Source organism: Myxococcales bacterium, assembly GCA_016720545.1.
Lineage (GTDB): Bacteria > Myxococcota_A > Polyangia > Polyangiales > Polyangiaceae > JAAFHV01.
Genome location: JADKKK010000001.1, coordinates 806,433 through 984,996 on the forward strand (window position 1 = coordinate 806,433; position 178,564 = coordinate 984,996).

General features: G+C 70.6%; 132 protein-coding genes, 1 tRNA gene and 2 pseudogenes. 71 read left to right on the top strand and 64 right to left on the bottom strand.

Features of this window, described 5'->3' with window-relative positions:
• Window positions 1-567: 567 nt before the first annotated feature.
• Together IPQ09_03370 and IPQ09_03375 are read left to right on the top strand one after the other, a co-directional pair.
• A complete protein-coding gene (locus tag IPQ09_03370; protein MBL0193260.1) occupies window positions 568-1,503 on the top strand; it encodes a hypothetical protein in 936 nt (311 codons plus the stop codon).
• Window positions 1,504-1,816: 313 nt separating this feature from the next.
• On the top strand, window positions 1,817-4,288 hold the full coding sequence (locus IPQ09_03375) for a S8 family serine peptidase (GenBank protein MBL0193261.1): 2,472 nt from the start codon (window positions 1,817-1,819) through the stop codon (window positions 4,286-4,288).
• Window positions 4,289-4,306: 18 nt separating this feature from the next.
• On the opposite strand, the gene IPQ09_03380 is transcribed toward IPQ09_03375, so the two are convergent.
• Both IPQ09_03380 and IPQ09_03385 read right to left on the bottom strand, forming a co-directional pair.
• Window positions 4,307-5,209: a prolipoprotein diacylglyceryl transferase gene (locus tag IPQ09_03380; GenBank protein MBL0193262.1), complete on the bottom strand. Its 903-nt coding sequence runs from the start codon at window positions 5,207-5,209 to the stop codon at window positions 4,307-4,309.
• A gap of 106 nt (window positions 5,210-5,315) precedes the next feature.
• Window positions 5,316-6,932 carry an MBOAT family protein gene (locus tag IPQ09_03385; GenBank protein ID MBL0193263.1) on the bottom strand — a complete coding sequence of 539 codons (1,617 nt, stop codon included), beginning with the start codon at window positions 6,930-6,932 and terminating at the stop codon, window positions 5,316-5,318.
• A gap of 303 nt (window positions 6,933-7,235) precedes the next feature.
• Here IPQ09_03385 and IPQ09_03390 point away from each other — a divergent pair, with 303 nt between their 5' ends.
• The gene (locus IPQ09_03390; protein MBL0193264.1) at window positions 7,236-8,849 is read left to right on the top strand and encodes a hypothetical protein; all 1,614 of its coding nucleotides are present in this window, start codon (window positions 7,236-7,238) and stop codon (window positions 8,847-8,849) included.
• Between the two features lie 47 nt (window positions 8,850-8,896).
• Here the strand turns inward: IPQ09_03390 and IPQ09_03395 are convergent, their stop codons facing one another.
• Window positions 8,897-10,300 (bottom strand): hypothetical protein, encoded by a 1,404-nt coding sequence (locus IPQ09_03395; GenBank protein ID MBL0193265.1) that lies wholly within the window; start codon window positions 10,298-10,300, stop codon window positions 8,897-8,899.
• 15 nt (window positions 10,301-10,315) lie between these two features.
• Window positions 10,316-11,851: a PLP-dependent aminotransferase family protein gene (locus IPQ09_03400; protein MBL0193266.1), complete on the bottom strand. Its 1,536-nt coding sequence runs from the start codon at window positions 11,849-11,851 to the stop codon at window positions 10,316-10,318.
• Window positions 11,852-11,871: 20 nt separating this feature from the next.
• Here IPQ09_03400 and IPQ09_03405 point away from each other — a divergent pair, with 20 nt between their 5' ends.
• Genes IPQ09_03405 through IPQ09_03415 form a run of 3 tightly spaced genes read left to right on the top strand, consistent with a single transcriptional unit; the run spans window position 11,872 to window position 14,583 of the window.
• Window positions 11,872-12,975: a GNAT family N-acetyltransferase gene (locus IPQ09_03405; protein MBL0193267.1), complete on the top strand. Its 1,104-nt coding sequence runs from the start codon at window positions 11,872-11,874 to the stop codon at window positions 12,973-12,975.
• Window positions 12,976-13,007: 32 nt separating this feature from the next.
• Window positions 13,008-13,481, top strand: a complete 474-nt coding sequence (locus IPQ09_03410; GenBank protein ID MBL0193268.1) for a hypothetical protein — start codon at window positions 13,008-13,010, stop codon at window positions 13,479-13,481.
• On the top strand, window positions 13,471-14,583 hold the full coding sequence (locus tag IPQ09_03415; GenBank protein MBL0193269.1) for an HTTM domain-containing protein: 1,113 nt from the start codon (window positions 13,471-13,473) through the stop codon (window positions 14,581-14,583). Before IPQ09_03410 ends, IPQ09_03415 begins: the two co-directional genes overlap by 11 nt.
• A gap of 46 nt (window positions 14,584-14,629) precedes the next feature.
• On the opposite strand, the gene dnaK is transcribed toward IPQ09_03415, so the two are convergent.
• Window positions 14,630-16,456: a molecular chaperone DnaK gene (dnaK, locus tag IPQ09_03420; protein MBL0193270.1), complete on the bottom strand. Its 1,827-nt coding sequence runs from the start codon at window positions 16,454-16,456 to the stop codon at window positions 14,630-14,632.
• Between the two features lie 36 nt (window positions 16,457-16,492).
• Window positions 16,493-17,074 (bottom strand): nucleotide exchange factor GrpE, encoded by a 582-nt coding sequence (locus IPQ09_03425; protein ID MBL0193271.1) that lies wholly within the window; start codon window positions 17,072-17,074, stop codon window positions 16,493-16,495.
• Window positions 17,075-17,220: 146 nt separating this feature from the next.
• On the opposite strand from IPQ09_03425, the gene IPQ09_03430 reads away from it, so the two are divergent.
• Complete coding sequence (locus IPQ09_03430) at window positions 17,221-19,581, top strand: UvrD-helicase domain-containing protein (protein MBL0193272.1); 2,361 nt, start codon at window positions 17,221-17,223, stop codon at window positions 19,579-19,581.
• A 61-nt stretch (window positions 19,582-19,642) separates the two neighbouring features.
• On the opposite strand, the gene IPQ09_03435 is transcribed toward IPQ09_03430, so the two are convergent.
• A complete protein-coding gene (locus IPQ09_03435; GenBank protein MBL0193273.1) occupies window positions 19,643-20,551 on the bottom strand; it encodes a GNAT family N-acetyltransferase in 909 nt (302 codons plus the stop codon).
• Window positions 20,552-20,646: 95 nt separating this feature from the next.
• A complete protein-coding gene (had, locus tag IPQ09_03440) occupies window positions 20,647-21,705 on the bottom strand; it encodes a 6-hydroxycyclohex-1-ene-1-carbonyl-CoA dehydrogenase (GenBank protein ID MBL0193274.1) in 1,059 nt (352 codons plus the stop codon).
• A gap of 82 nt (window positions 21,706-21,787) precedes the next feature.
• Between had and IPQ09_03445 the strand changes: the two genes are divergently transcribed.
• Window positions 21,788-22,384, top strand: coding sequence for a hemerythrin domain-containing protein (locus IPQ09_03445; protein MBL0193275.1), 597 nt, complete (start codon window positions 21,788-21,790; stop codon window positions 22,382-22,384).
• 487 nt (window positions 22,385-22,871) lie between these two features.
• Here IPQ09_03445 and IPQ09_03450 read toward each other — a convergent pair whose 3' ends face one another.
• The 8 genes from IPQ09_03450 to IPQ09_03485 form a co-directional block, all read right to left on the bottom strand.
• On the bottom strand, window positions 22,872-23,789 hold the full coding sequence (locus IPQ09_03450; protein ID MBL0193276.1) for a benzoyl-CoA reductase subunit D: 918 nt from the start codon (window positions 23,787-23,789) through the stop codon (window positions 22,872-22,874).
• Window positions 23,786-25,141, bottom strand: coding sequence for a benzoyl-CoA reductase subunit A (locus IPQ09_03455; GenBank protein ID MBL0193277.1), 1,356 nt, complete (start codon window positions 25,139-25,141; stop codon window positions 23,786-23,788). Before IPQ09_03455 ends, IPQ09_03450 begins: the two co-directional genes overlap by 4 nt.
• Window positions 25,138-26,505, bottom strand: coding sequence for a benzoyl-CoA reductase subunit B (bcrB, locus tag IPQ09_03460; GenBank protein MBL0193278.1), 1,368 nt, complete (start codon window positions 26,503-26,505; stop codon window positions 25,138-25,140). The genes IPQ09_03455 and bcrB overlap by 4 nt, the downstream gene beginning before the upstream one ends.
• Entirely contained in the window at window positions 26,502-27,698 is a 1,197-nt protein-coding gene (bcrC, locus tag IPQ09_03465) for a benzoyl-CoA reductase subunit C (GenBank protein MBL0193279.1), read from the bottom strand. Before bcrC ends, bcrB begins: the two co-directional genes overlap by 4 nt.
• Before the next feature lie 96 nt (window positions 27,699-27,794).
• The gene (locus IPQ09_03470) at window positions 27,795-28,574 is read right to left on the bottom strand and encodes an enoyl-CoA hydratase/isomerase family protein (protein ID MBL0193280.1); all 780 of its coding nucleotides are present in this window, start codon (window positions 28,572-28,574) and stop codon (window positions 27,795-27,797) included.
• Window positions 28,571-29,698, bottom strand: coding sequence for a 6-oxocyclohex-1-ene-1-carbonyl-CoA hydratase (oah, locus tag IPQ09_03475; GenBank protein MBL0193281.1), 1,128 nt, complete (start codon window positions 29,696-29,698; stop codon window positions 28,571-28,573). Before oah ends, IPQ09_03470 begins: the two co-directional genes overlap by 4 nt.
• A 287-nt stretch (window positions 29,699-29,985) precedes the next feature.
• Window positions 29,986-31,305 (bottom strand): PQQ-like beta-propeller repeat protein, encoded by a 1,320-nt coding sequence (locus IPQ09_03480; protein MBL0193282.1) that lies wholly within the window; start codon window positions 31,303-31,305, stop codon window positions 29,986-29,988.
• Window positions 31,302-31,808 carry a hypothetical protein gene (locus tag IPQ09_03485; GenBank protein ID MBL0193283.1) on the bottom strand — a complete coding sequence of 169 codons (507 nt, stop codon included), beginning with the start codon at window positions 31,806-31,808 and terminating at the stop codon, window positions 31,302-31,304. Before IPQ09_03485 ends, IPQ09_03480 begins: the two co-directional genes overlap by 4 nt.
• Window positions 31,809-32,053: 245 nt before the next feature.
• Here IPQ09_03485 and IPQ09_03490 point away from each other — a divergent pair, with 245 nt between their 5' ends.
• Both IPQ09_03490 and IPQ09_03495 read left to right on the top strand, forming a co-directional pair.
• Window positions 32,054-33,898, top strand: coding sequence for a hypothetical protein (locus tag IPQ09_03490; protein MBL0193284.1), 1,845 nt, complete (start codon window positions 32,054-32,056; stop codon window positions 33,896-33,898).
• Between the two features lie 4 nt (window positions 33,899-33,902).
• Window positions 33,903-34,373 carry a hypothetical protein gene (locus IPQ09_03495; protein ID MBL0193285.1) on the top strand — a complete coding sequence of 157 codons (471 nt, stop codon included), beginning with the start codon at window positions 33,903-33,905 and terminating at the stop codon, window positions 34,371-34,373.
• Between the two features lie 45 nt (window positions 34,374-34,418).
• Here the strand turns inward: IPQ09_03495 and IPQ09_03500 are convergent, their stop codons facing one another.
• The 3 genes from IPQ09_03500 to IPQ09_03510 form a co-directional block, all read right to left on the bottom strand.
• On the bottom strand, window positions 34,419-35,228 hold the full coding sequence (locus IPQ09_03500) for a hypothetical protein (protein MBL0193286.1): 810 nt from the start codon (window positions 35,226-35,228) through the stop codon (window positions 34,419-34,421).
• Window positions 35,225-36,445 carry a hypothetical protein gene (locus IPQ09_03505; protein ID MBL0193287.1) on the bottom strand — a complete coding sequence of 407 codons (1,221 nt, stop codon included), beginning with the start codon at window positions 36,443-36,445 and terminating at the stop codon, window positions 35,225-35,227. Before IPQ09_03505 ends, IPQ09_03500 begins: the two co-directional genes overlap by 4 nt.
• A 167-nt stretch (window positions 36,446-36,612) precedes the next feature.
• Window positions 36,613-38,172, bottom strand: a complete 1,560-nt coding sequence (locus tag IPQ09_03510; protein MBL0193288.1) for a hypothetical protein — start codon at window positions 38,170-38,172, stop codon at window positions 36,613-36,615.
• Window positions 38,173-38,307: 135 nt separating this feature from the next.
• Between IPQ09_03510 and IPQ09_03515 the strand changes: the two genes are divergently transcribed.
• Entirely contained in the window at window positions 38,308-39,519 is a 1,212-nt protein-coding gene (locus tag IPQ09_03515) for an aminotransferase class I/II-fold pyridoxal phosphate-dependent enzyme (GenBank protein ID MBL0193289.1), read from the top strand.
• Between the two features lie 208 nt (window positions 39,520-39,727).
• Here IPQ09_03515 and IPQ09_03520 read toward each other — a convergent pair whose 3' ends face one another.
• Both IPQ09_03520 and IPQ09_03525 read right to left on the bottom strand, forming a co-directional pair.
• Window positions 39,728-43,192 carry a BamA/TamA family outer membrane protein gene (locus IPQ09_03520; protein ID MBL0193290.1) on the bottom strand — a complete coding sequence of 1,155 codons (3,465 nt, stop codon included), beginning with the start codon at window positions 43,190-43,192 and terminating at the stop codon, window positions 39,728-39,730.
• A gap of 108 nt (window positions 43,193-43,300) precedes the next feature.
• A complete protein-coding gene (locus IPQ09_03525) occupies window positions 43,301-47,839 on the bottom strand; it encodes a translocation/assembly module TamB domain-containing protein (protein ID MBL0193291.1) in 4,539 nt (1,512 codons plus the stop codon).
• Window positions 47,840-47,928: 89 nt separating this feature from the next.
• Between IPQ09_03525 and IPQ09_03530 the strand changes: the two genes are divergently transcribed.
• From IPQ09_03530 to IPQ09_03540, 3 genes are all read left to right on the top strand, one after another.
• On the top strand, window positions 47,929-48,639 hold the full coding sequence (locus IPQ09_03530) for an RNA methyltransferase (protein MBL0193292.1): 711 nt from the start codon (window positions 47,929-47,931) through the stop codon (window positions 48,637-48,639).
• 2 nt (window positions 48,640-48,641) lie between these two features.
• The gene (locus IPQ09_03535; protein ID MBL0193293.1) at window positions 48,642-48,881 is read left to right on the top strand and encodes a CDGSH iron-sulfur domain-containing protein; all 240 of its coding nucleotides are present in this window, start codon (window positions 48,642-48,644) and stop codon (window positions 48,879-48,881) included.
• A gap of 72 nt (window positions 48,882-48,953) precedes the next feature.
• On the top strand, window positions 48,954-49,778 hold the full coding sequence (locus IPQ09_03540; GenBank protein MBL0193294.1) for a zf-TFIIB domain-containing protein: 825 nt from the start codon (window positions 48,954-48,956) through the stop codon (window positions 49,776-49,778).
• 524 nt (window positions 49,779-50,302) lie between these two features.
• On the opposite strand, the gene IPQ09_03545 is transcribed toward IPQ09_03540, so the two are convergent.
• Genes IPQ09_03545 through IPQ09_03555 form a run of 3 tightly spaced genes read right to left on the bottom strand, consistent with a single transcriptional unit; the run spans window position 50,303 to window position 53,588 of the window.
• Window positions 50,303-50,542: a DUF2132 domain-containing protein gene (locus IPQ09_03545; GenBank protein ID MBL0193295.1), complete on the bottom strand. Its 240-nt coding sequence runs from the start codon at window positions 50,540-50,542 to the stop codon at window positions 50,303-50,305.
• Between the two features lie 59 nt (window positions 50,543-50,601).
• A complete protein-coding gene (locus tag IPQ09_03550) occupies window positions 50,602-52,443 on the bottom strand; it encodes a glycosyltransferase family 39 protein (GenBank protein ID MBL0193296.1) in 1,842 nt (613 codons plus the stop codon).
• The gene (locus IPQ09_03555) at window positions 52,440-53,588 is read right to left on the bottom strand and encodes a hypothetical protein (protein ID MBL0193297.1); all 1,149 of its coding nucleotides are present in this window, start codon (window positions 53,586-53,588) and stop codon (window positions 52,440-52,442) included. Before IPQ09_03555 ends, IPQ09_03550 begins: the two co-directional genes overlap by 4 nt.
• A gap of 188 nt (window positions 53,589-53,776) precedes the next feature.
• Here IPQ09_03555 and IPQ09_03560 point away from each other — a divergent pair, with 188 nt between their 5' ends.
• From IPQ09_03560 to IPQ09_03570, 3 genes are all read left to right on the top strand, one after another.
• Window positions 53,777-55,294 carry a hypothetical protein gene (locus IPQ09_03560; protein MBL0193298.1) on the top strand — a complete coding sequence of 506 codons (1,518 nt, stop codon included), beginning with the start codon at window positions 53,777-53,779 and terminating at the stop codon, window positions 55,292-55,294.
• A 142-nt stretch (window positions 55,295-55,436) separates the two neighbouring features.
• The gene (locus IPQ09_03565) at window positions 55,437-55,922 is read left to right on the top strand and encodes a universal stress protein (GenBank protein MBL0193299.1); all 486 of its coding nucleotides are present in this window, start codon (window positions 55,437-55,439) and stop codon (window positions 55,920-55,922) included.
• Between the two features lie 58 nt (window positions 55,923-55,980).
• The gene (locus IPQ09_03570) at window positions 55,981-56,916 is read left to right on the top strand and encodes a flap endonuclease (protein MBL0193300.1); all 936 of its coding nucleotides are present in this window, start codon (window positions 55,981-55,983) and stop codon (window positions 56,914-56,916) included.
• 2 nt (window positions 56,917-56,918) lie between these two features.
• Here IPQ09_03570 and IPQ09_03575 read toward each other — a convergent pair whose 3' ends face one another.
• On the bottom strand, window positions 56,919-57,716 hold the full coding sequence (locus IPQ09_03575) for a dienelactone hydrolase family protein (GenBank protein MBL0193301.1): 798 nt from the start codon (window positions 57,714-57,716) through the stop codon (window positions 56,919-56,921).
• 137 nt (window positions 57,717-57,853) lie between these two features.
• Here IPQ09_03575 and IPQ09_03580 point away from each other — a divergent pair, with 137 nt between their 5' ends.
• Together IPQ09_03580 and IPQ09_03585 are read left to right on the top strand one after the other, a co-directional pair.
• A complete protein-coding gene (locus IPQ09_03580) occupies window positions 57,854-58,231 on the top strand; it encodes a hypothetical protein (protein MBL0193302.1) in 378 nt (125 codons plus the stop codon).
• Between the two features lie 113 nt (window positions 58,232-58,344).
• Window positions 58,345-59,832, top strand: coding sequence for a hypothetical protein (locus IPQ09_03585; protein MBL0193303.1), 1,488 nt, complete (start codon window positions 58,345-58,347; stop codon window positions 59,830-59,832).
• A gap of 127 nt (window positions 59,833-59,959) precedes the next feature.
• Here IPQ09_03585 and IPQ09_03590 read toward each other — a convergent pair whose 3' ends face one another.
• Both IPQ09_03590 and IPQ09_03595 read right to left on the bottom strand, forming a co-directional pair.
• Window positions 59,960-60,298, bottom strand: coding sequence for a hypothetical protein (locus IPQ09_03590; GenBank protein MBL0193304.1), 339 nt, complete (start codon window positions 60,296-60,298; stop codon window positions 59,960-59,962).
• A gap of 959 nt (window positions 60,299-61,257) precedes the next feature.
• Window positions 61,258-61,971: an enoyl-CoA hydratase/isomerase family protein gene (locus IPQ09_03595; GenBank protein ID MBL0193305.1), complete on the bottom strand. Its 714-nt coding sequence runs from the start codon at window positions 61,969-61,971 to the stop codon at window positions 61,258-61,260.
• A 118-nt stretch (window positions 61,972-62,089) separates the two neighbouring features.
• Between IPQ09_03595 and IPQ09_03600 the strand changes: the two genes are divergently transcribed.
• The 4 genes from IPQ09_03600 to IPQ09_03615 are packed head-to-tail and all read left to right on the top strand — an operon-like array spanning window position 62,090 to window position 64,045.
• On the top strand, window positions 62,090-62,458 hold the full coding sequence (locus tag IPQ09_03600; GenBank protein MBL0193306.1) for a polymer-forming cytoskeletal protein: 369 nt from the start codon (window positions 62,090-62,092) through the stop codon (window positions 62,456-62,458).
• A 20-nt stretch (window positions 62,459-62,478) separates the two neighbouring features.
• Window positions 62,479-62,793, top strand: coding sequence for a polymer-forming cytoskeletal protein (locus IPQ09_03605; protein ID MBL0193307.1), 315 nt, complete (start codon window positions 62,479-62,481; stop codon window positions 62,791-62,793).
• Between the two features lie 35 nt (window positions 62,794-62,828).
• Window positions 62,829-63,431: a polymer-forming cytoskeletal protein gene (locus tag IPQ09_03610; protein ID MBL0193308.1), complete on the top strand. Its 603-nt coding sequence runs from the start codon at window positions 62,829-62,831 to the stop codon at window positions 63,429-63,431.
• Between the two features lie 41 nt (window positions 63,432-63,472).
• Entirely contained in the window at window positions 63,473-64,045 is a 573-nt protein-coding gene (locus IPQ09_03615) for a peptidylprolyl isomerase (protein ID MBL0193309.1), read from the top strand.
• Window positions 64,046-64,172: 127 nt separating this feature from the next.
• Here IPQ09_03615 and IPQ09_03620 read toward each other — a convergent pair whose 3' ends face one another.
• The 13 genes from IPQ09_03620 to IPQ09_03680 all read right to left on the bottom strand — a co-directional run bounded on the left by IPQ09_03620 (window position 64,173) and on the right by IPQ09_03680 (window position 76,726).
• The gene (locus tag IPQ09_03620) at window positions 64,173-64,976 is read right to left on the bottom strand and encodes an SDR family oxidoreductase (protein MBL0193310.1); all 804 of its coding nucleotides are present in this window, start codon (window positions 64,974-64,976) and stop codon (window positions 64,173-64,175) included.
• Window positions 64,973-65,245, bottom strand: coding sequence for an acyl carrier protein (locus IPQ09_03625; protein ID MBL0193311.1), 273 nt, complete (start codon window positions 65,243-65,245; stop codon window positions 64,973-64,975). The genes IPQ09_03620 and IPQ09_03625 overlap by 4 nt, the downstream gene beginning before the upstream one ends.
• Window positions 65,242-66,078, bottom strand: a complete 837-nt coding sequence (locus tag IPQ09_03630; protein ID MBL0193312.1) for an SDR family oxidoreductase — start codon at window positions 66,076-66,078, stop codon at window positions 65,242-65,244. The genes IPQ09_03625 and IPQ09_03630 overlap by 4 nt, the downstream gene beginning before the upstream one ends.
• Complete coding sequence (locus IPQ09_03635) at window positions 66,068-66,832, bottom strand: enoyl-CoA hydratase/isomerase family protein (protein ID MBL0193313.1); 765 nt, start codon at window positions 66,830-66,832, stop codon at window positions 66,068-66,070. Before IPQ09_03635 ends, IPQ09_03630 begins: the two co-directional genes overlap by 11 nt.
• Window positions 66,820-67,548 (bottom strand): enoyl-CoA hydratase/isomerase family protein, encoded by a 729-nt coding sequence (locus tag IPQ09_03640; GenBank protein MBL0193314.1) that lies wholly within the window; start codon window positions 67,546-67,548, stop codon window positions 66,820-66,822. Before IPQ09_03640 ends, IPQ09_03635 begins: the two co-directional genes overlap by 13 nt.
• A gap of 3 nt (window positions 67,549-67,551) precedes the next feature.
• A complete protein-coding gene (locus IPQ09_03645) occupies window positions 67,552-68,796 on the bottom strand; it encodes a hydroxymethylglutaryl-CoA synthase family protein (GenBank protein ID MBL0193315.1) in 1,245 nt (414 codons plus the stop codon).
• On the bottom strand, window positions 68,793-69,533 hold the full coding sequence (locus tag IPQ09_03650; GenBank protein ID MBL0193316.1) for an SDR family oxidoreductase: 741 nt from the start codon (window positions 69,531-69,533) through the stop codon (window positions 68,793-68,795). The genes IPQ09_03645 and IPQ09_03650 overlap by 4 nt, the downstream gene beginning before the upstream one ends.
• On the bottom strand, window positions 69,530-70,840 hold the full coding sequence (locus tag IPQ09_03655; GenBank protein MBL0193317.1) for a beta-ketoacyl-[acyl-carrier-protein] synthase family protein: 1,311 nt from the start codon (window positions 70,838-70,840) through the stop codon (window positions 69,530-69,532). The genes IPQ09_03650 and IPQ09_03655 overlap by 4 nt, the downstream gene beginning before the upstream one ends.
• Window positions 70,827-71,366, bottom strand: a complete 540-nt coding sequence (locus tag IPQ09_03660) for a beta-hydroxyacyl-ACP dehydratase (GenBank protein ID MBL0193318.1) — start codon at window positions 71,364-71,366, stop codon at window positions 70,827-70,829. The genes IPQ09_03655 and IPQ09_03660 overlap by 14 nt, the downstream gene beginning before the upstream one ends.
• Complete coding sequence (locus IPQ09_03665) at window positions 71,353-72,303, bottom strand: ACP S-malonyltransferase (protein MBL0193319.1); 951 nt, start codon at window positions 72,301-72,303, stop codon at window positions 71,353-71,355. The genes IPQ09_03660 and IPQ09_03665 overlap by 14 nt, the downstream gene beginning before the upstream one ends.
• Window positions 72,300-73,556, bottom strand: a complete 1,257-nt coding sequence (locus IPQ09_03670) for an aminotransferase class I/II-fold pyridoxal phosphate-dependent enzyme (protein MBL0193320.1) — start codon at window positions 73,554-73,556, stop codon at window positions 72,300-72,302. Before IPQ09_03670 ends, IPQ09_03665 begins: the two co-directional genes overlap by 4 nt.
• A 172-nt stretch (window positions 73,557-73,728) precedes the next feature.
• Window positions 73,729-75,738: a protein kinase gene (locus tag IPQ09_03675; protein MBL0193321.1), complete on the bottom strand. Its 2,010-nt coding sequence runs from the start codon at window positions 75,736-75,738 to the stop codon at window positions 73,729-73,731.
• Between the two features lie 190 nt (window positions 75,739-75,928).
• The gene (locus IPQ09_03680) at window positions 75,929-76,726 is read right to left on the bottom strand and encodes a hypothetical protein (GenBank protein ID MBL0193322.1); all 798 of its coding nucleotides are present in this window, start codon (window positions 76,724-76,726) and stop codon (window positions 75,929-75,931) included.
• Between the two features lie 184 nt (window positions 76,727-76,910).
• On the opposite strand from IPQ09_03680, the gene IPQ09_03685 reads away from it, so the two are divergent.
• On the top strand, window positions 76,911-77,459 hold the full coding sequence (locus IPQ09_03685; GenBank protein ID MBL0193323.1) for a hypothetical protein: 549 nt from the start codon (window positions 76,911-76,913) through the stop codon (window positions 77,457-77,459).
• A gap of 18 nt (window positions 77,460-77,477) precedes the next feature.
• Here IPQ09_03685 and IPQ09_03690 read toward each other — a convergent pair whose 3' ends face one another.
• Window positions 77,478-77,858 carry a hypothetical protein gene (locus tag IPQ09_03690; protein MBL0193324.1) on the bottom strand — a complete coding sequence of 127 codons (381 nt, stop codon included), beginning with the start codon at window positions 77,856-77,858 and terminating at the stop codon, window positions 77,478-77,480.
• Between the two features lie 83 nt (window positions 77,859-77,941).
• On the opposite strand from IPQ09_03690, the gene IPQ09_03695 reads away from it, so the two are divergent.
• Entirely contained in the window at window positions 77,942-78,487 is a 546-nt protein-coding gene (locus IPQ09_03695) for a hypothetical protein (protein MBL0193325.1), read from the top strand.
• A gap of 21 nt (window positions 78,488-78,508) precedes the next feature.
• Here IPQ09_03695 and IPQ09_03700 read toward each other — a convergent pair whose 3' ends face one another.
• The 3 genes from IPQ09_03700 to IPQ09_03710 form a co-directional block, all read right to left on the bottom strand.
• Window positions 78,509-81,010 carry a TonB family protein gene (locus IPQ09_03700; protein ID MBL0193326.1) on the bottom strand — a complete coding sequence of 834 codons (2,502 nt, stop codon included), beginning with the start codon at window positions 81,008-81,010 and terminating at the stop codon, window positions 78,509-78,511.
• Window positions 81,007-82,527 (bottom strand): glycoside hydrolase family 1 protein, encoded by a 1,521-nt coding sequence (locus tag IPQ09_03705; GenBank protein ID MBL0193327.1) that lies wholly within the window; start codon window positions 82,525-82,527, stop codon window positions 81,007-81,009. The genes IPQ09_03700 and IPQ09_03705 overlap by 4 nt, the downstream gene beginning before the upstream one ends.
• Before the next feature lie 129 nt (window positions 82,528-82,656).
• Window positions 82,657-83,682: a GGDEF domain-containing protein gene (locus tag IPQ09_03710; GenBank protein ID MBL0193328.1), complete on the bottom strand. Its 1,026-nt coding sequence runs from the start codon at window positions 83,680-83,682 to the stop codon at window positions 82,657-82,659.
• Window positions 83,683-83,830: 148 nt separating this feature from the next.
• On the opposite strand from IPQ09_03710, the gene IPQ09_03715 reads away from it, so the two are divergent.
• The 3 genes from IPQ09_03715 (at window position 83,831) to IPQ09_03725 (ending at window position 85,583) form a co-directional block, all read left to right on the top strand.
• Window positions 83,831-84,691, top strand: a complete 861-nt coding sequence (locus tag IPQ09_03715; GenBank protein ID MBL0193329.1) for an SDR family NAD(P)-dependent oxidoreductase — start codon at window positions 83,831-83,833, stop codon at window positions 84,689-84,691.
• A gap of 90 nt (window positions 84,692-84,781) precedes the next feature.
• Window positions 84,782-85,423, top strand: a complete 642-nt coding sequence (locus tag IPQ09_03720; GenBank protein MBL0193330.1) for a hypothetical protein — start codon at window positions 84,782-84,784, stop codon at window positions 85,421-85,423.
• Between the two features lie 86 nt (window positions 85,424-85,509).
• A tRNA-Pro gene (locus IPQ09_03725) sits at window positions 85,510-85,583 on the top strand.
• Between the two features lie 34 nt (window positions 85,584-85,617).
• On the opposite strand, the gene IPQ09_03730 is transcribed toward IPQ09_03725, so the two are convergent.
• The gene (locus IPQ09_03730; protein ID MBL0193331.1) at window positions 85,618-85,860 is read right to left on the bottom strand and encodes an alpha/beta hydrolase fold domain-containing protein; all 243 of its coding nucleotides are present in this window, start codon (window positions 85,858-85,860) and stop codon (window positions 85,618-85,620) included.
• Window positions 85,861-86,465: 605 nt separating this feature from the next.
• Between IPQ09_03730 and IPQ09_03735 the strand changes: the two genes are divergently transcribed.
• The 6 genes from IPQ09_03735 (at window position 86,466) to IPQ09_03760 (ending at window position 92,177) form a co-directional block, all read left to right on the top strand.
• Window positions 86,466-86,771 carry a winged helix-turn-helix transcriptional regulator gene (locus tag IPQ09_03735; GenBank protein ID MBL0193332.1) on the top strand — a complete coding sequence of 102 codons (306 nt, stop codon included), beginning with the start codon at window positions 86,466-86,468 and terminating at the stop codon, window positions 86,769-86,771.
• Window positions 86,768-87,490 carry an SdpI family protein gene (locus IPQ09_03740; GenBank protein ID MBL0193333.1) on the top strand — a complete coding sequence of 241 codons (723 nt, stop codon included), beginning with the start codon at window positions 86,768-86,770 and terminating at the stop codon, window positions 87,488-87,490. Before IPQ09_03735 ends, IPQ09_03740 begins: the two co-directional genes overlap by 4 nt.
• 404 nt (window positions 87,491-87,894) lie before the next feature.
• Window positions 87,895-89,496, top strand: a complete 1,602-nt coding sequence (locus IPQ09_03745; GenBank protein MBL0193334.1) for a serine/threonine protein kinase — start codon at window positions 87,895-87,897, stop codon at window positions 89,494-89,496.
• Complete coding sequence (locus IPQ09_03750) at window positions 89,493-90,488, top strand: hypothetical protein (protein ID MBL0193335.1); 996 nt, start codon at window positions 89,493-89,495, stop codon at window positions 90,486-90,488. Before IPQ09_03745 ends, IPQ09_03750 begins: the two co-directional genes overlap by 4 nt.
• Window positions 90,488-91,735, top strand: coding sequence for a hypothetical protein (locus IPQ09_03755; GenBank protein ID MBL0193336.1), 1,248 nt, complete (start codon window positions 90,488-90,490; stop codon window positions 91,733-91,735). The genes IPQ09_03750 and IPQ09_03755 overlap by 1 nt, the downstream gene beginning before the upstream one ends.
• A gap of 43 nt (window positions 91,736-91,778) precedes the next feature.
• A complete protein-coding gene (locus tag IPQ09_03760) occupies window positions 91,779-92,177 on the top strand; it encodes an MmcQ/YjbR family DNA-binding protein (GenBank protein MBL0193337.1) in 399 nt (132 codons plus the stop codon).
• Between the two features lie 404 nt (window positions 92,178-92,581).
• On the opposite strand, the gene IPQ09_03765 is transcribed toward IPQ09_03760, so the two are convergent.
• The 3 genes from IPQ09_03765 to IPQ09_03775 all read right to left on the bottom strand — a co-directional run bounded on the left by IPQ09_03765 (window position 92,582) and on the right by IPQ09_03775 (window position 97,166).
• A complete protein-coding gene (locus IPQ09_03765; protein ID MBL0193338.1) occupies window positions 92,582-93,514 on the bottom strand; it encodes a VWA domain-containing protein in 933 nt (310 codons plus the stop codon).
• A gap of 186 nt (window positions 93,515-93,700) precedes the next feature.
• Complete coding sequence (locus IPQ09_03770) at window positions 93,701-95,290, bottom strand: CotH kinase family protein (protein ID MBL0193339.1); 1,590 nt, start codon at window positions 95,288-95,290, stop codon at window positions 93,701-93,703.
• A gap of 337 nt (window positions 95,291-95,627) precedes the next feature.
• Window positions 95,628-97,166 (bottom strand): metallophosphoesterase, encoded by a 1,539-nt coding sequence (locus IPQ09_03775; GenBank protein MBL0193340.1) that lies wholly within the window; start codon window positions 97,164-97,166, stop codon window positions 95,628-95,630.
• Between the two features lie 196 nt (window positions 97,167-97,362).
• On the opposite strand from IPQ09_03775, the gene IPQ09_03780 reads away from it, so the two are divergent.
• The 6 genes from IPQ09_03780 (at window position 97,363) to IPQ09_03805 (ending at window position 105,208) form a co-directional block, all read left to right on the top strand.
• Entirely contained in the window at window positions 97,363-98,763 is a 1,401-nt protein-coding gene (locus tag IPQ09_03780) for a HAMP domain-containing histidine kinase (GenBank protein ID MBL0193341.1), read from the top strand.
• Complete coding sequence (locus IPQ09_03785) at window positions 98,760-100,127, top strand: sigma-54-dependent Fis family transcriptional regulator (GenBank protein ID MBL0193342.1); 1,368 nt, start codon at window positions 98,760-98,762, stop codon at window positions 100,125-100,127. The genes IPQ09_03780 and IPQ09_03785 overlap by 4 nt, the downstream gene beginning before the upstream one ends.
• Before the next feature lie 186 nt (window positions 100,128-100,313).
• Window positions 100,314-100,787 (top strand): response regulator, encoded by a 474-nt coding sequence (locus tag IPQ09_03790; GenBank protein ID MBL0193343.1) that lies wholly within the window; start codon window positions 100,314-100,316, stop codon window positions 100,785-100,787.
• Window position 100,788: 1 nt separating this feature from the next.
• Entirely contained in the window at window positions 100,789-102,426 is a 1,638-nt protein-coding gene (locus tag IPQ09_03795) for an ABC transporter ATP-binding protein (GenBank protein ID MBL0193344.1), read from the top strand.
• Window positions 102,423-103,760: an HlyD family efflux transporter periplasmic adaptor subunit gene (locus IPQ09_03800; GenBank protein ID MBL0193345.1), complete on the top strand. Its 1,338-nt coding sequence runs from the start codon at window positions 102,423-102,425 to the stop codon at window positions 103,758-103,760. The genes IPQ09_03795 and IPQ09_03800 overlap by 4 nt, the downstream gene beginning before the upstream one ends.
• Window positions 103,757-105,208, top strand: a complete 1,452-nt coding sequence (locus IPQ09_03805) for a TolC family protein (GenBank protein ID MBL0193346.1) — start codon at window positions 103,757-103,759, stop codon at window positions 105,206-105,208. Before IPQ09_03800 ends, IPQ09_03805 begins: the two co-directional genes overlap by 4 nt.
• Window positions 105,209-105,258: 50 nt before the next feature.
• Here IPQ09_03805 and IPQ09_03810 read toward each other — a convergent pair whose 3' ends face one another.
• The 3 genes from IPQ09_03810 to IPQ09_03820 form a co-directional block, all read right to left on the bottom strand.
• The gene (locus IPQ09_03810) at window positions 105,259-106,266 is read right to left on the bottom strand and encodes a hypothetical protein (GenBank protein MBL0193347.1); all 1,008 of its coding nucleotides are present in this window, start codon (window positions 106,264-106,266) and stop codon (window positions 105,259-105,261) included.
• A gap of 130 nt (window positions 106,267-106,396) precedes the next feature.
• Window positions 106,397-108,091: a sulfatase-like hydrolase/transferase gene (locus IPQ09_03815; GenBank protein ID MBL0193348.1), complete on the bottom strand. Its 1,695-nt coding sequence runs from the start codon at window positions 108,089-108,091 to the stop codon at window positions 106,397-106,399.
• A gap of 255 nt (window positions 108,092-108,346) precedes the next feature.
• Window positions 108,347-109,807: a hypothetical protein gene (locus IPQ09_03820; protein ID MBL0193349.1), complete on the bottom strand. Its 1,461-nt coding sequence runs from the start codon at window positions 109,805-109,807 to the stop codon at window positions 108,347-108,349.
• A gap of 298 nt (window positions 109,808-110,105) precedes the next feature.
• Between IPQ09_03820 and rplK the strand changes: the two genes are divergently transcribed.
• From rplK to IPQ09_03870, 10 genes are all read left to right on the top strand, one after another.
• A complete protein-coding gene (gene rplK, locus IPQ09_03825) occupies window positions 110,106-110,543 on the top strand; it encodes a 50S ribosomal protein L11 (protein MBL0193350.1) in 438 nt (145 codons plus the stop codon).
• Window positions 110,544-110,711: 168 nt separating this feature from the next.
• Entirely contained in the window at window positions 110,712-111,422 is a 711-nt protein-coding gene (locus IPQ09_03830; GenBank protein ID MBL0193351.1) for a 50S ribosomal protein L1, read from the top strand.
• 3 nt (window positions 111,423-111,425) lie between these two features.
• A complete protein-coding gene (locus tag IPQ09_03835; protein MBL0193352.1) occupies window positions 111,426-111,983 on the top strand; it encodes a 50S ribosomal protein L10 in 558 nt (185 codons plus the stop codon).
• Between the two features lie 118 nt (window positions 111,984-112,101).
• Window positions 112,102-112,482, top strand: a complete 381-nt coding sequence (gene rplL, locus IPQ09_03840; GenBank protein ID MBL0193353.1) for a 50S ribosomal protein L7/L12 — start codon at window positions 112,102-112,104, stop codon at window positions 112,480-112,482.
• Between the two features lie 848 nt (window positions 112,483-113,330).
• Entirely contained in the window at window positions 113,331-114,752 is a 1,422-nt protein-coding gene (locus IPQ09_03845) for a hypothetical protein (protein ID MBL0193354.1), read from the top strand.
• Window positions 114,753-114,836: 84 nt separating this feature from the next.
• Complete coding sequence (locus IPQ09_03850; protein ID MBL0193355.1) at window positions 114,837-115,160, top strand: hypothetical protein; 324 nt, start codon at window positions 114,837-114,839, stop codon at window positions 115,158-115,160.
• Between the two features lie 302 nt (window positions 115,161-115,462).
• Complete coding sequence (gene rpoB / locus IPQ09_03855) at window positions 115,463-119,599, top strand: DNA-directed RNA polymerase subunit beta (GenBank protein MBL0193356.1); 4,137 nt, start codon at window positions 115,463-115,465, stop codon at window positions 119,597-119,599.
• A gap of 171 nt (window positions 119,600-119,770) precedes the next feature.
• On the top strand, window positions 119,771-124,021 hold the full coding sequence (gene rpoC / locus IPQ09_03860) for a DNA-directed RNA polymerase subunit beta' (protein ID MBL0193357.1): 4,251 nt from the start codon (window positions 119,771-119,773) through the stop codon (window positions 124,019-124,021).
• An 859-nt stretch (window positions 124,022-124,880) separates the two neighbouring features.
• Entirely contained in the window at window positions 124,881-125,246 is a 366-nt protein-coding gene (locus IPQ09_03865) for an endonuclease domain-containing protein (protein ID MBL0193358.1), read from the top strand.
• Window positions 125,247-125,385: 139 nt separating this feature from the next.
• Complete coding sequence (locus IPQ09_03870) at window positions 125,386-126,759, top strand: hypothetical protein (GenBank protein ID MBL0193359.1); 1,374 nt, start codon at window positions 125,386-125,388, stop codon at window positions 126,757-126,759.
• A gap of 28 nt (window positions 126,760-126,787) precedes the next feature.
• On the opposite strand, the gene IPQ09_03875 is transcribed toward IPQ09_03870, so the two are convergent.
• Window positions 126,788-127,378 (bottom strand): Uma2 family endonuclease, encoded by a 591-nt coding sequence (locus tag IPQ09_03875; GenBank protein MBL0193360.1) that lies wholly within the window; start codon window positions 127,376-127,378, stop codon window positions 126,788-126,790.
• Window positions 127,379-127,586: 208 nt separating this feature from the next.
• Between IPQ09_03875 and IPQ09_03880 the strand changes: the two genes are divergently transcribed.
• The 6 genes and pseudogenes from IPQ09_03880 to IPQ09_03905 all read left to right on the top strand — a co-directional run bounded on the left by IPQ09_03880 (window position 127,587) and on the right by IPQ09_03905 (window position 132,326).
• On the top strand, window positions 127,587-127,805 hold the full coding sequence (locus IPQ09_03880; GenBank protein ID MBL0193361.1) for a hypothetical protein: 219 nt from the start codon (window positions 127,587-127,589) through the stop codon (window positions 127,803-127,805).
• Between the two features lie 336 nt (window positions 127,806-128,141).
• Entirely contained in the window at window positions 128,142-129,233 is a 1,092-nt protein-coding gene (locus tag IPQ09_03885; GenBank protein MBL0193362.1) for a PAS domain-containing protein, read from the top strand.
• A 231-nt stretch (window positions 129,234-129,464) separates the two neighbouring features.
• Window positions 129,465-129,830 (top strand): roadblock/LC7 domain-containing protein, encoded by a 366-nt coding sequence (locus IPQ09_03890; GenBank protein MBL0193363.1) that lies wholly within the window; start codon window positions 129,465-129,467, stop codon window positions 129,828-129,830.
• A 15-nt stretch (window positions 129,831-129,845) separates the two neighbouring features.
• Window positions 129,846-130,603 (top strand): annotated as a pseudogene (locus tag IPQ09_03895) (FprA family A-type flavoprotein).
• The gene (locus tag IPQ09_03900; protein MBL0193364.1) at window positions 130,603-131,667 is read left to right on the top strand and encodes a response regulator; all 1,065 of its coding nucleotides are present in this window, start codon (window positions 130,603-130,605) and stop codon (window positions 131,665-131,667) included. Before IPQ09_03895 ends, IPQ09_03900 begins: the two are co-directional and overlap by 1 nt.
• The gene (locus IPQ09_03905; protein ID MBL0193365.1) at window positions 131,664-132,326 is read left to right on the top strand and encodes an OmpA family protein; all 663 of its coding nucleotides are present in this window, start codon (window positions 131,664-131,666) and stop codon (window positions 132,324-132,326) included. Before IPQ09_03900 ends, IPQ09_03905 begins: the two co-directional genes overlap by 4 nt.
• A 781-nt stretch (window positions 132,327-133,107) precedes the next feature.
• On the opposite strand, the gene IPQ09_03910 is transcribed toward IPQ09_03905, so the two are convergent.
• The 5 genes from IPQ09_03910 to IPQ09_03930 all read right to left on the bottom strand — a co-directional run bounded on the left by IPQ09_03910 (window position 133,108) and on the right by IPQ09_03930 (window position 145,416).
• Entirely contained in the window at window positions 133,108-134,949 is a 1,842-nt protein-coding gene (locus IPQ09_03910; GenBank protein ID MBL0193366.1) for a hypothetical protein, read from the bottom strand.
• The gene (locus IPQ09_03915; protein ID MBL0193367.1) at window positions 134,946-138,356 is read right to left on the bottom strand and encodes a VWA domain-containing protein; all 3,411 of its coding nucleotides are present in this window, start codon (window positions 138,354-138,356) and stop codon (window positions 134,946-134,948) included. The genes IPQ09_03910 and IPQ09_03915 overlap by 4 nt, the downstream gene beginning before the upstream one ends.
• 114 nt (window positions 138,357-138,470) lie before the next feature.
• Entirely contained in the window at window positions 138,471-139,622 is a 1,152-nt protein-coding gene (locus IPQ09_03920; GenBank protein ID MBL0193368.1) for an AAA family ATPase, read from the bottom strand.
• Between the two features lie 3 nt (window positions 139,623-139,625).
• Complete coding sequence (locus tag IPQ09_03925) at window positions 139,626-144,407, bottom strand: hypothetical protein (GenBank protein MBL0193369.1); 4,782 nt, start codon at window positions 144,405-144,407, stop codon at window positions 139,626-139,628.
• Complete coding sequence (locus IPQ09_03930; protein ID MBL0193370.1) at window positions 144,400-145,416, bottom strand: DUF4132 domain-containing protein; 1,017 nt, start codon at window positions 145,414-145,416, stop codon at window positions 144,400-144,402. The genes IPQ09_03925 and IPQ09_03930 overlap by 8 nt, the downstream gene beginning before the upstream one ends.
• A 133-nt stretch (window positions 145,417-145,549) precedes the next feature.
• On the opposite strand from IPQ09_03930, the gene IPQ09_03935 reads away from it, so the two are divergent.
• A complete protein-coding gene (locus IPQ09_03935) occupies window positions 145,550-146,758 on the top strand; it encodes a hypothetical protein (GenBank protein ID MBL0193371.1) in 1,209 nt (402 codons plus the stop codon).
• Between the two features lies 1 nt (window position 146,759).
• Here the strand turns inward: IPQ09_03935 and IPQ09_03940 are convergent, their stop codons facing one another.
• The gene (locus IPQ09_03940) at window positions 146,760-148,205 is read right to left on the bottom strand and encodes an MFS transporter (protein MBL0193372.1); all 1,446 of its coding nucleotides are present in this window, start codon (window positions 148,203-148,205) and stop codon (window positions 146,760-146,762) included.
• Between the two features lie 20 nt (window positions 148,206-148,225).
• Entirely contained in the window at window positions 148,226-149,215 is a 990-nt protein-coding gene (locus tag IPQ09_03945) for a glycoside hydrolase family 130 protein (protein ID MBL0193373.1), read from the bottom strand.
• 315 nt (window positions 149,216-149,530) lie between these two features.
• On the opposite strand from IPQ09_03945, the gene IPQ09_03950 reads away from it, so the two are divergent.
• A complete protein-coding gene (locus tag IPQ09_03950; protein ID MBL0193374.1) occupies window positions 149,531-150,619 on the top strand; it encodes a glycosyltransferase in 1,089 nt (362 codons plus the stop codon).
• Window positions 150,620-150,647: 28 nt separating this feature from the next.
• Here IPQ09_03950 and IPQ09_03955 read toward each other — a convergent pair whose 3' ends face one another.
• From IPQ09_03955 to IPQ09_03970, 4 genes are all read right to left on the bottom strand, one after another.
• A complete protein-coding gene (locus IPQ09_03955) occupies window positions 150,648-151,838 on the bottom strand; it encodes a glycosyltransferase (GenBank protein MBL0193375.1) in 1,191 nt (396 codons plus the stop codon).
• Entirely contained in the window at window positions 151,835-152,695 is an 861-nt protein-coding gene (locus IPQ09_03960; GenBank protein MBL0193376.1) for a polysaccharide deacetylase family protein, read from the bottom strand. The genes IPQ09_03955 and IPQ09_03960 overlap by 4 nt, the downstream gene beginning before the upstream one ends.
• Window positions 152,692-153,441 carry a WecB/TagA/CpsF family glycosyltransferase gene (locus IPQ09_03965; protein ID MBL0193377.1) on the bottom strand — a complete coding sequence of 250 codons (750 nt, stop codon included), beginning with the start codon at window positions 153,439-153,441 and terminating at the stop codon, window positions 152,692-152,694. The genes IPQ09_03960 and IPQ09_03965 overlap by 4 nt, the downstream gene beginning before the upstream one ends.
• 893 nt (window positions 153,442-154,334) lie before the next feature.
• A complete protein-coding gene (locus IPQ09_03970) occupies window positions 154,335-155,057 on the bottom strand; it encodes a hypothetical protein (protein MBL0193378.1) in 723 nt (240 codons plus the stop codon).
• A gap of 217 nt (window positions 155,058-155,274) precedes the next feature.
• Here IPQ09_03970 and IPQ09_03975 point away from each other — a divergent pair, with 217 nt between their 5' ends.
• The 13 genes and pseudogenes from IPQ09_03975 (at window position 155,275) to IPQ09_04035 (ending at window position 177,166) form a co-directional block, all read left to right on the top strand.
• Window positions 155,275-156,618 carry a right-handed parallel beta-helix repeat-containing protein gene (locus IPQ09_03975; protein ID MBL0193379.1) on the top strand — a complete coding sequence of 448 codons (1,344 nt, stop codon included), beginning with the start codon at window positions 155,275-155,277 and terminating at the stop codon, window positions 156,616-156,618.
• Window positions 156,615-157,730 (top strand): hypothetical protein, encoded by a 1,116-nt coding sequence (locus IPQ09_03980; GenBank protein ID MBL0193380.1) that lies wholly within the window; start codon window positions 156,615-156,617, stop codon window positions 157,728-157,730. Before IPQ09_03975 ends, IPQ09_03980 begins: the two co-directional genes overlap by 4 nt.
• A 443-nt stretch (window positions 157,731-158,173) precedes the next feature.
• Window positions 158,174-159,982 carry an alkaline phosphatase family protein gene (locus IPQ09_03985; GenBank protein ID MBL0193381.1) on the top strand — a complete coding sequence of 603 codons (1,809 nt, stop codon included), beginning with the start codon at window positions 158,174-158,176 and terminating at the stop codon, window positions 159,980-159,982.
• A 37-nt stretch (window positions 159,983-160,019) separates the two neighbouring features.
• Complete coding sequence (locus IPQ09_03990) at window positions 160,020-161,231, top strand: glycosyltransferase family 1 protein (GenBank protein ID MBL0193382.1); 1,212 nt, start codon at window positions 160,020-160,022, stop codon at window positions 161,229-161,231.
• Between the two features lie 11 nt (window positions 161,232-161,242).
• The gene (locus IPQ09_03995) at window positions 161,243-162,946 is read left to right on the top strand and encodes a radical SAM protein (GenBank protein ID MBL0193383.1); all 1,704 of its coding nucleotides are present in this window, start codon (window positions 161,243-161,245) and stop codon (window positions 162,944-162,946) included.
• Window positions 162,943-165,516 carry an MMPL family transporter gene (locus IPQ09_04000; protein ID MBL0193384.1) on the top strand — a complete coding sequence of 858 codons (2,574 nt, stop codon included), beginning with the start codon at window positions 162,943-162,945 and terminating at the stop codon, window positions 165,514-165,516. Before IPQ09_03995 ends, IPQ09_04000 begins: the two co-directional genes overlap by 4 nt.
• Window positions 165,513-166,690 (top strand): annotated as a pseudogene (locus IPQ09_04005) (acyltransferase). Before IPQ09_04000 ends, IPQ09_04005 begins: the two are co-directional and overlap by 4 nt.
• 927 nt (window positions 166,691-167,617) lie before the next feature.
• Window positions 167,618-168,079 (top strand): hypothetical protein, encoded by a 462-nt coding sequence (locus tag IPQ09_04010; protein MBL0193385.1) that lies wholly within the window; start codon window positions 167,618-167,620, stop codon window positions 168,077-168,079.
• Between the two features lie 48 nt (window positions 168,080-168,127).
• On the top strand, window positions 168,128-170,962 hold the full coding sequence (locus IPQ09_04015) for an SBBP repeat-containing protein (GenBank protein ID MBL0193386.1): 2,835 nt from the start codon (window positions 168,128-168,130) through the stop codon (window positions 170,960-170,962).
• A gap of 851 nt (window positions 170,963-171,813) precedes the next feature.
• Window positions 171,814-172,200, top strand: a complete 387-nt coding sequence (locus tag IPQ09_04020) for a hypothetical protein (GenBank protein ID MBL0193387.1) — start codon at window positions 171,814-171,816, stop codon at window positions 172,198-172,200.
• Window positions 172,197-174,641: a VCBS repeat-containing protein gene (locus tag IPQ09_04025; protein MBL0193388.1), complete on the top strand. Its 2,445-nt coding sequence runs from the start codon at window positions 172,197-172,199 to the stop codon at window positions 174,639-174,641. Before IPQ09_04020 ends, IPQ09_04025 begins: the two co-directional genes overlap by 4 nt.
• Before the next feature lie 148 nt (window positions 174,642-174,789).
• A complete protein-coding gene (locus tag IPQ09_04030) occupies window positions 174,790-176,019 on the top strand; it encodes a hypothetical protein (protein MBL0193389.1) in 1,230 nt (409 codons plus the stop codon).
• A gap of 502 nt (window positions 176,020-176,521) precedes the next feature.
• Window positions 176,522-177,166, top strand: coding sequence for a hypothetical protein (locus IPQ09_04035; GenBank protein ID MBL0193390.1), 645 nt, complete (start codon window positions 176,522-176,524; stop codon window positions 177,164-177,166).
• A gap of 656 nt (window positions 177,167-177,822) precedes the next feature.
• Here the strand turns inward: IPQ09_04035 and IPQ09_04040 are convergent.
• On the bottom strand, window positions 177,823-178,020 hold the full coding sequence (locus tag IPQ09_04040; protein ID MBL0193391.1) for a hypothetical protein: 198 nt from the start codon (window positions 178,018-178,020) through the stop codon (window positions 177,823-177,825).
• Between the last annotated feature and the right edge of the window lie 544 nt (window positions 178,021-178,564).

Sequence of the window (178,564 nt, forward strand, 5' to 3'; positions counted from 1 at the left end):
GTGTGACCGCCGCGGCGAGCCGCGCGGAGGCTGCAGGGGCCCTCATCGCCGCGCTTCGGCAGACGGCTCCCGCACACCCGGACCTGCCCGCGCTCGAGGACGAGCTGAAGCGTGCGCTCGCGTTCATCCTCCGGCGCCGGCTCGGGCGCGAGGTCGAGCACTTGTTCGTGTCGCCGCAGGACACGGTCGGGCGTCTCCCAGGCGACGACGTCGACTGGCAGCTCCGCATCGACTACGAGCAACACGCCGGGAGCGCGCTCGTGCGGTGGATCGCGCTGCACGAAGTGAGCCTCGCGTTCGCCATCGCGCCGCCGCATACTGGGGCGTGCCCAACGACCTGCCGCCCGCCGCCCAACTCGACCGCCGCGACCGCTCTCCACGGGCTCGCTCGCCGCGCTCGCCGCGCTCGTCTCGCTCGCCTCGCTCGTCTCGCTCGCCACGCTGGTCGGCGGTGCGTCCTCCGCGTGCTCGACGTCCGCGCCCGCGGGCGGCGACGCAGGGCTCACCGCGACCGACGCCGGCGACGCGGGCGGGGCCTGCGGAGAGAAGCCGAAGCCCCTGGCGTTCGTGAAGTCGACCGCGAGCTACCCTCTCGACGCGACCCTCCGCATGAACCACCTCCAGGCGAAGGCGACGCACAACAGCTACCACGTGCAGCCCACCTCCGACCTCGTCGACTGGGCCTACTCCCACGCGCCGCTCGCCGAGCAGCTCGACAAGCAGGGAGTGCGCAGCTTCGAGCTCGATCTTCACTGGGACGACGAGTGCCAGCGCTACGAGGTGTTCCACATCGGCCTGCTCGACGACCGCACGACCTGTCGCGTGTTCACCGACTGCCTCCTCGCGCTCCGCGGCTGGTCCTCCGCCCACCCGGGGCATCACCCGATTTTCATCCACCTGGAGCCCAAGTTCGCCTCCAGCGCCGCCAACGATGCGCGTATCGCCGCGATGGAGGGCGAGATCCTCTCCGTGTTCGAGCGGCCGTGGCTCGTCACGCCAGACGACGTGCGCGGAGCCTCGCCGACCCTCGCCGCCGGCGTCGCGGCGCGCGGCTGGCCCACCCTCGGCGAGGCGCGCGGGCGCTTCCTCTTCTACCTCAACGACACCGGCGGCTTCCGCGACAGCTACACCCGCGGAAAGAAGAACCTGGACGGACGCCTCGTGTTCGCCGAGTCGAGCTTCGACGATCCCTTCGCTGCCTTGATGATCTTGAACGACCCTATCGCCAGCGCCGCGGACATCAAGAAGGCGCTCGCGGCGGGCTACATCGTGCGCACACGCGCCGACTCGAGCCCCGCGACGGCACGCGCCAACAACACTGCGCAGCGCGAGGCTGCGCTGGCGAGCGGCGCGCAGCTCGTGAGCACCGACTTCCCTGCCCCCGTGGCGGGGCTGTCGTACTCGGTGGTCATCCCCGGAGGGATCCCTTCGCGCTGCTCGCCCGGCGCGCCCCCGGGCTGCACGCCGGAGGCCATCGAGGATCCGGCGAAGCTCGCGAAGTAGACGAGCGCGCGCGTGCGTCCGACGGTGCGGTCGGCCGTCCGCGAGCCCGACCACCCCGTGCACTCTGCATTTGTTCGAGCTGCGCGCGGCGCGCGGGGTAGCTCGGCCGAAGGAACCCCGTGGGGACCCCGCAGGGGCTGCTAGCTAGAGCGCCGAACGGCTTGATTCGGTCGGCTTTTCGCCGATTTACGTCGCCGTACTTCGTTGCTCCTCCTCGCCTAGCAGCAGTAGGACTCGTCGTCGCGCCTCGCACGGCTCGCAACTCGGCGAAAATCCTCGGTCGTCAAGCGGTTCGGCGCTCTAGGATGCCCGAATGCCTCGACTCCGGCGGCGCCCTCGGCTCGGCGCCGGTCTCCTCCTGCTCGCCCTCACGCTCGGCGGCGCCGGCGCGGCGCACGCAGACACCCCCAACGGGCCCGCGCTGCTGCGCGTGCTCGGGGACCGCGCAGAGGCGACGCTCGCGCCGGGCTCGGGTGTGGTCTCTGGCCTCGTCGAGCTGCCACCCGGCAGCACCGCGGCGAGCCTCGGGCTGCGCGAGGCGACCCCCGGCCTCGCGTGGCTCACGGGGCGCCGCGCGATCCTGGCGTTCGCCGCGGCCCACCCGCGTGTCCGCGTCGAGGTGGCTCCGACGCTGCACCTCCTGAACGACCGAGTCGGCCTCGTCACCCGCTCGCGGGCCGCGAACCTCGCCGGGGCGGACGGCACCGGCACCCTCATCGGCGTCGCCGACACCGGCGCCGACCTCACGCACCCCGACTTCCTCGCGGCCGACGGGACCACACGCGTCGAGTGGATGCTCGATCTTTCGCGGAAGCCGCGGGGGGTGCACGCCGCGCTCGAGGCGGAGTTCGGTGTACGCGACGAAGGCGGCGCTCTCGTCGCCGGCGCGGTGTACTCGAAGGCCGACATCGACGACATCCTCGCGAGGCGCGCGGCGGCGGATCTACCGACCGACGACATCGGGCACGGCTCGCACGTGACCGGCATCGCCGCGGGTGGCGGCGGCGCGGGCAAGCTCGCAGGAGTCGCGCCGAAGGCCGGTATCGTCTCGGCGCGCATCACCCGGCCCGGCACCGACTCGATCGACAACGACGACCTCGTGCGCGCGGTGGGCTTCATGTTCGCCGTCGGTACGCGGATGAAGAGACCCGTCGCCGTGAACCTGTCGCTCGGTAGCGACTTCGGCCCGCACGACGGTTCGATGCTATGGGAGCGCGCCGTCGCGTCCTTCGTTGGCCCGAGCCAGCCTGGGCGCGTGATCGTCGCGGCGGCGGGCAACAGCGGCTCGGTCGCGGAGCTGCCCATCCACCAGAGCGTGCACGTTCCGGCGCGCGGGGTGGTCCGGGTCCCTGTGCGTTCGCCGGCGGCGAGCGGCGGCTCCGTGCAAGTGTGGGCGTCGTTCCGCGGACGCGGCAGCGTCTCCGTCGGCCTCGATCTCCCCACCGGCACGTGGCTCGCGCCGGTGGCCGAAGGCACCGATCAGGGCCGGCGCGAGGGGTCCTTCCGCGCGGGCATCGTGAACGGCTCGGCGCCCGCCGACTCGCCCGTGCCCGTGGGCCACCGGGGCGCGGTGGTCGTATGGACCGGCGCGTGGCCCGCAGGCGTGTACTCCATCGTCCTCGCGAACGGGGCGGACACGCCCACGAACGTCGAGCTCTACCTCCAGTCCTTGGGCGGCCACGCCGGTGGCGACGACGTGCCGCGCTTCGAGAACGGCGTCCGCGAGGGCACGATCAACCTGCCCGCCGCGCACCCTTCCATCATAGGTGTAGGATGCACGGTCAACCGCACGCGCTGGACGAGCGGGACGGGATCGAACGTGGGCCTCACCGTCCCTCGCACCGACCCGCTGGGCCTGCTCCCCACGGGGGAAGAGCCCCGCGCGCTGGTCGACGGCGAGGTGTGCTGGTTCTCGAGCGCCGGTCCGAACTCGAACGGAGTGCCCAAGCCGGAGATCGCGGCGCCGGGCGGCGTGGTGGCGTCGACCGCCTCACACCAGGCGCCGGTGGGCTCGCTGCGCAGCATCTTCACGACGTCTTCGTGCCCGCCGCGGGGGGGGAGCCCCGATCCGAGCTGTCTGCTGGTGGATTCGGATCACGGAGTGAGCTCCGGCACGTCGATGGCGTCCCCTATCGTCACTGGCGTCGCCGCGCTGCTCCTCCAGCGGGATCCCACGCTGACGCAGGACAAGGTCGCGGCCCTGCTGCAAGCCGGCGCGCACCCGTTCCGTGGCCCCGCGCCATTTCAAGACCAGAACGGCCCCGGCGAGGTCGACGCCCTCGGCTCACTCGACGCCCTGGAGCGCAGCCGCGATCCGCGCGCGTTCATGCCCAGCGCGCGCGCGAGCTGGATGGCGCTGAGCTCCGACTACGTCCCCGCGGACGGCTCGCGCGACATCACCGCGATCCTCGAGCTCCGAACGGCCGACGGGGTCTCGCGCGCCGACCTCTTCGACCTCCAGCGGCTCGCGGGCGTGGTGACCATCGAGGGGACACCGCAGAGCGTGGGCCCCGTGACGCGGCGGGCCCCGGGCCTCTATAGCTTCGTGTTCCAGCTGGGCTCGAGCGGCCTCGGGCTGAAGCACGCGACCTTCGGCGCCACGTTCGACGGCGCCCCCATCGTGCCGTATCGCGCGCTGCCCATCGCCACGGACACGTGGAACGCGGGGTACCCGAGCCGCCTCTCCGGCGGCTGCGCCACGACCCGCGGAGCCCCCGCGGGCGGGACCCTCGTCGCGCTCGGGATGGTCCTCGTGGGGCTCGCCGTCGCGCGGCGGCGCCGCTGACCTCGCGTAGCGCCGCCGTCAGGGCTCGCCGCGCGGGAGCGGTGGACCACCGGGCGCCTCGGCCACGGCCAGGCGGCGCGCGCGAACGGCGAGGTACACCCCGAGCGCGACGACCGCCACCGACCAGTACTGCGCGAACGTGAGCCCGAGGTACCGCAGCTCGGCGTCGGGCCCCTCTTGGACGCGGAGGGTGTCGAAGAAGAAGCGCGCGGTGCCGTAGAGCCCGCACGCGATCGCGGTGAGCACACCGGGGCGGAAGCGCTTCTTCCAGAGCGAGGCCATCACCACCGCGATCACGGTCAGCGCCATGCACTCGATGAGGCCCAGGTCGAAGCGGGTGGTGCTCCCGCCCGTCACGACGTGGAGCGGCCCGAACACGTGGTGGACTCCGTCGTTCTCGTCGAGCGGCCACTGCAGCGCGAACGGGTGACCCGGCCGCGTGAACCTGCCCGGGTGGTCGTGCACGAGGGCGCAGCCGAGCCTACCTATCGCGAACGGGATGGCTCCGACGGCCATGTTCACGTCCGCATAGGGCAAGAGCGGAATCGGGCTCTCTCTGCGCGTCACCCGCACTCGCAGCCCGGCGCGGGTGAAGTCGTAATACTTCCAGACCGCGGCGGCGCCGAGGGCGCCGACGAACGCGCCGGTGGAGCTCAGGCCGTACCAGAAGAACAGGAGCTTCCACGGGTGCGCGAGCAGCTCCTCCGGGTGATAGAAGATCAGGTCGATCCAGTGGCCGCCGTAGAACCCTCCGGCGAGGCACGCGACGAGAAACTCGCTGAAGAGCTTCTCGTCGAGCCCGACCTTTTTCGCTCTCCACGCCGTGAGGGCGTTACCCGCGAAGAACGCGACCATCATGCACAGGCCAAACGGGCTGAAGGGGCCGAGCTTGGAGGCGTCGATGAAGACGAACGGGAGCATCGGGCCACCGGGCTATCACGCCTGGGCCGCCGCGGCATCCTCGCGTGCGACGACCTCCAGGTTTCGGCCCCCGTGTGTGCCCGTGTCAGAGATCACCCGCGATGCTTCAGAACTGCCCGTAGACGAACGGCTCGGACTTCGCGCCCGCCGCGAGGTGGAGCGCGTAGGCCACCACCGCCAGCATCACCCCTTGGAGCACGGCGGGGCTCCGCCGAAACGCCTCGTAGGCCCCCTCGTACGCGCGCCGCGGCAGGAAGTGCGTGACGAAGCCGAGCGCGAGCGCGAGCAGCACCTTGGCCGACAGGTTCGGCGTCGTGAGCGTGAACGACAAGACCGTCTTCAGCTCGGTGGTCACGGGGTCCATCACCTCGCGCACGCCCACCGTTCGTAAGAGCAGCAGCTTCGCCTGCGCGAAGGTCTGCGCGCGGAAGAAGATCCACGCGACGCACACGAAGTGAAAGGTGGCGAGGACGGCGAGCGCCTGACGCCACAGCGGCGCGGCGTCCCGCGTGGCGAGGGTCGCTGGGCCGACGCCGAGCGACGCTAGCCGGGCCTCGCGGGCCCGCTGCCATGCGCGGTTCACCGCGAGCGCGCCCCCGTGGAGCGCCCCCCAGATGACGAAGTTCCAGCTCGCGCCGTGCCAGAGGCCGCCGAGCACCATCGTCAGCATCAGGTTGCGGTACGTCTTCCACGCGCTGCCCCGGCTGCCGCCGAGCGAGATGTAGAGGTAATCGCGCAGCCAGGTGGAGAGAGAGATGTGCCACCGCCGCCAGAACTCTTGCAGGTCGCGCGAGGTGTAGGGCGCGTTGAAGTTCAGCGGCAGCTCGTAACCGAAGAGCAGCGCGCTGCCGATCGCGACGTCGGTGTAGCCGGAGAAGTCGCAGTAGATCTGGATCGCGTAGGCGTAGACGGCGACGAGCCCCTCGAGCGAGGAGTAGCGCTCCGGGTTGTCGAACACCCGCCCTACGAGGTTCACGGCCAGCGTGTCGCCGATGACGAGCTTCTTGGCGAGGCCGGTCGCGATGAGGAACATCCCCCGCGCCTTCGTGTCGTCGGTCGCGACGGGCTCCCGCTCGAACTGAGGCAACATGGTGTGCGGGCGCACGATGGGGCCCGCGACGAGGTGCGGGAAGAACGCGACGAACAGGAGATAGTCGAGGTATCGGCGCGCGGGCTGGATCTCGCGGCGGTAGACGTCGATCGTGTAGCTCATGGTCTCGAACGTGAAGAACGAGATGCCGAAGGGGAGCGCCAGTCGAAGGTGCACTGGGCGGAGCGTCACGCCGACGACGCGGGCCATGTCGACCACGGTGTCGGCGCCGAAGTTCCAGTATTTGAAGAGCGCGAGGACACCCAGGTAGTAGGTGACCGAGACCAACAAGAGGAGCTTGCGGCGACGCGGGTCCTGGGTGGCCGCGAGCTTGTTTCCGATGGCGAAATCGAGCGTGCTGCCGACGAAAATGATGCCGAGGCAGAGCACGCTCCACGCCAGCGGGCTGAGCGGCGGCGCCTTGTCCGCCGCGGCGTCCAGCGCGGCGTCGTAGGTCCCGTAGAAGTAGAAGGCGTAGCTCGCGCCCACGAGGAAGAGGGCGCGGAGGAGGCGACGCGTCGCGAGCACGCCGACGGACGGCGGCGCGCCCGGGCGGGCCCTCGGCGTGAGCGCCCAGAAGACCGCGTACACCGCGAGGAGGAAGACGCCGTACAGCGCGCTGTTGAAGAGCATCGACTCGTGAGGCTCGCCGGCGCCCGCGCGCTCGGGAGGAGCGCGCTGCGTCGAGGACCGACTGGCCCACGGCAACTAGTCCGACGCAGGCGCGCAACGCAAGCGTGCCCGCACCGGAGCGCGGAGGTCGGTGCGGCAAGGACCGCCTCGAGGCGCGCTCCTGGCCCATTTCCGCGAGCTAGGCGCGGCGGACGATCGGGCACGACGTGTGGCACGGGCGGCCATTTCGCCAGCCGCGCGCGAGGTCGCCTTCGCGCGTGTTCAGCTGGACGACCGCCCACGACGTTCGCTAGGGGCAGGTGCATGGCCAACGACCCCGCGCCGCTCCACGCCGTCCACGAGGGCGTGCACACCGAGCCCGCCGGCGCCGAGGCCGCTCCCTCGGGCGATCCCAAGGCCGGGGGCGACGCGCCCCTCTCGCGCCAGAAGACCACCGTCGCGCTCGGCGTGTTGATCGCCCTCGTGGCGCTGCCCCACCTCGTGCCGCCGTCGCGCTCGCCCGCGTGGCTCACCCGCCTCCGCATCGGGCAATTGCCGTGGGAGGCCCCCGCGGACACCGACGAGCGAGACGCGAGAGACGGCACCAAGCCCCCTACGGCGCCGCCCGCGGCGAGCGCCGGCGAGACCGCCCTGCGGGCCGCGGGCAACCAGGCGACGGAGGCGAACGCGTTGCCGAGCCACGGGAGCGCGAGCGCGCCGCTCGATCCCGAGGTGCTCGCGAAGACCGCAGGCTCGCTCGCGATCGACGACCCGACGGGCCACGCGCTCGATGCATTCTACACGCAACTGGCGGCGACGGCGGCGAAGCAGCCTGGGGCGGTCACGCGAATCCTCCACTACGGCGACTCGGTCATCACGAGCGACTACATCTCCGGCACCCTGCGCCGACGCATGCAGGCGCGGTACGGCGACGCCGGTCACGGGTTCATCCTCGTGGCGAACCCGTGGGAGTGGTACTTTCACAACGACGTCGTCCACTATGCGGGCGAGGGCTGGAACGCGAATCGCATCACCGGCCCATTCACCAACGACCGCCAGTACGGCCTAGGTGGGGTCACGTTTCACGGACAAGGCGGCGCGATCGCGACGTTCGGGGCGGCCGACAAGGGCGACTACGGGCGCGCCGTGTCCCGCTTCGACGTGTACTACCTGGCGCAGCCCGGCGGCGGCGACTTCGAGGTCCAGTCGGGCGACAAGACCGAGCGGGTCTCCACGCGCGCGGAGACCAAGTCGTCGAAGGTGCACTCGTTCCGGGTGGAGGACGGCCCCCGCAAGATGCGCCTCCGCGCGGTGGGAGGCGGGGACGTACGCCTCTTCGGCGTGGTCCTCGAGCGCGACGTTCACGACGTCCCCGGCGCGCCCCCGGCCCCCGGCGCGGTGGGCGTCGTGTACGACGCGCTCGGCGCCAACGGTGCGCAGAGCCTGCTGTGGGTCCCGATGGACGACGGGCACTGGCGCGAGCAGATGACGCTGCGCAAGCCGTCGCTCGTGGTCCTTCAGTTCGGCACGAACGAGAGCGAGGCGCCCGTGTTCTCGGAGGCCTCGTACGAGCGCACGCTCACCACCGTGCTGCTCAAGGTGAAGGCTGCGGCCCAGGGCGCCTCGGTGATGCTCGCTGCCCCGCTCGACCGCGGCGAGCGCTCGGCCGGCGTGGTGAAGACCAAGAAGATCATCCCAAAGATCGTGGCGTCGCAGAAGAAGGTCGCCTTGGCGAACGGATGCGCCTTCTGGAACACCTACGAGGCCATGGGCGGAGAGGGCACGATTGGGCGATGGCTGAAGGCGAAGCCTGCGCTCGCCTCCTCCGACCTCACGCACCCCACGCCCGCGGGCGCCGAGGCGATCGGCGTGCTGTTCGAGAAGGCGATCGTCGCCGGGCTCGACGCTCGACAGGCACGCGGCGACGCCGGCCCCTGATCGGTCTTCTGGGACCTGGTCGAGCCGCCGCTGACGCGCGCGCGCGCTCAGGGCGCGGGCGCCGGCTGCGGAGGCGCTGGCTGCGCGGGGGCCTTCGACGCCCGGTAGAGCGAGTAGCCGCGGAGCAGGTCGGCGACGAAGCTCGCGCCGAGCTGCGCGTAACCGTCGCGGGAGAGGTGCACGCGATCACGCGCGGCGCGTGGCGGGTCTTGGACGGCCCACGCCGCCATGCTCCCCTCGCCGCCCATCGCCGCGAGCTGGTCGTAGAACGCGCACCCCGCGGCCTGGGCGACGCGGCGCTGGGAGCGCACGATCTCGACGATCTTGGGCGACGTAATCCAGCCGTCTTTGGTCTCGATCGCCCGGTCGGGCGGGCCGAGCAGCAGGCACGACGCGCTCGGGACGGCGCGCTTTACTCGTGAGAGCGCGTCGACGAGGTGGCGCTCGTAGCGCTCGGGCGTGGCGTCGTCGCCGGACTCGTTCGTCCCGTAGGCGAGCACCACGAGATCCGGCGTGCGCCGGCGGAGCTGCTCGGCGACGTGGGGCTCGTTCCAGGCGAGCAGCGCCGTCGCCCGGGCGCCGTTGATGCCGAGCGCGTCGACCGTCACGCCGTTCGCGCTCGCGTCCAGCGTGAGGCCGTACACGCGCACGTCGCCGTCGCCGAGCGCGCGGACCTCGACCGTGTGCGGGCCGTCCGCGACCGGCACCGCGCGAAACGCGGCCGTGTAGGCCACCCCCCGCGTCTGCACGCGCGCGACCCGCACGTTGTCGACGATGAAATCGAACGAGCCGCCCGCCGGCTGCTGGAGGTACGACAGCTCGATGACGTTGGCCCGCGCCGAGAGCTCCGCCCACGCGCGCGCACCGCGCCGGTCGGTGGCGATCGCCCCTCCGCCGAGGCCGAAGAGCCCCTCGCTGCCCGGTCGCCCGTGGAACTTGGGGCCGCTGTGCTCGCCGATGAAGTCGGTCATCCCCGTGCGCACGCCCTCCTGGGCGTAGCTCTTCCAGGGGCGCCCGATCTGCACGTAGCCGCGGCCGCCGTCGCCGAACCGGGACGTGAGCGCGCGCCGGATGGTGCCCGTCTCGAGGTCGGCCGCCGTGTGCGAGTCGCCGAACTGCACGATGCGCACGTCCTCGCGGGCCGTGCCGTCCTCGAGGCGGCCGAGGCCCTCGTACAGCCGGCGAAGGGCGCGGAGGTTCTCGAGCGCCCCCACCGCGGCCGGGGCTGGGCGCTCCGGCGTGACGATGGTGACCGGCGGCGGCGCTGCTCGCTCGCGCGCGCCGGCGCCACCCGCGAAGCTGATGCCCTCCTCCGCCGGCGGCGGGCCGCTCGGCTCCCTGGCCTTCGCGACGGCGTCGTTGCACCCGAGCCCGGCGATGCACGCGAGCGCGGCGAGGCCGACGACGACCCAGTCGTTACCCAGCTTGCCGGTAGTGCGACCACGACTCACAGCCCCACCATGGTCTCACGTGAACCGATTTCTCCCAAGGGTTCTTCCGCCGGCAGCCTCGTCGAGCGCGAGCGTGAGGGCGCGCGCGGCCCGCGCGAGCTCGGGCAGGTCGAGCTGCGCGAAGCCGAGGCGCAGGTGCCGTCGCGGCAGGCCGTCGAACGCGAACGAGCGGGGGGACTGGAGGGCCACGCCGCGGGCAGCGGCCCCGGCGACGACCGCGTCCACGTCGACTCCAGCGGGCGTCGAGGCGAAGAGCGCCGTCCCCCCGTGGGGGACCGCGAAGGTGAGCGGGCTCGCGCGGAGGAGCTCCACCAGGGCGTCTCTGCGTGCATGATACACGCGACGGACCCGGCGCGCGTGCCGCCCGAGGTCGCCGTCCTCGAAGAGCAGCGCGACCGCGCGCTCGACGGCGTGCACGCCCTCGCGATCGGTGGTCCGTCGCACGTCGGCGAGGCGCGCGATCGCGGCCCGCGGAGCCGCCACGAAGCCGAGGCGAAGGCCCGGCGCCAGGAGCTTCGAGAGCGTCCCCACGTACACGACGTTGCCCCCAGGATCCGCGCTCGCGAGCGGCAGGACGGGGCGCCCTTCGTAATGGAACTCGTGGTCGTAGTCGTCCTCCACCACGAGCCAGCGCTGTCGCCGCGCGAGGGCGAGCAGCGAGAGGCGGCGCTCCGCCGAGAGGGTCACCGTGGTGGGGTACTGGTGATGAGGCGTGAGCACCACACCCGAGATCGGCGCACGCCGCGCGAGATCCGCGAGCAGCTCGACGTCGAGGCCGTGGCGGTCGACGGGCACCGGCACGAGCTCGAGCCCCGCGCGGCGTAAGGCGTCCCACCCCGGACGGTAGCCGAGCGCCTCGACGGCCACGCGCGCCCCACGCGCGAAGAGGCCGCGCGCCACGAGGTCGAGGGCCATCTGGCTCCCCGAGGTCACGACCAGCTCGTCGGCCGCGCGAGGGACGCCGCGTGCGTCGGACAACATCGCCGCGAGCGCCTCGCGGAGCCTTGGATCGCCCTGGGAGCTGCCGTACCGCAGCGTTCCGGGATCGCGGAGCGCGCGGCGGAGGGCCCTACCCAACACCGCGGTGTCCACGAGCCGCACGTCCGGAACACCCCCCGAGAACGACAGCGGGGCCGCGCGCGGGACCGCCGCGGGCGAGGGGTCCTCCACATCCAAGCGCGGCAGGTCGAATCCTGGGCGCGCGGCGGTGGGCGGCGGCGGCGCGGGGCGCCGTGGCTGGGCCGGCAGCCCGCTCGCCACCCGCGTGCCACGCGCGGGCTCGGCGCACACCCACCCCTCCGCCTCGAGCTCACGGAGCGCCGCGAGCACGGTGTTGCGGTGCACCCCGAAGGCCTCGGCCAGCCGGCGGCTTCCCGGCAGGAGCTGACCTGGACGGAGCCGCCCCCGACGAACCTCGGAGACGAGGGTGCGGTGCACGCGCGCGGCGAGGCCCTCGTGGTCCGACTCCGGCGGCGCGAGGGAGAGAGAGAGCGCAGGCCTCGAAGGCTGGTCCAATCGTTTTCCTCCTTCTGGTACTAACGAGTAGACCATATTGGGGGCATGTTCGTGGCATGCGCAAGGCCACTTACTTCGCCATGACCCACACCGAGGCGCTGACGCTCCTCGATCGGGCGCCAACCATGCACCTCGCCAGCACCGGCGACGCCGGGCAGCCCATCCTCCGCGCGCTCCATACAGTGCGCGTCGGCGGGGCGCTCTACTTCCACGGGGCCCCCGTGGGCGAGAAGGCGGAGGCGCTCGGCCGGCGGGCCGTGCTCTCGTACGAAGAGGATGTCGCCCGCATCCCCTCCACCTTCACGGATCCGGTGCGCGCGTGCCCCGCGACCACGCTCTACCGGAGCGTGCAGGTCGAGGGGGTGCTCGGGGCGGAGCATGAGCCCGCGAAGAAGGCGGCCGTGCTCACCGCGCTGATGGAGAAGCTCCAGCCCGAGGGCGGGTATGGGCCCATCGACGCCGAGGGCCCGCTGTACGCGAAGGCGGTCGCCAGCATCGCGGTCGTACGGCTCGACCTCGAGCAGGTCACCGGCAAGCAGAAGCTCGCACAGAATCGCACCCCGGACGAGCGCGCGAAGGTGATCCGCGGGCTGCTCGGGCGGGGCGATCCGGGCGACTACGCGGCGGTGGAGGCGGTCCTCGGCGCCAACCCGGGCGACGCGCCGCCCGACCTGCTCCGGGCCCGCGACGGGAGCCGCGTCCTCGCTCACCTGCCCGACGAGCGGCTCGAAGAGGCCGCGCGGCTCCTCGAGGGGGCCTACTGGCTCGAGGGTGTGTCGCCGAGCGACCGCGCGCGGGCCTTCCGAGACTCGGCCGTGAGGGTCGGTGTGCTCGACGACGCGGGCGGGCTCGTCGCCGTCGCGCGGGCGACGACCGACGGCAGGGTCGCTTGGATCTTCGACGTCCTCGTGACCGAGCGCGCGCGCGGGCGAGGCCTCGCGAGCGCGATGCTGCGCGTGCTCCTGGCGCACCCGCGGGTGGGCGGCGCGCGGATCGTACGGCTCGGCACGCGCGACGCGAGGCCGCTCTACGAGCGCTTCGGGTTCGTGGACGTGCGCGAGGCGCCGCTCCGGGCGTACCCTGTCGTAGAGATGGCGCTCCGGCCTGCCGGCGTCCCTCCCCTCGCGCCGGCGGCCCACGGCGCCGGCGGGAGCGCGTGAAGGCCGCCGCGCGAGCGTGATACCGTGGCGGCGTGCTCGAGTCGTCCCGCGTCGCGCGAGGCCTCTTCGCAGCGGCGTGGCTCGCCGCACAGTGCGCGCTCGCGCTGACCGCAGACTCGCGCCCCGGCGCCATGGGCGGGTTCCGCATGTTCTCCGAGGCCAGCACGGTGCGGTACGAGCTCTTCCGCGAGGTGCGCGGGGCGCTCGTGCCCGTGCCGACGGGCGACTGGAACGCGAGAGACGCCTCGGGCACGATGCGGAGGTACTCGTGGCGGGAGCGCGTCCGGAGGCCCGAGCTGTGCGCGTTCGGGGTGGAGCTCGCGGCGAGCTACGGCGCCGCCACCCAGACCGAGCGCCTCCACGCCGCGCTCGACGACGTGTTCCTCGACGCGAGCGGCGACGCCGAGACGACACGCCTCGTCCTGATCGTGACCACGCGGCGAAACCGCCGTCCGCCCGAGACCGCGCGGCTCGAGTCCTTCCCGAGGGCCCACCGTGCGCCTTGATCGAAGACTCCGCAGGCTCCTCGACGGCACCGTGGACGGCACGTTCCTCGGGCCGGTGCGGCTGAGCCTCGGCCTCATGCTCCTCTACCAGTCCGCGGCGGCCGCGCGCGAGCTGACCACTCGCGGCTACTTCGGCGACGCGTTCCACGTGAGCCTGCTCCCCGAGGCGTGGGTCCCCGGCCGCTCCCTCTACGTCGCGCTCGTCGCCCTGCGCGTCGTCCTCGCCGCGCTCGTGGTGCTCGGTGCCCGCGCGCGCGAGGCGCTGGTGGGCAGCGCATTCCTTGTATTTTACACACTATCGATCGATACCCTCGACTACCATCACAACCGCTACGCGCTTGGATGCTACGCGCTCCTCCTGTCGCTCACGCCCTGCGATCGATGGCTCACCCCGGCCGCGCCACCAGCGTCGGCGGCTTCGCGGGTGGGCCTCGCGTGGGGCGTCGCCCTCTGCCAGGCGCAGGTCTGCCTCGTGTACCTCGCCTCCGGCGCCTCGAAGCTCCTCGACGCCGACTGGCGCTCGGGCGCGGTGCTCCACGAGCGCCTCACGTGGTACGCGCCGCTGGCGGAGGCGAGGGGCGTCCCCCACGGTCTGCTCGCGGCCCTCGCGACCCCTCTCGCCGCGAGCGCGCTCGCGAAGCTCGCGGTCATCACCGAGCTGTCTCTCCCCGTGCTGCTCGTGAGCCGGCGCACGCGCGCGGCGGCGCTCGCGTGGGGCGTGTGGTTTCACGTCCTCATCCAGCTCACGAGCCGCGTCGAGCTGTTCGGGGCGCTCACGCTCACGATGTACGGCGTGTTCGTCACGGGCGACGTCCGCGCCCGCGCCCTGCGCTACGACCCCACGAGCCGCGCCGCCACGACGCTCGCGGCCGTCGTCCGCGCGACCGACTGGTTCGCTCGCTTCCACGTGCGTCCGTGGGAGGCGGACGCCCTCGACGCACGCCGCCACGTGGTCGTGGTGCGGCGCGACGGCTCACGCGCTACCCGCCTCGCCGCGCTGGCCATGCTCGCGCGCGGCCTGCCCATCTTCTTCCCGCTGTGGGCGCCGCTCGCCCTCGCCGCGAGCCTCGGACGAGGCCCGGACGTCGCGACCGAGGCGTAGCCGGGTCGTGTCGACGGAGTGCCAAGCCGCGCGCGACGTCGGGAGATCAGCCGCCGTAGAGCTTTTCGGCGAGCTGGAACGTGCGCGCCTCGAGGTCTTGGTAGGCCGAGCGCATGGACTGGATATCGCCCTGCGAGTCGACGAGCTCGCGCAGTCGGCTCGCCGCCTCGCGGGTCTCTTCGAGCGTGTCGGCGTCGACGATGTCGACGTAGCCTTCGAGCGCCGCGTCGGTGGTGTAGAGGAGCGTCTCGGCCGCGTTTCGCAGCTCGGCGAGCTCGCGACGAATGGCGTCGGTCGCCTCGAAGCGCTCGCTCTCGAGGATGATCCGGTCGATCTCGTCCTTGTCGAGACCGCTCGTCGACGTGACCTTCACCTGCTGCACGCGGCCCGTGCCGAGGTCCTTCGCGTCGATCGAGACCACGCCGTTGGCGTCGATGCGGAAGGTCACCTGGATCTTCGGCACTCCGCGCGGTGCCGGGGGAATGCCCGCGAGCTCGAACCTCGCGAGGCTGCGGTTGTCCGCGGCCATGCGGCGCTCGCCCTGGAGCACGTGGATCGGCACGAAGCTCTGGTTGTCGAGGCTGGTCGTGAAGACCTCGCTGCGCTCGGTGGGGATCGTCGTGTTGCGCGCGATGAGCGGCGTGAAGACGCCGCCGCCGGTCTCGACGCCCATCGAGAGCGGCGTGACGTCGAGGAGCAACACCTCGACGTTCTGCTCGCCGTCGAGCGCGGCGCCCTGGAGCGCGGCCCCGGCGGCCACGACCTCGTCTGGGTTGACGCCCTTGCTCGGCTCGATGCCGAAGTACTCCTTCACCGCCTTGCTGACCGCGGGCATGCGCGTCATGCCGCCGACGAGCACCACGGTGTTGATGTCGCTCGTGCGGAGCTTCGCGTCCTCGAGCGCCTTCTTGCAGGGCTCCAGGCTGCGCTCGACCAGGTCGCGGGTGAGCAGCTCGAGCTCGGCCCGGGTCATGGTCTTGATGACGTGCAGCGGGGCGCCGCCCGCCCCAACCGCGATGAACGGCAGGTTGATCTCGGTCTCGAGCGACGAAGAGAGCTCGTGCTTGGCCTTCTCCGCGGCCTCCTTCAGGCGCTGGAGGCCCATCTTGTCCTTGCGGAGGTCGACCTTGTGCTCGGCGAAGAACTGGTCGGCCACCGCGTCGACGATGCGCAGGTCGAAGTCCTCGCCGCCGAGGTAGGTGTCGCCATTGGTGGACTTCACGCTGAAGACCCCGTCGGAGATCTCGAGGATCGAAATATCGAACGTGCCTCCACCGAGGTCGTACACCGCGATGCGCTCCGACTGCTTCTTGTCGAGGCCGTACGCGATGGCGGCGGCCGTGGGCTCGTTGATGATCCGCCGCACGTTGAGGCCCGCGATCTTGCCCGCGTCTTTCGTGGCCTGTCGTTGCGCGTCGTCGAAGTACGCGGGGACCGTGACCACGGCGTCGGTCACGGACTCGCCGAGGTACGTCTCCGCGATCTCCTTCATGCGGACGAGCACCATCGCGCTCACCTCGGGCGGCGACATCTGGCGCCCCCCGACGTCGATCCACGCGTCGCCGTTCGGTGACTCGATGATCTTGAACGGCGACCTCGCGGCGTGATGCTCGATCTCCGCCGACTTCTTCTTCCGCCCGATGAGGCGCTTCGCCGCGTAAATCGTGTTCGCCGCGTTGGTCACGGCCTGACGCTTGGCCGGCTGCCCGACCAAGCGCTCGCCGCTCGCCGTGAACGCGACGATCGACGGTGTCGTGCGCGCCCCCTCGGCGTTCGGGATGACCTTCACGTCGACCTTGCCCGCGGGGCTCGTCTCGACGACGGCCACGCACGAGTTGGTCGTACCCAAATCGATGCCGATGATCTTGCCCATGATTTTCGCGTCGCTCCTACGGATCGCTTGGGTCGCTCAGGAGGCTCTCGGCTTCGCCACGACGACGAACGCCGCGCGCACGAGGCGGCCCGCCTGGACGTAGCCAGACTGAACCTCGGCGACGACGTGGCCCACCGGCTCGTCGCTCTCGACCTGCTGGATCGCCTCGTGGACCGAGGGATCGAAGGGCGTCCCCACCGTGGGCACCTTGGTGATGCCTTGCTTGCCGAGCGTGTCGATGAACTGGCGCAGCACCATCGAGAGCCCCTCGGCGACGGCCGAGACGTCCGTGGCGTTCTTGGCGCTCTGCATTCCGCGCTCGAGGTTGTCGAAGACGGGGAGGAAGTCCTTCAGGAGGTCCTCCTTGCCGGCCTTCCGCGCGTCCTCGATCTCTTTGCGCGAGCGCTTGCGGAAGTTGTCGAAGTCGGCGGCCGTGCGGAGCAGCTGCTCCTTGGTCTTCGCGGCCTCGGCCTTCGCTTGCGCGACGAGCTCGTCGGGTGTCGGCGGCGTGGGCGGCGCCTTCTCCTCCGCCTTGGCGGCGACGGCCTCGGTCGCCTCGGTCGGCTCGGTCGGGGGTTCTCCGCCTGCGGGCTTCACTTCAGGGGTCGGATCACTCATGTCTACGCGGAGTATATCGTGGTCGCGCGGGATGGAACGCAAAACATCGTGAAAAGTGCCGCAACCCCGGCGGCCCAGCGGTGCCGCCCCGCCCACACCGTCGGCCCCGTCGGCCCCGTCGGCTCGACAAATGCTACACAGGCGGGGTGCCCGAGGACGACGACGATCTGTTCGGCGAGGAAGAGGCAGACGCCGGCAGCGCGCACGAGCTCGCCGCCCCCGCCGACCTCTCGCTGAACGAGCCCCAGGCGCGCGCCGTCGCCCACACCGCGGGGCCCCTGCTGGTGTTCGCGGGGGCGGGGAGCGGCAAGACCCGCGTGATCACCTACCGAATCGCGAACCTGATCGCGCGGCACCACGTGCCGCCGTTCCGGCTGCTCGCCGTCACGTTCACGAACAAGGCCGCGGGCGAAATGCGTCATCGGCTCGAGGAGATGCTCGGCTCGCAGGTCCGCGAGGCGTGGGTAGGCACCTTCCACGCGACCTGCGCGCGCATCCTCCGCCGGTACCCGGAGGCCGCGGCGCTGAGCTCCGGGTTCGTCATCTACGACACGCAGGACCAGCGCTCGATCATGACGCGGGCGCTCCGCGCGCTCGATCTCGACGAGAAGCGCTACCCGGCGCGGGCGATGCTCGCCCGGGTCCACAAGGAGAAGCAGGAGGGCCGCGGGCCCGAGGACATGGCGCTCGATTCGTACCTGGACGAGGCGGCCAAGCGCGCCTACGTCGCCTATGAGGAGCGCATGCGGGCCGCGAACGCGGTCGATTTCGAGGACCTCATCTGGCGCGTCGTGGGCGTGCTCGAGGCGAAGGACTCCGCCCCCCCAGCGACGCGCGAGGCACGAGACGCGCTCCTGCGCCGCTTCTCGCACGTGCTGGTCGACGAGTTTCAGGACACGAACGGCACGCAGTACCGGCTGCTCAAGGCGCTCGCCGCGCGCACCCGCAACCTCTGCGTCGTGGGCGACGACGACCAGTCGATCTACCGGTGGCGCGGCGCCGACGTGCGCAACATCCGGGGCTTTCGGCGCGACTACCCCGACGCCGAGGTGGTCAAGCTCGAGCAGAACTACCGCTCCTCCGCCAACATCGTGCGCGGGGCGCTGGGGGTCATCGCCCCCTCGGCCACGCGCGAGCCGAAGGAGCTCTTCACCGAGAACGACGAGGGCGGGAAGGTCCACGTCGTCGAGACCGCGTCCGAGCGCGACGAGGCCGCCTACGTCGTGCGGCTCGTGCGCGACGCCGTGGCGGGCGGGGTGGAGCCGCGGAATATTGCTGTATTCTACAGGGTTCACGCGCAGTCGCGCGTACTGGAAGAGGCGATGCGCGCCGCCAATCTGCCCTATCAGGTGGTCGGGGGGATGAAGTTTTACGAGCGGGCGGAGGTGAAGGACGCCCTCTCCTACCTGCGCGTGCTCACCAACCCGAAGAGCGACGTCGACCTCCTGCGGGTGGTGAACGTCCCTCCACGCGGGATCGGGAAGACCACGCTCGACCGCCTCGTGTTGCTCGCGAACACCCTGGGCGTGTCGGTGTTCCAGGCGATGGCCCACCTCGAGCAGGCCCCCGAGATCGGCCCGCCGGCGCGCAAGCGCCTCGGGCAGGTGCGCGCGCTGCTGGGCGCCCTCTCCGAGGCCGCGCGGGAGCAGACCCCCGCGGAGACGCTCCGCGACGTGCTCGCGAAGACCGGCTACCGCGCCGCGCTAGAGGCCGAAGACAGCGCCGAGTCGGACTCGCGGCTCGAGAACCTGGCCGAGCTCGAGGGCTCGCTCGCCGACTTCGCGGCCGAGTGCGAGGCGCGGGGAGAGCGCGCGACGGTGGAGGGGTTCCTGGAGCGCGTGTCGCTGAACTCCGACCTCGACGCCCTCGCGGAGACGGGCCGCGCCACCCTCATGACCATCCACAGCGCGAAGGGCCTCGAGTTCGACGTCGTGCTCGTGACGGGCCTCGAGGAGGACATGTTCCCCTACAAGGGCATGGACCTCCGCGGTGACGAGGAGCTCGACGAGGAGCGGCGCCTCGCGTACGTCGCCGTGACCCGCGCGCGCCAGCACCTCGTGCTGACCTACGCCAAGACCCGCCAGATCTTCGGCACGACGCGCCTCGCGGCGCCGAGCCGGTTTCTACGCGATCTCCCGCGCGACGTGGTGCACGCGAGCGCCACCTCCGCCGCGAAGGGCGCGGAGGCCGTGCGCTACGCCGACGCGCCGACGCGCGCCCGCGCGAGCGGAGACTTTCACCACCCGCAGGCCCGCTTCCACGCCCCGCAGGCCCGGCCGGCCCCCCCTGTCGCGCCGGGCGAGCGCTACGTGGACCACGACGACGCGGATCTCGCGCACGACGACGGCGGCGGGACAGAGCTGCGCCGCGGCGCGCGCGTGCGGCACAAGAAGTTCGGGATCGGCCAGGTGGTCAAGACCCTGGAGCTCGGCGAGCCGGCGGTCGTCGCGTTCTTTCCCGGGTGGGGCGAGATGAAGGTGCTCGCGAGGTTCCTCGAGCCTGGGTGAAGGCGCGCGCTTCGCTCGGGCGCGCCCGCCGCGGCCTGGCTCACGCCCGTGGGCCCCTGGCTCAGAGGGCGCGCGAGAACGACAGGCGCGGCGACGCCCCGAAGCCGAAGCGGTAGAGGAAGCGAAGGAGCTCGAACGACTCCCGCGCGACCTCGGTCTCGAGCGCCTCCACGTGGAGCGCCGCGAGGTTGTCGAGTAGCTGCGCGAGCAGGGCTCGCGCGAAGCCGCGTCCGGCGACATCGGGGTTCACCCCGATGGTGTCGAGGGAGCCTGTCGGCCCGACGTGGCCGAAGTCGCCGAGGTCCACGCGCGCCATGGCGAAGGCGACGACGAAGCCGTCGTCCTCCGCCACGAGCGACACGACGATCGCCGACTCGCGGAGCGCGGCGTCCACTTTCTTGGCGAGATAACGCGCGCGATCCTCCCCCGTGATGCGCGCGTCGATCCGCGCGATCATGGGGAGATCACTGGCACGCAGGTGGCGGATGAGCGGAGGGGGCCGCTCAAACTCCTCCTCGGTGGCTGCCAGCGGCATGCGCTGAACGCGCCGCTCGAGCAGCATGCGCGGACCGAGGGCGAAGCCGGCGCGCGCCAAGAAGGGGAGCATGCGGTTGTCGCGCCAGTCGGCCTGAGTGACGAGCGTCTGCGCCGAGCGCGCACGGGCCCGCTCCGCGAGCGCGTCCACCAGCACGCGCCCAAGACCCTGGCCCTGGAGGCCAGGCTCGACGCCCACCGCTTCGAGCACGAGGGAGGGGGCCCGACCACCGAACTCGCCGCCGCCGAGGCGCCCGAGCGCGAAGCCGCGCAGCTCGGCGCCCGCCGCGAGCCCGAACTGGACGTGGCCCGTCGGATCGGCCTGCGCGACGGCGAGTCGTCGCTCGAAATAGGCGCGGCGCGCCCCGCCCGTGATCCGTCGATCGAGATCGACGACCGCGTCGAGATCGCCAGGCGCGAGCGCCCTCACGCTCACCCCACGTTCACCTCCGCTCACCCCCCGCTCCGCGGTGGCTGCTCCCGGGCTCGCATCCATGGTGCCTCCTCCTCTTCGTGGCCCCGTCAGTTCACTCACCGCCGCGGGTCGAAGACGACCCTCCGCGTCAACCGATGATTGGCCATGTCGTCCAGAATCCCATTGACCTCGGACAGCGGCGCGTGTTCGACGAACGGCGCCAGCGCGACACGACCCGAATAAATCAGGTCGAGGACAGCCGGGTAGGCCTCGGGCGGACATCCCCACGTCCCGTGCACAGTGGCGTCGAAGGCCATCAGGTTCGAGAGGCGCAGCTCGACCGGGCTCGCGCAATACCCAGCCTGGACCATGGTCGCGGCCGGCGCGAGCAGGGTGAACGCGAGCGTTTGCCCCTTTGGCGTCCCGCTGCATTCGAAGACTCGATATCGGAGCGAGGGCACGCCCCAGTCGGCCGCGAGGCGATGCACCTCTTTCCGTATTTCCTTCGGCGGGCGATCGCCCACGACGACGCCGTGCTCCGCGCCGTGGGCGGCGACGAGCGCGAGGCGCGAGGCCTCCACGTCGATCGCCACGACCCGCGCGCCGAGCGCTCGCGCGATCTGGATGACGTAGCCGCCCACGCCGCCCGCCCCCACGACGAACGCGACGTCTCCGGCCACGAGGCCCGCGCGGACGACCGCCTGATAGGCTGTCGACACGGCGTCGGCCACGACGGCGAGGTGGCGAGGATCGACGCTCGGAGGCACGTCCGTGAGTGGCACGAGGGGCGCCGCGGGGAGCGTCACGTGGGTCGCGAACCCCCCGTGGACGTCGTTGCCGGGCATCTTCTGCTTCGGGCACGCGTTCCCACGCCCGGCGCGGCAGAAGTCGCAGCTGCCGCAGGGCAGCACCGCCGGCACGAGCACGCGCGCGCCGACGAGGGCCTCGTGGGCGCCACCGGCCGCTACCACCCGGCCGACGATCTCGTGCCCGAGCACCAGCGGCAGCGCGTGACGGGGCGCGACCTCCCCGCGCGCGTACGCGAGGTCGGTGTGGCATAGCCCACACGCCTCGACCTCGACCACCGCCTGGTGTTCCGCGAGGCTCGCGAGCTCGAGCGACTGCCGCTCGAGGGGCGCGCCCGCCGCCGTCAGCACATAGGCCTCGAATGACATCGCGAGAGTGTGCCGCGTGCGCCCGCGCGCCAGCTGACGAATATCAACACACGGCGCGCTCGCGCGGGATGAATTACAGCCAATGACCGATAGATGGCTGAAGGGCGACGGGGACGCAGTGCTGCGGACGCTCGTCGGAGAGCACCGGCGCATCGAGGCGCTCCTCGACACGCTCGAACGGATGGGCGAGGCGATCGAGCGGGGGGAGGACCTCCCCCGGCCCCACCTCTGCGAGCTGACGGCGCTCCTGAAGGCGTACGCGGACGCGCACCACCACAGGAAGGAGGAGGAGATCCTCTTCCGCGCGATGGTGGCCGCGGGCCTCAGCGACGAGGAGGGTCCGGTCGCGTTCATGCTCGAGCAGCACGACGAGGGGCGGGATCTGGTCTCCCGCCTGGGCGACCTCGCCGAGGGCCCCCCATGGTCCGCGGGCGAGCGGGCCCAGGTCGCGCGCCTCGCGAGGGACTTCGCGATCCTCCTTCGGGCCCACATCCGAGACGAAGACGACGTGGTCTACCCGCTCGCCGTCGCTCGCCTGCGTCCGGCCGCGTGGGCCGACGTGACCCGCGCATGCGCGCAGGCCGACGCCGAGGCCACAGAGGTCGTCACGAACCTCACGCGACGCGCGGACGCGCTCGTGCAGCTCTACGCTACCGCGACACGCCCCGCCATCGCCTAGCTGCTCTAGCACACCTGCGAGACTTCATTCTCGCAGTGGTGGTAGTTGGCCGCGGGAGCGGACAAGCCGGAGGGGTGAAGCGGCCAGCATTGTGGCCGAGAGGGGGCGCCGCGCCCCCTCCGGGACAGGGCTAGCACGACTGCCGTTCGCGCAGCGAACTGCGTAGCGAGAGGGAACCTCTCAGTAGTGCTAGTCCCCTGGAAGCGTGATCCCTTCCAGAAGTCGGGCGGCTCGGCCTTTCGCCACAAGGGAGCGAGGGGGTGTCCCGTTTTCGGCGGCGGTGGGAGGATACTCATGTTCGAGGGTCGGCGTTCTCGCGCGGTCACACCCGAAACCACTGTCCCCTGAGCGCAAAGCGCCGCCTCCACCGCGCGGAACGACGTCCGAGTTGAGGACGGGCCCGCCGCCGCCGAAAACGGGGCACCCCATCGCTCCTCGGCATGACACCGAAGACCCGACTTCTGATACGAACCACGACTCCAGGGGACTAGCTCGCCCCGGAGAGAGGGAGGAGCGCCGGCGACACGTCGCCTCCCGGCAGGCTCGCCCGTGCCCGACGGCGCTCGAGCTGGTCAAAGCGGAACGCCCCGAGCATGGCGGCGCCGAGCGCCCCGGCGAGCGACGAGAGCGGGTGAACGCGCACCGTGAGCGGCGCGAGCGCCTTCTTCGGCGAGCGCCGCTCGTTCGCGAGCAACCCGGCCAGAACCGCGACGAGGCCCGTGTCGTGGGCGAGGCCTCCGGTCACCGCCACCACCCCCTCCGCGCCGGCAGCGCGCGCGAGCCTCACGAGGCGCCCGGCGATGCTGAGGTGAATGCCGCGGAGGATGTCCCCGGCGCCGAGCCCGCGCGCGACCATGTTGATGACGTCCGTCTCGGCGAGCACAGCGCAGACGCTCGACACCTCCTCGACCTGGGTCGACGCGAGCGAGAGCGGTCCGACGTCCTCGAGCGGCACTCCGAGATACCGCGCGATGTTCTCGAGGAACTGCCCCGTACCGCTCGCGCACTGGCTGGTCATGCGGTGTCCGAGGACCTTCCCGCGACCGTCCATCCGCAGCGCCCGCGCGTGCAGCGCGCCAAGATCGAGGACCGCTCGTGCCTCCGGAATGAGCTGGAGTGCGCCGCGCGCGTGCGTGGTCATTCCGTAAAAATGCCCAGTGGCGAACGAGACGGCGTCGACGTCACCCGTGCTCGCGACGTAGCAGAGGTCTCGCTCCGCCACCTTCGCGGTCGCGCAGGCCTCCTCGAAGGTCGCGCGCACCACGTCGAAGACGTTGCGCCGTCGAATGCGCTGGGAGGCGGTGGCGAGGACCTCGACGTCCTCACCCGCGAGGCTGCGCACGAGGCACACTTTGACCGCGCTCGACCCGGCGTCCACGCCCGCCGAGAGGTGGGGGCGGCTCACGACGTCACCTCCAACTGCGCGGCGCGAACGAAGGCGGGTGGAGGCGCGAAGGTGCCGGAGCGCAGGTCGTCGAGCGCAAACATCGCGGCGCCCAGCGCGCCCATGTAGATCGACTCGCTCTGGATATTGAGCGTGACCTCCGCGCCATAGTTCTCGTCGACCAGCTCTCGAAGAATCTTCGTTGCCATAGAGTTATTGCATACTCCGCCGGTAAACGTGAACTCGTCCTTCACCCCTCCGCTTCGGGCGAGGAGCGACATCGCCCTCAGCATGATCGCGCGGTGAAGGCCAGCCAGAATGTCCTCCCGCCTCTGCCCGAGTGAGAGCCTCTCGCGGAGCTCGGCGCCCGCGAACACCGTGCACGTGGAGTTGACCTTGATGGGCTTCTTCGCCTGCAGCGCGAGAGGTCCGAGCTCGTGCAGGCCCAGCCCGAGCTCGTCGGCGATGTATCCCAGGTACCGCCCGCAACCCGCCGCGCACCGGTCGTTCATCTGGAACGAGGTCACGACGCCTCGGTCGTCGATCTGGATCGCCTTGGTGTCTTGTCCGCCAATATCGAGGACGGTGCGTGTGCCAGGGAACACGCGGTGCGCGCCGCGCCCGTGGCAGAGGATCTCACTGCGCACCGCCTCCCTCGGGAACGGGAGGGTTTGTCGCCCGTACCCGGTCCCAACCACGGCGACCTCCTCGATCGGCTCCGCGGTCGCAGACCCGACGGCCTGAGCGAGGCTCGCCGCGATGGCCGCGTCGCCCGAGAGCGTGCCCACCTGAACGACCGCGCGACCGAGCAGGTCGCGCGTGTCGCGCGGCTTGAGCGAGGTCTCGACCTCGATGATGGCGCGGTCATAGAGCGCGACCAGCGGCTCGAAGGCGACCGCCCCGACCCGCGCCAGCGCTTCGGCCTCCGTGACGAACGCCGCGCCCGCGAGGTCTCGGAAGAAGTCGCTGCGGCGGGGGGCGCCGGCCAAGAACAGGGCCGAGGCGTCCCGCCGGACCACGGACACCACGCGCCCGACCGCGTCGCGGAGCGCCGCGGCGTCCGGGCGAGACGAGCGCGCGAGCTGGGCCTCGATCGCGTGCTCGAGAGAGGCCAGGTCGTCGAGGAACAGCTCGAGGCGGAAGGCGTCTCGCAGCGGGGAGAGCCACGCGCGCGCCGGATCCGTCTGGCCGAGCGCTCGGTCGAGCATGTCGAAGCGCGCGGCGGTGTGAGCCTCGATGCGCGCCACAGCGCACGCGACCTCGTAGTTGCTTCGGCTATTCGTGATTCCCCTGCCGAGGGTGACGCCCGACTCGTCGAGCATCACCGCTTTGGTGGTCGTGGAGCCGAGGTCTATGCCCAATACGCACCTCATCGCTCCCCTCCTTCGGTCGGCTCGCCCGACTGCAGCACCGTGAGGGCTCGCCGCCCCTCCGTGCGTTTCGGCAGGGGCGCGTCGGGCGCCCCCCGCCGCGACTCGAGCACCTGGAGGAAGCTCTGGATCCGGTTCTCGATGTTGGCCTTTCCGAAATAGCGAGGGTCGACGAGGTCGGACTCGATGAACCCACCGGGCACCCCCGTGCGCTCCTCGAGCTGCCTCAGCATCAGGAGCTGGCCCACGCTGAACGAGTTGCAGGACTTGACGCTGTTGATGACGAACCCGTCGGCGTTGTAGTCCTTGATGTAGCGCTCGAGGAGATCGGTCCGCGCGGGCAGCCCGAGGTTCGTGTAGCAACCCAGACAGTAATCGGCCAGGCTCTCGAGCGGTCTCCGATAGTCGTGTCGGAACCCTCCGTCGTAGAGCCCGCCCACGCGCGTGTACGTACTCGCCACCACCACCGCGCCCTCGCGGCTGAACATCCGCCAGAAGTCGTGGAATGACGTCCAGTTCGGAGGCCCTTCCACCACCAACCGGTAGCGCTCCTTCGTGATCTCTCCGTCGGGCGTGGCGGGGCCGAGCCCATCGGCGATGCGGCGCTCCACCTCGGCGCGCAGCTGACGGTAGTAGCGCACCGCGTCTTCGCTCCCGCGGAACGACGAGAAGATGGGACCTACGTAGTAAACACCCCCGAAATAGCCGTCGATCGGCGAGGGCCGATGCCGCGCGGACTCCCACACCGCGACGAGGTCGTCCTCCGCCTGCGCCGAGAGGTGGAGCCGCCTGGCGAGCTCGTCTCGGTCGAGACGCTTGCCTGCGACCTTCTCGAGCGCCGGGATCACGTCGCGCTCGATCTGCGCGACCACGTAGTCGCGCATCTCCTTCGTCACCTCGCCGTCGGCCTGATAGGGCACGTGCAGCATGACGACCGGGCAGTCGTACTCCTGCTTCAAGATCTCGAACCACTTCATGAACGTGAAGCAGCCCGTGTACGAGAGCAGCAAGAGGTCCGGCTCCGGCAGCTTCGTGCCCGTGGGACCGATGTTGCCGCCCTTCAGCATGCCCAGGTCGCACTTGACGTAGGTGCACACGTCCTCGGAGTGCCCCGCCTTCTCGGCCTCGGCGATGTATCCCGCGGAGCGCTTCCGCATGCCGCTCTGGAGCGCGTTGATCTCGGGCAGCACCGGGAGGAGGTCGAGCGCGCCGAGCAGCTCGGTGACGTTGCCGGGCACGAAGGTGTAGACGACCTTCTTCCCCTCGGCTTTGGCGCGCGCCAGCTTCTCGAAGTGGTCTGCGAGCATGCGCTTCTGGGTGAGCTGGCTCTCGTCTTTGCGACCTTCGGTGTCTGCTTGCTGGTTCATGACGCCGCCCCCCAGAGCTTGACGGCGTCGGAGAACGCGCCGGCCTGCTCGCGAATGACCTGAAATTGTCCCGTATTCTCTGAGAACTTGAGGCTGGTGTGCGGGACGCCGGCGCGCGTGAGGGCGGCCTCCAGCATGGGCTGATCGAGCAAGGCGGGGTCGCAGAAGGAGGCCGCGGCGAAGATGACGCCCTCGGCGTCGTAGGCGCGCACGCGCGAGATCAGACTGCGTCCCTTGACCAGGTCCCCGATATAGCGCGAGGCGTTGTCCCGTCCTCGCGTGAGGTATGCGCGCACCAAGCACTCGATCGGGTCGGCGGCGGCGTCGAGGTCGATGGGCCCGTCGATCATGCGCAACCCGAGCTGGAAGTCGTCGTCGACGATGTCGCACCCGCTCTTCTCCAGCGCGCGGATGAGCTCGAGCGGGGGCTGCTCGCAGAAGCTCCCCACCAGCACCACGCGGACGTTGTCCACCGGCCGCGCCTCTCGGACGAGCGCTGCGGCCACGAACTCGCGAATCAGCGCGGCGTGGGCGCTCGCCTCCAGGGCGGCGCCGGCTCGCACCACGGCATAGGCCTCACTCGCGCGACATCTCCACGGCTCCCGGCGGCGGAGGTCGTCGAGCTCCATCAGCGCCTGGCGGCGGTCGTTTTCGGCCCGAATCGCCGCACGCAGGGCGTCTGCCTCGAGAGGCTTCGCGCCTCTCGCCGCGAGATCGCGCGCGATGCGCCTGAGCTCCAGCGCGTAGAACTTACCCCCCACCTCCGGGTCGAAGTTCTGCGGCAGATCGAGGTAGGTGGAGTACGTCTCGGGGAAAAGCATCTGCCACATTCCGCCGAGGTTGCGGATGACGTCGCAGATGGCGGGGAACAGCATCCCGTCCAGCGCGGAGAGATCTCCCGCGAGGCCGAGCTCCACCGTACTCCGCGGGATATGGCAAATGTAGGACTGAAAGTACGAGTCTCCCCGGATGATGTCGAGGGAGTCTCCTCCTCCGAACACGGCGACCGGCAAGCACCCAATCGCCTCGATCAACGGGCGCGGCGCGTACACCGGCATGTGCCCCACCGCCAGGCCTCCGGGGTTCCGGAGCTTCCACTCCATGACCCCTGCCATTCGGCGGTCCTCGACGAGCTCGCTGGCGCGCGCGAGCACGTCCATAGCTCTCTCAGCGTGTGGCTCGTTCGTGGTCATCTTCATTCCTCTGTCGGGTCGCGAGGTGGGGTCTGGGCGTGATGATTGGCAATGACCGCGCGACGGCGGTGTCGGGGTCGGCGGGTCGCCGCGGGCTCACTCGCCGGTCCATATCGGTGGGCGGCGCGCGATGAACGCCTCGATGCCCTCCTGGCCGTCGCGGCTCGGGGCGACCCGCGCGAGGTAGCGCGCCTCCGCCGCGTCGAGCGGCGATCCGAGGCTCTGGAGGAGGCCCGACCCGTGACGAGCGGCCCACGTCGCCTCGCGCAGCGCGTACGCCGAGAGCGACGCGAGGTGGTGATCGTACCACTCCCTCAGCCACTCGCGGGGCTCGCGCTCGGTGGGTATCACCGCCGCGACCATTCCCGAGGCGGCTGCCTGCGCCGCGTCGATCTCGGCCCCGGTGAGGATGAGCCGCTCGGAGAGCGCGCCGCCGAGCCGGTGGTGCCCGAGGACACACAGCACGGGTGGGACGACCCCCAGCTTCACCTCGGGGCACGCGAACACCGCGCTCCGCGCGGCGAACACGAGGTGCGAGGCGAGGACGAGCTCGAACGCCCCGCCGAGGCAGCGGCCGAGCACGAGCGACGCCACGGGCACTGGGTAGCCGGCCACGGCTCTCACGAGGCGATGGAACGACTGGAGCATCTCGGGTGCGGTGTCGGCGCGGTGCTCTGGCACCGATGCACCAAAGGAGAAGTGCTCCCCCTCGCCACGCAGCACGACGAGCTTCAACTCGCGCTGCTCGCGGTGAGCTGCCAGCGCGGCGTCGATCTCGCCCATCATGGCCATCGTGAGCACGTTGGATCGCGGCGCCGAGAGCACGATGTGGAGGACCGCGCCGTCGCGCTCACGCTCCACCGCGATCGCGCTCACGTCGCACCGCGGCGGTCGGTCGCGCGGCGCTCGCGTGCCGATTTAGGGAGCACCTGTTCGATCAGGCTATCGTCGAAGGTCGCCCCCTCGGCGAGGCGCGTCCGGAGCAGCGCGAAGTCGATCTCACGCTCGGCTCGGTCGCCGTAGTGGAAGGCCGCGAAGCCCGCGGCCGCCTCGGTCATCATGTTGAGCGCGAGCCACGAGCGGCTGGTCTCGGCGTTCTGGTGCCAGTGCTCGAGCTTCTTCTTTCGCAGGCTCTCGAGCGTCTTTCGTGTGCAGTCGGGGAACGTGTAGAGGAGCGTGGTCGCGAGCCTATCCACCGCGGCGTCGAGCTCCGCGAGGTCGATCACGCAGGCCTTCGCCGCCGCCTTGGCCGCGTCGAGGGCGGCGCCCGTCTTCCACTCGCCGTGCACGATGCGCCCGAGCTCGTCGACATAGCGCTCGGTCACCACCAGCGGGTTTGGGACGAACGCGCCGTCGGCGCCTCGGTGCACGGGCGCGACCTCGGTGAGGAGGCCGAGGCGCATCGCCTTATGGGCGCTCCAGGGCTGGCAGAGCGACAGCGACTCGGCCGCGTGCGAGACGCCAACGAAGAGGTGGAGGAAGTCGGTCGCGCCGCCGTCGGGCGCAGAGCCGTGAATGGGCCCGGCCTGGCCAAAGCGCGCGTGGTCTCCCGCGACCGAGAAGTCGCAGGCCATGCCGATCTCTTGTCCTCCGCCGATCCGCATGCCGTTGACGCGGCAGATGACGGGCTTGTCGCACTGGAGGAGGCCCGTCACCATGTCGTTGAAGAGGCGCATGTACTGGAGGTATTCCAGCGGGCGCCCCGCGTAGTAGCTGGCGTACTCGGCCGTGTTCCCGCCCGTGCAGAAGGCGCGATTGCCTGCCGCCGTGAGCACCACGCAGACCGCGCGCCGGTCGTTGCTCGCGCGGCGAAGCCCGAGGATCACCTCTTTGACCGCGGCCGTCGTGTACGAGTTGAGCTGCGCTTCGTTGTCGAGGGTAAGCCACACCTGATGGAGCCCCGCCACGGGCACGCCGTCCCTGCCCAACACGGGCCGCTCTTCGTAGCGAATGTGGCTCGGCGCACCGTGCGGCACGAGATCATGACTCTTGAGTTCCATCGTGCTCCTCCGCGCGCGACGTTCCGCGCCGGTCCAATCTGGTGCCGGAGGAACGACCCTCCCCACATGATCTGGATCAACTGATGGGCGCGGCACCGGGCGCGGCGCAGGGATTCGGCTGATCGCTGTTGCCCTCGGTCAAGTCGCGTCCTCCCCTCGACCCCAACCGTGCGGCTGCCCGCACCGCTCGACCATCACCGTCGTCTGTACAGGCTCCCGTGGAGTGCCCGGACGCGAGGGTCACGCGGGGAGCTTGTGGGCGACCCGCGTACGCGCGCGGCAGACCGTCACTGCGCGGCCAGCGCGTACACTCGCCCGTCCTCGGACGGGACCACGAGAGTGCCGTCGCGAAGGAGGGTGAGCGGAGCGTCGACGTCACCTCCGGTGCGAAACGCGAGGACGCGCGCCCCCTCCGGGGAGACGCCGTAGACCTCGTCGTCTTGGGCGCCGAAGTAGAGCGTGCCGCTCGCGTCTTCGAGGGCGCCCCCGTGCACACCGAACTCGCGTGAGCCCGTGCCTTGGAGGGCGAAGGCCCCCGCGACCGCGTCGCCCCGCACCCGCACGAGCCTCGGCGCCGGGCCGTAGGTGCCCACGACGACGTCGCCGTTCCGCGCGATCGAGAGCGGGCCGCGCACGTACCCGCCGACCTTGACGCGCCCAAGCACGCCGCCGTTCGGCGCGAGATGCGCGATCTCGCCGGCGTCGGTGCCGAAGTACACGCTGCCGTCGTCGGCGACGGCGGGCGATCCGTCCACGTCGGCGCCGAGAGGCGTCCGGAACACCACGGCCCCGGTCGAGACGCGCACACCGTAGGCGTGGTCGTCTTGGGCGCCGAAAACCACGAGGTCGCCGGCCAGCGCGGGCGCGGTGAACACCTTGCGCTTGGCCTGCAGCCGACGCACGACGTTGCCTCGACGGTCGATCCACGCGAGCGTGCGCCCCGCGACGACGAAGACCTCGCCGCTGGGCAGGAGCAGCGGCGCCACGTCGACCTCGCCGCCGAGCTCCACCCGGAAGCTCACCTGCCCGGCGGGGCTCACGGCGAAGAGCTTCCCCGCGTCGCTCCCCACATACACCGTGCCGTCGCCGGCCACGGCCGGCGCGGTGTAGCTGCGCTCGCCGAGGTCCACCCGAAACCGCTCACGGCCAGCGCGGTCCAACGCGACGAGCGCGCCGGCGAGCGTGGCGACGTAGAGGGTCTGCTCGTCGGGTGAGCAGGTCACCTGCGCGGCGACGGCGCCGCCCACGGCGGCCGCGAACACGAGACGCGCAGACCGAGGGCCCACGGCGGCGGAGCGGTGGGTCCGCGCGGCGTCGCCGTGCTGCACGCGGGGGCTCCCCTCGGGCACACGCGCCGCCGGCGGCGGCGTCGGACCGGTGAGTCCGGGCGCTCGGGCCGAGCCAGGCGCCGGCGCGACGAGCCCCGCGGCGGCAGGTTCCGTGCATTCTACACTTGCTGCCGTCGAGTCGGCCGCGGGCGATCGCGGGACCGCCACGCGAGCGACGACCGCGCCAGCGACGAGGGCCGCCAGCGCCGCGACCGGCAGCACGGAGACCAGCGAGGCGGCGCGGGGCGCCCCGAGGAGCCGCCCGCGAAGTGGGCTCACCTCTTGCCGCGAGAGCGCTCGCTGGACGGCCCGCTCCGGACGGCCGACGCGCTGGCGCGTGCGCGCGCCGCCTCCGCGCAAGGGGCGCCCAGCGCGTGAGCCGCCTCACCGGGCTGGCGCCGGGCGAGCCAGCCGATGAGCGTGAGCCCGGCGAGGCGCACCGGCTGAGGCACCTCGCTCTCGTGCAGGAGCCTCGTGAGATCGCCGATGAGGCGCATGCGCGAGCACTCGTCGTGTGCGCCCGCCGCGTGGGAGCCGGGCGCGCGGGCGCCGTGGAGGGCGGCCCACGCCTCCATCGTCATGGTGGACGAGCTCGGCATGTCGGAGTCCTCCGGCGCCATCACCGCCGAGGCCACGACGCTGGACTCACGGGTGCGCGCGCGCGTGCGAGAGCTCGGCGGCTCGGAGCCTTTCGCCACGAACGTGTCGCTGTCGCGGCTGGCGGCGGGCTCGGCAGTCTCGCGGATCGCGTCGTGCGCTTCGTCGCGGGAGTCACGCGTCAAGCTGGGACCTCTCGTTCGGGGGTGGCATCTTTCGCCTCGGCAATTGGAGCGGAACGACTCGTCATAGGGCAAATTTCCGCGAGATCAAGCGGTCTTGTATGCACCGCGTCGTAGGCATCTCTCGTGCCACGTTCCCGCGCCGCTCCCTACTCCTCGGGCGCCGAGCGGCACATGAGGGCGCGGGGAGCCATGGCGGGGTTTCGGGGTGGAGCTTGGAGGAGACCTCGGATAGTTCTGGAGGTTGGATGCCTGGGATCCCCCCTCCACGCGAAGGCGACGCCGAAGACGTCATTTGGGCTCTCCAGACCGCGGAGACCCAGTGGCAGCGCCAAGAGCGCGGAGACGCGCTCGTTTGGCTGCGTCGCGCGGTGCTGTCGGCGGGCGAGGCCCACCACGACGACCGCATGATCGAGCTCGCGCGGCACGCGGTCGAGCTGGCCGAACGCCTCGAACACGGCGCGGTCGGCGTCACGAACGAGGACGGCGAGGGAGACGGTCTCCTCGTCGACGACGCGGACATCGAGTCGTTGCCGCCGTCGGGTCCTGCGGTGTTCTCGCCCTCGGAGATCCCCTCCATCCCCGCGCTGGTCCTGCCACCCGACCTCGAGGAGCACCCCGAGGAGCGGCACGCGCCGAGCCCGCCCCCCGACGAACCTCCGATCGTCAGCGTCGTCTCCGAGCCGCCGAGCCCGCGCCCCCCGTTGGCCCCCGCGAGCCCAGCGCGACCACCGCCCCCAGCCGCCTCAAAGCCTTCACCTCGGCAACCCTCGACCCCGCCGAGGCCCGCGCTCCGGGCGGGCCCGCCCCCGCCCGCCGCGGCGCCGGCCGACGCGCAGCGTCCCACCGCTCCGCCGCGCGCCGACGACGCGGCGCCGCGCACCCCCTCGCGTCCCGCCTTGCCCGGGCCCAAACGCCTCACGCAGGAGCTCGTGCGGCCCGCGATTCGCCCCGTGAGCGCCGCGTCGCACCGGGCCGTTCGTCCCAGCCAGCCGCCGCGCGCGGGCACCGTCCCACCGCCAGAACCCGGGCCGGTCGGGGCCGCGAGCCCCGCCGCCGAGGGCCCGACCGAGCGCGACGGCGCCCGCGGGTTGTTGCCACTCCGCGCGGAGCACTCGACGGTCATCCACGAGGCCGAGGACGACGAGGTCACGCCGGCCCCCACGCCGGCCCCCACGCTCCCCCCGGGCGCGGGCGAGCGCGTCGGCGTGCGCGACGCCGCGCTTCCGGCGGAGGGCGCAGACGAAGACGCGCTCCTCGACGCGCTCGAGGCCCCTGCCGCGGCGCCACCCGCCGCACCCCCGGGGGCTTCCGAGCCCCGACCGGCGCTCCACTCGCACCCTCCGAAGTCCGTTCCTCCGCTCGCGCTCGACGACGTCGACGCGTTCGCAGACCTCCCCGACGACGCGCGCCACACCTTCGCCACCGCCGCAACGCAGGTGCGCCTGCGCGCCGGGGAAGAGGTCGCCGGGTTCGCGCTCGCCTACGTCGTGGAGGGTGAGGTCGACGTCGCGCCGCGGGGCATTCCCGTGACCGCCACGCACCTGGCGACGGGCTCCGTCCTCCGCGCGCAAGGTACCCCCACCGACGCGCCTCCGGTCCGCCTCGTGTGCACGACCGCCTCGGCGCACGTCGCCGTGTGGACCGACGAGGCGGTGCTCGCGGCGTTCCGCAGCTGCCCGTGGGTCGAGGACGACCTCCGCTCCGCCGCCGACCCCATCCTAGCGCTCGTAGGGATGAGCATGGGAGCGCTCGGGCGACGGCTCGACGACGCGCTACGCGCGCACGTGGGCGCGCTGCTCAAGGTGCGCTCGCTCCTCGCCGGCGAGGTCATCGCCGAGGCCGGGGCGCCCGTGCCGGGGCTCGTGGTCGTCGGGGCCGGGCGCCTGGAGCTCACCCAGCAAGACGCGGTCGTCGGCGAGCTCCCGCCCGGGGAGTTTCTCTTCGCCGATCAGGTGCTCGCGGCGGGCTCGGCCCCCTTCGGCGCACGCGCGGGCGCGGGCGGGGCGCTGGTCTTGGCCGGCAACCGGGCGGTCGCGCAGGAGCTGATGGTCACCTGCCCGCCCCTGCTCGAAATCCTGGCCGGGATGTGAGCCCGTGACGCACGCCGCGGTCCCCGCCACGAACCGCGAGGAGGAGGCGCGCCACCTGCTCGCCCTCTACGCGGGGGATCCCGCGAAGGTCATGGGCACCGTCGAGACCCAGCTCGGCGTGCTCGCCGCGCGCGCGCAGACGCTGCTCTCCTTGACCGGCCTCACGATCACCGTGACGGGCTTCTCGGGCACGAGCATCGCCAGCACGAGCCGCGCGGCCGCGGCGCTCATCGTCACGGGCCTCGTGCTCGTGCTCCTCGGGGCGGGCCAGTGCATCGCCGGGATCCTCGCGGTGCGGTGGACCACCTCGATCGCGCCCTGCACCCTCGAGCGGGCGCTCCTCCACGCGCTGGCCCGACGCGACGAGAAGACCCGCGCGTACACGCGCGCGCTCGCGCTCGTCATCGCGGGGCTCACCGCCTACGTGCTCAGCGTGAGCCTCCTCTTGCTCGCGGTGCCGCCGAAGCCAGGGTGAGGCGCGGCCCGACGGCTCGCCCGTGCCGACGTCTCGGAGCAGGGCTCAGAACTCGAACGCGAGGCCCATGCTCCACGAGTTGGCGCCCACGCGTAGCGGGGCCGCCTGGCCGATCCCGTTCAACATGCTGAGGTAATACTCGGCGTAGAAGTACGTGTTGTTGATGCCCACGGTCTGATCCATGCTCCGCGACGCGGCGGGGTCGAGAAAGTCGAGCGCGAGCGCCAAGCCTCCGGCGACGTGGGTGCCGAAGGTGTAGCCCTCGCCCCGCACGGTGCCCGTCGCGGTCTTCGCCTCGGCCGTGCCGCCCGTGTTGCCGGCGCGCCAGAGCCCTAGGCCGAGCCCGCCCTTCACGTACGGCACGAACGGCACGCCCGCGTCGCGCCAGAGCACGTCGACGCGGAGCACGGCCACCGAGTAGAGCGACCAGATGTCGAGGGAGGTCTCGTCGCCGGAGAGCGAGCCGTCGCGCAGCAAGCGCGCCGTGTCGCTCATGTTGGTGTACCCCACGCCGAGGCCCGGGCCGATGGACCCGAAGTGCGGAATCCGCAGCGCCTGCCAGTCGAGCTCGCCGCCGAACAAGAGGCGCGGCATCGTGCCGAAGGTGGTCTGGTACGGCTTGCCGCGCAGCCCAGGCTCTTCGTCGATCTGCGGGGTGTAGGGCGAGAAGCGGAGCTCGAGCGCGAAGTGCTGTGGCGTCGCGTAGAGCGAGCGTCGGCGCGCCATCGACTCGGCCGCGCGGGCCTCTCCCTCGTCGAGCAAGCCCGCGAGGAGCGCGACGAGGAGCCCGCCGCCGAGGAGCCCGCTTCTGCGCGCGCGCCGTGACACGTTGCAAAGAAAACCAAGCGAGATCATCGAGTTGCATTCCTTGCGCGGCGCCGGAGAAGCGAGGCCACGAGCACGAAGAGGGGGAAGGTCGACAGCAACCCGCCCACCGGCGCGGCGTCGGTGGAGCAGCCCCCGGCTTGGCCGCCCGAGTCGCGGTAGACCTGCCAGAAGTCGCTCGTGAGGCCCGGCGTGGCGCACGTGGGCTCGACGAGCGTGCCCACGTTCCCGAACGAGTCGAGCGCCGCCACGGCCACGGCGTACGTCTGGTCGTTCGTGAGGGCTTGGCCGTTGAACGACTCGACGACGACCCGCGCGCCGGTGCCGCCCGTCTGCGCGCACAGGTACTTCGCGTCCGGCAGCGCGGACTGGCTACCCGCGGGCGGCGCGAGGTTGGTCGAGCTGCAGGAGCCGCCGGTGCTCGGGACCGCCTGAGGGGTGGTCGTGCACGCGTCCGCGGCCGCCGCCGCATCCGAGGGCCCGGCGTCGGCGTCGGCGTCGCTGCCCGAGGAGGTCGCGTCCGGGCACGAGACGACCTGCTTCGTGTCAGGCGCCTTGGAGGTGGGCTTGTCGTCGCAGTAGACCCGCACGCCCACTTGGTCGACCGCCCCCGCCTCGCCGACAGCGTCCCACGTGACGATGAGCCGCGTGTTCCCCGGGAGCACCTTGAGCCCGGACAGCGAGGCCGGGCCGACCGTCTTCACCTGGATGTCCACCTGGTCGGTCGTGCCGATGGGATCCGTGCCCGCGCCCTGGACCCACATGAAGAAGAGGCTGTAGGTCGTGAGGGCGACGTCCTTGCAGACGGTGGCGTCCTTCGAATAGTCGCCGACGCTCGTGTCGGTCCGGCGCGTCATGATGTTGCGCACCGGGATGTTGATGGTCTGCGCCTGGGCGTTCGGCAGATCTCCGTAGGGGCGCCAGCACTGCTGGGTCGTGCCCGAGCGCGCGGCGATCGGCTTGCAGTCTTGCGTGCCAGCCCAAACCTGGAGCGACTGATTCGGGGTGAAGCCCGAGGCCGTGTAGGTGATCTCGAGGGTCTGGTTGCCGAAACAGTCGTCGTAGCTGATGGCCTCCGGGTTCACCTGGCGCTTCGTGACGACTGAGCCGTCCGACGCCCGACGAATGAGAGAAGCCTTGTTGGAGATCGCGACGGTCTGGGCGCTCGCGCGGCCGCCGAACGAGAGGACGCCGAGCACGACGCTGAGCAGGAGGAGCGCGGAGAGGACGTGGCGAGGGCGCGGCATCTTTGGGGGGGCGAAGCATACCCTGTGCCAACGAAAAGACGACGAAATCCGACCCCCGAAGCGCCCGCTCAGGGTCGCCCGGCGCCAACATGGCAAGGCACCCCACCGCGGGACGGCCGCCGTGACAAGTTGTCAATCGCTCGGGCGCGTCGAAGACACGCCCCGGGCTACTCTTCGTCGCTGCCCCCCTCCGGGCGCGTGGCGGGCTCGTCGGTCCCGAGCTCGCCGGTGGCCAGCTTGAACGGGATGATGCGCGTCGCGGCGGGCGCGCCGCACTGGAGGACGGGCTTGGACCCGGCCTTCTCCAGCAGCTCGATGACGCGCTCGGCGGCGGCGCGGCTCGTGTGGTGGACGCCATGGACGTGGCGACCGCCGACGACGGTCTCGAGCAGCGTGGCGCCATCGACCTCGAGGTGCCCCGAGAGCGCGCGCCGGAGCTCGGCGTAGGTCTGGTGGTTCGGGGGGATGGGGCCGAGCGCCACGAAGTACGTGCTCGTACACTCGGCGATGGGCAGCTCCTTCGCGCGCGCCACCTCGGGCCAGTCGATGAGCGAGGCGGTCGGCGCGCGGTTCAACAGCGAGTGGATGAGATCGTCCCCGTCTTCGATGGACGCGGCGACCCACACGTCGTCGACGGTGCGCGCGGACACGGTGAGCGGCACGAACTGCGGCGGCTTCCGCAGCACGTACTTGCCCGCGATCTTGGAGAACGTGAGGTGCTCCACCTCGCGGAGCTGCGGGAGCGGGACCGGGTGCCAGCCGTCCTTCGGGTGGCGCCGCCACACGTGCGCCGAGCGCGCCGCCGCCTGGGTCTCCACGACGAACAGCGCACCGTCGGTACCCTCGGAGAACGAGAGGATCTCGCTGAACTGCTCGGGCACGTCGACGAGCGACCAGTCCTTCCCGTTCCACTTGGCGGCGTACGGCTGCGCGTTGCCCTTCAGGATCTGCGTGGCGGTCACGAAGATGCCCGTCTTCTGTGCGTGCAGGTGGACGTCCTTGACCTGCCCGTCGGGCGGAAAGTGACCAGGCAGCTTGTCGAAGACCCCGGTCTTGCTCCCGCCCGTGAACCGCTGCACGACGAGCCTCGAGTCGCCCTCGCCGCACGCGCGCCCCGCCACCAAGACCTCACCCTTCCGCGCGCCGACCGTCTCCCAGCAATACTTCGTGTCGAGGGCGAGCCCAGAAGGCGCCGCCGCGTCGGTGATGAGCTCGACCCGAGCCCTCGCGTACGGCCGCGGCGCCGCGGGATTGCCGACGAGGACGAACGCGCCGTGCTCGTCGACGCCCATCGCGATGTACCCCTCGGCGCCCTGGCCACGGAACGAGGGGCCCAACGCGCCGGCCTTCACCCGGCGCACCGAGTTGCCGATCAAGGTCTCGGCGAACACGTAGAGATCCTCTGGCGTGCCGCCGACCGCGTAGATCTGCCGCGCGTCGGGGACCTGCGCGAGGGGCTTCGTCAGGTTGGTCGTGGCCGCGACCATGACGCCAGACGAGACGAAGTCGCCCGCGCCGAGCTGCGAGTGCAAGCGCGTGACGCCGTTGCGGCTTCGGGTGTGCACCGCGAAGGGCATCTCCACAGGGTCGATGATCGTGGTCGGGGCCCCGCTGCGGGCGCGCTCGGGCAGCGGAGGCGGCCCGGAGGGCCCCTTGAAGACGGTGGGGCCGCACCCGCCCGCGACGAGTCCGAGAGCGCCGACGAGCCCGAGGAGTGCGGAGCGCATGGGCCGTGAGCGTACCTGAAACCCCAGCCGAACGCGCTCCTCACCGACACGTCGCTCGGCACCGACGAGGCGCCGGGTCGGGGCACGGCGAGCCGACCCGAGACAACCACCCGCGACGCGCCTAAGGTGTCGCGCATGCCGAGCCTCGTCCCCTCCCGCGCTTCCCGCCCCTCCGACGACCCGATCTTCGCGCTGAACCGCGAGGCCAACGCCCGCAAGGCGAAGGGCGAGGCCATCGTCAACGCGACGGTGGGCGCCCTCCTCGACGACGACGGCGCGCTCTCGGTGCTCCCCTCGGCCGCGCGGGCGGTGCGCGAAGTGCCCGAGGCCGAGTGGGCGGCGTACGCGCCGATCGCCGGCACCCCCGACTTCCTCCGCGCCGTCTGCGACGACCTCTTCGCCACCGGCGGCGTCGACCCGAGCCTCCGCGCGGCCGCGTGCGCCTCGGCCACGCCCGGCGGCACGGGCGCGCTGCGGCACGCGCTGGCGAACTACCTGGAGCCGGGGCAGAAGCTGCTCACGACCTCGCACTACTGGGGCCCCTACCAGACGCTCGCCGACGAGAACGCCCGAGGCGTCGACACGTTCCGCATGTTCGACGACGCCGGCGACCTCGATGTGGGCGCGCTCGACGCGGCGCTGGGCGCGCAGCTCGCGTCGCAGGGGCGCGCGCTCCTCTTCCTGAACGACCCGTGCCACAACCCGACCGGCTTCTCGATGTCGATGGACGAGTGGGCGAGCGTGGCCGAGGTGCTGGACCGTCACGCGTCGAAGGGCCCCGTCACGTTGCTGTCCGACATGGCCTACTACGCTTACGCCGGCCGCGAGCCCCGCGCGTTCATGCGCCACCTCGCGCCGCTGCTCGGCAAGATCGGCCTCTTGTTCGCGTGGAGCGCGTCGAAGTCGTTCACGCACTACGGCCTGCGCGTCGGCGCGCTCGTCGCATGCGAGCCGGACGCGGACGCGAGGGCGCGCACCGAGGCGGCCCTCGCCTACGCGAGCCGCGGCACGTGGTCGAACTGCAACCGCGGCGGGCTCGGCGCGGTGACCCGCCTGCTCACCGATCCGACGGTCCGCGACAGCTGCGTCGCCGAGCGAGAGTCGCTGAAGGCTGTGCTCGCCGCGCGCGTCACGGCCTTCAACGGGGCCGCGCGGGGACGGCTCCGCTACCCGCGCTACGACGGGGGCTTCTTCGTCACCGTGTTCGCCGACGACGCGCAGGAGCGGGCCGCCCGTATGCGAGAGATGGGCGTGTTCGTCGTGCCGGGCAAGGGCACGCTGCGCGTCGCCCTTTGTGGAGTCGCGGAGAGCGACGTCCCTCGCCTCGTCGATGCGCTCGCCCAGTAGCTAACTAACTAACACTACTGCGAGAGGTTCCCTCTCGCTACGCAGTTCGCTGCGCGAACGGCAGTACTAGCCCTGTCCCGTAGGGGGCGCGGCGCCCCCTCTCGGCCACAAAGCTGGCCGATTCACCCCTCCGGCTTGTCCGCTCCCGCGGCCAACTACCACCACTGCGAGAATGAAGTCTCGCAGGTGTGCTAACTACGGCGCGCGCTCAGAAGAGGCCCAGCGAGAAGCTGAACGCGAACGGGTCCTCGTAGAGCGTCTTGCGCGTCACGTTGTAGCCAAAATCGAAGGCGAGCGGCGCGATCGGCGTCTTGAGGCGTAGCCCGGTGCCGACGTCGGCGCGGAGCGGAAGCTCGCCCTTGGCGAAGGGATATCCCACGGCGCGCCAGAGGTTCCCCACGTCGGAGAACACCACGGTCTCGATCGGGCCGCCGAGCGGGATGCGCAGCTCGAAGCGCTGCACCGCCATGAGATCGCCACCTCGCACGGGCGCCGTGGTGAGCGTGAACCGGTTCGGATCGGTGCTCCCCTCGGCGGCCACGAGGCTGTCGAGGTCGTCCTGCGGGATGAACTGCTGCACGTACCAGCCGCGCATGTCCTGCCCGCCCAGGAAGAACAGCCGGTCGGGGTACGTGGTGGAGGTCGACTTGAGCTGTTGGATGACGCCGATGCTGGTGGAGGACGCGAAGCGGAGCTTCCACGGCGCCTTGAGATAGAAGGAGAACTTGTTGAAATATTTCATAAAATGGCTCTCCTGATCGGCCAGGGAGCCGCCGCTCTCGAGGAGCGGATACGCATCGACGTGCTCGACCGAGGAGACGAGCAGCGTGCCGCGCGTCGCGTCGAGGGGGTTGTCCCTGCGGTCCCACGTGAAGACGCCGCGCTGCGCGACCACGAGGGTTTCGCCGTCGGGGAGGTTCAGGATGCGGGCTTGCGCGAAGAGCTGGTCGCTCGAGACGCCGGACTGGGAGGCGAGCCCAACGAGGTACTCGCGGAGGTTGCTCGCGGCGAGGATACGGAGGTTGTTGAACTCGACGCCCTGACCGAACTGGAGGGTGATCTCTCGGAGCGGCCGGACCGTGATGCTCGGCGTGAACGCGAACTTGGTGAGGTAGTAGTCGCGCCTCAGGTCGTGCGTGCCGACGGCGTCGATGCCGAACCCAACGAGCGGACCCAGCCCGATCTCCGGAAACTGGATGCCCACCGTCGCGCGGCTGCCGAGGCGCGCCTCGAAGGGGAGGCTCTCGTAGTTCTGGCGTGCCGTGCTGTCGAGGATGAACGCGGTCGGCAGATACGAGAGCTGGAGCAGGGCCGTGAAGCCGATGGCGCGGCCGAAGAGATTCTTGTGGCCGTACTCCACCGCGACGCGCGCGCCCTCACCCGTGGAGAGGCCGGGCGCGATCTCCACCGAGTGCCGCGGTCGCTCGACCACCGTGACGACCACGGTCTTGTTGCGCTGAGGGACGTTCGGGTCCTCGAGGGCCACCGCGACGCTGGAGAAGACGTTGAGCGTAGCGATGCGCTCCTGGGTCTTGCGCACCTCCTCGGACCCGTAGGGCTTGCCTATCTCGAGCGCGATGCGCTTCTCGATGGTCTGCAGCTTCGTGTACACGTTGCCGCGGATCTTGATGGCGGCGACGAACACTTGCGGCTGCTCGTTCACCCGGAAGCGCACGTGCGCGCGCGAGCGATCCTGCGACAGGGAGAGCGTGTAGGTCGCCTCGGCGAACGCGTAGCCCCGGCGCTGATAGGCATCGACGACGCGACGGCGCGCCTCGTCGAGCTTGGCGGAGCTGGCCGCCTGGCCCATCTCGAGCGCCACGGTCTTCGCGAGCTCCCGCGTCGTGAACGCGCGAACCCCCACGAACGACGCATCGTAGAGGGTGCTCTGCGGGCCGAGCCGGATGGGGATGCGAAGCGCGAGGTAGGGCGCGCACACGACGCCCTTCGCCCGGTCTGGCGTGCAGCCGAGGCGGGCGTCTGGCGGGGGCAGCGGCTGCGGCAGGCCCTCGAGATCCAGGTGGCAGCCCTGGCTCTGCTCGATGACGGGCACCGGCACGCAGGTGCCGGCCGGCGAGGACGCGGCGCACGTGGGCCGCACGACCTGCACCGGCCCGACCTCCGCCGAGAGGAAGCCCTCGGCGCGGTAGAGCTCCTGCACGTGCTTCACGGCCCGATCGTAGGTGTCGGGGAGGTAGGTCGTGCGCGGCTTGAGGTCGGTCGGCGTCACGCGTGTGCCCGCCGTGTGCGGTCCGATGAGCCCGTCGAGGCCGCTCGGTCGCGGCGACTGGAAGAAGTCCTGCCCCGGCAGCTCCTCGTCGAGGTAGCTGTCGATCTCGCCGCCGATCGACGGGAACGTGCGGGGCGCGTCTTGCACGCGCGACAGCTCGGACTCGCGCAGGCAGGGGTACTCACGAGACAGCACCTGAACGCGCGGATGCTCGCGGATCGTGAACGCGAGGACCACGAGCGGTCCATCGAGCTTGCCGCGCACCTCCGCGGACACCTCGACGTCCAGGTAGCCGCGCTTGCGGTAGTACTCGCTGAGCTTTTGCACGAGGTGCCCGAGCGACAGATCCGGGTCGTCGGCGACGCCGAGCGCCGCCTCGAGCACCGACGCGTCGTAGTGATCGTTGCCCTCGAAGCGCGGAGAGAACCGCGGCCCTGGGTCCATGCGCACGCGCAGGATCACGTCGGCCCCCGCGGCCACGAGATCGCTCGTGACGGCCGCGCGATGAAAGCCGCCGGCGCGGAGCTTCGCCTCGAGGTCGGCGTTGGCCGCCGCGATCGCCGCGTCGCTCGCGCGGTCCCCCGCAAGCACGCGGTAGGCCTGCGTGATCGTCGTGAAGTCCTCGGCCTTGCCCCGCGTGAAGAAGAAGACCTTGCGGTCGATGCGGCGCGGCGGCCCAGCCACCACGTCGATCGTCACGACCACGTGCGCAGCGTCGCGGCCGGCGCTCGTCCCGATGGCGACGTTGGCGGCGGGAAATCCCTGCCGGGCGAGCAGTGACGCGATGCGCGCCTTCAGCCGCGGGATGTCGCGCGCCACGAGCTCACCGCCCTCCGCCAGATCGGCCTCCCGGGCGATCTCGTCACGGGTGATCGGCGCGTCGTGGAGCGCGACGTGCACCGCCCCGATGATCTTGCGAGGCGACAAGCGGATCGTGAGCGTGGCGCCGCCGCGTCCGTCGTCGGCGGCCATGGCGATCCCGTCGGCGAACTGACCGCTCGCGAGCGCGCCGTCGAGGAGGCGCCGCGCGAGTGCCCCCGAGAGGCTCGTGCCCGCGGGAGCGTCGAGCCGCGGCGCGCGGATGTCCGGCCAGAGCGGGTCTTCGACCACGGCCTCGACACGCGTGACCACGCGGCCCTCGAGGGCCCGCACCGAGGCGAGCGCCTCGTCGAGGTGCGGTTGGCTGGGGGCGGTAGGCGGTGGGGGCGACGACGGGATCGGAGTGACCGCCACCGGCGCGGGCGGGCCCGCGTGCGCGCCACGACCGGCGAGCAACGACAGCGCCGCGACGAGCACGACCACGACCACGGCGCGCCCGCGCGCAGCGACCGCGCCGAGCGCCACGAGCGTCGCGCCCCCAACAAGCGGCGGCGCGGGGGCCTCGCCGGCGGGGGGCGGCCCGTGGTCGGGAGCGCGGTCGTCCGTTCGCGGCCGGAGCCTCATCGCGCCGCGTACCGTAGCGGATTCCCCGGCGACGCGGGCTACCTGTTCTCTTGGTCGGCCCGCCGGGCAGCTACGCGAACGTGGGGACAACGAGCCGGGACGCGCTCCTCACTCGAACTGGAGCCGGAAGCGAAAATCGACGCCGAGGTTCGGGAACGACGCCGAGGCCGTGTTGTTCACGTTGTCCGCGGTGGCTTGGACGCTGGTGCTTCGCGACAGCCGCCACTCGACGTTCCCGCGGATCTGATCGTCGGTGAAGCTCTTCGTGATCGACGCGCGCACGTCGTCGGTGAGGCGACGGCCGACCGTGATCTGCGGCTCGGTGCGGCCCGTGCGCGGCGAGTACGAGCTGCCGAATCGAAAATCGTCAATGACATTGACGGCTTGCTTCACCGCGCCGCCCGTCCCGCTCACGTTCGCGAACGCCTGGGCGATCGCCGTGCCGAGGTCGCCGATGCGCGCTTGGTCGAGCTCGGTGCGGGTGAGGCCTACCGTGAGCAGCAGCACGATGTCCTCGCGCGACAGGGCCGGATCCGCGGTCATGTCGAGGCGAAGATCCTGCCCCTCGGCGTACTCCCCGTAGGCGTGCAGGTTGATGCGCCACGAAGCGCCGCTCCTCCCGGTCACGCTCTGCTGCGCCGACACGTTGTTGCCGCTCGAGAACCGCCGAAAGTCGGTGCTCGCGACGATGTCGACGTACGGCTGGATCTTCGACGCGTCCTCGAACGTGATGATGGCCTGCTGGACGTCGAAGTCGTTCGCGAGCAGGTGGAGCCGCCCGCCCGGGAGGGCCCGCACCTCGCCCCGCAGACCCACTCGCTGGTTCGTGCCCGAGACCTGGAGCCCCTGCGGCCCGAGGCCGAGCTGCGCCTCCACGAGGTTGTTGCGGATCCGCAGCGGGGCGGTCGAGCGGACCACGAGATCGGGCCCGAGCACCACGGTGTCGAGCGAAGGATCGTAGCCCTTCACGGCCGTGCGGGCCGCGCCTCCGCGGAGCGCGTCGTTCACGTCGATCGCCATGGGGCGGGTGTACTCGAGCGCCGAGAGCGACACCTCGCCCGACACGTGCGGCAGGCGCGCGCTGCCCGCGCCCGTCGCGAGGGCGTTGTAGGTGACGCGCAGATCGGTATCCACGGCCGCCGTCACGCCCTCTCCCGGCTTGAGCTGGAGCCCGCGCGACACCACGCGCGCCTCCATCGAGCCGAGCTGATTGCCGCGGAGCGGCGCACGCCCCGTCAGCGAGACGACGCCGCCGGCGAAGTCCGCCTTCGCGCGGGTGATCCTCAGCTCCTCATCGTCGGCGACGATGTCGACGTTGAGCGACGAGATGGCGCTCGGCAGCCCCTGGACGGTGAGCTCGGCGTCGCGGAGGCGCGCCTCTCCCGAGATGTCCGGCTGCAGCGCGCGCCCGGTGACTCGCACGGCCCCGCTGAGCTTCCCGCTGGCCCGCGTGAGCTTGGGCACGATGCCGGAGAAGATGCCGAGATCGACGGGCGCGAGCTCGGCGCGGAGATCGAGCGTGGGGTCCTTGCTGGAGACGCGGGCGAGGCCACCGCGCAGCGTGAACGTGCCGTGGAAGTTGTTGCCGGAGGCGATGTCGAAGCCGAGCGGCGGCAGCGCGATCGAGTCGTCGCTGTAGAGGATCTGCACGGGCGTGGGCTGCCACGCGATGCGTTGGTCACCGCGGAAGAACGAGATCGACTTGGGCGCGAACGCGACCTTCGCGTTCGCGAGGTCGTCGAACCGCAGGCGCTCGACCTGCATGTCCGCCGAGAGCTCGCCGCCGGTGGTCTCCACGGGGTCGACGGCGTCGAGTTGGTCGGCGCTGCGCGGGGAGTAGCTCGCCATGCCGATCACGAGGCCGAGGTCGACCTTTCGGAAGAGCGCCTTGCCAGAGAAGTTCGGAGATTTCTCCCGTGATATCGCGACGTTCTCGAGCATGATCTGGCGATCGAAGAGATCGCCGGAGAGCAAGTAGTCGCCCGCCGAGCTCGTGTCCGCGAGGTACGCCTGGAGGTCGAACGGCTTCGCCGGCGGCAGGCACTTGCCCGTCGTCCTGCGCGGGGTCTCCTTGGGCGGCGCGGGCACCATCTCGAAGTGCACGTGCGATGCGCCGAGCTTCTTGCCGCGAAAGCGGACCGGCGTGACCTCCGCGTCGCCGTTCACGTAGATCGCGCTGCCGGTGCCGCCCACGCGGGCGACGACGGACACGGCGCCGTCGACACCAGGCGCCGCCGCGCCGAGCGCCGCGATGCGCGACAGCGGGACGCCGTCGACGGCGATGTTCCCCCGGAGCGCCCCTCCCCTCGCGAGCTGGAGAGAGCCGAGCACCGACCCGACCGGGCTCTTGCCCTCACGCTGCACCTTATGGAGGGTGAGGGCGCGCACGAACAGCTCCGCCCCGTCGATGCCGCCGCGCGGGTCGTACCAGCGAAACTCGAAGTCGCCCTTCCCCGCGTCGAAGTGCTCCCCGAACAGCATCACGTCGCGCACCGAGGCCTGCGACGCGACCGAGATGAAGCCGCCCTTGCACTCGTCCTCCGGGCCGCCTAGCGCCACGTGCAGGCGCACTGTGGCGTCGTCGACTCGGCCGTCGATCGGATCGAAGCGGGGATCGCGGTGGAGGCCGAAGATCGATAGAAGGCCGACGTCGGCCTTGGGGTCGCGTTCGCGTTCGCGGGCGGGCTCCTTCAGGAGGAAGCTCTTCGTGGTGATCGTGGCGTCGAGCCGCATCGCGGCCGGCCCGCCAAAGTCGAGGCGCCCCGTGGGCATCTGGTACTTGCTCTTGCCCTTCGTCCCCGAGATCTCGGAGAGATCGAGCACGCGGCCGCGGAGCGCGACCTTCCCGCCTTCGATGTCGCCCAGCTTGAACTCGTTGAGCTCGTAACCGGTGATCTTCTTCACGACGCCGTCGATCTTCGGATCGCCCTGCGTGTTGTAGACGTCGACCTCCACCTCGGCGAAGCCCTTCATCTTGATGTTGCCGATCGGCGAAATCTCCTCGAGATCTACGCGCGCGTTCGGGATGTCGACGCGCAGGCCGCCCGCATAGCCGATGAACACCACGCGGCCGTCCACCACGCTGCTGCCCGTGACGAGCCTGGGGGAGACGAAGCTCACGCCGTCGGGTCGCACCGCGAAATGCGACTGCAGCTGCGCCTCCCGCAGCCCGATGATGCGGGAGCGGCCGGGATCGGCGACCGGCGAGTCGTACACGGCGAACTCACCGGTGCGGGCGACGAGGTCGGCGTCGAGCTTCAGCGGCACGAGCGACCCGCCGAAGTGCGGCACGTGGACCTCGTCGATGTCCCACCGCACGTGCGTGTGCTGCGAGACCCCGAGCTCCGCCATCAGCCTCACGAAGTCGACGCCACGGATGTCGACCGTGGCCGACACGGCGTCCTCGCTCGCGGGCTCGAGCGGCCGCACCCTCACGCGGGTGAGGTTGGCCTCCCCTCCCGCGATCCTCACCGTCAGGCGCTGGCTCTCCAGCACCTGAGAGCCCTTGCGCGCAGGATCGGTCTCCTTGCGCAGCACGAGGTCCCCGTGAATCTCCTGGGCGAACGTGTAGTGGTCGACGCGTACGCCTTCGGCGTGGAGGATGCCCTTGAAGTCGGGCAGCTCGTCGACGGAGGAGAACTTGGCCTCGCCCTCGAGGCGCACCCACCCGTCGGTGTCCGGCGCGCCGGGCACGCGCGAGGCGAGCGCGATGGGCGCCCGCACGAGCAGGTGTCCGTCCACTCGGGGGAACGTCTGGCCCTCCTCCGGCAAGAGGAGCGTCGTGTGGTGGAGCTCGAGATCGAGGCGCCGCTTGTCGCTGTGGGGCAGCGAGCAGCCGGTGAACGTGTCGCCGAGGGGGTCGAGATCGACGCCGCCGTGGGCGATGAAGCGCCGCACGAGGATGCGCCCTCCCTCCACGCGGACGCGGGCGTCGAGGTCGCAGAGCATGTCGTCCTCCGAGTCGACCTCGACGCGCCGCTTCGCGTCCCCGGGGTCGACCATGCGGAGCCAGGTGGAGCGCGCGACGCCCACCCGAAGCGCGATGTCGAAGTCCGACGCGGCCACCGCCGAGACCTCCTCCGCGGTGACGTCGACGTCGACGTCCGCGAGAGTGACGTGGAACGCGTCGACCGCCAAGTCGACGTGCGCGTCACTCACGCTGACGACGTTGAACGGCGCGCGAAACGGCTTCTTCTCCTTCGACTCGGGCAGGGTCACGTTGAGGTTCGCGAGCTTGCCGTCCTTCCCGATGACGACGCGCACGTGGGGTCCCTCGACGTCGATCTCGTCGATGTCGAGCTTGCCGGCCAGGAGCGCGAAGAGCCGGGGGCGCGCCATCGCGCGCCTCGCCTCGAGGAAGGGGCCGCGGCCGTCGGTCGCCTCGACGCGGACGTTGCGGAGCTCCACGGCGAGAGGCAGGAGCGACAGGCTGAGGTCATAGCGGGCCGTGACGCCTTGCTCCTTGATGAGCTTGGCGGTCTCCCGTGCCGCGAAATCCCGCACGAGGTTCGTGCGCGCCAGGGCGGCGACGCCCACCGGAACGAGCCCGACGAGCGCGAGGAGCACCGACAGGACCAGGGCCAGGGCGCGCCCCCACGCGAAGCGCCGCTTCTTGCGCTGAACGGGGAGGAGGAGTGAGGGAGGCATGCGAGGCTGGGCGAGCTACGCGTGAAAAAGTAGCCCGTCCCGCGGTTTGGTTCCCGGGAATCTTGCCCCGACGGTGCTAAGCGTGCCCCATGCGGAGGAGGTCGGAGGGAGTCGTCGGGGCGGACCACATCGTGCCCACGCTCATCGAGCGGGTCGAGCGACGCGATCCGCACGAGGTGATCGCTCGGCTCGAGCCGTTCGTCACGGAGGAGCGCCGCGCGCGCCTGCAGAGCGTGTTCGCCGCGCGCCTCGAGAGCGTCGCGGTGCTCTTCGACTCGCCCTACGACCCGCACAACGGGGCCGCCGTGCTGCGCTCGTGCGAGGCGTTCGGCGTGCAGGCGCTCCACGTGATCGAGCGCCAGCGCCCCTTCCTCGTCGCCCACACGGTGGCGCGGGGCGCGGAGAAGTGGGTCGACATCGCGCGCCACACGAGCGTCTCCGAGGCCGTCACGCGCGCCCGGGCCGCCGGCTACGAGCTCATCGGCACTCACCCCGAGGGCGAGCTCGCCCCCGAGGCCCTCGCGACCGTCCCGCGGCTCATGCTGGTGCTCGGCAGCGAGCGCGAGGGCATCGCCGAGGAGCTCTCCGCGGCGTGCTCGCGCCGCGTGCGCGTGCCGATGCGCGGCTTCGTGGAGAGCCTCAACGTGAGCGTCACCGCGGCCATCCTGCTCTCGGCGGCGACGCGCGGCCGCGAAGGCGATCTCTCCGACGCGGCGAAGGCGAGGCTCTACGCGCGCGGCCTGTTCTTCTCGGTGAACCGCGCGCGCGAGCTGCTCGACGACGAAGGAGAGGCGCCATGAGCATGCCCCCCACCGACAAGAAGCCCAGAAACCAGGTGAAGGTCACCTTCTTCAAGAATGGCCCTCTGCAAGTCAAGGGGCCCGTCACGCTCTTCGACGGCGACACCCAGACCGAGATCGTGCCCGACGAGCTCCCCGTGTACTTGTGCCGCTGCGGCGCGAGCAAGAACAAGCCCTTCTGCGACGGCGCGCACAACCGCATCGGCTTCAACGGCGCGTGCGTGAAGGGCGCGCGCGGCTGAGGTCGACCGGGGGTACACTCCCCAACGTGATTCGAAGACCACGCCCGACTGGCCTCGTGAAGGAGGGCTCACGTGTATCGTGAAGCCGCCGCGGCTCCCCCCGATCCTGGCGAGTCGTTCTGCTACTTCTGCGGCCGCCGGGGAAGGGCCGATCAGCCCTGCGTCGCGTGCCGAGTCGAGATGCCCGCGATCCCGTGTGCGTGCGGGGCGAGGTGCTCTCCCTTCGAGACGGCGTGTCCCCACTGCCGCGGGCCGCTGCGGGAGCCCGACCTCCCGCCGATGGACTGCCCAGCATGCGCTGCGGCGCACCGGCCAGCCGGGCCGCTCGTGCGCTTCTCCACGGACGATCTCACGCTGCACGGGTGCAACACGTGCCGTGGGGTGTTCGTCGCCGCGCGCGCGTGGTGTTCGCTGCTCCTCTCGCCGCACCGCGCGCCCGAGCTCCCGGCCGCGGGACCGTCGAGCGGAGGGACCCTCGCGTCCTTGAATTGCCCGGCGTGCCGGCGGGAGCTCGAGCGTGGCGCTTTCGCTGGGCGTTCGGGCGTCACCGTCGACCTCTGCGACCGCCACGGCCTGTGGCTCGACGCCGACGAGCTCCGCGGGATCCTCCGGTTCTGCGCGGAGGGCGGCCGCGACTTGTCGGCCGCGGAGGCTGCCCCGCTGGTGCTGCCCCCGCCGATCCGCATGCCGAACACGTTTCTGCAGGCGGGGCTGACGGGGGGCCGGCCCGGGGGCCGGGCCGGAGGGCTGGCGGAGACCTTGACCTTCGGGCTGATCGCGATCGCGCTCGCGGTCGCCGTCTCGGCGATTCAGAAGTGCTCGCGCGATCGCCATTCGTCCCCGGGCAGGGGTGTGCACGACGCCCCCGCGCCGACGGGAGCCGTCGCCGGCAAGTGAGCGAATAGGCCACGACGGAGGCGGGCCCAACTCCACCTGGGCGAGGCTCGATCAGGGCGATCCTCCCGACTTCACCGAGTCCGTCGGCGTGGAGCTCGAGCCGCGCTCCCTCTACGAAGCGCAGCGCGCGCTCCGCTGCGAGAGAGAGGGGCTCGCCTGCCGCTGAGCGCGGCGTGGCCAGCAGAACCTCGGGCAACCGGCAGCGAGCCGTGATGCCGTCGTGACTCGTGAGGTAGGGGCGTCACGAGCGCCGACGTCGCCGCAGCTCGGGCAGATCGGCCAACTCCTCGCGTCCCCGCCGTCCCCGCCCCCTGTCGGCGGAGTCGGCGCGCCCCCGCAGACCAACGGACTACGGAGCGCCCGTGCGCGCCGTGGTCGACCGTCTCTGCGCGAGGCCCGCTCTTGAACGACGTGCCGCGACCCCACGTGGGGCAGCTGGCGTAGATAGGGGTGTACCGCGCGGCCTCCACGGGCCACGTGATTCGGCCTGCGCCTACAGCCGCTGCCCGAGGCCGTCGAGCTCGCTACTCGAGTGGTGTGGGCCCCTGCGGGAGGCTCCGAACGTAGAGGTCCTCCACCTTCTTTCGGGCCCAAGGCGTGCGCCGGAGGAACTTGAGGCTCGACGAGACGCTCGGGTCGAAGAGGAAGCAGCGCACAGGGATCTGCTCACCGAGCGCTGGCCACCCGTAGCGTTCGGAGAGGGAGCACACGATGTGCTCGAGTGTGACGCCGTGCAGCGGGTCCTTCGCGCCGGAATTCGACATGTTCGCACCTTTCGCCGACTCAAACTGACCCCCGAGACCGGGAGATTACGCGACCGGCTTCAGCGCGGAGGTGGCGGTGCGGGCACGCGCCTGTGCAAGCTGACGACGGGCACCCCGTCGTGGGTGAGCACGTACGCCGGCGCGACGTGGCCGTAGTCGCTCCAAATGTTGTAGTCGACCTCCGCCATGTGCAGCTCGTGGTGCACGATCGCGAAGTCGGCCTCGCTCGGCGATCCGACACCGCGCAGGTCAGTGCGGAGGCGCCGCTCGTCGAGCATGCGAAGCCAGGAGTCCCAGGCGGTGTCGTGGATGAACACCGAGGCGTTGGCCGGCGCGTGGACACGCAGCCACGGATCGAGGCTCTGCGTGGTGAACCCCCAGAACTGCCGATTGAGCCCCAGGTCGGCCGCGCCGGGCGCCCCGCCCACGATCGGGACATACGAAGACAGGCCGAACGGGTGCGAGTGCTGGGTGACGACCAGCGGGCCCACGAGCACGCTCGCGCCGAGCCCGGCCGTGAGCGCGGCCGTGAGCGCCCCGCGATGGGGCCCCACGAGCTTGTCCTTCAGCGCCGCCTCGGCCCGGAGCAGCACGCGGTCGAAGCCGTGCCCGGCGAAGATCATGAGGAAAGGATAGGCCGTGATCCAGTGCTTCGTGCCGCCGAAGATGGGAGTCCGCGGGAGCAGGAACACCGCGAGCGGCACGACCACCGAGAGGAAGAGGAGCGCGGTGCTCTCTTCGCGCTGACCTAGGCTGCGCTCCACGGGCGCGGCGGGGGCGACGGGGCCAGCGGGGGCGATCGCGGAGGTGGACTTGGTGAGGCTCCCGAGCAAGCCACGCGCCCACGCCACCACGCGCGCCACCTCCACTCGGCCCCAGCTGCTCGCGCCCACGAAGGTGAGCAGCAGGCTGACCGTCGGGACGGTCGCCAGGATCATGAAGGGCATATACCCCTTTGGAGAAGGCGGGCCGAAGTAGTTCTTCCCGAAGAACTCCATGTTGTAATACTCGTGGTTCATGTGAAACGCGAAGTACTCTTGCCAGCGCAAGACAGGCTCGTTCCACATCCACGGCCACAGCCCAATGAACACGATAGGTCCGAGCACGGCCATCGCCACGAGGGCGGCGGGCACGGGCAGTCGGCCGGCCTTGAGCTCGCGCCCGAGGGTCTCCTTCTGGAAGAGCAGCGCGTGCGGCAAGAACACGCCGGGCAGCATCCACGCGTTGTGCTTGGTCTCCAGGGTGAGGCCGTACATCACGCCGGCGGCGATCGCCCACGCGAGGCCCCCGTCACGCTGCGACCGCCAGTACACGTAGATGCACGCGATCCACATCGCCATGATGGGCACGTCGAAGCAGGCGAGGTGCGCGTGGTAGAACACGTTCGGCATGAGCCCGAGGAGGGCGGCCCCCATGAGGCCCGCCCGCCGCGAGGAGAGCTGCGTCCCGAACAGATACGTGACGTAGACGGCGAGCCCCATCATCACCATTCCGGGGAACCGGAACGCGGTGCTCGCGTCGGCGAAGACCTTCCACTTCTCGTGGAGGACCATCCACGAGAGGGCGAAGAGGCTCTTCATGAGGGAGGGGTGCTCGTGGTTCGTGGCCCACACCGAGTCGATGAAGGGGCGCTTCATGGCCTCGGCCGGGTGCTCGCTCAAGGCGCGGAACCAGGTGGCGTAGCGGCTCGCGGCGCTGAAGTAGAAGCCCTCGTCGCGGGCGAAGCCGAGGTTCCGGGCGGTGCGGAGGAGCCACACGACGTAGAGCGCGCCGAGCCCGAGACCGAAAGCGTGGTCGCGCGGCTCGAGGTCCCCCGCGGCGCGGGCGCGGGCGGCAACGCGGGACGGCGCGGGCGCGGGCGCCGGCTCTTCGGCCTCTTCGGGGAGGGGCGTTTCGCTCACGGGATCACCTCGCGCGTGTCGGCCTCGAAGCAGTAGTGACGGCGGTTCGCGTTGGCGGCGCGAATGTCGGCGATGAGGTCGGTGGTCTTGCCGGCGAGCTCGGGGGTGCCGAACTCGAAGCCTGTCCACCCCATTCCGTCTTTGTGCTCGGCCCGGCCCACGAGCCCGAGCTCGGTGCGGAGGTCGAGCGAGACAGGGACGCCGAGCTTGTCGCGCTCGGCCTCGTTCTGCAGGCCATGGTGGCCATGGAGCGCCGCGCCGAAGCGTACGCCGCGAAACCGCACGCGGAGCACGGCGGCGCCGCCGAGGGGCGGAGCGAACAGGCACACCTTCGGGTCGTGGTCGAGCGCGTGGAGAATGCTCACGCCTACGAAGCTGCCGACGCACTGGAAGCGATCGCCGGGGATCGCGGGGCCCGCGCCCAGGCCGCCCGCCTGCACGCGGCCCGCGGTGAAGGGGCACGGGGTCTCGACCTCGCCATCGACGCGCGACACCGCCATCTTCGACGGGGACACTCGCAGCACGAGATCGTCAAGTACCTTGACTGGATGGGGGTTCTCGTAGGTGCGGACCACGAGGCGGCCGACGGCCTGCTCCTCCAGCACCTTCCAAGCCGCGAGCTCGGGCCGCCGCGCGCCGCGGGCGCTCACCTCGACGGCGCGAGGGAAGCGGGTCTCGTCTGGGCGCGCGGTGCGCGCGAGGGTCGCGAGCGCGTCGCCGAACTGGGCGCGGCCGACCGGATCCTCCCACTTGGGCGCGAAGAGGAGCAGGTCCTCGGGGCGGAGCTTGGCCTGAACGACCACGCGCGCCGCCTGCCAGTCGGCGTCGGGCGCGACGCTGTGAGTCTGCACGAGGTGTGCCCCGAGCTCGAGCGCGCCGACCAAGGGCACGGCGAGAAAGGCCCACCGAGCGACGCGCGCGCCGAGCGTGGCCGCCGGCGGGACCGACGCGGCCCCCGGCGGAGCGGCCTCCGGAAGAGCGGCCTCCGGCGGAGCAGCTCCCTGAAGACCGGTCTCCTGAGGAGCGGCCTCCGAAGAAGAAGCGAGGACCTCGCCTTGGCCAGGCGGGTCTTCCGGCGCGGCGGGCCCGGGGACCGCCGCGCTCGCGGGCGCGGGCTCCGCGTCGTCGTCGCGCGCGTCGGTCACGGGCGCGGCGCCTCCCACGAGTGCGTCGACGGTGAGCTCGGTCTGTCGTTCACGGCGAGACCTCGCCTTCGGCTCGGGCCCGCCTTCGACCTAGGTTCGCCCCTTCGGGGCTCACGTTCAGGTTCAAGGTGCGCGGCAGCTTACACGTTGTGCGGCCGATCGGGGAATCGTGTACCGTGCGCGCGCGCATGCGACCGCCTCTCGGACTCCGCCCCTCGACGCTCGCGTACCTCGCGGTCGCCGTCCTGGCGTCGGCGCCCGCGTGGATCGTGAAGCACCCGCCGCTTCAGGACGCGCCGTTCCACATGGCGACGCTGAAGGTCATCCACGACTTCAACGACCCCGCGCTGCACCTCGCCGACTTCTACCGCTCGAACCTCGGCGGCACGCAGTACGTCTTCACGTACCTGCTCGGGTCGGTGCTCGCGTACGTGGTGGGCGTCCCCTTCGCGCACGCCGCCATCTCGTGCCTCTACCTCGGCGGCACGCCCCTCGCGCTCCGGCAGCTGCTCCGCGCGCTCGGGAAAGACGAGCGGCTCTCGCTGTTCGCGATCCCCATGCTCGTGAACGCGATGTTCACGCTGGGATTTCTCCCCTATCTCCTCGGCATTCCCATCATGTTCTGGGGGCTCGCCGTGGGCCTCGACGACCTGCGCCACCCACGCCGCGCGACGGGCCTGTTCCTCGGAGCGCTCTCCACGATCTTGTTCTTCACCCACGTGTTCCCCTTCGCGCTCTTCGGCGTGGGGTACGCGGCGCTGTTCCCGTGGGAGCGCCCGCGCGCGTGGCTGCGCGCCGCCGTGCCCGTCGTGCCGTCCGTCGCCGCGGCCGCGTGGTGGACCTTCTTCGCGAGCGCCGGCAAGAGCTCGGCCGGCGGGCTCAGCACGCTCTTCCTGCGCGAGCCCGACCTCGGCCTCGCGTTCGCCGAGATCCCCAACTGGACCTTCAACGTCTTCCGCGACACCTCGGATGAGGCCACGGCGCTCCTGCTCCTGCTCGTAGCGGTGACGTCGTACGCGCTCGCGCAGGGCGATCCGGATACGTCGCGCCCAGCGAGCCGGGCCTACGTGGTGCTCCCGATCGTGTGCGGCTTCCTTTACTTCTTCACGGGCGATCAGCTCGGCGACGTGTGGCTCGTGGCGAAGCGCTTCGCGGTGCCCGGCATGCTGGCGTCGATCCCCCTGCTCCGCATGCCGAGGGGCGCTCGCGGAGCGGCGGTCACCGTGGGGCTCCTCGCCGTGGCCATCCACTCGACGGTGAACGTGTGCACGAAGTTCATTCGCTACGAGCGGCGCGAGGTCGGTGACATCGACGACGCGCTCGCCGTGATGGAGCCCGGCAAGAAGGTGGCGGGGCTCATCTTCGACCGGGGCTCGCTCATCGTGAACAACAGCCCGTTCCTGCACTACGTCTCGCATTACCAGGCGGAGAAGGGCGGCTTCGTCCAGTTCTCGTATGCCCACTTCAAGCACTGGCCGTTCTCCTACAAGGACGGCTTCATGCCCCCGCCAGGGCGCCCGCCCTTCCAGCGCTGGGAGTGGATGCCCGAGTCGGTGGTGACCGAGCTCTACCCGTTCTACGACTACGTGCTCGTGCGCGGGCCCGGCTTTTACCCGAAGCCGAACACGTACCATGTGAAGTACCAGGGCGATCACTGGGTCGTGTACGAGCGCGACGCCGTCGCGCAGCCCTCGCCCGTGGAGTGACCGACGGCCGCCGCAGCGGACCGACGCCGTGCGCGAGACGGCCGCATCCGCTGCGCGCGTGCGCACGTTCTGCGCGCGCGCTTCTCTTCACCTCCGCTCGCGACGCCGAGACCGATGGCGCGGGCCTTGCTAGGATCGGGCCATGACCGCGTTCAAGCACATCTTGGTCCCCACCGATTTCGGCGAGACCTCCGCCCGGGCGGTCGACATCGCGATCGAGCTCGCGCGCAAGTTCGACGCCGAGCTCACGATCTTCCACGCGAGTTGGCTCCCGCCGGCGTCGTATTCGGCCTACGCCGAGGGCCTCTACTGGCCCACCGACGAGATGGCGCGCGAGGCGAGGAAGGAGCTCGACACCACCGTCGCGAGGGTGAAGACCCTGTACGCCAAGACCGACGGCGTCATCGGCCAAGGCGAGCCGTGGCAGCAAGTGCTCACCGTGGCGAACGAGCGCGGCGCCGACCTCATCGTGATGGCCACCCACGGGCGCACTGGCCTCTCGCGGGTGTTCCTGGGCAGCGTGGCCGAGAAGGTCGTGCGGCTGTCGCCCATCCCCGTGCTCACCGTCTCGGGCTCGGACGCCGCGAAGGAGCGCGCGCGGGCGCACGGGTCCGACGGGAGCACCTAACAGGTCTCTCTGATCCGGGTACCCCGCGCAACGTGCTCAAAGTTTGGTACGAGTCGTCATGGCCCACGCGACCTACGCGACCCGTGTGCACGCCGTGGACGGCACCTACGAGCTCTATCGCGCGCACTACTCGAAGCGCCCGCGCAAGGTGGCGACGGTCGACGGGCGGGACCTCGACGTCACCGCCTCGGTGGGGCTCGCCGCTTCGCTGCTGGCGCTCTTGGCCGAGCCGAGCGAGCGCGTCACCCACCTCGTCTACGCGTTCGACCACACCATCCGCAGCTTCCGGAACGATCTCTACGCCGGCTACAAAGACGACTCGGGGGTCCCGGCCGAGCTCGCCGCGCAGTTCGGGCTGGTCGAGCGGCTCGTCGCGTCGCTCGGGGTGCGAGTGCTCCCCATGATCGAGGTCGAGGCAGACGACGCCCTCGCGACGGTAGCGGCGTCCTTCCCCGACTGCGCCGTCGACATCCTGTCGCCTGACAAGGACCTCGCGCAGTGCCTCGAGGGCGAGCGCGTTCGCACCGTCGATCGCGCGCGAGAGCGCAGCACCACGTACGCCGACTACCTCGATACCCGAGGCTTCTCTCCTGCGTTGGTGCCCGACTTTCTCGCGCTCGTCGGCGATCCTCAAGATGGCATTCCGGGGCTCGCGGGCTTCGGCGAGAAGACCGTCGCGCTCCTCCTCGCGGCTTTCGGTCCGATCGAGCAGATCCCAGACGACGCGGGGACCTGGCCGGCGGCGATCCGCGGGAAGGAGCGGCTCGCCAACACGCTCGCCTCGCGCCGAGAAGAAGCTGCACTCTACAAGCGCCTCGCGACGCTCGTGCGCGACGTGCCCCTCGGCCTCTCGCTCGGCGATCTCGAGGTCCCCTCGGCCCCCGCGCCCGGCTTCGAGGCGGCCGCGCTCGCCCTCGGGGCGCGCGATCTGGCGGCGCGCGCCGACAAGGTCTTCGGCGAGCGCAAAACGCGCGCCCTCCGCACGGTGACCTGAGGTCAGGCCGCGGGCTCGGCGAGCCGCTCCCGGAAGAAGCCAATGACGCGGTCGAGGGCCTCCTTGGTGGGGTGCCCGTCCCGGTCCACGAGGTCGAGCGTGACGACCGAGTGCGCGAGGCGGCGAATGCCAAACGGGTTGTTGGGGCCGGAGTCGATCTCGATGGCCTCGAGCCCGTCGCCCAGCTCGCGGCGGAGGGTCTCGAAGCGCTCCTTCGGCACGAGCGGGTCGTGCGTGAAGCGCATCGCGAGCACCGGACACCCCTCGCCGACCCGCCGCTTCACCGTGGTCAGCGCCTCCGGCGACAGGTGCAGCGCTGCGCGGTGGCTGGGCGAGATGCCGAAGGGGAGCGACGGCTGGCTCAGGACGGGCGCCATCACGCACGGCTCCACCATGAGCGCGAGGGCGAAGTTGCCCGTCATGCACATGCCGATGGCGCCCACGCCCGGCCCGCCACACTCGTCGTGGGCGCGGCGGCAGAGCGCGCGGAGCCAGTCGGTCACGGGGCTCGAGGCGTGACGCGCGAGGACCGAGAGCTCGCGGCTCACGCAGGCGCGCAGGATCTGTCCCGCCGTGTAGGGCGCGGTCATGGGCTTCTCGGGCGTGCCAAACAGCGTCGGCGCGTACACGGAGAAGCCGGCCTCCCACACGCGATCCGCGAAGCGGATGAGCTCCGGCGTCATGCCGGGGATCTCGTGCATGACCACCACGGCCGGCCCGGTGTTGCGGCGGAGGTAGACGGTGTGTGTGATGCCGTCGTGCGCGAGATCGAAGCTGTCGTAGGCGGAGAGGCGGGTCATGGGTGCACTGTACACGCGGCGAAGAGCGATGTGCCACCGCGTGCCAGACCGAAGCCCCCCGGGCGGTCGAATCGCGGGGAAACCGCGCCGGAGGCTCCGCGCGGCGCGTCGGCACGCTCTCTGCTCTGGGGAGGTGCATGAGCCTCCCCGGCCGTCTCGCCGCGCTCGCCGCGCTCGCCTCGCTCGCCTCGCTCGCCTCGCTGGCGGCCATGACCTCGATCGCCGCGACCGGGTGCGGCGGCATCATCGATCGCTGCTCGGACGAACCCTGCCCGCCGGTGGCCGCCCCCTCGCAGAGCTCGCCTGCCGAGACCACGGCCTCCCCGCCATCCTCCGCGGCCTCCCCGCGGGTCGAGCCGGACTGCCCCCCGCCGTACATGGGCGAGGCCCCCGATGGCCGCTGTGTGTGGTCGTGCGGCGAGGGCACCCGCCCAGGCTCCGGCAGCCAGTGCGTGTGCAGCGAGGGGACGACTGAGGCCGGTGTCGACGCGTTCGGCCGGCGCATCTGCAGGTAGGCAGGTAGGCAGGTAGGCAGGAGGAAAAATAGCTCGCGGTCGTCGCTCTCCCTCGCGGATGGGGTCGAGGTGTGCCAATACCACCCCCGAACCACGTCACGAAGGATCGAACGATGCGAAATATGTCTAAACTTGGCGGACTCCTTGGGGTGCTGGCGTTCGGCGCCCTCCCTGTCTACGCCTGCAGCTCCACCCCCGACCCGGTCGCCACCGACGGCGGCGCCGACGCGCCGGTCGTGACCCCGGAGGCGGCCCCCCCCAAGGTGGACGGCGGCAGGCCCGACGGTGCTCGCGACGCGGGCCCCCCGCCCGGTCCGAACTGCGGCGCCGCGGTCGAGCTCGCGCTCAACACCGAGAAGGAAGAGACCTTCACGTCCGTCGGGCAGTCGATCTACTTCAAGGTGCCCGTCAAGGGCGGCGACTTCCTCATCATCAACGCCGCCACCGACGCGACCGAGCAGGGCGAGCGCGGCGACGTGGTCGACACGGCCATCAGCGTCTTCGACACCGCGGGCACGAAGCTGCTCGCCGCGATCGACGACAACTTCCCGCGCACGGGCACCGACGCCTCGCTGGTCTACCGCTCTCCCGTCGACACGACGCTCTGCATCCAGGTCACCGACTTCGACACCTGGAACGGCAAGCCCGCGGTGCTCGCGAAGGACTCGACCTTCAAGTTCGTCACCGCCACGTTCGATCCGAACAGCACGGCGCTCAACGTCGACGCCGAGCCGAACGACACCAACGCCACCGCCCAGACCGGCAAGAGCCGCGCGGGCACCACGCCGCCCTCGGCGTTCGGCTTCATCAACGGTTTCCTCAAGGACGGCACCGACGTCGACACGTTCAAGTTCACGGTGCCCACGGGCGCCACCTCGATGAGCGTCGATATCCCGCCGATCGGCGCGCCCCTCGTGCCGGCCACGTCGACCTACGGCTCGACCATGCCGCGCTTCACCGCGACGGTGTCGAAGCTCGACGGCACGATCGTCAGCCAGATCGTGCCCCCCGCGGGCGCGGTCGACAAGACGTCGGACTCGCTCAGCCTCCCCGTCGAGCCGGGCGACTACTACCTCACGATCGGCCGCCCCGCCGGCGTGGCTGCGGGCGCCAACGACTTCTACTCGACCACGATCTTCTTCGGCACGGGCAACCCCGCTGAGAACGAGACCACGTCGGGCACGAACGACACCCTCGCCACGGCGCAGGCGCTCACCCTCGAGGCCGATCCCACCGTCCCCAAGCAGACCCGCGCGTTCCTCGCCGGCAAGCTGCCCGCGGGCGACGTCGCCGACAGCTTCTCGTTCCCCGTGGCCGCCGGCGACTCGGTGAGCCTCGCGTGCGGCGCCGGGCGCAACGGCTCGGGCCTCCAGGCCTTCAAGGTCGAGCTCTTCGTGAACGGCGTGTCCGCGCAGTCCGACACCGAGACGGCCACGGCCGACCTCTTCTGGTCTTCCGCCACGGGCGTCACCACCGCCACGAAGCCCGCCGTGGTCGCCGCTGCCGCCGGCACCGCCGTCGTGCAGTTCAGCGCAGGCAGCCGCTCGACCACCAACACCGGCGCGTACTACCTCTGCGGCGTGCGCGTCACCAAGCCGTGACCTCGTGAGCTCGGCCTCGCCGCTCGCCGCCTGCCCACGCAGGCCGCGGCGGCGGCGAGGGCCGCGCGGCTCGTCGGTGGAAACATCGAGTCGTCGGGGCGAGCTCGCGTGCCGCCCGACCTCGCGCTCAGAGGAACCGCGAGAGCGTCTCGCGCGCGACGCGTCGGAGCTTGAGGTAGCGGCCGCGGTCCCACTCGCCCTCCTGAGCGCGCACGAGGAGGGTCTGCCCCTCGCCGCCGAACGTGGCCGCGAACGAGGTGGGCCACTCCGCCGACCAGGCGCGAAGCCACGCGAGCAAGGCGACTCGCTCACCCTCCGAGCCGTTCGCCTGCGCGGGCCCCGCCGCACCACCCAAGGCCTCACGCACCGCCGCAGCGAGCGTGTCCGGCTCCTCGAGCGCCGGAGGACCGTCGGGCGTCCCGAGCGGGACCCCTGCGCGCCGGAGGATCTCCCATGCCGAGGCCATAGGATAGAGTGTAGCGCATGGAGCCACTCGCGCTCGATCTCGCGCGAGCCTGGCCCGCGAGCCCCATCGGCGTGGTCGCGGCGTACTCGCTCACAACACCAGCCCCTGGAGCGTAGGCGAATCAAGCCACCTTTCGGTCGCGGCTCGCTCGAGCCTGCGGGCAGATCATTTTCCGTCCCATCCACCCTCGCCCACGCATTGGGCAGAGCAGGTCTCCGCGCGCGTCGGACACACACCGTTGCGAGGGCACGGCTCAGCCCCGATGAACCCGTTGCCACTGCTGCACAAGCAGCTGTATGGGCAGACCTCGAGTCTCGAGGGATCGCAGCGCTCGCCTCCCGCGCCCGAATCCGGACGCGGGGGAAGTGCGTCCGTCCCGCTGTCGGTCGCGGTCCCGTCGAGGGCGCCGTCGGTCGTGGCCCCGTCGGTCGTGGCCCCGTCGACAGCCCCGTTGGTCGAGGAGGAAGGCGTGCTCGAGGAGCATGCCATGAGCCCCACGAGACCCGCCGCAAGCAAGGACCACGCTGCTCCTCCCCGAGGCCTTGGGTCCGCCACGGATGAGATGGCGGAAGGGCACCGCGCCGCGGTGGATGCATCCATGGCCGTGGAGGGTCGTAGGTCGATGCCGAGCTCCTTCACGTTGCGGAGTGCGTCGATTGGGGTGCGAGTGAAGTAGGCCATCCCGAGCAGCATAGCGGAGGCGCGCACGCGTTCGGGAGCCGCCTTCGGAGACGGCCTGCCTCTCGGCCGCGTCGAGCCGGTAGGGGTAGCCCAGCGAGACCCAGCTAGAGCCGCTCGTTCTGGATTCGAGGAGTACGGGATATCCCAAGCGATTCAAACTTACTTGGGCCCTGCAGATGACCCACGTGACGCCATGGGGCGGGGCCCGCGCCGTGCGCAGGGTGGGAAAGCGCGGATGGTGGGAGGGGCGGAGCGCCCGTCCACGTCGTAAAGTTTCTTTACTTCTTGGGCCCTAGGAGCGCCGCAATCCGCGCCTTCAGCTCGGGCGACACCCAGCTCTCGAGGCCCCCGTCGGCGAAGTCGGCGTGCTCGGCGGCGCTGCCAGCGAGCGGGGGGCGGAGGGCGCGCTTCGCGGCGGCGTACGCGCTCGCGGGGTGCGCGGCGAGCGTCGCGAGGGCGGCCCGCGCGTGCTCTTGGGCGTCGTCGCGGACGGCGTCGAGCAGGCCGAGCGACAGGGCCTCTGTGGGAGGGAAGAGGCCCGCGCCGAGCACCACGGTCTCCAGGTGCTGGGGCGGGACCCGGCGACGGACGAGATCGAGGATGGCGGGAGGGAAGCGGAGACCGAGCGCGACCTCGTTCAGGCCCATGCGCGGGGCGTTGGGCCCGGACGCGGGGGCGGCGATCCGGAAGTCGCACGCCATCGCGACCACGCAGCCGCCGGCGATGGCGTGCCCGTTTACGAGCGCGACCGTGGGCGCAGGGTAGCGGTAGAGCGTGTCGATGAAGCGGCAGAGCACGTCGAGGAAGCGCTCGGCGCCGGCCCGGTCGAGGGCAGCCACCTCCTTGAGGTTGAGCCCCGCGGAGAAGGCGGGCCCCTCGCCCGAAAGGAGGAGGGGCTGCCCCCCGGCGGCGTCCAGCTGGGCGAGGCAGGCGTTCATCACCGCCGTGCTGAGGGCGTTTCGGCCAGGGCCAGAGAGGGTCAACTTCACCATGGTTGGAGGCGGTTCTAGCACCCTCGGCGCGCTCGCGCCCCACGCCGCGGCGCCGCGCCCGTCTCGCCGGCGTCGTGCCGGGTGACACCTGGCCGCACCTGTACTAGAAGCGGCGTCGATGGCGAACGGAAGCTCGGAGACAGTGCTCGGCAAGAACGTCCGCATTCGCGGCCGCATCTCGGGCGATGGTGATCTGGTCGTGCAGGGCTCGCTCGAGGGCGACGTCACCCTGCGAGGCGACTTCACGCTCGACGAGGGCGCGGAGGCGACGTCGTCCATCACCGCACGCGGCGTGGTGGTCGCGGGGGCGCTCGAGGGCGCCATCCAGGCCGACGCGGAGGTCACGGTCACGAGCAGCGGCCGCTTCCGCGGCGACGTGCGCGCCGCGCAGGTGACCATCGAAGACGGCGCGGTCTTCGCCGGCCGCCTCGACGCCGAGTTCGACCTCCCGCCCGAGCTCATGTCCGAGCCGGGCAAGCGCCGCTGAACGAACGGAGTACCCGCAAAATGGCAAGCACAGTGATCGGCGCAGGCATCACGATCGAAGGCGAAATCTCGGCCGACGAGGGCATCGTCGTACAGGGCACCGTCCGCGGGAAGCTCCAGGTCCGCGACGGCCTCGCCGTCGAGGCGGGCGCCGTGGTCGAGGCCGACGTGAACGCGGGCCCCATCCGCGTCGCGGGGCAAGTCACCGGGAACCTCACCTCCAGCGACCGCGTCGACCTCGAGAACGGGGCGCGCGTCGTCGGAAACGTGAAGGCTACACGCATCACCATCGCCGACGGCGCCCAGTTCAAGGGCAACGTCGACATGGACGTCTGAGCAACTCGCCTCCTCCGAACTCCAAGAGAGCACGTATGGGCACCGAAACGACCATCGCCGCAGGCACGATTGTGCGCGGCAGCATCGAAGGCAACGGCGACCTGGTCGTCGCAGGGCACGTCGAGGGCGAGATCGCCCTGTCGGGCGAGGTCACCATCGAATCGGGCGGGCTCGTCGGCGCGAGCGTGCGGGCGGCCCGCATCCTCGTCCGCGGCGCCGTCCGCGGCGATCTCACCGCGGCCGACTCGGTCGTCCTAGAGGAGGGCGCGCGGGTCGTTGGCGACGTCCGGGGCGCGCGCATCGCCGTCGGCCGCGGGGCCCTCGTGCGCGGCTACGTCGAGACCGGCGGTCAGCCCGCGGCGGCCCCCGCGGCCCGTCGCGAGGCGGTCGCGACGCGCCCCGCGCCCCGCGCGGCCGAGGCCCCCGCCCGCCGTGAGCCGCCTCCCCCGCCACCCGCCCGCCGCGCCGAGGCGCCGCTCGCCCCGCCTGCGCCTCCCGCGCCGCCGCCGGCCCCCAAGCGCGAGCCCGCGCCGATGGCGGCGGCCCCGAGCCTTCTGGCCGGCATGAAGCGCGAGCCGCCAGCCCCGGTCGTGCCCGCGCTCCGCAAAGGCGCGAAGGCGAAGAAGAAGTCGGTCTGATCGCCGCCCGACGGCGAGCGTCGAATCCCTAGGAGGTCCCCATGGTTGCAGCCACGTTCCCCCCCATCTCGGTCCCCGGCGCAGGGCAGCTCTACGCGCGCTTTCACACGTCGATGGGCGCGATGGTCGCCCGCCTCGAGGAGCACCGCGCCCCGAACACCGTGAAGAACTTCGTCGGGCTCGCCACGGGGACGCAGGAGTTCGTCGATCCGCGCGACGGCCAGACCAAGAAGGGCGTGCCCTTCTACGACGGCACCATCTTCCACCGCGTGATCCCGCAGTTCATGATCCAGGGCGGCGATCGCCTGGGCCGAGGCACCGGCAACCCCGGCTACCGCTTCGCCGACGAGTTTCACCCGGAGCTCAAGCACGTGGGCTCGGGCGTCCTTTCAATGGCGAACTCCGGACCGTCCTCCAACGGCTCCCAGTTCTTCATCTGCGAAGTCGCGACCCCCCACCTCGACGGCAAGCACTCCGTGTTCGGGCAGGTGTTCATCAACAACGCGCTCATCGCGAAGATCACCCACTCGCCCACGTCGCGCGACAAGCCGCTCACCGACATTCGCCTCGACCGCGTCGAGATCTTCCGCAGCGAGACCGTCCCCACCGCCTGAGAGCGAGATACCCCCCCGAGGAGGAGATCGAGGCGACTCCCGCCTCGGTCTCCTTCCTCATTTTCTGCCGGGCGTTTCTGGACGAGCGACCGGGCGGGCCGAGCGACGCAGACCGTGCGCCGCCGACTCAGAGGCCTAGCTCTTCGCGCTCCTCGTAGAGACGCATGAGGTTGTCGAAGAACGTGGTGCCCCGGTCCACGGTGAGGATCTGACCGCTCACTCCGTCCATCAGGCCGCTGCACAAAGCCAGCGCCGCCTCGCCTACCTCCTCCGCGGGGAGAAAATGCGACTCGCGCGTGAAGCGCGCCGCAAACGAGGAGAACTCCGCCCCGAAGGTCGAGGTGAACGCGTCGGTCTTCACGCTCCGCGAGCGGAGCACGTTGATCCGAATGTCTTCGTCGAAGAGCCGATAGTTCATGTATCGGCAGAGGGTCTCCATCACCGACTTCGAGGTCGCCACGAAGTCGTAACCCGCGGAGAACGAGTCGGGGCCGGTAGACGACATACCCACCACGTAGCGCGGATACCACCCGAACACCTTCTTGATGCGGCGGGTGTACTCGACCATGGGCCACGCGCTCGCCTCGATGCTCTTCAGCAGCGCCCGGCGATCGTAGTCCTCGAAGCTGCGCACGACGAGCGACGTCGAGGCGTTCGCGATGAGCGCCTCGACCCGATCGTGGCGCTCCCTCACCGCGGCGAGGAGGGCGTCCGTGTCGTCGTCACGCGCCGCGTCGGCCTGGAAGAACATGGGCTCCGGCCCGCCCACCTCGCGGAAGCGGGCGCGGACGGCGTCCTCGTCGGCCGTGCCGAATCGGTACGTCAGCACGCACGACGCCCCCTGCCGGGCGAAGGCGAGCGCCGTCGCGAGGCCGATGCCCGCCGTGCCGCCGGTGACGATGACCGCCTTGCCGCGGTAGCTCGCGATCACGGCTGCGCGGCCTCGCGGGCGCCCTTCTCCTCGACCGTGCGCAGGAGAAGGTCGACGAGCCCGTCGACGTTCGTGAGCTTCGAGAGCTCCGAGCGGGGGATCTTCACCCGCAGCTCGCGCATGGAGCTCGACACCACCTCGACCATGTCGAGGCTGTTGGCCCCGAGGTCCTTCATCGACCGCGAGGGGTCGATGTCCTCGACGGCGAGGCCGTCGACGGAGTCCGCGAGGTGCTTCAATACGACCGACATGATGTGTTCGCGCTTCATGGAGATGTTCCTTTCGACTTCACGGTTTCACCCAAACTGAGACTCTCGCGCTCCTCGTAGATGCGCATCAGGTTGTCGAAGAACGAGGTTCCTCGATCGACCATCAGCACCTGTCCGCTCATCCCGTCGAGCATGCCGCTACAGAGCGCGAGGATGGAGTCGGCGACCTCTTCGCACGAGATGAACTGGCGCTGCATGTTGAAGCGCTCCGCGAACTCCTCGAAGTCGCGCCCGAAGGTGGCGCGCAGCGACTCCGTACGGACCAGGCGCGAACGCACCACGTTCACCCGAACGTCCTGGTCGAAGAGCCGATAGCTCATGTAGCGACCAAGCGTTTCCATGGCCGACTTGGACGCCGCGACGAAGTCGTAGTTCTTGTAGAAGGCGTCCGGCCCGCCGCTCGAGAGGCCCACGATGTAGCGTGGATATCTGCCGAAGATGTCCTTCATGTGCTTGGCGTACGCGAACATCGGCCATGCGCTGTAGTCGATGCTGGTAAAGAGCGAGCGCTTCTCGTAGTCGGCGAGGCCCTTCACCACGAGCGCGACGCTCACGTTGGAGATGAACGCCTCCACGCGATCGTGGCGCGCCCTCAGGTCTTGGAGCAGCGCTATCGTATCTTCGTCGCGGGCGACGTCGGCGCACACGATGTTGGGCGGGGGCGCGTCGGCCTCGCGAAACTTTGCAAACACAGCGTCTTCGTCGGCGCTTCCCCACTTGTGGGTGAGCGTCACCGCCGCGCCGCGACGGGCGAAGGCGATGCCCGTCGCCAGCCCGATTCCCATGGTACCGCCCGTGATCACGACGGCTTTGCCGCGGAGATCATTCATCATGATTGGCCTCGATCCTGGTCCGCGTCTCTTCCGCGGCGAAGGTCACCTCGTGCATCAGCGACTCGAGCGTGTGTGTCTCCTCGAAGGCGCGCCGCCGCGGGAGAGTGAGGGTCCGCTTCAGGAGCGACAGCGCCTTCCGCGGCTTCTCGGCGATCCGACGCGCGAGCGAGTCGGCGTGGGCGAGCACGTCCGCGCGCGGGAGGATGGCGGTGAAGCCGCTGCGTCCCTCGAACGCCGCGCCCCGGCGCGCCTCTCCCGAGTAGAGCAGCTCGTGGGCCAACGCAGGCGACACCACGTGCTCAAGTAGGCGGATCATGCCCATACCGGGCGTAAAGCCCATGTTCATGAAGGTCGCCCCGTAGCGGCTCTCCCGCGCGATGATGGGCATGTCGGCCGCGAGGCCGAGGGCGAGCCCTCCGCCGACCGCGTGCCCCGCCATCGCCGCGATGACGGGCACCGGCACGTCGAGCACCGCCTTCGCGAGCAGAATGTCGGCTGGCGCCACGCCCCCCGCCACGAGCGCCCGCAGCATGCCCAGGCTGGCGCCGGAGGAGAACACGTCGTCGTGCCCCACGAGCACCAGGGCCTTGAGCTCGGGCCAGGCCGCCGCGTCGCGCAGCGCGCCGACCAGGTCCTCCACGAACTCGGGGGTCATTTCGTTCTTGCCTGTCGCGTCGGCCATGAGCACGTGGCCCACGCCGCCGTCGCGCGGCGCGAAACACACCCCAGGCTTCCGCGGGATCACGCCTGCCATGGCGCGACCCCCTCGTCGAGAAACGCGCGCACCGAGGCGCGCGTGACGGGCTCGTCGATGAGCGACGCGGTGAGCTCCGCGCCGGCCGCGAGCCCCGCGTCGGTGCGCATGTCCTCGAGCTCGGAGAGCCAGCGCCGCACACCGACCACGCCCTTCGTGGGGACACGCCGGAGCTCGCGCGCGCGGCGCCGCACGAGCCGCTCGAGGTCCGCGGGCTCCGCCACCTCGTCGGCGAGTCCGCGCGCGAGCGCCCAGGCCGCGTCGCGGCTCGCGCCGGCGAGGGCGAGCTGCCGCGCCGACTGTCGACTCAGCCGCTCGAGCAGAACGGGGAGCACGACGCCAGGGAGCAGGCCAAGCAGCGCCTCGGGCAGCGCGAAGGTCGCGCGCGTCGACGCGATGACGACGTCGCACGCTGCCGCGAGCCCAACACCGCCACCCACCGCGTCGCCGTCGACGACGGCGAGCGTGGGCCGCCCCAGCCGGCGGAGCCGCGCCACGATCTCGGCGAACGCCGCGAGGCTCGCGCGCGCTGCGCCCGCCTCCACCATCTCGCCGAGGTCCATGCCGCGGCAGAACACGCCCGGAGTGCCCACGAGCGCGACCACGCGCACCTCGGGCTCGCGAGCCACGTCGTCGACGACGCCCGCGAGCGCGCGGGTGAGGTCGGCGAACGAGCGCGCGCCAAGCGTGGGCGGCAGTGGAACGCGGAGGAGCATGGCTCAGCTCCACCCGTAGCGGCGGTAGTGGTCGCGCACGCCGAGGAACACGAGCCGACCGGCGCCACGATAGAGATCGCGGTACGCGCCCGCGCAGCCGTCGGTGCTGGTCTCGAAGTCGCCGCTGTCGATGAAGCACGTGCGCTCGCGCTCGGCCTCCTCGTACTCGCGCACCGAGATTCGCCGCCGCGCGTCCAGCGCGCCACGCAGGTTCGCGGCGGCCGCCACCCCGTGCGCGTCGCGCCCCACGACGCCGCTGTAGAACTCCCCGCACGACCCAGACCCGTACGAGTACACCCCGAGCCTGTCGCCCGGCCGGAGCGACGGCGTCTCGTCGAGGAGCCCCAGCATCGCGATGAAGGTGCTCGACGCGTACGTGCCGCCCATGCGGCGCAGGTGCACGAGCGACGGCAGCGTCTTGCGCTCCCAGAGGGCCTGGGCCTCCGCTTTGGACGGGCCCCCGAACTGCCGGAGCGCGGCCCGGGTCGCGCGGTAGGTCATTCCGCCGAACGGCGTATGATAAATGTTCTTTACGAAGTAGTCGTAGCCGATGGGCTCGCCGACGCGATCGAGATAGGCCTCGAGCGCGTGCTCGAGCGCCTCCAGATAGGAGAGCAGGCTGGTCTCGCTGTTGCCGGTCTCCACCCTCGACGTGGGCCGCGTGAGGTCGGACACCTCGTTCGTGTAGACCCCGCTCTTGCCGAGCTCGAGCTCGAAGAACCGCGGCTCGCGCGAGACCACCATGGCGGTGGCCCCGGCGCCCATGACGAACTCCCATGGCGCGCCGAGGTGCATGCGGCTCTGGTCGGTGGTGATGATCAGGGCCTTGCCGCCGGGGCGCGCCGCGCCTGAGGCGAGGTAGCCCGCCGCGATCTGGAGTGCGCCGGTTCCCCCGTAGCACGCGTGCTTCACCTCGAAGTTTCGGCACTGCGAGCCGAGGCCGAGGTAACGCTGCACCCAGGTGCTCATGGGCTTCTCCTGGTCGACGCCGCTCTCGCTCGCGACGATGAGCAGCTCGATCTCCGCGCGGTCCTCGGCCGTGAGCAGCGGCATCGCCGCGTTCACGGCCATGGTCACCGGGTCCTCCCACGGCGGGTTCACCGAGCGCTCGTCGATCAGCATGACGTCGCGAATGTTGGCGAGGTCGTGCCCACGGGCGGCGCACAGGTCGGCCATCGAGAGAGCAAGGGTCGTGGGATAAACGCGGAGCTTCTCGATGCCCACGCGGGGTCGTGTGGAGTCGCTCATGGGGCCCAGTCCAGTCCGCCCGTGATCTGGATGGACTCGCCGTTGACGTAGCTCGCCCCGGTCGACGCGAGAAAGAGCACCACGCTCGCGATCTCCGGGAGTCGGCCCATGCGCCCGACTGGGCAATACTCGAGCCAGAAGCGCTTGTTCGACTCGCTCATGTCGCCGCGGGTCATGTCGGTGTCGAAGAAGCCGGGAACGACCACGTTGCTCGTGATGCCCTTTCTTCCGTACTCCTTCGCGAGGGTCGACGACAGGCCGAGGAGGCCCGCCTTGCTCGCGGCGTAGGCGGCTTGCCCCGTCACGCCCGTGCGCCCGAGCGACGAGACCATGACGATGCGCCCGAAGCGCTTTCGCATCATCGCGGGGAGGAACTGGCGACACACGTAGAAGGTGCCCGTGAGGTTCGTGTCGATCACGGTCGCCCAGTCCTCGTCGGACATCGACACAGCGAGGCCGTTGAGGTTCACCCCCGCGTTCGCGACCACGACGTCTACCCCGCCGAGGTCGTCGAGCACCGCCTCCCCTACCCGCTCGACGGCCTCGGCGCTGCGCACGTCGAGGGCGTACGATCGCACCCTCACGGTCGGCGCGACGTCGTGCACGGCGGCCTCGACGCGCGCGGCCTCCGCCGCGTTCTTGTTGTAGGTGAACGCCACGTCGTGGCCCTGCCTTGCGGCCTCGACCACGATCGCCGCGCCTACGCCCCGGGACCCCCCGGTGACGAAGAAGATCACGAGCTCCTCCCGCCCCGCTCGCTGGGATCCACCCGCCGGAGGATGCTCACCGAGTTTATCCCGCCGAACCCGAACGAGTTCTTCATGACGTGCCGCACGTCGGCGGTGACCGCCGCGCCGCGGCAGATGTCGAGGTCGATCTCGGGATCGAGGTCGTCGACGTTGATCGACGGATGCAGAGTGCCGGCGTTCATCTGTAGAATGGCGGCGATGGTCTCGACGACGGGCGCCGCCCAGCAGGTGTGCCCCAACATCGACTTGGTCGCGTTCAGCTTCAGGTGCTTCGCGTGTTCGCCGAAGACCCGCTTGATGGAACGGATCTCCGTGAGGTCGCCGAGCGGCGTCGAGGTCGCGTGCGCGCTGATGTAGTCGATTTGCTCGGGCCTCAGATCGCACTCCTCGAGGAGCCTCGCCATGAGCCGCGATTGCCCCTCCTCCGAAGGGACGGGCAGGTGATTGGCGTCCGAGTTCGCCTCGACGCCCAGGAGCTCCGCGTAGATCTTCGCGCCGCGGCGCTTGGCCGCCTCCCACTCCTCGATCACCATCACGCCGCCGCCGTGCGCGGGGACGAAGCCCTCGCGTCGCACGTCGAACGGGCGGCTCGCGCGCTCGGGCTCCTCGTTGAAGCTCTGGTAGGTGATGGCGCCCATCAGCGACATCGCGTGGAGCTCGACCGGCGAGAAGTCGAGCACCGCGCCGACGACGAGGGCCGCGTCGACCCCGTGATACCGCACCTCGTCTACCGCGAGGCGGAGCGCCGTGTTGCCGCTCGCGCACGCCGCGCCCACCGTGTAAATGGGCCCCCGGACGTCGAGCACCTCCGACACCGAGCCCGCGTGGTCGGTGTCGAGGCCCGTGAGAGCCAAGAGCGAGTCCATGAAGTCGGGCTCGTCGGCGAAGGTGAGCCGGTTCTCGTATTGATAGTTGAAGTTGATGTTGTGGCCGGCGATGATCGCCGCGAGGCGCGTGGGGTCGATGCCCGACGTGGCGAGGCCCGCGTCGACGTAGGCGTCGGCGGCGAGCAGCATGGACAGCTTGGTCGACCACGGCGCCTTCGACGTGAGCTTGCGGAGTCGCTTGAACACGTCAGGCGGCAGGCTGGTCTCGAGCTTCGCGAGCTTGTTCGCTATGGAGTAGTCGCTGAGGTCGGCGCCCACCTTGTTGTAGATGCGGCTCGTGTCGAGCTGCTTCCACTTGGTGATGGCCGAGCGCCCGCTGAGGAGCGCCGCAAGGAACGGCTCGAGCTCGTCGGCCAGCGGCGTGTTGATCGACATTCCCGTAATCGCGATTCGCCTACGCTTCGACACGATGCACCTCCATCACGGCGAACGCGGTCACGGCGTCGCCTCTCAGCAGTTGTCCCGCGCAGATCGCGCCAAACTCGTCGTGTTCGACCATCGTGGCGAGGATGCTGAGCACGTCGCCTGGCCGCACGGCCTCGGGGAAGAGCGCCGTGTGGATCTTCAGCGCGCGTACGTCGGGCGGCGCGACGCCCGGGGGTGGCGTGGGCCCGCCGTGCTCGAGCATGGCCGCGAGGCAGATGGCCAGCTGGCCTATCGTCTCGAGCTGCAGCACCCCGGGATAGATCGGCGCCCCGGGGAAGTGACCCGCGAACAGCGGATCGGCAGGGTCGACCCGTCGAGTCCCCCGGATCGCGCGCTGCTCAAGGTCGACGGCGGTGATCCGTTCGACGAAGAGGAAGGGGTCGCGGTGTGGAAGGAGGCGATGCACAGCGGCGCCTTCGAGCGCGAGCTCGAGGGTGGCCGGGCCGGGCGTCCACAGAGGCCGCCTCTTTCCAGTGCGCGTGAGCGTAGCGAGGTCAGAGGGATCCACAGAGCTCCTTCGCGAGCGCGTCGTAGTGATCGGGGGTGTCCAGGTCGGTGCGGAGGCGCTTCGCGGACACCCAGCGCTTCGTGAGCAGGTTGTGAAGCACGGCGCGAGGCCCGACCTCGACGAACGTCGCGTCGGGGTACCGTCGCAGCGCCGCCTCGATCGAAGCGCGCCAGAGCACGGGGCGATACACGTGGAGCGTCAGGAGCTCGACCAGGCGCGCGGGCGTAGGTGCAGGCTCGATCGCGCCGAGCACGTTCGGCAGGTAGGGGAGACGGGGCGCGCGCCACCGCGCCGCTTGGAGCAGCGGCGCGAGGGCGGCGCCGACTGGCTCGAAGAGCGACGAGTGCATCGGCAGGTGTCGCTCGATCGTGACGCACTCGCCGCCGAGCTGCTCCCGCACGATGTCGCTCGCGGCGGCCAGCGCGGCCGGTTCGCCCGCGAGCACGTGCTGCGACGGCGAGTTGTACCCCGAGATCTCGACGACGCCGTGCTCACGGGCGCGCGCGACGACCTCCTCCAGCTCCGCGAGCGGCAGCGGGAAGACGGAGAGCATCTCGCCGCGCGGGCCCGCGTCGTACAGGGTGCCGCGCGCGTCCACGAGTTGGAGGGCCTCCACGAACCCCAGCGCCCCCACGTGCACGAGGTGGTTGTATTCACCCAAGCTGAGCCCGAGGGAGAGCGGCGCGCGCACTCCCCGGCGCTCGAGCGCGAGGAGGTGGACGTGGTTCGCCAAGAACACGCCCACTTGCACGTCGCGATTGGTCACGAACATGGCCGCGTTGTCGGCGCGATAGTGCACTTCGAGGTCGCGCCCGAGCGCGCTCGAGGCCTCACCCAGGGTCGCCGCGAGCTCGTCGGGCGCGGAGCCGCGGAGCCGCGAGAGCAGCTCCGGATAGCGAGAGCTCTGGCCGGGGAACATGAAGATGGGGGTGGTCATGCGACCGCCCTCAGGGCTCGCGCGACGGTGAGCTCGAGAATGTCGAGCGCCTCGTCGAGCTCGGCCTTCGTGTGGGCTGCGGTGATGGACGCCCGAAAGCGGACCTGGTCGTCGGGCACCGAGGGATAGTCGACCGGCGCCACGAACAGGCCTCTCGCGAGCAGCGCGTAGCTGAGCATGTAAAGCAGCTCGCGGTGCTTCCCGAGGATGATCGGCACGACGTGGGATGTGGACTCGCCCGTGTCGAGGCCGATGGCGTGGAGCTGACGACGGAAGTAGGCGGCGTTTTCCCGAAGCCTCACCCGCAGGAGATCGTCGCGAGTCGCAACGCGGAGACCCGCGAGCACCGCGGCGACCACCGGTGGGGGGAGCGCGCACGAGAACCCGTACGGATTCGCGTAGAAGCGCAGGTAGTCGAGGGTCGCCTTCGAGCCGGCGACGAAGCTGCCCACCGAGGCGAAGGCCTTGGAGAAGGTGGCGTACTGGAGCCCGATTCGACCTTCGACTCCGCACGACTCGACCGCGCCTCGACCGCGCGCCCCGAGAGTGAGGATGGAGTGGGCCTCGTCGATGAAGACCGGCGCGCCGTGAGCCTCGGCGACGGCGACGAGCTCCGGCAGGGCGCCAACGTCGCCATCCATCGAGTAGATGCCCTCGAGCACGACGAGGCGACGCTTGCCCTTCGCCCGCGAGAGCGCGGCGTCGAGGGCCCGCGCGTCGTTGTGAGCGAACGTGACGAGCGCGGCGCCCGAGAGGCGCGTACCGTCGATGAGACAGAGGTGGGACTTCGCGTCCACGATGCACGCATCGCCCTTGCGGAGCAGGCCGGAGAGCGCGCCGAGCGCCCCCCCGTAGCCGCTGTTGAACAGCATCACCGACTCGCGACCGAGGAACTTCGCGAGCTCGGTCTCGAGCTCGCGGTGCAGGTCCGTCATCCCCGAGAGGATCGGCGAGCCACAGGCGCCCGTGCCGTACTGGTCGAGCGCGGCCTTGGCCGCCGCGACGGTCTCGGGGTGCGTGGCCAAACCAAGATAGTTGTACGAGGCGAGGTTGATGACTGGCCACTTGTCGCCGTTGGCCTCGACCGCGACGCGCGACGCGGGGGCGCCGAGCATGCTGCGCTCGTAGAGGGCAGTCGCCCACGTGGTGGCGGCGCGCCACTCGGTGTACTCCGCCGGCGGCGCAAGGATGTCGTCGGTGTCTCCTACGAAGAAGTCTGCGAGGCTATATCTGGCGGCTTCTCGGAGGTCCATCGGTGGAGGAGCAATAGGTCTCGCGGTGAGGCCTCGACGTGACCAAAGTCAACTGGCGGGGTGCGAATTTGCGCGCGAATTGGGCTACGCGCGGCGCGCCATTGCGCGAACACAACTACACGCACGCCGACTCGTGCTTTGCCGTGCGACCCGCCGAGAGGCGCGTAATGGCCTATTCGCTCGCGACGCCCGGGCGCGGCGGTCGCGGCGCGCGGGCGACGACCTCGAGGACCTCGGCGGCCGTCGGGCGCCCGTGTGGCTGCTGGTGGAGACACGCGGCCAGGACCTCGCGCACGGCGAGGGGGACGGTCGCGGGGAGCGGCGGCGGCGCGGGCAGCTCGCGGCCCGCGAGGGCCTCGAGGACGGGCGGCATGGGGAACGGGTGCACGCCGCCGAGGAGCTCGTACGCAATGAGGCCGAGGGCGAAGACGTCGAGCTTCGCCGTCAGGTGGGCCGCACCGCGGCCGGCCTCGGGTGCCATGTAGGGCAGAGTGCCGATCGGCGCGCCGGTGGCCGGTTCCGGCGACGCGCTCGCGCCGCCGACTTGGGCCGTGGCGGCGAGCACGTCCACGTCGTGCCGCGCGATGCCGAAGTCGCAGAGCCTCGCGCGCGGGCCGTTCTCCCCGGGCTCGAGCAGTACGTTCGCGGGCTTGAGGTCTCGGTGGACGACCCCCGCGCGGTGGAGCTCGACGAGCGCAGCGGTGACGTCGACAAGGATCCCGAGCCCCCACGCGACGTCGCCGAAGCGCGCGCGGGCGTCCTCCAGCGAGCCGCCACGGACGAGCTCCATCACGAGGAAAGGGAGGCCTTCGTGCAGGCCCACGTCGACGACCGGGACGATGTTCGGATGCGCCACGGTGGAGGCGATTTCGGCCTCGCGCGCGAAGCGAACGAGGTCGTTGCGCGACGACGCGACGGCCATGACCTTCATCGCGAGGCGCCTCGAGTCCGCCGACCTCGCGACCTCGTACACGACGCCCATCCCGCCGCCTCCGAGGCGAGCGACGACCCGATAGCGGCCGTCGACGGTGTCCCCCACGGCGAGGCCAAACCCGGGGCGGGCGTCCTTGCCGAGGGTCTCCTGGAGCTGCCTGGAGCGGGCGGCGACCTGCCGACGCAGCTCGGTGTTCAGGTTCGCGATCTCCGCGTTGCGTGCCTCGAGCGACGCGACCTGCGCTTCGAGCTCCTGGCGGTGCGCGGCGAGGCTCGAGACCATTTGATTGAACGCCGTGGCCACTGTGCCGAGCTCGTCGGGGCGGGCGATCGCGACGAAGGCCGCCTCACCTGCCTCGCCCGCCTCGACCTGGCGGGCACCCTGCAGCAGCGCCGCCACCGGCTCGAAGACGGTCTTGGCGAAGAGGAACGGAAAGACGACGAGGACCGCGAGCGTCGACGCCACAGTGAGCCCGGCGAGCGCCGCGGTGACCCCCTCCTCGTCCTGCGGGGACGCGCCATGCAGCGCGGCCGCGACGAGCCCACCTGCGCTCATCACGACCGCGAGCACCATCGCGAGCGTCCCGGCCACGAGGCGCCGCTTCAGGCTCATCGGCTCCGTCGCGCGGTTCATGTAGGCGCTGAGCGTCAGGAAACAGAAGCCGAGCAGGGCGAGCCCTCGCACCAGGTGGTACCCGGGAATGATGACGCCCGCGTTCCGCCCGAGGTCGAGCGCGAGCGGCAGGATGGGGAGTAGATAGGCAGCGAGGAAGCGCCCTGCGCCCGGCCGTTGGCTCCGCACGGCGAGGCCCATGAGCACCACGCCCACGGCGAACGCACCGAAGATCCAGAGATCGAAGACGACGGCGGTGCCGCTCGGAGAGCGCCCCGTGGCGAGCTGCCATGCGCCGAACGCGGAGAGCAACGCGCCTCCCAGGGGCAGTCCACGGCGGAGCCGCGCCGACGCGACGGGCGCCGCGTCCCCCAGGGCGAGCAGCCTCGCGAAGTCGGCGAAGTGCGTCGCGGCGACGCCCGCACAGAGGAGACACGCGAGGTTCAGCGACCACTCGACGAGCAGACCGTTGACGGCGTAGAGGGCGCCGATCGCGAGGCTGTAGAGACAGAACCAAAGGAACGCCACGCCGAGGCGCCAACGCAGCGGGCTCACGGCCCCGTGGAGGAGCGCGAAGGCGACGTACCCTGAGAGCGTCGCGTGGACGAGCGCGGGCAGCGCAGGCGGCGTCAGCACGGCGCGCCTCGAACGCTGGCGGCGTGGGCGCGCGCGGCGGGACCCACGCGCGCCGAGGCCCGTCGCCTGCAGCCGTCGCCCGCGGGTGGCCCTGCGTTCCGGCGGGCGGCGCCGCGCGCCAGCTCGAATGGGTTCATGCCTCGCCGAGCCTAGCGCAGCTCCGTCCCCGCGGCGCGCGCCCGTCTCTCGCTCAGCTGCCTTCGGTGGGCGCGGAGGCCAGCCACGCGACGATTTCCGGGACCGTGCTCGGGTCGGGCGCGACGTAGGTGTGGCCGACGGGGCCGAGGTCGAAGAAGCGCGCGTCGACGCCCGCGGCCTCGAGCGCGCGGGCAGACCGGCGCATCGGCTCGGAGGTCATGTCGTAGCGGCCCGCGGCGAACGCGACGCGCCTCACCCCAGCGGCCGCGAGGGCCGCCCGCGTGGGCCGGATGTCCGCGCCGATGAAGAGCGCGGCGGACACCCGGGCGGGACGCGCGGAGAGGATCTGCATGGCGACGTAGGCTCCCTGGGAGAACGCGATGAGGAGGGCAGGTCGGGACGCGTCGATCGCGCCGGGGTGGCGCACCGCGTAGTCGGCCTCGGCGCGGTCGACCCGAGCGGTCATCGAGAGGACGGCACCGCCCCACGTGTAGCCCCGCCCGAACGCCACGTCTCCGCGCGGGCAGAGGAGGGCGTGGCGATCCGGCACGGCGGCGCCGAGGACGCTGCAGGCCTCCTCGGGTCGCTCTCCCATTCCGTGGAGGAACACGACCTCGCGCGACCCGGCGCTTGCTTTCGCCTCGACCGGCGGGGTCGTCGCTCCGTCGGAGATGCGCGAGGGCGCGGCGGGCGCGCGCGGTGGGCGAGCCACGGCGGCGGTCCGCGGAGGCGCCAGCGCGCGCGCGGCCGAAGCCCCCGGCCCCGCGAGGGAGGCGGCAGCGAGGTACCCCGCGCAGAGCGCGGCTCCGAGCGCGCACGCGAGCGCGCCCACACGACTTCGACGGGTCATGATGCCTCCACGGTGCGCGGGCGGACGGCGTCCTCGCCGACACCCCGATTCGCGCGCTCGCGCGTGACCGACCACCGGCCGCCACGCCCGCTCCTGCAGACTCGTCGCGCGACCGGCCCGAAGCGTGACATGACGTGCGCACGTCGCGCGCGACCCCCGAGCCCTGTTCTCGAGCTTCGGGCGCGTGCGGCTCGAGCCGCTTCGCGCCTCGCAAGCGACCCACGTGCTGGGCGAGCTGGCGCACTACGAGGCCAAGCGCACCCCATCTCGACCGACCCTCGGCGCCGAGGCGATCGCCACGGTCATCGATCTGGCAGACCGCTACGTCCCGTACGAGTCGTTCCCCGGGAAGGCCGTGCGCCTCGCAGACGAGCTCTGCGCGGCCACCGAGGCGCGCCTCGGGTCGGGCGCGCCGCGCGCGACGGTGACCCGGCCGACGTCTACACGTGGTTCAGCGGTCGCACCGGCGTCCCCACGTTCTTGCTGCAAGACGCCGAGGAGCTGCAGCTCGCCGACACGATCGCGAGCCTGCGGCGGCGCCTCGTCAGGCAGGACGAGGCCGTCGAGCGCGTCGCCCAGCTCGTGGGCGTGGTCAAGGCGCCTCCTCGAGGAGGTGGTCATGACCCCAATCGCCACGAAGATCGCCGGAGACCGGTCGTTTCGCGAGCGCCTCGTGATCGTCGGGACGGGCGAGTGTGCGGTGCCGGACGGGGCCTTCGCGGTGCGGGTCTAGCGCGCGACGACGTCGCGCCTAAGGCGCCCCGTTCGCCTTCCGGCACGTGCCCGAGCCGTCGGCGACGGGCATGACGTTCCCGCACACGAGGCCCGAGGCGCAGGCGATGCCGGCGAAACCGCCGCACATCTCGCCGAGCTTCGCCGCCGGGAGGCCGCCTCCCCCTGTCGGCGCGGCGGACGACGACGGCGACGGGGATGGCGACGACGGCTCGTTGGCTGCGCTCGCGGGGGGCGCGGGGGGCGCGGGGGGCGCGGGGGGCGCGACAGACGAGCTCGGCGACGCGACCGGCGGTGACTCGCCGGCACACGCCGCGAGCGCGAGCCAACCTAGAGTGCCGAGGGCCCCCACCCGTCGCACGAGCGCACCGCCTCCAGCCGTTCGCGCCGCTTCCACCATGCGATCGACTCTAGCCGACCCCGCGGGCGCCGAAAACTTCCGCCGAGCGGTTGGCTCGGCTAGGAGTGCGAGGCTCAGGAAAAATGCCCACAACTCGACACATCCTCGTCCCGCTCGCCTCGCTCGCCACGGCGGGCCTCCTCGGGCTCGCGCTGTCGATCGGCGGCTGCGGCGGCGCCCCCGCACCGGCGACGCCGGCGGCCCTCCCCAGCGCGCGGACGATTGACGCTGGCCCGCCCGAGGCGGACGACGACAACACCGTCCCCTCGCCTCCCGTCGACGCCGGAGCGCCCGACGCCCCCGCGACCAAGCCCGACGCGAGCCCGCCGCCCGTCCTCAGCGGCCCCGTGCGGTCGCAGGAGGACGCCGTCTCGCGCGCGGCGCGGGCCGCCGACGCGGCGCTCGACAAGGCCTACGCCGCCCACGTGAAGAAGGTGCAGATCGCGCCGACCCACACTGGCTCGTGGACGCGCGGCGTGGGCCAGGAGGCGAAGAGCGTCACCTCCGGGTGGGAGATCCGCTTCGCGAGCCACCCGCCGGCGGGCTTCTCGTACGAGGCTGTGGTGCACGTGAGCGCGCAGGGTGAGGTCGCGGTGAAGAAGGCCTCGGCCAACCACGCGAGCGACTGAGCGTCGACCGCACGGCGGCCTTCACATCGCGCCCTCGACGCCGAGGCTCGGGACCGTAATAGGTCCGATCTGTTCACCTACACACCCGTTCCCGAGATCGACGTCGTCGGGCCCGGCCCGGGTGGCGCAGCGAACGCCCGTGGCCTCCTTCCGCAGCGTGACGTTGAGCCCCTCGAGCACGAGCGACACGTGCCTCGACGCGCCGAGCTCCCACCGCTTCTCGAGCCGCACGTCGAAGCGCGAGAAGATCGGGAGCCGCGCGCTGTTCGGCGCCCCGAGCAGGGAGCCGTCGCTCGCCGTCGGCGTGTACGGGCGGCCCGAGTAGAGAACGAACCGGAGCCCCGCGCGGTAGCCTCGCCCCACGTCGTAAGCGACCGCGGCGTTCAGCACGTGGGTGCGGTCGTAGTCGGAGGGGATCACGACGCGCCCATCGCTCGCGACGCTCGCGCCCACCGGCGGCGCCTCGGCGCCGAAGACGCTCGCCGGTACGGTCCGCGAGGCCCGAGAGAGAGTGTAGGACACGAAGCCCGCGATGCGTTTCGACAGGTCGCGCTTCAGGTAGAGCTCGAGGCCCACCGCGCTGCCGCTCGTGCGCGTCGTGCAGGCGTTTCCGTCCGTGAACGCGTTGCGCGCGCCAGGGCACGCGGCGAACGCGTCGGCGAGGCCGATCGTCCGTGACGAGAAGAACGTCGTCGTCAGGGCCATCGCGTAGGGCAGCGTCCACTCGAAGCCATGGCTCGTCTGCGCGGAGCGCTCGAGGCCCTCGCGCAGGCGCCCCACGGTGAGCCCCGGTAGGGGGAGCAGGAAGCGAGGAGGCTGCGCGGCGATGCCCACCGCCGACACGAACACGACGCGCGGCACGACGCCCACACGCACGGAGAGCCGGGGCTCGACCGACACCTGCCTGCCCGGAAGGGCGTCGGGCTCGGCCCCGGGCGCGCGCTCGAACGCCGAGATGCGATACGCCGAGTAGTGATCCAGCCTCATCCCCGCGATGAACCGCAGCCGGCCCGCGGGCGACCAGGTGACGTCGGCGCGAGTGCCGAGCAAGAGCTCGTCGCGCGTGGGGAAGAGCTTCACGAACTCGGGGTTCGGCGGCACGTCGGCCTCGCCGCGCACCTCGTATCGGTTGTACTGGGTGTCGGCGCCGCCCCGCAGGACGACCTCGCGACTGAGCGCGCGCTCCCACTCGAAGCGCCAGCCGAAGATCTCGCCCCGCACGCGATCGCGGAGACCGAGCGCGCTGCCGTCGGTGCCGACCGTGAGGGCCGTGCGCACCTTTCCCGAGGGGATCGTGTGATCGTGCCGGAGCTCCACGCGGTGAAACTCGGTCTCGAAGATGGTGCGCGTGTCGAGCTGCTCGGACTGCGCGACCTCGCCGAGCCCCACCGGGTCGGAGACGACGGTCGTGTTGCCCGTAGAGCCGACCCTTCGCCCGAGGTAGTCGTAGCTCCCGAGGACGAAGAGCGTGAGCGTGTCGCGCTCGCCGACGCGGACGCTGACGCGCGACTGGTAGTCCCAGTACGAGAGCCGCGTGTTCGGCGCGAAGAGCGGCAGGAGCAGCCCTGGGTAGCCGAAGCGCCCGGCGACGAGCGCGGAGCCGCGCTGGCGCGGGAGCGGGACCTCGACGAGCGCGCCGGCGTCGAGCAGCCGCACGTTGGCCTCGCCGCGGAGCCGCTGCGAAGGCTCCTTCGTGGCGCCCGCGACCACGCCGCCCGACGAGCGCCCGAACTCTGCGGGGGCCGCGCCGGGGTAGAAATCGATGCGGTCGACGAGCGCGGGGTGCACCACGCTCGGGCCGGCGCCAAGGTGAAACAGCACGGGCAGGCGGACCCCATCGAGGAAGTAGCCTGTGGCTCCGGGCGGCGCCCCGCGCACAAAGAAGAACGGCAGCCCGCTCGCGACCGGCACCACTCCCGGCAGGGTCTCGATCGCGCGGAACCCGTCGCCGAAGGCGCCGGGTAGATCGCGGATCTCCGCGCGACCGAGGCGGGTCACGCCCGCGACTCGCCGCGCCCCCTGCACCTGGATCTGCACGACGTTCGGCGCGAGCCCATCGTACGGATTCGGCGGGAGCACCACCCTCGGCGGCGGGCCCGGGCGCGGCGGCGCGTCGGGGTAGGGATCGTGGGGCAGGTCTACCGACGGCAGGAAGTCGATCGGCACGCGGATGCGTGCGGCCACGGGCTTCCCCGCGCGCGTCGCGGGCGCGAACGGCGTGGCGCGCACCGCGCGGAGGGCCGACTCGGCGAAGGGCGCCTCGCCGGTCACGACGTGGGCCTCGCTCACGCGGCCGTCGGCCTCGACCACGAGCTCGACGACGACCAGCGCCGCGGCGACCGCACCTTTGGGGTAGTCCGCGCGCAGCGCCGCGATCGGTCGCGGGGCCACGAGCCCCGACGTCTCGACGGGCTCGGCGCGCGCCTGACGCGGCGCCGTCACGGCCGCGAGGAACGCGAGCCCGAGAGCGATGCGACGAGCCCAGGCCCGCGCGGACCACGAGACCCACCGCGACGCGCTCACTCGCAGGAGCTAGGCGCGGCGTAGGGCGGCTGGGCGTCGATGTCGGCCTGCGTGACCCTCCCCGCCTGGATGAACCGCGCGAAGGTCTGGGCGCTCTTCCGGAGCGTGCGCGTCTTGGTCTTCGTGTCGTACGCGACGAGCCCGAAGCGCGGGCAAAACCCGCTGTTCCACTCGAAGTTGTCGATGAGCGACCAGTGGAAGTAGCCCCTCACTTCGAGGCCGCGCTTCATCGAGTAACCGAGCTCGAAGAGGTGCTCGGCGAGGAAACGCGAGCGGTTCACGTCGGCGGAGTCGGCGATGCCGTTCTCCGTGACGTAGACCGGAAGCTTGTATTGTGCAACTTCATCCAGCACGCTGGCGAAGCCGGCCGGGTGAATGTCCCAGTGGAAGTCGGTCTTCGGTCGCGCGTTCTGCAAGCGATCGGCCTTGATGACGGCGTTCACGCGCGGCAAGACGACACCTCCCGAGGCGGCCGCCTCCATCGCCGTGTAGTAGTTCACCCCCAGGAAGTCGGCGCGCTTGCCGATCGCGGCGTCGGCCCGCTTGTCGTTCGGCCCGTCGAGCTTTCCGTCGAAGTCGTCGTCGTAGTCACCAAAGACGGCGGCGTTCGCGAACCAGAGGTTGTTCACATAGCGCACGCGCTGCGCCGCGGCCTTGTCCTCGGGGTCTTTTGGATCGCGCGGGAGCACGTCGCGCTGGTGGATGACCGGACCGACGAGCGCCGCCTGCCCATCGCCGTCGGCGTCGTCTTTGTCGACGCGCTTGATCGCGTCGTAGCAGAGCGCGTGGCCGCGGACCTCGGCCTTGATGACCGTGAGCGCGCGATCGACCTCGAGGGTGAGGCCTGGAGGGAAGCCGCCCTCGATGTAGCCCCCGAGCGGCGCCACGACCGGCTCGTTGATCGTGGCCCACAGGTCGACGTCCTTGCCGAAGCGCTTGGCGATGCGCTCGCAGTAGCCGCCGAACGCCGTGACGGTCTCGGGCTGCTCCCACCCGTACGGGCCCTTCACGCGCGGGTCCGCGAGCCACACCGGGAGCGTGAAGTGGCTCAGCGTGAGCATCAGGGTGATCTTGGCGGCGCGGAGCTTCTGAATGAGATCTGTGTATTTTGCAAGCACCGCCGGATCCGGGGTGTCGCTGTCGAACGCAGCGCGGGTGGGGTAGAGCTTCCCCCACTCGAGCGAGAAGCGGTACGCGTTCTGCGACGTCGCGACGAGCGACGCGATGTCCTCGTCGATGTGCGCGAGGGCGTCAGGCCCGTCGTCGGGCTTGTCGCCCCGCTTGATCTTGCCGGGGAGGGTCGACCAGACGCCCCAGTCGGTGCCGCCGTTGTCTCGCTCGATCTGGAACGAGGCCGTCGCCGAGCCCATGAGGAACCCCTTCGGGAAGGTCACCTCCGCCGGGCGCGTCTGCGCTGTCGCCGTCGGGCCGGGAGAGGCTGCGGTGCAAGCGCCGAGCGCGCCGAGCGCGCCTGCCAGCCCGAAAACGACCACGAGTCCGCCCCTGCCTGCCCTCATGACGCCCTCCCTTCGGTCGGTTGCGATGGACACGCCGCTCGCCTCCGACTCGCTTGCATGTTCATGCCGTGCTCCCTTCGGTCGCTTGGCATAGGCCTTCGTTCGCCCCTTCGGGGCTCACTTTCAGGTTCATGAGTCCTCCGCCACCACGAGGTTCCGACCGGCCGCCTTCGCCAAGAGGAGGCGGGCGTCGGCGAGCGCGAGGAGCTCGTGCTCTCCCCCACCCTGAGGGATCTCGGCGAGGTCGGCCACTCCGACGCTCACGGTCACTCCGATGGGCTCGGGCGCTCCAGGTGCCGTCACACGCAGGTGGCCGATCGACGCCCGGATGCGCTCGGCGAGGCGGGCGCCCGAATCGCGGCTCGTCGCGCGCGCAAGCACCACGAGCTCTTCGCCACCGAAGCGAGCGACGACGTCCTCGGCGCGAACGACGCGCAGGATCTCCTCTGCGACCTCGCACAGCACGGCGTCTCCGGCGAGGTGGCCATACCTGTCGTTCACGCCCTTGAAGCGGTCGATGTCGAGGAGGAGCAGCGCGAGCGGCGTGCGATGGCGCAGAGCGTAGGCGGCCTCCGCGGCGAACCGCTCGGAGAAGTACCGTCGATTGTAGAGCTGGGTCAGGCCGTCCCGGGTCGACGACTCGAAGAGCCGCGCCTGCAGCTCGGCCTCGGCCGCGTCGGTGACCGAGAAGCGCAGCACGACCTCGGGTCCGAGTTGGATACGCGCGCCCGGCCGGAGCACGGCCGAGGCGCCTCGGGTGGGAAGGCCCGCGACGAAGCTGCCGTTGGTCGAGCCAAGGTCCTCGAAGATCCATTGACCGTCGACGAACCGAATGGTGGCGTGGTGGCGGCTCACGCCGGGATCGTCCAGCGTGCAGGTCGCGTCCGACCCGCGCCCAAGGGCGGTGGTGACCTCGGCGTCCAGCACGAAGACCCGCCCGGCGTCGACCCCGGTGAGCCTCACGAGTGACGCTCGATCGCGCACGAGCGGCGCCGCGGGCAGGCCGCCCGGCTGGGTCGGGAAATCGCGCGCGTCGTAGCGCGAGGACGGCGGTGCTGCGCGCGCGCTCTCGTCGGGGTGCCCGCCGGGCGTCACGCCCTCGGCCGCCGGCAGGTCCAGCGCGGAGGTCAAGATGCGCTTCGTGTCTCGGTTCATGCTCCCCTCGCGTCGCACCGCTCCGCGTCTCCGGGGTCCTTAGCGCAACGTCGGTCAAATAGCCCCAAGTTCCGGCGCGACCGGCGGGAGCCACGGCGAGCCGAAAAAGGGCGCCCCGCAGCGCCAGGGACGAGGTAAAGCCGTGTGCATGGCACTGCTCGAAGGGAAGGTCGTCATCGTCACCGGCGCGGGCAACGGGATCGGCCGTGAGCACGCGAAGCTCTTCGCGCGAGAGGGCGCGAAGGTGCTCGTGAACGACCTCGGGGGCGCACGCGACGGCGTCGAGGGCGAAGGCGCGGCGGAGGGCCCGGGCCCCGCCGAGGCGGTCGCCGTCGAGATCCGCAAGGAGGGCGGCGTGGCCATCGCCAACACCGACACGGTCGCCACGCGCGAGGGCGCGGAGCGCATCATGGCGGCGGCGGTGGACGCGTTCGGCCAGGTCGACGTGCTGGTCAACAACGCTGGCATCCTGCGCGACAAGAGCCTCCTGAAGATGGACGACGCGATGTGGGGCTCGGTGCTCGCCGTCCACCTCACCGGCACGTTCCTCTGCTCGCAGGCCTTCGCGCGCCTCGCGGTGCGCCGCGGCGAGGGCGGGCGCATCGTGAACACCACCAGCGTGTCGGGCATGCTGGGCAACTTCGGCCAGGCGAACTACGCCGCCGCGAAGGCGGGCGTGTACGGCCTCACCCGCACGATGAGCATCGAGCTCCAGAAGCACCGCATCACGGTGAACGCGCTCGCCCCCATCGCGAAGACCCGCATGACCGACGACCTGCCCATGTTCCACGACACGGCGACGCTCGGCCCCGAGCACGTCGCGCCCGCCGCGCTCTTCCTCGCGAGCGACCTGTGCGGCGCACGGACGGGCTACGTCCTCGCGGTCGCGGGCGCCCGGATGTACGCCTTCAAGGTGGTGGAGACACCCGGAAAGTTCAAGGAAGGCGAGAGCACGGTGTGGACGGCGAGCGAGATCGCCGAGCACTGGGACGCGATCGTGCGCGCGTAACCGGGCGCCTCCCGAGAATGACGCGCCGCGGAATGGGGCGCGTCGCAAGTTCCGGCTTTCAAAGGCTTCCTGAGCCGGTACGCTCGACACATGAACCCAACATCGGTCCTCAAGGCGGCCTTCGGCTACTTGCGCAAGAACCCCGACGAGGTGGTCAAGGCGGCGTCGAACGCGACGTCGCTCAAGTTCGGCGTGCCCCTGGCCAGTCTGCGGTGGCTCGCGGGCCAAGTGAAGGGCAAGAAGGCGCCGAAAGACGTCGAGATCGACGCGACGCCGCCCGCCCTGCGCCTCAGCGCCGTGGTCGACGCGATGGGCACGCCGATGCGCGCGGCCGCCTCGATCAAGATCGACGAGGTGTTCATCTCGCCCGAGTCGATCCGCATCGGCGTGCGCCTGCGCGACGTGAAGCTCGCGATCCTCTCCGACATCGAGTCGCCCGTGGCGATGCTCGTGAAGTCGGGCGCGCTCGACCTCTCGAAGCCGGGCAACGTCGTGAAGTTCCTCCCAAAGCGACCGCCGGCGATCATCGACGCCCACGACGACCGCATCGTCGTCGATCTCATGAAGGTGCCGCAGCTCGCCGCGAACAAGGCGCTCCGCAAGGCGCTGTCGGTCATCACGCCGGTTGTCGGGATCGGCTCGGTCGAGACCGACGCCGACCACGTTTACGTATCGCTGAAGGCGACGCCGGCGGGGCTCGCAGAGGCCCTCGGCGCGCTGACCGCGCGCTGACGCGACGCTCACCACGCTGAGCGTCGCGCCGTCACCAGAAGAACCGTATCGTCCGCCGGCGCGCGTGCTACGATGCGCGTGTCCCCCGGGGAGTCGCACAGCCTGGTAGTGCACGAGCTTTGGGTGCTCGATGTCGTCGGTTCGAATCCGGCCTCCCCGACTTTGCCTGCCTGTGAATTCCGGTCGCGCCCGCGCTACGCGGGCGCACCGCCGCGGTCGCGGATGAACGCGCCGGCCTCGTCGATCGCGCGCTGGGCGTCGGGGGTCATGGCGCGGAGCAGGTGCCACACGTGCACCATGTCGGGGTGCTCCGAGAAGGTGATCTCGACGCCGGCGTCGCGCGCGCGAGCGACGAAGGCCCGGATCTGCGCGACCAGAGTCTCGTGCGAGCCGGCGTGCACGAGCAGCGGCGGCAGGCCCTCGAGCCGCGCGAACAACGGCGAGACATCCGGGCTCGCCGCCCCGATCGCCCAAGGCCTCGCCGAAATCGTGACGCGATCGGCTTGCCATTGTTCGACGAGTGCCTAAATAGATACTCATCGAACAGGCCGAACACGCAAGCGAGCCGAGGGCGAGCGTGTCCATGCCGCCCAGCCGAAAGGAGGAAGGCATGAACCTGACAGTGAGCCCCGAAGGCGCGAACCAAGGTCGAGGGCGGCCCCGAGCCGCAGGCGAGGTGTCGCCATGAACCCCGAAGGCGCGAACCAAGGTCGAGGGCGGCCCCGAGCCGCAGGCGAGGTGTCGCCATGAACCTGACAGTGAGCCCCGAAGGCGCGAACCAAGGTCGAGGGCGGCCCCGAGCCGCAGGCGAGGTGTCGCCATGAACCTGACAGTGAGCCCCGAAGGCGCGAACCAAGGTCGAGGGCGGCCCCGAGCCGCAGGCGAGGTGTCGCCATGAACCTGACAGTGAGCCCCGAAGGCGCGAACCAAGGTCGAGGGCGGCCCCGAGCCGCAGGCGAGGTGTCGCCATGAACCTGACAGTGAGCCCCGAAGGCGCGAACCAAGGTCGAGGGCGGCCCCGAGCCGCAGGCGAGGTGTCGCCATGAACGCTTCCCTCTACGAGGCCATCGCCGATCCCACACGCCGCGCGCTCCTCCGCGCGCTCCGCGACGGCTCGCGGAGCGCCGGCGACCTCGCCGCGCCCTTCGAGCTGTCGAAGCCAACCCTGTCCCACCACCTGAAGGTCCTGCGCGAAGCAGGGCTCGTCCGCGCGGAGAAGCGCGGCACTCGCGTCGTCTACTCGCTCTGCGCCAACGTCCTCGAAGAGCTGGCGGCGGAGCTCCTCGACCTCGCGGGCGCCGCTGCCCTCGCCGCCCGCGCGTCCCCCAGAAAGAGAGGCCCGTCATGAGCACCGTCCACACCGCTCGCACCCCTCGCACCCCTCGCACCCCTCGCACCCCTCGCACCCCTCGCACCCCTCGCACCCCTCGCTCGCGCCTCGCTCGCGCCGATCTCGCCGCGCTCGCGCTCCTCGCGGGCGCCGTCTTCGGGACGGCGCGCGTGTACGAGCGCCTCCCCACCCAAGTGCCCATCCACTTCGACCTCCACGGCGTGGCCGACGGCTTCGCGCCGCGGCTCGTGGGCGCGCTCCTCATGCCCGCCCTCTCGCTCGCCGTGTGGGGCGTCGTCCGCGGAGCCCCGCTCGTCCTCCGAGGCGAGGCGCGCGCGCGCGCGCTGGCGTCTCCCCTCGCAGAGACCGCCCTGATCGTGGTGGCGCTCTTCGCCGGGCTCCACGTCGTCATGCTCGACGTCGCGCTGTCGGGCGCGCCGCGCGCAGGGCGCGGGCTGGGGTTCGTCCTCGCCGGCTTCTCGATCGCGCTCGGGCTGCTCCTGCCCAAGCTCCGGCGCAACGGGTTCGCGGGCATCCGCACGCCGCGGTCGCTGTCGTCCGACGAGGTCTGGCAACGCACCCACCGCGTGGGCGGAGCGCTCTTCGTGCTCGCGGGCGTCGCCGGGCTCGCGGCCACGGCGCTCGGACACTTCGCCGTGGCCATCGGTGCGCTCGTCGCGGCCTCACTCGCGGCCGCGATCGCCTCGTACGTGGTGAGGGACGACGCGCGGCGCTGAGCGCGCTGGCGGCCACCCTCAGCGCCATCCCGGCACGCGCGGCCGCCCCCGCGCGTGCCGCGGCGACGCGGGTGGCGTCCTACGCGCGCCGCTCGAGATGCGGGCTCGCGTTCGCCTGGCTGGCGCTCAGCGCGGGCCGTTAGGAGCGCCTCGTTTCGCGTCCGGACCACGAACGCCGCCGACGTGTGCGCGGAGGTCAGACATCCGCGCGACACAATTCTTCTCCACAGCCTCCGCTCGGGGCGAGCGACCCCGAGCGGCGTGGATGTGGGTCTTGGCGAGCGGAAACGGGACGACACGCACACCTGCTCTGTTGCCGCACAAATGGTCCGCCAAATCGGCCGGACCACGGGCGAATGGGCTAGTCGGCCCGCACCAAACGCGCGAAACTTGCGCGGTTCCCCATGAATGGACAGGACGTCAGGGCTCCCGTCGCGACGGGCGATATCCTCGCGGGAAAGTACCGCGTCGACCGGCTGCTAGGCGTTGGCGGCATGGGGATCGTGGTGGCCGCCACGCACGAGGAGCTGGACCAGAAGGTCGCCATCAAGTTCCTCCAGCCCGAGATGAGCACCAACGCGGATCTCGTTCGGCGTTTTCTCCGCGAGGGTCGCTCGGCCGGGAAGCTGAAGAGCGAGCACATCGCCAAGGTCCTCGACGTCGCTCGCCTGGAGGACGGCAGCCCGTACATGGTGCTCGAGTACCTCGAAGGCCGAGACCTCGGGGCGGTGCTCGACGAGCTGGGCGCCCTCCCGACCGCCGTCGCCGTTCAGTACATCCTCCAGGCGATCGAGGCCATCGCCGAGGCGCACGCCGCCAAGATCGTCCACCGCGACCTGAAGCCTCAGAACCTCTTTCTCACGCACCGGGTGAACGGCTCCGCCCTGGTCAAGGTGCTGGACTTCGGCATCTCCAAGGCGCTCGAAGAATCCGGCGAACAGATGGCGCTCACGCGCTCGCAGAGCCTCCTCGGCTCACCGCTCTACATGTCGCCCGAGCAAATTCGGTCTTCCCGCACGGTGGACGAGCGAACCGACATCTGGTCGCTCGGGGTCCTCCTCCACGAGCTGCTGACCGGTCGACACCCGTTCGAGTCCGACAGCATCCCGGGGCTGGTCTTCCAGGTGACGATGGAGAATCCCACGCCGGTGCGCGCGCACCGCGAGGAGGTCGACGCGGGGCTCGAGGCGATCATCGCTCGCTGCCTCGCGAAGAACGTCGACGAGCGCTACGCGAACGTGGCGGAGCTCGCGAAGGACCTCGAGCCTTACGGCGGGGACTCCGCCAAGGGGATGGCCGCGAGCATCGCCGCCGTCCTGAGGGCCCCGACCCGCGCTTCCTTCGCGAGCCTCCCCGACGGCATCGCCGTGCACGACCCGCTCGCGCCCACGCTGGACGCGAAGAGCGACCCCGACATCGCGCGGGCTCTCGACGAGTCCACATCGCAGGCCCGCGCGAGCGCGGCTCGGAGGGGCGCGGGCGCGTCCCCCGCGGTCGGTGCGGTCAGCTCCGCCGGTGACAGCGGCGTCAACCTCGCCACCTCCGGGGAGGCCCCCGCCGCCGCAACGACGAGCACGGCGCGACCCGCGTGGCAGTACATGGCCGTCGCCGCCGGGCTCGTCGGCCTGGGCGTCGCGGGTGCCCTCGCGGCCACGTCGAGACCTGGCTCGCTCGCCGTCGCGCCAGGCCCCTCGGGGCCCCCCGCCTCGCTCACTCAAGGCGCGCCCGCGACGGTCGCGGCCGGCGGATGGAGCGGCCCCGCTCCGGCCCCAGCGGCGTCAGCCAGTCAAGCTGCGCCGGCAACCTCGGTGACCGCTCGGGTCAGCGCGACCGCCAAGCCGCGGGGCAAGCCGGGCGCCCCCACCCCGATGGCCAACGCGAGCGCGGCACCGGCCGCTCAGCCACCCGCTCCTCAGCCGCAGGCTCCAGCGCCTCCGCCGGTCGCCAAGGCGACCGCGAAACCCACCCCTTCGGGCCCTCCCGGCTTCGTTCCGTACGGCGAATGAGACGACTCGTCCCGACCACGCTCGCCCTTGCGACGCTCACTCTGGCGTTCACGCCCGCGAACGCGTCGGCCGACGAGCCCGCGGCGCCGACGGCCGACGACGCGCGCACCCGCGGCAAGGAGCTCTTCGACGCCGCGCTCGCGGACGTGAAGGTTGAAAATTACAAGGCGGCCTGCCCCAAGTTCCGCGCGAGCTACGACGCCGACCCAAAGGCCTCCACCCTGCTCAATCTGGGCACCTGCTACGAGCGCAACGGTCAGGTAGCGAGCGCGTGGGGCGCGTTCTCGAACGCGATCGTCGCCGCCCGAAAAGCGGGCAGGGACGAGTGGGCAGCCCAGGCGGAGGAGCGCGTGCGCGCGCTCGCGCCCCGGCTCGTGCGCCTCACCGTCGTGGTCTCGCCTCAGGCCCGAACCGAGGGCCTCGTGGTCGAGCGCGACACGACGCGCCTCTCGGAGAGCGAGTGGGGCCTCGCGATGGCCGTCGATCCCGGCGAGCACGTGATTCGCGCGAGAGCTCCGGGCTACGTCACGTGGAGCACCCGCATCACGGTGACCGAGGGGGCTACCCCGGCGCCCGTGGCGGTTCCGCGGCTCACCGCGGAGAAGAAGTCGATGGTCGTGGGTCCCGGCGTCGCGCCCTCGCCCAGGTTCTGGACCCCCACTCGGATCGGCGGGGCAACCCTGGCGGGCGTCGGGCTCGTCGGGATCGGCGTGGGGGCCGCGGTCGCCGTACTCGCGAAAGGCAAATACGACTCCTCTACGCGCTTCTGCCCACAGAAAGACTCGTGCTTCAGCGCAGACGCCGTGGCAGAGAACGAGGCCGCGTTCAACCTCGCGACGGGCGCGACCGTGGCGACGGTGCTCGGCGCCATCGCGACCGCCGCCGGCGTCGCGCTGATCGTCTGGGCGCCCGACAAGAAGACCTACGCCTTCAACGTGGCACCCGCGACCGGCCCTGGCTACGCCGGTCTCTCCGCCGCGGGGAGCTTCTGATGCGCAAGAAGCTCGCGTGGACGGTCACCGCTGCAGCGCTCGCGCCGCTCGCGCTGGCGGCGTGCGCCGACATCCTCGGGTTCGAGCGGATCACCCAAGCCTACCCGGACGCCGCCCCCGAGGCCGCCCCCTCGGCGTCCCCCAGCGTCCCGCCCCCCCCTGCACCGGACGCGCGCGAGCTCTGCCCCACCGGAAAACGCCCAGCCAAACGCCCCGACGGCGGTGACACTTTGGGTGCTCCGGAGGAGCGCTTCACGGTCGCGTTCGACCGCTTCGACGTGGGCATGCGCACGGGGGCGAGCGCGCCCGGCTACGATCTCGATGGGTACTGCACGGTCGATCCTCCGACGAGCAGCTGCGTCGCCACGAAGCTCACCACCGACTTCGAGGCCTACGTGGTCGACAAGCCGGAAGGCGTCGACAACACGACCTTTCAGCTGCTCCGCCTGCTCGGCGACGTCTACGCCGCCTTTTCGCCAGCCAAGATCGACGAGAACCTGCGGCGCGGGCGCTTCGGCTTCCTCGTGGACGTCCAGCGCTACAACGGCACCGCGAACGACCCCGACGTGGGGCTCGCGTTCCGTCCGACCCTGGGCCTCGTCGACGAGACAAAGACCCCCACGTTCACGGAAGCGGACGACTGGAAGCTCGACTCCGAGTTCGCGAACGAGGTGGAGTTCTTCGGCAGCGCGTTCGTCGACGTCCAGGCGTACGTCCGCGACGGCGTACTCCACGCGTCGTTCAGCCGACTCGTGCTCCCCATCCAGCGATCGAACATTGGAAACGTCCTGCGCATCGTCGTAAAGGACGTTGTCCTCACCGCGCGGCTCGCGCGAGACGACGCGGGCGCGCGCCGACGCTTCGAGGACGGTGTCATCGCCGGCAAGTGGGAGGTAGCCGAAGCCCTGCGCGACATCCGCAATTTCGCGTTCGACCCCGAAGAGCAGCTCCCGCTGTGCACGCAGCCCAAGTTCGACGCCCAGTTTCGAGCCACGGTCTGCCCCGCGCGCGACATCCAGACCGGAATAGACTCCGACGCCCAGGCCCCGTGCAACGCGATTTCACTCGGCATCGGCTTCTCGGGACAAGAGACGAAGCCCGCGGTCGAACGGGATCCGCGGCTCTACCGAGGCCCGAGCATCTGCCCGGAGGTCACGTGCGATACCCCACTCGACGCAGGCTTCGCCGACGCCGCGGCTCTGCCGACCGACGCGGGCGACGCCGGCGCCGACGCGCCCACGGACTGATCGAGAGGTTCCCAGCGCGCTCGAGGTCGCGCATCATCGTCCTATGGCGGCAAGGCGGCGAGCCCCGAACCTCGAGGAGGCGATCGTTGCGCGCCTGCGCGCGCTCTGCTTGGCCTTCCCCGAAGCGAACGAGCGGATCTCTCACGGGTCTCCGACGTGGTTCGCGGGCAAGGGCAAGGTGTTCGCGATGCTCGACGACCACCACCACGGTGCCAACCACCTCTCGGTGTGGCTGCCGGCGCCGCACGGGGTGCAGGCGTCGCTCGTCGAGGCTGCGCCGGAGCGGTACTTTCGCCCGCCCTACGTCGGGCCGAGCGGGTGGATCGGTGTCGTGCTCGACGCGCGTCCGGACTGGACGTCCGTCGAAGAGCACCTGCGCGACGCGTACCTCCACGTCGCAGTGAGACGCCTTCGAGAGCGTCTCCTGTCGGGGCCGAAATAGCTGTCCCTGAGCGTCAGCGCGCGCGTCCCCACCGGCCCTTGGTACCCGAGCGGCCCACGTCAGGAAGGGGTGTCGTCGGCCACCGGCCGGTCGATGCCGCGCCTATCGCGCCGGCCTACGGCGGCAGGGCGGCCGTCAGGTTCGGCGTGAGATTGCCCGTCGCCGCGCGGTCCGCGAGCTCCGCGGCCGCGGCCCGTATCGCGAGGGGCGTGGGCACCGTCTCCGGGTTGACGGCGGCCCGGAGTGTCGCCCTCGTGAAGGGGGTATTGGCGTCGTTGTCGACCGCCGTGGGATAGGGTCTCCCGCCGATCGCCTCGACGTACGCGCGGTCCGCGCAGAGCCGGACGAACCGACCGCCCGCGGTGCGGAGCGCGTCGTACTGGGCGAAGACGTGGGGATCTAAATCACAAGCGGAGGCAGGCCGCGGTGAACGTCTTCAGCGCGTCGTCTATGGCCACGTCGAAGTCGGGCTGGCAGATCGAGCTCGCGATCATGTTGTTCTGTCCGGTCGCCATGTCGGCGGCGCCCTCGACGAGCGCATGCAGCCGAGGCGCTTGATAGGCGGTGTGCGCCCCGGACGTGCAGTTGGTGTCCTTTGGACCGGCGATGACGCTACCGGCCCACCGACCGCGGGTCTTCTTGAGGTCATCGAGCCTCCGGATCAGTTGCGTGGGCGTAGCCGTGCTGCTGTCTTCCTCGTCCGTGAGAATGACGAAGGCGAGGAGCGCGTCGTCGCGAAGAAAGCCCCGGTTCTGATCCGCCGTGCGTTCGGTGATCGACAGGAGGAGCGCGTCGAGGGGCTTTTCGGTGGCGGACCCGCTCGTTCCTATCCTGGCGCGGCAGCTGAAGGCGTCCGCGACGTCCGAATCCGTGCGCTCGAGCCACGGCCGCGTGGGGCCGGTTTGGCAGGCCGCCTGGGTCACGAAGCCGCCTTTCCCCCCGGTGGCGAAGTCCGTGCGAAAGGTGTCCGTGCTCGTCACGGCGAGGCGGTAGTCGAGCTCGGAGTTCGACTTCGTCCTGAACGCATTCAGCGCGCCGACCATGCGGGGAAAGTTGGCGCCGAGCTTGGCCTGCGCGGCAGACATCGAGCCGGAGTCGTCGACGACGAAGACGATGTCCATCTTCTTGCACATGTCGACAGGCGCGGTGTCCGGGACGTTCACGTCGCGCTCTGGGGAGGGGCCCCCGTCCTCCGCGTCTGGCCCGCCGTCGACCGATCCGCCACCGCCGGCCTCGGCCGTCGGCTTGGGACCGGCGGGAGTCTGGACGGGGGCCGTGGAGCTACACCCGGCGGCGAAGGAGGAGAGGACAAAGAGGGTGACGAGAACGCGCTTCATGACTTGGTCGTATCCGAGACCGGCTGCGCCAGCAACTTGGTTGTTTCGCTCCTGATGAGTTAGGCGAGAGGCTCTCGACGACCGACCCATCGCGGATGGTGACCACTCCGTCGAAGGCAATCGCGATACCGCAGGCCGACGCAGCGGCGGTGGCCCGCGGGGGCGCCGCTGCGCGCACTCCAGGGTCTACGGGAGCTCGTCCAGCGGCGCCGGGAACGTCGCGCCGCTCGATCCTTGCGCGACCCCTCGCTGGGCGCGGAGCCGAGTCAGCTCGGCGGCCACGCGCTCGTGGCGCATGACCACGAAGTGCTTTATCCCGAGGATGACCTGCTGGCCTCTCCGCAGCTCGTGGTGAGAGAAGCCGTTCCGGTACACCTCGTCGTTCGTGAACTGCCGCCCGGTGTGCGCGGGCGCCCCGCCCTCGCCCTCGAGGTACGCGGCCCGCTCGACGCGCGCGAAGAGGCGAGCGACCTTCGACATCACCTTCGGTTCCGTGAGGAGCGTGTCGTTGGCCCACTGCACGAAGTCGAGATAATAGGCCAAGAACGCGCCGTTCTTCAGAATGTTTCCGAGGAGTGGGAGCGACTCCATGTTGCTCTTCCCGTCGTAGCCGACCCAGTCGACGATGCTCGCTTCGTGCCACGCTCGCCCGAAGAAGTCTGTGCCGAACGAGTTGTCGTAGTCCCAAGGGAGCCACGTGAAGTAGGGCTTCGACATGACGTCGGCCCCGCTCACCCCCCGCCTCCCCGAGTTGTACACGAAGTAATTCGCGGGGGTGGCGTAGTAGTTGTCCCACGCGCCGATGAGCGAGGTCACCGCGGCCCAGCGGAGGAACCCCTTCACGTTGAAGACCTCCGAGAGCGCGTCTCTGTACGCCGGGGTGGCATAGCGCTCGTCGCCGGCGCCCGGCTGGCCCACGGCGGAGTGTGTGCGGACGAGGGTCGCGAGGTCGTCGTACGTCTGGAGGGCCGGGTCATCGGTGGCCTCCTCGTTCGTCTTCAGCCGGTAGGTCCGCTGCTCGATGTCTGTGGCCTTCTTGTAGTGTTTGCCGCCGTCGTCTCCGGCGGTGCCTCGGTAGCCGAGCGTCGCGGGCCCGAGATCGATGCCTGGCTCGCTCCAATATGCCTTGTAGAGATTTCCGCCGTCGTTCTTGCCGAAGTGGTCCTTCAAGAAGGGCTTGTCGATCTCCTCGATGAGTGAGTAGAGCCCAAAGTATCGGTCATTGACGCAGAGCTTGGCGTAGGTGTGTCGCGGAGCGTGGACCCCCGCTTCGCGGAACGTGGACCACGCCAACGCCTCTCGCATCTGCGAGACGTCGTTCCACATGCTCTTCAAGTTGAGCTTCTTCATACCGAAGAAGCGATCGTCCTTCTTCTCGAGCGAGATCTTGTAGCTCGACTTGGGCGTGCCGTTCGTCAGGTTCCCGCTCGTCCGCAGCGTGAAGGTCTTGGTCTTGTAGGCGAGGTCCGCGGTGCTCGCCTCCGAGTCGGGGCAGTGGAGCTTGCTGTTCGCCTTGGCTCGATAGACCACGAGCTCGGCGCCGGGCACCGCGGTCTCGCTCGCGAGCGTCGCGGGGGTCATCTTCGCCGGGTCCCAGCCCTGAATGCGCACGAACAGCATGTCGGCGCCGAACAGCGCTTCCTTGCTCGCGAAGGCGGTCCCCATGACCTCGTCGGCCGAGACCCCGTCCTCCGCGGGGAGCGCCGCCCCGCAGCCGAAGCCCCCAAAGGAGGCTGCGACGAACCCTGCGGCGATGAGGAGCGGCGCGACGCGCATGCCCGAGATGTAGCACGATGTGTGCCGCGTCGCAGGGCGGGAAACCGCCCCCTCGAGCCCACATTTCGGCGCACCATGGTGCACGCCCCTGGATCGTCGAGGGCTCATGGAGGCCTTCGCGGATCACCCGACCGGCGTCGCCCGCAAGACCTAGCAGCCTGTTGATTGACGGACCGAGGCCCGGCGTCGTCCGCGCCCGGCCCGCCAAGGCGCGATCCGAGGAGCGCGCGGAGCGTGTTCCAGGTGGGCGTTTCTAGGTGAGCACGCACCGCAGGATCGCAACGACGGCGGTCGGGATGCGGCGGCGACGGGCCGACGGGAGTCAATCAACGGGCTGCTAGCGCTTGCCCTCGAAGCGAATATCGAACGTCGCGTCGGAGCTGGTCGCGCTCGCTTGGTGGAGCTCCACGGCGATGATGTTCTCGCCCGCGCGCAGCGCGGCGGTGGGCACGACGATGGGGACCCACGCGCGCTCCGCGGCGAAGCCCACGGTCTGCGGGGCGAGCGTCTGGGCCGTGAGGGCCCCCTCGGGGAGGTTCGAGCGCGCGATCTCCCACCCGTTCACGTAGAGCGCGACCCCGTCGTCGCGCTGAATCCACGCCACCGCGTGGTCGTATACGCGGGGATCGGGCACGGTGATCTTCGTGACGAAGTAGTGCGCGAGGCCGCGCGCGAGGACCGTACGCTCACCCCCTTGCCCGTAGCCAAGGGGCGCAGCGCCGACTTTCCACCCCGAGGTGTCGAAGCCTGGCGCGTTCCAGCCCGCCGGCGGCTGCTGCTCGAAGAACCGGTGGCTCCCGCCCGCCGCGAAGAGCGTGTCGGTGGGGCGCCGCGACTCGCGATCGGAGACCAGCACGTGCTCGTCGACGCGGTCGCGGCCCACGGTCACCGCGGTGAAGTCCGCATAGCGCTCGTCGGCCTCCACGAAGGAGACGCCGTGCTTCTCGGCGTAGGCGATCGCCTGCCCCGCACGCGACGTGGCCATCGGTCGGAGGTTGGCGCCGCCGAGCCCCTGAACGACGTAGGGGATCGTGCCGGGACCGAAGTCGAACCGCTCGTAGTTGTGGTCGTGGCCCGTGTACACGGCGCTCGCGCCCCAAGCCTGAAACGGCCACTGCATGTAAGCCTGGGAGCCGTGCTGACCCGACGAGTGAGACGGGTGGTGGAACACGACCAGACGGAACGCGTCGGTCGCCGGGCGGAGGCGCTGCTCGAGCCATTTCCCCTGAATCGAGGTCGAGGTCGTGCCGTCGGGCTCGCGGGGATCGCTGTCGAGACAGAAGAAGCGCACGGGCCCCTTCGCGAGCTCCCAGTAGCGCTCGTTGCCCGGGAGGTCGAAGTAGTCCTGGTGTGGCCTGGGGCTGCCGGTGTCCCAGTCGTGATTGCCGAGGCAAGCGAAGAACCGCTGCTCGGTCGCGCCGCGGCCAAACGCGCCGCGATACGGGAAGATGTAGTCCGAGTAATATTTGCCTATCGCGGCGTCGATCGTGGCGGCCGACCCGTCGGGGTAGTTGTTATCCCCCAGCGTCACGATGAAGTCCGGCCCCCACGCCTTCACGAGGTCGGCCACGGCGGCCTCGGCCGCGTTGTCCACGCCGAAATCACCGAGCAGCGCGAAGCGCGTCTTTCGCTCCGGCGGGGGTGGCGCCGCGTCCGGGACCGGAGCCGTGTCGGGAGGTGGGACGGCCGCGTCGTCACTCGAGGGAGCCGGGCCCGGGGCCGACGGCGACGGCGACGGCGACGGCGACGGCGACGAGGAGGGGCCGACGGCAGCGTCGTCTGCGGCCGCCGGCGACGAGCCGGACTCGCCGCAGCTGGCGAACGCCGCGCAGGCTACGAGCGCAAGGAGCGGAACAACGGCCGGCCGCGACGCCATCCGCGTGTCGGTACCACGCAGGGCGGGGAGGGTCAAACCGGCCCCGCTCCCCGCGCGGGCGAGGCTTGCAGCCCGTTGATAGCTCCGCGTGGGCCGCGTGGGTGCTGAGCGCTACTATGCTTCGCCTCGCGCGGCCCTGCGCGGCGCGAGTGGCGCGAGCTTTGCTTTAGCGGGCTCGCCCCCCGAGGAGCCCACGATGAAGGTCGTCAGTCGATTCGCCGCCGCGTTCTTCGCCGCCACCTGCGCTTGGCTCGCTGTGACGAGCTGGCTCTCCGCGGTGCGCGAGTCGGAGCGGGCCGCGGCTCGCATCGAGAGCGACACCCGCGCCCTCGCCGAGGCCCTCAAGGTCGCCATCGTCATCTCGTGGCCCGAGGGCGGAGAGACGGCGGCGAGGCGCATCGCGGAGGGCGCGGACGTGCAGCGGGCGAACGTCGACGTCGCGTGGGAGTCCGGCCCCCCGTCGTCCACCGAGCCCTCCGCGACGCGGGCGAACGGCGACGGGCGAACGCTCCGGGTGTCGATACCGATCCGCGTGTCCGACCGCGAGGGAGGCACGCTCGTGCTCCGCCACTCGGTGCCGAGCGAGGCGGCGCTGCTACGAGCCGCGCTGCGGGAGGAGCTCGGCGCCACCCTGACCCTTGGGCTCGTCGTCGTGGGCCTGGCGTGGGGGCTCGGCTCGGTCCTGATCGGCAAGCCCCTGGAGCGCGTGGTCGCCCAGGCGCGGCGTGCGGCAGAGGGCGACCTCTCCGCGCGCCTTCCAGAGGACCGTCGGGATGAAATCGGAGACCTCAAGCGCGAGCTCAACGCGATGTGGGTTCGGCTCGAGGAGGCAGGGCGGCGCATCGAGGAGGAGTCGACGGCGAGAGTGGAGACCCTCGAACAGCTGCGGCACCTCGACCGTCTCCGAACCGTGGGGACGCTGTCCTCGGCGATCGCCCACGAGCTTGGCACACCTCTCAACGTCGTCCTCATCCGGGCGCAGGGCCTCGCGGACGAGCCCGCGACGCCATCGGAACGCGAGGATGCGTCACGCGTGATCGTCGCGCAGGTGGAGCGAATGAGTCGCATCGTTCGGCAGCTCCTCGACTTCTCGCGGCTCGAACCGCCCGCCGTCAGCGAGACCTCTCTCCCGGAGGTCCTGGCCAGCGCGGCGCGGCTCCTGGGACCGCTCGCGAAGAAGCACGGTGTCGCGCTCGAGGTCGTCACCCCCACGGACCTCCTGGTCGACGTCGATCAAGGTCAGGTCGAGCAGGCGGTCACGAACCTCATCGTGAACGCGGTCCACTCGATGCCGTCGGGAGGCACGATTCGCGTCCAGCTCACGAGGGTCGAGGCGGCCGCCGCCCCGGGCTCGCCGGCGCCGCCGGTTCGGGCCGCACGGATCGACATCGAAGACCAGGGCGTCGGCATCTCGCCGGAGGCGCTGGCGCGCATCTTCGAGCCGTTCTACACGACAAAACCTGAGGGCAGAGGGACCGGCCTCGGGCTCAGCGTGGCCAAGGGGATCGTGGAGGAGCACGGCGGCTGGCTCACCGCCAAGAGCGAGGTGGGCCACGGCTCGACCTTTTCGATCTACCTTCCACTTCACCCTCCATGATCCCCCGCATCCTCGTCGTCGACGACGATCCCGACTTCTGCAACGAGCTCCAGCGCCTGCTGACGAAGCGCGGGCACGACGTGGTCGGGCGGACGTCGGCGGAGGAGGCCCTCGCCATCGCGCTCGGCGAGGACATGGATCTCGTGCTCACCGACCTCCGCATGGGGGAGGTCTCGGGCACCGATCTCTGCCGCCACGTCGCCGGGCAGAAACCCGATCTCCCGGTCGTCGTGCTGACCGGCTTCGGGTCGGTGGAGGCCGCCGTCGCGACCATGCGAGCTGGCGCGTTCGACTTCCTTACGAAGCCCTTCTCGCCAGCTCAGCTCGACCTCGTCGTGGCGCGCGCTCTGGAGCACCGACGCCTGCGCGTGGAGGTGAAGCGCCTGGAGCGCGAAGCGCGCGGACGCGCCCCCGAAGCCGCCATCCTCGGGGAGAGCCGCGTGATGCGCGAGGTCCTCGACTTCGTCGATCGTGTCGCGGCCACCGAGGCGACCGTGCTCGTGACGGGCGAGAGCGGCACCGGCAAGGAGCTCGTCGCGCGGGCCGTCCACGAGCGGAGTCGCCGCGCCCGAGGTCCCTTCGTCGCCATCAACTGTGCCGCCCTCCCGGAGGCGCTGTTGGAGAGTGAGCTGTTCGGCTACGTGAGAGGCGCCTTCACCGACGCGAAGGGCGCCAAGCGGGGTCTCTTCCTCGAGGCGCAAGGCGGGACCCTGTTCCTCGACGAGGTCGGCGAGCTGCCCATCGGCGTGCAGGCGAAGCTGCTTCGCGCGCTCGAGGAGCGCAAGGTCCGCCCGCTCGGCGCGACGCAGGAGGTCCCCTTCGACGCGCGCCTCGTCGCCGCCACGAACCGCGACCTCGAGAGCCGCGTCGCGGAGAGGGCGTTTCGCGAGGACCTCTACTATCGCATCCACGTAGTGCACGTGGACTTGCCGCCTCTTCGCGCGCGGGGCGAGGACGTGCTCGCGCTCGCTACGCACTTCCTCCGACGCTTCTCCGAGCGCCACGGCAAGGTGGTGTCCGGAATGCGAGGCGACGTCGTCCAGAGGTTGCTGGCTTACCCGTGGCCCGGGAACGTGCGCGAGCTCCAGAACTGCATGGAGCGCGCGGTCGCGCTGTGCCTCACGGGCGAGATCACCCCCGAGGAGCTGCCCCCGCGGGTGCGCGATCACCGCCCGTCCGACGTGCTCGTCGCCGCCAGCGACCCGACCGAGCTCGTGACGATGGAAGAGGTGGAGCGCCGGTACGTGCGCCGCGTCATGGAGGCCGTGGGCGGGAGCAAGTCGGAGGCGGCGCGCATCTTGGGCTTCGACCGCTCTACGCTCTACCGCAAGCTCGAGCGCTACGGGATCCGCGAAGCGGGCTGACACCGCCCGGATGTTGCGTAACGCGACACTGCGTGTGGCAATACGCGGCGAGCGCTCGTCGGCGCGCGCCCGGGCTCGGGCCGAACGTTCGGGGGCGGGGCGGAGTCCCCAGCCGACGTGGCGCGGCACGGAGGGTGCACTGGGCCCTGTACCCGCCATTCAGCGGGCCGAGAGCCGAGGTGAACCGTGGTCGCAGCAACATCGGTCGAGTGGGACGAAGAGGAAGAGCCGACCACCCCGTTTTGGCGCTCGGGCGCCAGGGTCGTGGTCGTCGACGACGACAGTGACATGAGGCAGGTGGTGCACACGACGCTCCGCCGCGAGGGCTACGACATCCGCGAGAACGCGTCCGGTGGAGCGCTCCTCCGTACGCTGTCCGACATCGCCCTAGGCGGCTTCCCGCTCGACGGGGTCGACCTCATCGTGCTCGACAACCGGATGCCTGGTATCACGGGCCTCGAGGCGCTGAGGGCGATTCGCGGCTCCGAGTGGACCACGCCCGCGGTCCTGATGACCGCCTACCCGAGCCAGGCGGTCAGCGACGAGGCCCAGGCGCTCGGCGCCGTCGTCCTTCCCAAGCCGTTCACCCGCGAGGCCCTCACCCGCGTCGTCTTGGAGGCGCTGCTCGGAAAGAACCGCCCGCGGAGGATCAGGCGCTGAAATGCCGACCCCCGCAGCGCGTGGTCACGCCACGCACGCCACGCACGCCACGCACGCCACGCACGCCACGCCGCACCAGCGACTTCGAGAGCTCGTCAGGCTGGAGCGCGACGACATCTGGGCCATCGCAGTCTTCGGAGCGCTCGTCGGGCTCACGACGCTCGCCGTCCCCGTGGCGGTGCAGGCCCTGGTCACGTCGGTGGCGATGGGGACGCTCCTCCAGCCCGTCGCCGTGCTGACGGTGCTGCTGACGATCGTCCTTGGCTTCTCGGCGGCGCTGCGGGTCTGGCAAGTGAAGCTCGTCGAGCTGCTCCAGGAGCGAGTCTTCGTGCGCGCCTCGCTCGAGCTCGCCAGCAAGCTGTCGCACGCCTCGCCCGGGGCTTTCGAGGGAAGACACGGGCCGGAGCAGGTCAACCGCTTCCTCGACGTCGTGACGGTGCAGAAGGCGCTCGCGGGCCTCCTTCTCGATGGCTTGGCCGTCGGCCTTCAGCTGGTCGTGGGCCTCGGGCTGCTCGGGTTCTACCACCCGCTCCTGCTCGCGTTCGACGTCGTCTTGATCGGCGCCCTCATCTTCGTGATCTTCGTCCTCGGTCGTCGAGGTGTATCGACCAGCGTGGGCGAGTCCAAGGCGAAGTACGCCGTAGTCGCCTGGTTGCAGGAGGTCGCGCGTCACCCGGTGGCGTTCCGCTCCGAAAACGCGCAACGCTTCGCCCTCGCGCGCGCAGACGAGCGATTGATGTACTACCTGGAGCGGCGAAGAGAGCACTTTCGCGTAGTGCTCCGCCAGACGATCGGCTCGCTCACGGTGCACACGTTCGCGAGCGCCTCGGTGCTTGGCCTAGGCGCGCTGCTCGTTCTGCAGTCGCAGCTCACGTTGGGGCAGTTGGTCGCTTCGGAGCTGGTCGTCAATGCCGTCGTCGCGGGGGTGTCGAAGCTCGGAAAGCACCTCGAGACCTACTACGATCTCGTCACCTCGCTCGACAAGCTCGGGCACCTCACCGAGATCTCCACGGAGCGCGAGGACGGCGAGCCGCTCGAGGGATCGGGCCCGCTCCAGGTCGAGCTCGAACGCGCGAGCGGTCGCGTCGCCGTGAGGGCAGGCGAATGCCTCGTCCTCTCCGCGGCGCGGCAGGAAACCAGCGGTGAGCTCGGCGCGCTGTACGGCCTCGCCGAAGACGCCGACGTGCGGGTCGACGGAGTCCCGCTGACCGAGGTCTCTCTCCCCAGCTATCGTGACGCGGTCGCGCTCGTCCGCGGTCCGGAGGTCTTCAACGGATCGGTCCTCGACAACGTTCGCATGGGGCGCCCGAACGTGTCGCAGTCGGATGTCCGGAGGGCGCTCGCGGCGGTGGGTCTCGAAGACACCGTCGCTCGACTCCCTGCCGGCCTCAACACCGAGCTCACGACGTACGGCCTCCCTCTCACTTCGGAGCAGGGCACACGCATCGCCCTGGCCCGCGGGCTCGCAGGAGGGCCTCGCCTTCTCCTGCTCGATCGCGTCCTCGACGGCCTCCCGGAGGCCGCGCTCGCGGCGGTCGTCTCGACGCTCGTGGGCGCCCGAGGCACGCAGTCGCTCGTCGTCTCGACGAGCCGCCCAGACGTCGCGACAGCGCTCTCCGCCACGGAGGTGCGCTCATGAATCACGCGGAACGGTGGTCCGGAGCCGGCGCGCGCGCGCTCGTTGATCTACCCAGCTTTCGCGCGGTGCAGGGAAATCCCCGGACGCGACGGCTCTCGCGCCTCCTCTTCGCCGTGGTGGCCGCGGTGTTCGGGTCTCTCTTCATCATCCCCTGGCAGCAGACGTCGATCAGCGGAGGGCGGGTCGTCGCGTATGCCCCCCTCGAGCGCCGGCAGAACATCGAGGCCCCCATCGAAGGGCGAATCGTGTCCTGGGCGGTCCACGAGGGCACCCGAGTCAAGAAGGGAGATCTCGTCGCGGTCATCTCGGACAACGATCCCGAGCTGGTCGCGCGGATGCGCCTCGAGCGGTCCGCCGTCGAGAACCGGGTCGAGGCTGCGCGAGCGCGCGTTCGCTCGATGGAAGACCGCATCATCTCGCTCGAGACCTCGCGCTCCACCGGAGTCTCGGCCGCTGGCTCCCGCGCGCGCATGGCGCGTGATCGGGTGATGGCCGCGGAGCACGCGGTCGACGCGGCCGACGGCGCGGTGAAGACCTCGCAGCTGAACCTGGACCGCCAGCGCGCGCTCGCGAAGGACGGGCTCACCTCCACGCGCGGGGTCGAGGTCGCGGAGCTCGAACAGCTGCGATCCAGGACGGATGCGGAACGCGCCCGGGCCGCGCTCTCGGCGGCGAAGAGCGAAGAGCTCGCGCTGAAGTCGGACCACGAGAAGGTTGGGTCGGACGCGCGGGCCTTGATTCGAGACGCCGAGGCGGCGAAGGCGATCGCGCAGGGCGAGGTCGCGAACTCCGAAGCGGAGCTCACCCGCGTGGACGTGCGTCTCGCGCGGCAGGCCTCCCAGCGGATCATGGCGCCGCGCGACGGCACGGTCCTGAAGCTGCTCGCGGCCCAAGGCTCCGAGATGGTGAAGGGCGGCGACCCGATCGCCGTCCTTATCCCCGACACAGAGGAGCGCGCGGTCGAGCTCCACGTCGATGGCAACGACCTGCCCCTCGTGGCCGAGGGTCGGCGGGTGCGGCTCCAATTCGAGGGTTGGCCCGCCGTGCAGTTCTCCGGCTGGCCCCAGGTCGCGGTCGGGACCTTCGGAGGCACAGTCTCGCTCGTCGACTCGTCCGACGACGGCAAGGGGAAGTTTCGGGTGGTCGTGCGGCCGGACGCGGGCGCCCCGTGGCCAGAGAGCCGCTATCTGCGGCAGGGGGTGCGCGCCCAAGGATTCATCCTCCTTGGGAGGGTGTCGTTGGCCTACGAGCTTTGGCGCCAGTTCAACGGCTTCCCGGCGTCGAATCCTGCGCCACCCAAGCAGGCGGAGCAGGCCGAGGGGAAGTCCAAATGAGGAGTCTCGTCATGGCGACCGCGGGCCTGCTCTTTACCGCCTCCCTCGGCGAGCGCGCCCTCGCCCAGAGCTCCACCGCGCCCCTCACGGCGGCTGCCCCCGTCGCGACCGCCACTCCTCGCGAGAGCGCGCTCACGCTCGCCGAGGTGCTGTCCTCGATCGATCGCGACCACCCCGCGGTCGCCGCAGCCCGCCAAGACAAGGCCGCGGCGCGGGGCGACAGGACCGCGGCGGATGGCGGATTCGACACGGCCTTTCGAACGCGCGTCGCAGGGACGCCACTCAGCTACTACCGGAACTTCCGCGTAGACACCGTGGTGGAGCAGCCGACCGCCCTCTGGGGAAGCACGGTGTTTGGGGGATATCGGCTCGGGCGAGGCGACGTGCCCGACTACGATGGCAAGCAGCTGACCAACGAGCTTGGTGAGGTGCGCGCCGGGCTCGTCGTGCCGACGATCCGAAACGGCCCCATCGACCGTCGTCGCGCGAACCGCGAGCGAGGCGCGCTCGGGGAGACCGCCGCGGGCGAGGCGCTCCGCGCGGCCACCCTCGACGTGAAGCGGGTCGGCGGCCTCCGCTATTGGGAGTGGGTCGCCGCCGGGAAGCGCCGCGAGATCGCGCGCACTCTTCTCGACATCGCGTTGAAGCGAGACGCTCAGATCGCGTCGCGGGTCGTTCGCGGTGACTTGTCGCCCATCGAGCGCACCGAGAACGCTCGCGTCATCCTGCAGCGTCGCGTTCAGCTCGTGGCGCAAGACCGCGGGCTTCAGCAAGCGGCGATCGAGCTGTCGCAGTACTACCGTGCGCCAGGCGGTGGCCCCGTCGTGCCCTCCGACGATCGTCTACCGGCGCTCGAGGAGCCGACGGTGTGGCCGGCGGAGGCCTTACCAACGGCCACGGCGCGCGCGCTCGCCGAGCGTCCCGACGTGAGGCGCATCGCGCTCGTCCGCGAGCAGGCTCGCGTAGAGGCGGACCTCGCGAACAATCAGCGGCTCCCCGCGCTCGATTTTCAGGTCGTTGTCTCCAAAGACTTCGGCGGTGGAATCGCGACCCGTCGCCCGGTGGAGCTCGAGGGGCAGGTGCTCCTGGATGTCCCCATTCAGAACCGCCAGGCCAACGGACGCGCCGAGGCTGCGCGCGCTGCGCTCGCGCGCGTGGCGGAGCAAGAGCGTGGGGCCCGCGACCGCGTCACGGCGGAGGTCCGCGACGCGCGCTCTGCCAGCGAGCTCGCACGGAGCCGACTCGCGCTCGCGCGCCAGGAGGTCGAGATCTCGGCCGAGCTCGAGCGGGCAGAGTGGCTCCGGTTTGCCGCTGGCGACACCACGCTGCTCGTGGTGAACCTGCGCGAGCAGGCGACCTTCGACGCCCGGCTCCGTCAGGTCGACGCGCTCGCCGAATGCCAGCGAGCGCTCATGCTCTTGCGCGCGGCCATGGGGTCGCTCAAGTAGAGTCGCGTGGTACGCCCAACCACGCCGCGCCGGGTCGGGCGGGTGGTGCGCTACTTCCCCGTCGACTCGACGGCCACCGGCAGCGAGACCGATTGTCCGCCGAACGCCGCGACGAACGCGTCGGGGGTCTCGTCGCTCGTCCGTAAGTAGAAGATGGGCGCCGTCGCGTGCACAGGAAACGAGGAGACGAGCGGCTCGCTCTTCGTGGCCACGTAGCGGCTCCCCGTGAAATACGCCTGGCCTCGGGCGTCTCGGGCCACCAGCGCGACCGCAGAGTACGAAGAGCGCTGGAGCACGATAGGCCCCTTCTGGAGCTCACTGGACGCGCGCCCTTCCGCGTACCTGTAGAGCTCGAGCGAGGCATGCGTCGACTCGGGGTTGGCGACGACGACGGGAAGAGCTCCGCGGAGCGGGCCCACGGCGATCGTGACCTCGCCCGACCCCGGCGCCTTGGCCTCGAACCGGCGCGACGCCGCGCCCCCGGTCTCGCTCGGGGCGCGCGCCATCGCCCCCGTGGCCGCGAAGACCTCAGCGTCGACGTCGTGAGCGAGCTTTTCGCCCGACGACGAGCGCACCTCAGCGCCAAGCTGGATGAGGAGCCCCGGCGCCAGGCCGAGAGTGCCCGCGGGGTCGTGCGGGCGTACGTCGGACACGACGACCAGAGAGGCCGGCGCTTTGGCTGTGAGCGTGAACGAGTCCGCGATCGCGGTGCTCCCGTCGCGCCCTTTGATGCGAAGCGTGAAGGCACCTTCGCGGCGCGCGATGATTCCGAGGCCACCTCTCGACGAGACGACCTCGCACGCCCCGTCGTCGCACGTGGCCTCGTCGATCGCGAGCGCGTTCGGGTCGAGGTCCACGCACCCTTTGATGCAGACGTGGACGCCTTGGTTCGGGCGGGTGACCCGCACGGGCGCCGGCACCCCCACGGCGAGCGGCTCGTCGGGAGCAGAGAACTCGAGGAGGCCGCTCTCGCCGTTGCCGGCGGTGTCCTTCACGGCACACCCCGCGACGGCCGACAGGGACAAGAACGCGAAATACAAGCAGGCGAGGGCTCGCATGCCGGCCCCGTGAGCAACGACCGTTCCAGCGCCTGAACGACCCCCGCTCGCGGAATTTCTGCGATCTCCGGCCAGACCGTGACCACGAGTTCACGGCGCTCCCGGCCGACGGATCCGGCGAGCCCGCGCGTCACGTCGGCGCGGAGACGGGCAGCGGCGCGACGCGCGGGGGCGGCAGGCCCGCGCGGAGGGCGGCCGCGAGCTCGTCGCGCAGCGCGCGGCGGGCAGGGTCCGACCAGAGGTTCACCCGCTCGAGCGGATCCTCTCGGAGGTCGTAGAGCTCGCCCTCGGTGCCGTCGTAGCGAGGGATCTCGCCGCCGCGGTTCCACAAGGGCCAGAGGATCGGGAAGCGCCCCCCGACGCCGCGGGTAGAGGGCGAGTAGACCGTACAGGTCACGCCGCCGCGGTGGATCGTCGCGAGGTGCATTCCCACCTTCGAGAACTGGCTGTCCCAGGTCGTGAGGACTTGCTCGCGCCCAGAGCCCGGCGCCTGCGGGAGCGGCGCCCCCTGCATCCACTCGGGCACAGGGAGGCCCGCGATCGCGCAGAACGTCGGCGCCAGATCGATGTGACCCACCGGCTCGGGGATTTCGGCGGGCGCGATGTTCGCCGAAGGCGCGGGGCGCCACAGGAACGGCACGCGCATGAGCGAGTCGACGTGGTACGGGCCTTTGAAGAACAGGCCGTGGTCTCCCTGCAGATCACCGTGATCCGATGTGTAGAATACATCGGTGTCGTCGCTGAGCCCGAGCGCCTCCAGCGCCGCGAGCAGCTTGGCGACCGCCTCGTCGAGCAGCTCGTTCTCGACGTGGATCATCGCGGTCATCTCTTGCACCCTCTCGCGCGTCAGCTGAGACGGCACGAAGGTCGCTGGGCCGCCCTCGGGGTTGCGAAAGCGCCCCTCCCACCAGGCCAGCCAGTGCCGCGGCTTGCGCGCGAGGATCGCTCGGGTCTCTTCGGGGCTGGTGGGCATTCCTGCGGGCAACGGCACGTCGCGCCAGCGGATGCGGTTCTTCACCTCGTCGGCCGGGGGATCGAACGGGTGGTGGGGATCGGGGAAGCTCACCCAGCAGAAGAAGGGCTCGTCGCCCACGCCGCGGAGCCACTCGACCGCGCGATCGGCGACCCAGTCCGTGTGGTAGACGCCGCGCGGGACGGGGTTGTGCTTCACCTCGGGCGCGCCGGTGTCGCCGCCTCCCGTACCGCTCAGCACGCCGGCGAAGCCCTCTACGTGCTCGGGGTGCGTGGACTGGACCCAGCGCGCGTAGTGGTGCGCCCCGAGCGGGCCGTGCGTCGCGAGCTCCACGTGCTCGAAGCCATACCAGAGCGACCGTAGCCCCTCGGCGGCGATGCGGTTCTCGCGGAAGCGGAGCAGCGGATCGATGTGGGGATCGAAGTGCGCCTTCCCGATGAGCGCAGTCTTGTACCCACCGCGCTCGCGCAGCCACGAGGCCACGCTCGTGCCGTCGTCCGGCAGGCTGACGCCGTTGGAGACGACGCCGTGGGTGCGCGGGTAGAGGCCGGTGAGCATCGTCGAGCGCGCTGGCATGCACACGACGCTCTGCACGTGGGCGCGGCGGTAGCAGAGCGCCTCGCGCGCGAGCGCGTCGATCGCCGGGGTCCGCGCGACCTGGCCGCCGTTCACGCCGAGGGCGTCGTAGCGCTGCTGGTCCACCGTGATGAAGAGGATACTGCGCCGCTTCGTTTTAGAGCGCGGCGGCCGCGGGAGCTCGCGCGGCTCGCCGTGCCGAGCGCGCGCGACGGCGCCTCGGGCGGCTGCGAGCGCGGCCGTGGTCAGCTTGAAGAGCTCAATCCCGTGGCGCATGGGGTTCAAGGCGACACCTCGCCTTCGGCGCGGGCTCGCCTTCGACCTGCGTTCGCCCCTCCGGGGCTCACTGCCCGTTCATGGGAGACCTCGCCTTTGGCTCGAGTGAACGCAGAGGACCACATGCGGCGATCATCCCCATGCCCGCCGGTGTGTCAATGCGCGCGAAACGCAGACGGGGATCGCCACGCAGAGCTCCCTCCACGCCCTCCTGTTTCAGGCCGTCCGCGTGGGCTGGGCGATGGGGGCGCCCATTCATGTGCTCGACGCGTCCAGCGCAGCTCGAAGCGGTCTCGACTGCGCCCGTACATCCGCCGCGTGCCCGCAGAGCGCCGCCGCGCCGCGCGCCCACCGCCTCAGCGCGCGCACATCGACCGTGGTCGGGTAGCGCTTGTAGAGCGCCACGACCGCGGGCATGCGCAGCGCTGCCCCCACCAGCCCGGCGGCGGCTCGGGGGGCGCGCGTTGCGGATCGCGCGAGGCGCGCGATCTCCCCGAGGGTCGGCGAGTGCAGCTCCTGCGCGAGCGCCGCGGCGGTGCTCTGCTGCGACACGAGCCCGCTGGCGAGCAGCGTGTCGAGCGTTCTGGCGTCGAGGCGCTGCGTCGCGCGGCGCATGACGTCGTACGCCGCGTGCACGCCGCCCCGCTCGCGGTGGAACGCGGCCTGATAGGCCCAGGTGGCGCGCTCGCAGCCGGGGTCGTCGAAGCCGGCGATCGCCTCGGCCAAGATGCGCGCCGCCACGAGCCCGCTGCCCACGCCGCTCCCGTGCACCGGGAACACCTGGCAAGCCGAGTCGCCGAGCAGCGCCAGCCCAGGCGCGGCCAGCCGATCGTACGGCCGGCGGATCGGGATGCGACCGCCGCCGCCGTAGATCACTCGGCCGATCCAGCGCTCGCGCCCCACGAGCTCGCGGTGGAGTTGGGACGCGCGGCCGTGGCTCGTGCCGCCGCCCACTCCCGTGAGCACCTCGACGTGCTCGAGGTCGGCGTCGACGATCACGCCGAGCGTCGAGTAGCCACCGCGGAGGCCAAGGAACGTGAGCACCTGCCCCGGGGCCACGCCGTGTTTGTCCAGGAAGGCGCGCGCGCCGTCGCGGTCCGAGATCTCCCGCACCTGCTGGTGCGCGGTGCACACGTCCGCGCCCGCGGGCGCTGGGCAGTCCGCGGCCAGGGTGCTCGAGCGCCGGAGGAGCGACTGGCGAGTCCCGGTGGCGTCGACGAAGAGCTGGGCGCGCAGTGTGTGTGGGCGCACGGCCTCCTCAGCGGGCTGGCCCTGAGCGAGCTCGGCTCCACTGAGCCGCCGAGCGCGCAGCGTGATCGCGAGCAGCCGCCCGCCCCGCTCCTCCACGGCGTCGAGCGCGGCCGCTTCGAAGGGCTCGGCGCCCGCGCTCCGCGCCTCGGCGCGCAGGCGCTCGGTGAGGCGGCGCATGTCGACGCCCCACATGGGCCGGAGCCCAACGGCGAGGCGGGCGCTCGGGGCGCCCCCGAGGATCGTGACGGGCATGGGGTCGCTCGACCGCTCGGGGGGCTCGGGGCGCCCCACGCCCGCGCGATCGAACATCCACGGGGGGACGTCGTTCACCCACCGCGCGCCCCCCACGTCGAAGCGCCGCGCCTCGACCAGCGCCACCTCGCGGCCCGCCCCGGCGAGCATCCCCGCCAGCGCCGCGCCTGCGCTGCCAGCGCCGAGGATCACCACGTCGAACCGTGCAGTCATCGTACTCCCGCGGCGGGACCGGGTCCCTGAGGGCGAAGTTAGCGCGGATCGCAGCGTCGGCGTACGTCGCTCCCACGCCCACCCCACGCCCGACGATCCGCCCCCGCAGAGCCCGACGATCTCTCCGCTTGCATCGGCCGGTGGTTCTGTTACTAAACGCGCCCCTTCCGCTTGTGGCCGCTTCGGCCTCGCGCGGGAGGCAGCGCCACCACTACGACCCTCCCTCGCTCGCGAGCCCGCCCACTCCCTGGGTCACGGCCCGGAGCGCCGAGAGCCTCCCTCGTAGGAGCCCCCCGACATGAAGAAAATCACCGGACAAATCAAGCTCCAGCTCCCCGCCGGCAAGGCCAACCCGGCCCCGCCGGTCGGCCCCGCGCTCGGTCAGCACGGCGTCAACATCATGGGCTTCTGCAAGGAGTTCAACGCCAAGACCGCCGGCGGCGACATGATCATCCCCGTGGTGATCACGGTCTACTCCGACCGCTCTTTCACCTTCATCCTGAAGACCCCGCCGGTCGCCGTCCTCCTGAAGAAGGAAGCCGGCCTCGCCACCAACAAGAAGCCGGGTTCGGGCTCCAAGGAGCCGAACAAGGTGAAGGTGGGCTCGGTGTCGGAGGCGCAGGTGCGCAAGCTCGCCGAGATGAAGATCCAAGACATGAACTGCACCGACGTGGAGGCCGCGATCCGCATCGTGCGCGGCACGGCGCGCAGCATGGGCATCGAGATCACGGCCTGATCAAGCTTCTTTACTAGCGGCCCCGCGAATGGTTCGCGAGTCCGCGCAGAAAACCTCGACACCACCGCTCGGGAGTCCTCCCGAGGTCACCCTTCTTCCTGAAGGGGGGCGCCGGTGGGAGGTCCAAGCTCGGAGTCACCGAGCGGAGAGGACCGCAAGGGAGGCACATTGGCGAAACTGTCCAAGAATCGCACGAAGTTGACGACGGAAGTCGACACCTCGCGCAAATATACGGTTGAAGAGGCGTGCGCCGTCGTCAAGAAGGCGAAGTTTGCCAAGTTCGACGAGACCATCGACATCGCGGTTCGCCTCGGCGTCAACCCGCGCCACGCCGACCAGATGGTCCGCGGCGCGCTCGTGCTCCCGCACGGTACGGGTCAGACCGTCCGCGTGCTGGTGTTCGCGAAGGGTGACAAGGAGCGCGAGGCGCGCGAGGCCGGCGCCGATTTCGCCGGGAGCGACGACATGGTGGCGAAGGTGTCCGAGGGCTTCCTCGACTTCGACCGCGTGATCGCCACCCCCGACATGATGGGCGCGGTCGGCAAGCTCGGTCGCGTGCTCGGCCCCCGCGGGCTCATGCCGAACCCGAAGGTCGGGACGGTCACGTTCGACGTCGGCAACGCCGTCCGCGAGGCCAAGGGCGGCAAGATCGAGTATCGCACCGAGAAGGCGGGCATCGTGCACGCCCGCATCGGCAAGAGCTCGTTCGAGGAGTCTGCCCTCGCCGAGAACGCGAAGGCGCTCATCGGCGCCCTCATCCAGAAGAAGCCCTCGACGGCGAAGGGAACCTACCTCCGGAGCATCACGGTCAGCTCGACCATGGGCCCCGGGCTCAAGGTCGACCCGGCGCCGTTCTCGGGCAAGACCGAGGAGGCGTAAGCCATGGCAGCGGCCACAAGCACCAAAGCAGGCAAGACCACCGTCATCGGCGAGGTCAAGGGCAAGTTCGATCGCGCGACCTCCGTCGTCCTCCTCGACTACAAGGGGATGACCGTGGCGAGCGCGACCAAGCTCCGCGCCAACTTCCGGAAAGCGGGCGTCGAGTACAAGGTCGTCAAGAACACCCTCGTCAAGCACGCCCTCAAGGGCAGCGCCTACGGCTCGAAGCTCGACACGCAGCTCACCGGCATGACCGGCGTCGCGTGGAGCTACGAGGACCCGTCGGCGGCAGCCAAGATCGTCAAGGCCTTCCGGAAGGACGAGGGCGAGGCGGGCCAGAAGCTTCAAGTCAAGGCAGGCCTCCTCGACGGCAGCATCCTCGACGGCAAGGCCGTCGAAGATCAGCTCGCGACGATGCCCGGCAAGGACGAGCTCCGCGCCATGCTCCTCGCCACGCTCCAGGCACCCCTCACCCAGTTCGTTCAGCTCCTTCAGGCGCCGACCCAGAACCTGGTGTATCTGCTCGCCGCTCGGGAGCAGGAGCTCGAAAAGCAGGGCTGAGCCCCGCACCGCACCGCAGTCGCCGTGGCGTGGGCACTCGCCTCCGCTCCCAAGTAACGCCGCCGTCGAGAGGCGCGGCAAGACCCTCACAAGATTCTACGTTTGGAGAACTACGAAAATGACTGACATCAGCAAGGACCAGGTCGTCGATTACCTCTCGAACCTCCCCGTGATCCAGATCGCGGAGCTCATCAAGACCCTCGAGGACAAGTGGGGCGTCAAGGCTGCTCCGGCCGCCGTCGCCGTCGCCGCGGGTCCCGCGGTCGCCGCTGCCCCCGTCGAGGAGCAGACCGAGTTCAACGTGGAGCTCAAGGAGGCCGGCGCGAGCAAGATCAACGTGATCAAGGTCGTCCGCGAGATCACGGGCCTCGGCCTCAAGGAGGCGAAGGACCTCGTCGAGGGCGCGCCCAAGGTCGTGAAGGAGGGCGTCTCCAAGGCCGACGCCGCCGACATGAAGAAGAAGCTCGAAGAGGCGGGCGCCAAGGTCGAGCTCAAGTAAGCTCGATTCAGCGACCGCCGAAGGCCGCTTCCCTCACGGGAGGCGGCCTTCCGTCTTTTGTCGGCGAGGCGTGTCGCTGGACGGAGAGCCCTGCGAACGTCCTGGTCCGCATCCGTGGCGGGCGCTATGATGGGAAGCTGGCCCCGACCCGGAGATTTGCTTTATGAAGCGACTGCTTTGCCTCAGCTTTTCGGCCGCATGGCTCGGCGCGGGGTTCCTCGCCTGCTCGTCGGACCCACCGGCGGGCGGCGCGGACGGTGGACCCGTGCCCACGGCCACCACGCTCCCGGACGGGGCGCCGCTACCGCCGCCTGACGCCGAGCCGCAGTGCAAGGCCGACACCGACTGCGACGGGGGACGATGCGTCAACGGCTCCTGCGCGGCTCCCAGCGCGACCGACGGGGTGAAGAACGGCGACGAGAGCGACGTCGACTGCGGCGGCACCACGGCCCCGCGCTGCGCGCTCGGAAAGGCGTGCCGCGAGCAGGACGACTGCGACGCCACCCCGTGCATCGGCGGCGAGTGCAAGAAGCCGAGCCCGACCGACGGCCTCCGCGACAACGACGAGACCGACGTCGATTGCGGCGGCCTCGTGGCCCCGAAGTGCGCCGACGGCAAGAGCTGCATCAACGGGCGCGACTGCGCGAGCGCCGTGTGCCGCGCGTTCGTGTGCCGTGCGCCCTCGATCACCGACGGCGTGAAGAACGGCGACGAGACCTACATCGACTGCGGTGGCGACCAAGGCGCCCGCGTGCGCCGCGGGCGATCCGTGTCTGGTAGCGAGCGACTGCACGAGCCTCGTGTGTCTGCCTACGAAGGCCTGCGCGGGCGCTTACACGAACGACGGCGTGAAGAACGGCACCGAGACCGACGTCGACTGCGGCGGTCCCGGCGCGCCCGTGTGCGCGACCGGCAAGGAGTGCAAGGTAGGCGGCGACTGCGACAGCAAGTTCTGCTCGCTCGACGGCGGCGTGCTGAAGTGCGAGCCGCGCAAGGCTGGCCGCAAAGACGGCGATGAGACCGACATCGACTGCGGTGGCACCGTGGCTCCGCCGTGCGCTTCGGAGCGCGCGTGCCTCGCGGATCGCGATTGCCAATCGGCCGCGTGCAGCGCGACGAAGAAGACCTGCCTCGAGGGGCCGAGCTGCCGCGCCGCTCAGGGCGGCGAGACCTGCGGCACCGGCGAGGTGGGCGGGGCTGGAGTGAACCACGAGAGCTGCTGCCGCACTCTCCCGGTCACCGGGTACTCGGATCCGCGGCAGCCCGGCAAGACCGTGTACCTCGACAAGTACGAGGTCACCGCGGGCCGCATGCGGGCCTTCATCGCGGCCGTGACCGCGGCGAACGGCTTGCCCGACGTGAAGAGCTTCATGGCGGCCCGGCGGCCGTCGCGGTGGGTGAACGGTTGGGAAGACGCCCTCCCCGCGAGCGCCGAGGGCAACGTGGTCAACTTCACCGTGACCGACCCCACGACGAACCTGCTCTACCCGGGGCAAGACCGCTACCTCACGAACCGCACGCAGACCTCCTGGTCGGTGGCGAGCGGCAACTTCTCGTTCCGCCCGGGCCTCTACACGTCGCTCATCACGCCGGGGTCGACGTTCTTCCCCGAGTACGTCACGAACCCCGGCTGGCCCACGGTCGACTACGCGGTCATCCACGCGCAAAACTGCTCCACCACCGCGGGCTCGTACGGATACGGCACGTTCTATTTCGATCGGCCGATCGTCAACACCTACACGGGCGGCGTCGGGCGGTTCTTCACACAAGACCAGATGGACGTGAAGGCGCTGAACTGCTCCACCTTCGGACTCTACGCGGCGATGTGCGCGTGGGACGGCGGCCAGCTCGCCACCACCGAGGTGTTCGACTACGTGAGCGGCAACAACAGCCGACTGCTCGTCGCCGGGGCGACCCCGTCGTGTTCGAACGGCATCAACTCGGGCAGCGACGGCATCACCCGCTGCGACGGCATCTCGCAGCCGCGCGTGTATTACTACCCGCCGGACGGCAGCAACACCTACGACGGCTCGGCGCGCATCGCCCCGCCAGGTCGCGTGGCGGCGGACGTCGTCACGCTGCCCGCGGGCGGGGAGGGGTGGCGCGACATGAAGGGCAACCTCATGGAGGCGGTCCTCAAGCCCGACAACACGTTCGAGTTCCGGGGCTACGGCATCGGCTACGGGAGCGTGACGCACCACCGAAACCAGCAGCTCACTCCGCGCATGGTCACGGGCGGCATCGGCGCCCGGTGCATGCGCTTCAAGTGACCGCATTGAGGTGAGCGGGGTGCCCGCCGCGCCCGCGTCGCGCCGTCCGTGCGCTCGGGGCCGCGTTCGGCTACCCTTCGGCCCGTGCAGAGCGACATCGACAACACGCCGCGACCTACCGCTGCGCGCCCGGACCCGCGGCCGCCCCAGGAAATGCACGACGACCCTACGGTCGAGCGGCCTATCCCCGACGCGGTCGCTGCGGCCGCGCGCGACGAGGAGTTCCGCACCGGCCGGGTCACCTTCGAGGAGATCCTAGCCCGCCTCGGCCCGCGCCACCTCGGCGGCCCGCTGCCGCCCATTCGCGACGACCTGTACACGACCGGGGCGAAGGTCGAAGAGGAGCCCCTCTCCACCGACGACCTCGACGCCGCCTGGAGCGAGCGCGACGAGCGGGCCGAGAACTGAGTCGGGTGGCCTATCGAGCGACCACTCCGAGCGCCGGCGGGCGGCCCAGCTCGGCCCCGCGCTCCCGCCACCCCGCCGCTGAGGCGACACGGCTAGTTCTTTAAAATCAGATAGATAGGCACCACCTGCACACCCGAGCAGGGTCCACTCAGGCAACGTCCGTGCCGGCGGTGCTTGACTTTCCCCGGCAGGCCTGTCAGGTAGCGCGTCCCCACTTGTCCCTAGCGTGATCACGAAGGTCCCGGAACGCGCACCGGGTGCCTTCGCTTTCTCTTCGAGTCGTGCCGCGAGCAGGAGCAACGATGGCGAGCGTCATCCAGTCGAACTTCAGGATCCGCAAGAACCTCGGCAACATCAGCCGGGTCATCGAGCTCCCCAACCTCATCGACATTCAGAAGTCCTCGTACGACAAATTCCTCCAGACGAACGTGCCGTCGAACGACCGCGTCGAGGTCGGCCTGCAGGCCGTGTTCCGGAGCGTGTTCCCCATCAAGGATTTCAACGGCACGAGCGAGCTCGTGTTCGTGTCGTACAACTTGGAGAAGCCCAAGTACGACGTCGACGAGTGCCGCCAGCGCGGCATGACGTTCGCGGCGCCCATCAAGGTCACGACGCAGCTCATGATCTACGACACCCGCGACGGCGGGGAGCGCATCGTGCGCGACATCAAAGAGCAGGAGGTCTACTTCGGCGAGATCCCGCTGATGACCGACACGGGCACGTTCATCATCAACGGCACCGAGCGCGTCGTCGTCAGCCAGCTCCACCGGAGCCCGGGCGTCTTCTTCGATCACGACAAGGGCAAGACCCACTCGTCGGGCAAGCTCCTCTACAGCGCGCGCGTCATCCCGTACCGCGGCTCGTGGCTCGATTTCGAGTTCGACCCGAAGGACATCATCTTCGTGCGCATCGACCGCCGCCGGAAGATGCACGCGACGGTGCTGCTCCGCGCGCTCGGCTACAGTACGCAAGACCTCCTCAACTACTTCTACAACACCGAGACGGTGTACCTCGAGAAGGGCCAGAAGATCTCCAAGAGCGTCGAGTACGAGCTCCTCGCGGGCCAGCGCGCCACGCGCGACATCAAGGTCGGCACGGAGATCATCGTCAAGAAGAACACCAAGTTCACCAAGGCAGCGATGAAGAAGCTGCGCGAGGCGAAGGTCGATCGCCTCCAGGTGGACGCCGAGGAGCTCACCGGCAAGGTCGCGGCGCACGACGTCGTCGACCGCGAGACCGGCGAGGTCATCCTCGAGGTGAACGAGGAGCTCACGCCCGAGAAGATCGAGAAGGTCCGCGAGGCGGGCGTCGAAGAGCTGCGCATCCTCTTCATCGACGGCCTCAACGTGGGCTCGTACCTCCGCGACACCCTGCTCGCCGAGAAGGTGAAGACCACCGAAGACGCGATCATGGAGATCTACCGGCGCCTCCGCCCCGGGGATCCGCCCACGCTCGAGACGGCGAAGACCCTCTTCCACAACCTGTTCTTCAACGCCGAGCGCTACGACCTCTCGAAGGTCGGGCGCCTCAAGCTGAACTACAAGTTCTACCGCGATCTGCCCGAGGAGCAGCGCCCCCCGATCGACACCCAGGTGCTCACGCCCCAGGACATCCTCGAGACGGTGCGCCACCTCATCGAGCTGAAGAACGGCCGCGGCTCCGTCGACGACATCGATCACCTCGGCAACCGCCGGGTGCGCGCCGTCGGCGAGCTCATGGAGAACCAGTACCGAATCGGTCTCGTTCGCATGGAGCGCGCCATCAAAGAGCGCATGAGCATGTCGCAGGAAATCGACACCCTCATGCCGCACGACCTCATCAACGCGAAGCCCGTCTCCGCGGTGGTGAAGGAGTACTTCGGGTCCTCGCAGCTCTCGCAGTTCATGGACCAGACGAACCCGCTCAGCGAGGTCACGCACAAGCGCCGCCTCTCGGCGCTCGGGCCCGGCGGTCTCACGCGCGAGCGCGCGGGCTTCGAGGTCCGCGACGTCCACCCGACGCACTACGGCCGCATCTGCCCCATCGAGACCCCTGAAGGTCCGAACATCGGCCTCATCGCGTCGCTCTCCACCTTCGCCCGCGTGAACGAGTACGGCTTCGTCGAGACGCCCTACCGCCGCGTGTCCGAGGGGCGCATCACCGACGAGGTCGGCTGGTACTCCGCGCTCGAGGAGGAGGGCAAGTACATCGCCCAGGCGTCTGCGCCCTTCGACTCGAAGGGCAAGTACACCGAGAGCCTGGTCTCGGCGCGCCTCAACGGCGACTTCCACATGGTCACGCCCGACATGATCCAGCTCATGGACGTGGCGCCGAACCAGATGGTGTCCGTCGCCGCCGCCCTCGTGCCCTTCCTCGAGCACGACGACGCGAACCGCGCGCTCATGGGCGCGAACATGCAGCGCCAGGCGGTGCCGCTCATCCGCTCGCACGCGCCCTACGTGGGCACGGGCATGGAGGGGCGCCTCGCCATGGACTCGGGCGTGTGCATCGTCGCGCGGCGCGACGGCATCGTCGACAGCGTCGACGCCTCGCGCATCGTCGTCCGCGCCGAGGGTGACAAGGCCGAGATCCCCGACATCTACTCGCTCACCAAGTTCCAGCGCTCGAACCAGTCGACCTGCTTCAACCAGAAGCCGGTGGTCCGGGCGGGCGAGCGCGTCAAGAAGGGCGACGTCCTCGCGGACGGCCCGTCTTGCGACATGGGCGAGCTCGCGCTCGGCCAGAACGTGGTCGTCGCGTTCATGCCGTGGCAGGGCTACAACTTCGAGGACTCGATCCTCATCTCCGAGCGCATCGCCAAAGACGACGTCTTCACCTCGATCCACATCGAGGAGTTCGAGTGCGTCGCCCGCGACACCAAGCTCGGCAAGGAAGAGGTCACCCGCGACATCCCGAACGTCGGCGAAGAGGCCCTGAAGGACCTCGACGAGAGCGGCATCGTCCGCATCGGCGCCGAGGTGAAGCCCGGCGACATCCTCGTCGGCAAGATCACCCCGAAGGGCGAGACGCAGCTCTCCCCCGAGGAGAAGCTCCTCCGCGCCATCTTCGGCGAGAAGGCGGGCGACGTCCGTGACAGCTCGCTCCGCGTCCCCCCGGGCGTGGCGGGCATCGTCATCAACGCGCGCATCTTCTCCCGCAAGGGCACCGACAAGGACGAGCGGGCCCAGGCCATCGAAGACAGCGAGAAGCTGCGCCTCGAGCGCATGCTCCGCGAAGAGGTGAAGATCCTCCGCGACTCGTTCTTCCGTCAGATCAAGAAGAAGCTCGTGGGCGAGACCACGAGCGGCAAGCTGGTCGACGACAAGGGCAAGGTCCTCCTGCAGAAGGGCCAGAAGCTCGACGAGGCCGCCCTCGACGAGGTCCCGCACAAGTACTGGGGCGAGCTGCCCGTGGCCGACGCCGACGACATCGGCGGCAAGCTGATGGAGCTCGAGGAGATCGTCCGCGTCCGCGAGGAGCACTTCCGCGACAAGATCGATCGCCTCTCCAAGGGCGACGAGCTCCCGCCCGGCGTCATCAAGATGGTGAAGGTCTACATCGCGATCAAGCGCAAGCTTCAGGTCGGCGACAAGATGGCCGGTCGCCACGGAAACAAGGGCGTCGTCTCTCGCATCATGGCGGAAGAGGACATGCCCTACCTCCAGGACGGCCGCCCGGTCGACATCGTCCTGAACCCCCTCGGCGTGCCCTCGCGCATGAACGTCGGGCAGATCCTCGAGACCCACCTCGGGTGGGGCGCGAGGGTCCTCGGCTGGCAGCTCCAGAACATGCTGGAGGCCAAGTTCTCGCCGCAGGCCATCCGCGATCACGTGCTCAAGATCTACGAGGGCGACAAGGCCCTCCACACCTTCCTGAGCAAGCTCTCGGACGACGAGATCCGCAAGGTCGCGGCGAAGCTCCGCGGCGGCGTGCAGTTCGCGAGCCCCGTCTTCGACGGCGCCCCCGAGCAGGCCATCCGCGACAGCCTGCGCATCGCGGGGCTCCACGAGTCCGGCCAGTCGATCCTGTTCGACGGGCGCACGGGCGAGGCGTTCGACCAAGAGGTGACCGTGGGCGTCATGTACGTCCTCAAGCTCCACCACCTCGTCGACGACAAGATCCACGCGCGCTCCATCGGGCCCTACTCGCTCGTCACCCAGCAGCCGCTGGGCGGCAAGGCGCAGTTCGGCGGCCAGCGCCTCGGCGAAATGGAAGTCTGGGCGATGGAGGCCTACGGGACCGCCTACGCGCTCCAGGAGTTCCTCACCGTCAAGAGCGACGACGTCATGGGCCGCACGCGCATGTACGAGGCCATCGTCAAGGGGGAGCACACGCTCGAGCCGGGTCTGCCGGAGAGCTTCAACGTGCTCATCAAGGAGCTCCAGGCGCTCTGCCTGAACATCGAGCTGCTCGAGCCCTCCCAGATCAAGGCCAACTCCGACCACGCCGCAGAGGAGTAGGCGGCCCGCGCGGCCCTGGTCCACGCGCCGCTCCCGAGCGCGCGTGGACCCCGCCCCTCGACTTCCTCTCGGCGCCGTCGCCCCGTCCCCTCGCGAGGCGCGGCGCGAAGCACGCGCCCCTCGCCCCTCCCAGACTCCGTAGTTCGTTTCCGAAACTAGAAAGGTTTCCCCATGCGCGACATCTTCTCCTTCTTCGAGAAGCCCAAGGATCCGCTCTCTTTTGCGGCGATCCGTATCTCCCTCGCGTCGCCTGAAAAAATCCGCGAGTGGTCGCACGGCGAGGTCAAGAAGCCCGAGACCATCAACTACCGCACCTTCAAGCCGGAGCGCGATGGCCTCTTCTGCGCCAAGATCTTCGGACCGGTGAAGGACTACGAGTGCAACTGCGGCAAGTACAAGCGCATGAAGCACCGCGGGATCGTGTGCGAGAAGTGCGGCGTCGAGGTCATCCAGAGCAAGGTGCGCCGCGAGCGCCTCGGCCACATCAACCTGGCCACGCCGGTCGCGCACATCTGGTTTCTGAAGAGCCTGCCGAGCCGCATCGGCAACATGCTCGACATCACGCTGAAGGACCTCGAGAAGGTCCTCTACTGCGAGGCGTACATCGTCATCGATCCGAAGGAGACCGGCCTCGACCGCGGCGAGCTCCTCTCGGAGGACCGCTACATGCAGCTCCTCGACGAGTACGGCGACGACAAGTTCTCCGCCGGCATGGGCGGCGAGGCCATCCTCGAGATGCTCAAGCAGATGGACGTGCACACCCTCTCGGAGACCCTCCGACAGGACATGCGCTCGGCCACCAGCGAGGCGAAGCGCAAGAAGGTCGTCAAGCGCCTCAAGGTCACCGAGGCCTTCCGTGACTCGGGCAACCGCCCCGAGTGGATGATGCTCACCGTCATCCCGGTGCTCCCGCCGGACCTCCGTCCGCTCGTCCCGCTGGACGGCGGCCGCTTCGCGACGAGCGATCTCAACGATCTCTACCGCCGCGTCATCAACCGCAACAACCGCCTGAAGCGGCTGCTCGAGCTGAACGCGCCCGAGATCATCATCCGCAACGAGCGCCGCATGCTCCAGGAGGCGGTCGACGCCCTCTTCGACAACGGCCGCCGCGGCAAGACCATCACCGGCCCGAACAAGCGCCCGCTCAAGTCGCTCAGCGACATGCTCAAGGGCAAGCAGGGCCGGTTCCGCCAGAACCTCCTCGGCAAGCGCGTCGACTACTCGGGCCGCTCGGTCATCGTCGTCGGCCCCACGCTCAAGCTGCACCAGTGCGGCCTGCCCACCAAGATGGCGCTCGAGCTCTTCAAGCCGTTCATCTACAACAAGCTCGAAGAGCGCGGCTACGTCAACACCATCAAGTCTGCGAAGAAGATGGTGGAGAAGGAGCGCCCCGAGGTCTGGGACATCCTCGAGGAGGTGATCAGCGAGCACCCGGTCCTCCTGAACCGCGCGCCGACGCTCCACCGCCTCGGCATCCAGGCGTTCGAGCCGGTCCTCATCGAGGGCAAGGCCATCCAGCTCCACCCGCTCGTGTGCGCGGCGTTCAACGCCGACTTCGACGGCGACCAGATGGCCGTCCACGTGCCGCTCTCGGTCGAGGCGCAGATGGAGGCGCGCGTGCTCATGATGAGCACGAACAACATCCTCTCGCCCGCCAACGGCAAGCCCATCATCAACCCCACGCAGGACATCGTCCTCGGGCTCTACTACGCCACCCGCGAGCGCAAGTACGCGAAGGGCTGCTACCGCGAGGGCGCGCTCTCGGTGGACAAGAAGGGCCACGTCGAGGGGCACCTCCGCGGCGTGTTCTCCTCGCCCGAGGAGGTCCGCATGGCCTTCGACAACGGCGAGGTCACGATCCACACGCAGATCCGCGTGCGCGTGATCGACCCCGGGACGAACCAGCGCATCATGGTGAACACCACCGTGGGCCGGTGCCTCATCTCCGAGGTGCTCCCCGAGGGGCTGAGCTTCAGCCTGGTGAACAAGGCACTCGACAAGAAGGCCCTCACCGCGCTCATCGACGCCTGCTACCGCAAGCACCGCAACAAGGCGACGGTGCTCCTCGCCGACCGCCTGCGCAGCCTCGGCTACGAGTACGCGACCAAGTCGGGCTCGTCGATCTGCATGGATCACATGGTCATCCCCGACGCGAAGAAGGTCCTCCTGGGCGAGGCGCAGGACGAGGTCCAGCGCGTCGTCGACCAGTACCAGGAAGGCCTCATCACCGACGGCGAGCGCTACAACAAGGTCGTCGACATCTGGGCCGGCGTCGCCGACAAGGTCACGCAGGAGATGATGCTCGTCATCGGCAAGGAGAAGGTCACCGACCCGGAGACCGGCAAGGAGAGCATCGAGCCCTCCTTCAACCCGATCTACATGATGGCCGACTCGGGCGCTCGTGGCTCGACCCAGCAGATTCGACAGCTCGCCGCCATGCGTGGCCTCATGGCCAAGCCCTCGGGCGAGATCATCGAGCAGCCGATCACGGCGAACTTCCGCGAGGGTCTCAGCGTCCTCCAGTACTTCATCTCGACCCACGGCGCTCGTAAGGGCCTCGCGGACACCGCGCTGAAGACGGCGAACTCCGGGTACCTCACCCGCCGCCTCGTCGACGTCGCGCAGGACGCGGTCATCACCGAGTTCGACTGCGGCACCCTCGACGGCATCCGCGTCACGCGCCTCGAAGACGCGGGCGAGGTCATCCAGCCGCTCGGCGACCGCATCCTCGGTCGCGTCACCCTCGAGGACGTCATCGATCCCCTCACGGGCGAGGTGCTCGTCGCGGCGAACACCGAGCTCGACGAGGCGCTCGTCACGCGCATCGAAGAGGCCGGCATCGAGGAAGTGGTCATTCGCTCGGTGCTCACCTGCGTCACGCGGCGCGGCGTGTGCGCGAAGTGCTACGGGCGCGATCTGGCCCGCGGCTACAAGGTCAACATCGGCGAGGCGATCGGCATCATCGCGAGCCAGTCGATCGGCGAGCCGGGCACCCAGCTCACGATGCGCACGTTCCACATCGGCGGCGCGGCCGCTCGCGGCAAGATCGAGCAGTCCTCGCTCGAGGCGCGCAGCGAGGGCCACGTGCAGATCCGCAACGCGAACGTCGCGACGAAGAACGACGGCACCGTCAGCGTCATGAACCGCCACGGCGAGATCGTGATCGTCGACGACTCCGGGCGCGAGCGCGAGCACCACCGCCTCGTGTACGGCGCGGTGCTCCGCGTGAAGGAGGGCGACAAGGTGAAGCCGGCTCAGCTCCTCGCGGAGTGGGACGCGTTCGCCATGCCGATCCTCACCGAGGTCGCGGGCATCGTGAAGTTCGGCGACATCGTCGAAGGCGTCACGATGGTCGAGCGCCTCGACGAGGTCACCGGCCTCTCGCGCAAGGTGATCATCGAGTCGCGCGCCGCCGAGGTGCGCCCCCGCATCACCATCAAGAACAAGGACACCGGCGAGACCCTCAGGCTCCCGAACTCCACCCTCGAGGCCCGGTACCTCCTCCCGGTCGGCGCGAACATCGTCGTCCAGGACGGGGACATCATCGAGGCCGGCGAGGTCATCGCGAAGATCCCCCGCGAGACCACGAAGACCCAGGACATCACGGGCGGCCTCCCCCGCGTCGCCGAGCTCTTCGAGGCCCGCAAGCCGAAGGACCACGCGATCATCGCGGAGATCGACGGCGAGGTCTCGTTCGGCAAGGACACGAAGGGCAAGCGCAAGGTCATGATCACGCCCTTCGCGCACGACGGCACGCAGCTCGTCGATCAGGCGCGCGAGTACCTGATCGCCAAGGGCAAGCACGTGCAGGTGCAGCCGGGCGACCGCGTCCGCGCGGGCGAGCCGCTCATGGACGGCCCCTCGAACCCCCACGACATTCTGCGCGTGAAGGGCGAGAAGGAGCTCGCGGCGTTCTTGGTGAACGAGATTCAGCAGGTGTATCGCCTGCAGGGCGTCGCCATCAACGACAAGCACATCGAGGTCATCGTTCGCCAGATGCTCCGGCGCGTCCGCATCAAGGACGTGGGCGACACGAATTTCCTGATCGACGAGCAGGTCGAGAAGCACGTGTTCGAGCGGGAGAACCAGGCGGTCATCGAGCGCGGCGGCAAGCCGGGCATCGCGGAGCCGCTGCTGCTCGGCATCACCAAGGCGTCGCTCTCCACCGAGTCGTTCATCTCGGCGTCGAGCTTCCAGGAGACCACGAAGGTGCTGACCGAGGCCGCCATCAACGGCAAGACGGACACCCTCCGCGGGCTCAAGGAGAACGTCATCATGGGCCGCCTCATCCCGGCCGGCACGGGCCTCACGGCCTACAAGTCGCTGAACCTCATCGTCGAGGGCGGCGAGACCTACGAGCGCCCCGCGCCCCCGCCCCTGCCGCGCGCGCCCGAGTCGCTCACGGCGGTGAACGAGGAGTAGGAAGCAGCGGGTCTTCGGACCCTCACGACGGGCCCCATGTGCGAGAGCACGTGGGGCTCGTTGGCTTTTTTCGGGAGTAGGGGCGCCCCCACCCGTCCCGCTGCGCCGGCCCAGAGGGGTTGCCCCCACCCGTCCCGCTGCGCGGGCCGGCCTCCCAAATCGGACGCTGCGCGTCCTCAGGGGGAGGCGGAGAGGGGCGTGGGTTGCCGCTGGCGAGTGTGGCCGCGTTGCCCCCCCGTCCCGCTGCGGGCCGGTCCTCCCAAATCGGACGCTGCGCGTCCTCAGGGGAGGCGGAGCGGGGCGGGGGGGGCTCGTGGTCGCTGGCAGGCTACCGGGGCTCATGGCTTGTCGCATGTTGCTTGTGTGGCTTCGCGTGTGCCCCCCACCCGTCCCGCTGCGCGGGCCGGCCTCCCCCAAATCGGACGCTGCGCGTCCTCAGGGGGAGGCGGAAGGGGGCGGGCGTGCTGGCTTGGGGTGGGGGGGGGGGGCGGGGGGGGGCGGCGCTGGCCCGCTTTGGGGGGGGCCGGGGGGGGGCCGCGCGCCCGGCGCGCGGGACGCGCGACGAGCCGCGAAACGCGAGACGCGACGCACCACGAGCCCCCCCGAGACGCGCGACGCGACGCGACTCGAGCCGGCTCCCCCCCGGCGGCCCTCGACGACCCGCGTGGTCACTCCGCAGCGAAGTCACGGCACGCCCCGAAAGCACGGCGCCCTCGGCGGCGGGGAGGGCCGGCTCTGCGCCGACGCGAACGTTCCGCGCCAGCGGCGGTGAGTCACGCGCGGCACGCACGCGCCGCTGTCACGCAACCTTCGCTCAGGGGCTCAAAGCCGGCTCTCCCCGCCGCCTCACGAGGTCCCCATGCGCTACGGATTCGTCACCACCGCGTACACCTTCTCCACCCTGCGCCCGCGGGCGCGGGACATGCGAGGCGCGCCCACGCCCACCGAGGCGCTCTTGTGGGGCGCGCTCCGGCGCGGGCAGCTCGGTGTGCGCTTTCTTCGTCAGGTGGTCCTCGGGCGGTTCGTCGCTGACTTCTACGCGCCCTCGGCGAGGCTCGTCGTCGAGGTGGATGGGCCGGTGCACGCAGGGCGCCGAGCGTACGACCGGCAGCGCGACGCCGCGCTCGCCGCCCGCGGCGTGCGCACGCTTCGGGTCGAGGCATGGCGGGTCGAGAGTGAGCTCGCGGCGGTGGTGGCGGGGATTCGTGGGGCGCTGGGCAAGTGACTCCCTCCCTCGAGGTCGTGTCGGCCAGCGCGTTACGGGCGCTCCCGCGTCGCTCACCGCGCGTCAGCAAAGGCCTCGGTCCCAGCCTCAAAAGAGAACCTCCTTCGCCTCCGCGGCCTGGAGTGAGAGAGTGAACCCGATGTCTGTCCCGACGTACGACACGTTCATCGGCCCGCTCCTCAAGCACCTCGCGGATCGGTCGCGAGCATCGAGTGGCGCGATGATCCCCGATACCTACGAGGCACTCGCCGACGGGGCAGGCCTGTCCGAAGACGATCGGGCCGAGATGCTGCCGAGCGGCGCGCAGGCGGTCTACAAGAACCGCATCGGGTGGGCGCACGATCGGCTGAAGCGGGCAGGGCTCTCAGGTAGCCCGCGTCGGGGCGTCTGGCAGCTCACGGCGGCGGGTCTTGCCCTCGCCAAGAAGTACGAGCGCCTCCCCGCGACCGAGGTGGAGCGCATCGCGAGCGCCGATCGCACTTCCCGCGTGAAGTCGCGAAACGCCGAAGCAGCCGAGGACGAATCGCCTACTACGTCCGTGACCGTCGCGACCGCGCCACCTTCCACGCCCACGGTCCTTGCGCCTCCGCCTCGGGAGAGTCCTGAGGAGCGCATCGAAGCCGAGGACATCCCGAGCCGGGCGCGTGCTCGCCGTCGAAGTGGATGGGCGCCGGGCGCCTTGCGTTCGACGCGCAGCGCGTGTCTCAATCCCATGGTGCGCGCGACCAAGGCCCCCGCGATTCTTCCGTGGCGAATGATGCAGGAGGTCCGCACGCGCGACAAGGGGTGGGCACCTTCCACCGCCCAGCTCGCTTGGTGCGGGCGAGTCCAGCTCCTGCGGACATCACTGTCGATCGAGCTCGAGCTGGTGTTCGACTGGCGGTGCCGTCACCTCATCTTCATCAACTCTCGGCCGTCGACCGCGAGCGCGCTGTTGCTGGACACGCTGCGCACGGCCGGATTCGATATTTCCGATGGATCCGCCTCCCGTGAGCTTCCCCACAGCCGCGCCCTCGACGCCGAGATCGCGTGGATTCAGCGCACGTCGCGCCGCCACGGGGAGCTGCTTGCGCCGCCCGCTCGACGCCCCAAGCTGGGGAAGCCTGCGCTCGCGAGCGCGACTGCGCGCTGCCCGTTTCGGCGCGCTGCGTTCACGCGGGCCGCGCTCGTCCCCGGCTGGAACACCATGCACGCGTTCGCGGGGCGCACCTCGGCGCGTCCGATGCTTGGCCTCGAGGGCTGGAGGGTGCAGGCCTTCTGCTCGGCGTCGGTCGATGAGGACGGCGAGCGCCTCGAGCTCCTCGTGATCCTCTACGCCACCGAGCGCCCGACGAAACGGGAGGCGTCGCGGGCAAGCGCGCGCCTCTCCGCCACGCTCGCCCCGCTTGGGTTCGAGGGCGGAGCTCGGCGGAGCAACAACGGGTGGTGGGGGTTCTTCCAAAAGCCGTGTGCGACGCTCCAGGAGGCGCGACGCGATCGGCGTCGGTTGGATCGGGTCCTCTTTGCGCGATGAGCTGTTCGCGCGCGCAGCGGCCTTCCTGCTACTCCGCGGCGTCCCCCTCGACGTCGAAGGCCCCCTCGTAGAGGGCGTCGAGCGCGATTTGCGCGCGGTTGCTCAGCACGAGCGTCCCACCGGGCTCGTGAACGCGGTAGGTCCAAGCGCCGCCGGGGGCGTGTGCGTCGCGCTGGAAGTGCTCGACGCGCACGCGGTCTTGGGCCACCAGGACGTAGTCTGTGAGGGAGGCGATGCGCTGGTAGGCTTCCCACTTGCCGCCGCGATCGTAGCGCTCGGTGCTTCGCGAGAGCACCTCGACGACGACGCTGGGGTTGACGAGCGACTCGCTGCTTGTCTGGACGCCCCCGCACGCCACGACGACGTCGGGGTAGACATAGCGCTCCCCCTCGACGACGGAGACACGTTGATCGGAGGAGAGCACATGGCAGCCCTTCCCGCGGAGGGTCGCGTGCAATGCGGCCGTCGCGCTCGCGGAGAGCACGTTGTGCCGAGGGCTGCCGCCTGCCATCGCGAAGACCTCGCCGTGGTGGTACTCGTGTTTTTCCCGCTGATCGCGCTCCCACGCGAGGTAGGCCTCGGCGGTCATGCGGGTCGCGTCGCGCTCGGCGTGGGCCATGTCTCGAAGGTAGCGTGGGGGCTGCAAGCGGGCCAGGGGGCGGTGAGGTCCGTCGCGCTACCGCCCGAACGCGGCCGTCGTGACCCTCGTGACGCCCATCATGTCGACGCGCTCGCCGCCAGAGCGGAATGGCCCTCGCGCGGAAGGGTCGCGCGGGGACACGGGTGCGCGCCGCCCTGGTTGGCGCGCACGCCGCTCCGCGCTCGCGATGACGGCCTCGAGCGGCACGTTCGTCGGAAGCGCGCCGGGGTGGGGCGAGCCGTGGTCGCGCGCACGCCTCGCGCACGTCGAGCAGGACGCGAGCGGTTGGCGCACGTGGCTCGTCGACGAGAGCGGCTCCCCTATCGACGAGGCCGACGTGCAGCGCGCGCGGCTCTCGATCCCGCTCCCTAGCTGCCTAGCCCGCACCGAAGCGAGCCCCGTGTGAAGCACAACTTCATTAGGCAGTGGAGTCGTGCGCCTCCGCTTCACGGATCACATTAGGCAGTGTGCGTCGCTCGCCACGACCTCGCGGCCTCCTTCGTCAGTGCTCGGAAGCCATGAGGGCCACGCCGGACACCGCTGAGGCCGGGTCCCGAGGACCTCGCCAGAGATGGGCCAACCAGCTCATCGCGAACGTATTGCGCGCAATCGCCTCGCGTGTGCGCAGCTTCTGCACGCCACGCCGAAGTCAGAATCGGACACCACCATCCGAGACATGTGAGGAAGAAGGCCGCGCGGCGCACTCCGTCGCGTGGGCACGAGACGTGCAACCTCCCTCGGCGTGGCAGCATCGGTTCACACGTGGGTGCTCGAGAGTCTCGCCGCAGGCGTGCTCGTCGTTGGATCCGACGGGCGGATCGACTACGCGAACGAGGCCGCCGCGAAGATCCTGCGGCGGTCGACGAGCGACCTCTTCGGGGGCGCCGTGTCCGAGGTCCTCGTCTCGCTCGCCGAACTGGTGCGCGGGACCCAAGCGCGCGAGGCGCAGCGTGAGGTCACCGTGACCTTGCACGACGGCTCGACCACTCTCGTCGGGTTCTCTGTCAGCGGCCCGAGCGCGGAGGGGGCGTGGACCGTACTCTTCCAGGAAATCACCACGGTCCTCGAGCTTCGTCGCGAGCGCGATCGGCTCCTCCAGATGGCCGCCCTCGGGGATGCGCTCCCCTCCATCTTGCACGAGCTCCGAAACCCCCTCGCCGCGGTGACGAGCGCGCTCGAGGTCCTCGTCGAGGAGACCGAAGACCCCATAAGCGAGCAGGCCCACACCATCTTGTGGGAGGTGCGGCGCATGAACCTCACGCTCCAGGGCGTCGGCGGCCTCGCGCGGCCGATGCACGCGGACAGCCACGTCGCGGTGGATCTCGCGGTGTGCGAGGCGTGCCGCATCCTCGAAGGCACCGCCGAGCGCCGCGGCGTCCGACTCACCGCCGAAGTGCCGACGTTGCCGCTCCTCCCGCTCGACTGGGGTGTGGTGAGCGGGGTCGTGTTCAACCTGGTGAAGAACGCGATCGAGGCGTGCGACGACGGCGACGACATCGTGGTACGCGCGAGCCTGGAGGCGGACGACACCTTCGAGCTCTGCGTGTCGGACACGGGGTCTGGCATGACCGCAGACGTCCTCGAGCGCTGCCGGGCGCTCTTCTTCACGAGCAAGCAGCGCGGCTCGGGGATCGGCCTCGCGCTCTGCCAGCAAATCGCCGAGTCGTCGGGGGGCCGCCTCGACATCGAGAGCAGCGCAGGCGGGGGCACGAAGGTCACGCTGTCGGTGCCGCTGTACCCGAGCCGCGCCTCGGTCGTGTCAGGTGCGTGGCCTCTGGAGCGGTCGAACTCCCCCAGGGCACCAGCGGGGGAACGAGGGAGGGATGGGCCATGACGGTCGCAGGCGGACAACGCCTGGTTGGCGCGTCGATATCGCTGCCAGCGCGCCGGGCACGAAGGGGGGACGACGCGAGGAACCGGGAGGTGGTTCCGCGGCCATCTAACTTAGATTGCTTGTGTTCAGTGGAGCGCGACGAGCGTCCGTGGACGTTGGTCGCAGAGTGGTGTCGAAGCCGCGCTTGGCGAGACACAAGAGCCAATTCATGCCAGCGGAAGAGGGGTGAACATGTCGCGAGTAGACAGTCTTAATCGTGTCTTGCGGGGTCTCCAGAGCTCGTCTCCAGACGTCGAGGCCAGCGCGCTCATCTCCGAGGACGGGCTCATGATCGCGAGCGCCCTGCCTCAACACGTCGACGAGACCCGCGTGGCCGGGATGAGCGCGACCCTCTCCAGCCTCGGAACGCGCGCCGCGACGGAGCTGGAGCGAGGCGAGGTCCAGGAGGTGCTCGTTCGAGGCACCAATGGGTATGCGGTCATGATGGCGGCGGCTTCGGGGACGCTCCTGCTCTGCCTCGCGAACAAGCAGGCGAAGCTCGGTCTCGTGTTCCTCGACATGCGACGGTCTGTCGACGACATCCGCAAGATTCTCTGAGGGAGGCCAGGCACCATGTCTCACGTCATCTTGTTCGACAACGGCACACACAAAAGCATCCTCCTCGAGGACTACGCGAGCGGAGGTATCGCGGTTCAAGCCAACCAGCACGTCATCGTCGACGGGGCCTCAGGCATGATCCTCGACACGGGCGGGCACAAGGTCTACTCGAAGGTGCTCGCCGCCACGACCGGGCTCCTCGGCCGAGCGAAGCTCGAGACCATCTTCCTCTCGCACCAGGACCCGGACATCGTCGCGGCCGTCAACGGGTGGCTGATGACCACCGACGCCACGGCCTACGTGTCGTCGCTGTGGACCCGGTTCGTCCGCACTTCGGGCTCGATCGCCTGGTCGAGTCACGCCTGCTCCCGATACCCGACGAGGGGACGACGTTGAAGCTCGGTGCGCACGAGATGAAGGTCGTTCCCGCGCACTTCCTTCACTCCGCCGGGAACTTTCACTTGTACGATCCGGTCTCGAAGATCCTCTACAGCGGGGACCTGGGCGCTTCGATCGGGCTAGACTACCGAGAGGTCACCGACTTCGACGCGCACGAGGCGTACATGCTCGGCTTTCATCGCCGCTACATGGCGAGCGGGCGCGCGCTGAAGGCGTGGGCGAAGCTCGCAAGGCAGCTCGACATCGACATCATCGCTCCTCAGCACGGCGCCCTCTTCAAGGGCAAGGCCATGGTCGAGCGCTTCATCTCGTGGTGCGAGTCGCTCGAGTGCGGAGTCGACCTCGTCGACACACTCTACGGCATCAAGGGCTAATGCCGCAGACTCGCCACATTCTCCTCGTCGAGGACGAGCAGACCCTGCGGCTCGCCATGGCTCGGGGGCTCTCCAAGCTCCCGGGCGTGAAGGTGTCCGACGCGGGCACGGTGAAGGAGGCGAAGCGCCTCCTCGTGGTCGTGTCGCCCGACCTCCTGATCTCCGACCTCGACCTCCCGGATGGCTCGGGCATCGAGGTCGCGGCGGAGCTCGAGCGCGTGGGCCTCCGCGTGCCCGTCGTGTTCGTGTCGGCGTTCGTCGGAAAGTACAGACATCGACTCCCGACACGCGGCGACGTCGAGGTGTACGAAAAGCCGATAGGGTTGGACCGCCTCCGCGCGGTCGTCGAGGAGAAGCTCGAGCTCGGCGATGCCGCGCCGAGCTCCCCCTTCGGGGTCGCCGACTACGTGCAGCTCGCGGGGATGGGGCGCCATTCGGTGGTCATCGAGGTGCGGTCGATGGGCGGCCAGGGCCGCCTCGTGATCAACGGCGGAGAGCTGTGGAGCGCCGAGGACCGGCTGGGCTCCGGCATGGACGCGCTCCGCAGGCTCGTGTTTCTGGGCGCCGCTCAGGTCACCTGTCGCACCCTTCGGAAGAAGGAGCTCCCGACCCGCGACATCGGTCGATCGGCCGAGAGCGTGCTGCTCGAGGTGGCGAAGGCGTTTGATGAGGCCGAGCGGGACTCGGCCAACGGAGATGCGGCCCTGGACGACGGGTGGGGGGACACGTTCGCCGCCCCCGCGGGCGCCCGGCGTTCGTCGCGTCCGCCGGGCGCGACCAAGTCGTGGCGCCCAGCCTCGGCGCGCCCCCCCGCGATGCGCGCACCCTCGGTCCGTCCGCCGCCGATGCGGGCGGCGTTCTCCGCGACCGAAGCCCCTACGAAGGAGTCTCCGAGGCACGACGCGGTCACGTTCGCCGCGGAGTTCGAGCGAGGCGTCGACGCGCTGCTCGCGAAGGACTATGCCGGAGCGTTCGTGGCGTTCTCGGAAGCCGCGAGGCTCTCTCCCGACGACCGACGCGTCGTCGCCAACCTCGAGCGTCTTCGGAAGATGGGGTTCTCGTGACGCCAGGGTACGCCGCGCGGTTCTTGGTCCTCGGGGAGGACCTCCCCCCGATCGTGGCCAGCGCGTTCTCAGTCGTCGGCATCGCGAGCGCGGCCGGCGCCTTCGTGGCGTGGACCCACGCGATGGGCGCCAACGTCACCGCGACGACGGCGGCGCCGGCCCCCAGCGCGCCGGCGCTCGCGCTCTCGTCCGCGCCGTCCGCGTCGGCTGCTCCCGGTTCCTCTCTGGCGCCCGCGCCCGCGGCGAGCGCGCCTGGGTCAGCCAGCGCGTCCGTCCCAGGTCTGGGAGTGAAGTGTCCCCCTCTCATCCTGGGTTTCAACACGGAATCGGTGTACCCATCTCACGCCGCGAATCCACCGCTGGCGCTCCTCGCGAAGTGGCTCGTCGCCCACCCGAACGCGACCGTCGTCGTGGACGGGCACGCAGACTCGAAGGGCTCCGACGAGAGGAACCTGCGCCTCAGCCGAAATCGCGCAGCGTTCATCGGCGCGACGCTGGTGGGCGCGGGCGCCCCGAAGGCGCGTATCACGATCCGAGCCTTCGGCTCGTACTGGCCCGTCGACGAGGCGCCCCCGGATGCCTCCTGGAATCGCCGCGTGGTCGTCCAGACCAAAGGGGACGAGTGTCCACGCGACAAGGAGGAGGTCGTCGAACCATGATGCCGCTCGCGTTCGTTCTCGTCGTCGTGGCCGTCGCCGCCCTCTTGACCGGCGGCTATCTCTTCGGCGCCCGCAGAGGACGCGATGCCAGAGCGGCCATCCTGGAGGAGAAAGACGCGCAGGCCGCGCGGGTCATCGCGCTGGAGGCCCGCCTCGCCGCGTCGGCGTCGCCGCACGACGATCGCGCCGAACGCGTGAAGGTCGAGCTCGAGGGCATGCTCGCGCCGCTCCTCGCGAACGCGAGGAAGGATCCGAGCGTCGACGTGCTGCGCCGAGAGATGCAGACCCTGAGCGACTCCGTGGCGGCGCGCGAGCGGAACAACGACTCGTTCCGCGACGAGATGCGCGGGCTCCTGTCGGGAGTGGCGCGCCAAGCGGCGAGCCCCGATCAACTGCAGAAGGACCTCCAGCGGATGACGTCGCTGCTCGCGCAGCGTGGGGACGGCGCCGGCGACGTGCGCAAAATGATGAACGAGCTCCTCGCGCCCATGCTCGATCGCGAGCGCTCCCTTCGTGAGCTCTCGTCGATACACGTCGGGGCGGGCGGTCTCGGGGCGCTGCCTGCGCTGCTCGACGCCATCGCGCAGAAGGCGGGGTTCTCGTCGGTCGTGCTGAGCGACGAGTCGGGGCTCCCGCTCGCCGCCAGCTCCGACGCGAGTGACGTCGAAGGGCTCGCCGGGATCGCGGCGTTCTTCCTCACTCTCGCCGAGCGCGCGGAGCGAGCCTCGCTCCCCCGGCCCCTGTCGTGCGTGGTCCTCGACGAGACGAACCGCACGACCCTTCATCGCATGTTCGTCGTCGGGCCCACGCGCTTCACCGTGAGCGCGGTGTCGCGCGGCCTCGAGGTCGGGCCGGGCGCGCTCGACCCGGCCCTGTCGCCGCTCGAGCAGGCCCTGACGCGTCGCGAGCCCTCGTGAGGTGCGCCGCCCTCAGGGGGAGGCGGAGAGCCAAGGGTCCTGTCCGCGGCGCGCAGGTAGGTGTGGAGCGCGAGCCAGGCGCGGGCGGTCGCTCGCGCCTCCGAGCGCGCGCACTTGGCTAGGTGCTCGAGCAGGTCTCCGCAGGTGCCGAGGAGCGAGGCGCGCAGCCGCGTGGTCTCACGCGCGAGCTCGGGGAGGGCGGCGCTCGGCAGGCTCTGTGCCCCGGCGAGCGCGAAGCGAAGCATCCTGCGCCGCGCTGGGTCGAGCGCCGCAGGGCGCGCTCTGGGGTCCTCGCCGAGCGGCGTCGCGGGGCCTCGCTCTTCGATGTCCCGGCCGGCGAGGCGGTCGTAGGCGAGCGAGAACCAGCGGCCGTCGTCGAGCTGGATCGCGATGGGATCGACCGCTGAGCCGTCCGGCGCCAGGCGACCCACGAGCCGGAGGTGGGCTCCCGCGCGGGTGAGGCGCTCCACGTTCTCGCGGTAGGCGAAGCGAGGCTCGTCGATCGGGAGAGTGAGCGGCAGCGAGCCACGGTGTTCGTCGAGCACGAGCCGCGCGGCCGCCGACGTCGAGAGACCCATCGTGCCCGACGCGAAGAGCAGCCCCTGCCGCTCTCCCCGATCCGCCCGCTCGAGCTGCGCGCCGAGCGGCTCCGCGAAGAGGCGCTCGACGAGCCCGGGATCGCGCGCCGCGGACACGCACACGGCGTCCGCTCCGGCCCCGAGCCTCCCCTCGGGCGAGACCCGCGCGTTCGCGAACAGGAGCCCCGCGTGAGCGGCCTCGCGGTGAGACAGCGAGACCTCGCCGAAGCGGAGCTGCGCGTCGTACGCGTGGAGGGCGCGATCGGCGTCGCCGGGCATGACCTCCTGGGCGCTGAAGACCCGCTCTCCGTCGGTGAAATAGGTGACGACTCCGGAGTAGCCCTTGCTGAGCACGGGCTCGCAGCCGAGGCCCGCGAGTCTCAACGAGCCGACCTCGCGGTAGGCGCGCCGCGCGAGGCCGCGCCACTCTCCGACGCCTCGACCGCTGCGCGCGTCCTCCGTCAGCCGCAGCGCCACGAGGAGCAGCTCGGCGAGCCGTGTCGCGGCCTCGTGGAGGCGAAAATCGGGACTCCCCTCGCGCGCGTCGCGCGCCGACTCGAACACGCCGAGCGCCGCCGACTCGAGTCGGAAGAGCGCGTCGCGGCGGCACGAGTGCACCACGCGCACGAGCTCTCCCATGCGGAGCGTCGACACGCGCGAGAGGCCGTCGGCGAGGATCCGCGCGCCGACTTCGAGGGCCTCTTCGGCCGTCGCGAGCTGCCTCGGCGTGAGCGCGTCCTCGGGCGACGAGGGCGCGGGTGGCGTGCTTGACGTGACTGACGTGGGAGTCCTGAGGGGGCCGTCGACCTCCGGTCCCGCCAGCTCGGCCTCGGCTGCGGGCTCCTCGGCGAGCGGGAGGACCGCGAGGACCGCGAGCAGGTGGAAGCAGCGGGGCTGGAGGAGACACGTGCAGGTTGCATCTTCCTGCCGCCGTACGGTGCCGCTCGTGAGCGTGACGGTCTCCTCTCCGGCCGCGACCGTGACCGACTCGCCGAACGTCCAGACCCACGCGTCGGCCGCTCGCGGGCTCGCGTCGAGCCTCTTCGCCACGCGCGCGGGCACGGCCGAGGTCAACGCGGCGAGGACGTCCGGGGCGACGTCTGGGCGGGCGCGCTCGGGGCCGCTCACGCCGTCCCTCGCAGACGCTCGCCGACCCACCGCGCGAGCTCGAGCGGGCTCAGCGCGGCGACGGGCATGCCGGCGGTGACGACCTGCTCGGCGATCGCGCGGTGGAAGCGCGGAGCGCTGCGCTCTCCGAGCGCCGCGAGCCCGAGCAGGCTGGCGCCTGCGTCTCGGAGGGCGCGCACCTCGGTGAGCAGCTCGGACACCGGCCCGCCCTCCTCGAAATCGGACACGAGCACGACGATGCTGCGCGAGGGCACGGTGAGGAGGCTCCGGGCGTGCCGGAGGCCTTTGGCGAGCAGCGTCCCGCCGCCGATGCGCACCGAGAGGAGCAGCTCGAGCGGATCGGCGGCCTGGAAGGACAGATCGACCACCTTGTCGCTGACCGCGAGAAAGTGCGTCGAGACCGCCGGGAGGTTGCCGAGGATGCCGGCCATCATCGCGCTGTGGAGCACGGAGGGCTCCATCGAGCCGGACACGTCGACGACGAGGACGACGCGCCAGTCGAGGCTCTTCTTCGCGCGCGCGCGAAAGGTGAAGCTCCGCGGAGCGAGGCGGAAGGTGTCACCCTCGAGATAGGCCGTCGCGAGGTTTTGATGAATGGTTCTCCGCAGATCCAATGGCCCAGATCGGCGCCGCGAAGCCCTCGGAGTGGCGAGCCCCGAGAGCGCCGGCGCCGTCCGCACCGCCAGCTCCTTCACCAGGGCCTCGACCACGCGCTTGGCGAGGAGCTTCAGGTGCACGAAGTCGCGGTCCGAGAGCCCGCCCTTCAGCGACAGGATCTGCTCGAGCAGCTCGATCGACGGCGTCACGGTCTCCGGGTCGAGCAGGGGCAACACGCCCGCCTGCCCGCCCGCCGCCGCGCGGCCGAGCACCTCCTCGCGGACCTGCTCGCCGAAGAGCTCGCCGAGCTCGTCTCCCCAGTCGCGCGCCGTCGGGAACGAAGGTCCGGTCCCTGCCCCGCCGCCGCGTGAGCCCTCTCCGTGTCCCTGGCCGTAGAGCTCGTCGAGGGCGCGCGCGTAGCGCACCGCGCTCGCGTCGAGGGCCGGTGACTCGCGTCCGAGCACGAGCCTCAGGCGGTCGTGAAGCGAGAGCCTCTGGCCCACGCGGAGCGGTCGTGGCGCGGTCGCGTGCGCTTCGAGCGCCGGGGTCTCTCCCGGTCTCGCGAGAGGTGCGCTCGTCACGCCTGCGAGGCCGAGCGCCTCGAGCGCGCGTCGCCCCGCGAAATCGGCGCGCGCGCAGGCCTCCAGGTCCAAAGCCGAGACGGCGAGATCGAGCGCGCCCGTCCCTGGAGCGTGCGCCTCGAGGACCTCCAGCAGGCGCTGACGATCGCCCGCCGACAGCACGTCGAACCCACCCCGGAGCGACGGGAGGCACTGCAAGAAGCGAGTGTCTTCAAGGCGGTCGAGGCCGTCGGTGATCTCCTCGGCGAAGCCCGGGTGCCCCTCGAAGATGGGCCCCGCGAGGAGCAGCGCTCCCCGCAGAGTGGCGGTGCGGGTCTTCGCGGCGTGGGCGTCGGTGCCTCGATCGAAGAGCGAGACGAAGGTCGAAAAGAAGCGCTCGGGAGGCTCCCCGCCCACGAGCACCCGCGCCGCCATGCCCGCGCCCACCATGAGCGGGCTGCCCTCCGTGGCGAAGGTCGTGATCGCGTGCTTCAGTGACGCGAGGTCCTGCTCCGCGAGGAGCCCAAGGAGCTCGCGGAAGGCGAGCACGTCTTGCTCGTTCTCCGAGCCGACCGCGCCAGCGAGCGCGCGCAGCGCGGCGAAGAGGAGCGCCTCGCGCTCGGTGCCCAGCGGCCTCCCGAAAACGCGCGCGGCCCCGTCGCCGCTGCCTCGAGGGAGGCCCGGCACGTGGCCGAGATCGATCCGGCCGACGAGCATCGTGGCCACCGCGAGCTGGGCGAGGCCCGCCGCCGGAACGAACGTGTCCGCGAGGCGGTCCAAGAGCTCGAAGGCGAGCCCGTGGAGGCCCGCGCTCGCGGCCCGCGCGAGGTGATCGAGCCAGCCCTCCGCGACCCCATTTCCAGCGGCCACGAGCGCCGCGAAGCTCCTCCGCAGGGTACCCTCGGCGGCCACCTCGAGCGTCGCCCCGAAGAGCCCCGCGATCTCGAGGCGCGCGGCGGTCTCGGGTGTGTAGCGCGCGGACACGCGCAGCGTGAGGTTCTCGACCTCGCCGCGCGCGCCGCCCGTCCCACTGCCGCGCCCGCGTCGCTCGGCGTACGGAACACCGCAGGCCTCGAGCTGGGCGAGCACGATCGCGCGCCTCCGATCGAGCGGTGAGCGCTCCGGATCCAGCGTCAGCTCCTTCGGGGTCTTCGGGCCCCGCTCGCCCGGGAGGCCGAGCTCGTCGAGCAGGGCCTCCACCGACACCGCGAGGCCGGCACGAGGCGCGTCGGCGGGGAGCCGGCCCCGCCGCTGCCCGACCAGCACCGCCTCGAGCGAGCGGGCGAGCGCGCGCCCTCGCCCGAGCGGCTCTCCTTGCGCCATCGCGGTCTCGATCGCCTCGAGGAGCTCGCGCCGCCCGGGCGAGCGGAGGCCCCGGAGCGTCGCCAGATCCTGCGAGAGGCGCGCGGCCTCGCGCACGTCGGCGAACGACGCGACGTGCCCCCTCCGGCGGAGATCGTGCGCGATGTCGACCAGCATCGGAGTGAGCGCGACGTCGAGCGTCTCGCCCGCCGAGAACGCCTCGAACGCGCGCTGCACGAGCGAAGGATCGCGGATCCCCGCCGGGTACCCCGAGCGCGAGTCGAGCAGCTCGAAGTCGTAGGGCACGAGCGCCCCGATTCGATCCGTGTACTCTACATGGTCCTCGAGCGCTCCTGGGGGCGCCTCGAGCACCGGCTCGGCGAGGAGCGCGTTCGCGTGGAACGCGCCCACCACCGCGCAGACACGCGCGCCCTTCTGGGCAGCGGCGCGCGCCACGCATGCCCGCATGTACGCCTCGCGCGCGGCGTCCTCGCGCGAGATGCCCCCGCCGTGGAGCGAGTCGGCGCGGAGGAGCCAGCCGAACGAGAGCGCGGCGCGCCGGAGCGCCTCGGGGCTCGTGGGGGCGCGGGCCTCGACCAAGGTGTCCCAGAGCTGCTCGACGTCGTCGCCGCCGTCGCCGTCCGCGAGTCGGTCGAGGAGGCTCGGGGACCCTCGCGCCTCCGCGGGCTCGGGCAGCGTGCGCGCCCCGACGGGCCGATCGAAAGCGGCGACCGGGACTCCCGCCTCGCGCGCCCAGCGGAGCGCCGCGAGCTCCGGCGAGAAGTCGGCGAAGGGATAGAACGAGAGCGAGCCGTCCGGCGCGGTCGCCGAGAGCGCCACCGGCGCGACGAGGTCGGGGGACGCGAGCCACGGCAGCCAGCCGCCCAAATCGGCGGGGAGCTCCACCAGCACGACCGTCGGGTCGAACGACGCGAGGATCGCGGGCATGGCGGCCGAGAGCGCCGCCGAGTGGTGACGCACGCCCACGAGGAAGGGCGAGCGTGACGCGGCGAGCGCCTCGGCGAGCGCGCGACGGGTCGAGCTCTGCGAGGTCCATCGCGCTCAACGCTCGAGGAGGCCGCGCAGCTCGAAGAGCGTCTGCCACACGCGGTCCTTGCGCTCTGCACGCTTCTTGACCGCGCCGTCCCAATACGCGAGCAGCCGCCCGTGGTCCTTGGCGTCGTCCTTGGTGACCACGCCCGCGAGGTAGCCCGGAACGAGCCCCAGGAGATCGCGATCGCTCGGCAAGAACGCCGCCGAGATGCCAATCGAAGAGGCCACGCTGACCGCCTCGGCGGTGCTCATGACCGCGCTCGGCTTCTCCACCGCGTAGCCCTCCTCGGTGCGACCGAGGCGCAGATCGCGGAACACCGTGACGATCGCCTCGAGCACCGCGTCGTCTACCGCGAGCTTCGTGTCGGCGCGCTCGAGGACGTGGGCGGCCCGCGCCCTCACGAGCGCGACCTCGTCGCGCGCGTCGGCGATCGGCGCCACGGTCTCGAAGTTGAAGCGCCGCTTCAGCGCCGCGCTCATCTCGGAGACGCCGCGATCGCGGAGGTTGGCCGTGGCGATGACGTTGAAGCCCTGCGCGGCGTGCTCCACGTGCGGATCGTCGCCCGACAGCTCGGGCACCGCCATGCGGCGATCGCTGAGGATGGAGACCAGCGCGTCTTGGACCTCGGGGAGACAGCGCGTCACCTCTTCGATGCGAGCGAGCGCGCCCTTGCGCATCGCGGTGAGCACCGGAGAGGGCACGATGGCCTCCTTGTGCGGCCCCTTGGCGAGCAGCAGCGCGTAGTTCCAGCCGTAGCGGAGCTGGTCTTCGGTGGTGCCGGCGGTGCCCTGCACCGTCAGCGCCGAGGTCCCCGAGATCGCCGCGGCGAGCAGCTCCGAGAGCATCGACTTGGCCGTGCCCGGCTCGCCCACGAGGAGGAGCCCTCGCTCCCCCGCGAGGGTGATCACGCAGCGCTCGACGAGCGCCCGTGAGCCGACGAACTTCGGGGCGATCACCAGGCTCTGCGGGACGGGCTCCTTCTTTTTGCTCGCGGCCCTAGCCTGAGGCGCGAGCTTCAGCGCCTCGCCCGCCGAGCCCATCACGAACGTGACGACGGCCCCCGCGGTGAGGCGGAACCCCCTCGGCCTCGGGCCGGCGTCCCAGGCCTCCAGGAAGCGGAGCTCGTCGTCGTAGAGGACCTCGGCGGGGGGCGCCTGCATGACCTACTTCTTCCTCTTCGTGACGTCCTCGAAGCCGGGCTTGTCCCCCGAGGCCCAGCGCTCGAAGGCGCGCGCGTAGAGCGCGTGGGGCGCAGACGTCATCGTCGGCCGATCGAAGGAGACCCGATCGTAGAGCGGCAGCTTGTACGTCTCGATCGCGGTCGCGCGCTCCCAGCCCCCGGGCAAGAAGACGTCGCGTCCGGCGCGCTCGCGCTTGCCCTCGACGAGGAGCTTCTTCTTCACGAGCGCGGCGGCGGCCTTGTCGTAGTGGGCAGTCTTCCAGCCGTTGAAGGCGAGGAGGCTCTTCTTCTTCGGGTCTGGCAGGGCCAACATCTGGAGGTAGAGCGCGGCGGCGTCGTCGTCGAGGCCGGCGGCGTCGCGGAGCTTCTCGACCGTCGCCTTCGCCGAGAGCAAGGGATTGGCCTCGTACGAGCCCTCGGGCACCGGGGACTTGGCGATGCGCGCGACGAGCTCCTCGCACTCTTTCGAGAGGAGGTAGTAGGCGCCCTTCGCCCCCTCGACCCCGTAGAGATCGTCGTCGTCTGCCGGGCTCAGGTAGGGGAGGAGGTCCGCCCGGCGCGCGCGAACGCTCGCGGTGCGCACGGCGAACGCGACGCCGTCCTCCGCGGCGTCGTCCACCGCGACGACGAAGCCGTTGTCGCGGCCCTCGCGCTCGGTGTTTCGTCCCGAGACGTTGATCTTCTTGCCGCCGACCTGGTCGAGCAGCGAGGCACGTTTCTTCGCTTCCTCCTCGTACCGATCTCCGAGGGGGAGCAGGAAGTCGGGAAGCTCGAGGACCCTGGTGACGGCTTGGTAGAGCGCAGGGACCGCCTGCACGTAGGGATCACCGACGGGGAGCGTCGTCGCGAGATAGGGGATCAGCATGGCGGCCGTGGCGACGACGTCCGCGCAGAAGAACGAACCGGAGTGGCCAATGGCGTCCCAGGGGACAGGGCTTGGTCGCGGGACGAGTAGGGGATTTTCCGGGTCGGTCGCGGTCAGGAGGAGCGTCAGCGCCTTTCGCGCGCCGAGCTCCGTGCGGCACTCCTTGTCGACGCGGGCCACGAGCTCTTCACGGAGCGTCACGCTCTTGCCGAAGAGCGCCTTGGCGGTCCGAACGAGCGCGCGCGGGACGCTCGTCTCGTCCGAGGCGGGCGCCCAGTACCCGGTCGCCTCGCGCACGTTCGCGGCCCCCGCGACGAGCGCGAGGAGCTGGTCGTCGGGGAGCGCGCGGAGCTTCTCCTTGGCGCGCGCGGCGTCGGTGACCTTGAGATCGAGGGTGGCTCGGAGCTCCTTGCCGAGGAAGTCGTGCTGGTATTGGCCGAACTTCGGCAGGCCGGCGAGGACGAGCGCGACCTCGGCGGCCGTGAGGCTCGTCTCGCCCGTCACGAGCGCGAGCGCCGTCGGGTCGTGCGGTGCGGCGCCGTCCGCGTCGAGCTTCGCGAGAAGATCGTCGATGAAGGCTCTGTCGTCCGGGATCGTCACGGTCTCTTTGGACGTGAGGGTCGCGTCGGCGGGCAGAGGGAACTTGTCACCGGCGGCCAGCACGAAGACCTTCTGGGTCGGCTCGTCTTCGTCTTCGTCCGGCATGCGCGCGTAGAGGAGCGCCTCGCCTGCGCTCGCGAGCCAGGTGTCTTTCCCCTTTGGGCGTGTGAGGAACGACGAGCCCGTCTTCACGGCGAGCTCGGCCCGCGTGACCGTTTGTCCGAGGAGTCGGCAGTCCCGGAGCGCGACCAGGAGATCGCGGAGCGTCTTTCGCTCGCTCTCGCCTGTCGCGCTGCGCGTCGACGCGAAGCCGGCGAGCTTCACCAGATGTTCGACCTGCAGGTGCCACGACACGCGGGAGCAGGTGAGCTTTCCGCGCTTCTGGTCGAGGAAGGCGTCGGCGACGACCGCCATGTCGGTGGTGCAGAAGCCGTCCTCCCAGCCGTCGGTAGGCAGGAGCGGTAGCGCCTCCACGAGGTCGTCGTCGGGGACGCCCCCGCTCTCGGCCTTCCCTCGGTCCTGCAGCGCCGCGAGCTCGTGCGCTCGCTCGGCGGCGATCTTCGCGATCTTCGCCACGCCGCGCTGGATGACCTCGTTCTTCACGCCGGGGAGGTGGGCCTTCACCGCGGCGAGCGCGTGGGTGAGCGCCTCGTCGTCCGCGTCGTCCTCCATCGCCCCGAGGAGCAGCGCGGCGGCCGCTTCGTCGGTGACGGCGCGCAGCGCTCGACTGGACTCTTCGTCGCGCGGGCCGAGGTAGTGGAGCCAGTACTCTCTTGGGAGGAGCTTGAAGCCCGCCGTGGGCCACTCGTCGTTCCCGAACGCGCCCGTCGGGGCCTCGTCTGCCGCCTCCCCGGCCTCGCCGGTCGTGGGGCCGTAGATCGAGAAATCGTCGCTCTCGGTGTCGGACCACGCGCGCGAGACCGAGAGCGCGCGCAGGTCGTCCGTGCCTGGCCAGTCGACCAGTGCGTCAGGCTTGAAGCTGCCTCGCCGGGTCTTCCCATCGATCCGCACGATCTCGAACGCACCGCTCTTCGAGCGGCGGACGTAGTGACCGACGAGCCCGCCCTTCTCGCCGAGCAAGGAGGACGCGCAGCCCGGGAGCGGCATGAGGCGCACCTCGAGCAGAGTGAGCCCGTCGTCCTTCTCCGAGGCCTCACGGACGAAGTCGGGCCAGGACGCTCGCCCGGTCTTGCCGGTCTTTGGGTCGTATTCGGTGAGATTGAGCCGGTCGTGCCACTCGATGCGTCCTTGCCAGTAGCCCTTGCCGTCGGAGGCGAAGGCCTGGGCCTCGATCTTGGCCGGGGTGTCGCCCGCGTGGAGGCAAGCTCCGCCGAGCGTCACGCCGCCGCCCTCCACGCCGACCGCCTCGGCGATCCCGCGGAGGCGCAGCTGCGACGCAAACGGGGTCTTGGCGTGGCGCGCCCACACGGCCCGCGCCTCGCTCGCGGCCGAGTCGTAGAAGCCGACGAGGAGATCTCCGTCGAGGTAGGCGATCGCGCTCGCCTCCTTCGCGATCGTAGGCAGATCGAGGTCTTTGAGGTGCCTCTTCCCCTCGAAGACGACCACCTTGCGGCCCGACCGCAGGATCGGGTGCTGCCGGGTCCCGTGGAGCTCGATCTCGTCTTTCGGGCCAGAGAGGCGCGCGAGCGCGGCCTCGAACTCGGGCCACGTGAGCTCGTCGAACACCCCGCCGCGCAGGGTGCGCCCGAGGGCGGCTCCGACCTGCACGCGATCGAGCGCGACGGCGGCCTCGGGGAACTCGAGGAAGGTCGCTCCGCTCGTGCTCTCGGTGAGCGTCTCGAGGCTGCTCTTCAGCTGCGGGAGCGCCCCTTGGGTGAGCTGGGCGACGAGGCTCGCGAGGTGAGCCCTCCGCGCCTCGACGAGCCCTACTTTGCCTTTGGCGCGCGTCTCGAAATCCGGGCGCCCGAACTGCTGCGCGACCGCGGACGCGAGGAGCTTCCCGTACTCGGGGTGCGCGGCGAGGAGGACAGGGTCCTTCCAGAACATGTCCCCGAGCGCGACGTCGGGCGACTCGCCCTTGGGCGGCGCGAGCGGGAGGCCGAGCTCCAAAGCGGCCTCGAGCACGTCGGGGGAGTACGTGCCGTCGTCGCCCCAGCGCTGGTACGAGGCCAGGTCGAGGGGTTCCCCGAGAGCTCCCAGGGCGGGCGCGAGCTGCGCGAAGAGCTCGAAGTACAGCTCCGGCAGGCGCTCTTCGCGATCACCCCACTCGTCCGAGAAGGTCACGAAGCGCGTCAGCGCCGAGAGCCACCGCGCCGCTTCGCCTGCGCCCTCGAGCCTGGCCACGGCCTCGGTCGCGCCCAGGTCCGCGAGGAGCTCGAGCCAAGACGGCAGGAACTTGGCGAAGCCTCGGGGCTCGGGGAAGAGCCAGAGCACCCTATGGAGCACGTCGCGCGAAGCGCGGGCGAGCTCGAGCAGCTTCGGACGGTACGCTGCCCAGAAGTCCGGGGGCGCCTTCTTCAGCGCCGGCGAGGACAAGATCTCCTTCAGGAAGGACGCCTCGGCTTCGGGCCCTCGCTTCGCGGCCTTCGCGAGCTTCGCGAGCTCCTTGGCCATGCCGGTCCAAGGGGGGATCCCCGCCCGGATACGCTGCACGGCGAGCTCGAGAAATCGCCTCTCTCCCTCCACCGCGCCGAACGCCTTCACGAGATCGTCGGCATACCCCGCGAGCGACTTGGCGGGGACCGCACCGACGGCGGTGAACTCGAGATACGCGGCGGCGCGGCGATCCTCGTCGACCGGGAGCTTGTATTCGCGCTCCGCCGTGCGCGCCTTCTCGAAGCACTGCGACGCGAACGTCGTCGCGTCCTCCGCGACGAAGACGCGCCCGACCTCCTCCCAATACGAAGGCAGGAACGCCGGGACGCTCCGTTCGAGCTTGGTGGCGATCTCCGCGAAGGCGTCCCTGGCGTGTCCGGGCTTGGTCTTTGCGCGTGTGCCCGCCTTACGAAACTCCTTCATCACCTCCAGGGCGAAGCGCGCCTTGGTGGGGTGATGAACGAGCGCCCACGCAGGGAACCCCAGCGCGCGCTTGCGTGTGCGCCCGACGGGGATCTTCTCGCCAGCGTCGGTGAAGCCGAGCACCGACATCTCGGCCGTCAGGGCCGAGTCGAGCGACTCCTCCACCAGTCGGACGACCACGCGCTCGGCCATCGCGGGGTGTCGAAAGGACCTGGCGACCAGCTCTCCCGTAGTCGCAGGATCGGTCTTCGCGGAGCGTCGGGCGATCCCGCCTGCGCGCACCAGCAACGTGTCGGCGGACTCCGGCTTCGGCTCAGGCATCGTCGTCCTCGTCTTTCTTTTCCACAGCGCGCTTCCCGTAGATCGCGCTCGCCATTCGCATGCCCTCGGAGAAGGCGATCGGAGGCACGTCTTTCACCAGGATCGTGTCTCCGGAGGCGTCGACCCACATGAGCCCCTCGGTCACGACCTCGTCCATCGAGTCGTCTCCGCCGAGCCAGAAGCGCGCCTCGGTGGTCTTCCCACCCTCGAAGACACGGCACGCCGCCCAGCCGCCAGCCGTCCGATAGCCGAGCGACTTCGCGGCCCCGCGCGCGTGCGAGAGCTGCTCGAACTTCCCGCCGCGGAACGACGCGATCTCCTCTTGTTCGGGGCCGAGCTCGTTCGGCTTGGTGAAGACCTCACGGAAGAGCTGCTTCTGGCCCTGCGAGAAGCTTAGCTCGGCGGCGAGACCGCGGAGCTCTTCCAGGTCGGCGAGCAGGATCGGGTGGGGCACGACGAACGCCTCGGCCTTCGTCCAGATCGTCTCGCCGTCCAGATCGACGACGCCGACTCCCTTCTTCGCGTCGACCCCCTTGAGGAAGCCCGTGACGGAGGCCTCCCCGGTCGCCTTTGGTTCGACGACGACGACGAGGTTTTCGAGCGAGCGTCGGTACGACTCGTCCGGCCACGCCGCGAGGAGCACGGCGGTCGGTGTGGGCATCGAGCGGAGCATCCAACCCTCGACCGTCTGCGAGACCTCGCGCTCATGGGCCTTCAGGAAGTCGACCACGGCGAGGAGCTGCTCGCCGACCTCGCCGTCGCGGAGGTCTTTCGGGACGCTGCCGAGGACCTGCCCCTTCGCGTTCCGGCAGATCAGCGTCCCGTCCCGCAGCCCGAGGGCGTAGCCTCTGCCGGCGTCGACGAAGCCGTCGTGGCTGGCGCCCGGAGCTGCGGCCGGAGCGCGCTCCCCGGCGTCACCGGCCGCGCTCGCCTTCGCTCGACCAGCGCCCTTCTTGCCATTCGTAGCGACCGAGGTCGCCACGGCCCCTGCGGATTTCTTGGTAGCCACGGATCGAACGGTACACGAGTTGGCCGCGGGCCTCAGCCGGGACGTGGGCGCTCAGCTCGCGCGGCCGAGCGCCTCCACGAGGCGACGTCAGCGACCAGCGCCGCGCGGCGCACAAAGACGCTAAGGTTCGGGAATGTCGGGCCCGTTGACTCGTGGGCGCCTCGTCGGCCTCGGCGGGGGCGTCGGCCTCGTCTCTTTGGTGGCGGTGACCGCGGCCTGCGCGCGACACGAGCCCCTCGTCGCGCCGCGCGCGGTCCCCGCCCCGGGCGCGGCGCCGAGGTTCGTCGGGCGCTTCGATTTCCAGGACCCCGCCGGCCCCCGCTTCGCGTGGTCCACGTCGACGATCGAGGCGGCGTTCAAGGGGACGGGGATCGCGATGCGCCTGCGCGCGGCGCCCCTCGAGCCGCACGACGTCACGATCGACGGCAAGCGAGTGACGCTGCGCGAGTCGACGACCTCGTACACCGTGCGAGTCGACGAGCAGCCCCCGTTCACGATCGCGGTCGGCGCGGCTCGGGAACGCTACGAGCTTGCGACGGGGCTCGCGCCCGCTCGCGTGCACACGGTCTCGGTCACGCGCGACGCCGAGGCCTTCGCGGGTATCCACCAGTTCCTCGGGTTCGAGGTCCAGCAGGGCGCGCTCGTCCCGCCCCGCGCGAGGCCGCTGCGCATCGAGATCCTGGGAGACTCGATCACCTGCGGCTACGGGGTCCTCGGCCGCGACGCGAGCTGCCCGTTCACCTACGCGACCGAGAACGCCAGCCTGGCCTACGGCGCGCTCCTTGGCCGGGCTCTCGACGCCGACGTCACCACGGCGTGCTGGTCGGGCAAGGGGGTGTACCGAAACTACGACGTCGACGGCCTGCCTACGATGCCCGACCTGTTCGAGCTCGCCGTGCCGGTGAAGAAGGGGGTGAAGAAGGGCATGGGTACGCCGTGGTCGTTCGAGGCCGCGCCGAAGCCTCACGCGGTGGTCCTCCACCTTGGCGCCAACGATTTTTTCGCCGACGGCGACCACGACGGCAAGCCCGACCCCATCGACCACGGGGCGTTCGAGCAGGCCTACGCGCGGCTGCTCGCCCGCGTCCGCGCGGTGGCGGCCGGCGCGCCGATTCTTGTCGTCCTCGCCCCGATGCTGAAGGGCGCGCTGCGGGAGGACGCGCGCGCCACGCTCGCGCGGATCGTGGGGGCCCGCCGTGAGGCCGGCGACGACCGGGTCGTGTTCGTCGAAGGCGAGCCGCAAGGCGAGTCGGTAGGGTGCGACTCCCACCCGAACGTGGAGACCCAGCAGGCCCTCGCCGGGGCGCTCGAGCGGGCACTCCGCGCGGCGCTCTCGCGCTGAGTCAGTCGGCCGGATCGGGTCGACGCCTCTTCAGCTCCGCGTGGATCTCGGCGACCCTCGCCTCGTTCAGTGGATAGAACAGGAAGATGACGATCGAGAGGGCGCCGAGCGCCGCGGGATAGAGGCTCATCAGCCGGACGAGGCTGCCCTTGACCGCCTCGCTCGGGTGCTCGTTGGCGACGAAGCCGACCACCTGCAGGAGCTGGAAGGCGACGAAGGCGCCCAGCGCCCAGCCGACCTTCTGGCTCATCGTCGAGGCCGAAAAGACGAGCGCGGTCGTGCGGCGACCGCTCTTCCACTCGCCGAAGTCGGCGGTGTCGGCGTACATCGCCCACATGAGCACGGGGATCGGCGCGCCCAAGAAGTTGCCGAGGATCTCCAGCGCGAAGATCGCCCCGAGCTGACCTGGGCGAAGGAAGAAGTAGGAGGCCGTGGAGACGATCTGCAGCGCGAACAGCCCCACGAAGAGGCGCCTCTTGGGGACCTTGGGGGCGATCAGGCTCACCACGACGACCCCACCCACGGAGGCGGCCTGGCCGAGCGTGTTGAACGTCGACACGAGCCCCTCGAGCGTGAACGCGTGACCGAGGAACGGCAGCGGTGTCTCGGGCGAGCCATTGAAGACGAAGTACTTGAAGTAGTGCGTGGACACCGAGCCGCGGAGCGCCACGAAGAGGATCCACGTGAGCGTCGTGCAGAGCAACAGCACCCACGGCCGATTGGTCACGAGGCACTTCAGATCACGCAGCACCGACGCCTTCTCCTCGGGCGGCGTCTGGATGCGCTCCTTGGTGCCGAAGGCCGTGACGAGGAAGAAACCGATGGCGACGAGACCCACGACGACGAAGGCGAGCTGCCAGCCGCGCTGCGGGTCCTTGTCACCGCCCAGCGCCGACACCATCGGCAGGAGCGCCGCCGAGATCACCATGCCCGCGGAGAAGGCGAAGACGAACTTGAGCGACGCGAGCCGCGTGCGCTCGACCGGATCGCGGGTCATCACGCCCATGAGCGCCGTGTAGGGGATGTTCACGGTGGTGTAGAGCACCATCAGGGCGTTGTAGGTGAGATAGGCCCACACGAGCTTGCCAGTCGGACCGAAGTCGGGCGTCGTGAACGTGAGCACCCCGAAGATCGCGAGCGGCACGCACCCGAAAAGGATGAACGGGCGGAACTTACCCCAACGCGACTCGGTGCGGTCGGCCACCATCCCGAGCATGGGGTCGTTGACCCCGTCGAAGACGCGGCTCACGAGCAGCATGGTGGCGAGCGACCCGGCCGTGATGCCGAAGACGTCGGTGTAGTAATAGGGCAGATAGCGCATGAACGTCTGCCAGTAGAGGACCGAGGCGAAGTCGCCGCACCCGAACGCGAGCATCTCGCGGAAGGGCAGCTTGGCGTCCTCAGGGGCCTGGGGAGCGTCCTGGGGAGGTGCCGAAGGCTGGGTCATGGCGGCCGGGGCAAGTCGGACTATTTCCCGAGGGGGTGGTCCTGGATGAAGCGCACGATCTCTTCGACGTGACCGAAGCACACCGCCGACACCGTATCGGCCGCTCCGTAGTAAATCGCGAGCCGCCCCGTCTCGCTGTCGCACAGACAGCCCACCGGGAAGCACACACCCGGAACGAAGCCGGCGACCTCGTAGGGGGCCTCCGGGCAGAGCAGCGCCTGCTTGGCCGAGGCGACGACCTTCCAGGGCTGCTCGAGGTCGAGCAACATCCCGCTTATCGAATAGACGAACCCGTTACACGTGGTGGTGACCGCGTGATAGATGAGCAGCCAGCCCTCGCTGGTCTCGATGGGCGAGGGGCCTGCGCCGATTTTTGTGCCCTGAAACCAGGGCCAGCCGCGGCTGATGACGTGACGGTGCCTGCCCCAGTGCACGAGGTCGGGGCTCTCGCTCGTGAAGATGTCGCCGAAGGGGGTGTGGCCGGTGTCGGAGGGGCGACTGAGCATGAGAAACTTGCCATTCACCTTTCGGGGGAACAGCACGCCGTTGCGGTTGTACGGCAGGAAGGCGTTCTCGAGCTGCTCGAAATTCACGAAGTCGGTCGTGCGGGCCACGCCGATCGTGGGGCCGTGATAGCCGTTGCACCAGGTGATGTAGTGCACGCCGTCGATCTCGGTGACCCTGGGATCGTAGGCATACTCCTGCTTGCCGATCTCGGGATCGTCGCACCGAAACTCGATCGGCTTGGGCTCGAAGGTGAACTTGAGCCCGTCCGGGCTCCGGCCCACGTGCAGGCGGGGGATACGGTCCATGCCCTCCGTGCGGAAGACACCCACGAACTCGCCCTGCCACGGCACGACCGCGCTGTTGTAGATGCCCGTCACGTGCGGAAGGGGCCTCCGGCCGATGATCGGGTTTGCGTCGTAGCGCCAGAGCAGGTCCGAGTCGCCCGCGGCGCGGGCTTGCCAGGGAATGTTGGGGAGAGCGTGACCGACGATCTCGAGCTTCATTGGACGAGGTGACCCGGCAGAGTAGAGAGGAGGGCGAGGGGCGGGCGAGGGGCGGGCCGGAGAGCGCGCTCCTGGGCACGCGCCACGGTGCCTCGCTTCCCCTCCCACCGCAAGGGGAAGCGCAGAAGGCGGGGAGAGGGTCAGGTACAGTGCGCTCGGCGGAGGCCCACCCACTGTACTGGGTGTACTGTACTGCACTGTTTCCGAGAGACTCTCGACGCGTTACCGTGGACGCCCACGAGCCTTGATGGGGCCCCCAGTGTTTTGGGTGGCACGCGCGTTGCTGCTTTGGGTGGAGTCGGTGGAGTGAAGAACATGAAGTCCGAGCGTTCCCCCGCGGTCCACGCGAGCCCGAAGGACGCGAGCGCGTCGCACATGGGCCAGCCGTCGCGCGTGCGCGCTTCGGTCGTTATCCCCACCTACAACCGCAAGGCGCCGCTGGCTCGTCTGCTGGAGAGCCTCGCGAGGCAGACGCTCCGCCGCGAAGAGCTCGAGGTCGTCGTGGTCGACGACGGGTCCGACGAGGACGCCACCGCGGTCGTCGCTCCCTTCGCCGACGCGCTTCAGGTGTCGGTGCTGCGCCAGGAGAACGCCGGCGTCGCCGTGGCGCGACAGAATGGGGTGCTCCGGGCCGTGGGCCCCGTGATTGTCTTTCTCGACGACGACATGCGCGTGCGCGAAGACTTCGTCGCGCGGCACCTCGCCGTGCACGAGGAGGGGCCCGGGCGCGTCGTGATGGGGGAGCTGACGCCCGATCCGGGCATCCATGAAATGCCGCTCTTCGAGCGGTTCTACGCGCACATCCTCTCGCGCAAGGCCAGAGAGATCTCCGTGACCGGGACCTTCGAGGGGCACGACGTCTACACCGGCAACCTCTCGCTTCCGCGGGAGCTCTTCTTGCGGGTTGGGGGCTTCGACCCCGCGTTCTGGCTGGAGGACGCGGAGCTTGGCGTGCGGCTCGAGCAGGCTGGCGCGCGCTTCGTCTTCTCGCGCGCGGCCGCGGCCGTCCATGGGTCGGACCACACGTCGCTCGAGCGATGGCTCGCGCGAAACGTCAAGGACGGTCGGGATTGGGTGAGGCTGATGCGAAGGCACCCCGCCGCGCTGCGCGCGAGCCCATGGCGCCACCTGACGGCCGCGAACCCCCTCGCTCGCCCCTTCTTCGCGGCCGCGCTCGCGTTCCCCGACGGCGCGCCTGTCCTCGCGCGGCTGGTCTATCGCGGAGCGCAGGGGGCCGAAGCCGTGGGGCTCGACCGCGTCGCCGTGGCCGCCACAACCGTCGTCTACGGCGTCCAGTACTTCGTCGGCGTGCGACGAGAGACAGGCACTCTCCGCGACGTCCTAAGGGCCTACCTCGCGTATCGCGGGGCGCTCCGCGCGCGTTGCGGCGCGCGAGCCGCGTGAGGCGCGCGAGCCGCGTGAGGCGCCGCCTTCAGCGGTCGCGCGGTGTGCGCACCCAGGCCGCGTCGCGGGCGGCAGCGCGCCACGTCGCGCCCGTGAGGCACAGCTTCCACACCACGTAGAACGGAACCCCGAGGAGCGCCACCAGGTGGGGGCGCCGCGCGGGCATGACGACCAGCGCCAGGAGCACGTGAAGCGCCACCACGCCTAGCCCTGCGAGCGACAGCCCACGCACGACCCACGAGCCGCAGAGCGCGGCGACCAGCAGCAGCGCGACGTGCCAGGCCAGGGGCAGGAGACAGAGATCGAGGAGGGGGTCGAGCAGCCGCCAATGCTGCGTGAGAGCCCGCCGCAGCAGCGACGGTGCGCGGTCGACGAGGAGGCGCAACCGTCCTCCCTCCCAGCGCGCGCGCTGCTGACCGGCGGAGGCTCGCCCGCTTGGCACGTCACCGCGCACCGTGGCGTCGTCCACCCAGCGCACCCGCAGCCCGGCGCGTACGAGGAGCTGATGGTACTCGACGTCCTCGACGATCGAGCTCGCGGTGTAGGGTACGGCCTGCAGGGTGCGCCGCGAGAGCGCGAAACCGTTTCCGAGGATCCCGACGGAGAGGCCGAGCGCCGCGCGGCCGCGCGGTCGAACGACGTTCCATGCGCCCGCGGCGACGTCGGCCAGGGCCGCGCGGTGGCTCCCTGCGGCGTCGCGCACCACGTAGCGGCACTGGAGCGCGTCAGCGCCGGCCACCATGGCGCGTCGCATCGTGGCGAGAAATCCGGGCTCCACGTCGGTGTCTGCGTCGACGACGACGAGCCAGTCGGCGTCCCGACACGCGGCGAAGCCAAATGCGAGCGCGGGGCCCTTGCCTCGATGCGCCGGATCGGTCCGCTCGAGGACGTCGACGCCGGCCGAGAGTGCCACGGCGGCGGTGTCGTCGGAGCAGTTGTCGGCGACCACCACGATGCGGGCCTGCGCGTCGTCGACGACCTCGGCCTGCAGGCGCCGGAGGGTGCGGAGAATTCCCTTCGACTCGTCGTGCGCAGGTACCACGATCACGACTCGCACCGGCGCGCCGCCGCCGCCGTCCCCAGGCTGCCCGCGACGAGCTTGGTCGCCCTCACGTCGCGTGGGGGAGGCGGCTGCCGCGGTGAGCGCGGCGAGATACACCGCGCCGGGCGCCACGAGCGCCAGGGCCGCGGCACCGAGCACCGTGACGAGCCCGCTCACGGGGCCCCTCGCGCGAGGACTCGGCCCGTTGTCGCGATGGCGCCCTCGACGTGGCGCCAGCCGTCCATGGCGCCTCGGCAGAGCGCTGGAAAGAGCCAGTCGGGGTCTCCTCCCTCGACCTTCACGCGCGTGAGGGTGAGCGCGTCGTCGCCCGCGCGAACGGGACCGTGCTCCGCCGTGAAGGCCACGCGATAGCCAGCTTCGCAAAGGATGGCGCGCGTCTCGGGCGTATGGTCCCCGCGCATCCCGTAGGGATACGCGAGCGCGGTCACCGCATGCCCGAGTGTCGACTCGAGGAGCTCGCGCGAGCGGAGCGCCTCTTCGCGCGCGGCGGCGAGTCCGAGCGCGCCGAGCGATCGATGGGTGAGCCCGTGCGACGCGATCTCGACGCCGTGGGCCTCGACCCTGGAGAGCTCGTCGAACGTGAGGAAGCGCTCGGGGACGTCCGCGGGGTGTCCGGTGCCGATCCGGCCGGCGGCGACGAAGGCGACGGCCGGCACTCCGTGACGAGCGAGGATCGGCGCGGCCACGCGCAGGAGGCTCTCGAAGCCATCGTCGATGGTCACGAGGACCGAGCCGTCGCGGAGGTCTGTCTGCCCCGCCACGAACCGCTCGATCTCCGAGAGCGAGACCGCGAGCCCCGCCCCGGCAAGATGCGCCACGTGCCGCTCGAAGTCGCGGGCGCTCACCGCGAACGGGTCACGCTGGAGATCGCCGAAGCGGTGGTATGTGACGACGCGGGCCGCAGACGGCCCGCGCGGCGGCGAGAGTCGGCGAGCCCACGAGGCGCCCAGCGCGAGCCCACGGCGGGCGACCTTCTTCGCGACCCAGCGGCTCCTCGAGATCGCGGTCGTCACGGCAGCCACCTCTCGAGCTTGGCTCGCCACTGGTGGAGCGTGTCCATCGCGACCCGCGCGAGAAACCTCGGGTTCCCCATCAGGTAACGCCGCATCTTGTGGGGCTGCTGGAGCATGATGTGGACCCACTCCATCCCGAGCTTACGCATCCAGAGCGGCGCGCGCGCGAGGTGTCCCCCCCAGTACTCGAAGAGGCCCCCCACCGCCATGCACACCGGCACGTCCAGCTCGTGCGCGTGCTCCTTGATCCATCGCTCTTGAACGGGGTGCCCCATGCCCACGAGCAGCACGTCGGGGCGAGCCTCGTTGATGTGGCGCACGAGGTCCGCCGTCTCTTGCTCGGACAGGTAGCCGTGGTGGGCTCCCGCGAGCGTCCAGCCCGGGAAGAGCGCCTCCGCGCGGAGCGAGGCGCGGCCGATGAGCTCCGGTGTCGAACCGAGCAGGAAGAACCGATAGCCCCGCCCGGCGAACGCCGCGAACAACGCGGGGACGAGGTCCGTGCCGTTGACGTTGCCGCGGAGGTGAACTCCCCTCGCGCGGGCGGCCCACCGCACGCCGGTGCCGTCACCGAAGACGTGATCGGCGCTGTTCAAGACGTCACGGAAGTCCGGATCGTCGCACGCGCAGTTCAGAGTGTTTGCGTTCGCGAAGTAGACGCGCCACGCCCGCCGCGAGTTGGAGCGCACGCGAATCCGCTCGTGCAGGAGGTCGATCGCCTCGACCAGCGTGAGGTCGGTGATGTTCACGCCAAGCACCGAGAGCCGGCCATCTCGGTAATGAGCCTGCGTCCGGTCACCTCTGAGGGTGCCCGGCGCCAGGATCCTCCTCAGGTGTCGTGCCCCCCGTCGGCGTCGCTTGCCGTACTTGCTCGTTCGCACCGTTCGCACACCTGGCGACAGTGCACGCCACGTGCCACCGTCGCCTGGCGGCCGCCCAAGGACACCGAGCACACGTTCGCGCGCTGAACCCGAGGTCCACCCGCGCCACTCGCGCGCGCGGCGCCGCGCCGGGTGGCACCTCGTCGCGGCGCGATGCGCCGATGTGCAGCCTCGCGCACAAATGCGCAGTCGTCTGCCCACGAGCTTGAACGGAGAGAGGTTTCTCCACAAGTGGTGGCACGAGCCGGCGCGCGCTCCTCCAACACCGGCGCGCCTCTGGCCGGCGGTCGGCTGTCGAGGCTCCGACACTGGACATCGGGAGCCATCCGAGAGCTCCGCGTAGCCGAGGGGGCGGACAAGTCGCCCTTCTAGCACGGCACCGTCACCCACACCGTGAACGCGCGAGATCTCTACACGGGAATGCCGGAGCGGCTCGTCCCGCCGGCGGGCGCCTCGGGTCGTAGGGAAGAACCGAGCGCTGCCCGTCACCGAGCTGTCCGCAGCCAACCACCCGAGCGGGCGAGGCTCGCCATCGTCGAGCGGGACGTCGCGAGACCCACGCGGCCCAGGCGTCCCACGGACCACGGCGCCGTCGACCTCCACGCGCAGCGCGCGATGAGCAGCCCACACCTTCGGAGCGCCGCACTCTCTCAGCAGGCGGGAGGTTCAGTCGAGCGCTGATAGGAAGCCAACCCGGGGGGCGAGCCCACAGTGAAGAGCGTGAACAAGCCGAGGCCGCGCGGCCGTAGAGGTCCGGGCGGCTACCAGCGCTGCACGCCGAGCGAGAGGCCTACGGTCGCCCCCGCGACGTCCGGCGCCTCCAGCGGGGCCAGGTAGACCGAAGGGCCCGCCACGTCCGCTTGCCTCCGAACGGGCACGCTGCGACCAAAGGCCAGCGAGAGGAGCATCGACGAGACCCCCGCGATCTGGAGCGCCGAGCTCGTGTAGAGGAGTCCCTTCGTGGTGCTCGAGAGCCGAGATCCGCTGGGGTTGAGCACGCTGTCGCGAGGGTGGGAGTTGGCGAAGGTGATAGGCCCCGCGAACGGGATGAGGAGCTGCATCGCGCCGTGCTGTCCGTTGCAGAGATAGCCCGACCTGTCGCCTTTCAGCGACCCGACGATGCAGGGAATCCCTAGCGTGAAGAAGAGGCCGACGACGCGCACGATGAACCCCCCCGTGCTCGGCAATCCGGCCGCAACATTTGGCAGGTAGCCGATCCCGGTCAAGCCCGCGCCCAGGAACAGCATGGGCTGGTTCGCGACCCAGGTCGTGCGAGGCGCCTCCTCCACGGGGGGCGTGGAGGGCGATCCCTTCCAGGGGTCCCATGCAGGCCCAGCGGGCGCGAGGGGCGGGGCGGCTTCGACCGCGGCTTGCCCTGACGCCGGCGACGAGGGCGGCGGGCTCGCGTCGCCGTCCGCCGCGCGCGCGTCCGAGCAGGCGAGCAGGCAACCGAAGAGGCACGCGGCGGTCGACAGGAGACGCATGGGCCGCTCTCTCGCATGCTGCGTGCCAGCGCTTGAGGGGCCTCCTACCTTGGCGATCGCGGCGCTCGGCGGACTCGACCGCGCCGTCCGGTGCAGTCGACCCGCGCGCAGCTGTGCAGCCGGCCGGGCAGTCGTGCAGTCGCTTGCACACTCTCGGCGCAAAGGCGCCCGCGATCGCGCAAGTCTGCGTGGCACGCGAGTTGCGATGGGAGTGCGCATGAAGCAGCTCCCCCTCCTCGTCACGACGCTCCTCCTCGCGGCCTGCTCGGCGGCCAAGACCACCGACTCCGCGCCACCCACGCCCCAGCCCGCGCCCGCGAGCGACGCGGGCGCCGACGCCACGGCGGACGGCGGGGCGGATCCGTGTCTGGGCGCGACGCCGCGCACCGTGCGCCTCGACCCGAAGACGGCCACGACCCGCGAGGTGCAGACCGCCTTCGTGAGCGCGCGCCCCGGCGACGTGATCGAGCTCGGCGAGGGCACGTTCAAGCTCGACAACACCCTCTCGCTCTCTGCGAGCTGCGTGACCGTGCGCGGCGCCGGGCGGGAGAAGACGATCCTCGACTTCGCGACGCAGGCCGCCGGGAGCGACGGCCTCTACGGGGATCACACGAGCCGCCTCGTGCTCGAGGGCTTCTCGGTGCGCGACGCGCGCGGCAACGCCATCAAGGTGCTGGGCGGGGAGGACCTCGTGTTCCGCGGACTCGGCACGTCCTGGACGGGCCCCGACCCCAGCAAGCACGGCGCGTATGGCCTCTATCCCATCCAGAGCAAGCGCGTGCTCATCGAGGACTGCGTCGCCACCGACGCGAGCGACTCGGGCATCTACGTGGGGCAGTCGTCCCACGTGGTCGTGCGCCGCAACCGCGCCGAGAGAAACGTGGCCGGCATCGAGATCGAGAACACCTTCTTCGCCGACGTGTACGAGAACGTCGCCACCGGCAACACCGCCGGAATCCTGGTGTTCGATCTGCCCGGCCTCCCGCAGGTCGGCGGCCACTCGGTGCGGGTCTTCAAGAACGAGCTCCGCGCCAACAACACCAAGAACTTCGCCCCGAAGGGCAACACTGTGGGCATCGTCCCTGCCGGCGTCGGCTTCTTCGTGATGGCCAATCACGACGTCGAGGTGTTCGAGAACACGTTCACCGACAACGTCACGTTCCACTCCGCGGTCGTCAGCTATTTCGTCACGCAGCTGCCCATCAACGACCCGAAGTACGACCCCTATCCCTCGCGCGTGTACCTCCACGACAACAAGTACGTGGGCGGCGGTGACGCGCCCGATTCGTCGAACGAGCTCGGGCAGCTCCTCCTGTTCAACCAGTCGGACTTCCCGGGAAAGATCATGTCGCGGGTCATGTACGACGGCGTCGTGGACGACAAGCGCCCCGCCTCGGCGAACCCGATGGAGATCTGCGTGAAGGCGAGCGCCGAGGCCACGTTCGCGAACGTCCACCTCGACACGATGAAGGGCCTCGACTTCACGCCCACGTTCGACGCCGAGAAGCACGCCTGCACCGCGCCGGTCCTCGCGCCCGTGACCTGGCCGGGGCTGAAGTGAAGGCCGGGGTCCTCGCGCTCGCGTGCGCGCTCGGCGGCCTCGGGGCGCTCGGACTGCCGGGCTGCTCCGATGGGGGAGTCGTGTCGGCACCTCCGGGCGCGTCGGACGCGGCCACGACGGACGTGGCGACCGGGGGATGTGTGCCGGGCGGCGTCGCCGACCTGTCCACGCCTCCCGAGGACCTCGCGAGCTACTGCGTGATCGACCTCGTCGACGGCCGTATCGTGCCCAAACCCGGGGTCTTGGCCTATTCGCTGAACACGCCGCTGTTCTCCGACCACGCGATCAAGGAGCGCACTGTGTGGGTGCCCGAGGGTGGCAAGGCCACGTCGACCGACGGGGAGGCGTACGACTTCCCCGTAGGGTCGATCATCACGAAGTCGTTCGGGTTCGCCGACGACCTCCGCAAGGCGACGCCGCGCATGCGGTGGATCGAGACCCGCGTGATGGCCAAGACCGCCACGGGCTGGAAGATGAACGCGTACACCTGGAATGACGCGCAGACCCGCGCGACGCTCGACGTGGCCGGCGGCGTCCACGAGGTCTCGTTCATCGACGCGCGCGGCGAGACGGTCGCGCCGAAGTACCTCGTTCCGAACGCGAACCAGTGCAAGAAGTGCCACCAGCGGGGCGCGGGCCTCGTGACGCTCGGCCCGACGCCCGCGAACCTGCGGCGCGACGAGCGCCTCGCTCGGTGGGTGGAGCGCGGCGTGCTCGAGCGCGTGCCCGAGGTGGCCGCGATGCCCGCGTGGGACGATCCTGCGGCCGGCACGGTGGAGACCCGCGCGCGCGCGTGGCTCGACGTAAACTGCGCCCACTGCCACCGAGAGGACGGCTCGGCCAACACCACGGGGCTCATCTTGCGCTTCGGCGAGCGCGATCCGTCGAAGCTCGGCGTGTGCAAGTCGCCCGTGGCCGCCGGCCGCGCCACGGGCGGTCTCGCGTTCGACGTGGTCCCGGGGCGTCCGGAGGAGTCGATCCTCGTGCATCGGCTCGAGTCGAACGAGCCCGCGGTGGCCATGCCGGAGATCGGGCGGAGCCTCGGCCACGCGGGGGCGATCGACCTCGTGCGCGGGTGGATCAAGGGGCTCCCGGGCGGGTGTGGGAGGTGATCCTGAGTGAGCAGTCGTCGGTACTAGTTGGCCGCGGCTCACCCACGCCTGGTACCGCAGCGGCGCGCAGGTGCGGCGGGGGCTCAAGTAGGGACTCGCGAAGTGGCTCATGAGGCGTCGCGAGCCGGAGGTCGCGGCGCGCTCGCGGCGTCTCGGGCGCTGCGCCGGAGCTCTGGTCGGGGCGCTCCTCCATGGCCCGCGTGCCCGAGGCGCAGGCGGTGGCGCACCAGTCGGGGCGCCGGGGCGCCGAGTCACACTCTGGCGCGGCCCGTGCAAGGGGCCGATCCCGTGGAGAAACCACCAACGCCGCCACGCGCATCGCGAACGTCCCCCAAAGCCCGCGCGCGCGGCGCTCGTGATTGTGCACGATCGTGCACACGTGATTGCCCACCGTGCAGCGCCCTGCGCGATGGACAGTGCGCGCGGATTGGAGCGCAGGTCTCGTGAGGCGCGCTCTCTACCACCCGCTCGCGTGGTTCCTTGGAGGAGCAGCGTACGGCCTCCTCGCCGCCATACGCCTCGAGCTCCTGGAGCCGGCCTGGGCCCCGCTCGTCGTCATGGCGTGCACGGGGTTCGCCTTCCTGGTGCCCGCGCTCCTCGCGCTCCTCGGCCGCCTCGCGCTCCACACGCTCGCGCGACGCCTCGGCCGAACGTCGACGACCTTCGCGACGAGCGGCTTGTCGCCGTCCGCGTCGCTCGTCGCGTCCCTCGGAAGTCTCGCTCTCTTCTGGACCGTCCTCTTCGTCGTCGGCGATCTTGTGGTCTCGCTCGCCTACCGCCACGAGTCGCCTGGCGCGCTCCTCGCCGCCCGATCGCTCGGGGCGCTCGGGGCGGGCGCGCTGGCTTGGTGGCTCGCTCGTCGCGCGGCTCTCCGAGCTCCGCGCGACGGGCTCCCTCGCGCCCGGGCGATCGCGCTCGGCGTCGGCGTCCTTGGGCTCGTCGCCTTTGGGGCAGCCCGGATCACGGCGCCCCCGCTCCCGCCTCCGCGCCCGACCGTCCCGGCGCCGCCCGAGCTCGCGATCCGAGATACCGGCCTCCGCGTGCTCCTCATCGGGCTCGACGCGGCCACGTGGAAGGTCGTCACCCCGATGGCTGTGGCGGGCGAGCTCCCTGCGATCGCCTCGCTCGAGGCACGTGGGGCCACGAGCACGGTGCACGCGCCCCCGCCGCGCCTCTCGCCCGTCAACTGGACTACGATCCTCACCGGGCGCCCCGAGCAGGAGCACGGGATCCACGACTACGTGCACGTGGCGCTGCCCGGGGTTCCGTCGTTCCCCTTCGAGAACATGCTGCGCGACAGGGCGCTCCTCCCATTCGCCTTCGCGACCCTCGGGGAGCAGCAGCTCGGCCTCGCCGTAGGCAACCCGCCCCCCAGCACGGCGGTGCGCACCCGCGCCCTCCCGCACATGCTCGCGGCTGGCAACCGTTCGTCCCTCGTGCTCGGAATGCCGTGCACCTGGCCGGTTGAGCCCCTCCCAGGTCTCGTGGTCTCGAACCGCTACATGCCCGGCGAATTCGACACCTTCGGGCACGAGGGGCCGCCGCCGGGGCGCCTGCATCCGCCCGACGCCGAGGCCTCGCTGTCCGCGCTCCGCGTGGACTCGGGCGGCGACCCCGCCCCCATGCTGCGCAAGCTCGGTATCGTCGACGACGCGAGCATCGCGGAGCTCGCCACGTGGCGTTACACGCGGCTGAACCACCTGCCGATGAGGCTCATGGCGGACATCCACGACTCCGACGAGACCTTCTTCGACGTGCTCGAGGCGCGCTGGCCGAGCGGTGAGTTCGGCTTCGGAGCGGCGCTCGTGAATGGCATCGACGTCTTCACTCACGCGTTCTGGGAAGAGCGTTATCCCGAGGAGTTCGGACACCCGAAGAGCCAGCACCCGGAGTGGGGCAAGCTCATCGGCGCCTACCATCGACTGGTCGACGCGCGCCTCGGCGCGCTGCTCGCGCGCCTCGATCCGCGCACGGTGGTGTTCGTCCTCTCCGACCACGGCATGGAGGCGAGCCCGGGCAACCTCGTGTGGCCCGGCTGGCACTCCGAGGAGGGGATCTTCATGGCCGCGGGCGCGCCCATTCGCCGCGGCGCTCGCGTCGAGAGGGTCGACTTCTTGGACGTCGCCCCGACCGTGCTCCACCTGCTCGGATACCCGGTCCCGAGGGATCTCAAGGGGCGCGTGCTCGAAGAGATCCTGGAGCCCGAGTTCTTGGCGCGCTTCCCGGTGCGCTCCATCGCGAGCTACGAGTGAAAGCGCGCGATGGCGCACCCCTTGCAATGGCTGGGGCATGAAGATCCTCCTCGCTTCGGTTGGTACCTACGGTGACGTCGGACCCCTCGTGTCCTATGGACGCGAGCTCCGGAAGAGCGGACACGAGGTGTGCCTCTGCACGACGGCCGAGTGGTCGGCGCTGGCCGAGCGGCACGGGCTAGACACGTTGCCGCTGCCAACGAGCGTGAGTCGCATGCTCGCGAGTAACGCCGACGTCATGGGCAGTCCGCTCCGCGCGACGCCCCGTCTCCTCCGCGACTTGTGCAGCTTGAGCGAGTCGATGTTCGACCCACTCCGCGCCGTGGCCGCCCGCTTCGACCGCATCGTGGGCTCCGGCGCGCAGCTCGCTGGCGTGACGGTCGCCGAGGGGATCGGGCTGCCCTACGTTCACCTGCTCCACGCCCCCAGCTGGTTTCCCTCGGGTCGCCACACGCCACCCGCGTTTCCCTTCCAGAGCGCCTCGCCCACCGTGAACGCCGCCCTCTGGCGGCTCTTCACCGCGGCCTTCCATCGCGCGACCTCGAGCGTCGTGAACCGCCAGCGCGCGACCTTCGGGCTGCGCCCCGTCGCCGATGTGTACGAGTCCTTCCGATCGGTGGCGGTGGTCTGTCAGGACGCCACGTTGGGCCCCGTCCCCGGGGACTGTGGGAGCGTGCGGTGCGTGCCGTACCTCGAGGCGCCCCACGAGGACGGAGGTCTCCCACCGGAGCTCGAGGCGTTCCTCGACCGAGGGCCTCGCCCGGTATTCGTCGGCTTCGGGAGCATGCCGGAGCGCCAGACGGGTGTGCTCGATCGCGTGCACACCGCGCTCCGTGAGGTCGGCGCGCGAGTGATCTACCAGGTGGGCGCGAGCGCACGCGCCCCGTCGAGCGACGCGCGCACGTTCGTCCTGCGTCGACGCGTGGCGCACTCGCTCCTCTTCCCACGCGTCCGCGCGTGCATCCACCACGGCGGCGCAGGCACCACCTATTCGATCGCGCGCGCCGGCGTCCCGCAGATCGTGATGCCTCAGCTCCTCGACCAGTTCTATTGGGGTCAGCGGGTGCACGATCTCGGGCTCGGGCCGCGCCCGCTCTCCTTCACGCGACCGGGTCGCCGCGCGCTCCGAGGCGCCATGGCTTCGGTGTTGCAAGACGCTCGCTTCGACGCCGAGGCCCAGCGCTCGGCGAGACGGATCACACCCTCGGGCGGCTCGCAGTTGAGCGCCCTCCTCGGAATCCACGCCTGAGCGAGAGCACCATGACCAAGACCTTGACGAACTACGATCCCGCAGAGCCCCTTCGCATATTGCTCATGCGCTCGGGCGGGCACTTCGCCAGCACGGATTTCCCCGACGCGCCGATGGTCGGCCCTCCGAAGAGCCTCCTGTACCTCGCGGGCGTCTTCGCGGACGATCCGGGCGTGCGCGTGCGAATGCTCGACGTCCTGGCCCACCCGGACTTCGAGCAGATCGCGCGCGACCGGGAGAACCCACCCTTCTACTTCGGTATGAGCGAGCCGGACGTCGCCAAGAGGCTCGCGGCCGAGCGACCCCACGTGGTCGGCATCACCTCGACCGCCAACTACTACTTCGAGGACACGATACGGCTCATCGCGCTCGTGCGCGCGATCTGTCCTGACGCGCTCATCCTGCTCGGCGGCCCAGACGCGACGAACGACACCGCCCGCTACTTCGAGCGAGCCCCCGCGCTCGACGCGATCGTCCTCCGCGAGGGCGAGCGCACTTTCCGTCACCTCATCACGGCGCTCCGCGAGGGACGCGACTGGAGCGACGTGCGCGCGATCGTGCGGCGCGAAGGCGACGGGCTGGTGCGCACCGACGGCGAACCCTTCGCCGTCGAGCTGGACGAGTTCCGCTGCGACTACTCCATCGCCGATCTCGAGCGCTATTTCGAGCTCGCGCGCCGGGGCTACCCCTCGCGCCTCGGCATCCAGTACCCGGGCTCGCACCGCTCGATCGACCTCGTCACGAGCCGAGGGTGTGTCTACCGCTGCACGTTCTGCTGCATCTACCTGCACATGGGCCGGCGCTTCCGCGTGCACAGCGTGCAGCGCGTGCTGGACGAGATGCGGGCCCTCGTCGAGACCCACGGCGTCCGCAATTTTCACTTCGAGGACGACGATCTGCTCGGCGATCTGCCTCGCTTCAAGGAGATCTTGCGCGGCATCATCGAGGCCGGCTGGGACATCACGTGGGACACGCCGAACGGCGTCCGCGCCGACCGCATCGACGAGGAGCTCATGAACCTGTGCCGGCGCTCGGGCTGCGCCTACCTCATCTTCGGCATCGAGAGCGGGAGCGCCCGCGTGCGCGACAAGCTCATTCGAAAAGATATGAGCCTCGAGGACGTGGAGCGCGCCTGCCGCCTCTGCTTCGAGTACGAAATCGACAGTCTCGGTTATTACATGTTCGGCATTCCTGGAGAGACCCAGGCGGAGATGCGAGAGACGTACGACTTCGCGTTCCGCTTGTTCCGGGAGTACAACTGCACACCCGTATTCCAGATCTGGCGACCCTACCGGAACACGCCACTCGAGAAGAAGGTGCGTGACACGGCGCGCATCAGCGCTCCGAAGATTTACACGGTCGCGCGGAGCCACGGCCTCCCGTACGCGCTCTTCTATAGCCTCGTGTACCAGGACGACGAGGTCACTCTCGACTTCCTGGCGAAGCACTTCGACGACTACATCCACGACGCGCTCAAGGTCGCGATCCTCAACTGGCTGCGCATCACCAGCCGTCGCCCGGCGAGCTTCCTCGAGACCGTGGCGAGCCTCGCGCGGATCGTCGCTGGCAGCGTGCGGACCCCGATCCCGGCGCGGACCATGCTTCAGGGATACCTCCACAGCGTGGGCCTCACGCCCTTCGCGCAGATGCGCGGGCTCGGGCGCGAGCCGCTTCGAGTCGTGCGCGACCGGCCACGCGCCGGGGTCAAGTCGTGAAGGGCGGAGACGTCCCTCGCCGTCGGCTCGCGCAGGTGCTCTCGCGGCTCTCGCGGCTCGTGGAGCTCCCGGAGCGGAGGCCCTCCGTCATGCTCGTCATTGGCACGGTGGTCCTGGCCGTGGCGCTCGCCATGGCCTCGAAGCTCCGAGTCGTGGCGGGCCTCGAAGATCTGCTGCCGCGAGGGCGGGCGTCGGTCGTCGAGCTCGAGCGCGTCCGCGAGCGGGTCCCGGCTGTCTCGTCGCTCACGATCGTGCTCGAGGGCGCCGAGCCCGGAGCGGTGAAGGAGGCCGAGAGGGACATCACGACCGCCGTCTCGGCGATGGGTCTCCCCTGGGTGGGGAGCGTCGAGTCTGGCATGGGCGACGCGGTCGCTTTTCTCGAGCCGCGCGCGGGCCTCTACGTTGCGAGCGACAAGCTCGAGTCTCTCGCCGCCGATCTCGAGCGACGCGTGGACTGGGAGGTCCAGCGGACAGCGGGGCTCCTGCTCGACGAGAGGACCGAGGAGCCCCCGCCCATCACGGCCGAGAACGTGCGCAAGCGCCTCGGCCTCGCCACGTCGACCGCACCGCACCCACGAGCGACCTACGGCTCGACCGACGGCCGCACCGCTGTGCTGGTGGTGCACACGGCCGTGCTGAACAGTGACTTCGCTGCGTCTCAGGAGGCCGTCCGGCGCGTCCGCGCGGCCGTCGAGACGCTCCACCTCGAGCGGCGGTCCGGATCGCTCCGCTTCGGGCTGAGCGGCGGCCTCGTCTCGGCCGCGAGGGCGCAGGCGACCATCGAGGCCGATCTGGTGAACGTGGGGGCGATCGGCACACTCGCCATCCTGGGCGTCGTGTTCCTCTACTACCTGCGCCTCCGCATGGTCGCGTGTCTCGTCGTGGCCGTGGCCGTCGGCGTGGCGATCACGTTCGGCGCGGCGCGCCCACTCGTCGGCGAGCTCAACACCGCGACTGGATTCCTCATGACGATCGTCGCGGGGAATGGCATCAATCCGGGGATCATCTACCTCGCGCGCTACCTCGAGGCGCGGCGGGCGGGCGTCCCGCACCCCGCCGCGCTGAGCGAGGCGCGGCGCGAGACGTGGCTCCCGACCCTGGGCGCTTCTGGCGCGGCGGCGCTCGCGTACGGCGCGCTCGTCGTGAGCGAATTCCGCGGCTTCCGGGACTTCGGGCTGCTCGGGAGCTTCGGCATGGTCTGCTGCTGGCTCTGCACGTTCGCATTTCTTCCGCCCATGCTGACTCTGGCCGAGAGCATCGCCCCGCTGCGGGCGTCGCGCGAAGAGGCCCGAGGGTGGCTCGGCCGCGCGACGAGCCAGGGCCTCCGCTTCGGCGTCCCGTTCGCGTGGCTCGCCGCCCGACGCCCGCGCCTGCTCGCGGTGCTCGGCCTGCTCCTCGCGGTCGTCGCCGCTGCGACCACCCTGCGGCACGCGTCGGGCGGAGCGATGGAGCACGAGCTACGTCGGGTATACGACAGCGCGACCCCGGACCCGGAGACGCTGCGCCTCGCGGCGCTCTCCGAGGACGCCTCGGCCGACGTGAGCGTCGACGGGATGGCCATCCTCGTGGACCGCACCGAGCAGGTGCCGTGGCTCGTCGCCGCGCTCACCGCGCGACGCGACGCAGCGCCCGGCGATGCCAAGCCGTTCGCCGCGATCCACACACTCCAGGATTTCGTCCCTCGCGATCAAGAGAAGACGATCCCGCTCCTGCTCGAGATCAAGGAGCATGTCCTTCGCGCGAGGGCGCGCGGGTTCGTGTCGGACACGGACTTCGTCGAGATCTCTCGCTACCTGCCGCCCGACGACGTGCGCCCCTTCGCGCTCGCCGATCTCCCCGCGAGCGTGGCGCGGCCCTTCACGGAGCGCGACGGCACGCGCGGCCGGATCGTCTACCTCACGCCGACCACTCCCGAGCTCGTGCATGACGCGCGGTACCTCGCGCGGTGGGCCGACTCGTTCCGCCGCACCGAGCTGCCCGACGGGAGCGTGGTGCTCGGCTCGGGCCGCGCGGTCGTTCACGCCGACATCTGGGCGGCGGTCGCGAGCGACGTCCCCAAGGCGACCGCGCTCGCGCTCCTCGTCACGCTCGGCGTCATCGCCCTCGTCTTCCGAAGGCCCGCCGCGATCGCGCTCGTCGCCGCGACGCTCCTCGTCGGCGTCGCGTGGATGACCGGGCTCCTGTCCGCGCTCGGCGTGCGGCTCAACGTGCTGAACTTCATCGCTCTCCCCATCACCTTCGGCGTGGGGGCCGACTACGCGGTGAACGTGATGCAGCGCTCCCTCCGCGACGGGCCCGGCCGCGCGCTCGGGGCGGTCCGCGAGACGGGTGGGGCGGTCGTCCTGTGCAGCCTGACGACCATCCTCGGCTATCTGGCGCTGGCGGGCTCGACGAGCGCGGGCGTGAGGAGCCTCGGCTTCGCCGCGGTGACGGGGGAGGTGACCTGCCTCCTCGCGGCCATGCTCGTCCTCCCGTGTGTCCTCTTGTGGCGCGACGGCTCTCGGACGAGCCCGGGCCCCTCGCCGTCGCCGGCGGCGCGAAGAGACCTCACCGCGGAGTCGCCCCCATGACGGACACCACCCCACCCGACCTGCCACCGACGCCACCGTATCTCGGCGCGCTCACGCCGCTCCGTGGGATCGCGGCTGTGACGATGGTGGCCTATCACTTCAACATGTTCGTCATGCCGGTGATCGACCCCGCGGTCACTCGCCTTCACCAACATGGGTATCTGCTGGTCGATTTCTTCTTCATCTTGAGCGGGTTCATCCTGAGCCACGTCTACGGCGGCTGGTTCGAGGTGGGCGCGCCGAGGGAGCGCCTCCGCCGCTAGATGCGGGCGGCTTCGCGCGTGTCTACCCGCTGCACCTCACGACGTTGCTCTGGGTCGTGGGAATCTACCTGCTCGTCGTCGTCGTGTACGCGGCGAAGCTTCCACCGGGGGCTCGATCCGTCTTCGACCCATGGGCCATCCCACTTCACTTGCTGATGCTCCACGGCCTCAGCACCGCCCCGGGCGGGACGTGGAACACGCCCTCGTGGTCGGTCGGGACCGAGTGGCTCGTCTATTTGGCGTTCCCGTTCTTGACGGTGGCGTTTCGCAGGCTCGCCACATGGGGCAAGCTCGGGCTGCTCGTCGGGGTGTTTGGTGCCTACGCGTACCTGACGACCCCGCTGTCGACCGATCCGCCGATTCGCCCTTGGCTCCCGAACGTCCCGTACACCATCGCGGAGATCTCCTTCCCGAACAGCTCCGTTCGCTGCTTTGCGGGCTTCGTGTTGGGCATGGTCACGCACTTCGCTTTCTCCCGCGGATGGGGGCTTCGCTGGCTCGCTCGCGACTCTGCGGTCCTCGCGCTCGTCGGCGGGCTGCTCGCGGGCTGTCACCTTCACGTTCCGGACATGGTGACCGTGTGGCTCCTCCCCCTGCTGATCCTCGGGGCCTGTCACAACCGGGGGCGGACGGCCCGCGCGCTGGGGACCGCGCCGCTCCGGTCCCTGGGCGAGTGGTCCTATTCAATCTACATGGTCCACATGCCCATCATTTTCTCGTTCCTTGGCGCGCAGCTCATCGCGGAAGGCGCCAGGGAGGATGCGGCGAAGCCGATCACCTACGGTCTGGTGGGCCCGGCGAGCGCGCTCGCGTTCGTCGTCCTCGTCGTCCTCGTGTCCGCGCTGACGTATCGCGTCATCGAGGCGCCAGCGCGCCGCTATTTGTCCCCAAGTGGTCGGGCTCCGCGATGACCCCGCCGCGTGAGGACCGGGGAGCTCGACCCGGGGAGGCGGAAGATGCGGCAGGTGACAATACTGCGTCTCGGGCCGAGCCCCGCGCGGAACTGACGGGTTTCCGCGATGGCGGGATTCACCGAAACGTGCACACACTGCGCCGTGGCCTGGGGCTCGGCCCTGGACTGCACGGAGGGGCCCCATGAGACATCGTATCCGCGTGGCGTGTTGGTTTGGCGCGAGCGCTGCTGTCGCCGCGTTCGCGGCGTGCTCGGGGACGACGGAGCCCGCGGTGGCGCCCGACGCGGCCACGGCGCCGGCGCCGACTCCACCGCCAGCCCCGCCGCCGACGGCCTCGACCTCTCCCACGACGCCCCCAGCCGACGCCGGTGACTCCGCGGCCCCGCGCGACGCGACCACGGACGCCACGGCGCTCGACGCCACGGATGGCGCGCTAGGGGTGGACGCGATGGACGCCGCCGATGGGTACGACGGGGCGCCTTTGCCGGGATCGGTCACGACGGTCGCAGATATCCCGGGGCTGACGGACTTCGACTTTGTTGGGGACCATTTGGTTTATCGGACGCCCGGCTTCAAGCACTGCACGCTACCGACGTGTGCCGACGAGACGCCGATACCCGGTGCCGGGGCGGACTGGTCGGTGGGGGACGACGAGCGGGTACACTACATTGGGAGCTCCTCGGGCTCATGGCCGGGGCCATGGCTCGAGTGGTCTCGAGTGTCCGTGCTCTTCGATAACTCGGGAGGTACCGTTCGCACCCTGCACCACACGAGCCTAGCATGTGGCCGTGGTTGCCTCGGACGTCCCTACAGCAACGTCAGAGCGTACCACGGTGGCTCGGTCGGCGTGGCGACGATTGAATGGGGGGTCGAAGGCCGGCCGTTAGGATATGTCTTCGACTTCGACGCTCCGCACCGGACGGGGTGGCGCGAGCCACGGGGCTGGTTCACTCGAACGTCGGGGGCGCGACGTACACGTATCCCCCGACCGGTCCCAGCGTGCCAGCGAGCTTCACGGGTGTCTCCGCCCCCGTCCCCGCCACGCCGCCCACCCTCGTCGCCATCAGCGCCGCCGGGCCCACCGTGCCCCATCCCACGGTCGTGGTCCTCCGCGACGGCAACGTGGAGGCCTGCCCGCTCGCCACTCCCTGTCTCGCCTGGCTGAACCTCGGGCCACTCGGCACGATCCTGAACCTCGACGACCGACACCTCTACATCGGCACCCCCACCGGACTCTCGCGGTGTGCCCTCTTCGAGATCGGGACCGCGGGCACCTGCACGCTCGTGCCCCACGGGCCCGTGGAGGCCGTGGAGGAGCCGCTCTATCTCACGACGACCCACGCCTGGTACCGCAGCGGCACCCAGGTGCGGCGGGTGCTCAAGTAGGGAGTCGTGGACGTGCCCAGACGAACCTCGGCCGAGGAGGCCCACTCGATGAAGTCACCCGCCCATCCCACGCCCCGCGGCGATTCGCTGCTCCTCCGCGTATTCCCCGTGGTGCTCGCCGCGCTGGTGCTGTCGCTCTTGTCTCCTCGCTCGGTGGCGCGCGCGCCGGCGCCCTCGCCGCTCGCGTCGGGTCACGCGGCAGGCGTGAGCGGGGCAGCCGCGCCGCCGGCAAAGTGGGGACACCTGCCCATGCGCTTTGAAGAGAACGCGGGCCAGGTGGACGACCAGGTCCGCTTCGTCGCGCGCGGCGGCGGCACGACGCTCTTCCTCACCGACGAGGGCGCCACGCTCACGCTGCACCCGCCGGGTGCGGCGCGCTCGGCCCAGGGCCCCGGGTCGCCGAGGCGGCTCCCCCACGAGCTCGCCCGGCCCGCGGTCGAGGCCCCGCCGCGCCCCGACACGGTGCTTCGCATGACGGTCGCCGGCGGACGGCGCGTCTCGCCTCGCGCCGAGCAGAAGCTCATCACGATCTCCAACTACTTCATCGGCAACGACCACTCCAAGTGGCGCACCGACATCCCCAACTTCGGCCGTGTGGTTTACCCCGGCGTGCTCGACGGCGTCGACCTCGTCTACCACGGCGAAGAGGGGCAGCTCGAATACGACTTCGTGGTCGCGCCCGGCGCCGACTCGGGCGCGATCGCCTTGGACGTCGCGGGCGCGCAGGAGCTCTCGCTCACCGACGTGGGCGACCTGGCGATTCGCACCGAACACGGGGTGCTCGTGCAGCCCCGGCCCAGGGTGTACCAGCGCGGGAGGCGAGGGGAGACCGAGGAGATCGCCGCGGGGTATCGGCTGATCGGGGAGCGTGGGGTCGGGTTCGTGGTGGCCGCGTATGACCGCCGGCGGGAGCTCGTGATCGACCCGGTGCTGGAGTATTCGTCCGGCTTTGGCCCACGCGTCTACATGGATGGCGGGGTCGCCGTGGATGGATCGCGAAGCGCGTACGTGGTGGGCTGTAGTGACAGAGGCGGACTCGCGACGGGGAGCCCCAAGAGCACGTTCGTGGCGAAGCTCACACCCTCTGGAGATGCGCTCATCTATGGAACGTACTTTGGAGGAGCTTCGGGCGGGGATTGCGCGACGGACCTCGCGACAGACGCAACCGGCAGCGCCTATTTCACCGGAAGAGCCACGTCGACGGACCTGCCGCTTCAAGCTCCGATCCAGCCGACCAAGGCCTCCACGACCCCGTTCGGCGGGGACGCCTTTGTCGCCAAACTCTCTCCATTAGGAAACGCGCTCGTTTACTCGACCTACCTCGGCGGAACAGGCGAGGATTACGCCACTGGAATCGCGGTAGACCCGGCCGGCGCAGCGTACGTCACCGGGACGACTGGCTCGACGAACTTTCCAACCCAGAATGCGTTTCAAGCGGCGAGCGCCGGAGGGGATGACATTTTTCTTGCGAAGCTGTCGCCAGCGGGAGGCTCCCTGGTGTTCTCCACCTATCTCGGCGGCAGCGGTGGGGATTCGGGCGCGAGTGTAGCCGTCGATCGACTCGGGAGTGCCTACGTGGTTGGCGCGACGACGTCTCCGAATTTCCCGACGCAGTTCGCTCTCCAGGCGGCGAACGCGGGGGGGCCCGCAGGTCTCGACACGGATGCGTTCGTGACCAAGTTCTCCGCTGCGGGAACCGCGCTCGTCTATTCTACGTATTTGGGCGGGACCGGCTTCGACGGGACCACGAGCGTTGCGGTCGACGCCGCGGGAAGCGCGCACGTGGCGGGGAGCACGGGCTCCACGGATTTCCCTACGCGGAACGCGCTGCAGGCAGTCTACGGTGGACCTCCACCGACTCCGTCGACGAGCGAAGGCGACGCGTTCGTCGCCAAGCTCACTCCGACCGGCGGCGCACTCGTCTACTCCACGTACTTCGGCGGCTCCCAGGGAGACTACGGCGGGGGCATCGCGATCGATAATGCAGGCAACGCCTACCTCTCAGGGGGCACGAGGTCGAGCGACCTTCCCACCATCAACGCGTTTGCAGTGTTCGCTGGTCGTCTGCCAGGGTCGGACGCCTTCGTGGCGAAGTTGACACCGACAGGCGCGTCGCTCCTCTATTCCACTTACGTAGGCATCTCAGGGTGGGGTGGTTGGAATATCGCTGTCGACTCCGCGGGGTCCGCCTATCTCGTCGGAGGGACGACCCAGCTCCCTCCCTTGTTTTCCTTCTTGGCCCCCTTCGACCCCAGGGGTGCAGGGGAGATCTCCGAGTTCGGCGTGGGCTTCATCGCGAAGCTCTCGGTCCCCTCCCCCACCCTCACGCCGCCCACGTCTGCGGTCGCGCCCGGTGGCACCGTCACCTTCGCCGCCACCGACGGCACCGGGCCGACCTACACCTTCGCCTTCGAGACCAACGCCTCGGGCGGCACGCTCGACCCCGTCACCGGTGTCTACGTCGCGGGGCCCACCGGGGGCGTGACCGACGTCGTCGTGGTCGTCGACTCCCAGGGAGGCACCGCCACCGCGTCGGTCACGGTGTCCTCGCCGGTCGCGGACGCCGGACCCGACGCGACGATCGTGGACGCGAGCGCGGACGCGGCTCCCGTGCTCGATGCGGGCGACGCGGCCGCAAAGGACGCGAGCCCGACGGCCGACGCGAGCTCCCCTGTGCCGAGCCCCGCCCCGAGTGGTGACGCCTCGGCGGCCGTGATCCCCACGGGGGACTCGTTCGGGGGCGGCGGCTGCGGGTGCCGCACGTCGGGGGCTCCTGCCTCGGGCGGCGCGGCAGGGCTCGGCGTCCTCGGGGTTCTGGCCCTCGTGGCGCGCAGACGCTCGCGGCTCGAGCAAGATTCACGAAGCGACAAGAGGCACTCATGAAACAGCGAATTCGCGTGGCATGTCTGGTGGGCGCGTTCGTGGCGGTCGCGGCCTTCGCGGCCTGCTCGGGGTCCACGGAGCCGAGCGCGGAGCCCGACGCGGCAACGGCGCCGGCACCGACCTCACCGCCGACGGGCTCCACGCCTGCGCCTGCGCCCCTTGCTGAGGCCGGGGACTCCGCGGCCCCGCGCGACGCGGCGACGCACGACGCGGCGTTCGATGCCCCGGATGGCGCGCTCATGGCGGACGCGATGGACGCGGCCGACGGGTACGACGGGGCGCCGCCGCCGGGGTCGGCGGAGACCGTGGCGGACATTCCGGGGCTGACAGACTTCGATTTTGTCGGGGACCACCTTGTGTATCGCAGCCCCACCTTTATGCACTGCACTGCCCCCGACTGTACAGATTCGGCTCCTCTCCTCGATTCGGTTCCTCTCCGCGACGGGCTCCTTCACACCGTCGGTGGTTCGGCATGGGCTCTGGGGGACGACGAGAGATTACACTGGGTGGCTAGCTATTACGGCTCCGGCGGGTTCCCAGGCTCCTCGTTTTTGGATCACGTGTCGATGCGATTCGACTCGTCGGCAATACTCCAAGCCACCTTCTCCTCGAACTCATACTACTCGAGCATCGGCCTTGCGGGCTACCATGCGGGCCAGATCGGCGTAGCAATAAGCTGGTCCACGGTGAGGTGCGGCCAGTTTGGTACCGAGGGCTGTACAAGCTTCTGGGTCGACTACGGCGGAGCTGTCAACACTGCGCGTGTTGATAGAGTGAGAGGAATTTACCACACGAACGTGGGGGGCGCGGTTGCCTACTATATTCCAGTGGGCGGGTCCTCAGGGACTCCCGTGGCCCCAACGTTCGCGGGTGTCTCCGCCCCGGTCCCCGCGACGCCCCCCACCCTCGTGGCCGTGAGCGCCGCCGGGCCCACCGTGCCCCATCCCACGGTAGTCGTCCTCCGTGACGGCAACGTCGAGGCCTGCCCCCTCGCGACTCCCTGTCTCGCCTGGCTGAACCTCGGCGCGCTCGGTACGATCTTGAACCTCGACGACCGACACCTCTACATCGGCACCCCCACGGGACTCTCGCGGTGTGCCCTCTCCGAGATCGGGACCGCGGGCACCTGCACGCTCGTGCCTCACGGGCCCGTGGAGGCCGTGGAGGAGCCGCTGTACCTCACGACGACCCACGCCTGGTACCGCAGCGGCACCCAGGTGCGACGGGTGCTGAAGTGAGGACTCTTTCCCTACGTACCGCGAAGTCGCCACGACACCTCCGGATCGGGCTGCTCCTCCTCCTTGGGGGCCTCCTCGTCGCGAGCTGCGGCGACACGAGCGCGCCTGGCGGTGGTGGCGGCGGCGGCGAGCTCGACGCGAGCGGCCTGCCGGGCCTGCCAGAAGCCGGCGAGGGCCCACGCGACGCCAGCGTCGAGACAGGCAACGATGGCTCGACGGACGGCCCACGGGAAGCGGAAGCGGAGGGAGGCGACGGAGGTGCCGGAGACGCCGGGGACGCCGGAGTGGATGGCGGTCCCGTCTGCTCTACTGTCCTCGGGTTGCCCGGGCCGCCCCGTATGGGCTTTGCCTGGGGTGTCGACGTGGCGGTAGGGGATCTCGACGGGGACGGCCGCCCCGACCTTGCCGTCGCGGGCGGCTTGGACCAGGGCAACGCGGGGCAGGGTGGCACCACCGTGTTGCTGAATCGCGGCCGGGGTGCCTTCGCATCGCCGCTCTACAACCCTGCGCCCGGCGGAGCGGGCACGGTCGCCCTCGGAGACCTCGACGGGGATGGCGACCTCGACATGGTCACGACGGCCGCGACCAACCCTTACGGGACGAACCCCACGGTGAGCACATTTTTGAACGACGGCACGGGGACGTTCGGCCTCCCCGCAACCTACACGATTGGGGGTTCGGGGGGGCCGGGGCGCGTCGCGCTCGGGGACCTCAACGGCGACGGGAAGCTCGACCTGGCGGTCGCCGCGCAATCCCCCGACACCGTGAACGTGCTGTTCAACACGGGAGCTGGCGCCTTCGGCCCCAAGACCGCCTACGCCACGGCGCCAGGCCCGCGCGGCACTGCCCTAGGCGACTTTGATGGGGATGGCGACGTAGATATCGCCGTGGCCGCGAGGGACGCGGCGAGTGTGCTCTTGAACAACGGGCGCGGGATCTTGGCACCCAGGGTTGACTACGCGACGCCCCCCAATTCGAGGGTGATCAAGGCTGCGGATGTCAACGGCGACAGCAAGATCGACCTCGTCGTCCGGAGCGACACCTCGGTCAGCGTGCTCATGAATGCACCTGGGGGATTCGCGCCGGCGGTCGCCTACCCGACGGGCGCTGCGTCCCTTGAATCCGGCCTCGGAGTGGCGGACCTCAACGGCGACGGAAAGGCCGACCTCGCCATGCAGGGTGGCCTGATGATGAACAACGGCGATGGCACGTTTGCGCCCCAGATCGCCTACGACATCTTCTACGGAGTGGGTGTAGGGGACTTCGACGGCGATGGGCGGCTCGACGTCACCGACGGAGTCCAGGTGTTCTGGAATAACCCCGGAGCCACCTTCGCCACGACCGCGAGCCGCTATCGCGCGAGGGGGGACTATTCGGCGGCGAACACGCCCACCGTCGTCGCCATGGAAGACCTCGATGGTGACGGCGACTCCGACCTCGCCGTGGCGGACCTGGGATTCGTGCCGGAGGGGCACTCGGCGTACATCACGCTGAACAACGGCGACGGCACGTACGCGCCCATGGTCTCGCTGGAGGTGGGATACGGTCCGAGGTCGATTGCAGCGGGAGACGTCGACGGGGATGGCGACGTGGACCTCGTCTCGGTGAGGGAGGAGTACGGCAACTCCAACGTGACCATACTTGTGAACAACGGCACCGGGACCTTCGCTGACGGAGTCGACTACCGCATCGATGTCGCGTTCGTGGGGGGCTCAATCGCGATGGGGGACCTCAACGGCGACGGGAGACCTGACCTCGCGATCTCGGTGGGTAGCGGCGTGAACGTGCTCATGAACAACGGCAACGGCACCTTCGCAGCCAAGGTCGACTACGCGGCTCCCCCGGGCACGATCGCGCTGCGGGACCTGAACGGAGACCGCAAGCCCGACATGGCCGTGGCGGGAGCCGGCGGAGTGACGGTCTTTCTGAATTCCGGTACGGGCACGTTCGGAGCCCCGCTCGTGTACGCGACGACTCGCACGCGCGTCGAGGGCGCCCCCGGCACGTTCCTCGCTGTTGGCGACGTGGACGGCGACGGTGACCTCGACCTCGCGGCCTCCGGCAACGACGGTGCCGACGTGCTGCTCAACTACGGCGCCGGCACGTTTGCGCCGTATGTTCACTATGCGCTACCAGGCGTCGAGTCCGCCGTCGGGCTGGGTGATCTCGACGGTGACGGGCGTCCGGAGCTCGCCGTCGAGTCGCTGTCGGGGCTCACCGTCCTACGCAACAACGGCGACGGAACCTTCGGACGCGAGGAACTCTATGAAACGGGAGGCGGTCCAACCGCGATCGCGATGAGCGACCTCGACCGCGACGGGAAGCTCGACGTCGTCACGGTCGGCTACCGGCGGCGCCTGTCGTATCCCCCGGGCGCCCCCTCACGGACCTCGAGCGTCAGCGTGCTGCTCAACTCGGGCCTGATCTGCCGGTGGCGATGAGCTCGCCCGACCAACCTCGTGAGACGCGCACGGCCGAGGAGGCCCACTCGATGGCATTTCACCCGGTCGGCTCAACCACTCCCATCCCAGGCTGCCAGCTCGCCGCGCTCGCGGCCCGGGCGAGATTCACGAACGGAAAGGGGCACTCATGAAGCATCGTATTCGCGTGGCATGTCTCGTGGGCGCGGGTGTGGCGGTCGCGGCCTTCGCGGCCTGCTCGGGAACCACGGAGCCCACCGCGGAGGCCGACGCGGCTGCGACGCCGGCACCTTCGGCGATCCCGAGCCCAAGCACGTCCACGACGGCGCCACCGCTGAACGACGCGGGCGACTCGGGGGTGCTGCGCGACGCGGTCGTCGACTCGGAGGGGCGGGACGTCAGCGATGCGGCGGATGGGGCGGATGGGTACGACGGAGCGCCGCTGCCCGGATCGGTGGAGACCGTGGTGGACATTCCTGGGCTCACCGACTTTGACTTCGTCAGCAGTCATTTCGTCTATCGACGCGGCGGACCCGCGCCGGACTTCACGCATTGCACGCTTCCGGCGTGTGCGGACAAGCTCTCTCTCGACGGGACCTGGTACGACATCGACAGGTCCAGCGGCGTCGGCGGATGGGCAGTCGGAGACGACGCCAGGCTTCACTATCCGACTGACGTCAAGCCCAGTGCGGCGTTGCCGACGAGCTACAGAACTTTCTCGATCCTCTTCGACAACACCGACCCCGTCTTCACGGAGGTCGCCACGAACATCTACGACACGCGCATTGCGCACCACGGGGGAGCGATCGGCATCAGCATTTTCAACTTAAGCTCGTTCTGCGGCGCGATCGGACCAAACCCGATATGGTGCAGCCGATCTATCTACGAGCCCGACGGCAGCGCCAACTCGGGGCGGGTCGCGCGAGCGGCAGGCCCCTACCACACCAACACCGGCGGTGCAGTCGCGCATTACACTCCGGTCTCCCGTCCGACCGCGCCTCCCGCACCGCTGGCTCCGGCGACCTTCGATGGTGTCGCCGCCCCCGTCCCCGCCACAGGCCCGACCCTCGTCGCCGTGAGCGCCGCCGGCCCCACCGTCCCTCACCCCACCGTAGTCGTCCTCCGCGACGGCAACGTCGAGGCCTGCCCGCTCGCCACACCCTGCCTCGCCTGGCTGAACCTCGGCGCGCTCGGCACGATCTTGAACCTCGACGACCGACACCTCTACATCGGCACCCCCACCGGGCTCTCGCGGTGTGCCCTCGCCGAGATAGGGACGGCGGGCACCTGCACGCTGGTGCCGCACGGGCCCGCGGAGGCCGTCGAGGAGCCGCTGTACCTCACGACGACCCACGCCTGGTACCGCAGCGGCACCCAGGTGCGACGGGTGCTGAAGTAGGGATTCGCGACGCCACGACTCGACTCCGGTCCGGGCGTGGAGGCCTCGATGAAGACCCACGAAGCGTCCCGCCTGTTCTCCGCGTCGCCCGGGCGGCTCGGGCTCCTCGCCCTCGTGGGCGGGCTCCTCCTCGCGACCCGCTGCCTCAGGACGGTGTCGGGGAGGACGTGATCGCACGGGTGAGCTCCCGCACGACGTAGCGCGGGAGGTCCTTGCCGCGCTCTTCGCGGACGGGAACGAGAGCATGCCGGCGGCGACCGAGAGGGCCGCTCGCGGACGAGCCACTTCGCGCCGGAGACAGACGACCACCGGGGTGCCGGGAGGATCGACGCGGCCATGTTCGCGCAGCGTGTGCGGGCGTGCGCACATGGGCAACGGCTTGCACGCGCGACCTGCGCACACGCGGGGCTCCGCGTGGCTCGCCCCCCAAAAGACCCATGGCACGCCTGCTGCTTTAGCGCATCACGGCGTCTCGGTGTCTCCCGAGGCTCAGGAGAACACCATGACGTGCATGCCACTCGCGCGACGAAACGGCTCTTTTGGTGCGGCGCGAGCCCTTCCGCTCGTCGCGTGGCTCCTCGGGTGTGGCGAGGTCGACCCCGAAGCCGCGGCCCGACCGGAGCTCGGGACCTCGCGCGCGGACGCCTCCGCGGACGCCGCGAGCCCGGTCCCCGTCGACGCCGGCCTGGGTCCCTCGATGAACGGGACCCTCATCACGGTCCGGACGACCTCCGCCTACAGGTCGACCTTCCCGGTGTGGGCCGCCGTCCAGGACGGCGACGGAGCGTGGGTGCGTGTGCCACAGCCGGGCGCCACGTTCGCCTTCGGTGTGACCGGAGTGCGCTACGGCGTCGCAGCGGCGTGCGCGGAAGGTCAGCTTCAGGTCCGCTACTCGACGCCCGACGTGACCACCGTGGACGTGTGCAATTCGGGCGGCAGCGGCTCGAGTCTCCCCGGGTATTTCCTGCGGGGCCAGATCCGCAACGCGGACGGTGCGGGTTGGCTCTCCTATACGGGGTCACGCAGCACCGGCCAGGTGCTCCCTGGCGGCACCGGAGTGAAGTCGTTCGAGCTGTGGACCGACTACAAAGACCTGGTCTTCGGCCTGATGGCCTCCCAGCACGAGCCGCTACCCGCGTCGTGGTGAAGCGGGGCCTGCCCGCTCACGGAGACCCTCGGGTCGAACCCACCGGTGAACCTGGACTTCGCCGTCGAAGGGAGGCCGGTCACCTTCGCTCGCTCGCGGTGACTGGACTCTCCGACGTTCCTCGTCGGGCGACGTCACGTGGTCAGGGGAGGGAGGAGCCCGTTCCGCGTCCAGACTTCGGAGCAGGCCGCACGATGACCGACACCTACGCGAGAGATCGATTCGTCGCAGTTCCGCGGGGCCGACGCGTACGTCCTCAGCGTGTCCGCGGCCAGGAACGGGAGGAGCGATCAAGGGGCCTCTTACTCGGCGGGACGGTTCTGCATTACGGGTCGACCTCACGCTCGACATGACGTTTCCTGGCCCGTCGCGTCGGTCGCAGGCTCGGCGCCCTATGGCGGGCGCAGCTCAGTTTCCCGACTTCCGAACGCGTACGCCTACGCGCTCTACGCCTACTCGGCGTCCAAGAAGACGCAGTGGAACGTCAGCGTCGCGCGAAGCTACTTTCCGCCCGGCAGGCCCTACCAGGTCACGATGCCCGATCTCTCCGGCGTCCCCGGGTGGAGCACCGCCTGGGGCTTCCGCCGGGGCCGATCGCCGTGGAAGGCACGATGCGCGAGCGAAGTGGGCTGAGCGACGGAACCCAGGAACGCGACCTACGACCGCGGACACTCGGTGACGCCATGAGGCCGCCGCGATGCGCAGCTGCCGCCCGATGGCGGACGGTCGACGCCGCCCACGTAGCGAATCAGCGGATGATTCGGCGGGAGGTCGACCATCCCGTCCGCGGCGGCCGCGCTCGGCAGCACGTCTCCGCTGAAGGCCCAGGCGTCGGGGTGGACGCCGAGCACCACGGGCGCCCGCTCGCGGAACTCGCGCGGGCGTGGGGTCTTCGGACGGCGGGTCGCCAGCGCTGCACGCGGTGAGAGACAACCGCGGACCAGAGCAGGTTGCGCGTCTCATGTTCGGAGTCTCCTCGGGGCGGGCCAGGGGGTCGACGCCTCGCCTGCGCGGGAGAGCAACCCGTTGCATCGGGCGGAGCGCGAAGGTGGGCCCGCGCGGTCCGCCAGGGCAGCCAGACGCCCCGCGCCGCGCGCGCATGGGCGCATGTGCTGCACGGCGCGCGGCCATGCGTGCACCGAGCTGCACACGGGCGGCGCGACCTGCGGTGGCGCTGGTGACAGGCACCCCCGCCGGTCAGCGGCGGCCTGGAGGCGAGCGCAGGGGGCATGGGAATTGCTCATGACGTGGATGAAGGGACCTCAGGCACCACGCCTCCGCCGTCCCACAAGGGCCCCGCATGCGCCTCGCCACCTCGATTGTGCTTCGCCGTGTTCTCCACCTTCGCCGCGAGCGCGGGGCGGAAGAGACCCCCGCGCCGACCCCCGCGCGCCATCC

Coding starts and splice junctions, on each gene's coding strand:
- IPQ09_03445 (MBL0193275.1), top strand. CDS start 21,788: ATGACCGATAGATGGCTGAAGGGCGACGGGGACGCAGTGCTGCGGACG.
- IPQ09_03750 (MBL0193335.1), top strand. CDS start 89,493: ATGAGACGACTCGTCCCGACCACGCTCGCCCTTGCGACGCTCACTCTG.
- IPQ09_03760 (MBL0193337.1), top strand. CDS start 91,779: ATGGCGGCAAGGCGGCGAGCCCCGAACCTCGAGGAGGCGATCGTTGCG.
- rplK (MBL0193350.1), top strand. CDS start 110,106: ATGAAGAAAATCACCGGACAAATCAAGCTCCAGCTCCCCGCCGGCAAG.
- IPQ09_03765 (MBL0193338.1), bottom strand. CDS start 93,514: ATGAAGCGCGTTCTCGTCACCCTCTTTGTCCTCTCCTCCTTCGCCGCC.
- rplL (MBL0193353.1), top strand. CDS start 112,102: ATGACTGACATCAGCAAGGACCAGGTCGTCGATTACCTCTCGAACCTC.
- IPQ09_03605 (MBL0193307.1), top strand. CDS start 62,479: ATGGCAAGCACAGTGATCGGCGCAGGCATCACGATCGAAGGCGAAATC.
- IPQ09_03795 (MBL0193344.1), top strand. CDS start 100,789: ATGCCGACCCCCGCAGCGCGTGGTCACGCCACGCACGCCACGCACGCC.
- IPQ09_03870 (MBL0193359.1), top strand. CDS start 125,386: ATGTCTGTCCCGACGTACGACACGTTCATCGGCCCGCTCCTCAAGCAC.
- IPQ09_03565 (MBL0193299.1), top strand. CDS start 55,437: ATGACCGCGTTCAAGCACATCTTGGTCCCCACCGATTTCGGCGAGACC.
- IPQ09_03580 (MBL0193302.1), top strand. CDS start 57,854: ATGAGCCTCCCCGGCCGTCTCGCCGCGCTCGCCGCGCTCGCCTCGCTC.
- IPQ09_03615 (MBL0193309.1), top strand. CDS start 63,473: ATGGTTGCAGCCACGTTCCCCCCCATCTCGGTCCCCGGCGCAGGGCAG.
- IPQ09_03975 (MBL0193379.1), top strand. CDS start 155,275: ATGAAGCAGCTCCCCCTCCTCGTCACGACGCTCCTCCTCGCGGCCTGC.
- IPQ09_03820 (MBL0193349.1), bottom strand. CDS start 109,807: ATGACTGCACGGTTCGACGTGGTGATCCTCGGCGCTGGCAGCGCAGGC.
- IPQ09_03935 (MBL0193371.1), top strand. CDS start 145,550: ATGTCGGGCCCGTTGACTCGTGGGCGCCTCGTCGGCCTCGGCGGGGGC.
- IPQ09_03720 (MBL0193330.1), top strand. CDS start 84,782: ATGAACCCAACATCGGTCCTCAAGGCGGCCTTCGGCTACTTGCGCAAG.
- IPQ09_03690 (MBL0193324.1), bottom strand. CDS start 77,858: ATGGTGGAAGCGGCGCGAACGGCTGGAGGCGGTGCGCTCGTGCGACGG.
- IPQ09_04015 (MBL0193386.1), top strand. CDS start 168,128: ATGAAGTCACCCGCCCATCCCACGCCCCGCGGCGATTCGCTGCTCCTC.
- IPQ09_03595 (MBL0193305.1), bottom strand. CDS start 61,971: ATGGTGAAGTTGACCCTCTCTGGCCCTGGCCGAAACGCCCTCAGCACG.
- IPQ09_03575 (MBL0193301.1), bottom strand. CDS start 57,716: ATGACCCGCCTCTCCGCCTACGACAGCTTCGATCTCGCGCACGACGGC.
- IPQ09_03970 (MBL0193378.1), bottom strand. CDS start 155,057: ATGCGTCTCCTGTCGACCGCCGCGTGCCTCTTCGGTTGCCTGCTCGCC.
- IPQ09_03530 (MBL0193292.1), top strand. CDS start 47,929: ATGCGGAGGAGGTCGGAGGGAGTCGTCGGGGCGGACCACATCGTGCCC.
- IPQ09_03390 (MBL0193264.1), top strand. CDS start 7,236: ATGGCCAACGACCCCGCGCCGCTCCACGCCGTCCACGAGGGCGTGCAC.
- IPQ09_03865 (MBL0193358.1), top strand. CDS start 124,881: ATGCGCTACGGATTCGTCACCACCGCGTACACCTTCTCCACCCTGCGC.
- IPQ09_03570 (MBL0193300.1), top strand. CDS start 55,981: ATGGCCCACGCGACCTACGCGACCCGTGTGCACGCCGTGGACGGCACC.
- IPQ09_03645 (MBL0193315.1), bottom strand. CDS start 68,796: ATGAGCGACTCCACACGACCCCGCGTGGGCATCGAGAAGCTCCGCGTT.
- IPQ09_03490 (MBL0193284.1), top strand. CDS start 32,054: ATGCCTGGGATCCCCCCTCCACGCGAAGGCGACGCCGAAGACGTCATT.
- rpoC (MBL0193357.1), top strand. CDS start 119,771: ATGCGCGACATCTTCTCCTTCTTCGAGAAGCCCAAGGATCCGCTCTCT.
- IPQ09_03900 (MBL0193364.1), top strand. CDS start 130,603: ATGCCGCAGACTCGCCACATTCTCCTCGTCGAGGACGAGCAGACCCTG.
- IPQ09_03640 (MBL0193314.1), bottom strand. CDS start 67,548: ATGCTCCTCCGCGTTCCACTGCCGCCCACGCTTGGCGCGCGCTCGTTC.
- IPQ09_03920 (MBL0193368.1), bottom strand. CDS start 139,622: ATGCAGGCGCCCCCCGCCGAGGTCCTCTACGACGACGAGCTCCGCTTC.
- IPQ09_03665 (MBL0193319.1), bottom strand. CDS start 72,303: ATGACCACCCCCATCTTCATGTTCCCCGGCCAGAGCTCTCGCTATCCG.
- IPQ09_04030 (MBL0193389.1), top strand. CDS start 174,790: ATGAAGCATCGTATTCGCGTGGCATGTCTCGTGGGCGCGGGTGTGGCG.
- IPQ09_03770 (MBL0193339.1), bottom strand. CDS start 95,290: ATGCGCGTCGCGCCGCTCCTCATCGCCGCAGGGTTCGTCGCAGCCTCC.
- rpoB (MBL0193356.1), top strand. CDS start 115,463: ATGGCGAGCGTCATCCAGTCGAACTTCAGGATCCGCAAGAACCTCGGC.
- IPQ09_03780 (MBL0193341.1), top strand. CDS start 97,363: ATGAAGGTCGTCAGTCGATTCGCCGCCGCGTTCTTCGCCGCCACCTGC.
- bcrB (MBL0193278.1), bottom strand. CDS start 26,505: ATGAACCAGCAAGCAGACACCGAAGGTCGCAAAGACGAGAGCCAGCTC.
- IPQ09_03915 (MBL0193367.1), bottom strand. CDS start 138,356: ATGCCCGCGATCCTCGCGTCGTTCGACCCGACGGTCGTGCTGGTGGAG.
- IPQ09_03380 (MBL0193262.1), bottom strand. CDS start 5,209: ATGCTCCCGTTCGTCTTCATCGACGCCTCCAAGCTCGGCCCCTTCAGC.
- IPQ09_03775 (MBL0193340.1), bottom strand. CDS start 97,166: ATGGCGTCGCGGCCGGCCGTTGTTCCGCTCCTTGCGCTCGTAGCCTGC.
- IPQ09_03875 (MBL0193360.1), bottom strand. CDS start 127,378: ATGGCCCACGCCGAGCGCGACGCGACCCGCATGACCGCCGAGGCCTAC.
- IPQ09_03585 (MBL0193303.1), top strand. CDS start 58,345: ATGCGAAATATGTCTAAACTTGGCGGACTCCTTGGGGTGCTGGCGTTC.
- IPQ09_03735 (MBL0193332.1), top strand. CDS start 86,466: ATGAACGCTTCCCTCTACGAGGCCATCGCCGATCCCACACGCCGCGCG.
- IPQ09_03815 (MBL0193348.1), bottom strand. CDS start 108,091: ATGCGCCACGGGATTGAGCTCTTCAAGCTGACCACGGCCGCGCTCGCA.
- IPQ09_03880 (MBL0193361.1), top strand. CDS start 127,587: ATGACGGCCTCGAGCGGCACGTTCGTCGGAAGCGCGCCGGGGTGGGGC.
- IPQ09_03945 (MBL0193373.1), bottom strand. CDS start 149,215: ATGAAGCTCGAGATCGTCGGTCACGCTCTCCCCAACATTCCCTGGCAA.
- had (MBL0193274.1), bottom strand. CDS start 21,705: ATGTCATTCGAGGCCTATGTGCTGACGGCGGCGGGCGCGCCCCTCGAG.
- IPQ09_03710 (MBL0193328.1), bottom strand. CDS start 83,682: ATGAACCGAGACACGAAGCGCATCTTGACCTCCGCGCTGGACCTGCCG.
- IPQ09_03505 (MBL0193287.1), bottom strand. CDS start 36,445: ATGCCGCGCCCTCGCCACGTCCTCTCCGCGCTCCTCCTGCTCAGCGTC.
- IPQ09_03635 (MBL0193313.1), bottom strand. CDS start 66,832: ATGGCAGGCGTGATCCCGCGGAAGCCTGGGGTGTGTTTCGCGCCGCGC.
- IPQ09_03680 (MBL0193322.1), bottom strand. CDS start 76,726: ATGACCCGTCGAAGTCGTGTGGGCGCGCTCGCGTGCGCGCTCGGAGCC.
- IPQ09_03890 (MBL0193363.1), top strand. CDS start 129,465: ATGTCGCGAGTAGACAGTCTTAATCGTGTCTTGCGGGGTCTCCAGAGC.
- IPQ09_03405 (MBL0193267.1), top strand. CDS start 11,872: ATGCGCAAGGCCACTTACTTCGCCATGACCCACACCGAGGCGCTGACG.
- IPQ09_03510 (MBL0193288.1), bottom strand. CDS start 38,172: ATGCGCTCCGCACTCCTCGGGCTCGTCGGCGCTCTCGGACTCGTCGCG.
- bcrC (MBL0193279.1), bottom strand. CDS start 27,698: ATGACCACGAACGAGCCACACGCTGAGAGAGCTATGGACGTGCTCGCG.
- IPQ09_03810 (MBL0193347.1), bottom strand. CDS start 106,266: ATGCGAGCCCTCGCCTGCTTGTATTTCGCGTTCTTGTCCCTGTCGGCC.
- IPQ09_03950 (MBL0193374.1), top strand. CDS start 149,531: ATGAAGTCCGAGCGTTCCCCCGCGGTCCACGCGAGCCCGAAGGACGCG.
- IPQ09_03670 (MBL0193320.1), bottom strand. CDS start 73,556: ATGGACCTCCGAGAAGCCGCCAGATATAGCCTCGCAGACTTCTTCGTA.
- IPQ09_03630 (MBL0193312.1), bottom strand. CDS start 66,078: ATGATGAATGATCTCCGCGGCAAAGCCGTCGTGATCACGGGCGGTACC.
- IPQ09_03835 (MBL0193352.1), top strand. CDS start 111,426: ATGGCAGCGGCCACAAGCACCAAAGCAGGCAAGACCACCGTCATCGGC.
- IPQ09_03425 (MBL0193271.1), bottom strand. CDS start 17,074: ATGAGTGATCCGACCCCTGAAGTGAAGCCCGCAGGCGGAGAACCCCCG.
- IPQ09_03535 (MBL0193293.1), top strand. CDS start 48,642: ATGCCCCCCACCGACAAGAAGCCCAGAAACCAGGTGAAGGTCACCTTC.
- IPQ09_03525 (MBL0193291.1), bottom strand. CDS start 47,839: ATGCCTCCCTCACTCCTCCTCCCCGTTCAGCGCAAGAAGCGGCGCTTC.
- IPQ09_03805 (MBL0193346.1), top strand. CDS start 103,757: ATGAGGAGTCTCGTCATGGCGACCGCGGGCCTGCTCTTTACCGCCTCC.
- IPQ09_04035 (MBL0193390.1), top strand. CDS start 176,522: ATGACGTGCATGCCACTCGCGCGACGAAACGGCTCTTTTGGTGCGGCG.
- IPQ09_03740 (MBL0193333.1), top strand. CDS start 86,768: ATGAGCACCGTCCACACCGCTCGCACCCCTCGCACCCCTCGCACCCCT.
- IPQ09_03375 (MBL0193261.1), top strand. CDS start 1,817: ATGCCTCGACTCCGGCGGCGCCCTCGGCTCGGCGCCGGTCTCCTCCTG.
- IPQ09_03755 (MBL0193336.1), top strand. CDS start 90,488: ATGCGCAAGAAGCTCGCGTGGACGGTCACCGCTGCAGCGCTCGCGCCG.
- IPQ09_03990 (MBL0193382.1), top strand. CDS start 160,020: ATGAAGATCCTCCTCGCTTCGGTTGGTACCTACGGTGACGTCGGACCC.
- IPQ09_03610 (MBL0193308.1), top strand. CDS start 62,829: ATGGGCACCGAAACGACCATCGCCGCAGGCACGATTGTGCGCGGCAGC.
- IPQ09_03515 (MBL0193289.1), top strand. CDS start 38,308: ATGCCGAGCCTCGTCCCCTCCCGCGCTTCCCGCCCCTCCGACGACCCG.
- IPQ09_03600 (MBL0193306.1), top strand. CDS start 62,090: ATGGCGAACGGAAGCTCGGAGACAGTGCTCGGCAAGAACGTCCGCATT.
- IPQ09_03995 (MBL0193383.1), top strand. CDS start 161,243: ATGACCAAGACCTTGACGAACTACGATCCCGCAGAGCCCCTTCGCATA.
- IPQ09_03545 (MBL0193295.1), bottom strand. CDS start 50,542: ATGTCGAATTCCGGCGCGAAGGACCCGCTGCACGGCGTCACACTCGAG.
- oah (MBL0193281.1), bottom strand. CDS start 29,698: ATGGAACTCAAGAGTCATGATCTCGTGCCGCACGGTGCGCCGAGCCAC.
- IPQ09_03695 (MBL0193325.1), top strand. CDS start 77,942: ATGCCCACAACTCGACACATCCTCGTCCCGCTCGCCTCGCTCGCCACG.
- IPQ09_03925 (MBL0193369.1), bottom strand. CDS start 144,407: ATGCCTGAGCCGAAGCCGGAGTCCGCCGACACGTTGCTGGTGCGCGCA.
- IPQ09_03500 (MBL0193286.1), bottom strand. CDS start 35,228: ATGATCTCGCTTGGTTTTCTTTGCAACGTGTCACGGCGCGCGCGCAGA.
- IPQ09_03940 (MBL0193372.1), bottom strand. CDS start 148,205: ATGACCCAGCCTTCGGCACCTCCCCAGGACGCTCCCCAGGCCCCTGAG.
- IPQ09_03400 (MBL0193266.1), bottom strand. CDS start 11,851: ATGGTCTACTCGTTAGTACCAGAAGGAGGAAAACGATTGGACCAGCCT.
- IPQ09_03625 (MBL0193311.1), bottom strand. CDS start 65,245: ATGAAGCGCGAACACATCATGTCGGTCGTATTGAAGCACCTCGCGGAC.
- IPQ09_03705 (MBL0193327.1), bottom strand. CDS start 82,527: ATGAGGGCAGGCAGGGGCGGACTCGTGGTCGTTTTCGGGCTGGCAGGC.
- IPQ09_03520 (MBL0193290.1), bottom strand. CDS start 43,192: ATGAGGCTCCGGCCGCGAACGGACGACCGCGCTCCCGACCACGGGCCG.
- IPQ09_03785 (MBL0193342.1), top strand. CDS start 98,760: ATGATCCCCCGCATCCTCGTCGTCGACGACGATCCCGACTTCTGCAAC.
- IPQ09_03590 (MBL0193304.1), bottom strand. CDS start 60,298: ATGGCCTCGGCATGGGAGATCCTCCGGCGCGCAGGGGTCCCGCTCGGG.
- dnaK (MBL0193270.1), bottom strand. CDS start 16,456: ATGGGCAAGATCATCGGCATCGATTTGGGTACGACCAACTCGTGCGTG.
- IPQ09_03745 (MBL0193334.1), top strand. CDS start 87,895: ATGAATGGACAGGACGTCAGGGCTCCCGTCGCGACGGGCGATATCCTC.
- IPQ09_03385 (MBL0193263.1), bottom strand. CDS start 6,932: ATGCTCTTCAACAGCGCGCTGTACGGCGTCTTCCTCCTCGCGGTGTAC.
- IPQ09_03715 (MBL0193329.1), top strand. CDS start 83,831: ATGGCACTGCTCGAAGGGAAGGTCGTCATCGTCACCGGCGCGGGCAAC.
- IPQ09_03455 (MBL0193277.1), bottom strand. CDS start 25,141: ATGAGGTGCGTATTGGGCATAGACCTCGGCTCCACGACCACCAAAGCG.
- IPQ09_03800 (MBL0193345.1), top strand. CDS start 102,423: ATGAATCACGCGGAACGGTGGTCCGGAGCCGGCGCGCGCGCGCTCGTT.
- IPQ09_03560 (MBL0193298.1), top strand. CDS start 53,777: ATGCGACCGCCTCTCGGACTCCGCCCCTCGACGCTCGCGTACCTCGCG.